Here is a 230,686-nt window from a genome sequence, read left to right as displayed (position 1 = left end):
CACGCGATTTCGTCTCTCGAAAAGCGACGGCAGCCAGACGTGATGTGACGTTCCCATTCCCGATTCAAGAAATCGAGCAAGACCCGAGGACGGCATTCCCGTTCAAAGGTGGAGAGCTGGCTGCGAAACGTCGATTGAATGACTATTTATCCGTTCCGATTCGAACGTATAAAGAGACGAGAAATGGGTTCGGCGTCAACGATTCAACGAAGTTGTCTGCGTATTTGGCGAACGGGTCGCTGTCACCGCGACGAGTCTTCTTTGAATTAGAAGCGCACGAACGGTCGCATGGCGTGAACGAATCGACTTATTGGCTCTACTTCGAACTATTGTGGCGCGAATTTTTTCAATGGGTCGCACTCGAACAAGGAAAACGATTGTTTCGGGAGCAGGGCATTCGTTCAAAGCCGAAGGAGTGGCGGGTCGATCCTGACATCATCGAGAAATGGCGTCGAGGCGATACCGGAGTGGAATTTGTCGATGCGTTCATGCGCGAGCTGAATGCGACAGGATGGATGTCGAATCGGGGGCGTCAAATCGTTGCCAACTATTTCGCCAAAGAGTTAAAACAGGACTGGCGTTACGGGGCTTCTTATTTTGAGTCGAGACTGATTGATTATGATGTGGCGAGCAATTGGGGGAATTGGGCTTATCAAGCCGGTGTCGGAAATGATTCGCGGGACCGGCGTTTCCATATCGAGCGTCAGCAGTTCACGTATGACCCGGACCGTGCGTTTCGTAACAAATGGTTGTGACGAAACTGTCACGAGAAGTCGGTGTTTCTCATTGACTTCTTTTTACAGAAGCGCTATAGTTAAATCAACAGATGGGATACCTGAGGTGTACGAGAGCCGCCTTCGTTATTTTGAGCCAACACTTTGAATACGGGAGACCGAACTGCTAACCAGATCAACTGCCTCATCACGTGCAGGAGGACTTGTGAAGGAAACGCTAGGTCACCCACCTGCATACGCAGGTTCAAAAGCAAGGCATCGTCACGGCACTGCGGGCCCCATCGATTTTTTTGTAAATACGTCGCGAGACGTCTTTTTTTTGAGTACAATTCCGAGTAAAATAGTATGAGAAAATAGGATTAGTTGGAGGAAGAAATATGTTACACCAGTTTTCACGAAATGAATTGGCGATCGGTTCAGAAGGTCTCGATGCATTAAAAGACAAAACGGTCGCAATTTTAGGCGTCGGAGGCGTCGGCTCGTTCGCGGCCGAGGCGCTTGCGCGCAGTGGCGTCGGACGCATCGTCCTCGTCGATAAGGATGACATCGACATCACGAACGTCAATCGTCAAATTCACGCGTTGCTGTCGACAGTCGGTCAACCGAAAGTAGAAGCGATGGGCAAACGCCTTCTCGACATCAATCCGGATTTAAATCTCGTCCAACTGAAGATGTTTTATACAGAAGAGACGTATGAAGAGTTTTTCGCTCAAAATATCGATTATGTCATCGATGCTTCAGACACGATCATCTATAAGATCCATTTAATCGTGGAATGTAAACGTCGCGGCATCCCGGTCATTTCAAGTATGGGGATGGCGAACAAGATGGACCCGACGCGGATCAAAGTCGTCGATATTAAAGATACGTCGTATGACCCGATCGCGAAGATGGTCCGGACACGTTTACGTAAAGAAAGAATCTATAAAGGCGTCCCGGTCGTCTTCTCAGACGAATCACCAATCGTCACGCGCGAAGACGTGAACGAGGTCGTCGGGAAGAAAGATGCGGCGATCCGGAAAGCGAAAATGCCACCGAGCTCGAACGCGTTCGTCCCGTCGGTCGCAGGGCTTGTCGCTGCAGGGTATGTGATTAACGAACTGCTCGAAAAAGCTGGAGTCGAAATCAACCGTATCCAACAATAAAAACGACGCTGGCTCATTTCGAGTCGCGTCGTTTTTCCCAATAATCAAGCCGTTTTTGAATTTGTTGCTCAAATCCACGAGATGTCGGTTTGTAATAGCTAGGGCGCTTTCGTGCCAAATTCTCGGGCCAATAGTTTTGAGGGACGAACCCGTCTTTTTCATCATGTGGGTATTTATAGCCGACCCCGTTCCCGAGTTCACGTGCTCCTGGACTGTGGGCGTCGCGGAGATGGACGGGCACAGGTCCCCCTTCGACTGTACGGACGTGGTGGAGCGCCTGGTCGATAGCGGTGATGACCGCGTTCGATTTTGGAGCGGTCGCCAAATAGAGAACGGCTTCTGCAATCGGAATGCGCGCTTCGGGGAACCCGATGTATTCGCTCGCCCGTGCCGCGGCATCGACGACGAGTAGCGCGTTCGGGTCGCTCATGCCGATGTCTTCGGCGGCATGGACATAAAGGCGTCGCATGATAAAGCGTGGAGATTCGCCAGCTTCAATCATGACGGCTAGCCAGTAGAGCGCTGCGTCCGGGTCTGAACCGCGAATCGATTTGATGAACGCCGAGATGACATCGTAGTGTCGATCGCCCGTCTTATCGTATTTGATGGACTTCTGTTGAATCGATTCTTCCGCAACCTCGAGGGTGATATGAATCTGACCATCCACTTCTGGTGTTGTCAACACGGCAAGCTCGAGCGCATTCAATAGGACACGGTAGTCACCATCCGCCATTTTGATATAATGGTCTGCAGCAGCCTCATCCATCTTGACCGAATAATTTCCGAGACCGCGTGAGTCGTGAAGCGCCCGATCGAGGACGGTGCGTAACTCATCGGCACTTGGTGGCTCAAGCCGAAACACGGTCGCCCGTGACAGGAGGGCGGCGTTTACTTCAAAGCTCGGATTTTCCGTCGTCGCTCCGATGAGGACGAGTTTTCCGGACTCAAGGGCTGGCAGGAGCGCATCTTGCTGGAGCTTATTGAATCGATGAATCTCGTCTAAAAAGAGAATCGTCCGTTCGTCTTCGTAGTCAAACCGAGCTCCCGCTTCACGGATGACGTTCCGTAATTCTTCGAGTTTGGCGGTGACGGCGTTCAATTGGACGAACGTCGCCTTCGTATAATTCGAGATGACACGGGCAAGTGTCGTCTTCCCTGTGCCAGGTGGACCGTACAGGATAATCGTACCGAGTCGATCCGCTTCGATGGCACGACGAAGTAGCTTGCCCTCACCGATGATATGACGCTGTCCGATGACGTCATCTAACGTTTCGGGGCGCATCCGGTTGGCGAGCGGTCCGCCATTCGATTGATGAAACAAGTCAGGCATACGTAACCATTCCTTTCGACAAACGTTTGTTCGATTAGTATAACAGAAGGAGACTTGAAGATGAAAATATCTACAAAAGGCCGTTATGGCTTAACGATCATGATTGCGCTCGCGCGTGAAACTGACAATAAACCACTCAGTTTAAAGAAGATTGCGGCACGGCATGAGTTGCCTGAGCATTATTTAGAGCAACTCATCGGTCCACTCCGGAACGGGGGACTCGTGAAAAGTGTACGTGGCGCATATGGTGGCTATCAGCTCATCAAACCGGCTGAAGAAGTGACGGCGGGTGAAATCATTCGCTTGCTCGAGGGACCTCTCGCCATCGTCGAAGATTCTGAGGCAGATGATGCGGTGAAGCGAAAGCTATGGGATAAAATCAAAGAAGCCATCGATACCGTCCTTGACGAAACGACACTCGCGGACCTCGCTGAGGAAGAGTCAGACGGCTACATGTTTTATATTTAAGAACGAGGTGACTTGAGATGAACTATTTTGATCACGCTGCGACGACACCGATGCGACCGGAAGTGCTCGAAGCGATGACACCCTACTTTTTAGAGACGTATGGGAACGCGTCTAGCATTCACGGAATCGGACGAAACGCCCGAGCAGCTCTCGACTCATCCCGTCGCGTCCTAGCGAAATGGGTCGGTGCCGCGCCGAACGAGATCGTCTTTACATCGGGTGGGACAGAGTCGGATAACTATGCCTTATTCGGTGCGGCGTATGCCAATCAAGAGAAGGGCAAACATATCATGACGACGAAAGTCGAGCACCACGCCGTGCTCCACGCGATGGAACAGCTCGAACGCGAGGGCTTTGAAGTCACGTACCTCGATGTCGATGCGTCAGGAGCTGTCACTGTCGACGCGGTGCGTTCAGCTTTACGGGATGACACGATTCTCGTATCGGTCATGTACGGCAATAACGAAGTCGGGACGCGTCAGCCGATTCAAGAAATCGGAGACTTGTTACGAGACCATCAAGCCATCTTCCATACCGATGCAGTTCAAGCACTCGGTACGGAAGTGATTGATGTGAAGGCGATTCATGTCGATTTGTTGTCGGCGTCTGCACATAAAGTGAATGGGCCAAAAGGTATCGGTTTTCTTTTCATGAAAACAGGTGTAAAATTAGCGTCACGTTCTTTTGGTGGACAACAAGAGCGTAAACGTCGAGCCGGCACGGAAAATGTTCCGGGTGCCGTCGGATTCCAAAAAGCAGCCGAACTCGTCATGGCAGAGCGCGAAGCACGGATCGCGCAGTATGAGTCCCTCGAGAAGGGGCTTTGTCAGCGTCTTGACGAACTAGGCGTATCTTATGAGGTGAACGGGTCAAACCGGTTGCCTCACATCGTGAACTTATACCTTCCTGGAATTGACCTTGAACCTTTCCTCATCATGATGGATATGCGGGGCATGGCGATTTCAAGCGGAAGTGCCTGCACGGCAGGGTCGGTCGAACCGTCTCATGTATTATCAGCGATGTACGGGGATTCAGAGCGGACGCGTCAGTCTGTTCGAATCAGTTTTGGTCACGGTAACTCGGTCGAGGACGCGAAACGGCTCGCGGAGCGACTAGAAGAAGTCGTCTCGACATTTATGAACGGAGTGAGATAGATGAATTTACGCACGAAAGCCCCTGAAGAGACGACGGTCGTCGTCGGGATGTCAGGTGGCGTCGATTCATCGGTGACGGCCCATGTGTTGAAGGAACAAGGGTACAACGTCATCGGGATTTTTATGAAAAACTGGGATGACACGGATGAAAACGGGGTATGTACGGCGACGGAAGATTATGAAGATGTGATTGCCGTGGCGAACCAAATCGGGATCCCGTATTATGCGGTCAACTTTGAAAAAGAATATTGGGACCGCGTCTTTGAATATTTCTTAGCGGAGTACCGTCTCGGTCGGACGCCGAACCCGGACGTCATGTGTAACAAAGAGATCAAGTTCAAAGCGTTTCTTGACCATGCGCTTCGACTCGGTGCCGACTTTGTCGCCACTGGTCATTATGCGCAAGTGAAACATGTTGATGGTGAGCACCGTCTATTGCGCGGTAAGGACGACAATAAAGACCAAACGTACTTCTTGAACCAATTGTCTCAAGACCAGCTGGCGCGGACGATGTTCCCGATCGGTCACATGGACAAGAAAGATGTGCGTGTGATTGCCGAAGAGGCGGGACTCGCAACGGCGAAGAAAAAAGACTCGACGGGAATCTGTTTTATCGGTGAACGGAACTTTAAAGAGTTCTTGTCGGAATACCTTCCGTCACAGCCTGGTGAAATGCGGACGCTCGACGGTGTCGTGAAAGGACGTCATGACGGGTTGATGTATTACACGCTCGGACAACGCCACGGTCTCGGAATCGGTGGCGACGGTGACCCATGGTTCGTCGTCGGGAAAGATGTCGAAAACAATGTCTTGTTCGTCGGACAAGGCTTCCATCACGACGCGCTCTATTCAGATGCGCTCCTCGCTTCGAAACTTTCATGGACAGGGACTGCTCCTACAGGAGAATTCCGGGCGACGGCGAAGTTCCGCTATCGTCAACAAGACGTGCCGGTCACGGTCGCTCCGCTCGAAAACGGTGAAGTGCTCGTCAAGTTCGATGAGCCGCAACGTGCCATCACACCAGGACAAGCGGTCGTCTTCTATGACGGCGATGTCTGTCTCGGCGGGGCGACAATCGACGAAGCGTATCGCAACGGCAAACGACTCGACTATATCGGATGAGGTGATTGATATGAACGCAAACGAACAAGGCATCCAAGCGATGCAGCAAGGTGAATTCGAACAGGCGGCCAAGCATTTCAACGAGGCCATTGAAGCGAACCCGACGGACCCGACCGGTTTCGTCAACATGGGAACGTTGCTTCAGGCGATCAATGATTACGATCGTGCCGTCATCTTCTATGACAAAGCAATCGAGCTCGATGGTTCGTTCGGTGCCGCGCACTATGCGAAAGGTGCTCTCGCCTATGAACTCGAACAATTGGAATCTGCAGAGGCATCGCTTCGTCAGGCGCTCCTGTCCGGGATGAATGATGCCGACCTTCATTTCATGCTCGGCTTGACGTACAAGGCGATGGGTGACTTCGTGCGTGCGATGCCACGCTTACGTGAAGCGAAACAGCAGTCACCGGAAGATGTGGAGATCACGTTCCAGTACGGGCTCGCACTCGCACAGAGCGAACAGCTCGAAGAGGCGGTCGTCGCCCTAGAAGAGACGCTCGACCTCGATGCGAGCCATACGGACGCACGCTACAATTTGGCGATCGCATTTGCGTTTTTAGGTGACCAGGAACGGACGTATGCTGAGCTCCAACGTGTCCTCGAGATGCAACCCGATCACGAACTTGCGCGTGACGCCATCGCGAAGATGGATGCGTTGCTTGGAAACTGAATCGATTGAACATGAAAATGCCATCGCTCCGGAGCGATGGCACTTTTTGTGGTGGTCAGAGTTGTTTTGTCGTAATTTTGACGGGTTCTCCGGCGAACTCACCGTATGCTTCATCCATATTTTTTGTATACAGTTCGATGACGTTATGGCTCGGGTCCTTAAAATAAGCCGAGCGCTCCTTGCCATTTTTTGTCTCATCCTCGTCCCACGTCCGTAGTTTGACGGGGACATCGGTCTCGTCCAAGATGTCTAGCGCATGTTCGAACGACTCCATCGGAACGAAAAACGCGCAGTGGACGTGGACCCCACCTTCATCATAAAGTGTATCCCATTCCGTCACGTCTTGTTTTCGAGACGCGTCCTCTTCCTCCGTGAAGTTACGTTTCAGCCACAGACCTAACCGCGTGTTCCCGCCGATATAGAGCCACGTTGCCCACGGCTCGTTCGCCTGTTCTTGAGATTCACTCGGTTCGGCATCGTCACCGACCCATTGTTCGACGACAGGGAGCCCGAGCTTTTCGTGCCAAAACGCTACCGCTTCGTTCATGTCTGTCACTTCTAATACGAGTTCACATAAACCGCTGACGGGTATACGATTTCCCATAGATGATTCCTCCTTCAGTGTGTCATTCGAACAGTTCCCCCTTTCCATGGTTCAAAAACGCGACTAGCCGTCTCGATGTGGGGGAATGACAACTTTATAGAAGGAGGTCGGATGACTTGCGAAAATATAGCATGGTCAGTGTCATTCTGTTTTTCATAGTCGAATATATATGGCTGAATCAATTGTTTGATTCGGTGAATGAGCGACTGTTAGACGGGAAGTGGACGAACACGATCTTATATCAAGTGGTCGTTGAACCGGATGGGCTACTCACGCTGTTACTCGTTCTGTTCGTCGCGCTTCTTCTCGTTGGATGGGGTGTTCACTACGTATATGCGAACAAAAAATCATGGCTGTACACGTCTGAACATATCGGTGTCGGGTGGTTCGTTCCCTTGTTTCTTGCCGTTCTCGGCCTCTTGATTTCGGACGTATACGTTCAAGTGGCGGTCTTACTTTTACAATTGACATTCATTCCGCTCATCCCGTTCATCCATCAGACCGTCCCGTTCTGGAAAGTATTGACGAACTGGACGATTCAGTTAGCGGTCATCGGTCTCGTCTTGTATGGCGGTAGAGGCATGTTGGAAGACTCGATTCGAATCGAGAAGACAGAGCTCTTTACGAAGCTCGAGGCATATCAGGCTTCAGGTGATTTGGACCGGATTCAGCGTTTGGTGGAGGAAGTGGACCTCGAACAGGTGGAACGTGTGTTAGACCGAGTCGACATCGAACAGTTGATTCGTATCCTTGAAGTCGTCGACCTCGACCGTATCGAGCAAATCCTAAGCTTGTTTAGTTAGGTCATTTGTTCAATCGATTCATCTCGGGCTATAATGGATGATGGAAAAATAGCTGGAGGTGTCGGATATGATGGCAGCACCTTACGAGTTGACTGGAAAAGTCATTCGAGTCCTGTTTCAATCAGAAGAAGAAGCGCATACGATTGCGCTCGTACGAATAAAAGAGAAAAATTTTGAGACGGACGAGACCGAGATGGTCATCGCTGGCGTCGGGGTCGGCATCGAAAAAGGCGAAACGTATAAGGCGCACGGTCGTCTCGTCGAACATCCCAAATTCGGGAAACAGATGAAGGCAGATTGGATTCGCCGTGTCGTCCCGATGACGAAACGGGCAGCCGTCCGTTTTTTGACGAACGGGTCTTTCCCCGGAATCGGTCAAAAGACCGCACAAAAAATTGCAGACACGCTCGGGGACGATTGCATCGATCAAATCGTGAAACATCCGAGCATCCTGTCCGAGGTCAACGGATTAAAAGAAAAACAGGCGCGTGTGATCACCGAGCGCCTGAACGTGTTGTATGGGGTCGACCAGTTGCTTTTATTTCTCGCCCCATTCGACGTGACACCGCGTCTCGCCTCAAAAATCCATAAAGAATATGAAGGTCGGGCGATGGAGACGATTGAGAAGAATCCGTATGCGCTCATGTACGATGTACAAGGAATCGGATTCAAGACGGCCGATGCCATCGCTGCGCATTTCGGCATTCAAGGTATTCATCCCGAACGGATTGCGGCGGCGGTCCTATACGTATTAGAACTCGAGCAAGGAAACGGACATCTATACGTGACGGCAGAACAACTCGAGACCGAGATGCCACGGATTATCGGGGCGGACCCAGGTGACGCGCTTGTCGCGGCGCTGTCTTCGCTCGCCAATGAAGAACGGGTCGTCATCGATGACGGGGTCGTCTACCACCCTCGCGTGTACCGTGCCGAACGGAAGGCGGCAGAAGAGTTGGCACGGATCATGGCGACCTCGACGACGGAGGACGTGGATATGACGACGATTTTCGACGCAGTCGGTCGTGTCGAGGAGATGTTTTCTATCGAATATGCGACACAACAACGAGAAGCGATTGAACTCGCCCTCAAATCGCCCCTCATGGTCCTTACCGGGGGACCGGGAACAGGGAAGACGACGGTCGTTCGTGGCATCATTCACGCACTTAGTGACGTCTTCGACTGGAAGTTAGAACCGGTCCCGAACCAGCCGTTCCCGTTTGTCTTGGCCGCTCCGACCGGTCGAGCAGCGAAACGCCTCAGTGAATCGACCGGGCTTCCCGCCTCGACGATTCACCGTCTGTTGAAGTTCGACGGAAGTTCGTTCCAAGTCGACGAGACGAATCCGCTTGTCGGGAAAGTGCTCATCGTCGATGAGGCGTCGATGATTGACATCTTCTTATTCCGAAGTTTACTGAAGGCGGTTCCGAACGGCATGAAAATCTTGTTCGTCGGAGACCGCGACCAGCTCCCGTCTGTCGGACCGGGACAAGTGCTTGCGGATTTGATGGCGACAGACGGGATTCCCGTCGTCCGACTTGACGTCGTCCATCGTCAAGCGTCGGAGTCGAGCATTCTCCGACTCGCCCATTCATTGAACGCGAAAACAATGCCGGACGATTTGTTGGCGGCGCTCCCGGACCGGCGTTTCTATACGGCGAACCAGGAGGCGGCGCTCCGAGCGATTTGTCAGATGGCTGAAGCGGCTCTCCGGAAAGGGTATTCGCCGTTTGACATTCAAGTGCTCGCCCCGACGTATCGAGGTGTTTGCGGGATCGATGGATTGAATGAGGCGCTCCAAAACGTGTTCAACCCGAAGTCGAATGCACGCGAAGTGAAACACGGGACTCGAGTTTACCGAAATGGGGATAAAGTCCTTCAGCTCGTCAACAACGCCGAGGAGAACGTGTATAACGGAGACATCGGGGAGATCACGAACATCTTCTTCGCGAAAGAGAACGTCGATAAGGTCGATAAAGTGTATATTCGTTTCGATCAGACGGAAGTTGAGTACAATCGCAGTGAATGGGACCAGTTCACGCATGCGTATGCGATCACGATTCATAAGTCACAAGGTTCCGAGTTCCCGATCGTGCTCATGCCGGTCTTCTTCAACGGGGGGTTCCGGTCGTCACGTAACTTGATTTACACGGCTGTGACCCGGGCGAAGAAAAGTTTACTCCTGTTTGGAGACGTACGGGCACTCGAAGCGGCGACGCGAGAAGAAGAGCCTATCCGTCGGACAAAATTGGTCGAGCGCTTAGGCGGGAAGTCTTGACGTCTCTTTGAACGCGTGTGATAATGACGAATAGATAACTGAAACGATACAGACGATGAAGGAAACGAGTACGTCGTCACCACCTCTACAGAGACATCTTCCTAGGCTGCGAGAAGATGGAGGTGGCCGACCGAAGCTATTCTGGAGTCCCCACTAAACCTGGGCGCCTCATCCACGTTAACGGATGTTCGAGGCACGGTACGTACCGTGCAAACGAGGGTGGTACCACGAAGCGATGCTTTCGTCCCTTTCCACAGGGGCAGGCGTCGCTTTTTTTCGTTTCGTTCAGAAATAAGGAGGAATGGTTCATGAAACCGCTCAAATCATTGACTGGCGCACAAGTTCGCCAAATGTACTTAGATTTCTTCAAATCAAAAGGTCACAGCGTGGAGCCGAGTGCTTCGCTCGTACCGGTCGAAGACCCGACTTTGTTATGGATCAACTCTGGGGTGGCGACACTGAAAAAATATTTTGATGGTCGTGTCATCCCTGCGAACCCACGCATCGTCAATGCTCAAAAATCGATTCGGACGAACGATATCGAGAACGTCGGGAAGACGGCTCGCCACCATACGTTTTTCGAGATGCTCGGGAACTTCTCGGTCGGCGAATACTTCCGTGAAGAAGCGATCACATGGGGATGGGAACTGTTGACGAGCGACGAATGGTACGGACTCGATCCGGACCGTCTCTCTGTCACGATTCATCCGGACGATGAAGAGTCAAAACAGATCTGGTTGAATCTCGGCATGCCGGCTGATCGCATCATCCCGCTTGAAGATAACTTCTGGGAAATCGGTGAAGGCCCGTCTGGACCGAACACGGAAATCTTCTTTGATCGCGGACCTGCGTTCGGTGACGACCCGACAGACCCTGAACTGTATCCGGGCGGAGAGAACGAGCGTTACCTTGAAATCTGGAACATCGTGTTCAGCCAATATAATCATGACGGACATGGGAACTACACGGAACTTCCACGTAAAAACATCGATACGGGGATGGGTCTCGAGCGGATGGTGAGCGTCCTTCAAGACGTGCCGACGAACTTCGACACGGACCTCTTCATGCCGATCATTCGTGAAACGGAAAAAATCAGTGGCGACGCGTACCGTCAAGACAATAGTAAAGATGTCGCGTTCAAAGTCATCGCGGACCATATCCGTACGGTATCGTTCGCAATCGGTGACGGGGCCCTCCCATCGAACGAGGGACGGGGATATGTCCTCCGTCGTCTTCTCCGCCGCGCCGTTCGTTATGCGAAGATGCTTGGCATCGAGCGTCCGTTCATGTATGAGCTCGTCGATGTCGTCGGTGACATCATGGTCGACTTCTACCCACAAGTGAACGAGAAGAAAGACTTTATCAAGAAAGTCATCAAGAACGAGGAAGAACGTTTCCATGAGACGTTGAACGATGGACTTGCGATTTTGAACGAAGTCGCAAAAGCACAAAAAACAGCTGGGTCGAACATCATCAGCGGCCAAGATGCATTCCGTCTGTATGACACGTACGGTTTCCCGCTTGAATTGACGATCGAATACGCAGAAGATCATCAGATGACAGTCGACGAGGATGGTTTCAAAGAAGCAATGAATGAGCAACGTGAACGTGCACGTCAAGCGCGTGCGGACGTTGAATCGATGCAAATTCAGTCGGGTGTACTTGCAGACATCACGATGCCATCGACGTTCATCGGTTACGACAACCTTGAGACGAACGCAAAAATCATCAGTTTGATTCACAACGGCGAACTCGTTGACGTCGTCGCTGTCGGAGAAGAAGCGCAAGTCATTCTCGATCAGACGCCTTTCTATGCAGAGAGCGGCGGTCAAATCGGCGACAACGGACAAATCGTCGGAGAAGACTTCCTCCTTCGCGTCAAAGACGTCTCGAAAGCACCGAACGGGCAAAACTTGCATACGGTAACGGTCGAGTCAGGTGTGGCGAAAGCGGAAGTGGCCGTCACGGCAACGGTCGACAAGCAGTCGCGTCAAGCAATCGTGAAGAACCATACGGCGACGCACCTTCTTCACCGTGCGCTCAAAGACACGCTCGGCGAGCACGTCAATCAGGCGGGCTCACTCGTGACATCAGACCGCCTTCGTTTTGACTTCTCTCACTTCGGTCAAGTGACGTCAGAAGAGCTTCAATCGATCGAGCGTCAAGTGAATGAGTTGATTTGGGCATCGGTCGGTGTCGACATCGAAGAGATGAATATCGCTGACGCGAAAGCAAAAGGGGCGATGGCGCTCTTCGGAGAAAAGTATGGCGACATGGTACGCGTCGTATCAGCGGGTGAGTACTCGGTTGAGCTTTGTGGTGGAATCCATGTGTCCAACACGGCTGAAATCGGACTCTTTAAAATCTTGTCTGAGTCAGGAATTGGCGCTGGGACGCGTCGTGTTGAAGCAGTCACGGGAGCTGGCGCATATGAAGTGATGAACCAGCAGATCGAGACGTTAGAAGCGACAGCGAAGTTGTTGAAGACGAAACCTCTCGAAGTTCCTGCACGTGTACAGGCACTTCAAGCTGAAATCAAAGAAGTCGAGCGTGCTTCAGAGTCGCTTAAAGCGAAGCTCGCGAACATCGAGGCATCATCATTAACGGATGCAATCGAAACGATTGATGGCGTTCAATTGATTGCGAAACGCGTCGATGGACAAGATATGGATGCCCTTCGCAGCATGGTCGACGACTTAAAAGGAAAACTCGGTTCTGCCGTCATTATCTTAGGGTCAGCTAACGGGGAGAAAGTCAACCTCGTCGCAGGTGTGACGAAAGATTTGAACGACCGTGGCTTCCATGCCGGAAAACTGATTAAAGAAGTCGCGACACGTTGCGGTGGTGGCGGTGGCGGTCGTCCAGACATGGCACAAGCAGGTGGCCGTGATGCAACAAAACTGGACGAAGCATTGAAGTTTGCTTCACATTACGTCGAATCACTGGCATAATAGAGTGTGAAGTGCAAACGGAAAGAGGTGGATTCTTGTGAGCCAAATGGATCGCACGATGCAATTCAATTTTCCAGAAGATGATCAACGCGCAAACACACGTGAGACGCTGATTACGGTATATCAAGCACTCGAGGAAAAAGGTTATCAACCGATCAATCAAATCGTGGGATACTTGTTGTCAGGTGACCCGGCCTATATTCCACGTCATAATGATGCGCGCAACTTGATTCGCAAAATTGAACGGGATGAACTGCTCGAAGAGTTGGTCAAATCGTATTTGAACGATCGTAGAGAGGATTAATATGAAGCGAGTCATGGGGCTTGATGTCGGCTCGAAGACGATTGGGGTCGCAGTGAGTGACCTGATGGGATGGACAGCGCAAGGTGTGGAGACGGTCTACTGGACCGAACCAGACTTTGCTGAGGCTGTTCGTCTCCTTCGTCCGATTATCGAGCAGTACGATGTGAAAGAAGTCGTCGTCGGTCACCCGAAGAACATGAACGGGACGGTCGGTCCACGCGGTGAGGCATCCGAGGTGTTTGCTGAGGCATTCACTGAAGAGACGGGTATCCCGTGTGTATTAGTGGACGAACGATTGACGACGATGCAGGCGGAACGAATGCTCATTTCAGCAGACGTCAGCCGCAAAAAGAGAAAAGCGGTCATCGACAAAATGGCGGCCGTCATGATTTTACAAAACTACCTGGATCGTTCCGGGAAATAAGGAGGAATCTCTCATGGCAGAAATCCGTCGTGAAGAAGAAATGTACCGTATTCCAGACGAAAACGGAGATGAGCATTTATTTGCAGAAATCTTCCGTATGACGAGCGACCGCACGAAGAAGACGTTTGTCGTGCTCGAACCGGTCGGCGCACCAGAGACAGAAGATGAGGACACGATTGAAGTGTACGCATTTGAAATTGAAGAACTTGAAGATGGCGAATTCATCTTGAAGCTCGTTGAAGACGATGAAGACTTTGATGAGGTCATGGAAGCATTCGACATCGTCAGCGACGAAGTCGGTCTAGACTAAATAGAGGACAGGCGGCTGGGGTGCATCCCTCGTCGCCTCTCTTTTTAAAAAAGAACAGGGGAGAAATGCATGAATCATCCATCTATGTCAGATGAGAAACGTGCCCGCAACCGAATCGTTCGTCGCATCACGGTTGTCATCCTTGCGATCTTCCTTCTCGTCATCGCCACGGGCTCAGCGCTAACTTACGTGTTTGTGAAGCGCTCTGTCGAACCGGTTGACGCCAATTCGACGGAAACGGTCGAAGTTGAAGTCCCGCTCGGTGCCGGCTCGGGATACATTGGTGAGTTACTTGAAGAGAATGGGCTTGTAAGGAGTAGCACGATTTTCCGTTTCTATACACGCTTTAAAAACGAATCGTCGTTCCAGGCAGGGACGTACACGTTATCTCCGTCACAATCAATCGATGAGTTGATTGAAACGTTGCAAACAGGTAAAGTCATTGTGGTCCCTGATATCAAGCTTGTCATTCCAGAAGGGTTCACGATCGACCAGGTGATCGCACGACTTGCGAAAGTCGCTGATATTCCAAAAGAAGAGATTTCTGAGCAATTGAGCGATCGTGAATACATCCAGTCTCTCGTGAACGAGCATGAGATGTTGACAGAGGAAGTATTACAGGACGGCATCTATCATCCGCTTGAAGGATATTTGTTCCCAGCCACGTATGAGTTCAATAAAGGGGTAACCCTGAACGAAATTATCGATGAGATGTTATTACCGACCGAAAGTATGTATGAAGAATACAAAGGTCGTCTAGCCGATTCGGGACGGACATTCCACGAGACGCTCGCGCTCGCATCTGTTGTCGAGAAAGAGGCCGTATCGACGGAAGACCGTAAAGAGATTGCCGGTGTCTTCGAGAATCGCCTTAGCGATGGAATGAAGTTACAATCTGACCCGACCGTTTGGTACGGTACCGGGGAGACATCGATTTTCACGTCATTCGCTGACTTAGAAAACGATTCTTTGTATAACACGTATCGCTATGCGGGCATTCCAATCGGTCCAATCGCAGCCGTGAGCCGCGATGCATTCGAGGCGATGCTTAACCCGAATGATACGGATAACATTTACTTTTACGCACGTCCTCCACGTGAAGGATTCCCAAATGGAGAAGTATTGTTCGAAGTCAACTACGAAGATCACCAACAAAACGTCAATACGTACCGTTCCGAATGGGAAGCGTTTGAAGAAGCAAACAGTAATTGATGGGACGACCGGAAGCGGATGCTTCCGGTCGTTTGAATGAAGAGAGTTAAGAGGTGGAACGAGTGGACCATGCATCCTACGAGGGATATGTAGAAAAACTGATCAATGACCGCTCACCGCTGTTGACGGAGATGGAGGAGTTCGCCCGTGTTCATCACGTCCCAATCATGGATTTGACGGGTTCTGAAGTACTCCTTTCCTTATTGGCGATGCAACGACCGGCGCGCATCCTCGAAGTCGGGACGGCAATCGGGTATAGTGCGATTCGCATGGCGGAACTATTGCCCGATGCAGAAATTGTCACGATTGAGCGGAATGCCCGTCGGTTCGAAGAAGCGACGGGATTCATCGAGCGATCGGATGTCCGCGATCGAATCACGCTCATCCACGGTGATGCCGTCGAGTTGATCGGGTCAATCGCCGGTGAGTTCGATGCCGTGTTTATCGATGCGGCAAAAGGACAATATCAAAAATTTTTTGATGGGTATGGCGCTTTAGTACCAATTGGTGGTACGATTTACAGCGATAATTTGTTTTTACGAGGAGATGTCCTGCTGAATGACGTGTCAGTGCTTGACCGTCGCAGACGCCGGCTCGTCCGTCTCGTGAAGCAGTTTACTGAGCAATTGATGGCACGGACCGATTATCATACTGCAATTTTGCCCCTTGGTGATGGCCTAGCAATCAGTCGTAAATTACGATGAGGAGGACTTAACTTTGATGCAACATAAACCCGTCATAATTGGCGTGGCCGGGGGGACCGGATCTGGAAAGACGACCGTGGCCCGCGCGCTCGTCGATGCGTTTAAAGGTCAATCGGTCGTCATGATTGAGCAAGACGCATATTACAAAGATCAATCAGACATGACGATGGAAGAACGGTACAAGACGAACTACGACCACCCCTTCGCCTTTGATAACGATTTGATGATTGAGCATATCCAACAGCTTCAACAACATGAAGCGATTGAAAAGCCCGTCTATGATTATGCGGCGCATACACGGTCGGATCAAACGATTTTAATCGAACCGGTCGATGTCGTCATCGTAGAGGGAATATTGGCACTCGAAGATGCCCGTTTGCGCGAGTTGATGGATATTAAAGTGTTCGTGGATACGGATGCAGACGTACGCATCTTGCGTCGTATGCAACGTGATATCAATGAACGGGGACGTTCAATCGATTCGGTCGTGGCCCAGTACACGAACGTCGTGCGTCCGATGCATTTACAATTCTGTGAACCGACGAAACGGTACGCGGACATCATCGTTCCCGAAGGCGGAGAGAACTTTGTCGCGATTGACTTACTCGTGACAAAAATCCGTTGGGTGCTCACTGAGCGCAATCGCGCGTGAGGAAATAAATCGTTTTCAATTCACCCCTAGCTGTAATATACTAGGAGACAATGAAGGAGTGACAGAAATGGCTGAAAAACAACATTATATGACGTTAGACGGAAAAGCGAAGATCGAGAATGAATTAAACGAACTGAAGACGGTCCGCCGTAAAGAAGTCGTTGAAAATATCAAGATTGCACGTGATTTCGGTGACTTGTCAGAGAACGCGGAATATGACGCGGCGAAAGAAGAACAAGCGATGGTCGAAGGCCGAATCGCACAACTTGAAGAAATGCTTCGCAATGCGGTCATCATTCAAGATGACGTAGCGGACAACTCGGTTGTCTCAATCGGGAAGACGGTAACGTTCTTCATCCAAGAAGACAACGAAGATGAGACGTACACGATCGTCGGTGGTGCCGAGGCGGACCCGTTCACAGGGAAAATCTCGAATGAATCACCGATCGCTAAGGCGCTTCTTGGGCGTACAGTCGGAGATGTGGTCACGGTACAGACACCTGGTGGCGACATGGTCGTTGAAATCAAAGAAATCAAATAAGTTGTTGAGCGACCTCCTTTATGGAAGTCGCTCTCTTTCTGAGGAGGAACCGGAATGAAAGTAGGCATCATCGGCGCGATGGAAGAAGAAGTGAACTTGCTTCGGAACGAGTTGACAGAACGGGTAGATATAGAAATCGCAAATTATCATTTCTATGAAGGCTACCTTGGCAACATGCAAGTCGTCATCTTGAAGTCAGGGATTGGCAAGGTCAATGCAGCCATCGGCACGACACTCTTGATTGATAAATTCAAACCGGACGTCGTTATTAACACAGGATCTGCAGGCGGCTTTAAAAAAGGAATGAAAGTCGGAGACGTCGTCGTCTCGACGGAAGTTCGTCACCACGATGTCGATGTGACCGCATTCGGATATGAATACGGACAAGTACCGGGTATGCCACCGGCGTATGAGGCGGATGCAGAGCTCATTAGCGTCTGTAAAGACGTCATCGAAAATTTGCCGGACGTGAATGTACATCAGGGATTGATCGTGACGGGAGATTCATTCATCAATGACTCGAAACGTGTGGCGGACATCCTCGGTCACTTTGAAGAGGTTGCTGCCGTCGAGATGGAGGCTGCTCCAATCGCCCAGACGTGTTACCAGTTCGGTGTACCGTTCGTCGTCACACGCTCGATTTCAGACAGTGCGGACGAAGAAGCGAACTTGTCATTTGATGAGTTTTTAGAGACAGCATCAATCAATTCAGCGAAGATGGTCATGGCCGTGACAAAACGTCTAGCTCAATCATGATTAGCATAAGTGAGGGGGATGCATTGACATCCTCTTTTTGTTCCCTTATATTAGTACCAGATACTAAGAATAGGGGTCGACGATATGAATATTGGAATCATCGGCATCGGATCGTTCTTACCGGACAATCGGGTGACGAATATCGATTTAGAGAAACGGATGGACACGAGCGATGAATGGATTCGCACGCGTACCGGCATCGAGGCACGTCACCTTGCTGAAGATGACGTGACGGTCGCTGACATGGCGACACGAGCCGCAGAACGTGCACTACAGAGCGCAGGCATCACCATCGATGAGATTGAAGCGATCGTCTGTGCGACCGCCACCGCGCCAGCCTTTCCGGCGACAGCATGTATCGTACAGGCGAACCTCGGTGCGAAAGGTGCCGTGGCGTTCGATGTGAGCGCGGCGTGTAGCGGGTTCATCTTTGCGATGGACACAGCGAAGAGTCTGATGGATTCAAAAGGCTTCAAAAAGACGCTCGTCATCGGAGCAGAGAAGATGGGAGATTTGATCGATTGGGATGACCGCTCGACGGCTGTTCTATTCGGGGACGGCGCAGGGGCTGTCGTACTCGGGGAAGATGCCATCGCCTCCATTGACTCGCTCGTCCTTGGCAGTGACGGTACAGGCGGTAAATATTTATATGAGAGCCGTGACGGCAAAATCGTGATGAACGGACGCGAAGTATTCAAATTTGCAGTGCGAAAAATGCCTGAAATCGTATTAGAGGCTCTGGACAAGGCGAATAAATCGTTGAGCGACCTCGACGTACTCGTCCCACACCAAGCGAACCGCAGAATCATCGATGCAGCGATGGAACGGTTACATTTAGAAGAAGAAAAAGTCGTTATGACGATACAAGACCATGCGAACACATCGGCGGCATCGGTCCCACTTGCTTTGGCAGAAGCGGTCAAGTCTGGTAAAGTCAAGGACGGCCAAACGGTCGTCATCGCCGGGTTCGGTGCCGGACTCACATGGGGTGCAAGCTGTCTGACATGGAATCACGCAACAATTACGGAGGGGAAACGTCTATGAAACGAGTAGTAGTGACAGGATTAGGAGTCGTATCACCATTAGGAAATGATGTCTCAGCAATGTGGGATCGCCTATTAAAAGGGGACAACGCCATCGATACGTTGACGAAGATTGACATCAGCCAGTATCCGGCCAAGGTCGGGGCGGAAGTGAAAGAGTGGAGTGTCGATCATTTAGTCGAACCAAAGGAAGCGCGCAAGATGGACTCATTCATCCAATACTCACTTCTTGCGTCAGATGCTGCCCATAAAGACAGCGGACTCGATGTGAAAGCAATCGCGGACGATGTCGGAATTTGGATCGGGAGCGGGATTGGTGGCGTCGAGACGATCGACAAACAGTCAGCGATCCTCCATGATCGTGGACCCCGTCGCGTGAGCCCTTTCTTCATTCCGATGATGATTCCGAACATGGCGAGCGGCCAAGTATCCATCTATCTCGGAGCAAAAGGACCGAGCAACTGTTCCGTGACGGCTTGTGCGTCAGGGACGAACTCGATTGGTGAGGCGTTCCGTGTCATTCAGCGCGGAGACGCGATCGCCATGTTCGCAGGTGGAGCGGAAGCGCCGATCACGCCACTCTCATTCGCAGGCTTTTGCTCGAACAAAGCACTTTCAACCAATCCAGACCCAAACACGGCGTGCCGTCCATTCGACGAGAATCGTGATGGATTCGTTATGGGAGAAGGGGCCGGGGTGCTCGTTTTAGAAGAGTACGAGCACGCGAAAGCACGTGGTGCGAAAATGTATGCCGAAGTCGTCGGATACGGGATGAGCTCGGACGCATACCACATCACCGCACCGTCTCCTGAGGCAGAAGGTGGCTCAAAAGCGATGAGTGAGGCGATTCGTGATGCCGGAATCAATCCAGAAGACGTTCAATACATCAACGCGCATGGAACGAGCACGCCGCTAAACGATATGCTCGAGACGAAAGCGATTCGTCGAGTGTTCGGGGAACATGCCGACAAGCTCGCCGTCAACTCGTCTAAATCGATGATCGGTCACCTTCTCGGTGGTGCAGGTGGCGTCGAGGCCGTCATTACAGCGCTATCGATTCACGAAGGGAAGGTCCATCCGACCATTAACTGCGAATCACCAGCAGCGGATTGTGATTTAGACTATGTACGTGAAGGGAATCGGGAACTTGACATTCGTTATGCACTCAGTAACTCACTCGGCTTCGGGGGCCATAACGCGACACTCGCATTCGCGAAAGTGATGAACTGACAGTAGAAAAAATAGTCAAAAAAGGTTAGGGTATAAGGGTTGGTCTAACAGAAAGGAGCACAACGAATGAAAAAGATATCATTCATCGTGACCGCCTTGTTAGGTTCAGTCCTTATCCTTTTTTTATTTATTTGGAACGAACAACGAGAGCAGTCACGCGAACTATTACCACAAGAAGAGCAGACTTTGACGATTTATGGAGAGTCGCTTCCGACACAGCCGGACGTCATGTTAGCGATCGACACGGCATCACAAACTGTGTTGTCCCATCTATATGAAGGGCTTTATCGATTCAGTGTAGATGGGTCCATCGAACCGGCGCTCGTCGAAAAGTTGGAGCGATCTGAAGACGGGACGGTCTATACGTTCACGTTAAATGAGAGTGTCACGACGGAAGGGAACGCGATTACCGCGCAAACGTTCGTCGACCATTTTCGTAAGCTCGTCGATGATGATACCCGTTCACCGTTCAGTTTTTTACTCGCAGATGTCAAATCAGCGAAAGAGATTGGGCTAGGACAGCAGGAGCCGGATACGTTAGGGGTCAAGGCGATCGATGAGCAGACGCTTGAGCTGACTCTCATCCGTCCGATTGAAGGATTCGAACAGATTTTGGCAATGCCCGCATTTTTACCACAACAATCGGTGAATGGATGGGATGAACTGGAAACGAATGGCCCATTCAAACTCAATCGCTTAAGTGATACGATGATTTCGTTACATAAAAACGATACGTATCGAGAGGCTGAACAGGTCACACTCGAATCGATTTCGATCGAGAGTGACCAAAACTTGACGGAGATGAGCGGGATTCAACCGATCCCATACGGTTTTGACGTCTCTACTGTCGATGAGGGAATGACGTTACGAGATGTTCCGCGAAGTGGTGTGTTCTATTTAAAGCCGAACGTTCAAAAGGCGCCATTTGATGACGTATCGTTTCGCCAGGCGCTCGCATTGACAATAGACCGGTCGGCAATCGAGGCCTCGCTTGCACGAGCGGAGCAACCGACGGAACGGCTACTCGTCATGGACCGAGAAGCTTCGGTCGCGCAGTTGGAGGGAGATGCGAGTCAACTGTTCGAAACGGTAAAAAAACGTCTGAACAAAAAAGAAGTGGAAATTGAGCTACTTAGTTTCGTTGATGAAGAGGCACGTCAAATTTCCACAAAATTAAAGAAGAATTTGGAACAGTTAGATGGTTTGACCGTCAATATCGTCGAGCTTCCCCTCGGAGAAAAAGTTAGGAAGGAAGTCTCAGGTGATTTTACTTTTTCCTTGTCTGGGTGGCAGCCTGACTATCCGATGCTATCCGCCTATTTGACTCAGTTTGAGACGAATAACGTGTTAAACTCGAGTCAATATGCGAATGAATCGTTTGATGAATTGATGAATCATGCGCGTTCAACCGAGCGAATAGAGGAGCGAAACTCGTTATTGCGAGATGCGGAAGCGATGCTGTTAGAAGAGGCTGTCGTTATGCCAATCTATCAAGCCGGACGATCTTATATGATCGAAAATGGCTATGAGGACATCGGATATCCAGTCATCGGTCCTTCATATGTCCTAACCTTTGCGAAAAAATATGAAAATTGAGCTAAAAGCCTGCCATTCCAGGTGGGCTTTTAGACTATATCGAAAATTTTTTAGAAAAATCAAAATAAACACTTTGCAAAATTATCAGAATATTGTATTATTGCATCAACGGGATTTTGGTAACAAATACTGTCAGAAGAAATGACTGAATTTTCTACCATCATTCACTTCGTTAAAACGAAAAAATCAGGGGGTCATCGCAATGAATAAGAAAAAAGGTTTTGCTTTAGCATCTTCGGTTACACTTCTTTCAAGTGCTTTCCTAGCTGCATGTTCGACAGGGGATGAAGACACAGGGTCTTCTAATGGATCAGGTTCAGAAGGTTCGGCAGATGAAGCGCAAGTCCTCAACTTGCTCGACAGCTCAGACATTCCTTCACTTAACCCGACACTCGCAACAGACTCAGTATCGTTCAACGTATTAAATAACGTAAACGAAGGTCTTTACCGTATGGACGAGAACGATGAGCCGACTCCAGGTATGGCTGAGTCTCACGAAGTTTCTGAAGACGGAATGACATACACGTTCAAAATCCGTGAAGGCGTAACTTGGTCAAACGGTGAGCCTGTCACAGCGAACGACTTCGAATACGCTTGGAAAGAAGTACTCAACCCAGATAACGCTTCACAGTACGCATACGTCATGTCACAGATTGAAGGCGCAGAAGCTTACAACACAGGCGAAGGCGAGCGCGATGCAGTAGGCGTTAAAGCAATCGACGATCAAACGCTTGAAGTTAAATTGACAGCACCGGCTGACTACTTCCTCGGATTGACAAGCTTCGGCGTGTTCATGCCAAAACTTGAGTCATTCGATACAGAGCAGGGTGAGAACTTCGGTACGTCTGCTGAGACGACTCTCTACAACGGACCGTTCAAACTCGACAGCTGGGAGCGCGAACAAGGCTGGACGATGGTCAAGAACGAAGACTATTGGGATGCGGACACAGTTAAACTTGATGAGATCAACGTTAAAGTCGTTAAAGAAGTTTCAACAGGTGTTAACTTGTACGAGAACGGTGACGTGGACCGCACAGGTTTGACTTCTGAGCTTGTTGCTCAATACCAAGATAGCGACGAATTCTCAACTGTCGTTGAGCCGACTCTCTTCTACCTTCAGTTCAACACAGAAGTGGAAGCGCTTGATAACCAAAAAATCCGTAACGCGATTGACGCGGCATACGATAAAGCAGCGATCGCAGAAACGCTTCTTGCGAACGGTTCGATTCCTGCGAACTACCTCGTACCAAAAGACTTCGTAACAGGTCCTGACGGTAACGACTTCCGTGATGCGAACGGTGACATCGGTGGTTATGACGTTGACCGTGCGCAACAACTTTGGGAAGAAGGTCTCTCTGAACTCGGTACGGATTCAGTTGAACTTGAGCTCCTCAACTATGACTCTGAGTCTGCGAAGCAAATCGGTGAGTTCATCAAAGGTGAACTTGAGAAGAACCTTCCAGGCATGACCGTTTCAATCAAGCAACAGCCGTTCAACAACAAACTTGACCTTGAGAACAAAGGGGACTTCGAGTTCACGTTCGCTGGTTGGGGTCCTGACTATCAAGATCCAATGACATTCGTTGACCTCTTCGTCACGGATGGACCATACAACCGTGGTAAATGGTCGAATGATGAGTTTGACAAGTTGATTGAATCTGCTAAAGCAAGCACAGATTCTGAGCAACGTTGGGCTGACCTTCAAGAAGCAGAAAAAATCGTTCTTGAAGAAAATGCAATCTCACCAGTTTACCAACGTGGATCGGCTCGTCTCGTCAAGCCTTACGTGAAAGATATCGTCGAGCACGCATTCGGTGCGGACTTCTCTTACAAGTGGGCTTCAATCGAAGGCAAAGAGTAATCAAATCATCTTTACAAAAAGAGACAGGGACGCCTGTCTCTTTTTTACGTTCAAAAAAGAGCTCTCGGATTGAGAGCTCTTCTGACGTTCGTTTACTTGTTAACTTTGGCACGTTTGCGACTGAGTCCCATCGCCTTTTCAATCTTCGCAAGATTTTTGTTTGCGACGGCCTCTGCTTTGGCGCGGCCCGCATCAAGAATTTCATCAAGTTCTGGTGAATCAATCAGTTCATGGTAACGTGATTGAATCGGTTCGAGTAAAGCGACGACCGCCTCTGCAACGTCTTGTTTGAACGTCCCATAGTTCGAGTTTTCGTATTGTTTAACGAGGTCTTCAATCGACGTGTCCGTTGACAGCGAATAAATTTCAAGTAGGTTTGAAATTCCTGGTTTGTTCTCCCGGTCGAACGAGATGACGCCGCTCGAGTCCGTGACGGCACTCTTGATTTTCTTACGGATGACATTCGGCTCATCGAGCATCGAAATGTAACCTTTGGCGTTCGAATCCGATTTCGACATTTTTTTCACCGGATTGGTGAGTGACATGATCCGGGCTCCTTCTTTTTGAATGAGAGGTTCCGGCATCGTGAACGTCTCATAATAACGTTTGTTAAATCGTTCGGCCAAATCACGAGTCAATTCGATATGTTGTTTTTGGTCATCTCCGACAGGGACGAGTTCCGTATTATACAATAAAATGTCAGATGCCATAAGAGTCGGATAAACAAACAATCCTGCTCCGACGTTCTCATTTCCTTGCGATTTATCTTTATATTGTGTCATTCGGCCGAGTTCACCCATGCCAGCGATACACGTTAACATCCACCCGAGCTGAGCGTGCGCCTTCACTTCAGACTGAACGAAGATCGTCGCTTTTTCCGGGTCAAGACCCGAAGCGAGATAGAGTGCCGCTAACTTCCTTGTATTGTTCATGAGATCGACTCGATCAAGTTGAACGGTGATTGAATGTAGGTCGACGATGCAATAATATGCGTTGTTCTCTTCTTGCAGATTGACGAACTGTTTCATCGCCCCAAGATAGTTACCGAGCGTCACGACGCCGGTCGGTTTGATTCCTGAAAAAATCGTTGCCATGTATATACACCTCCGTAAAATATAAAAAACCGCAGTCGTCCTCCCGAATAAATCGGGACGAATAACCGCGGTGCCACCCAAATTTGCATAAACTATGCCACTTGAACGCAGTAACGGGCGTGAACCGTCTCGCCATACTCCATTTCAAGCGAGCCACTCGAAAGTCCATTCATTCAACGCCTGTTCATCTACTCGCAGCAACGTAGACTCTCTGTGGAAAAGGATGGTTGAACTACTTGTCTTTTTCAACGTGTTCTTATTCTGTATTTAGTTTAGCACAGCTATAAATAAACAAAAAGACTAAATCAACGCCATGAGAAATGACAATAAGGTACTTCCTGCCCCGACAAACACCCAGTTCCACGCCGATTGTTTACGCAGCTTTCGATCTTCTGGGTCTTCTTCTTCGTCTTCCTCATAATCTGCATCAATTTCTCTCAGCTTCGCACGACGGTTACGCTTAAAACCGTACATGATCCCGTCAAACAGTCCGCTTGCGCTCATATGTGAAAACATCCCAATCGCAAACGTGAGGATTCCTGAAACGAACAAGCCTCCACTTAGGTGAAAGAGAATCGACTCACTCTGGAAATACGAAAAAATGGACCAAACCGTATAGAGAATTGTGACAATTCCCCAAACAATAAATATATTTCGAAACTTTCTCAACGATGTAATCTCCTTTCAACATAGATGAGGAATGGTGCGGCATTCCATGTTTCTTCTATGATACTAGGAAGAAAGGGAAGAAAGCGAGTGTCAAGTATGAGTCGTATGATAGCGTTTCATTCAATAGTTGACAGTTTCATTAAAAATTTCTTACAATAGCCCTAACGTTCTTTCGTCGATTACTTTATGAAATATTCAGAAAATTAAAGAAAAGTAAGATGTTACTTTCGACGATTGGGTAGCTTTGAAAACGAAAGGGGAAATCGCAATGAAGAAAAAATCGATTTTGCTCATGATGACGTTCATCTTGGCACTCGGTTCAGTACTCGCGGCTTGTTCAACAGGCGGCGACTCTGATGGCGGTTCTTCTTCAAACGGAGAAAAAGTTCTTCGTTTGACGGATACGTCAGATATTACTACAGCCGATCCAGCATTGGCAACAGACGCGGTCGCGTTCAACTTGATCGCCAACACAATGGAAGGTCTTTATCGTCTCGATAAAGATGGGAACGCCGTACCAGCACTCGTGGAAGGCGAGCCGGAAGTGAGTGAGGATGAAACGGTCTACACGTTCACACTTCGCGATGCGGAATGGTCAAACGGTGAACCGGTCACGGCAAATGATTTTGTTTATGCATGGCAACGTGCTGTTGATCCTGAGACAGGGTCACAATATGCTTACATCATGAACACGATCAAAAACGCTGAAGCCATCAACACAGGTGATACTCCGAAAGAAGAGCTTGGCGTAAAAGCAATCGATGAGAAAACGCTTGAAGTCACACTTGAGCGTCCGGACCCATCGTTCCTCTCGCTCACTTCATTCGGTACATTCACACCAATCAATGAAGCTTTTGCGACTGAAAAAGGATCTGATTTTTCGACAAACCCTGAGAACCTTCTCTACAATGGACCATTCACATGGACAGAGTGGGATCGTGAACAAGGATATGTCTTGACAAAAAATGATACGTATTGGGACAAAGACAACGTCGCACTCGATTCAGTCGACGTTCGTGTCGTCAAAGAGACGTCAACGGTCGTAAACTTGTATGAAGCTGGTGACGTGGACTATGCAGGACTTGCATCAGAACAAGTCGCAGCATTCCAAGAAGATGAAGATTTCAACACAGGTCTCCGTTCGTCAATCGGTTACTTCAAATTTAATCACGAAGATGAAGTGTTCTCTGATGTGAACGCACGTAAAGCGATTGCACGTGCGGTCGACCCATCGGGAATCGTCGATCAGCTCTTGAACAACGGTTCGATGGCGACAACTTCATTCATTCCGAAAGACTTCATCAAATATGAAGACGGAACGGATTACACTGAAGGTGTCGAGTACTTCCAAACGAACGCTGACGAAGCTGCTTCGTTATGGGAAGAAGCGACTGGAGGAGAGGCGACTACAATTGAACTCCTCTCGTTCGATAGCGAAGTTTCAAAACAAATCTCTGAGTACATGAAAGGTCAAATCGAGACGAACTTACCGAACGTAACCGTCGAGATCGCACAGCAGCCTTTCAACAATAAACTTGAACGTGAATCAAACGGTGACTACCAAATGTCATTCGCGGTTTGGGGACCTGACTATAAAGATCCGCTCACAAACCTCGGAATCTTCACGTCGAACAACGGTCAAAACGATATCAATTACAAGTCATCTGAATATGACCAGTTAATCGATGCAGCGGCCGCTGAAACAAATATCGATGCACGCTATGATCTGTTCAAAGAAGCAGAAGCGCTCTTGATTGAACAAGATCAAGGAATCATGCCGATTTACCAGGCTGGCGTTGCATACTTGATTCGTCCAAACATCGAAAACTTTAACCGTCAACTATTCGGTGCTGACTACCAGTACAAATACGTTGATATCAACTAATGAAATGAGGGGGCATGCGAACCGCATGTCCCCAATTTTCTAAAAAATTGTACTGAACTAAGAGAAAACACTGTTCAAATGTTTTGTTGGTAAAGTATAATGTAGTAACAGTGAAAATTCAGAATAATCTTTGAAAGGGATATTCTTTATTTTCAGCCACTGTACTAAGAGCCTTGAGATGACGTATAATTTATTCTTTCAGAAAATTCCTTTCATTTTGTGAATTTGATGAATGGGTCTTATGTCATAGTGAAGCTGTTGGTGCAAGTAGTAGATAGAATTAGACAAACACAGGGGGTTTTTACAAATGGGACGTTATATCCTACAACGGCTGACTTATGGCCTCATCACGTTCTTCTTGATCGCCACGTTCACGTTCTTCCTGATGGACCTGCTCCCAGGTTCACCATATCAAAACCAGGAAAAACTGACAGAATCACAAATTCAACTATTGAATGACCGCTATGGACTCAACGACCCACTTCCGGTCCGTTATGCGACGTACATTGGAAACATGCTTCAAGGTGACCTTGGCGTATCATTCCGTACGGCGAACCGTCCAGTAACCGAGTTGATTATGGAACGAATCGGTCCATCGGCACAATTAGGGCTCCAAGCATTAGTTCTCGGAACGCTCGTCGGTATTTTGTTAGGTGTTGTAGCCGCGATTCGTCACAATACGGTCATTGACTATGGTTCAATGTTCGTATCGGTAATCGGGATTTCTGTCCCATCATTCGTTTTTGCCGCCCTCCTTCAATATTATGTTGGGGTTCAGTTTAAGTTGCTTCCGGTCGCATTCTGGGATTCGCCAGCACATACGATTTTGCCGACGATTTCATTATCCCTTGGGGTCACGGCATCGATTGCTCGTTTTGTCCGTACCGAGATGCTTGAAGTCACCGGGCAGGACTATGTCACGCTCGCCAAAGCGAAAGGGCTTAGCGGGAACGCGATTGTCTGGAAGCACATGGTCCGTAACGCCATGATTCCAGCGATTACGATTCTCGGTCCTTTAACTGCGGCTCTTTTGACAGGTACGTTCGTCATTGAAAAAATCTTTGCTGTGCCAGGGCTTGGCGAGTTGTTCGTCACGTCAATCACATTGAACGACTATTCTGTCATTATGGGTACGACACTCTTCTTCTCAGCGGTGTTCATTTTGATTATTTTAATGGTCGACTTGCTATACGGCGTAGTTGATCCACGTATTCGTCTTGGGGGGGATAACTGATGATTGAAAACAAAAAGAATTACGAACAGTTCGACCAAGACATGTTCACACCGATTGAAATGAATGAACAGCTTGGCGAGCGTATCGCCGGTAAGAGCTTAAACTTTTGGCAAGATGCATGGTTGCGCCTAAAGAAAAACAAAGCGGCCATCATCTCGCTGTCTATTATTTTGATACTTGTCATACTTTCATTGTTCGGACCGATGTTATCGGGCCGTGATGCCTATGAACAAAACATCTCGCAAGCGAAATTACCACCTAAAGTCACAGGGCTCGAATGGGCAGGATTCGATGGGATGGCGACACTAGGTGGTCGTGAAATTGACTTCTACGAACAAAAGAACGTAGAAGAAAACTACTGGTTCGGTACCGACTATCTCGGTCGTGATCTTTGGTCACGTATTTGGGAAGGGACACGTATTTCGCTCTTCATCGGTTTGATGGCCGCCATCATCGATACGGTCATCGGTGTAGCATATGGCGGTATCTCTGCTTACTTCGGCGGACGTACCGATAACATCATGCAACGGATTGTCGAGATTTTGACAGGTGTACCAAACTTGATTCTCATCATTCTGTTCATCTTGATCTTTGACCCGGGTGTCTTCACCATCATCCTGGCTATGGTCATCACCGGTTGGATTGGGATGAGTCGACTCGTTCGAGGTCAGATTTTAAAACTTAAAAACCAAGAATTCGTTTTGGCAGCCCGTACGCTTGGTGCTTCAAGCGGGCGCTTGATCTTCAAACACTTGATTCCGAACACGTTAGGTGCGATCATCATCACACTCATGTTCACGATTCCTTCTGCCATCTTCTTCGAGGCATTCCTCAGCTTTATTGGGATCGGGCTTCAACCGCCACAGGCATCACTTGGTACGTTGATCAATGATGGATACAAAGAATTGCGGACATTCCCGTTCCTTCTTGTCATCCCATCGGTCATCATCGTCTTGCTCATGGTCAGCTTCAACTTGCTTGCTGACGGCTTGCGCGATGCGTTCGATCCAAAAATGCGTAAATAATAAAGAAAGAGGGGGACTCGTGCATGGAAACGATTTTATCAGTCCGGGACTTAGAGGTCTCGTTCCACACTTATGCCGGAACAGTTCAGGCTGTTCGTGGTGTTTCGTTTGATTTGAAAAAAGGCGAGACGCTCGCCATCGTAGGAGAATCGGGTTCAGGTAAATCCGTCACTTCGAAGGCGATCATGCGTCTCATTCCGAACCCTCCAGGTGAAATCACGAACGGAGAGATCATGTTCGAAGGGAAAGACTTGGCGAAACTTTCGGAAAAAGAAATGCTTAAAATTCGTGGTCGCGATATCGCAATGATTTTCCAAGACCCGATGACATCACTTAACCCGACGATGACGATTTATAAACAAATCGCGGAAGGGTTGAAGCAACACCAAGGGTTGACTGGTGAAGATGCGAAAAAACGTACTCTCGAACTGTTGACGCTCGTAGGGATCCCGAACCCGGAAGCACGCTTGAAGCAATACCCACACCAACTTTCTGGTGGGATGCGTCAACGGATCGTAATCGCGATCGCACTCGCGTGTAATCCGAAAGTGTTGATTGCCGATGAGCCGACGACAGCACTTGATGTGACGATTCAAGCGCAAATCCTTGAATTGTTAAAAGATATTCAGCAAAAGACGGGCACGGCCATCATCTTTATCACGCACGACCTCGGGGTTGTCGCAAACATGGCTGACCGCGTTGCTGTTATGTATGCGGGACGTCTCGTCGAAAAAGGGACGGTCGACGAAGTGTTTTATGAGCCACGTCATCCTTATACGTGGGGACTTCTCGGTTCGATGCCTCGCCCGACAGATGACCGAAATGAAGCGTTACCTGCAATCCCGGGTACGCCTCCAAACTTGCTCGATCCTCCGAAAGGAGATGCGTTCGCACCGCGTAACCCATACGCGATGAAGATTGACTTTGAGAAAGAGCCACCGATGTTCCAAGTGAGTGATACACACTTCGCTTCAAGTTGGTTGTTACACCCACAAGCACCAGCGGTCACGCCGCCGCGTGCGATTCGTGAACTCGCTCTCAAGTATCGTCCAGACAGCGCGTTCGCAAAATCGTTTACGAAAGGTGGTGCTGAATAATGGAACGCGAGAAACTACTCGAGGTAAAAAACCTAAAGCAGCACTTTAAGATTGGTCGCGGCCGTGTCGTCAAAGCGGTTGACGGCATCACGTTCGACATTTACAAAGGTGAAGTGCTCGGTCTCGTAGGTGAGTCCGGTTGTGGGAAGTCTACGACAGGACGCACGATTATCGGTCTTTATGATGCGACGGATGGTGATGTCGTGTTTAAAGGTGAGAACGTTCATGACAAGAAGTCGAAAGCAGATAAATTGAAGTTTAACCGTGCGATGCAAATGATCTTCCAAGACCCATACGCCTCGCTTAACCCGCGTATGACCGTTGCCGATATCATTGCGGAAGGAATCGATATCCACGGTTTGGCGAAGACGAAAGAAGAGCGCATGGACCGCGTATATGACCTTCTTGAGACAGTCGGTTTGACGAAAGAGCACGCGAGCCGTTACCCACACGAATTCTCGGGTGGTCAGCGTCAGCGTATCGGGATTGCCCGTGCCCTCGCAGTTGAACCAGATTTCATCATCGCCGATGAGCCGATTTCTGCCCTTGATGTATCGATTCAAGCGCAGGTCGTCAACTTGATGAAAGAATTACAGCGTGATCGCGATTTGACGTATTTGTTCATCGCCCATGACTTGTCGATGGTAAAATATATCTCTGACCGTATCGGTGTTATGTATCAAGGCCACCTCGTAGAGCTCGCTACAGCCGATCGCCTCTATGAGAACCCGATCCATGCGTATACGAAATCGCTCTTGTCAGCGATTCCGCTCCCAGACCCAGAGCACGAGCGTACACGGAAACGGATCGTCTATGAATCGACTTCGAAAGGTCCGGTCGGACGTTCGGATGAAGATTCGAGCATCCCGCCGCTTCGTGAAGTCGAACCTGGTCATTACGTTTCACTCACAGATGAGGAGTACGAAGCGTACAAAGCACAAACTGTATAATCTAAAAACCCTTGACTTTTTAAGAGTCAGGGGTTTTTGCACAAAAAAATCACCTAATCAAATTAGGTGACCGGTTAACCGTTCGATATACGTGGCAGATTTGAGAGGCGCTCGACGATTGCATCAATTTGGCGAACGCGTGTCAATGCATCCTCAATCTCCATCGTTTCGTAATGATGCATGCCGCCTGGCTGTTCGACAAACGTGTCAGCGTCATGAACGAGCTGTTGTAGCGGCGTTCGCTGAATCCGACTAGGAGGTAGATAAGAGTCGGTATGCAACAGAATCATGACAGAGATCTCTTTAGCCCGTGCCGGATCTTCCCCTAGACGAATCAACAGTTTATGTGCACGCTCTGCGCCTTTAATTGCATGAATGTCATTTTGCCGATACAAATCATAGTTCCACTTGCCTTCTGTATACCATTCATAATGGCCGATATCGTGAAGCAGCGCAGCTTTAGTCGCTAAATCTGTATCGAGACCACGTTTCGTTGCCATTTCGAGAGCGCGTTCACACACATCAACCGCATGCTTCAAGCCAGATCGAGTTAAATATTTTTGGGTAACCGGGTGTTTCATGATTGTTTCCAATGTGATTCTCATCATCGCTCTCCTCCTTAATAATAAAAGGTTATTTCTATAAACTATACAGGTTTTTTAATTTCAATGCAAACCACAACCTTTTACTCACGTGATAAACTATTAAGTTTGATTCACAGATCACAAACAGATGTGCTATAATTCAATTGTAGATATAGTCCAACTTCAAGATTTTCAGATTCGGTAATGCGCATTCGGTTCCTTACGCTGCTGGGGGGTGAGAGGCCATGAAAGAACGTGACAAAGTGCTACGAGAGAAAAAAAGACTTTTAAAAGAAGTGTTGAAGAAAAAGTTGAAAGACTTACAAGTAAAGCCAGGGAAGGAGACGGTGTCTCAACCGGTTTCTCGATTTCCTGCATCTTAAGTTAGGTCATTCAAGGTCGCATTCGACGGATGCGCCTTGTTTTCTTATCCGAATGATAAAGAATATCATTGAAGTTTCAATAAATAAGAATTATTATAATTAAGTGGATGCGATTTTGGGTATACAAATAGAGTCACTAAAAAGATGAACGCATACTCGGTCAGGGAGGAAGAAAAATGGTCACACTTTATACATCTCCAAGCTGTACATCTTGCCGAAAGGCACGAGCTTGGCTTGAAGAGCACGATATTCCTTTTACAGAACGAAACATATTTTCAGAGCCGCTCTCACTTAATGAGATTAAACAAATTTTACGGATGACGGAAGACGGGACGGATGAGATCATTTCGACCCGCTCAAAAGTCTTTTCTAAAATCGATGTATCCGTGGATGCATTATCACTTCAACAGCTGTATGACTTGATTCAAGAATACCCTGGGTTGTTGCGTCGACCGATTTTAATCGATGATAAACGTCTACAAGTCGGGTATAACGAAGATGAGATCAGACGATTCTTACCACGAAAAGTCCGGACGTTCCAATTACAGGAAGCCCAACGACTTGTCAATGAATGAGAGCATACTGTTTAAGCAGTGTGCTTTTTATTATTGACTATTTCCTATAAAATAAAGATATAACCCGTCATCTAGATTGAACGATGTCAAAAAGGGTACAAAGATAACAAGACAATTTCCCCTTTCCTCCTTATGTGAATTGGGAGCGAGGTGAGAAGGGAGTGGACAATCGTGAAAATTGAGCGCATCAATGATAATACCGTCAAATTTTTCATCACATACGTCGATATTGAAAAACGTGGCTTTGCACGTGATGAAATTTGGTACAACCGAGAACGTGGCGAGCAGCTGTTCTGGCAGATGATGGACGAGGCTCACGAACGTGAAGACATCTCGTTTGATGGTCCACTATGGATTCAAGTCCAAGCTTTTGAAAAAGGTCTAGAAGTGACTGTGACGATCGCGAAAAATGTGATGGATACTGAAGATGATTCTGAACTAGGTTCGCTTCTTCGTTCGGCAATCGATGAGGCACGAGACCAGCAATCAGTACTCGATCAGTTAAGCGAATTGGATGAATTAGAAGCGGAATCGGATGCCTGGGCGCCACTCGCGATGGGAACAGATGACTTTGAGGCCATCATTTCACTCAGTAAGCGAGCTGGAGACACGTTCAGTGACCTTGATTTGACGCTATACCATTACCAAGACCGCTATTACTTGTGGATTGATTTCCCAGAAGAAATGGAACCAGAAAACGAAGAGAATGCACTCAGTCTCTTAGCAGAATATTTATCATTTAGCACACAGACACAACCGATGCTTGAGGAGTATGGTAAAGTCATTCTCACTGGCGACGTTTTTGCAAAAGTGCGCCACTATTTCTAATAGTACATCGCCTGTTCAATCGGACAGGCGATTTTTTAAAAAATGAAGGCGAAGAGGTGTTGGTATGGTGAGGCGAATTCGGTTGTTACTCGATGAAAGTGCGTGGTTCGTTCCATTTTTGTATGGGACGGGTGGGATTGTATTAACGATATTGACCCAGATGTTTAGTGGGTTCTTTCAAAATTTACTTCCTGAGTTTATTTATTTGGACTTAGATTCGGCCGCATCTGTGTTGTCTTCGACGTTCACGAGTCTCATGACGATGATGACATTTAGTTTTTCCACGATTTTAGTCGTGTTGACGACGTACTCGTCGCAGTTTTCACCGCGGACGATTAATAATTTCATGACGAATACAGCGGCTAAGCACACACTCGGTCTCTTCATCATGACGACCGTATACGGGATTTCAAATTTGTTCCTCGTCCGTACGGCTGACGAGGGCGTCGTTTTGTCGTCAGGAATTAGCGTGTTTTTAGTCATAGGTTCCATATGGGCATTCGTGAAGTTCATCCAGACAATCAGTGTCTCGATTCAGGCCGAGCGTCTTTTATCAACGTTACATAAAGAAGCGCTCTCTGTCATTAGCGAGCAAAAAGATGCGATTGAGTCAGATGAGGTGCATCTCGTCCTACCGCGGTCAGTCCATTCGTTCGAAGGTCAAGCGGCTCGAGCGTCACGGACGGGATATGTTCGATTGTTTTTGAGAGAAAAGCAAGGTGACCATGAAACAGATTTCGAGTCGGTCGTGGCCGTCGGAGATTTTGTCGCAAAAGGGGATTTGCTCGGTTTTTGGAAAGGTGAGGACACCCCGGATGTCGATTTATTTGAAATCGGAGAGGTCCGTTCCTCCATGCAGGATCCGTCGTTTGCGATTGAGAAGCTAAGTGAGATCGCATTGCGTGGGATTTCTCCAGGAATCAATGACCCGAATACCGCGATTCACGCCATTCATTACATCGGAGATATTTTACGAGAGTTATGTGAGTTGCCTGATGGCGATTTTCTTTATTCGAACGGGAAATCTGATTGGCATGTGAAACGAAAGACACTTGACACGATTCTGTTTGAAGCGTTATCGCCGATGCAGACGTATGCAAATCAAGATATCTTCGTCATGGGGGCCGTGTTCGAGGCGATTCGTATGGCTCGTCTTCAAGCGCATGAGACATTGCACTCCACATTTAATGAGATGGTTGAGTATTTTGAAGACGTGATTGATTGGGATCGTCTTCACGCCAAAGAACAACTTTACTTAAAGAATAAAATCAATCGGGCAAAACAAATGACGGCATGACAGGAGACCACCTTATCGAAAGAGAAGGTGGTCTCTTTTCAAGAGAGGGTATAGCCGCCATCGACAGTGATCGCCTGCCCATTAATGTAAGACGAAGCATCGGTCAATAAGAATTCAACGGTCGGAGCCACTTCTTCGGGTAGGGCGGCATGTCCCCGGAAATGATGCGTCATGGCCTCTTTAAATTTCGTTTCGCCCCCATACAACTTATGGCTCAGTGGTGTATCCACTGGACCGAAACAAACCGCATTAAATCGAACTTTTCCTTTCATTCGATGCGCGAACGTTTTGGTCAGGGCGACCACAGCCGCTTTCGAGGCGGCATAATGTGCAAGCATCGGTGGAAATTTGACGTGCCCGACGATCGCGGCGTTATTGACGACGCTCGCTCCTTTTTTAAAGAATGGGATTGCTCGTTGTGTGACCGTGTTCAGTGCATGGAGGTTGACATCGAACACCTCGGTATACGCGTCGCTCGTCAACCGCTCTGGTGTACCCGGTCGACCGAACGTTGCGGCATTGTTGAACAGGCCGTTTAACTTCACTCCTTGTTCTTTCATGTGTGCGAACAGATGGTCGATCTCGTCAGCTGACTCGAGATCGCATTGGATAAAGGTTGCCCGTCCGTTTGATTCGGTCTCAAGAGATGCCCCACGTGACTCGTCCCGTCCGATGCCGATTACGTGATGCCCATTTTCAGTCAACTGCAAAGCGACGGCGCGACCGATTCCACTTGTTGCACCGGTGATTAGAAAAGTCCCCATAATTGATTCTCTCCCCTCAAAAAGATGACGTTACGATGTATAATTAATGATAATACATGACAGAAACGAGGTCAGCTTATAATATGTTGCGACGCATACAAGTACTCTTTTCCCTTATTTTGCTCGCAGGACTCATTGCGATATTATCGTTTTACTGGAGTTCACAAGTGATTGGGCTCTTCTCGATTCTCGTCTTTCTGACAACGTTCAGCATTTTGCTTGTCATTTTGCTAGAGAACCGCAATCCGCAACGCACTTTGATTTGGGCGATCGTCATGATCGGGTTTCCCGTCATTGGACTATTTGCTTATTTCGTATTTGGTCAGAACTATCGCCGGAAACGTATGTTTAAAGAGAAAGCGATGCTCGATGAAGAGACGTATTTGGCATATCGCCAAAGAGCGATGACGTTATCCCCATCACTCATGTTCGCACACGATGATTACGAAAAATTGATGCATCTCACTTCTTCCTTGAATCAGCTGCCGGTCTCGTCAAACACGTATACCCAAATCTTGACGAACGGTCAAGAGAAATTCTCGAAATTATTGCCTGCCTTGAGAGGGGCGACACGTCACATTCATCTTGAGTATTACATCTTCCGGGAGGATCGTATTTCTCGGGAAATTCAGCGAATCCTCATCGAAAAGGCGAAGGCAGGGGTCGAAGTTCGATTTATGTATGATGCGGTCGGGTCGATTCATACGAGCAATTCGTTCTTTGAAGAGATGAAACAAGCAGGTGTCCAAGTACAGGCGTTCTTCCCGGTCGTACTTCCGCTCGTCTCGAGTAAAACGAATTATCGGAACCACCGAAAGATTGTGGTCATCGATGGGACCGAAGCGTTTACAGGCGGATTGAATGTCGGAGATGAGTATTTAGGTGAGCACGCCAAGTTCGGATTTTGGCGGGACACCCATCTGTACGTCAGAGGAGAAGGCGTATCTGAGTTGCAGTTGATCTTCTTGCAAGATTGGTATTATATGACCGGAGAACGTCTGTTCACCCCGTTTTATCTAGAGCCACTTGAAACGGTTCGAAGTGCGAGTGGTGGTGTACAAATCGTGGCGAGTGGGCCGGATGAACCGTATGAGACGATGAAGTCGATTTATTTTTCCCTAATCAATGCCGCGAAAAAATCGGTTTACATCTCTTCGCCTTATCTCATACCAGACGAGGACATTATGAGCGCACTGAAGACTGCATCACTGTCAGGAATCGATGTCCGGATTGTGTTACCGAGCTATCCTGACCATAAAATTGTTTTTTATGCGAGTCGATCTTATTTTGAGGAACTGCTCGTGGCAGGGGTCAAAATCTATTTGTACGAAGAAGGTTTCATGCACTCTAAAGTGATTGTCGTCGATGATGGTTTGGCGACAATCGGGACGGCAAACATGGATTTTCGTAGTTTTCATTTGAATTTTGAGGTCAATGCGCTCCTTTATAACACGAACTCGGTCCATCAACTGAAACAGGACCTGTATCATGATTTTGAGGGGTCTCATGAATTAGAGTTAGCACAGTTCTCGACACGCTCGTTTTTTATCAAGCTGATCGAGTCTTTGGCGAGAATGTTTTCACCACTACTATGAGGAGGGGCGAGATGCGATTTGCAATCGATCGGAAAGGCGAAATCGTGGATTCTTTTACATTAAGTCGAATGCAGGCGGAGCAACTCGCCCCTTTTCAATGTCCGACCTGTCAAGAAGTCTTGATTGTAAAACAAGGGTCAAAACGTAGGCTTCATTTCGCTCATCTCCATACGTGCGGTAGGGCAGAATCGGTTTCGCATCATCAAGACAAATGGGCTATTTGTCAGTGGTTACAAGAGAGGGGGTGTCCGGTCGAGCAAGAAGTGACGATTGGTGCACGCCGGGCAGACGTTGTCACGACAATCGATGGGAAGCGGACGGTATTCGAGATTCAGGCATCTCCCTTGAAGCCGGAAGACTATGTTGATCGTACGATCGATTACGAACGAGCGGGACTCGATACGGTCTGGCTTGCGAGCGGTCTAGATTTAAGGATGAATCAATCCTTTCAACCGTGGATGCGTCTCGAACTTTTCCGCAGACATCGGTTGATGACCGTAAGAGAAGGGCGGTTAGTACGTTTCAACGGCTTCCCGATTTCAATCAAATATGGAATAGGGAACTGGGAAGTCTCGTCTTCTGTGAACACTTCACCGTTTGAAGCGTATTATCGATTTAATGCGATGGAGTGGACAGAGATGATTCGCCGAAAGCGGATGTCTCCAACTTATCCCTCATTACAAAATCGGCGGTTGATGTTGAATCGCCTCTATCCACTCGGCTTATTGCCCGGTCTGACACCTACAGCTTGTTACTTACCGCTGACATCGCTTTGGGGAATACGGATCCATCCGATAGATTTTCAGGTCGTCCTATATTTGAATCGGTACGAGTCACCGAATGATTCGGTGGAATGGAGTATAGAAAAGACATGTCGCCAGTTTGGTGTGACACCGACAAGCGACTTTTCCAAGTCATTTCATGTACAATGGAGACAACTCTTGAATGCTTGCCGTCTATCGACTGATGTCAGGATGTGGGTGCTTCCAAAGACATATGAGGAAGCGAGATGTCACGATATACGTTTGTTTCAAGGACTTCAGCGATTGATTTTTAAATCGACAAACCGATCAGAAAAGGGAGTGGACGTATGTCAGAAGTAATGACTAGACAACAAGTGCCTGTGGAAGAAACATGGAACTTAGAGACGATCTACAACGATGACAACGCTTGGGAAACTGATTTTCAAGCATTGAAGGAGCAAGTGCCCGCTTTAGTCGGATTCAAAGGGCGACTCGGTGAGTCGGCGGAGACGTTACACGAAGCGTTGCAACTTCGGGATGAGCTCTCTCGTAAGTTACATAAGCTTTATACGTATGCACATATGCGTTATGACGAAGATACGGCAAATAGTCATTATCAAGCATTGAATGACCGGGCCGGCTCGCTGGCCTCGCAAATTTCAGCCCAACTCGCGTTCATGACGCCTGAGCTTCTATCGATCGAAGAAGAACAAATTACAGCCTTCATGGATCAACACGAACCACTTCAAGTGTATCGTCACGCGTTCGATGAGTTGGCATTAGAGCGTCCGCACGTGTTGACTGAAATGGAAGAGGCGATTTTGGCTCAGGCGGGAGACGTGCTCGGACAATCGGGTTCGACGTTCGGTATGCTGAACAACGCAGATTTGACGTTCCCGAAAGTGAAAAATGAAGAAGGGGAAGAGGTTGAATTGACGCATGGGCGTTACATCACGTTCCTCGAGTCAAGTGATCGAAGTGTCCGTGAGGGCGCATTCAAAGCGATGTATGGCACGTATAAGCAATACTTGAATACGTTCGCCTCCACATTGTCAGGAAGCGTGAAAAAGGACAACTTCTATGCCTCTGTCCGCAAGTTTGATAATGCAAGACAGGCAGCACTTCATCATAATGCGATTCCGGAGTCCGTCTATGACGGTCTCGTCGAGGCGGTGAACGAACGACTTGATTTGCTTCATCGCTATGTCGCACTACGAAAGCGTGCGCTCGGAATCGACGAGTTGCATATGTATGACCTCTATACGCCGCTCATCAAGGACGTGGAGATGAAAGTATCTTATGAGGAAGCGAAGCAGTGGATGGTCGATGGATTGGCACCGCTTGGCGAAGAGTATGTCCAAATCGTCAAAGACGGTCTCGATTCACGTTGGGTTGATGTACGGGAAACACGAGGCAAACGTAGCGGAGCTTATTCGTCAGGAGCCTATGATACACAACCGTTCATCCTCATGAACTGGCAGGATAACGTCAACAACTTGTTTACGCTCGCGCACGAGTTCGGACACTCGGTGCATAGTCATTACACGCGGACGTCACAACCTTATCCGTATGGTGATTACTCAATCTTTGTGGCAGAGGTGGCATCGACGACGAACGAGGCCTTACTAAACGACCACTTGTTAAAAACAAGAACGGCAAAAGAAGAGCGTCTCTACTTGTTGAACAATCAACTCGAAACGTTCCGTGGGACGTTGTTCCGTCAAACGATGTTCGCTGAATTCGAACATATGATTCATCAGGCGGCCCAAGACGGGACCTCGCTTACTCCGGAATTTTTGAATGAGACGTACTTGGAGCTGAACAAGCGTTACTTCGGTGACGAGATTGTCATCGATGAAGAGATCTCCTATGAGTGGGCGCGGATTCCGCACTTCTATTACAACTACTATGTCTATCAATATGCAACGGGTATCTCAGCATCTGCGGCCTTGTCGCAACAGATCATGGAAGAAGGAGATGCGGCCGTTCGTCGTTACATCGATAACTTCTTGAAGGCGGGCTCTAGTGACTATCCAATCGAGGTGTTAAAAGCCGCCGGGGTGGATATGACGACGAAAGAGCCGGTTCTTAAGGCGCTCGATCAATTCGAATCGATTCTCGATGAAATGGAATCATTATTGTTTACGTGAACAATATGTGACAATGTACACAAAGTAGTTGTCAAAAGAAGTGAGGCTCGGTATATTATAAGTGTGAAATCAATCACAAACCCCTTTATTGACCGTAAACTTTCTCCCATCTTGTAGGCCTTCCCCGGGCCTCAAGGTTCGACGTCTCTTGTCCCCGCTTGGGACGTCAAAAACCCCACGGCTCCCCGGCCGTGGGGTTATTTTTTATTTTGTTTGAGCCCATGCTTCACCGCTACAACCCGGGACGGGACGGCAGCGTTGTTGCAAGGAGAGTTTCTTCAGTTCACGTTCGATCACAGCTTTGTCTAGGTCTAGAATATAAGACAGTTCAGTGATCGTCGACGCATCATAGCGAGCTAACACTTTTGCTACGTCCCAGTCGGTTGAACGGCTCGGTGCGTAACCTAACAACTCTGTCATGACCGATTGGTAGACGTCATACGGATAAACGCCTTCGATTTTCAGTGCCTCGTCGCGCGTTACGAACGTGAGGGCGGGCAACGACTCAATCTCCCAATCTTTCAGCACTTGATGGTCGACCGCTAATGCATTCAAGAGCTGGTTCGATTGAAGATCGGCTTCAAGTTCACTCAAGTCAATCCCATACCCTTCGAAAGAACGCACGATTTCCCATAAATCGATCGGGTCGGATTGATTACCTGAAAACAAATCATTGACATGCAAATGACGTAAAAATCGCATCGCATGGCGTTTCCCTTGTAATTCTAGTGCCTTGATCATGGTGAGAAGGCGAACTTCTTCCTGACATCCGCCAACACAGCTAGGAACGGTAGAGACCATTCGAAAACGGATGACATGCCCGTATTCAATCTCTAGTTTTTTAATCAATGTCATCACATGAAAATTTTCAGGACTCGAGATGTCCATGAAATAGAATAGCTCCAATGGTTTATATGTTACTTGAATAGGAGTTTCTTCCATCGAACAGGACGACTCATTACATTGTTCAAGTTCCATTTGTGTCGCCTCCTCTCATCAAAAAACTCATTTAACTTTGTAAACTCATTGTAGCAACGAAAAAAAAAGGTTGGCAATGTATCTGCTCAACCTTCAGACCGACTCATTTTTAATTCCATGAATCGAACGATTTTATTTTTCGCGGGACGATAGGGAAGTCCGTGTCTTTCTAGAAGGTTTTCGAACGAGCGTTTACCGCTTTCTTCATTCGTCACTTCAAATTCTAATTCGTAGTCGGTCGTATCCAAATAATGGCTTTCGTCCAAAACGAGTAGTCCTTCTTCTGTTTGATGTTCGGCCCGATTCGTCTCGAGTCTACCTAGGTGCTCGAGTGCCGCACTCAATTGAAACGGGGCGAGTGCCTGCTTCATTTGATCGTCATGGATAATACCATATTTGAATAGGTCTTCGGCCTCTTCTTCTGTAATGTTGACATGCGTCTCAAGCAGTCCTACCTCATTTGGCTGTTTCAATGTCAACACTTGGCCATCCTTCTTTTGACGAATACGTAGCGCGGCCCCGTGCGACTTTAACTGAAATGACGCTGTGTCGAAATAATCGTTCGCTTGCCATCGTACTTGATTTTCTAGCTCATAGGCACGAAGTAGTGTTTCATACTCTTCTTTTGTCAGCATGGATTTAAATTCAATTTCCACTTCTTGGGTCATTCATCATCGCTCCATTCTATGAACAATTGTTCGTTTATGATACCATACAAACGGATACATACGGAAAGGACACGTTTTTTCCGGAAAAGAACGAAAGTGGTGACAGCGTATGCAATCAGTGAACTGGGATCAATTTTTAGTACCTTATCAAATCGCAGTAGATGAGTTGAAAGTAAAGTTAAAGGCCGTCCGTAAACAATTCAAGTCTCAAAACGAACATTCTCCAATTGAGTTTGTTACCGGTCGGGTGAAGCCTGTCGGAAGCATCCTCGAGAAAGCGAAACGAAAAAATATCGCCAAACATGAATTGGCGACGGATATGCAAGATATCGCTGGATTACGAATTATGTGCCAATTCGTCGATGATATCGTTCACGTCCTGGATTTGCTTCATCGTCGGACAGACTTTAAAATAGTGGAAGAGCGAAACTATATCACTCGACAAAAAGACTCAGGCTATCGATCATACCATGTCATTATCGAATACCCGGTCCAGACGATCCATGGAGAAATCCCGACACTCGTCGAAGTTCAAATACGAACACTCGCCATGAACTTTTGGGCCACGATTGAACATTCATTAAATTATAAATATGACGACGATATGCCACTAGAAGTACAAGAGCGATTAAGACGTGCGGCTGAGGCGGCATTTCTGCTCGATGCAGAAATGAGTCAACTTCGTGTCGAGATTCAGGACGCCCAACAAGTGTTCCGAGACAAAGAAATGAACGTGAAGAATGATGAGGACTAGGGGGAGAACGATATGCAGTTTGGGATTGTATCTAGGGGAGATGCGCGATCGGCGGAGATTGCCCAAGAGCTGATTGAAAAGCTTCAACAGGCCGGGCATACGTTATCGGAAGAGCCACGAATCGTCGTATCGGTCGGAGGAGACGGAACGATGTTGCAGGCGTTTCACAAATACATCGACCGTCTTGATGAGACGCTTCTTGTCGGCATTCATACCGGGCATCTCGGCTTTTACGCCGATTGGCAGCCGGATGAGTTGGATGAACTGACGGAGATGATTACGAGCGAATCGTTCGAGCCGGTCTCTTATCCGCTCGTTGAAGTGCTCATTGATTATGAGAACGGGAAGTCTGATCGTCAGTTGGCGATGAATGACTGTACGATTAAAAATTATAAGCGCACACTCGTCTGTGACCTGTCGATTCGAGATGACTATTTTGAAACGTTCCGTGGGGATGGGTTGTGCATCTCTACGCCATCGGGTTCGACCGCTTATAATAAAGCGCTTGGCGGTGCGATTGTTCACCCTTCGATTGAAGCGATTCAAGTGACGGAGATGGCTTCCATCAATAACTTGGTCTATCGGACAATCGGTGCACCACTCCTCTTGCCGAAGCATCATCAAGTCAAAATCAAGCCGCATACGAAGACTGAGTTCGAATTGGCGTTTGACCATCAAGAGGCACTATCGTGGTCAGATGTCGTCTCAATCCGCTGTGCGGTGGCGAGAGAAAAAGTGACATTCGCGCGTTTTCGGCCATTCCCATTTTGGCGACGTGTACGCGAATCGTTCATCGAGGAAGGGAAGTAACGAATGCAAGGATTTACGATTCGTCGCGTTGTGGAGGACACTACCCCATTACGCGACTTTTTGATGAAAGACATGGGCATTTCACGAAAGATGCTCACCCTCGTGAAACATGAAGGGAAAATCGAGGTGAACGGGATCCATCGTACGGTTCGACATGAACTCGAGCGAGGGGATGAAGTAGTGGTCACATTTCCGAACGAGTCTCCTTCACCGCATATGACGGTTTCGAACCGTCCGATCCGGATTTTGTACGAGGACGACTCATTGTTGGCCGTTGATAAGCCGGCGGGAATCGCCACGATTCCGTCTCGGTTACACCCAACCGACACACTTGCGAACGCGGTACTCGGTCATTATGCGCGCATCGGTCTCTCATCTACCGTTCATGTCGTCAATCGGTTGGACCGTGATACGAGCGGTGTCGTTTTGTTTGCGAAGTCTGGATTTATCCATCATCGTCTAAGTGAACTTCAAAAAACGAACAGACTAACGCGTACATACGTGGCGCTTGTCGAGAAAGAAGTGTCTCCGCAAACGATCGATGCGCCGATCGGTCGTGCCGAGGGATCCATTATGGAACGGACCGTGACCGAAAGTGGTCAACATGCCGTCACACACATTTTAGATTGTCAGAACTTCAACCGTGACTTTCTACTAACGATTCGTCTCGAGACAGGACGGACCCATCAGATTCGCGTCCATTTGCGCCATATCGGTCATCCGCTCATCGGAGACTCCATGTATGGGGGAGCGAATCGTATGCTGCGTCATGCCCTCCATAGCGCGTCTGCACGGTTTATTCATCCATTAACGGATGAAGAGGTGAGCATCGAAGCGCCGCTCCCTCAAGATTTTCGATATACGTAAAGAAAGCCCTCAAGAATCCTTGAGGGCTTTCGTCAATCATCATCAAACATATACGTCTTCGATTTAGAGGCTACATTCATCACGAGCCCGATGGCAATCATGTTCATGATGATCCCCGTCCCCCCGTAACTGACGAATGGGAGGGTGAGACCTGTGATCGGCAAAACACCGATCGTCATCCCAATGTTTTGGAAGACTTGGAACGTGAACATGGCGATGACGCCAGTGACGATATAACTTCCGAAAGCGCTGCTTGATTCTAACGCGATATGAATCATCCGGTAAAGGAAGAGGAAGAAGACGATAATCACGAGCGCGGCACCGATGAATCCATAGTGCTCGGCGATGACCGCAAAGATGAAGTCTGTCTGTGATTCTGGCAAGAAAACGAGTCCCTGCCCATATCCTGTGCCGAACATCTGGCCGGAGCCGATCGCTTGCAATGATTTAATCAACTGAAACGCTAAATCGTCTGAGTATTCATACGGATAAATCCATGCCTGGAATCGGTTGAGAGCATGCCCGGGTACGAACGATTGTAGCACCTCGAAATGGGCGAAGAATAAATACATGAACGTCCCGATTACGAGTGCCGCCACACTGAAGAGCCCGAGTAGCCATTTCCATCCGATTCCCGAGACGATGATGATGGCACCGAGCATGGTGATCAAGACGAGCCCGGTACCTAAGTCGGGCTGAGTCACAATCAACCCGAGCGGCGGAACGGCGACTAAAACGAGTTTGACTAAAAGCCAAGTATCGAGTTGAGAGGAACCGTAGCGTTTGTTGTGTTCGTACACGATCGTCGACATAGAGATGAGCAAAAACAGCTTCATGAACTCGGCAGGTTGAAAGCTAAATCCCGGTACGTTATACCATCCGTAAGCTCCATTGATGTTTGGAACGAGTGTGGTGTCCCGTAGCGGAATCAGTCCGACAAGAAGAAGTAGACCGAGTGTATATAAGTACCAGTGAATTTTACGAAGTTGCTCATATTCAATCGTCATGATGGCGAACATTGCAAAAAAGCCGATGACGTAGCGGATTCCCTGCTCAAGGGCGAAGTTGATATGTTGAAGTCGGGTCGGCAACATCGGTTGTGCCGTATAGATTGCACCGAGACTGATGATCATCAGCATGAACACGATCGTCAACAGTGTCGTATCTAAACTTTTTAAATATGATTGAATGCGATTCATAATGGAGTCGAGTCACCCTTTCTATACGTACTATATCTTACCGCAACTTAAAAAAATCGCAATACGTAAACGATGCGGTTGACAAAACAGAAACCTTTCTGTAATCTGATAACAGATATTATCACCAGGTACTAAAAAGGGGAGTTTATGATGTCAATTTTTCCAACATTAACGAATAAAACGTATGTCGTCATGGGGATTGCCAACAAACGCTCGATCGCATGGGCGATTGCAAAAACGCTTGACGAGGCGGGGGCGAAGCTCGTGTTGACATATGCGGCAGAACGATTCAAATCAAGTCTTGAGTCACTTGCAAGTGAGTTGAAGCAAGAAGCGATTCTACTTGAATGTGATGTGACGAACGATGAAGCGATTGATTCGACGTTCCGTTCGATTCATGAGCAAGCGGGGGAAGTTCAAGGTATTGCCCACTCGATCGCATTCGCTGACAAAGAAGCGTTACGTGGTGAATTCTCAGAAATGACACGTGGTCAGTTCGCACAGGCGCTAGACATCTCTGCATATAGTTTGACGGCAGTCGTGAAGGCGGCGAAGCCTTATTTTGCGTCGGATGCCTCGGTCATTACGCTCACTTATTTAGGGGGGGAGCGCGTCGTCCCGAACTATAATTTGATGGGGGTTGCGAAAGCGGCGCTCGACTCGAGCGTCAAATATTTGGCGAACGAGTACGGTCCTCACGGTGTTCGTGTCAACGCGATTTCGGCAGGTCCGATTCGCACATTGTCAGCTAAAGGTGTCGGTGACTTCAACAGCATCTTGACTGAACTCGAGCAAAAAGCGCCATTGCGCCGAAATGTTTCGGCAGAAGAAGTGGCTTCGACGGGACTATTCCTCCTCTCAGGGATGGGGAGTGGCGTGACCGGGGAAGTCATTCATGTCGACAGTGGGTATCATATTTTATAAGTTTGGGGAATGGCGCAGTGGTGCGCCATTTTTTGTATTATCGTTTAGAAGAAATGGGTAAGGACCTATGAAGGAGGTCAGATCATGGGTCCTTATCAGATTGATTTTACCGTTGTTCAATACGTCAACCGTCAAGTCCAACCGTCCGGTCGAGCTAGTATCGAGCCAGTGACACGCATCAAACGTGTCCAGCGAATCCGACCTCGACGGGAAGAGTGGTTAGAAGAAGAGCAAGAAAAAAACCCCGGTCGCTATGTCGACCGGAGCATATAAGATTAGCCTCGGAAACGGAACGTCTCATAGACGTTCCATGTTTCGTTTTCGAGTTCGTACATGACGGCCATCCTTGAGATGGTCTCCTCAAAGTGGACTTGCTCCATGCGCAACCGCTCAAGTACATCGAACAGTTCGGCGTCGGTCAAGTCTTGGCCGATCGTGATGTGCGGCAAGAATTCATATTTTGGTGGTTGATTCAATACATTTTCATGTAGTTGTTGTTGTAAAGTCGACAGTTCGCGTGTCGGTAACACCTTCAAATACAATACGTTGTTCGTTGGTGCAAAAGATCGGACACCATCGACTTTTAACTGAATCGGTTTAGTCGAATCCGCGACTTGCTGCAAGTATTCTAATACTTTTGGCAAGTCTTCTTCTGATACCTCTGTCCGTTCTTTAATGGTCACGTGAGGCGATATCAACGCATATTTTGTGTCATACCGTTTTCGATAAGAGTTCGCAAAATCTTGCACTTGTTTTGACGGAAATAAGACTACCCCGATCTTCATTCCTCTTCCCCCTTTAATCGTATAACCTACATGTTTATGATGACCGATTTAATGTGGGAAGTCAAAGCGGGGTTCGTCTTTTTTCGATTTTTCAGTATAATGGTTATATCATACAGAGAGGTGAATCCTCTCTGAACGAAGGGATGTGAAGCGGGATTTCGATCCTGCGCCTATTATGAAACATGTACCACACTCACGAGACGTACGAGAAGCAGCTCGAGCACGGTTGCTCGAGCGCGGTGTCACGATTGAATCGATTTCAGAAATCGTCTATCAGATGCAGGCGCCATACTCGCCACATCTTTCATTGAAAGATTGCATGGACTCTGTCGAGGCGGTACTCGACAAACGTGAACTGCAACATGCGATTCTCGTCGGGTCGGAACTTGATATATTGGCCGAAAAAGGTCAATTATCCGAGCCGCTTTTGTCAATTATCGCTTCTGACGAAGGGTTGTTTGGAGTGGATGAGACGATTGCGATCGGTGCGGTCAACACATATGGTTCGATTGCCGTAACGACGTTCGGATACTTAGACAAGGCAAAAATCGGCATCATCAAGCAACTCGACACGAAAATGGATGATGGTCAAGTGCATACGTTCATGGACGACCTCGTCGGCGCGATTGCGGCAAACGCATCTGGACGATTGGCGCACCGCCTACGAGACATGGTCGACTTCGGAGAAGAAGAGATGCGTGAACGAAAAGGATTGTATTGATGAAGTGGACACCACAAATGGTAGTCATCACCGGGACGATCGCGTTTGTGATCGTGTCGGTGTTTGTCGTTTTAGGGGCGGTCGATCCGATGAACACACTCGTTTATAAATGGTTACAGCCGCTACCGGATCGAGTGTTTGCCTACGTGACAGAGCTAGGGAGTGCACAAGTCATTGTGGGACTCTCCATATTAGGGTTGTTGTTTTGGTATTGGCGCGGGGACCGTATCGAAGCGTGGCGCCTAGCGCTCGTCGGGATCGGGACACTTCTGTTTACCCAAGTGCTGAAGCTCGTTTACGGGATCGATCGGCCGCTTATCGATGCATCCCTCGATGCGACGACGTACAGTTTTCCGAGCGGACATGCTTCAGGATCGCTGGCCATTTATGGTCTGACTGCGTATGTGTTGTTTCGTAAACAGCGCTCACCGATTATCATCTTCATATTAATTGGAATCGTGCTTGCCGTGTCGCTTAGTCGGGTCATCTTAAACGTCCATTACTTCAGTGACGTGCTCGGCGGTTGGCTTGTCGCGTTGACGATGATCGCATTGTCAGAATGGATTGTAAGGAGGAGAACGGTTTGATTGTTGTTGATGTGGAGAAATGGTTATTCGTTCAAAAGAAAGAAGCGGATGAGGCAACAGTTCCGACGATATTAGTAGAAAAAGATATACAAGGAGCGACGTGGTTCACTTCGATGAAGATTTTGTTCCAATTGAAAAAATGGACGGGTCGTCGTCAATTTGTCCCGTTGTTAGCTTATGATGAGGAGACGTATCGTTCGTATGAGGTTTTCCACGTCGACGCCGTGCCGTCGATGACTTTGCTCGATGGGGGAAAGACGTTACTCGTAGACAATCGGCGAGACGAGGCGTATGATGTCGCGCTACAGGCAAGTGGATTGGGTAAAGAAGAATCAATCTTATTGTTCGCGCTTCAGTATATTGAACAGATGACGAATGAGCCAGTCGTTTTTGCAGGAGATGAGTCAGTTGATGCTAAACGGATCGTCCCGACAGCATTGTTGGACAAGACAGACCGTTTAGAATCCGGACGTCGCCTGTTCGAGTGGATGCGCGAAGAAGACGTACGTGAGGAGAATCGACATGACTGATTGGGAAATGACATTTCAGCAATTGCTTGACGAACAAGTGGATGAAGTGAACGTACCACGCGAAGAGTTCTTAACCGTTCGAACCCTTTTGATTGAGAAAGGATGGCTCTTCCAAGTGGTTGGAGAGGCCAAACACGGTGGCATCACAATCTATCGCAGAAACCCGGTCGCAGCAACTTCATAATCGCAAGGAACAAAATCCTAACATAAGACAAGGTCTGCCTCCCACATGGAGAGCAGACCTTGTCTTGTTTAAGCGTTTGAAGCGAGTTTGATTTTTTGTCGTTTCATCTTGTGTAGTAACCAGGCATAAAGGACTTCACAAGAATTATGTGGAAGGATCAGCTCCACGAGTGGGTGGGCATGACCGAATATAGTGAAGCGCGAATGGTCCTCGTCGAGCAGGGAGACTTGAATATCGGTCGCGTCCTGTAGGGATATGCGTTGTTCTCCCGCATGGGCATCTTTAAGTTTCAGCATTTTTCCATTCGTCGCAAACTTGGTGAACGAAGAGACTCCTTGTACTTTCAGTTGTTCCATTTCGTGTATCTATCCATCGCGTGATGAATAGATTTTCACCTCGCTTTCTCTATATTGCCTTCCATTCCTTTAGAAGGTTATTCCTAGTATAACGCCTCGTCTAAAAAAGAAAAGTGATAATTTAACAAAAAATTAAGACAATTTGTTATCAATTTTTAAGAATAGCGTTCAAGCTCGTTGATGATGGGAGATTGGTTGTAACATTCGACCTGAAAATAACAAAAAAGAACCTCGTTTTCAGAGGTTCGAATCGATTCATTACATGCATGACCTTATAACCGTTCGATTTGCCACGTACGACGGCGATACAATAATTGGCCTTTTAGTGCAATGGACTCTTTCTTGGCATCGAAGTCTTCCTCAAGGACAGACATATCCTCATAACGACCCGCCACGTAGAAAGAGATCGCGATTTGTCGATTAAACAAACTTCTTTTTATATGATCGAAGTCGATGATAAGTCCTTGAGGCGCCAAATCGAGCAGTTCATCAATGACAGGAAGCGGGATTGGAACGAAACTGATATTGCGAATGTCTCGGTCGAGTTTGCTTTGCAATATGTTCTGGACGAAACGATTGATCGTCGACCAATCGCGGATGTAGAGGCTGCTGTGTCTGTCATTTGCTTCATTGAAAAAGGCGATTTCGTTATCGAGTGAGTCAAGGAACGGTTTCTTGATCCCGCGTTCCATATGACTTAAAAACAGGATTTCTGCAATTTCATGATCGGACAACGTCTCGAGCGTGTTATAATCCGGAAAATCGATTGCTGTGAATGTCGTTTGATTATTCAAATACTTAGTCGAGAACGAAGTGAGTTCGTGTGCTTCGATGTAACGAAAACGTGACCTTGAAGATTGTCTCATTCCTTTAATGTCTGTTCGGCCAATGATCATCGGTCTCGTCACAGAAAGTGCTTCTGTTACATCGCCCAACGTCACCCCGTGTAGCGTGAAGCGTTGAACGTCTCGGTCTTGCTTCAAATAAAAGAGTTGTTTTGACATATCGTATCCCCTTAACTTGACATACTATACATATAGTAGCAAAAACACGTGCTTTCCGCTAACTTGAGACGATTCTCGAGGGTTGACATCGATTCATTTGGGAAAAGAGAAGTATAATTGGGGAAACGAATAAGAAAGGCGGGTTCCACATGTGGGGATTGAAACGAAGTTTTCCTGAGCTCGCTACGCCTCGGTTTATTTTACGAGAACTAGAACCGCGTGATGCTAGAGCACTTTATACGATCCTGTCGACTGAAGAAGTGATGCGATATTATGGGTCGGATCCGCTCATTGCCGTCTATGAGGCAAAGAATGTGATCGCTTATTTCAAAGATCAATTTCAACAAGGTAAAGCGATTCGCTGGGCGATTTGCGATCGGATGACGAACGAGTTGGTCGGGACAATCGGGTTCCATAATTGGACACCTCAATATTACAGGGCTGAAATCGGATTTGAGGTCTCCCCTCATTATTGGAGACAAGGGGTGGCTTTTGAAGCGGCGACTGCTGTCATCCGATACGGATTCGAAGAGTTCAAGTTCAACCGGATCTCGGCCTTGGTCGCACCGAAAAATGAAGGCTCGAACCATCTCGTACAAAAGCTTGGGTTCATCGAGGAAGGCTTGCTGCACGACTATGCATACAGTCACGGACGATTCATGGATTTGACCATGTATCGGTTACTCAAATCAGAATGGGAAGAAAAGGAGCATTCGTTCATATGAAGTCACTCGTTTTATTACATGGATTATGTGGTTCACCAAAGTATTTTGAACAGTTGGAGCCATTACTTGATGCTGATGTTCATGCGCTTACGCTACCCGGGCATGCAGGTACGGAGGCGGGACCAGAAACGATGGATCAATTTGCGGACTGGGTCATCGAAGAGATTCGACTTCGGGAGCTTGAGCGACCATTCGTGCTCGGACATTCGTTTGGAGGCTATGTGACGACGAACCTCGTCCGCCGATATGAAAGCGAGCTATCAGGATTCGGCTTGATTCACTCAACCGCTGCTGCTGATTCAGACGAGGCGAAGGAAAAACGGAACGGCGCCATTCATAAAGTCATCGAGGAAGGGGTCGAACCGTTCATTGACGGGATGATCCCGAATGTCTTCTCGAACGATTCAGACCCTGAACTTATTCGACAAGCGATTGCAATCGGGTATGAGATGACGACAGATGGGATCGTGAATGCGCAACGAGCGATTCGAGACAGAACGGACGAGGTCGATGCAGTGGAAATGAGCAATCTCCCCGGCTTGTTCATATTCGGTGAGAAAGATCCGAACATGGACCGAGAGCGTGCATTTCTAGGTGCGTCGCCACATACGACAGCGATCGTACCTTACAGTCACATGGGAATGATGGAAAGTCCGCAAGAAGAAGCGGCAATCATCAATCAATGGATCCAGGAGGTTCATCATGGAAAAGTATAAACTGATTGCGATGTCCGGTAGTCTCCGGAAACAATCGTTCAATACGGCACTTTTGCATTCAATCATCGAGTTGGCTCGAGATGACTTTGACGTCGATATCGTCTCAATTGAGCTCCCGCTCTTCAACGACGATTTGATCGACCCGGACGAGCCAGAAGAAGTGGCCTCGCTAAAACAGACGATAAGAGAAGCGGACGGTCTGTTAATCGTCACTCCAGAATATAATCACAGCATCCCTGGTGTTTTGAAAAATGCAATTGACTGGCTGTCACTTGAACCGGGCACCCCACTTCGTGATAAACCTGTTATGATTGCCGGGGCATCACCTGGTCTTCTTGGGACGGCAAGGTGTCAGATTCATCTTCGACAAGTATTTGCCACAAATCGGGCAAATGTTTTACCAGGAAACGAAATTTTCGTTACACATTGTAAAGGGAAAATAGATGATTCGGGATTACATGATGAACAATCTATAACGCAAATTAAAAAAACGTTATCTGAGTATTACAAATGGATTGAATTTTGGAAGCGTAACGCAAAAAATTAACTTGAAGTCGCCCCCGATGTTTGATAGAAAGGATATGTGAAAACAAACACAAGAGGAGCGACACCAGAATGGAAACTTACATCGAACTGTACAATGGCGGCGAATTAGGTGATCGGGCGGTAATGAATGATGGATTGACGTTTGGACGCATGACGATTGTTGAGTTGTTCTATCAATCAAATCATATTTTCGGATATGTGAAAGAGAACGGTGAAAAACGTTTCTTCCTCGAGCCGATTGCAGAGGACGACACGTTCACTGTAGATGGGAATTTGTATTCGCTCCAGCAGTTCATCGCGTTGTTCTGACTGAATATAGATGAGTAGTTGACGCAAGCGACTCGCTTGCGTTTTTTTGTCATTTTCGTCACGATGATAAGTGAGGTGATGAGAATGAAATTAGTAGCAATTGAACCAACGCCAAGTCCGAATAACTTGAAAATCATCGTGGAACCCCCGTTTGAAGGGAGAGGGGTCACGTACGACAAAGCGAGTACAGGTGCTCCGACGATCATTCAAGAAATCGTGGCACTGCGTGGAGTAAAATCGGTATATGCCGTATCTGATTTTCTCGCTGTTGAACGTCATCCGAAACATGATTGGCATGACGTCATGAACGAGATTCGACGCGCGTTCGGGGAACGTGTCGAAGAAGTCGACTCCACTCAGATGGATACAGATTATGAGCCGGTTCACGTATCTGTCCAGTTTGTGCTTGACGTGCCGATGCAATTGAAGCTCGTCAAAGGGGACGAAGAAAAACGAATCGGCTTGTCCAAACGATTCGTCGACGCAGCCATGGAAGTGCAGGCACAGGTGAAAAATGTGATCCAAGACCGGCGTTGGGTGGAACAGGCCCCACGATATGGTCAATTGGAGGAAGTAAGTGTCGTCGCTCAAGAAGAGCTAGAGGCTGCCTATCCAAAAGAGCGGGTCGAACGAATCGTTGCTCGTGCGTTTGGACGTGAGGCCGATTTCGAAGCGAACGCGAACCACTTACAGTCAGATAACTGGAAAGATCGCATGGCATTCTTGGATGAACTTGAGATTCGTCATGAAAACGTGCCGTATTTCCGTCGTGCGTTAGAAGATTCAGTGATGGCCATTCGTCGGCAGGCGGTCGTCATGATCGGGATGTTTGAAGAGCGTCGTGAAGAATATGTCACTTATATCGAACAAGCGCTTGTAGATGTTTCTCCTATCGTGAGACGTACGGCTGGTGACACTGTGTCGGATTGGGCATTGCCACAGTCGCAACCATCCATGATTGAGGCGCTGAAGGACAAAAATAAACTCGTTCGCTGGCGAGCGGCACGATTTTTGTTTGATTGTGGAGATGAACAAGCGCTACCGGCCTTGTCTGTCGCCGAGCAAGACCGAGAATTTGAGGTTTCATTGCAATCAAGACTGGCGAAAGAGCGAATCTCGAGTGGGGAAACCGCCCTCGGTACGGTTTGGCAACAAATTTCGAACCGTTCTAAATGATGTTTCGTTCGACATGTGGTGAATCAAATTATTTTACAATTAAAGGCAATGAGGGGCGTCTGCATCGCAGATCGCTCCTTTTTTCATAAAATCACATGTACATTTAACCAATTGACTAACATTTGATGTAAGCGTTTCGACAATAGGTACAACGTCTCTGTTTCTCTGTCGAACGATAGGACAAACATCTTGGTTTTAGATTGGTACACTATGGTTATCACAGATGAACAAAGGAGCCATACTTATGATATTGTTTGCAGAAACGCCTGAACTTGTCGCTTATAAAGAAGTAATCGGAGAAACGGTGGTCGTCACATTCGAATCGATGCATAGTGAGACGTTCTCGATTACGGCTCAAGTCCGGTCAGATCTCGATATCGCAGATTCATTGTTCATGACCGGTTGGCAACAATACATGAACGAAGAGAACGTTTCGTAAAAAAGGTAAATAATATAAGGAAAATCATTACAAACGTCTGCACTTTGTATACACTAGTGCTATAGACGTTTTTTATTTTGTTGAGGAGAGTGGAATCAATGAAGAAAACTTGGTTGCTCGCCGTTGTGACGGCAATCTTACTAGTCGTAGCAGGGTGTGGGAAAGACGAGGCGAAACCGAGTCAAGTGAATAGCGATTCGTCCGAACCACCGGCTCCGCTGACGCTCGACACTGAAGTCGCTTACGACACGTCGGCGAATACGTTGTCCGCTACGGTCTCGATGATGAACCCGAATGAAGAAGCAGTGGATGTGACATTTAACACGTCCCAACGCTTTCAATTGGTCGTCAAGCAAGGCGATCAAATCGTGTTCGATTATGGTAGTGAATACATGTTCACAGAGTCCGTGATCGAAGAGAAGTGGGAAACGGATAGTCAAAAAGTGTTCGATGAAGTGTTTCCATTGGATTTAGAAGCGGGTGAATATACAGTTGAGGTGATTGGGCTTGGGCAAGTCGAAGGGGCACCCGAGATTGCTGTGACGGATGAGGTAACTTTCACGGTTGAACGATCTGCTACCGAAACACCTGAAGAACCATCGGAGACACCTGTGTCAGAACCTCAATCGGATGGGGCGTTCCGCGATGTGAAGATTGACTTGAAGGATACGATGATTCAAGTCAGTGGCTTCACGGACGAAGTAGAGTTTGAATGGTCCGTATCAGACGGGCATAACCTTTATGCCCAAGGTGCTGCTGAAGTGACAGGTGGAGGGTTCTCGTTTGGCGTACTGCTCGACGAGGCGCCAGCAAAAGATCAACGATTGTTCTTAGAGATGACACCAATCGGTGGAGAAGTGACATCATTCAAAATTCAATAAAGTGTTGACGGAAACGATCGTTTCCGTCTTTCTTTTTGGATGTAAGTTGACGCGGTATAAGGATTATCAGACAATAAAAAAAACAAGAGCACAATGGGAGGGTAATCCATGCAACAACACATCATCGAATCGACACATGTCAAACCGGTCATCGACCCGAAAGAAGAGATTCGCCAGCGAATCGACTTTTTGAAAGCTTATGTCAAACGTGCCGGTGCGAAAGGGCTCGTCTTAGGTATCTCAGGTGGCCAAGATTCAAGCCTGGCCGGAAAACTATGTCAGCTCGCCATGGAAGAGCTACGGGATGAAGGAACTGACGAATACACGTTTTATGCGGTGAGATTGCCGTATGGTGAACAACATGACGAGGACGACGCGCGCCTCGCCCTCGAGTTCATTCGTCCGGATCAGTCGCTCATCGTCAACATCAAGCCTGCTGTGGACGCGTCGGTAGAAGCGTTTCATAAAGCGACCGGTCTCGAGTTGAGTGACTTTAATAAAGGGAATACGAAAGCGCGGGAGCGGATGAAGGCACAATACGATATCGCCGCAACATTTGGAGCCCTCGTTGTCGGGACGGACCATGCAGCCGAGTATGTGACAGGATTTTATACGAAACACGGAGACGGGGCCTGTGATTTAACTCCGCTGACAGGGCTGAACAAGCGTCAAGGAAAAGCACTTCTTCACGAGCTAGAAGCTCATGAACAAATTATTTATAAAGTCCCTACGGCCGACCTTGAAGATGGTCGACCGGGTCTCCCTGATGAAGTCGCACTCGGGATGACATACGATCAGTTGGACGATTATTTGGAAGGAAAGAAAATAGATCCGACAATCGCCGAGCGCATCGAGACGATTTTCAAGCGTTCACGTCATAAGCATCATGTTCCTGCATCCATGTATGATGAGTGGTGGCGTTGAGAAAAGGAGAAGTTGTCATGACGACAGCTTCTCCTTTATGCGTCTTATGCTTTTTTGAACGGGACGAATTGGATGATCAAAATACATGTAAAGGCGATGAAACTGAGTAAGGGAATCGTGATAAACCCGAAGTAATTCACCCAACGAATGAGACAGTCATTCGTACAGAAGGCTTCTCCATTCGGAATACGTTCAAGGATGACGTGATATAGACTGATACACCAACCGGCACCGGCCATAATTCCGACGAATAAGCGGTTGACGTTCCGTGCGGTCAACATGATCGTCAAGTAGTAGATGGCGAGTGGATACATAAAGATGCGTTGGAACCAACACAGCTTGCATGGTAAAAAGAGCCTGACTTCAGAGAAATAAAGGCTGGCAAGCGTCGCGATCGTCGCAACGATAAAGGCGAAATGATGTCGTTGCATCAGATTTCCTCCTAACCCTCAAATTAGTGGACAAACATGATATGATACATTGAAACAAATACTTATTCAGTATACAATCTTTCAAATGATAGAGAAACAGGTGACGAGATGCAAGTTTCGGAAGTAGAAGTGTTGATTGTTCTTGCAGAAGAATTGAATATGCGTAAAGCGGCCGAGCGATTGTTCGTTTCACAACCGGCGCTCAGTCAACGGCTCGTGACGATTGAGCATCAATGGGGGAAAAAGATTTTCGTTCGTTCCACGAGGGGGCTCGCATTGACGCCAGATGGAGAGAAAATCATCGAGTTCGCCAAAAAGATGTACAGTGAAGAACAAGAGCTAAGGGGCGAGTTGACGGCGAATCAAGGTGAAGTATATGGTACGCTAAAGATTGCCGTCGCCTCGATCATGGGACAATATTGGCTTCCGAAAGTATTGAAGACGTTCGTGGAGCGCTATCCATCCGTGCGTGTCAAATTAGTCACGGGATGGTCGAGTGAAATGATGCGCTATATGCTCGAAGAGAACTTCCATATCGGAATCATTCGCGGGAACCCGGATTGGCGGGGAGAGCGAATGAAGTTATTCTCTGATTCTTTGCATTTGGTCGATTTGAAAATGACCGACCTCGCGCAACTAAAAAATAACGAGCGCTCGTTTATCCAGTTCAAGAGTGACTCGACGTATTACCAGGAAATATTAGAGTGGTGGCAAGAACGGTTTTCAAGTCCGCCACTCACGACACTCGTCGTAGATCAGATTGAGACGTGCAAACAGATGGCACTCCACGGCATCGGCTTTGCAATTTTGCCCGAGTCGACCATCAAGGATGTCAACGAGATGAACAAGATTCAACTGACATCCTCGGATGGGGTACCGCTCGTTCGGGACACGTGGATGCTCTCAACTGAATCGATGATGGAACTAGCACAAGTACGAGCATTTTGGGATATTGTCGAAGAAGTGACGGAGGAGACTGAATGATGAATTGGGCAATCGAAGCGAGAAGAAAACTACATCTGATTCCAGAGGCCGGCTATGAGGAGTTTAAAACACAAGCGACACTCGAACAGTTGATTCGCGAGCTCGACTCTCCACGTGTTCATATAACCCATTGGCGAACGGGACTTTTCGTACGTGTAGATGGGCTCGTCGGTGAGAGAACGGTCGGGTATCGCGCCGATATGGATGGTCTCCCGATAACCGAAGAGACGGGCTTAGCGTTTGCATCAATTCACGAAGGGATGATGCATGCATGCGGACACGATGTCCATATGTCAATCGCGCTCGGTTTGATTAAACGGGCGGTCGAAGTACCGTTCAACCATCACCTCGTCGTCTTTTTCCAACCTGCCGAGGAAGGTCCGGGTGGTGCGGAGCCGATGGCGAAGTCGGAGCTGTTTTATCATTTCCGTCCAGATGTATTGTTCGGATTACACGTTGCCCCAGAGTATCCGGTCGGGATGGTGGCCTCGCGACCAGGTGTATTGTTTGCGAGCGCACGAGAGCTTCATATGACCATTCACGGAAAAGGGGGGCACGGTGCATTCCCTCATTCAGGCATTGATGCCGTCGTCGTTCAAGCGGCGCTCATCATGCAACTGCAAACGATTGTGTCTCGCAACATTGACCCGATGGGAAGTGCCGTCGTCAGTATCGGAAAGGTCGCGGCCGGGACGAAAGAGAATATCATCGCGGACGTGGCTAAGTTAGACGGGACGGTCCGGGCGCTATCTGACAAGGAAATGGTCGTGCTTGAGAGCCGGATTCGTCAAATGATCGCAGGGGTCGAGATGACATATAACGTTCAAATCGACCTTGAGTTTGGCAATCGTTATCACGAGGTCGTCAACGATGAGCGCTACCTCTATCAGTTCGAGGAAGCGGTCGAAGAGCTAGGCTACTCGTATAAGACTTGCGTGCCTGCCATGACGGGTGAAGATTTTGGTTATATGCTGAAACAAATCCCGGGGTTCATGGTTTGGCTCGGTGTGAACGACATGGGGTCAGGGCTCCATCAATCGACACTTAATCCTGATGAGCGCGCCATTGAAGTCGCGATCGATTTATTCGATCATTACTTCCGTACAGTCATCATCCAATAATACGAAGCGGTCTCGTTTGGGGCCGCTTTTGATGTGTTCAAATGGGAATGAAATATGAGGGAAAAGGGAAAAAAGGATGAATGTAAAGCGACGATTTTGTGTAGATTGTTCAAATGTGAACATTTTGCGAACTCAAGCATTGAGACATTACAGCATCACCTAAAATCATTATGATGAAAGTATCGAAGGGTATTCATCTGTGATTGTCGTTTCATACATGGGTTCGAAACGATAGAGAGAGATAGGAGGTAATCAATAGATGTTTCAAGATCCTGTCCTGATGAGCCGAGCATTGACGGCACTCACGTTAGGTTTCCACGTGATTTTTGCCACACTCGGAGTCGGGGTTCCACTTTTAATCTTATTGGCAGAATTTTTAGGGATTCGTAAGAAGGATCCAAAGTATACGCTTATGGCTCGGCGGTGGTCGCGCGGCTATGTCGTGACGGTTGCAGTCGGGGTCGTGACGGGTACGGCGATTGGTCTTCAGCTGTCGCTACTTTGGCCGAACTTGATGCGCGTTGCGGGTCAAACGATTGCGCTCCCACTTTTCATGGAGACGTTCGCATTCTTCTTTGAAGCGATCTTCCTCGGAATTTACTTGTACACATGGGACCGCTTCAAAAATCCTTGGCATCACATGCTTCTCGGAATCCCGGTTGCGGTCGGTGCATTGTTCTCAGGGTTCTTTATTACAGTAGTAAACAGTTTCATGAACCAACCGGTAGGGTTTGATATCATCGATGGTCGATTGGCGAACGTCAGTCCTTTTGAAGCGATGTTCAGCCCGGCCATGCCGACGAAAATGGCACACGTGTTGACGTCCGCCATTTTAACATCGGCCTTCATCTTAGCTGCCATCGCAGCCGTTCAGTTGTTACGTCAACGTCGTAATCAACTTGATAAAATGTCGATTGAGTACCATAAGAAAGGCCTACGTTTGACGATGACGGTCGCGTTGATTTTTGCGATTGCAACAGCGCTCGTCGGTGATTTCTCAGGTAAATATTTGGCGAAATATCAACCGGATAAGTTAGCCGCAGCAGAGTGGCATTTCGAAACGTCCTCCGAAGCGGGATTGATTCTCGGTGGTTGGTTAGAGGATGACGGTGAAGGTGGTTATATCGTTCGAGGCGCATTAGAGATTCCTTACGCCCTCTCCATCCTTGCCGGTGGTGTCCCGGACTACGAGGTCACTGGTTTGAATGAGTTTGCCAAAGAAGATCAACCACCGCTCTTCGTTCACTATTTGTTCGATGCGATGGTCGGGATTGGGATGTTGCTCGCACTCATCTCCTTCCTATTCGTTCTAGGACGTTATATCAGGCGATTGAATCAATTCAGTAAACCGATGCTCTTTGCGATTGCAGCGGGTGGACCGCTGGCTATGGCAGCCATTGAGTTCGGATGGTTCTTCGCTGAATTTGGTCGTCAGCCTTGGGCGCTTTATGATTTGATGCGCACGAGTGAAGCGGCTACGACTTCTGCAAATGTCGGTTGGATGCTTGTCGCTTTCGCGATCCTCTATGCGGTACTTGGAACAGTTACTGTGGTCGTTCTATCACGTCTGTTCAAAGAGAATCCAGTAGGGAAAGAACTAAAACAATCTGAACATCGTGGTGAAGCGATGTTTTCGGATGAAGTGTGATCGGAGGGTATGACATGCAAATTCAAGAATTAGGGATTGCCGTTCTATGGACGTTTTTATACGGCTATCTCATCGTCGCATCGATTGACTTCGGTGCAGGGTTCTTCGCCTTCTATAGCCGTTATACGAAGCGCGACCATCTAGTGAACCGACTCGTCAAGCGCTATTTGTCCCCGACATGGGAAGTCACGAACGTCTTCTTCGTCTTCTTCTTCGTCGGAATCGTTGGTTTCTTTCCGGACACGGCTTATTACTATGGGACAGCCTTGCTCGTTCCGGCGTCTGTCGTATTGATTCTACTCGCCATTCGAGGCAGTTTCTATGCGTTTGCGAATTACGGTTCGAAAGAAAGTACGCTCTATATGTTCTTATACGGGGCGACGGGATTACTCATCCCTGCCTCGATGTCGACTGTGTTGACGGTCAGCCAAGGTGGATTCATCACGGAGACAGAGAGCGGGGTCATCTTTGACGGAGCGAAGTTGTTCACAAACTTCTATTCGTGGACAGTCGTCATTTTGGCGATCGTCTCCGTCTTGTACATCAGTGCGATGTTTCTTTTGTTCTATGCGGACAAGGCGCGTGATCGCGATGCGGTCGAGCTCGTCAGAAAGTGGGCGCTCTTCTGGAGCGTTCCGACGATTATTGCGTCGGGACTTGTCTTTTTCGGACTGAAGTCACAAGCGGCTTGGCACTATGAGAATATTTTGGGAGGCAATTGGTGGTGGTTCGCGATGAGTTTCCTCTTCTTTGTCATCGCGGTCTCATTCGTTTATATGAAACGAAACTACGGGATTGCATTCTTAATGGTGATGGGTCAATTCTTCATGGCTTGGTTCGGCTACGGATATTCACATTTACCGTACATTTTGTATCCGTATATCGATATCAACGGAAGTGTCGTCAACGAGTCGATGGCAGTGGCGCTTGTCGTCGTGTTTATCTTAGGTTTACTCCTTCTCGTCCCGGCACTCTACCTGTTGCTTCGACTATTCTTGTTTGACAACGATTACGTACGAGGAAAACGCTCGAGTGGAAAAGCATAATGTCGAAGATGGGATTTCCTTTATTTGAAGGGAATCCCGTTTTGTTTTTTTGTATAGAGTTTTGAAGTGGAATCAGTTAAACTGAACGAAGAATCAAGAAGAGAACATGTGTAGGAAAGGGATGTAGCATCATGACAGGTGAATTTGCAGTCATCGGTTTAGGGCGATTTGGTGGGTCAATCGTCCGTGAATTGTCATCGAACGGATATGACGTCCTCGCCATCGATTCCGATGAAGAACGTGTCAACGAGTTTATGGGGTTGGCAACTCATGCCGTTATTGCCGACACGACCGATGAGAACGTATTAAAAAGCTTAGGAATTCGAAACTTTGAACACGTCATCGTCGCAATCGGAGAAAACATTCAAGCTTCGATCTTGACGACGTTGATTTTAAAAGAGCTTGGTGTACAAATCATCACGGTCAAAGCGACCAATGATTATCATGAAAAAGTGCTACGCCGCATCGGTGCGGATAACATCGTGCATCCGGAGCGTGACATGGGCGTTCGGATCGCGAACGGATTGATGAGCCAAAGCATTCTCGATTATCTGGAGTTGTCGAACGAACATTCGATTGTCGAGATTAAAGCACAAGACAAGTTGTCTAACAAATCACTCATTGATTTGGACTTACGGGCTAAATATGGCGTCAACATTGTTGCGATCCGTCGCGATGATGATGTGATTATCTCTCCTCAGGCTGATGAAATGATTCTTTCTGAAGATATTTTGATTATCATCGGAAAGGATACCGATTTAGATCGACTAGAACGAACGTTGCGTTCGAAATAAAAAAAGACCTACTTGAATGTTTTCGCAATTGCGACTCAATCCAAGTAGGTCTTTTTTTAAATGAGATTCATCGACTTCAGACCGTGTTCAATCCCGTCCTCAAGAATCGATTTTGTGACAAAATCCGCCACATCTTTGGCTTCAGTACGAGCGTTACCCATTGCGATTCCCGTCCCTACATATTGAAGCATGGCCAGGTCGTTCAACGCATCGCCAAAGGCATACGTGTTCTCCAAACGATAACCGTTCGTCTCAATGAAATGACGAATGCCATCCGCCTTGCTCGCCCCTCTGTTGATTACGTCCATCGCATGAGGATGCCAACGGATAAAGTCGAACTCATGATAGGCGTCAAGATAGTGATGCTCGTCTTCTTGCGTGCAGTAGATGAGTGTCTGATACACGTCCTCGTTCACATGGAAATGTGGTTCAAAGCGAGGAATCGGCATATCTAGCTCGCCGAGTGATTGTTCGACAATCGCGTCATTCTGTTTTGAGGCACCGCCTCGGTCTTGTCCTAAGTAGACAAGTGTATGGTCGTTTGACGAGGCATGCGTTGACAAACGACCGAGCGCGTCTTTTGAGAGCGTGTTGCGATAAACGATCTCCCCTTTATGGACAACGATTTGACCGTTATAGCAAACGAAACTATCAATTCCGACGCGCTCTGGGATGTCTGATAGCATAGCCGGTCCACGTCCTGTCGCAATGAACGTCTCGACACCGTTATCCCGTAAAGCTTGAATTGCTGAAATCGTTGAAGGTGGGATATAGCTGCCTTCATGTAAGAGCGTCCCGTCAATGTCGAAAAAAACAACTTTTTGGTCTTCCATTTCATTCACCATTCTTTCTTTTTGTCTCGGAATATGTTTTTCAAACCCACTAAAAGGATACCATGAAATAAGGAAACTACCACGAATATCACATCGTTAGTGAAATGTTGTCGTAATATGAGCTATAATGAAAAAAGAATCTTACGGGCATATTCGAGAATCACTTATGTTTCACATAGATGTATTAATAATTGAAGTAAGGAGAGATTAAATGAAGTTTGTTAAGAACCACCAAACAGCCGTGTTCGCATTAGGCGGACTGGGAGAAATCGGGAAGAACACATACGTTGTTCAATTCCAAGACGAAATCATCGTCATCGATGCGGGAATCATGTTCCCAGAGGATGACTTGCTTGGGATCGACTATGTGATTCCTGATTACTCGTACTTGATTAAAAACAAAGACAAAGTAAAAGGGGTATTCATCACACACGGTCACGAAGACCATATCGGGGGAATTCCGTTCCTATTAAAACAGGTTCAGTTACCGATTTACGCGACGAAGCTCGCACTCGGGTTAATTAAAGTGAAACTTGAGGAGCATGGATTGTTACGTGAGGCAGAGCTCCACGAGATCGATGAGGATTCACTCATTAAGTTCCGTAAGACGAGTATCTCGTTCTTCCGCACGACGCACTCGATTCCGAACTCACTCGGAGTCGTCGTCAAGACGCCACAAGGGAACATCGTCCATACGGGTGACTTCAAGTTCGACTTCACTCCGGTCGGTGAGCCGGCAGACCTTGCCAAGATGGCGGAAATCGGGAAAGAAGGCGTCCTCTGTCTCTTGTCCGATTCGACCAATGCGGAGGTCGAAGGCTTCACGATGAGTGAGAGCGTCGTCGGGGGCACGATTAGCGAGACGTTCCGAAAAGCAGACGGCCGCATCATCTTTGCGACATTCGCATCAAACATTTATCGATTGCAACAAGTGATCGATGCCTGTGCCGAGACGGGTCGCCATCTCATGATTTTCGGTCGATCGATGGAAAAAGTCATGACGATCGGGCAGGAGCTCGGTTTCATCAACGTTCCAAAAGGAATGATTATTGAAGCGAATCAAATGCGTCATTACGACCCGAATGAGATTGCAATTCTTTGTACCGGTTCACAAGGGGAACCGATGGCGGCACTTAGTCGCATCGCAAACGGGACCCATCGTCAAGTGTCAATCATCCCTGGCGATACGGTCATCTTCTCCTCTTCTCCAATCCCAGGTAACGCCATCTCGGTCGGGAAGACGATTGACCAGTTGTATAAAGCTGGGGCGGATGTCGTATATGGGAAGTTGACGAACATCCACACATCAGGACACGGGTCGCAACAAGAACAATTATTGATGATTCGTCTTCTCAATCCGAAATTCTTCATGCCGATTCATGGTGAGTACCGGATGTTGAAAAAGCATGCCGAGCTTGCCGAGTCCGTTGGCATTCCAAAAGAAAATAGCTTTGTCATGGACAATGGCGAAGTGCTCGCCGTCGATTCGGAGTCGGCCGCGATCACGGGTAAAATTTCTGCGAACGCTGTCTACATCGATGGTAACGGAATCGGAGATATCGGGAATATCGTATTAAGGGATCGTCGCATCCTGTCTGAGGACGGGCTCGTCGTCGTCGTCATCAGTATCGATGGGAAGACACGCAAACTCGTTTCAGGACCAGACATCATCTCACGTGGATTCGTCTACATGCGCGAGTCAGGTAGCTTGATTCGGGATGGGGAACGTTTGTTGAAGAAAACAGTCGAGCAAGGATTGTCTAACAAACAGATGAAGTGGTCAGAAATGAAGCAACTCGTCTCTGATACGCTCACACCATACTTGGCGCAAAAGACGCGGAGACACCCAATGGTCCTGCCGATTATTATGGAAGTATGATTCAACGGGCTGTAGGAGACTACAGCTCGTTTTTTTACAAGCGAATGAGGGGGATTGTTTATGGCTAATAAGAAAAAGAAGAGGGGATGGTTGAAGTGGGGGATGGCAACCATCGCGCTCATTTTTCTCATCACGCTCGTGTATCATCAGGTCAAGCCGTTGCCAGAAGGTGTGTCACGGCAGTCTGAACCGTATATGATCACAGATGACCAAATCGATTTTCTCTATGATTTGACTTATCAAGGTGAGGACACAGAAATTGTCGAACAAGAAATTTTCAATGAGGTCGAACGAGCAATTCGAGAGGCGAAAGAGTATATCGTCATGGACTTCTTTTTATTCAATCCATACTCGAATGAAGACCGACAATATCCTGATCTGACGGCTCGTCTATCGGCCGCATTGTTGGAGCAGATGGAACGATATCCAGACTTGTCAGTCGTCTTCATCACTGATGACATTAATACGACGTATAACGGTCACGTCTCTGATCATTTCGATGTGCTAGAGGAAGCGGGTGTGGAAGTCGTATACACGAATCTAGACGCCCTCCGCGATCCGAACATTTTATATTCCACTTTCTATCGAATGGCGATTCAGTGGTTCGGGGACAGTCAAGACGGTTGGTTGCCGAATCCGATGGCATCATCCGCCCCGGATATTACGGTTCGTGCGTACTTACGGTTGTTAAACATTAAAGCGAACCACCGGAAAGTGATGGTGACGGAAAATGAAGGGTTTGTCCTGTCTGCAAATCCTCATGACGCGAGTGGTTACCACTCCAATGTCGGAGTTCGTCTCAAAGGACCGATCTTAAAAGAAATCATTGAGGGTGAGCAGGCGGTCGCTACATTCTCGAAAGGCGACGCGCGACGTTTCCCTGACGACGAGGCGCTATCTCGTATCGAGGGTGAGCCGACCGATGCACCGATGAAGATCCGCTATGTGACAGAAGGAAAAATTCAGGAGTCGGTACTCGATGCGATGAATGGTGCGAGCGCCGGAGATACGATTTGGATCGGTATGTTTTACTTGGCCGACCGCAACATCATCCAAGCGATCGAGGACGCCGCAGGGCGGGGCGTGACCGTGAACTTGATTCTCGACCCGAACACAAATGCGTTCGGACGTTCAAAATCAGGTTTGCCGAACTTGCCAGTGACAGCAGAACTGAACACCGTCAATCCTGAACAAATCGAGATTCGATGGTATGACGTCGGCAAGGAACAGTATCATCCGAAAATCTTGTATGTGGACGGATCGGAGAAGACGGTCGTATTAGGTTCTGGTAATTATACGACACGGAATATGAACGATTATAATCTTGAAGCGGATGTCGAGGTGAAGGGTGAAGCGGACACATCCTTCTTTGACGAGGTGGACGAGTATTTTAATCGATTGTGGAACAATGAGAACGGAACTTACACGGTGGCGTACGAAGAGATTCAAACCGACCTCCCGCTTGGTAAGTACGTGATGTATTGGCTTCAAAAGATCACGTGGACGATGACATACTAAAAAACAGCTATCCTCCATTTTTGAGGATAGCTGTTTTGACGTCAGTTCGTCTCGATTGGATTGAACTCGTTCGTGTATTCGTATAAGAATGTCCCGGTCTCTTTCAAGACATCACTCTTACGGTGAAGAGAGAAATGATCGTACGGAACGGTCTCTGTTTGAATATTATTCGTATATTCCTCGAGCAAGAGCGAGCTCGATGACTCGATCAAGTTAAACTCACCGCCTCGTCCTGAGAATGAGAGAACCTGTACAGAACGTGGCCACGTCTCGAGTTTTGACTGGAACGCTTGCAGCCCATCCGAACTTGGTGACAAATCACGGATGGCGGGACTGCCCGTATTGATTCCGAAGTTGCTCGCAGACAGTCCGAAGTTCGCAAGTCGTGTGCCGCCGAACGGGCTATCGAACGTGACGAACTTATCAATGATATACGTCTCTTGATTCAGAATATAGTTCGCGGCAGCGACACCACCCATGCTGTGACCAATGATGTACATACGATCAAACGAACGATTTCTCGTTTTTTTGTACATTTCAATGGCTGCATTCAACCATTTTGTTTGATTGTTCAGCGAAGCCTCGGCATCCTCGAACTCAATTCGGACGATGGGACGAGTCGAACTGTAATCATAAATCTCGCAGTCCGCCTTACCTTTATCGGTAACGGTACATAAGGCACCATCCGTCGCATAACCGCTCTGTTCCATCGCTTGTGAGAATCGTAAGAACGTTCGGTCCGTGCCGAGTAATCCGTGGACGGCAAATGTGGGAATGAACTCATTCGTCTGAGAGGCTTCGCGAATCGCCTCGGACTGGCGTTCATTTCCTATTTCCTGACGTATGGTGACGATAATCAATGCCAGCGAGAGCGAGACGATCAACAGTCCTAAAAGTCGCGAGCGTATCGATGTCTTCTTCGGGTCTCCGACGTTTTTTCGATATTTTCGCCATATGATATACGATAAGGTAGCCACCGAAATCAAGGTGATGACCGTCACGATCCATGCTTTGACGTTTGGTACATGGGCGACGAGTTCTAAATTGTTTTGGCGACCACCATAAACTTGCCACTCGACGTGCTTCATGGAACGGATATCGAGTCCTGTTCCGTCCTCTACGAATACACCGGTCGGCACGTTCAGGTTGAAGCGAATGTCAGCTTGTCGGATATATCGTTCGGCCAACTTTTTCGGGGAACCTGACAGGTTGACACCCGGCAAGTCAACTTGGTCGAGCCGAAGATCAAGATTCGTCTGAAGCGTATAAGAATCGAACCATATGCCTTCTCGATGAGAGACGTCGAATTGAATATCGGGTGGGACGAGAATGCCAGACGGTCCTGTCTTCCACTCTTCTTTAATCCCTTGCAAGTCGTCCACGCTGTCGAACGTCTTTTTTAAGACCATGCCTTCATAGTCGTCAGCACTCAAGTAATCTTCCGTCTCGTATCCATTCTTTTCTGCCTGCTCTTTCCATGTATCCCAGTCAAGGCGTAAGTTGAGGAGTTTCATAACGGGATGGTCACGAAACGCATAGGTCGTCTCAAGCGAGACGGACTGATCGTAGTTTACAGTCGCGTCATAATTAATACGTACACATCCCCCGATTAAAAGAAATAAAAGTGGGAATAGTAACAACAGTGCCCTTTTTCTCGAGCTTTTCATGTTAAATCGGTTCGCCGTAAGTTTCTAGCGGGTTCGCTGTATTGATGCGGTCATAAAACAAAATCCCGTCCAAATGGTCTAGCTCGTGCTGACAGACAATGGCGCGCATCCCGCGTAAGCGAAGCTTGATCGGCTTCCCGTCGCGGTCAAACCCTTCTAACGTGATTCGACGAAAACGAGGTACATTTCCTTTTACCACGCGATCGACCGATAGACAGCCTTCGCCACCGTTTAGAAATGTCTGTTCGACGGAATGACTCGTGATTTTAGGGTTGAAGATCGAGAGTTTAAATGTTTCTGTCTCTTCTTGAAGCAATACTGTAAAGAAACGGCGATTCACACCGAGTTGAGGTGCGGCGATTCCGACACCGCCCCGCAGCTCATATTTTTCGCTCATTTCTGGGTCCTGGCTATTGATGAGGAACGTCTCCATCTCGTCGAGTAACGCCAAGTCTGCTTCTGTTGGCGGAACCGATACTTCAGTTGAACGAGTGCGAAGCCGTTCATCTCCTTCGCGAATCACATCTTTCATCGTTAACATATACAACTTCCTTTCTATCAAACGTATACGTTTGATTATATCATATTCAAACAGGAAGGAATGTAGATGGTACAGAAGGTGAAATGAAAATAATACAGTAGTAAAAAAGATGTCATATCCCTTGGATGTAAGCGTTTTATTTAAGTGAGCATATTTTTTGCGTTATTGTAACAACCCGTTTTATACTGACAAGGAAACGGCAGGAAAGGAGAACTTTCCTGAATCACGTTAATACAGATTGCTTTTTTGGACAGATACACGTAAGATTTGAGTTAGTGTTTGATCACAAAAAAGACAATTGTCTCATAGTTGAAAGGATGAGGTGAAACGAATGAACAACGTTCAGGTACTTCAAAACGTGGAAGATAACTTCCAAACGTTCCGTATTCTCGACGAGAAGGGTGAGGTCGTCAACCAAGACGCAATGCCTGACCTAACGGACGAGCAACTTCAGGAACTCATGCGTCGCATGGTCTATACTCGAATCTGGGACCAACGCGCAATCTCGCTTAACCGTCAAGGCCGTTTAGGATTTTATGCGCCAGTGGCAGGACAGGAAGCGACGATGATCGGGACGCAATACGCGCTCGACAAAAAAGACTGGATCTTACCGGGATATCGTGATATTCCACAACTCGTATTCCACGGACTTCCACTCTATCAAGCGTTCTTGTTCTCACGTGGACACGTGGCAGGAAACCGCATCCCTGAAGATGTAAACGTCTTGATGCCACAAATCATCATCGGTGCACAAATCGTTCAAACTGCTGGTGTGGCGATGGGTCTCAAACGTAACGGCAACGAAAATGTTGCGATCACGTACACAGGTGACGGTGGTTCATCACAAGGTGACTTCTATGAGGGATTGAACTTTGCAGGTGCATTTAAATCGCCAGCAATCTTCGTCGTTCAAAACAACCGCTTCGCTATCTCAACTCCTGTTGAAAAGCAGACAGCAGCTAAAACGATCGCGCAAAAAGCTGTTGCAGCCGGAATCAACGGCATCCAAGTAGATGGAATGGACGTTCTCGCGGTGCTCGCAGCAACACAACAAGCTCGTGTTGACGCACTTGAAGGAACACCGACACTCATCGAAGCACTCACTTACCGTTACGGGCCACACACACTCGCTGGAGATGACCCAACACGTTACCGTACAAAAGAACTTGATACGGAATATCAAGAAAAAGACCCACTCGTTCGTTTCCGTCTCTTCCTCGAGAACAAAAAGCTCTGGAACGAAGACATGGAGAACGAAGTGATCGAACAAGCGAAAACTGACGTGAAAGAAGCGATCAGCCAAGCTGACAAAGAACCTAAACAAAAAGTTTCGGACTTCATCAACAACATGTTCGAAGAACTTCCTTCAAACTTGAAAGAACAGCTTGAAGAATATACTGCAAAGGAGTCGAAGTAAGTTATGGCTCAAATGACAATGATCCAAGCGATTACTGATGCGATGCGCGTTGAAATGAAGCGCGACGAGAAAGTACTTCTTTTCGGAGAAGACGTTGGTAAAAACGGTGGGGTATTCCGTGCGACGGAAGGTCTCCAAGATGAGCTCGGCGAAGACCGTGTATTCGATACACCGCTCGCTGAATCAGGAATTGGTGGTCTCGCGATCGGTCTCGGTCTCACTGGGTTCCGTCCAATCATGGAAGTTCAGTTCTTCGGATTCGTATTCGAAGTATTTGACTCAATCGCAGCTCAGATGGCGCGTATGCGTTACCGTTCAGGCGGCGCTTACAGCCAACCGATCACAATCCGTTCACCATTCGGTGGCGGCGTTAAGACGCCTGAGCTTCACGCGGACAGCCTCGAAGGTTTGATGGCTCAGACACCTGGTCTTAAAGTCGTCATTCCATCGACTCCGTACGATGCAAAAGGCTTGTTGATCGCGTCAATCCGTGACAACGACCCGGTCGTGTTCCTCGAGCACATGAAATTGTATCGTTCGTTCCGTGGCGAAGTGCCTGAAGGTGATTACACAATCGAACTCGGTAAGGCAGACGTGAAACGTGAAGGTACAGACGTTTCAATCATCACTTACGGTGCGATGGTGCATACATCACTTAAAGCAGCGGAAGAACTCGAAAAAGAAAACATTAACGTTGAAGTCATCGACCTCATGACAGTGAGCCCGCTTGATATCGACACAATCGTAGAGTCTGTTAAGAAAACAGGTCGTGCGATCGTCGTTCAAGAGGCACAACGTCAAGCAGGTATCGCGGCGAACGTTGTAACTGAAATTCAAGAGCGCGCAATTCTTCACCTCGAAGCACCAGTTCTTCGAGTTACTGCACCAGACACAGTCTTCGCATTCGCACAAGGTGAAGACATGTGGTTACCTGACCATAAAGATGTCGTTGCAAAAGTTAAGGAAGTTGTGAACTTCTAAGATCGTGTCGAATAAACGATGAGGGAGAATTGTCTCCCTTGTCGTGTTTACATGATGAATTGATGGGAGGAAAAACCAGTGGCAGTATTTGAATTTAAATTACCAGATATCGGTGAAGGTATTCACGAAGGTGAAATCGTCAAGTGGTTCGTAAAAGCAGGGGATACGGTCAAAGAGGACGACGTTCTTTTAGAAGTACAAAACGACAAAGCAGTCGTTGAAATCCCAGCTCCAGTCGACGGTACAGTCAAAGAGGTTAAAGTTTCTGAAGGTACAGTTGCCGTAGTCGGCGACGTCCTCATTACATTTGACATCGAAGGCGACGCACCAGCAGGTGAAGAAGAAGAGGCACCTGAACAACCGAAAGCAGAAGAGAAGACAGAAGACGTAAAAGAAGATGTGAAAGAAGACGCGCCACGCGATGTTCAACTTCACAAATCTGAACGTGTCATCGCGATGCCATCGGTTCGTAAGTATGCGCGTGAAAAAGGTGTCGATATCCGTGAAGTCAACGGCTCTGGCGACAACGGTCGCGTCTTGAAAGAAGACATCGACGCATTCGCAAACGGTGAAGCACCGTCTACAGAATCTACAACAGAGAAAACAGATTCTGTAGCACCGGCAGCAGCTGAGAAAACGGAAATCAAGCCTTACGAGTCAGCGACTCCAGAACTTGAAACACGTGAGAAGATCCGCGGAATCCGTAAAGCCATCTCGAAAGCTATGGTTAACTCGAAACACACTGCACCACACGTTACACTCATGGACGAAGTCGACGTGACGAAACTCGTTGCACTCCGTAAGGACTTCAAGCAAGTCGCAGCGGACCAAGGCGTGAAACTCACGTACTTGCCATTCGTCGTGAAAGCATTGACTGCTGCAGCGAAAGCATTCCCAACAATCAACGCTTCAATCGATGATGTCAACGAAGAAATCGTCTACAAAAACTACTACAACATCGGAATCGCAGCTGACACGGACAACGGGCTCGTTGTACCAGTCGTGAAAGATGCAGACCGTAAGTCAATCTATGCACTTGCTTCAAACATTAACGAACTTGCAGGAAAAGCTCGTGAAGGCAAACTCGCTGGGGAAGACATGAAAGGCGGATCGATCACAATCACGAACATCGGTTCAGCTGGTGGACAATGGTTCACTCCGGTCATCAACCACCCAGAAGTTGCGATTCTCGGGATCGGTCGCATCGCTGAAAAAGCTGTCGTGAAAAACGGTGAAATCGTTGCTGCGCCAGTACTTGCACTCTCATTCAGCTTCGACCACCGCCTCATCGACGGTGCGACTGCACAGAACGCTCTTAACATGGTGAAACGCTTGCTCGAAGACCCAGCACTTCTAATGATGGAGGGATAAGAACATGGTAGTAGGAGAATTCGCACAAGAAACTGATTTACTTGTCATCGGTGCCGGTCCTGGTGGATACGTTGCCGCAATCCGTGGCGCGCAGCTCGGAATGAAAGTAACAATCGTTGAGAAAGGCAACTTCGGTGGTGTCTGCTTGAACGTCGGATGTATCCCATCAAAAGCGTTGATCACAGCGGGACATAACTTCCAACACGCTAAAGGACACGATTCAATGGGAATCACTTCTGATAACGTGTCAGTGGACTTCACAAAAGTTCAAGACTGGAAACAGTCAGTCGTTAACAAATTGACTGGCGGAGTCAAAGGCCTTCTCAAAGGAAACAAAATTGAAATCGTTCAAGGTGAAGCTTTCTTCGCTTCTGAAGATACAGTCCGTGTCATCACTGAAGACAGCTCAACTCCTTATAAATTTAAAAAAGCAATCATCGCGACCGGTTCTACACCGATCGAGATCCCATCGTTCAAGTGGTCTAAACGCGTCCTCTCTTCAACTGGCGCATTGGCACTTCCTGAAGTACCGAAAAAGCTCGTCGTCATCGGCGGAGGCTACATCGGTATGGAGCTCGGTACGGCATACGCTAACTTCGATACAGAAGTTATCGTTGTAGAAGGCGCTAGCGACATCTTGTCTGGCTTCGAGCCACAAATGACGCAAATCGTTAAGAAGAAGCTCAAACAAAAAGGGAACGTCACAATCCACACGAACGCACTTGCTAAAGGTGTCGAAGAAACGGAAGACGGCGTAACTGTCAAGTTTGAAGTGAACGGCGAAGAGCAAACGGTCGAAGCGGACTATGTGCTCGTCACGGTTGGTCGTCGTCCGAACACGAGCGATATCGGTCTCGAAAATGCGGAAGTTAAAGTTAGCGATCGTGGAATCATCGAAATCGATGACCAGTGCAAAACTTCTAACGAAAACATCTTTGCAATCGGTGATATCGTTCCTGGACCACCACTTGCTCACAAAGCTTCTTACGAGGCTAAAATTGCAGCAGAAGCAGCAGCAGATAAGCCAGCTTATCTCGACTATTCTGCAATCCCTGCAGTCGTCTTCACAGACCCTGAACTCGCGACTGTCGGTTACACAGAACCACTCGCAAAAGAAGAAGGACTCGAAATCACAGTTTCGAAATTCCCATTCGCAGCGAACGGTCGTGCACTTGCACTTGACGAGCCAGACGGCTTCATGAAGCTCATCACACGCAAAGAGGACGGTCTCTTGATCGGTGCTCAAATCGCGGGTACTGGCGCTTCAGACATGATCGCTGAGCTTGGTCTTGCAATCGAGGCTGGTATGACTGCTGAAGATATCGCACTTACAATCCACGCTCACCCATCACTCGGTGAGATGGCAATGGAAGCTGCTGAAATCGCAATGGGTATGCCAATCCACGTCGTTAAATAAGAACACTCATAAAACCTCTCTCACGAATCGTGAGAGAGGTTTTTCATGTAGGTGACGACACGCTCGACTTCCTTGAATCCAATTTTCTCGTGAAAGCGTTGACTGTCCTCGTTTTCAAGCTCGGTATCCGATGCCAGTTCGATGCACCCATGACGCGCCGCGAAGGTCGACGCAGCATCGACCAAACGAGTAGCGACGCCTCGATGGCGCTCTGACTCGATGACATAGATTCCCTCCACGTATGCTGTCGGAGAGGTGGTGGAGCCGGGGACATAGTCATGACGGAAACTGAGCTGACAAAAACCAACCTGTCCTGTTTCGTTTGAGGCGATGAAATAATGCATGTTCTTTGAAGCGATTCCGCTCCTGACTTCCATACGTAATTCATCATCAGGGGCGTCTGGCCAAAGTTGATGCATGAGCTGAACAAGGGTCTCTAAATCCACTTCAGTCGCATAATCAATTTTCATTCTGATCTCTCCTTAGGTTTCGTACTTGTAGTATAAAGGAAAATACTTAAGAGAGAAGGGAGGGAATCCTGATGGCATTCGATGAGGAGTTATTATATACGGTGTCCGAGACGAGTCGTGTCCGTTTTACCGGGATTGAAACAGAAGCCGCCCGTTATGATTTTGGTTTCGTCTACACACACCAATTCATGGGCAAGGTGTTAGTCGTCTGCATGCAAACCGGTCAATCTGCCCTTCTCGATTTGCATGCGCTAGAAGAGCCGCGTCAATTGTACCCGATGCTTGGTATCAACTTGAACGATACGGAACACGTCGCTGAGTTTTTGCGGCTCTGCTTAGTCGAAAAAACACAGCCTTCCGAAGAAATTGACACTTGAAAAAATGTAAGCGTTTTCTTATAATGGGATGTAGGGGAAGCAATTCGATCATCTACAGCCACCTTTTCTGAGATGACATAAAAAATGAGCCGGTCATGATGACCGGCTCATTTTTTATTTAGCGAATCGCTTTTGTTTGTTGAATGACTTTAATCATTTGAAGCGACTCATCTTCAAGTCCCTGGACAGGGAGTCCTGCTTCGATATTAGCCATGATGTAGTCAAGAGTCGACGTCGTGATCAGTTCACCTGGGATGATAATCGGAATCCCTGGTGGGTATACCATAATGAACTCCGCTGAAATGCGACCGACGGCGTTCTCGAGAGGAATGGTCTCTGACTCTTCATAAAATGCATCACGTGGACTAAGCGCAAGCGGTGGAATCTCAGGTAGCATGATGGTGAGCGAGTCATTACCTGATTTCTGATAGACGGATACGACGTCTTGCATCGCATCGATCAACGTTTTAATCGTCGACTCGTCATCCGCTGACGTGACGATGAAGAGAACGTTCAGTAAATCTGACATTTCGACTTCGATGCGATGTTGTTCACGGAGATACTTCTCCACCTCAAACCCTGTTACACCGAGCTCACTTACTGACACGAGGATTTTCGTCTCGTCGAGTGCGTAAGTGGATTCTGAATGCAATTCAGCATGTCCATATACAGATAAGTTCGTCATCTGATTGATTGCCGAACGAGCCGTTCGGGCAAGGTCGAGTGCCCGTTCATTCATCATATGTCCTTTCGTCGCAAGCTGTCGACGTGCGGCGTCAAGCGAGGCGAGAAGTAGATATGAGGTGGATGTCGTTGTAATCATCGAAAGCATCGCATGGATTCGTTCTGGCGAGACGAGACCGCGTCGTACGTTCAAAATAGAGCTACCGGTCATCGACCCCCCAAGCTTATGGACGCTTGTCGCAGCCACATCGGCCCCGGCTTGCATCGCAGAGAGGGGAAGCTCATCGTGAAACGGGAGATGCACCCCATGTGCTTCATCCACGAGGACGGGGACATCTTGCGCATGGGCGACAGAGACGATTCGCTCCAAATCTCCTGCGACACCAAAGTAAGTTGGGTTGATGACGAGAACGGCTTTTGTGTCTGGGTGAAGCTCGAGTGCGCGCTCTACGGCACTTGCAGTGATTCCGTGGGCGATGCCATATGTCTCGTCGAACTCCGGGTGGATGAAGACCGGGTGAGCACCTGTAAGGACGAGTGCGGACATGACCGACTTATGCACATTCCGGGGAACGATGATTTTCTCGTTCGGTCCGACAACGCCCATAATCATGGCCATGATTGCACTCGATGTACCTTGTACGGAGAAAAAGGTCTCATCAGCAAGGAACGCCTCTGCCGCCAAGCGTTCCGCTTCAGCGATTGCCGCTTTCGGATGATGAAGGTCATCGAGTGGGGCAATGTTGATCAAATCAATTTTTAGGGCGTTTTCGCCAATAAAATCACGAAACACGGGGTCCATCCCTTTTCCGCTTTTGTGGCCAGGAATATGGAACGCGATCGGATTTGAGTCGACATGCTCGAGCAATGTGTCAAACAATGGCGTTTCTAGCTGAGTGGCACCTTTTAATTTCAATCGTAAATCCCCCTTGAAAACAGTATATTTATGAAGTGAATCATAACGTTTCGTTATATGTTGGCATCAAAAAGTAGCAACAAAAAAACTATAGAGATTTATGGCCCAACTTGCAATACTTTTTTTTGTTGTTACAATAAGTCTCGAGGTGAACAATATGCAAATCAATTATCCGATCAATTCGGATTGGACGACAGACGAATTGATTGATGTCGTCGAGTTTTACAGTGTCGTCGCACAAGCGAATGAAGGCGGCGTCGAACGAGAGGTTTTCCTCGACGCATATCGCGCCTTTAAACAGATCGTAACATCTAAGGCGGAAGAGAAACAACTGAACGCGGCTCATGATGAACAGACTGGATATTCTACGTATCGTACGGTTCAAGCGGCTCAGAAATCTTCGAGTAAAATAATCAAAATGTAAGTCCAGACATGCCCGAGACAATCCGGGCATGTTTTTTGTTATATTCTTTTTTGATTCGGGTACAGTTCTTTAACAGCGATTCAGGTTTAAGCGCTTCAGAATTGGGAATATATCCATTAAGATAAAAAATTCAAAATAGTCAGAAAATTCTCTTTCTTTTTCGGTTTTTATCTGATATACTCAATTCAACTCATTAAACCGTAACTTGCAGCCCAACAAAAGGAGTGTGGCATCTTATGAAACAAGTAATTGAGGCATTTAAAAGAAAAGACGCAGAAAAACGGATTCCGGTGCTGCGCTTGGAGATTGATTATGAATTGGCAACACTTTTCGATGCGATGGCGTCACAAGATGATGCCACAGTTCAGGCTAGTAAGCATCGGTTAGAGAAGTATCGCCAAGAATTATTGCGTCTCGAAGCCTAACCTATACACACATTCAGCCAGTATTCCGAGCGGATACTGGTTTTTGTTTGGTACAATACAGTTGAGGTGATGATAGATGATAGAATGGTTCGCAGTCGATCTGATCAAACAAGCGGGAGAGTTGATTCGCCGTGAGATCGATCAAAGCTACGAAGTGGAACGAAAGACCGGAAAAGGGGATCTGGTCACGGAGATTGATCGAGCGGTGGAACAACTGATTGTGCATCGCATTCAAAAAACGTTCCCCGAGCATCAAATTATGGGGGAAGAAGGGACGGCAGATCAACCAGACACCCTGACAGGGACGGTCTGGTTCGTCGACCCGATTGATGGAACGCTCAACTTTATACATCAAAAACGTATGTTTGCCATCTCAATCGCCATCATGGTGGATGGGGTCGTTGAATATGGATTTGTATATGACGTCATGGCGGATGAGATGTTCATGGCTCGGAGAGGATACGGGGCGACATTGAACGGGCGAACGTTGACAAAACTGCATGAACATCACGTGCGTGACGCTTTCTTAAGTATGAACGCGACATGGGTCACGCCGAATCATCAAATCGCTCCTGAGATTTTGGCACCGATTGTACGAGATTCGGTTGGCACCCGGGCACATGGGGCCGCGTCACTTGAATTAGCCTGGCTTGCTGCCGGTCGGGTGGACGGCTACATCACGATGCGCAATATGCCGTGGGATTATGCTGCCGGAAAGTTACTCGTGGAAGAAGTGGGAGGGCGTGTCGTCACGTTGTATGGTGAACCTATACGATACGATGGCAAAACATCCGTATTGGCAGGCAGTGAGTCGTTTGTGAACGACGTCATGAAACATTATGTCATCGCAAAAGTGACGGCCGAAGCGAAGCCCGACCTTCGCATCGTCGCCCATGAAACGTACGGAGAAGTGCGAGACCTTCTTGTACTGGCGAACCCGAATGAAGCGATGGTTCGGGAACAATTCGAAGAAGGACGCACGTTCAGAGCGTTGCTCGGTAAGGAAATCGTCGGAGCATACATGTTGGTGGCACGCGAGGGAAGCCGGTTCGAACTCGTTAACATCGCGGTGAAACCGGAACGTCAAAACCAGACGATCGGACAGCGGATGCTACAAGATGCGGTGAAACGGGCGACGTTGCTCGGTGGGAAAGAACTGCTCGTCTGTACGGGGAACTCAAGCATCATGCAGTTACGTTTTTATCAGCAAGCCGGCTTCCGATTTGATTCGGTAGAGCGGGATTATTTTATCAATCATGGCTACGGTGAGATTGAAGAGGATGGGTTGGCTTTACGTGACCGGATCTGTTTGACTCGTCCGTTATAGTCGTTCATGTAATGAAAGGGTGCTCTGACATTGATCAGAGCACCCCCTTTTTTATGAAGAATGGCGATCGGACAGGATGCGACGGCGTAGTTGAATGCCAAAGAAAGTCGCAATCCCACTTAATACGAGACTACCTAATATGATGGCGGCACTTCCTTCGGCGACGCCGATCCCGATGCCGACAAATCCGGCGACGACGGCCATGGCAATCAATAGAAACATTAGTTGCATGGAGATTCCTCCTTATTTTCTCTTGTCTACCCCATTGTATGATAAAAAACGTCCGATGAAAACGTTCACAGTCGATTCCACTCGACAAAGGTACTGTGACGTGTGCTATACTCTTTAAGTTGAAGAAAAGCTGAAACTTTTTAAATAAGAGAGGAATAACTACATGAACGTAAGAACAAACCTTCGTAACGTAGCCATCATCGCACACGTTGACCATGGTAAAACAACGTTAGTCGATGAATTATTGAAACAGTCTGGTACATTCCGGACGAACGAGGCGGTCGCAGAACGTGCGATGGACTCAAATGACATCGAGCGTGAGCGCGGAATCACGATTCTTGCTAAAAACACGGCAATCGATTTCAAAGACACACGAATCAACATCGTCGACACACCAGGTCACGCAGACTTCGGTGGGGAAGTTGAACGAATCATGCGTATGGTTGATGGGGTCATCCTCGTCGTCGATGCGCGCGAGGGCTGTATGCCACAAACTCGTTTCGTATTGAAAAAAGCACTTGACCAAGGACTTCGTCCAATCGTCGTTGTCAACAAAATCGACAAGCCGATGGTTCGTCCGCTTGACGTTGTCGACGAAGTCGTCGATCTCTTGATTGACCTTGGCGCAGATGAAGATCAACTTGAATTCCCTGTCGTCTATACATCGGCTGTCAGCGGTTCGAGTTCGTTCGATCCTGATCCTGAGAAACAAGAAGATACAATCACGCACGTACTCGACACGATTCTCGAGAACACACCGGCTCCAATCGATAATTCAGATGAGCCACTTCAGTTCCAAGTGACGATGCTCGATTATGATAACTACCTTGGCCGAATCGGTGTCGGTCGTGTCTTCCGTGGAAGAATCAAAGTCGGAGAACAAGTATCTCTTTGCAAGACTGACGGTACAGTGAAACAACTTCGCGTCACGAAGTTGTTCGGTTACTTCGGACTCAAACGTGTTGAAATCGAAGAAGCGAAAGCTGGCGATTTGATTGCGATCGCAGGGATGGAAGATATCAACGTCGGTGAGACGGTCACGCCAGTCGGTGAAGAAGATGCACTCCCGCTTCTTCGTATCGATGAGCCAACGCTTCAAATGCGCTTCATGACAAACAACTCACCATTTGCAGGACGTGAGGGCGATTTCGTGACAGCACGTAAAATCGAAGAACGTTTGATGAAGCAACTTGAAACTGACGTCTCACTTCGCGTCGAAAACACGGATTCACCGGATCAGTGGGTCGTATCAGGACGCGGTGAGCTTCACCTCGGTATTTTGATTGAAAACATGCGCCGTGAAGGATATGAGCTACAAGTATCTAAACCGCAAGTAATCATTCGCGAAGATGAAGATGGCACGAAAGTTGAGCCGTTCGAACGAGTTCTCATCGATGTACCGGAAGAGTACACAGGCCCTGTCATGGAATCGATCGGTCTTCGTAAAGGTGAACTCGCTAATATGAACACGAACGACAATGGACAGACACGGATGGAATTCATCGTTCCGTCACGTGGGCTCATCGGATATCGTAACGAGTTCTTGTCGGCAACACGCGGATACGGAATTTTGAACCACACGTTCGAAGAGTATCGTCCGTTCATCTCTGCTGACATCGGTGGACGCCGTAGCGGTGTAATGGTATGTATCGAAAATGGGAAATCGACGGCTTACTCGATCGGTGCACTTGAAGACCGTGGAACGATCTTCATCGAGCCGGGTACGGACGTATACGAAGGGATGATTATCGGTGAATGTAACCGAGACGTCGACCTCGCCATTAACGCCGTTAAAGGGAAGCAGTTGACGAACATGCGTGCCTCGGCAAAAGACTCGACACAAGTCTTGAAACGTCCGCGCGTCTTCTCACTCGAAGAGTCGCTCACGTTCTTGAACGATGACGAGTACTGTGAAATCACGCCGGAGTCGATTCGTCTCCGTAAGAAAGTGTTGAATAAGAACGAACGCGAGAAAGCTGACAAGCGTCGTAAACTCGGTAAAGAATAAGTAGCTAGGGAACGCCTCGGCGTTCCCTTTTGTTTCGAATAGTGTAAAATGGATGTGTATGAAATAAAGGGGGATTCTTCGTCTTGAAAGCTTCTCAAACAATCGATATCACACAGATCGATGTACCATGGATCGCTTCGATGCTCGGTGTCGGTAGCGACCAAAATGACTTTTCTGTCGGATTCAATGCACTCGTTGTCACAGTCATCCTATTGACGATTCTTGTGTTCAAACTCGGTTTTGCAAAGCAACTGGCGTGGTGGAAGTCACTGATCGTCTATGTTCTGCTCGCACTCGGGGCAGGGACGATGGCACTCGTCTTTTTCACTTGGCCGATTCCGGAAGTGCTTGCCGTCATGGCAATCGTTCTGGCGATCTATCGTGGTCGCCTCTGGTGGAACCGTCGTCAAGATGCAGTCGAATCATAAAAAAAACGGGCGTCTCTTCGGAGGCGCCCGTTTGCATTACCAATTTCGTTTTTGTCGAAATGTTGGATATAACTTGAATTGTCCAGATGCGGCGCGTTCGGCGGTTCGTTCGCTGATTCGCTCCTGACACTCTTGACACATATATGTTTTAGCCGGTTTATTGCGCAATCGTTTTGCCTCAAACGACCATGAGTCGATCGTTTCGATTTTATCGCAAAGAGAACATTTTACACGCATCTTCTCACCTTCCTCTACTAGGATGAGTATAGCATGATTTCATCTGTTGAAAGCAGGGAAATGAACCGATAAGGGAGAATGGTACAACCATACCCGGTTAAAGGAGGGGAGTTGAATGGCGAGTAAGGCAACTTTTGAGTTAACAGCAGCACAAAAGCACCTGTTAAACGATATGCCGCTAACATTTCTCGTCGGTTTTGATGAAGCGAAGCGATGGCCGATCAGTCACGCCATCAGTTGGGTGCAAGCACTCGACGCTGTCACGATTCGGTTAGCATTGACAAGAAATTCACATATCGTGACCATATTGACGACTGAGAAAACTGTAGGTCTCATCTTTATCGAAGATGGTCAGTCTTACCATGTCTTACTATCATCCATCCGAGAGTTTGAACCGACCATCAAACCGAGCCTTCATCTTCGTTTTTTCGAAGGACATGTCGAAGAAGTGAGGAACATCTCATTTTATGGTGCAGCTTACGCTCAGCCCGAAATTACGAAAACGTATGATATCCGTGCAGCGGAAAAACTGGACCTTGAAGTGAAAGACAGTCTTCATTCTTGAATACCATCCTATATTCGAGGGGCGGCAAAGTCTATGAAAAAAACGTATGTACTTGATACGAACGTACTCCTACATGATCCGCTATCCTTATTTCAATTTGACGAGCATGATGTAGTCATCCCGGCGATCGTATTAGAAGAGCTAGATGGCAAAAAAAGAAACATGGATGAGGTCGGGCGGAATGCCCGAGAAACGTCACGTGTCCTCGACCAACTTCGCAAGATGGGAAAACTCCACGATGGCGTCCCGCTTGAAAATGGTGGTCATCTTTTCGTCGAGATTAGTCACGAACATCAAGGTGACATCCCGTTCGACGTGATGACGAATGATAACCGAATCCTTCTCGTCGCCTTAAAACTTATGAAACAATATGAGCATGACGCAGATCGAAAGGTCGTCGTCGTCTCAAAAGATATATTAGTCCGTGTCAAAGCAGATGCAATCGGAATCGACGCAGAAGATTATTTGACCGACCATATCGTCGATACGACCAATCTTTACGCTGGCTATCGAGAAATCGAAGTCGACCAGTCCATCATCGATGAATTTTATAAAGTGCGTCAATTGCCGACATCGGCGTTGACGAAGCAAGCATTGTATCCAAACGCGTTTGTCGTCTTGAAAAGCAATATTTCAAAAGCCAGTGCGCTCGCCGTCGTCGACGCGTTACAACCGATCATACGCCCATTGGCGTTAGACGCTGATCACATTTGGGGAATCCATCCGCGAAACGTGCAACAACGGATGGCTCTTGACCTTTTGCTCCGAGATGACATCCCGTTCGTCACATTGCTTGGAAAGGCCGGTACGGGGAAGACGCTCCTCGCGTTAGCGGCGGGGCTCTCACTCGTAGAGGATGAACAGCGTTACAATAAGCTGGTCGTCGCTCGTCCGGTCGTACCGATGGGGAACGATATCGGCTATTTGCCAGGGGAAATGGAAGACAAGCTACGTCCTTGGATGCAACCGATCTATGATAATTTAGAGTTTTTATTCAACGCCAACTCTAAAGACGAGCTCGGTAACATTTTGGCAGGGATGAAGTCGATACAACTAGAAGCGTTGACTTATATTCGAGGCAGAAGCATGCCCGACCAGTTCATCATCATTGACGAGGCACAAAACTTGACGAAGCATGAGATCAAGACGATTCTCACTCGCGTCGGGGAAAACTCGAAAATCGTACTCGTCGGGGACCCATATCAGATCGATCACCCGTATTTAGATGAGTATTCAAACGGATTGACGTACGCGGTGGAACGTTTTAAAGGACAAAACGTCTTCGGACACGTCCAACTCGTGAAAGGGGAGCGTTCTTCACTCGCCCGGCTCGCGGCAGACTTACTATAAGCGACACACAAATAACGCCGAGTTTCGTACTCGGCGTTATTTTGTATCGAGCTGGAGCGACTGGGCGTTCGTCCGCTCTAAGAAGGCATTCGTGACCATAATCAATCCCGTGATGATGAACAATGCCGAAAAGCCGAAGTGTGCCACGATTTGAGAACCGAATAACGGTCCGAGCAAGTTTCCGATAAACTGAGCGGACTGGTTGTAAGAAAAGATTCTTCCGGTCGCAGAGACGGGTGTATGCTGGCGTAGCAATGATTGAACGGACGGCATCAAAGCGGCCGTTGCGAACCCGATTCCGAAACGTAACAGGATAAGTTGGGTCGTTGAGGTGACGAACGCTTGAGGAATCAAGAAGATGCTATAGAGGAGCAGTGCCCAAAACAAGATCCGTTCTGCCCCGTAACGGTCCGACAAGCGTCCTAAACGTTGCGCCGAGAAGAGGGCGGCCAAACCAGGGGCGGAGGCGACGATGCCCGCCGTGAAGGCGAGGGCGGTCGTATGTGGATTCAGTTCACGAACGTATAACGTCAAGAGCGGTCCGATGGATTGTGTCGAGAACTGGATGAGGAACGTTGTCACAAACAGTCCGACAATCAACTGTGGATGGCGGAGAGAAGCGAAAATCGATTTCATCGAGGCGAGTTCTTCACGTTTCACCGGAACAAAATCTTCCTTTACGAACAAAAGCGTGACCAGGAATGTCAGGAAGAGTGCACTTCCCGTAAAGAGAAAAACGGATCGAAGCCCAATCCAGTCTGCGAGCAGTCCGCCGATGAGGGGACCGAGTAGACCACCGGTAATACCGCCGGTCGACAGGGTACCGAGCGCCCAGCCACTTTTCTCTTTTGGAGTTTGAGATGCGACCAACGTGATGCCGGCTGAAATGAATCCGGATACGGCACCCATGAGTAAACGCAGCCCGACGAGTTGATACACGTCTTGGACGAAGCTGATGAGAAACATGACGATGGCCATACCGATACTAGCTCGAATGAGCATCAGCTTTCTTCCTTTTCGGTCGGCCAACCGCCCCCACATCGGGGAGACGATGGCAGCCACGAGGAACGTCGCGCCAAAGGCGATTGCCGACCATGTGACGACGTGGTCAGGGTCCTTTACTCCGAGTTGTTCAATGAACAATGGGAGAAATGGAAGGACGAGACTCATCGAAGCAGCGGTCAAGAAACTACCAATCCATACGACAATTAAATTTCGTTTCCATAGAGGTATCGTAAGCGTCACGACCTTTCTTTTTAATAGTCAACACTCTATATACTACACTTTGTGAATTAAAAAGTCCAAAAAAAGAGAAGGGAAATCCCTTCTCATGAATTGCTTAATACGGTGATATGATTCACTTGGCGGATGATCTGATCCTCATACAACACATAGACAGGTCCATCGGCAAGTACTTTCCCATCTTTTGAAAATTGTAAATACACACGGGACGCCTCGCTAAGCGGTAGAGTCAACACCGTCTCCCCGTAAAAACGAACATGTGTCGCGAGCTCAACAGGTTCGGCATTGTTTAAGAAAGGTGCGAGCGGCATGGCGAACGAATCGCGCAAAGCAGCGTCTTTATCTTGTCGTGACATCGGTTTATTGTGATCGATCTTTGTCCCTTGTGACAATCCGTCATCCCATGCTTTCCCCATTTTCGCATAGTAAGCCTCGCGGTCACTCTCTGTCACCGAGTCTAAATCTTCAATCTTTCGTTTACGTTCGTCAAAAATCCATACGGTCGGGTCGATCGTCAAACTATGGCGAACCGATCCGTCTAGTGGAAAAATCATGCTTGCATCCCCCTTCATACACATTACACGTTTCATTATAGCGTTCTTTCTCGTAAAATGGAAAAGAGGAAGAATGTCGCGTTCATTCATACTGTACATTGAATTATGATGAAAGATAATGTACAGTTGAGTTATGACAAACAGTCTGTCATCGTACGGAGGAGGGGTCGTAGTGGCGACAAATTTGGCTGCAATCCAACGGGAGCAAGCGCTTCAATTACTGGAGTCGGATGCTGAAAAAATCCGTTGTCTGATTGAAGTGCAGTTAGAAAACCTGAAAATGCCGAAGTGCCCGCTTTATGAAGAGGTGCTTGATACACATATGTTTGGACTATCGCGCCAAATTGATTTTGCGGTTCGTCTTGGACTCATTTCAGACATTGAAGGTAAAGGACTGCTCGATTCATTGGAACAAAAGTTATCTGCCTTGGCAGAAGCTTCAGAATTATGAACCTTATACTCAAACTGTGCAAGTGGCGCTGTTTGAGTATTTTTTTATAAGGGTTGTCGGATTGTTTTACATAAGGAAGTGAATACATGAAAACACGGTTTCGGTATTTTGATTTTGCGTTGTTTCTGTCCGTGCTCTTGCTCGTAGGGCTCAGCTCCATCATGATCTATAGCGCGAGCGTTTGGAATCGTGGGGATTATGCAAATAGCAGTTTGTTCTATCGTCAGCTCGTCTATGTCGGCATCGGAATTTTCGTCTATTTGATTGCGACGTTGTTCCGCTATGAGATGTTTCGAAAAAAGGGGTTTCGACTCGGTCTCTATGCCGTGTCGGTGATCTTGTTGTTCGTCACATGGGCAATGCCACCACTGAACGGGGCGCGTGCCTGGCTCATCATCGGCGGGTTTACGATCCAGCCGGTTGAGATTGCCAAGTTCGTTCTCATTATTTTACTTGCGAACTACTATCATGAGTTATGGAATAATGAAATGAAAGGTCTGCCCGGACGATTGGCCCGAGCGGCGATTGTGAAAAAAGGATGGCGTGCCCAAATCGGTGCATTCTTTTTAGTCCCCGTCCTCTTTTACTTTTCGCTATACGCAATCGCCATCAATGGTCAACCGGACATGGGAGGGCTGTTCGTTCTCGGTTCCATCATGTTGCTCATGTGGTTCGGTGTCGGGGCGCCGCTTCGGATTTTGATTCCCGGAATACTAGCGGGAGTTGGTTCTGTTTTCTTACTGTTCACGACCATCTTCTCTGAAAATCAACGAAGCCGGATTGAAGTCGTGTTCAACCCATTCATGGACCCAGAAGGATATGGTCATCAACTGCTCATGTCAATCGTTTCGATTGTGCACGGCGGATTGACCGGCGTCGGGCTCGGAAACAGCTTTCAGAAGTATGGCTATCTACCTGAACCTGAAACGGACTATATTATGGCAATCATCGCTGAAGAGTTAGGTTTTTTCGGTGTATTGACGGTGTTGGTACTACTCTTCTTTATCGCGTTTCGCGCCATCCACATTGCCAACCATGCGGATAGCCACTTCGCGATGTTCGTCTCGTTTGGTATTGCGTCACAAATCATCATTCAAACGGCCATTAATATCGGTGCGATGTCCGGTTGGTTCCCAGGGACGGGGGTCACTTTGCCACTCGTCAGTTATGGAGGGACATCGCTCATCATGATGATGGGGGTCCTCGGGGTACTCAGTAGTATTTCGATGCGAAATCGTCATCGGGAAGCAACGAGACGAGAAGAAATTCGGGTGAAGTCGGAAGAAAACGTCAGACATTCTTCAATTCACGTTGTAAGGTAATGACAATATTCAATTTCATTAGTGGGGGGATTTCATTTGAAACCAATTAAAAAGTTACTTGTTGCAAACCGCGGGGAGATTGCCATTCGGGTATTTCGAGCGGCGACAGAGCTAGGGATTCGGACAGTGGCCGTCTATTCACAAGAAGATAGCGGCTCATTGCATCGTTTTAAAGCTGATGAGGCCTACTTGATTGGAGTGGATAAGAAGCCGATTGATGCGTACCTCGATATCGAGGATGTCATTCGTATCGCTAAAGAGTCGGATAGTGATGCCATTCATCCAGGGTATGGATTCCTTTCGGAAAACATCGAGCTCGCACGTCGTTGCCGTGAAGAAGGAATCATCTTCGTCGGTCCACACGAGTCGCACTTGCATGCGTTCGGGGATAAGGTGCGTGCTCGTCAAAGTGCGATTGCCGCGGGTCTTCCCGTCATTCCTGGTTCGGATGGACCACTCACATCATATGCGGACGCAGAGGCGTTCGCGAACGAACACGGATTCCCGCTTATGGTGAAAGCGGCGATGGGTGGCGGTGGACGTGGGATGCGCGTCATTCGCACAGAAGCCGAAATGAGAGATTTGATTGAGCGCGCGAAATCAGAAGCGAAGCAAGCGTTCGGTTCCGATGAAGTGTACATAGAAAAACTCGTTGAGCGTCCGAAGCATATCGAGGTCCAAATCCTCGGGGATGAGCACGGACATATCATCCACTTGTTCGAACGTGACTGTTCGGTCCAACGTCGTCACCAAAAAGTTGTCGAAGTGGCGCCGTGTGTGACGTTGTCTGATGCGTCGCGACAAGCGATTTGCGATGCGGCCGTCCAACTCATGCGCCATGTCGGATACGTCAATGCCGGAACGGTAGAATTTTTAGTGACAGAAGATGAATCCTTCTACTTCATCGAGGTCAACCCGCGTATTCAAGTGGAACATACGATCACAGAGATGGTGACAGGATTCGATATCGTTCAGACGCAATTAATGATCGCCCAAGGAGAGTCGCTCCACGGCGACATGATTCATATGCCGAAGCAAGAGGACATTAAACTCCTCGGCTATGCGATTCAATCACGTGTCACGTCAGAAGACCCAGGTAACAATTTCATGCCGGATACAGGGAAAATTATGGCGTATCGTTCACCGGGTGGTTTTGGCGTCCGTCTCGACGGCGGGAACGCATACGTCGGCGCAGAGATTTCGCCGTACTATGACTCGCTCCTCGTGAAACTGTCGACTCACGGCATGACGTTCGAGCAGGCTGCCTCGAAAATGGTACGAAACTTGAATGAGTTCCGCATTCGCGGCATCAAGACGAACATTCCGTTCTTGATCAACGTGATGAAGCATCCGAACTTCATCAACGGCGATTACAACACGTCATTCATCGATGAAACGCCCGAACTCTTCGTCTTCCCGAAACGGAAAGACCGTGGTACGAAGTTGTTGAACTATATCGGCGATGTCACGGTGAACGGATTCCCGGGAGTCGGGCTGAAAGACAAGCCGATCAGTCGCTCGGTGCGCATCCCTCAAGACTTGCCGGCAGAAGCAAAACCCGGATCGAAACAAATCTTGACGGAACTCGGACCGAACGGACTCTCGGACTGGATCAAACAGCAACCAGAACTGTTGTTGACGGACACGACGATGCGAGATGCGCATCAGTCATTGCTCGCGACGCGCATGCGGACGCAAGACATTCTCAACATCGCGGAGCCGACGAGTAAACTCATGCCAGAATTGTTCTCGGTCGAGGCGTGGGGTGGGGCGACGTTCGATGTCGCATACCGCTTCTTGTCAGAAGACCCGTGGGTTCGTCTCATGAAGCTTCGGGAGAAGATGCCGAACGTCTTGATTCAAATGTTGCTACGCGGCGCGAACGCGGTCGGGTATAAAAACTATGCTGACAACGTCATCGAGAAGTTCGTACACGAAGCGGCATATGCAGGCGTTGATGTGTTCCGAATCTTTGATAGTCTCAATAACTTAGAATCGATTCAACTTGCGATTGATGCAACTTTACCTACTGGGAAAGTCGCTGAAGCGGCCATTTGTTATACGGGAGATTTGTATGACGGCAACCGTCCGAAATATCACTTGCCGTACTATATCGACCTTGCGAAGAAATTAGAGGCGAGCGGTGCCCATATTCTCGCGATTAAAGACATGGCCGGACTCTTGAAACCGGAGTCGGCATATGCGCTCGTATCGGCATTGAAAGACGCGGTCGATTTACCGATTCACTTGCACACACACGATGCTTCAGGGAACGGGATCTTCACATATGCCCGTGCGACTGATGCGGGTGTCGACATCGTTGACGTTGCTGCGAGCTCGCTGTCGGGAATGACGTCACAACCTTCAGGTGGAAGTTTGGTCTACGCGCTCAATCATCATGCGCGCCAGCCGAAAGTGGACCCGAAACAATATGAGGTCATTAGCGACTACTGGCAAGACGTTCGTCACAACTACGAACCGTTTGAAAGCGATATGCGCGCACCACATCCTTCCGTGTACGAACATGAGATGCCAGGTGGACAATACTCGAACCTTCAGCAACAGGCGAAAGCAGTCGGACTTGGAGACCGTTGGGGAGAAGTGAAGGCGATGTATGCCCGAGTCAACATGTTGTTTGGTGATATCGTCAAGGTGACGCCGTCTTCAAAAGTCGTCGGCGATATGGCACTCTTCATGGTTCAACATAACTTGACGGAAGATGACGTGATGACGCGTGGTCATCAACTAGACTTCCCGGACTCGGTCGTCGAAATGATGCGTGGTGAGCTGGGGACGCCTCCAGGTGGGTTCCCGAAAGATGTCCGCGAGGTCATATTGAAAGGGGAAGAACCACTCAACGTTCGTCCAGGTAAACTGATCAAGCCGTATGACTTTGAGTCTGCACGTCAAGATTTATTCGAGAAATTCGAAAGACCGGTCACAGATTTCGAACTGCTCGCCCACGCGCTCTATCCGAAAGTGTACGAAGACTACATCAAACATACGACGACATACGGTGACGTATCCGTTCTCGATACGTTGACATTCTTCTACGGACTAAACGTCGGAGAGACGATTCATGTTGAGATTGAGACAGGAAAGACGTTAATCATCAAGCTCGTTCAAGTCAGTGCGGCGAATGAAGATGGGGTTCGTCTCGTGTCCTATGAGATGAACGGTGTACCGCGTGAGATTGAAATCAAAGACGTGAACGTCAAGTCACAGGCGACGAGCCGTCCGAAAGTGGATCGTTCGAACTCGAAACAAGTCGGGGCATCGATGCCAGGTTCCGTCTTGAAAGTGTTGGTTGAGCCGGGAAGTCGTGTCCATCGTGGAGAGCAACTGCTCGTCACAGAAGCGATGAAAATGGAGACGACGATTCAAGCAGCGCAAGATGGTGAGATTAAAGCCATCCATATTAAAGAAGGCGACACAATACAAAGTGACGACTTGTTGATTGAATTTGTATAATCAAAAGAAGCATAGTTCGCTATGCTTCTTTTTTGTAGATAGGAGTGGAAATCATGAAACGAGTATGTTGGTTCCGATCGGACTTTAGACTGACAGACAATCACATGTTGCATCGTGCCTTGAAAGACGTGGAAGAAGGCGATGACCTCGCTTTCGTATTTTGGCTGAATCCAAAATATTGTGACCCGTTTGAGGTTCGTCATGACTATTTTTTCTCAACGATGCGTGTGTTCATGGATGATTTAGAGGCGAAGGGGTTAGGACTTCGCGTTCTCGTCGCCGAGACGGAGGATGCGTTCGTGAAACAACTCGGAGAGATTGACGTGCTTTACTTCAATGCGGAGTATGTGGAACCGTTCAAACAGCGCGACGATCGCGTCATCGAGGCACTTGGTGAAGACGTGAAAGTCGTACGCCTCCTCGACCGGCATCTGTTTCATCCAGATGCGTTCAACACGAAGAACGGTGATCCGTATAAGGTGTTCACCCCGTTCAAAAAAGCGGCATATGCCGAACAGCCGCCAAAACCGTACGATGTCGATGTCGATCGTTTGACACGTGTCATCAGCTCGAAAAATGAGGAGCCGAGTGAACTGAAAGACTTGTTCAAACGCTGTGAGCGGGATTGGAAAGGGTTAGGAGAGACCGAGGCGAAGAAACGATTGACCCGCTTCGTCAACGATCGCATGGTCGATTATGATGAAAAGCGTGACATTCCGAGCATCGCCGGGACGAGCCGATTATCCCCATACTTACGGACCGGGGTGTTGTCGATTCGTACCATCACCGAGCAGGTGCTGTCCGCTAACAAATCAAAAGGGCGCGACACGTATTTCGATGAACTGTTGTGGCGCGAGTTTTATTACATGGTGATGGCGAAGTTCAAAGGACTGAAAGATGAGCCGTTCAACGACAAGTATAAATCGCTCGACTGGGAAGATGATGCTGAACAGTTTGAAAAGTGGTGCCAAGGAGAGACCGGTTATCCGATCGTCGATGCGGCGATGCGTCAATTGAATGAGACCGGTTGGATGCACAACCGCCTTCGTATGATTGTCGCATCGTTCTTGACGAAGCACCTTCTTCTCGATTGGCGGAAAGGGGAGCGTTACTTCGAGCGGAAGCTGATTGACTACGAGGCGGCATCGAACATCGGTGGATGGCAATGGGCCGCCTCGGTCGGAACCGATGCCGTGCCTTATTTCCGTATCTTCAATCCGACGACCCAGTCGGAGCGCTTTGACCCAGAGGGGACGTTCATTCGGAAGTATGTACCTGAACTCAAACATATGTCAGACAAGTCGATTCACTTTCCCGACCCATCTGAGCGAGAAGATTATGCGATGCCGATCGTCGACCATAAAGAAGCGAGAGAGCGTGCTCTTGAACGATTTAAAGCGTTGTAACAAAAAAGCGCCGAATCGAACCGTTGAAGTGAGATGAAAAAACTTCAACGGTTCAGTTCGTTGGCGCTTTTGTGGCTTATCCGTTCATGTCCTTTAAGTGTGCCCGGTCTTGTCGAACTGTCGACCGATAAGCGTGGTAAGAAAGGTATGATAGGATACCGAAATAACACGTAATCAAAAATGCGTGAAGGAGTGGAACATACGTTGCATGTCCACCGAGTACAATCCATGCCCCTGTTCCGACTTGGAGAAGGATGAAGAAGAGCGACGCCATCATGCCGCGTTCGATTAACTGATTCGTCTCTTTTCGGGCAAGATAGAGAACATATAGCGTATAGAAGACGAGCAATCCCGCCATCACTCGGTGTCCCATTTGAACATAAGATTCAAACGTCCACACGCTTTGGTCACAAATCGGCCAACCGACACAAGCATACGTAGCCCCTAAATGTCGGACGTACGCGCCAGTGTAGACGACAATCATCGTGTAAATCGAAAGACCGTAAAGATGGGATCTCAACTGTTTCGTTACGACTTTATGTTCCCGTTCATCCTCGAATAGCAGAATCGTCAAAATTAACAGGGATGCAAACGAGACGAGCGATATCCCAAAATGTAAAGCTAAGATGGCATCCGATTGTTGCCAAATGACCGCCCCTGCTCCGATGATGGATTGGATGAGCATAAAGATAAATGCTAGAAATGCAAAGATCTTCACATCGATACGATGTTTGACGGCGATAAACGTCCAAATTGTGAGCGCGATGATGAGTAGCCCTTCGATGCCGGAAACGACCCGGTGACTGTATTCGATCATCGTTTCGACGCTCGGGTTGGTCGGAATTAATTTTCCGTGACATAGTGGCCAGTCAGTGCCACACCCATCCCCTGAATCCGTCTTCGTCACAGTTCCACCCATGATGAGGACGAGCATCATCCCAAGGGTGACAAACCCTGAGAAAAATGCGAGTTTTTTATGCATTCATTACCACCTGCTTCTAATCAAAATCAGCTTAAGATGTACCTTGTGTATTTATATTTTTTTCGCCATACTTATTATACGGCTTTCCTTTCAAAAAACGAAATGGAAAAGCTTGCAATCGTTATCAAAAACGTTATTCTAATATTAGCAAAGCAAATATGGTGTGACAAACATCACACTATTGACACAAAAAACTCGCTATTTCACAAGCATAAAGGGCGTATTTTATAAAAAAATATGGTATCTTTGTAGAGAGTTAAGTGTATTTTGTTCATATTGTGTTTTTTCTGTGAAGAGAATGCGAGGATTTCGTGATTATGTGGGGGGGTCAGTATGACAAAAGTCAACCCAGGAATGACCGTGGATGTAGAGTATACAGAGTCTACGTCATTCCGAGATTACGTCGCCTTAGCGAAAATGGGAATTGTGCGAGCCAACCTGTTGTTGGTGTTTGCAGGATTCTTCGTAGCAGCGACGTATCAGAGCGATACGCCAGTCCTTTACTTGTTTGAAGTTTGGCCTCAGCTCTTATTAACGATGTTAGGAAGCGCACTCGTCATTTCGGGTAGTTGTTACCTAAACAACTTTGTGGACCGGGATATCGATTACTTGATGGATCGTACGGACAATCGACCGAGTGTGACCGGCAAGATTTCAGGAGAGAAGATTTTACTCCTTGGATTGACACAACTTGCCATCGGAACACTATTATTGCTCCTTGTATCGTACATTGCTGCAGTATTCGGTTTAATCGGGGCATTTTTTTATGTCGTGATTTATACGATGTGGCTAAAGCGTACGAGTACGCTCAATACGGTCGTCGGTAGTATTTCCGGAGCGGTGCCACCGCTCATCGGTTGGGCAGCGCTCGACCCGGCGCTTCATATCGATGCGTGGCTCATGTTCCTTGTCATGTTCCTATGGCAACCACCGCACTTTCTGGCGCTCGCGATGCGACGAACGGAAGAGTATCGCGCAGCAGGCATTCCGATGCTTCCGGTCGTGAACGGATTCGCCATTACGAAAAGACAAATCATTTGGTGGATTGCGACACTGATTCCGGCATCGCTCTTATTTATGCATTACGGTCTCGTCTACTTGACAGTCGCAGCCGGTTTAGGGGGCTACTGGTTGTATCTCGGATTGAAAGGGTTCAATGCCGAGGATGAAATTAAGTGGGCGAACAAAATGTTCTTCTTTTCATTAATTTATTTAGTGGTGTGGATTATCGCGCTGATTTTGACAGCACTCTGATGACCACGCTCACTATACAGAAAACCATTACACATCATTTTGGGAGAAAGTGGGGATTGTTGTGAAATCATTTAAGAAGCTTCTGTTTGGCATCGTCCCGATGATGATGTTCGCAGTCCTGTTGTCAGGTTGCGGTCAAGAGGGATTGTCTGCATTGAAGCCGATGGGAGAAGGAGCTGAGCTTCAGCTCCGAATCATTCTCATCAGTTTGGCGATCATGCTCTTCGTACTCATCATCGTATCGGTCATTTACGTGTATGTACTCATGAAGTTCCGTCGGAAAGATGAATCGATTCCGAAACAGGTTGAAGGTAGCAGTACACTCGAGATGATTTGGACGGTCGTTCCAATCATCCTTCTCATCATTCTCGCCGTGCCGACGATCACGACGACCGTCGAACTCGCGGAAGTGAAAGATGCGAAAAAAGAAGAGGAAATCAACGTTACAGCAAACTTGTACTGGTGGGAGTTTGAATATCCAGAAGCAGGGGTTGTGACAGGTCAAGAGCTCGTGATCCCGGTCGGAAAACGAGTCGGCATCAACTTGACGTCAAAAGACGTCATTCACTCATTCTGGGTACCGGCTTTGTCTGGTAAAACGGATACGAACCCAGGACTTGATAACGAAATGTGGTTACATGCAAATGAACCAGGTACTTACTACGGAAAATGTGCGGAGCTCTGTGGTCCGTCACATGCCCTCATGGACTTTAAAGTCATCGCGCTCGAGCAAGAAGAGTACGACCAGTGGCTTACAGACATGAAAGCAAAACAGGACGAGAATAGTGAGAATCTTGTCGCAGACAACACGAACTTGACTTTAGGTGAAGAAGTGTATGTTGAAAGCTGCTTGAGCTGTCACGGTGGCGGTAAAGTCGCACCAAGTTTAACGAACTTCGGCGATCGTGAATGGCTTGCGGGCTATCTCGAAAACAATGAAGAGAAGTTGAAAGAATGGATTCGCGATCCGCAAGAGATGAAACAAGGGGCTCTCATGCCAGGTTTCAATGAAGGTCAAATCAGCAACGAAGAATTAGACGCACTCGTTGACTTCTTGTATGAGCAGAAGATTGACTAACGGGAAAAGGGGGATTTCACGTGGCACAGACCACTGCAATGCAGCAATCGCGTAAATACAATGGCCTCATGGATTGGATTACGACGGTTGACCACAAAAAGATCGGTATTTTGTATTTGTTCTCAGGAATCTTCTTCCTCCTTCTCGGTGGGATTGAAGCATTACTGATTCGTTGGCAACTCGTTCGTCCGATGAACGATTTTGTCAGCGGTGAGACATTTAACCAATTGATTACGATGCACGGGACGACGATGATTTTCCTAGCGGCCATGCCGATGTTGTTCGGGTTCATGAACGCTGTCGTACCACTTCAAATCGGGGCACGCGACGTAGCGTTCCCGTTCATTAACTCATTAGGTTTTTGGTTGTTCTTCTTCGGTGGGGTCATGCTTAACTTGAGCTGGTTCTTCGGAGCAGCACCGAACGCGGGTTGGACGGCTTATGCACCACTCTCGACACAACCAGAAGCGACAGGGGTAGACTTCTACGCCCTAGGGCTTCAAATTTCTGGTTTCGGTTCATTGATGGCCGGAATCAACTTCCTCGTCACGATTTTGAACATGCGTGCGCCAGGAATGAAACTCATGCGCATGCCGCTATTCACATGGACGACTTTCGTTGCCTCGGCATTGATCGTCTTCGCATTCCCGCCACTCACGGTCGGATTGTTCATGCTCATGTTCGAACGTCTCTTCGGAGCAGTATACTTCAACCCGGCGATGGGCGGTAACGTCGTCATCTGGGAACACCTTTTCTGGATTTTCGGTCACCCGGAAGTATACATCTTGATTTTACCGGCATTCGGTATTTTCTCGGAAATCATTCCGACATTTGCGCGTAAACGCCTCTTCGGTTACACGACGATGGTGTTTGCAACGATGCTCATCGGGTTCCTCGGATTCATGGTCTGGGTTCACCACATGTTCACAGTCGGTCTTGGGCCGGTTGCCAACTCGATCTTCGCTGTTGCGACGATGGCGATCGCCGTACCGACCGGTGTTAAAATCTTTAACTGGCTCTTCACACTGTGGGGCGGTCAAATTAAATTTAACGTCGCCATGCTTTACTCAGTCGCGTTCATTCCTTCATTCCTCGTAGGTGGGATGACAGGGGTTATGCTCTCAGTCGCACCGGCTGACTATCAGTACCATGACAGCTACTTCGTTGTCGCTCACTTCCACTACGTTATCGTAGGTGGGGTTGTATACGGTCTCTTCGCAGGACTTTACTACTGGTTCCCGCTCATGTTCGGAAAAGCCCTTTCTGAAAAGCTTGGTTACTGGCAGTTCTGGTTGTTCTTTATCGGATTCCACTTGACGTTCTTCCCGCAACATTTCCTCGGATTGTTCGGTATGCCACGTCGAGTCTTCACATACCTTGGAGATCAAGGTTGGGATACGCTCAACTTGCTTTCGACGATCGGTGCCTTCTTCATGGGTGTGTCAACGATCATCTTGCTCATCGCTGTCGTGAAAGCCTTCATGTCTAAAGAACTCGTCAAACCAGACCATTGGGAAGACGGACGTACGCTCGAGTGGACACTCCCTGTCCCGACTCCAGAGTACAACTTTGCACAGACACCACTCGTCAAAGGACTCGATACGTTCTGGCTCGAGAAAATGGCAGGTAACAAACGCGTGTCAGTCGCTGAAGAAGTTTCGGATATCCATATGCCGAACAACTCGCTCATCCCGTTCTTCATGTCCCTCGGTCTCTTCATCGCAGGACTCGGAGCAATCTTCCGTGTTGACAACGATGTGTTAGGCTGGGTCTTGATTGGTTTCGGTTTGGTCGTCACGTTTGTCTCGATGTTCTTACGCTCTTGGATTGATGATCATGGCTATTACATTCCGAAGTCACAAGTCGAAGCAGACTTGAAAGCGATTCGTGAGAAAGGAGAACAATAAATGGCACATGCAGTTGAAAAACACCCGGTAACCGGTATCCCGGCTAATCCAGAGAAAGCAACGCTGGAAGGGAAAAATAAATATGTGGCCTTCTGGTTCTTCCTTGGCGGGGAGACGGTCCTTTTCGCCTCGCTCTTTGGAACGTATGTCGGTCTATTGAACTCTGGTGCGCCAGAGGAGCTACGCTCATATAATATCTTTGAAATGGGGCTCGTCTTCATCATGACGATGCTCCTCCTCACAAGTTCACTCACTAGTGTTCTTGCGATGATGAACATGAAAGCGAACAATCCAGGACGAATGAAATTTTGGTTGATTGTGACTCTCCTTCTAGGGGCCGGTTTCCTTGGCGCAGAGATTTATGAGTTCATCCACTACTATCACATCGGTCACACGTTCACGTCGAGCGCATTCGGTTCAGCCTTCTATACACTCGTCGGCTTCCACGGCGCGCACGTCACGTTCGGTCTACTTTGGATTGCTACCTTGTTGATTCGCAACTGGAACCGACCGATCGATGTATATAACGCTCCAAAGTTTTATGTATCGAGTCTGTACTGGCACTTTATCGATGTTGTTTGGGTCTTCATCTTCTCAATCGTCTACCTCTTAGGGATGGTGAGCTAATATGGAAAAACGATCAATGAACGAATCACACAAACAGTTAGAGCTTGAAGTGAAAGCAGAATCAAAACGTGAATATCAACTCCAATTGATTAGTTTTGCGATGATGATTTTACTCACGTTCGTGGCGTTCGGGGCCGTATATGCGGAACTCATGCCGGTTTGGGCGGCAGGAGGTTTCTTGATCATCTTGGCGGTCATTCAAGTCTTCCTACAACTGTATATCTTCATGCATATGAATAATCGTGGGAATACGTGGATCGTCGGTATGATGTGGTTAGGTATTTTCATCGCCATCATCACGGTCGCTGCACTTCGCCTACTCATTTGGTAATTGTGACAAAGGATTGAACTTCTGTGGAAACACAGATGATTCGGTCCTTTTTCCTTTACTTCAAAAATGAATGAATAGTAATCTTGAAGTGAACGGTTTCAAAGGTTAGGGAGAGAAAGAAAAGGGGTGAACGGATGCTCTGGAATACGTCGGAGCTGCTCAATCAATTTGATTGGCTCACGTTATGGAGTCCGCTGTTCGGATTGCTTATGGTCGGGATTTATGTTTTATACGCCGTCGTGACAGAACGAATGGCGAAGCGAGGATATGCCTCGACCACGTTATTGCAAAAGTTTAGTATGCTGTTTGCGATTGTATTGTACTATATCGGTTTCGGAAGTCCGATTGATGTATTGGCGCATATCATCTTATCGGTGCATATGTTCCAAATGGTGCTCGTCTATATTTTGGCACCTGCACTTGTCATTTACGGACTACCATATTGGGTATTTGAAAAAGTACTTAACTTCAAAGTGATTGGACCGCTATTCAAGTTTTTGACGTATCCACTCATTGCGCTTATTTTATTCAATGCACTATTCTCGATTTATCACATGCCCGTCGTATTTGACTACGTCTTGACAAATTATAGCGTCCATCGCATCTTTCACGGTGCACTAGTCGTCTTCAGTTTGACGATGTGGTATCCCGTAATTGTTCCTCTCGTCTCGGACGAGGAAGAGGGGATGTCTGATTTGAAACGAATGGTGTACATTATCGCCAACGGTGTATTGTTGACACCTGCCTGTGCGCTCATTATTTTTAGTCAATCGACACTCTACAATGCATATACAGACATTCAAACGTTTGCGACGGTACTCGGGTACTGTCTACCGAACGGAGATGTGTCAGGGATTAATTTAGAGGCACTGATGGGGGCGACGAACGATGCGCTCGAGGATCAACGCTTTGGCGGGGTTTTGATGAAGCTCGGTCAAGAAATTGTGTACGGCTTCTTCTTCGGTTGGACGTTCTTCGGTTGGGTCCGTCGAACGAAGTCCCTTGCTATTGACGAAGGCATGTCATTTACTCCGCAAGAAACGAATGAAAAAAATTAATTAGAATAAAAGGGGAAACATTGATGAACTATCTTGCCTTAATTAGTGTGACATTCATCGTCATCAGCGCGATTCTAGTCGCCATCGGATGGGTGATCATTGCAAAAGATCGTAGCAACATCGAAAAACATAAAAAAGTGATGACAGCTGCTGCGGTTGCAGCGACTACGTTCTTCATTCTTTATGTCTCACGCACGATTTTTGTCGGTAACACTGCTTTTGGAGGTCCTGATTCAATAAAACCATATTACCTCGGCTTTATGATCTTCCATATCTTACTCGCGACGACAGGTGGCATTCTTGGATTGATCACATTGTACCTCGGCTATAAAAACAAAGTTGAAAAACATCGTAAGATCGGCCCGAAAGCATCGGTCGTATGGTTTTTCACAGCAATTACCGGTGTAACCGTTTATATCCTTCTCTATGTAGCGTTTGAACCAGGCGAAACGACAAACGTATTCCGCGCGATAATCGGAGGATGATTCATAGAGAGGGAGAGCTGAATGAAACGTAATAGCTATATGACGGTCGGTCTGACCGTCTTGACACTTGTCGTCATCGGCGTATCGGTGTATTTCTTATTCTTTAAGCAAGACGATTTACCTGTCATTCAAGAGCCGACGCCATTCACGTTGATGAATGCCTTGAATGAAGAGACATACGACTCTGACAATGGAAAAGTAAAAGTCGTGTCGTTTTTCTATACGAACTGCCCAGATATTTGTCCGCTCACGTTGCGTGATTATATGAAACTTGAAGAGAAGTTGAAAGCGGAAGGGTTATATGGAACGGATGTAGAACTCGTTGCGATTACAGTCGACCCGGAAGTGGACACCATACCTGTTCTTAAAAACTACGGGGAAGCGTTCCAGGCCGAGCCGACCGGATGGAAGATGTTGACCGGGGACCAAGTGGACATAGACCGCATCACGCGTCAACTCCAGTTTTACTATTCGAAGGCGAACAGTGGGCTCGTGACCCATGCGACGACGATGTACGTCATCGACCGTCATCATGATGTCCGCGCTGTCGCCCAAATGGCGACGGCAGGGGATGACCCAGTCGATATCGAATCAATCATGGAGGACGTAAAAGTGCTCGCGAATGAAAAGGAGTGAACACGATGAACGATACGATGGCAGTAATTGGAAACGATTATTCGTATGGCGACGTGACGATAGCGGAACGGGCGATTGAAGATTTAATCGCATGTAGCGCGATTGAGTTCGGTTTGAAAGAAGTGAAGGTCGTGTCACGATCGAAAGACCACTATGATTATCAATTGATTGTACGTGGATCACTCGCCGAGGCGGAACGATTGTATCGCTATGTTCGAGACCAATTTGATTTGTTGCTCGGTCAGGTCGATGTGACGTTGACCGTCATCGCAACCGATTGAGAAAGCCCGCAGAAGCGTTTTAGCTTTTGCGGGCTTTTAAAAACGTTGTTGCGAATCGCTGCGGACATACAGATTTGCAGAAACAAGAACCGCCCTCAAGAAATGCGTTCTAAAGGTAAAGAAAACAGAGGAGCGTCATCCCTCGTTGGGACGACGCTCCTCTGTTCAAAATTATTTTGAGTTTTCCAGTGTCGACCGCTTATGCAAGGGGTTTGACTTCTAGTGTTTCAGCAAGTGCTGTGAGACGACGCTCACAGTCGCGGACGATTTCTTCTGGGAAGACCTCATCGTATTCGACACCGTGTGGATAGTAATGCTTTCCTAAAATAGGCGTGAGCATTTTGACAACAGCGTGACGATCTTCGATTTGACCTTCAATGGCGTATACAGGTAAGCGAAGGTAAAACGTTTCGCCAGTCGATTGTTTCTCATATTTCATATCATACGTGGCACGCTCATAATCCCAAGCACCCTCACGGATGAAATGATGATGATCCATGATCGTCTCGAGCAAACCAAAGCGGATTTCTTTTCCCTCGATGTGGAACTGCTCAAATTTCATCATAATCCCCCTTTTCGAATAAACCTCATATGTCATCATACCATATTCAAAAACATTCTTGGAATAACGTGTGTTCAAATTGTGAAAAAAAGATGAACGATTCGTTAGTCGAGTGTAGTCAAATACTCCTCGATTTTTTGAGGGAGTTTCACACCGAGCGGAAGCAGTCCCTCTGAACCAAAGAAGACGTTGAACTCTAAAATGTAAAATCCATCCTCTGTCACGATGACGTCAAACGCCGCGTGATTGATGTGTAACGTGTTGGCGATTGACTTTACTTCTTTGACGACGTCGTCCGGGATCTCTTCATACGAGAAGTTGGCACCTTGGGCGACATTGTTTAAAAATGCTTCGCTGACGCGCCAGTAAGCCCCGACCACCTCTTCACCGATGACGATGACCCGCAAGTCACGATCATTTGGAATAAACTCCTGTACGTAAAACGTGTCATGATTCTCGACGTACTCTAACCAATCTTGATCATTCTTAATCAACCAAACACCTTGGCCCATTGAGGATTTCGCCTTTTTGGCGACGAACGGATAGTGGAACTCTTCCAAGACGCGTTCGATCGTATATGGATTCTTCCCGTAAATCAACGTCTTCGGGATACGATGCGGATAGGTCGCTTTGAAGGCACGCGTCATCTCAATCTTGTCATGACCAAGATGATATGTTGCAGGAGACGGGAAAATGGGTTTGTTCATCCCATAGATGATGGAGTTGACCATCCAATACTCGGGGAACAAGACGAGGTCGGCAGCACGGACTTTATCGAGCTGGTCGTAATAATATTCAGGTTTCGCATAATCCGTCTTGATACCTGCGGATCGAATCATATTAAAAGAAACTTTTTTCATACGTAGACGCACGGTGGTGCGTCTCTTCACTTCCTTTCTGCATTGAACGGGTCAACTTCAATTATAATGTGGATTGCTTACATAGGGAAACAATTGTGGTAAAATCATGGCAGAAAGGGTGAGGGGTATGATAATCACTGAACAGACGATTGCCCTGCTCGATCAAACAGAAGAAATGACCGATTTGATTGAAGCAAGTGAATCGTTTCAAACATATATTCGAACGAAAGCGGCACGTCTCGCATCACAGGAAGCCAAAGAGATCGAGCGTGAGTTTTTAAAGATGAAAGAAAATTATGAATACGTCCAACGTTTCGGGAAACACCATCCCGACCATGACCGTATCAAAAAAGAGATGCATCTCATCAAACGTCGCCTAGATGTCCAACCGGAGATTGCAGCGTTTAAAAAGGCGGAGCGAAATCTTGATAAATTGTTAGGGGAAGTGAGTGAACTGTTGGCTCATTCAGTTTCTCCACAAATCAAAGTCCCGACCGGCAACCCATTCTTTGACCAAGGAGGATGTTCCGGAGGGGGCAGTTGCGGAGGAGGCGGAAGTTGTGGATGCGCCGTCTAAGTTAAATGAACGGATCGGGTTCGTCGTATACGTAAACTCATTGAAACAAGTAAAGGCGTTAAGACGATATGCGAACCTATATTTTGTCTCAAAACGAGAGAAATATGCTTTTTTATACACTGACCTAGAAGGTCATGAAACGGTACTCGAACAAGTGAAATCACTGCCTTTCGTGGAATCGGTCGTTCGGAGTGAGCGTCCGTTCATTTCAGAAACGTACGAGGCAAAATCGAAATAATCATAAAGATGAAGGTGACATCGCCTTCATCTTTTCTGCTGGAGGGAAAGACATGCGCGTCATATCTGGAGAACGAAAAGGGACCCGTTTGAAGGCGGTCCCGGGAACGGCTACACGACCGACGACGGACAAAGTGAAGGAGTCGTTATTCAACATCATCGGACCTTATTTTTCAGGGGGGAACGCACTAGACCTGTACGCCGGTAGTGGTGGACTCGGAATCGAGGCGTTATCAAGAGGTTGTGACGAAGCGATTTTTGTTGATCGCCAACTGAAAGCCGTCCAAACGATTCAAGAAAATCTACGGGTGACACATTATGAAAAGAAGGGAACGGTATATCGGCAAGATGCAAAAGCGGTGCTTGAACAGCTCAAACTAAAAGAGTCCCGTTTCAAACTCATTTTTATGGACCCCCCGTATGATGCGGAAGAGCACGTGGCGTTCTTACAGCTGATCGATGAGTCAGACATGTTGGTCGATGTTGGTGTGATCGTCTGTGAGCACGGGAGTGATGTGACGTTACCTGAGCGAGTGGGACGGTTTGAGCGAATTAAAGAACAGCGTTACTCAGATGTGATTACAATCAGCTTTTATGAGTACGCATCGGAGGAGTGAAACGATGAAACGGATTGCGATTTGCCCGGGTAGTTTTGACCCGATTACGAATGGACATTTGGATATTATTGAGCGGGCGGCGGCCATCTTTGACGAGGTCATCGTCGCCGTACTTGAAAACTCGAGCAAGGCACCGCTGTTTGATGTAGAGGAGCGTCTAGCCCTCATCCGGAATGTGACGACGCATTTGCCGAACGTATCAGCCGATGCGTTCGGAGGACTGCTTGTCGAGTATGCTGCCGAACGAGAGGCAGCAACGATTGTACGTGGACTGCGTGCGGTATCGGATTTTGAATATGAGCTTCAAATCGCATCGATAAACAAGAAGTTGAATGAAAACGTCGAGACGCTATTCATGATGACGAACAGCCGTTATTCGTTCCTCAGTTCGTCAATCGTCAAAGAAGTAGCAAAATATGGCGCATCGGTAAGTGAACTCGTACCGATGCAAGTCGAAGAGGCGTTACGAAAAAAATATAAAGTGAGTTCGGGCCAATGAAGTCACTAAAAATCGGTCTCGGTATACTCGTCACAGTGCTCCTTTTTCTTTTCGTCCCTCTTCCGTATTACATCTCCTCACCTGGTGCGGCGACGTCGATTGAAGAGTTTTTAACCGTCAGAGGAGGAGAGAAGGATGGGGGAGAACTGATGATGGTGACGATTTCCCAACGGAGAGCGACCCCGTTTTGGTTAGTGGAAAGTTGGATCACCCCGTTCACCGAAGCGAATTTATCCAGCCGTTACCTATATGACGGTGAAAGTGAGGCAGACTACAATCGTCGCCAACAATTGTTAATGGACTCATCTCAGCAAACGGCGATACAATACGCATACAAGTTAGCTGATCAAGAAGTGTCGGTCGACTTCGAAGGCATCTACGTCTCCGCACCGATTCCCGGTTCTCTTGCGGCTAATGTGTTGAAACCAGGGGATGTCATCACCGCGATTGAGGGGATGTCCTTTGCGACACGAACTGACTTTTTAAATCGCGTGACAGAGTTCGAGGCAGGGGACGAAGTGGAACTGACAATCGAGCGAGACGGCGAAGAGCGCATCGTACAAACGCTCATTCAACCGATTGACCAGAGTGGGGACCGTGTTGGAATCGGCATTTATGAGCCTCTTCCCGTACAAGAGATCACGGCAGATCCTGAAGTGGATGTCGCTTTGACGAATGTCGGGGGACCGTCCGCAGGGCTGATGTTCACGTTAGAAATCTATGATCAGTTGACGCCTGGTGATTTGGCGAACGACAAACGGATTGCCGGTACGGGTACGGTCGATGAGGAGGGGAGCGTCGGACCGATTGGTGGCGCGTGGCAAAAAATTGTCGCGGCCGATGAAGAAGGGGCAGAAGTCTTCTTTGTGCCGGAAGGTTCGAACTATGAAGAGGCGATTGAATCTCGCGACCGTCTCGACAGTGACATTCAAGTGGTCCCGGTAAAGACGGTCGAAGATGCAATTCGTTATTTAGAGGAGATGAACTGAGGTCGCTGGCGATGTTCGATGAGTGCATCATGTTGAAGAGGTAGCCGGTACGCTTCGGTGACGCGCGCTTCAAAGTCGAGCCGAGCATCGAATTTACTGACGAGCGGGACGTCTTCTTTTACATCCCGTAACGCCTGTCGTCCGAGTTCGTTGAAGGCGAGCGGTCTCACATACGGGACATCGTCGAAGCGAGTCGGCGCATCCTCTTTTTGCCAATGAAGGAGAACGGCGACAAATGCCCGCTGAATGGCGGTGCGCGTGTAGCGGCGTGTCGACACGGCGGCGAGCGCACGTTCGAATGAAGGTTCGACCCCCGCCTGCTGAAGACGAGGTGCTAAAGAGGCGTCAATTCCTACGAGTTCGGTCAACGTATGGAGTGGTAAGGTTCTAAGTTTGAATCGCAAGACTGGCCAATAGTGTTCCCAATGTGTCATCGGTTGTGACCGAAACATCGCTGCGGTCGATGCCGGTACGGCACGCACTTCACCCGTGTCCAGATAATGAGCCCGGATGCCTGTAGCAGACATGATGTCCACCAATGAGAGGTCATGGTAGTCTGCCCCGAGCCGTTTGACCGTATGTAACTGAATCGACTGTGCAGCTTTCGCGTAATGATAGGCCAAAATGTTGTTAGGGCGCGTCAAATCAAATGACGGATAGACGGTCCGGAAGGCTCGACTCGAAGCTTGGGCAGACGAGTGACCTTCTTGAAGAGCTTGACGGAATGTCTCTTTATACAAGGGCGTCTCCTCGGCGTTTGAGCGGGCCGCATGCACGATGGCGTCCACATCCCCGCTCTCGCTGCCAAACGACAACGTTTGGCAACGCAGTCGCTCTGCGATCGAGACTGCGGCAGAAGCGAAACGGTCGGCACGCTGTACCCCGTACTTGGTCGGCAGTTCGACGACCAGGTCAATCGCCCCGCTCTCTACGGCAGCCGCAGCGCGCTTCCATTTATCGAACGAGGCAGGCTCTCCTCGCTGTGTGAACTGGGCACTCATGATGGCGATCATGACATCGGCCTCGGTTTCTCGTCGTGCAGTTTGGGCTTGAAAAAAGTGTCCATTGTGAAACGGATTGTACTCTGCGATAATGGCCGTCTTTTGCATGATTTACTCCTTTGCATTGTCGTATAGATTGGTGTAAGATGAGTAAGTACGCTTTGGCAAGGCGCCGTCGTCAACTGATTTTAGTGTAAAGAAAAAACATTGACAAAACAAGTTGGCCTATCTATAATTCATATTGTTGCAATTGAGGTGATTCGGATGAAATGGTCTATTGCACAGCTACTTAAGCTCCGAAACCAGGGTGACGGTTTTACAATCGATGAGATGGTAGAACTAGCAGAGCTGACTCAGCTCCATCCGGATATCCGTTCGATTCGCCCGGTGCATGTGCACGGGGATGCATCGTTCACATCTAATCAAGTTACATTCAATCTGAAGATTCAAGGTGACCTGACGTTGCCAGATGCGCGAACGTTAGAAGATGTCACGTATGAATTCGATATTGAATCGCTCGAGCCTTTCTTTTTGGAGAATGGGCGTTATACGGAGCAATTCGATGACGTGAATTTGCCAGAAGGAAATACAATCAGTCTTGTACCGATTGTAAAAGAGCTCATCATGTTAGACGTCCCGATGCAAGTGTACGGGAACGAGACAAACAAAACTCAGGTTGAAGGAGAAGGCTGGACGCTCACTGACGAACAGCCGGATGATCAACCAAAAATTGACCCGCGATTCGCGGGACTGGCCGACCTGTTCTCAAAAAAAGAGAACGAGGAAGGTTAACTTTTCAAGGAGGTGGACAACGATGGCAGTACCATTCCGTAGAACGTCGAAAACTCGCAAACGTCTTCGTCGTACTCACTTCAAACTCAACGTACCTGGTATGAACGAGTGCCCGAACTGTGGCGAAATGAAACTTTCACACCGTGTTTGTAAAGCTTGTGGCTCTTACAACGGTAAAGAAGTAACAAGCAAATAATGCTTGAAGGAGTGACCTGATTTCAGGTCACTCTTTTTTGTTTATGAATTTTGGGTCATCGTGAAAAGATGTGGTAAACTTTTTGTGCGAAAAAAGTTCTTTAGGAGGAAGACGATGAACCCCATCAAACGAGTTGGCATCATCGGAAACGGGGCGGTCGGACTATTGATGGCATCCGTTCTCGCAAATGATTATGACGTGACGGTTTATGGACGAAGCACGTCACTTGAAGAAATTTCAATCACGAGGTCAGGACTGACGAGCGGGTCGGCGCGTGTACCGTTACGTTCTAGCGAGACGTTACTCGAGACGGACCAAGACATCTTTTTTGTTACGACAAAAGCTCATCACGTAGAGGAGGCGACGGCACGACTGTCCGGGAAAGTCCCAGTCTTTATTTGTTCGAACGGGATTGCCCATTTGGATTACGTGAAACGACGCGGATTTCATTTAGGGGTCGTCGAACACGGGGTAACGAAACAAGGCGACCAGATTGAACATCGTGGTCTCGGACGAATTCGAATCGGAAGCACGACCGGCCTCTCTCCGGTCATGTTTCAGGAAAATCCGCTCCACATCACGTGGGAAGAGGACATCGAGCAAGTCGTCATTGAAAAATTGTTCGCCAATGCCATCATCAATCCGATCACGGCACTGTGCAGCGTTAAAAATGGAGCGCTGGCGAACTCCCCGTGTCGGGACATCGCGCAAACGATTTACGATGAGTTGACGTCAATCTTTCCGCAACACGTCTCGTATGCTTATATCGATTCGATTATCGAGCGTACCGCAGAGAATCGCTCCTCGATGCTTCGGGATCTTGAAGAAGGGAGACCGACAGAAGTGGATGCCATTTTAAAACCGGTGATTGAAAAAGCCGATCAAATGAAAATTTCTCTTTCAGTCATACCGCTGTTACATAAACTGATTTTAGGAGCGAGCGCATCGTGTTAGTGTATATTGTTTCATTTCCACTCATCTTATGGTTTATGGTGTATATGATACTTAGAAAAATTATGCCGAAAACAATCAACTCGTTCAAACTGGCATGCGACGCCGGGGTTATCCTCTGGTTTTATGCATGCGGTATTTTACTTGAGGCAATCGTCGGGACTGACGTGTTTTTGTTATTGCTCGCAGCTTGTAGTGCAATTTTTCCAATCAATGCAATCTGGCAACGGATTCGCTATGAAGAGGTCATATTCACTAAGATGTTTGTCCATGGCTGGCGTTTGCTCTTTTTACTACTTGTCCCGACGCATGCGATTTTATTCGCGATTGGCGTAGCCCAAGGAATGATTCGTTGATTGATTGAAAGGAAGTTGTTATACGTGAAGGTTGAAGCATTTGATGCCATGTATCCATCTACATCACCGATGATTCAAATCGAACAAGGATTTGGGCGCTGGCTTGATTATCAGGGCATGGACGAGGTCGAGAAGCGGGCCGAGGAGATCTCAAGCCGTTCCTACGGTCATTTGCGTGACCTTGTCCAAATTTTAAAACGGCAACAACAGCAGTTCGGGGAGATATCGGAACGTCGGGCAGCTGATCTTGACTCACTTGAGCGAGGAGATGCGTACGTCATGGTGACGGGGCAGCAGGTCGGTGTATACGGTGGTCCATTGTTCGCTGTGTACAAACTGCTAGCTGTCATAAAGCGTGCAGACGAGGCGGAAAAGAGACTAGGTAAGCCGGTCCTTCCGATTTTTTGGATGGCGACGGAAGACCATGACTTTGCCGAAATCAATCATGTCTTCACGACTCAGACGTTTTCGAGAACGTTAAAGAAGGACTCCTTGTCGACGATCCCTCTTGCAGGAAAGGCGTCGGTCGGTGAACTGGAGTTTGATCGTGCAAAACTCGAACTCGTTCAAATGGCGCAACGACTTCTACTGAATGAGACGGAAACCCCACATACATCGCAATTATATGGGGAGTTGATCGACCTGATCCAATCGAGTCATTCGTTCGCCGAGTTTTTCGCAGGGATGATGCGTCGATTCGTAGGGAATGACTTTTTGATGTTTGACCCGCATGCACAAGACGTACGCGCACTCGAGCGTCCGATGTTCCGACGTCTCATCGAACATCACGACGCGCTCATCGATGCGCTCGGTCATTCGTATGAAGAAGGAATGCCATCGATTGAACTGAATCGAGAGGCACATCTGTTTTATCATGACGGGACACGTGAGTTGCTCACAAAAATTGATGGCGTATATACGACAAAACGAGGTCATCGGTTCACGGAAAACGAGTTGCTCGCGGAGCTAGAGGCGCACCCGGAACGCTTCTCGAACAATGTCGTCTCGAGGCCGCTCATGCAAGACTACTTGTTTCCGACACTCGGATATATCGCCGGTCCTGGTGAAATAGCTTATTGGTTGCAGCTCCGGCCACTATTCCATGAGCTCGGATGGAAGATGCCGCTTCTTTTACCTCGCCTTGGAGGCATGATCGTGTCGGCCAATGACGAGAAGAAACTGCGACAAGAGGGTGTGACGGTAGAGGAGTACGTGAAACAACCCCTCCCGGACCATCCGTTCGATGATGAAGCGTTCGATGAGAATTTATATGCCTATCGAACACTCACAGGGGCGATCAGCCACGAAGCCCGTAAACATGGAAGACGATTCGAAACGAAGTCGAAACACGTGCTCGAGCGGTTGGCAGATGAGATGCGGGCCGAGGCAAAAAGGGACCACTATCGCTTAAACACGCGTCGATTCCACCTATCGACACGGTTGTCCCCGATGGATGCCCCACAAGAGCGGGTGTTGTCCATGGTTCCAATCTTGAATCGTCACGGTCTAGATATTTTTCGGCGGTTGAGATCGGCTTACGAACAATCCGATTCCGAACGATGTTTGTTCCGCGTATAACATGATTTCAAAGAGCTCTTGACGTTTGTCGAGAGCTTTTTTAGTTGTTACCTTTTTGTTTCCTATTTTCACTAAAAATCAATGCGTACCTTGACATTTTTATGATAAAGTAAGTGTAATAAAACAGTTGAAATATGTAGGTTGAGAGGGTTTTTTGAATGTTTGAGCATGAAACGGTTTTAAAGATGGAGTCCATCGAAGGATTGAACATCAAATCAGATGGGATATATGTAGACTGTACGTTAGGTGGAGCGGGACATAGTGAGGAAATCGCAAAACGTCTAACGACGGGTCAACTATATGCATTCGACCAAGATGACGTCGCGCTCGCACATGCGAAAGAGCGATTGGCTCCTTATGAAGGCCGTGTGACGTTTATAAAGAGCAATTTTGTTCACATGAAAGAAGAGCTCCAACAATATGGGGTCACGAACGTGGATGGCGTATTGTTCGACCTAGGCGTTTCCTCACCACAGCTCGATGAAGCAGAACGAGGCTTCAGTTACAACTACGATGCACCGCTCGATATGAGAATGGATCGCACAAGAGAGCTTTCAGCATATCATGTTGTGAATGAATGGTCGTTCGGTGAACTCGTTCGTATTTTCTTTACATACGGAGAAGAAAAGTTTTCAAAGCAAATCGCACGAAAGATTGAGCAAGCGCGTGCCGAGCGACCGATCGAGACGACATTCGAACTCGTGGAGTTGATTAAAGAGGCCATTCCTGCCCCGGCACGACGAAAAGGCGGTCACCCGGCGAAGCGGACGTTCCAGGCGATTCGAATCGCCGTCAATGATGAATTGAACGTGTTTGACCGTGCCGTCCAAGATGCGATCGATTTACTTGCAATGAACGGTCGGATCTGTGTGATCACGTTCCATTCATTAGAAGATCGAATTTGTAAGCAAGTGTTCAAAGAACGAAGCCAACATCCGCCGCTACCACCAGGGCTACCGGTCATTCCGAAAGAGTTCGAACCTGAACTTAAACTCATCACGCGTAAGCCGATCGTGGCAAGCGAGGGAGAACTTGAAGATAACCGTCGCTCACGCTCCGCTAAACTGAGAGTGGCTGAAAAACAAAAATAATCAAGTAGTAGGAGGGATACCTGATGCCAGAAGCTGCCCGTAAGGCGTTGCAGCCTCAAGTTACACCGAATCGAAATCCGATTCCGCAAGAACGACCGATACCTGCTCCAAAACGACGCACGTTGACCTTGTTTGAATCGATCCTGTATCCAGTGATGATTGGATCTGTGGTCATGTTCGGTGGCATCACGGTGTCGAAACATAATGAAGCGTACAACCTGATGCGTGACACCGCGACCGTCAATCAAACAATTGACACGGTTGCAAAAGAAAATGAAGAACTGAAGTATGAAATCGCCCAATTGAGCTCGCCAGAAAGAATTTATGCGATTGCCGAGAAACTCGGAATGAAATTCAATGAAAAGAATGTCAAGGTGATTGATTGATGAATTCTTTACAACAGAGTAAAAAAAGAGTGGCGTGGGTAGCGATTGTCTGCTTCACCCCACTCTTTTTATTTTTTGTCGGATGGTTCCTTTATTTATCTGTCACCCAGACGTATAAAGGGGAGAACATGCTGGCGTTTGCCGAGGAACAACGGTGGAAGGCGGTCAGTACGTTAGAGGCGGAGCGTGGCGAGGTGTTTGACCGATTCGGTCAGCCGATCGCCATCAACATTCCGTCCTATCGACTCGTCGCGGTATTGAAGCTAGGTGGTGAACGAGTCGAAGGGAAGACACTCATGCCAGATGAGTTTGACGAAGCGGCGAAAGAACTTTCGACCGTTCTTCCGATGACAGAAGCCGATTTATTAAAACGACTCGAACAAAATGCAGACCTCGGTCAAATTGAGTTCGGTGTACCGGGACGTGACTTGACCGTTGACCAAAAGGAAGAGATTGAAGCGTTTGAGCTACCTGGCATCACGTTCGTCGAAGAACCGAAACGTTATTACCCAAATAAAGTATTCGCTTCATCGGTCATCGGTTATGCACAAAAGATTGATCAAAACGGTCGAATTGAGCTCGTCGGTGAGTTGGGCATCGAAAAATCACTGAATGATATATTAAGTGAATCATACGGGTTGTATCGTTTTGAGAAAGATTTGGTCGGCCGCGAGCTCGTATCAAGTGACAATCAGCTGAAAATCGAGCCGGAAGACGGGGCAAATGTCCAGTTGACAATCGATCATCGGATTCAACAATTGCTCGAGATGAAGATGAATGAGTTGTACGAAGAATATGAGCCGAAACATGCAACGGCCATCATTATGGACCCGAAAACAGGAGAAATTATCGCACTGTCTGACCGTCCATCATTTGACCCGAACACACGCGAGATTTCTTCGTATAGCAACTTCTCGGTCTCGTCTCGATTCGAACCAGGGTCGACGATGAAAATCTTTACGTTAGCAGCCGCGATCAACGAAGGAGTATACGATCCGAACGAGCTGTATGAATCCGGATCTTATAAATATGGAAAGACGGTATTCAATGATTACAACATTACGGGTTGGGGTACCATTCCAATGGTAGAAGGTGTTTGGCACTCGTCAAACGTCGCATTCTCAATTTTAGCAAATGAACGACTCGGGCTCAGCCGGTATGAGGATTACTTTAAAGCGTTCAAGTTCGATCAACGAACAGGGGTCGATTTGCCTGGCGAGGTCAATAGTCAATTTGACTTTGAGAGCCCATTGAACGTCTTGATTACGGCTTGGGGACAATCCACTGCGATGACACCGATGCAAATTTTGCAGGCGACATCGGCCATCGCGACCGATGGGACGATGAAGCAACCACATGTCATCAAGGAAATTGTCAACCGGGAGACCGGCGAGACGATTCGGACGACGAATCCAAAAGTGGTCGGTCAACCGATTACGGCAGAGAGTGCAAAGAAAACACGTGAGGCGCTCGATGGCGTCGTGAACAATGAACTAGGGACCGGACAATTGTATGCGCTAGACAACTATCGTGTCATCGGTAAGACGGGTACTGCCCAAATCGCCGAGAATGGAAAGTATTTGAGCGGACAGTATATTCACTCGTTCGTCGGGATGGCTCCAGAAGACGACCCTGAGCTCGTCATGTACATTGCTGTCGACAGACCGAACAGTGACTCGTCAACGACTGGGCCGCGCATCATGGCGCCTCTATTCAAAGACGTGATGGACGTTGCATTACGCTATCGGAGTGTCGAACCCGAGAAACAAGAAAAAGCGGTTGAGGCTTCGACGAAGACCACTTCTTCGTTCATCGGTAAAAATCGTGAGGATGCCGTGACGGAATCAACGGAAAGCTCATTCAAACCAATCGTACTTGGCGAGGGAAGTGAAGTGACCGCCCAAAGTCCAGTGAAAGGACAGTCATATGTCGCTGGCGAACGATTGTTGCTAAAAACGAGTGAGACATTTGCGATGCCAGTTTTAAAAGGATGGTCGTTACGTGATGTAAAACGTTTGGCGACCCTCTATCAATTAAATTTAGAAATCGATGGTACCGGATTTGTCACATCACAATCAATCGGCAAAGGAAAGCCGGTCAAAACCGGAGCATCCTTGAAAGTGAGATTGGAAACGCCATCGGATGAACGCACGAGATGAAGAGGGCTGCGGCTCTCTTTTCCTATGTATGAGGAGGAATTATAGATGGAACAATTGACAGTTCAGAAATTAGCATCATGGTTTGGTGTCGAGTTGAGCGATGACCGACTCGTCGAGCGTGTCGCCACCGATTCACGAGATGAAAATGAAGCAGGTCTTTTTGTCCCGATCGTCGGTGAACGGGTAGACGGGCATGATTTTATCGAAGCGGCCACTCAAAAAGGTGCGATTGTCACGTTCTGGGAAGAAGGGCGTCCTCAACCAGACAATCTCGTTGTCATCCCCGTAAAATCAACGGTTGAAGCATTGCAGACGGCGGCGGCAAGATATTTGGAAGAAATCAATCCGCTCGTAGTCGCGATTACGGGTTCGAACGGTAAAACTTCGACGAAAGACATGGTCGCTGGCGTACTCGAAGAGAAATTCAAGACACATAAGACAGCAGGGAACTTCAACTCTGATGTCGGTTTACCGCTTACCGTCCTCAGAATGCCACGAGATACAGAAGTGGCCGTCCTTGAAATGGGAATGAACGGATTCGGTCAAATCGAATGTTTATCACAACTCGCCAAGCCCGATGTGGCGTTTGTAACGAATATTGGAGAGTCCCACGGTGAACAGGTCGGAGGTCGTTCAGGCATCGCAAAAGCGAAACTTGAAATCAAATCCGGCTTGAAACCGGACGGTCGACTGATTGTCGATGCGGATGAACCGCTTTTGGCAGGTCAAGGATACCGGGTCGGATACGACGAGACGGCTGATGGGAAAATCGAGGTGGTCGAGACGACATTCGATGCGTCCATCTTCAAATATAACGGTACCTTATATGAGTTGAAGGTACTCGGTGCCCATCAGATTCGAAACGCCGCTTACGCGATTGCGTGTGGTCTTGAGCTCGGGCTCGATCACGAGATGATTCAACGGGGGCTTTCGCGAATCAAATTGACATCGATGCGGATGGAAAAGCAAATGTTCGGTGATGCCCATCTCATTAACGATGCATACAATGCGAGTCCGACGTCAATGATTGCGGCGATTGAGACGGTCAAGTCACTTGAAGGGTTCTCGAAACGTGTGCTCATCCTCGGTGATATGTATGAGCTCGGTAACGATGAACAGATGCAACATGAACAAGTGGGTCGCGTCGTGGCGCCCCCGGTGACAGATTGCATCCTCGTCGGGGAAAAAGCGAAATGGATTGCGAATGGGATTCAAGAGTCACGAGTGAACGTAAAAACAGTTTCGACGGTCGAGGAGGCGAAGGCGCTTCTCTATCATTATCAACGACCGGATACTGTGGTATTGTTAAAGGCATCTCGAGGACTGGCGCTTGAGCGTCTTCTTCAATAAAAAGAGTAGTGAGGTAGCAACATGTTAATCAGTTTAATCGTATTAATCAGTTCATTATTAAGTGTCTTGGTCGCCATGCCGCGTGCGATTCCGGCGCTTCGACAGTTGAAGTTCGGGCAAGAGATTCGTGACGAAGGTCCAGGGTGGCACCAGAAGAAATCGGGTACACCGACGATGGGCGGGATTGTCATCCTGCTCGCCATCATCGTTGGTTTCGTCGTGTCCGTCATCTTTGGGGAAGCGGTCGCCGGATTCGGTACGCTTCTATTCGTCACGATGGCGTTCGGGGTCATCGGATTTTTAGATGATTACATCAAAGTCGTCAACAAACGAAACCTTGGATTGACCTCACTCCAAAAGTTGATTGGTCAAATTGTCGTGTCGGTATTGTTCGCATGGTTCTTATCTCTCGGAGGAGAACTTGATACATCGATTTCTATCCCATTCACGTCAATGTCGTTCGATACAGGATGGTTTTATATCGCCATCGTCATTTTCTGGCTCGTCGGATTCTCTAACGCCGTCAATTTGACGGACGGGCTAGACGGACTCGTCTCGTTCTCGGCCATCCCGACGTTCACCTTCTTTGGGATTTATGCCCTCGCGCAAGACGAGCTCGGCATCGCGTGGTTCGCGTTTGCGGTCGTCGGTTCGTTAATCGGATTCCTCGTCTTCAACAAATATCCGGCGAAGATTTTCATGGGTGATACCGGATCACTCGCGTTAGGTGGAGCCGTTGCCGGTCTCGCCCTCATGTTGAAGCTTGAGTTGCTTCTCGTCTTCGTTGGCATCATCTTCGTCATCGAGACGTTAAGTGTGATTTTGCAGGTGATCTCGTTCAAGACGACAGGTAAACGTCTCTTCAAGATGAGTCCGATTCATCATCACTTTGAGATGGTCGGTTGGTCTGAATGGCGCATCGTACTCACGTTTAGTGGAATTAGTTTAATTACGGCCGGTTTATCATTATTACTCATATAAAAGGGTGAGACAGATGGAAAAGACATGGAATGGAAAAAAAGTTCTCGTCCTCGGCGCAGCAAAAAGCGGAATCGCAGCAGCGACATATCTTCACCACGCAGGTGCAGACGTGACGGTGAATACGGGTAACGTACCACCGGAAGACGAACAAAAGAAAATTCAAGCTCTCGGAATTCGTTCAGTCTATAATGAGCATCCGCTCGATTTATTAGACGAAGCGGATTTGATCGTCAAAAATCCGGGAATCCCGTATCAAATCCCATTGCTTCAAGAGGCGATGTCTCGTAATATCCCAATCTATACCGAAGTCGAACTCGCCTACTTTGCGACCGAGGCGGACTTCGTCGCCATCACGGGTTCGAACGGGAAAACGACGACGACGACGCTCGTCTATGAGCTACTCCAAGGTGGGGAACGCCCCGTACACCTTGCCGGGAACATCGGATTTCCAGCGATTGAAGTGGCAGCTGAAGCGAAAGCGGGCGACTTGATTGTCATCGAACTATCCAGCTTTCAACTGATGGGAGTCGAGTCATTCCACCCCCACTCGGCCGCGTTACTCAATTTATCAGAAGCCCACTTGGATTACCACGGCGATTTCGACGCTTATGCGGACGCGAAAGGAAACCTGTTCCGTCAAATGACGAATGATGACCAACTCGTCGTCAAGGCGACCGACCGAGAGGTGATGAAGCGTGTACCGGGACAAATCGAACCGAATACGTTCAGTTTCGACCGAGGTGACGCCTCTGTCGTCGATGGGTGGGTCACCGTCCGTGGTGAACGGATCATTCGAGTAAACGAACTCGCATTAGGTGGTGCCCATAACGTCGAGAACGTTTTGGCGGCCCTTCTCTTAATCGAACCGTTCCACATCCCTCGTACACATGTCGAGCGTGTCCTTCGAAATTTCGGCGGGGTCGCACACCGGACCGAGAGTCTCGGTAATGTATTAGGACGTCCAGTCTACAATGATTCAAAGGCCACGAACAACGTGGCGGCTGAAGCGGCGCTACGAGGATTCGATGCCCCGATTGTCTGGCTTTGTGGTGGGCTTGAGCGGGGTGCGGATTTATCGTCACTCGTGCCTGCGCTGTCAAACGTCAAAGTAATTGTTGCGTTCGGAGAGACCGCCGAGCGATTTAAAGAGCTCGGGGCGTCAGAGCACATTCCATCATATGCTGTTGAAACGTTGGAAGAAGCCGTTCCGCTTGCGTTTGAGCAGTCCGAGGCAGAAGATGTCATCTTGCTATCCCCTGCTTGTGCTAGCTGGGACCAGTTTAAAACGTTTGAAGAAAGAGGCGAACAGTTCGTCAAACTTGTTCGGGAATATGAGGAGGCGAACCGATGAGGATTATAGTTTCAGGTGGGGGGACGGGTGGTCATATTTACCCGGCGCTCGCTTTGATTGCTACGTTACAAAAACGGCATCCTGATTTACAGGTACAATATGTCGGGACGGAGAATGGGTTAGAAGCCGATCTCGTACCGCGAGCAGGCGTTCCATTCAAATCGATTCAAATCGCGGGTCTGAAACGGTCACTCTCGCTTGAAAATATAAAAACGGCTTATTGGTTCTTGAAAGCCGTTCGGTCACTGAAGAAAGACATGGCTGCGTTCAAACCGGACGTCGTCATCGGAACAGGTGGGTTCGTATCTGGACCGGTCGTTTACACGGCGCAACAACTTGGTATTCCGACGATTCTTCATGAACAAAACAGCATCCCGGGACTGACGAACAAGTTTTTATCAAAGAAAGCCGACCGGGTCGCTCTCTCGTTCAAAGGGTCGGAAACCCACTTTCCTGGTGCGGACGTTCGCTTGATCGGAAATCCACGTGGAAGTGAAGTGTCGCAAACGAAAGTCGATGTGGCCAGTGTACGAGAACAGTACCGCTTAGACGAACGACCAATCGTATTGATTTACGGTGGAAGCCGTGGAGCAGAGGCGATCAACCGCGCGGTCATTGAAGCGATTCCAGCGCTTGATGCTTTGCCGATCAATGTGCTATACGTCACGGGGAAAGTGCACTATGATTCTGTATCGAGGCAGGCACCAAGTGCCGACAACGTACACATCCATCCGTACGTGTACGATATGCCGTCCTTGCTTGCCTGTACGTCACTCGTCATTTCACGGGCCGGGGCATCGACGATTTCAGAATTGACAGCCCTCGGCTTGCCGAGCGTATTGATCCCGAGTCCATACGTGACGGCAGACCACCAGACAAAAAATGCTTCCGCCCTCGTCGAGAGTGGGGCGGCCCTACTCGTCAAAGAAGAAGCGTTGACGGGCGAGGAGCTCGTAAAAGCGATTCGTCAAGCACTCGGACGAAAAGATGAGATGGCGAGCGCTTCCCGTGCCCTTGGATTTCCAGACGCTTCAGACGCCTTAGCTAATCTCGTAGAAGAAGTCATTCGATAAAGGAGTAGAATCCGATGGAACCTAGCCAACGAACGGTGCGTAGTCTCGAAGACCGCATTCCATACATGAAGAAGCAACGGCGAAAAAAAGCGAACCGTCGGATGTTCTCTGTGCTCTCATTGTTTGGAGTTCTCATCTTACTCGTGGTCTATATGCAAACTTCGATGTCGGATGTAAAGGACGTGAACGTGTCCGGCCTCTTTTGGTTAGAGGAATCATATGTGCTTCAAGATATGGAACTCGACACGACGACAAAGTTCATCAGCGTATCACCAAAGAACATGAGTGAGCAAATGGAAAAATTACCCGGTGTCAAACGGGTGGAAATCGACCGTTCCTGGTATAACAAAGTTCGAATCAATGTTTCAGAGGAGAAGATGATTGCGTATGCGCGGGCTGATCATGGTGATGTCGTCGTTTTAGCGGACGGGTCACTTCATCCGACGGGCACCATTACCGATCCGAAAAAATTAAAAGACGGACCACTTCTACGAGAGTTCAACACAGAGGAAGAACTCGAGAAGATTGCAAGTGAACTAGAGGGTGTGGACGATGCGACTCGGGCACGTATGTCAGAAGTGATGCTGTCGAAGCAAAAAGGAGAACCGACGCGATACGAAATCTTTATGAATGACGGAAATACGTTACTCACACCTACTCTGAAACTTAGTGAGACGGTTTCAAAGTATGGAAAAATCTATGAAAACATCCCTAAAGGAGAGCGTGGGACTGTCGTCATGGACGGTGGATTTTACTTCGTCCCGTATGAAAAAACAGAGAAATAATTTCCAATATTACAGCCCTTAGTCAAATTAGGGCTGTTTTTTGTGTTTTGTAAACGAATTGATAACCCGAAACCGCTTAAATTGTAGGATTCTACCTTTTCTCACTATCTTATTTGTTGTAAACTTAGACGTGAGATATCTTGTCGAAACTAACAATCCTATTGGATATCTGTATATATGCCAATCAATTTGAATGGAAAAATGATAGAGCGGAGGTGTTTCCCTTTTGGAAGCGAATGGTTATGTGGCCGCATTAGATATTGGAACGTCAGAGATTAAGCTCGTCGTCGGTGAATTGCTCGGCGGAACGCTTAATATTTTGGCAGAAGGGTGTGCACCGTCTGCGGGTGTAAAACGTGGCGCAGTCGTAGATATCGATAAAACGGTACAAGCAATCAAGCAAGCTGTTGAACATGCCGAGACATCATTAGGCAATCAAATTCGATCTGTATACGTTGCCATCGAAGGGGAACATATTCAAATTGCCCCGTGCCACGGAATTGCATCTGTGAAGCGGGAAGACCAAGAGATTACAGATGAAGACGTGATGGAAGTGATCAATTCGGCACAAGTGATGCGATTACCGGATGAGATGAGTGTGATCGATGTCATTCCATCCTCATTCACCGTGGATCAACAAACAGGTGTCATCGACCCTCGCGGGATGATCGGTTATCGACTTGAGATGCACGGAAAAATGGTTACAGGATCGAAGACCATTTTACATAGTATTCGTCGTTCGATTGAACGGGCCGGGCTCCGCCTTGAAGGATTCGTACTAGGAAATCTCGCACTCGGTATGAGCGCGGCTTCTGTAGACGAAATTGATTTAGGGATCGGGCTCGTCGATGTCGGTCATGAAAAGACGACGGTCTCGGTATTTTATCGAGGAGACCTCGTCTACTCGTATATTCTCCCGGTCGGTGGGGACCATATGACGAGAGACTTGGTCTACAAGTTGAACTGTAAGTATCAAGACGCAAAAGTGGCGAAAGAAGAATACGGCCTTGCCCTTGAAGATATGGCTGATGAGACAGAAGGTTTTTCATATACGAATATCAACGGTGAAGTCGGATTTGAACCACAGTCAGAAATTAGCTATGTTTTAGAAGCGAGAATAGAGGAAATGTTTACTCTTATGTTGAATAAGGTTCAAAAAGTAGGCGTTCCGATGCTGAATGGCGGATACTTACTTTGTGGTGGGGCAGCTGCTCTCCCAGGCATTCAAGAGTTAGCGACTCGAATCATCGGTCAAAAGACGAGACTGTATCAACCATCGTCGATTGGCGTCAGACATCCAAAATACGCTACGGCAGTCGGTGTATTGAAGTACGTTTTAATGAGTGATCATCACGTCTCGAAATCTCAGCTCGAAAAACCGGAAGTTCCTCATGATATGCTTCACAAGAAGCTAGAATCGACCGATACTCCTGTTGGAGAGAACGAGGACGAGACCGATCAAGAGTCGAAAAAAGGATTCAGTCGTTTGATGGAAAAATTATTTGGCGTTTAAGCTGATGGTGTAATACAACTTGGAAAATATGTAGGGGGATACCTGAATGATGTACTTTGATGAGGCGATTGACGCCGTAGCAAAAATTAAAGTAATTGGAGTCGGTGGCGGTGGTTCAAACGCCGTCAACCGCATGATTGAACATGGTGTACAAGGCGTCGAGTTCATCGCCGTCAACACGGACGCACAAGCGTTGAACATGTCGAAAGCCGATGTGAAACTTCAACTTGGTGCTAAATTGACACGTGGTCTCGGAGCAGGCGCGAACCCGGATATCGGTAAAAAAGCGGCAGAAGAAAGCCGTGAACAATTGATTGAAGCGCTTGACGGTGCCGACATGGTCTTCGTCACTGCTGGAATGGGTGGCGGAACCGGAACCGGAGCTGCCCCGGTCATCGCCGAGATCTCAAAAGAAATCGGAGCGCTCACGGTCGGTGTTGTCACTAAACCGTTCATGTTCGAAGGTCGGAAACGGATGCAGCACGCACAACACGGGATTCAAGCGTTCAAAGAAAAGGTAGACACGCTCATCGTGATTCCGAACGATAAACTTCTTGAAATCGTCGAACGGAATACGCCGATGATCGAGGCGTTCCGCGAGGCAGACAACGTACTCCGTCAAGGTGTACAAGGGATTACTGACTTGATTGCCATCCCAGGTCTCATCAACCTTGACTTTGCGGATGTGAAGACGATCATGACAGAAAAAGGATCTGCCCTTATGGGAGTCGGTGTCGCCACGGGAGAAAACCGTGCCGTCGAAGCAGCGAAAAAAGCAATCTCATCACCACTTCTCGAATCTTCTATCGAAGGTGCGAAAGGTGTCTTGATGAATATCACGGGTGGACTCAGCCTCAGCTTGTTCGAAGTGACAGAAGCGGCTCAAATCGTTCAAAGTGCAGCGGATGAAGAAGTGAACTTGATTTTCGGTTCGGTCATCAATGAAAACTTGAACGATGAAATCATCGTCACCGTGATCGCAACTGAATTTGCTGAGGAAGCGCAAGGGACGAACCCGTTCTTGCAACAGCCTAAAAAACAGCCTGAGGTTGAGAACAAGGAACCCCAACCAAAAGCAAATGAAGCGGCTCAACAAGACGAAGGGAACTTCCATCGCCCTGTGTATGGAGGAGACGTCCCAGACGAGACGATCAACATCCCTGCGTTCGTGAGACAACGCCGTAATTGAACAACGAAGGGGTGCCGGTACGCGGCATCCCTTTTTCTAAAAGGAGAGACCGATGCAACTGTTACATACATGGGAAACTGAGACAAACCGCTACCACGCCTATGTGACGACGCGAACGAACGGACACAACGGCGGAAACGTCGGGCTACACGTTGGAGATGAGATAGACCGAGTCGTCCAAAACCGTCAACTGTTCTTTCAACGAGCCAATCTGTCACTTGAAGATTCCGTGTGGGCTGAGCAAATTCACGGCACGAACGTCCAATTTGTAGGACCGATTGATCGAGGCAAAGGGGCGTTCCTCTATGATGAGGCCATTTCAAAAACGGACGGTCTATTGACGACAGAGGAGCATTTACCATTAGCTCTCGTCTTTGCTGACTGTGTGCCGCTATTCTTTTGTGCGAAGGAACGTGGTCTGATTGGCATTGCCCATGCTGGATGGAAAGGGACCGTCGGAAATATCGTTCAATCCATGGTAGAGGCGTATAAAGACCATGGAGTCGACGCAACCGAGATCGAGATGCTAATCGGCCCATCTATTTCCGGGGATGACTATGAGGTCGACCGCCGTGTGTTAAACGCCGTCCATGACGTTTCGTCGGTTGCGTATAAACGAGCGGTACAAGATGAATCCGGCGAACATGCTCATCTGTCACTTCAAACCGTCAATGAGGTATTGGCAAAAGAGCATGACATCTCGGTCAGTCATTCGAAATTAACGACTGGCGCAAACGCCCCTTACTTTTCATATCGGGACGGGGAAACAGCACGTCGATTTGCGGCAGTCATCGTCAAGGAGCGTAAATAGTGAGTATTTCAGATAATGTAAGACAGGTACAATCGATTATGTCAGCGCACGAACGAGAAACGAAACCGACACTCATCGCCGTCACCAAATCGGTCGGTGTGGATGTCGCGAACGCCTTATATGTGGAAGGCATTCGTGACTTCGGTGAAAATCGTCCGGATTCCTTGCTTGAGAAAGTGGGTGTCATGCCGACTGATGCAAGATTTCATTTCATCGGTACGCTTCAGACGCGAAAGGTGAGGCAAATCATCGATCACGTCGCAGCGATCCATTCTCTCGACCGATTGTCTCTCGCTTCAGAGATTGATAAACGAGCCAATCGAGTGGTAGATTGTTTCGTTCAAGTGAACACGTCAGGAGAAGATTCAAAACATGGTCTTGAAATAGAGGAAGTCATTCCATTCATCGAGAACTGTAAACAATATTCCCATATTCGAATCATCGGGCTCATGACGATGGCCCCGCTGACGGAAGAAGAGTCGATCCTTCGGGACACGTTTCGCCGTTTGCGTGTTGCCCGTGATGAAGTGATGGCTAAAGCGTATGAGCACGCACCTTGCACGGAACTGTCGATGGGGATGTCAAACGATTATCCAATCGCGATTGAAGAAGGCGCATCGTTTGTTCGTATTGGTACCGTACTTGTGCAATAATATATCTTAAGGAGGAATCCGTTATGTCAATCAAAAACAAAATGAAAGATTTCTTTGGGCTCGATGAAGATCCGAACAACACGTACGAAGAAGAAGAGTATGCCGTCGCTAACACTGCACCTTCTACAACCGAAACATCGATCGTAAAGCAGGATGATCGTCCTAAGTCAGCGAACAACCTCGTGGCACTAAATACGAAAAAGAAAGATCGCTCTAAAGTCGTATTGGCTGAACCACGTGTGTTTGCTGAAGCGCAAGACATTAGTGATCACTTGAAAGAAAATCGTGCGGTCATCGTCAATCTTCAACGCATGTCAAAAGAACAATCTCGTCAAGTCGTCAACTTTCTTTCAGGTGTCGTATACGCACTCGAAGGATCGATGACTTCGATTGGACATAACACGATTCTGTGTACTCCGAACAACGTCGAATTGACCGGTTCAATCTCAAACTTGATTTCGGAGGATGAACTTCACAGTAAAGGGTGGTAACTGAATGGAAAATGTAATTCCTGCCTTAGGCAACACATTGAGTGACTTATTAGGTATTTATAGCTGGATTCTTATCGGCTATATCTTATTATCATGGTTCCCGAACGCGCGTGAATCAAAATTTGGACAAATTTTATCGGCTTTGTGTGAACCGTTTTTGGCACCGTTTCGTCGAATCATCCCGCCAATCGGTGGAATGCTTGATATCTCTCCAATCGTCGCTTTATTCGTTCTTCGAATGGCCCAAGTCGGAATCGCTGCGATTTTCGGGTGACGTATGAGCGTTTACGATCATTACCGACCAAGTGAACGCGCATTCGTTGAGCAAGTACTCGATTGGGTGCAACAAGTCGAGGATAGCTATGTGTTAAAATTGACGGACTTTTTGGACCCGCGTGAACAGCAAATCGTCAAACAACTCGTCGGTAAACAACTCGTCCTTCATGACGATGGCGGATTCGTTGGCGCGGAGCGACGTCGTATGATCTTGGCACCGGAATATTATGAACTGAATCAGAATGATTTCGAAATCGAGATCCGGCGTATCGAGTACCCGACAAAGTTTGTTGATTTAACGCATCGACAAGTGACGGGGACTTTACTCAATGCAGGACTGAAACGTCAAAAATTCGGGGATGTCGTCCTCGAGGATGAACTCGTACAGTTTGCGACGACGCGTGAAGCGGTCGGATTCATCGAGATGAATTTAGATCGTGTCGGAAAGGCGAAAGTACGTATTTCTTCCGTGGCGAAAGAAGATGTGCTCGTCGTCCCTGAAACGGAATGGGTCGAAGGATTCGGTATCGTTTCTTCTTTACGATTTGATACGGTCGCAAGCGAGGTACTCAACATGTCAAGGCAAAAAGCGCAAGCGCTCGTCAAACATGGCGACTGCAAAGTGAATCATAAAGTCATTGAAGATGCGAGCTTCCTTCTCGAGCCAGACGACCTTCTCTCCGTCCGTGGACATGGTCGCATCAAATTGCTAGAGATTCTCGGATCGACCAAACGTGAAAAAATAAAAATACAGTATGGCACTATACGTTGAACTTAGGAGGAAAGTCGAATGGCGTTGACACCGATTGATATTCATAATAAAGAATTCTCTTCCCGTTTTCGTGGGTACGACATCGATGAGGTCAATGAATTTTTAGATCAAATCATTAAAGAGTTTGAACTATTGATTCGTGAGAATCGACGATATGAAGAACTTGTCAACGATATGCAGGCCCGCATTGATTACTTCTCCTCGATGGAAGATACGTTGAATAAATCGATTATCGTCGCGCAGGAAGCTGCGGAAGAAGTGAAGAACAATGCGCAAAAAGAAGCGAGCCTGATCTTGAAGCAAGCAGAGCGTGAAGCGCATGCACGTGAAGAGGAAGCGTCTCGCAAAGAACAACTTGCCGAACGTGAAGTCGTGCAAATGCTCAAGAAAGTTGAACTGTATCGTACACGGTTCCGTGTGCTCGTCGATGCGCAAATGGAACTCCTCAATAGTACGGAATGGGAAACGATTGTCGGAGAACCGCCGGTACAGACGGTTCTTGACGATAGGACGGAACTTGCGTATAATGACGACGAAGTCAAACAGAATGAAGAACATCATGGATAAATGATCAACACGTTGAGTAGGACGCGTCGGTCGAGTCATACCTACGAAGCGACTTAGGGACGGTGTAAGCCTAAGAGAAAGACTCGAATCGATATCCCCTATGAGTCGTCACGCTGAACGAGAGTAAGCGTGACCGTCTGACCTCGTTATCGGTTACCGAGAGCGGTCTCATGAAGATGAGACTAGTAGGGTGGTACCGCGAGTCAACCAACTCGTCCCTATCAGGGATGGGTTGGTTTTTTTGTTTTCAAAAAAATGTTGATGGAGGAGTTTAGATGAACTATAAAGATACGCTATTAATGCCGAATACAGAATTCGCGATGCGTGGAAATTTACCAAAACGCGAGCCGGCGATGCAGACAGAATGGGAAGACATGGACCTTTACAACAAGGTTCAAGAGAAGAATGCCGGAAAACCACAATACATCCTACATGATGGACCGCCATATGCAAACGGCGACATCCATATGGGGCACGCGATGAACAAAGTATTAAAAGACATCATCGTTCGTTTCAAGGGGATGAACGGATACCAGTCTCCGATGATTCCAGGATGGGACACACACGGTCTCCCGATCGAGAACGCCCTTCAAAAAGCAGGCGTCAATCGTAAAGAAATGACGGTCGCTGAGTTCCGCAAAAAATGTGCGGAATACGCGATGGAGCAAGTGAACTCACAACGTGAACAGTTCAAACGCCTCGGGTTGCTTGCGGATTTTGAGAATCCATATATCACGCTCCTTCCCGAATACGAGGCAGCTCAAATTCGTCTGTTCGGTACGATGGCTGAAAAAGGGTACATCTATAAAGGGAAAAAACCGGTGTACTGGTCTCCATCTTCTGAATCGGCACTCGCTGAAGCTGAAATCGAATACTACGATAAAAAGTCACCCGCCATCTATGTGGCGTTCCGAGTTGTGGACGGAAAAGAGACGTTGACGTCAGATGATCATTTCGTCATCTGGACGACAACGCCTTGGACAATCCCGGCGAACCTTGGAATCGCAGTGAGTGATGAGTTGACGTATACGCGGATCGAACATGAAGGGAAAGGATACATCGTCGCGGAAACATTAGTCGAAGACGTGACGACAGCGCTCGGATGGACAGACTTCACAGTGAGCGGTTCTTGGAATGGACGTGACTTCGAGTATATGACGGCACAACATCCGTTGTATGACCGCACGTCGCTCGTCATTCTCGGCGACCACGTTACAGCGGATGCGACAGGTCTCGTTCATACTGCACCAGGTCACGGGGAAGACGATTATCGCGTCGGACAGGCATACGGATTGGACGTCCTTTGTCCGGTAGATGACCGTGGTTACATGACGGATGAAGCGCCTGGTTTCGAGGGTCTATTCTATGAGGACGCGAATAAACAAATCGGGATGAAGATTGAAGAGAACGGCTATTTGCTCAACTTGAAATTCATCAAGCACTCGTATCCGCACGACTGGCGTACGAAAAAGCCGGTCATCTTCCGTGCGACACCACAATGGTTCGCCTCAATCAAAGATTTCCGCGAAGACATGCTTCGTGAGATCGAGGAAGTGAACTGGGTGCCAGAATGGGGGATGACTCGTCTTTACAACATGGTCCGTGACCGCGGGGACTGGGTCATCAGCCGCCAGCGTGCCTGGGGTGTCCCGATCCCAATCTTTTATGCAGAAGATGGTACGGAAATCATCACGAATGAGACGATTGATCACATCGCGAGCTTGTTCCGCGAGCATGGTTCAAACGTCTGGTACGAATGGGAGGCGAAAGACCTCCTTCCTGAAGGGTTCACGCATCCGAGTAGCCCGAATGGGGAGTTCCGCAAAGAACTCGACATCATGGACGTATGGTTCGACTCGGGATCATCACATGCAGGTGTGTTAGAGGAACGAGAACATCTTCGCCGTCCGGCTGACCTTTATCTTGAAGGGTCGGATCAGTATCGTGGATGGTTCAACTCGTCACTCTCGACAGCTGTCGCAACGACAGGGAAAGCGCCATATCGTAACGTCTTAAGTCACGGTTTCGTACTTGATGGAGACGGGCGTAAAATGTCAAAATCGCTTGGCAATACGATCGCACCGAACGACCTCGTGAAGCAGTATGGTGCTGAAATCATTCGTCTTTGGGTCGCATCCGTCGACTATCAGTCGGACGTCCGTGCGTCGCACGATAACTTCAAACAAGTATCAGAAGTATACCGGAAGATGCGCAACACGATTCGCTTCTTACTCGGAAACTTGAACGGCTTCGAGCCGTCGATGCGAGTCGCATATGACGATATGCCGGAAGCCGACCGCTTCATGGCGACGAAACTGAAACAATTGCAGACAAAGGTTGTCAAAGCATACGATGAGTTTGACTTTATGGCGGTATACCATCTCGTCCATAACTTCTGTGTCAACGAGTTGTCATCGTTCTACCTCGATTTCACAAAAGATATCTTGTATATCGAACGTGAAGACGATCTCCGTCGTCGTGCCGTTCAGACCGTTATGTATGACGCGGTCATCCTCTTGACGAAACTGTTGGCACCGATTCTTCCACACACGGCCGATGAGGCGTGGAAAGAGGTCCCTGGGAAGACGGAAGCGAGCATCTTCCTATCTGATTTGGAAGAAGTGGACGCATTGACGGCAGACGAGACGGCGTTACTTGAGAAGTGGTCGAAGTTCCTCGTCTTCCGTGACGATGTCTTGAAAGCAATTGAAATCGCACGTGGAGAAAAACTGATTGGAAAACCGCTCGAGGCGAAGTTGATTCTCGCACCGAAAGCAGAGACGAGTGACTTGTTGAACACGATCGACAACGTCAGTCAACTGCTTCAAGTCTCACAAGTAGAGTGGGCTGAGACGGCCGATGTCGACTATGCGACGACGAAAATTACAGTCGCGAAAGCCGACGGAGCCGCTTGTGCACGCTGTTGGACTTACTCGACCGAGCTTGGACAAAACGATGAGCATCCTGAGCTTTGCCCACGCTGTGCATCAGTGATCGGTTAAGACGAACCGGAGTGGCGTCCCCACTCCGGTTTCTTAACGGTTTGAAAGGAGACGCGTATGAAACGTTACTATGGATTGGCTCTCATTTTGATTGTGATCGATCAACTGACGAAATGGGTGGTCGTTCAGACGATGACAATCGGACAAACGATTGAAGTCATCCCAAACTTATTGTATTGGACATCTTATCGCAATAAAGGAGCGGCATGGGGGATGTTAGAAGGACAGATGACGTTCTTCTTTATCGTCACAATCATCGTTGTTGCCGGACTCGTTTATTTTTTACACAAAGAAGTGAATGGATACCAACTTCTCGGCTATAGTGTCGGTCTACTGTTGGCCGGTGCAATCGGGAACTTCATCGACCGCCTGTTTCGAGGCGAGGTCGTGGACTTTGTCGACACGTATCCGTTCGGATATAACTTCCCGATTTTTAACGTGGCCGATATGGCGCTCACATTTGGAGTCATCTTGATGGTCGTCGGTGTTTTGTTTGAAGAAAAATTACACAAAGAAAGGGGACAATCGTAATGGAATCGTATTCTTTTGTCGCCGATGAAAAGGCAAGGATTGATAAGTGGGTGAGCGACCGTGGCGAATGGTCACGTTCGCAAGTGCAGGAATGGATTAAGACGGGAGCCCTCCTCGTCAACGGTAGTGCCGTGAAGGCGAACTACAAACTTCAAGTAGGGGATGAGGTGGAAGTGAATGTGCCGGAAGCGGTGGAGCTCGAGGTATTGCCTGAAGACATCCCGCTCGAAATCGTCTTTGAAGATGAAGACGTCATCGTCGTCAACAAGCCACGTGGCATGGTCGTCCATCCCGCAGCCGGTCACACGTCAGGAACGCTCGTCAATGCGTTACTGTTTCACTGTGATGACCTTTCGGGCATCAATGGGGTGAAGCGACCGGGAATCGTTCACCGGATCGATAAGGACACGACGGGGCTTCTCATGGTCGCAAAAAACGATTTGGCGCACGAATCGCTGGCGAGCCAGCTGAAAGACAAGACGATCAAACGTGAATATATCGCGCTCGTCCATGGCGAGCTCGTTCATGAACTCGGGACGATCGAGGCACCGATTGGACGCGATACGAATGATCGTCAACGCATGACCGTGACGGACAGAAACGCAAAGGAAGCTGTGACACATTTCCGTTTACTGGAGCGCTATAAAGATTTCACGCTCGTGGAGTGTAAATTAGAAACGGGACGTACGCACCAAATTCGCGTTCACATGCGTTATATCGGTCATCCACTCGCTGGTGACCCGAAATATGGTCCACGTCGTACGATCGATTTAGGTGGCCAGGCACTGCATGCAGCAACGCTCGGATTCCATCATCCACGGACGAAAGAATGGATGGAGTTTGAAGCGCCACTACCAGAAGACTTTAACACCGAACTCGCGAAGTTAGATAAAATCGAGAAAACTCGTTGACTTCTGTCACGTTCCGATTTATAGTCTAGGAAGCATAACACCTTTAAACCCAGTCCAGAGAGGCTGTGAAAGGATTGTGACCGCGGTCACACTTACGTCGATTCAACCCCGGCAGCAGACTGCCGTTTTTGATGAAGACTCCCTTTCCGGTCGGATGAGGGAGTCTTCTTTTTTAACTAAATCAGGTGAGAATTCTCCCTCCTCTAAGCGTCTCGGGGCGAAGCTCGGCGTAGGTGGGAGATGAATCGCCCGGTCCAAACGTCTTTTCCCCCTGTGACAGATAGGACGAACAAAAGTTCGTGATTCCGTCAGATTCTCCCTCCCCTTCCACGGGTATCGGATGAGGAAGACACATCACAATCTGCTGGAGGGAGGAGGGACGGACATGCTGAAAGGCTACACATACAGGCTTCATCCGACGCCGGCACAGGCCGAGTTCCTGCTCCGGACGATTGGCTGCGCCCGGTTCATCTACAACAAGTTGCTCGAGGACCGCATCGCCATCCGCGAGGAGGCGAAGGAAGGGAGCGGGCCGAGACGGAAACCGGCGACACCCGCCTCCTACAAGCCCCTGTTTCCGTTCCTCGCCGAGGCGGACAGCCTCGCGCTCGCGAATGCGAAACTGAACCTCGACGCCGCGTTCGCAAAGTTCTTCGCCGGGACGGCCGGCTTCCCGGCGTTCAAGTCGAGACGGCGGTCGCGCGCCTCCTACACGACGAACAACCAGCGCGGTACGATCCGCATCGAGGCGGGCAAGGTCCGGCTGCCGAAGGTCGGGTTCGTGCGGTTCAGACAACATCGTCCGTTCGAGGGCGTCATCCGGTCGGCGACGGTCTCGATGACGAGGACGGGCAAGTTCTTCGTCTCCATCCTCGTCGAACAGGACGATGCACCATGGATCCCAGCCAAGAACAAGGTCGGGATCGATCTCGGCCTGGAACACTTCGCCGTCATGACGAACGATGCGATGGTTTCGGAGAAGATTGGAAACCCCCGACTCCTCCGGAAGTCCGAAGCGAAGATCAAGAAGGCACAACGCGCTTTGTCACGTAAGAAAATGGGAAGTAAGAATCGTGAAAAAGCCAAATTATTTCTGGCAAAGAAACACGAAAAGATCGCCAACCAACGCAAGGACTTCCTTCACAAACTGTCAAGACGGATCGTTGACGAGAACCAAGTCATCGTCGTGGAGACATTGAAGTCGAAGCATATGATGCAAAACCATAAGCTCGCCAAGTCCATCGGGGATGTCAGTTGGTACGAGTTCGTCCGGCAACTCGAATACAAATCAAGATTCTACGGACGGACGCTCATCAAGGCAGACCCTTGGTACGCATCCACTCAAATCTGTTCCACTTGCGGCATAAAAGGCGAGAAGAAGGCGATGGATGTCCGTGAATGGACGTGTGCCTGTGGCGCGCATCATGACCGTGACATCAACGCGAGCATCAACCTGTTGAGGTTGGCCGACTGACAATCCTTCAGGGCAGGGACTGCCCGACGAGCTTGGTCCATAACCGTGGCTGGTAAGAGCACGGTCTTCCCAAGAAGCTCCCCCTTCAATTTGCGAAGCAAATAAGTGGTGAGTAGTTCACTATACGAAAGGAGGAATTACGTGAAACAATCAGTCATTTTAGATGAGTCAGCCATCCGTCGGGCGTTGACGCGAATCGCCCACGAAATCATCGAGCGGAACAAAGGGATCGATGACGTCGTCCTCGTCGGAATTAAGACGAGAGGCGAGACGCTCGCTGACCGACTCGCTCGCCGAATCGAGGAGATTGAAGGCAAGCCGGTCGCACTCGGTAATCTGGATATTACCCTTTACCGTGATGATTTATCAAAAAAGTCGTTAGACCCGGAAGTGAAAGCGACGGAACTGCCACATGATATTAACGGAAAGACCGTCGTCCTCGTCGACGACGTCCTGTATACCGGTCGAACGGTCCGTGCCGCAATGGACGCACTCGTCGACCACGGTCGCCCAGACTATATCCAACTCGCCGTCTTGATTGACCGAGGTCACAGGGAACTTCCGATTCGACCTGATTTTATCGGGAAGAACGTTCCGACATCTAAATCCGAGCAAGTCGTCGTGCGACTCAGTGAAGTCGATACGGCAGATGAAGTTACAATCCACCAGCACTAAACACAAACCTTTAAGGTGGTCCAGAGAGGCCAGGAAGGAGAACTCAATTATGAAACAACCCGTTCTACACATCCACGAGCGTCCAGCTCACTTTCCACAATGGCTGTTATTCAGTCTTCAACACGTCTTCGCCATGTTCGGAGCGACGATTTTAGTCCCGATTTTAACGGGGTTGAATACATCGGTCGCCCTCGTCGCTTCCGGAGTGGCCACGCTCTCATTCTTAGCGATTACTCGCTTCAAAGTTCCAACGTACTTAGGTTCAAGTTTTGCCTACATCGCCCCGATCATAGCGGTCAGTCAGCAGTGGGGCGTCGAAGCCGCACTGTTCGGCGGAATCATCGCCGGCTCGGTATACGGTGTCGTCTCGTTGATCATCTATAAAACAGGGGTCAACTGGTTGCTCCGACTACTCCCTCCGGTCGTCGTCGGACCGGTCATCATGGTCATCGGACTCTCGCTTGCGCCGGTCGCCATCGACATGTCGATGAATCAAGACGGTGCCTACAATGGAACGTTCATGATGATCGCATTGCTTACACTCGGGATCACGATGCTCGCCATGACAAAGTTGAAAGGTGTCTGGGGCGCTGTCCCGATCCTCTTTGGAATCGTGGGAGGATACGCAGTCGCAGCGGCATTCGGTATCATCGATTACTCACCGATTCAACAGGCAAGTCTGTTCCAACTACCTGACTTCACGATGGTGTTCGTCGACTACATGCCGATGTGGCAAGTCGGTGCCCTTCTCGCCATCGTCCCGGTCGCTCTCGTCACGATGACGGAGCATATCGGCGATCAAATGGTCACATCGAAAATCATCGGACGAGAGACGATGAAAGATCCTGGATTACATCGCACGCTACTCGGCGACGGGGTAGGGAAGGCGGTCGCCTCCGCACTCGGTGGACCACCGTGTACGACATACGGAGAGAACAACGGTGTCATGGCCATCACACGAGTATACAGTGTGTATGTCATCGCGGGAGCAGCGCTCATGGCCATCAGCTTCGGCTTCCTCGGTCATATCGAAGCCTTCATCTCGACCATTCCAAATCCGGTCAAAGGAGGCATCTCGATCCTGTTGTTCGGTGTCATCGCCTCAAACGGACTGCGCACGATGGTGGAAAGTAAAGTCGATTTGGCGGAGAAACGCAACTTGATCATCGCTTCGGTCATCCTCGTCATCGGACTCGGTGGTGCCATGGTTCAACTCGGCAACTTCCCGGTTCAAGGAATGGCGCTCGCGACAGTCGTCGGCATTTTGTTGAACGCCATTTTACCGAAAGAGGAAGACGATACAGCAGTCGAAGTCAACATAACTGAAGAAACGAAACAAGCAAGTAACTTTTAAATCGATCCCGTGAGGTCGGCAAAGTGAAGGCTCGTTTATTTGGGTGCACCTTGCCCAAATAAAGGCGTCCCTTCACATCGGTGAAGAGGCGCCTTTTCTCTTTGCCTCTAACAAAAGGAGGAGACGAAAATGAATACGATGCAAACGAACGTTAAACCGATCAAGCACTTCGTCAGTTTGGACACACTCTCACTCGATGAGATCATGGGCATGATTGAAGAGTCACTGCGCTATAAGCAAGGGGACCTTCCCCCGCTGTTTGACGGGAAGACGGTAGCGAATCTGTTCTTTGAAAACTCGACCCGAACGAAAAACTCGTTTCAAATGGCCGAGCGACATTTGAACGTACAGGAGATTCCGTTCGATGTGACGACGTCATCGGTCACAAAAGGCGAGACGCTTTACGATACGTGCAAAACACTCGAAGCCATCGGCGTTGACGCGCTCGTCATACGACACCCCGAGGCGGGTTATTATCATGAACTCATCGAGAAGTTGAACATTCCGGTACTGAACGGGGGTGACGGAAGCGGCGAACACCCTTCCCAGTCGTTACTCGATCTCGTCACCATCTTTGAAGAGTTCAGAACGTTTCAAGGGTTGAACGTTGCCATCTGCGGAGACCTCGTCCATAGTCGGGTCGCCCGCTCGAACGCGAGCGTATTGAAACGTCTCGGGGCAAATGTAGTCGGATGTAGCCCGGCTTCTTGGTGGGACGATTCGATGGGACTAGAACGAAGGGAACTCGATGATGTCTTGGCAGAAAGTGACGTGATCATGCTGCTCCGTGTCCAACATGAGCGCCATATCATGGGAGACATTTTCTCGAAAGAGGAGTACCACACGCAATTCGGTTTGACGGTCGAGCGAGTTGAACGAATGAAAGAAGGGGCCATCATCATGCATCCGGCTCCGGTCAATCGAGATGTGGAGATCGCGGGAAGTTTGATCGAACACGTTCGGTCACGTATCTTTCCACAAATGACGAACGGGGTATATGCCCGCATGAGCATCTTAAATCGAGCACTAGGAGGACAACAATGATACTTCAAAATGCGACGTGGTATGACGAGGGGACGAAACGGACGACGACCATCCAAGTGATAGACGGTAAAATCTCTTCACTCGACTATACAGGGGAGAGAGCGGGGCAAGAGATTATTGATGCATCGGGCTATCTACTCGCACCAGGACTAGTCGATGTACATGTCCACTTACGAGAACCAGGGGGCGAGGCAAAGGAGACGATCAAGACGGGAACAATGGCAGCTGCGGCAGGAGGATTCACGACAATCTGTTCAATGCCGAACACGCGACCGGTGCCGGATGATCGCGAGACGATGGATGCCCTGCTTCAAAAAATTGAACGAGATGCGGTCGTCCGCGTCCTCCCATACGCTGCCATCACAAAACGACAACTCGGAGAAGAACAGGTCGACATGGAATCGCTCATAGATGCCTTCGCCTATACGGATGATGGGGTCGGTGTCCAGTCGGCGGCGATGATGCGACAAGCGATGCGTGAAGCGAAACGATTGAACAAGGCGGTCGTTGCCCACTGTGAGGACAATTCATTGAAAGCTGGGTCGGTTCATGAAGGCAGGTTCAGCGAGGCGCATGGCATTCAAGGAATTCCGAGCCTCGCGGAGAGCATCCATATCGCCCGTGACGTCTTGATTGCCGAAGAGACCGGATGTCACTATCACGTCTGTCACGTCTCATCCCGCCAATCGGTTCGCGTCATCCGGGATGCGAAACGAGCCGGCATCCACGTGACCGCAGAAGTGACGCCGCATCACCTCGTCTTGAGTGAGGACGATATCCCAGGTCTCGATGCAAACTTCAAGATGAATCCACCGTTACGAAGCGAGGACGATCGACAGGCGCTTGTTGAGGGACTGTTCGATGGGACGATCGACATGATTGCGACGGACCACGCACCACATACAGCAGATGAGAAAGCGCAGGGAATCGAGCGGGCACCGTTTGGCATCACCGGGTTCGAGACAGCACTTCCACTTCTCTACACGACGTTCGTAAAAACCGGACTCATGGAAGAGCATCAGCTGCTTGACTGGATGACGAAGCGACCGAGTGACGTGTTCGGCTTATCGAGAGGTGAGCTAAAAGTAGGAGCGGATGCGGACATGATCCTCATCGACACAAAAACGTCTCGTACGGTCGATCCGACGACATTTTACTCAAAAGGAAAGAATACACCGTTTACGGGGAAACGACTTGTCGGCTGGCCGGTCATGACGATAGTTGGTGGAGAAATTGTATATAAGGGGCGATTTGATGAAACGAACATTATGGCTTGAGGACGGGATAGCGTTTGTCGGAAAAGGGTTCGGGGCACCGGCTGATACGATGGGGGAAGTCGTCTTCCAAACAGGGATGACGGGTTATCAAGAAATATTGTCGGATCCATCCTACTGTGACCAAATGATTGTGCTGACGAACCCGTTGATCGGGAACTACGGGGTCAATCGTGAGGATTTTGAAACGACGGTTCCGATGGCCAAAGCACTGATTGTGAAAGAAGCATGCGATACGCCATCGAACTTTCGTTCGACGGCGACGCTCGACGCGACACTTACCCGCTTTTCTATTCCGGGTCTGTCGGATATCGATACACGGATGCTGACACGTCACCTTCGGGCGCAAGGGGTCATGCGAGGCGTCCTCATCGATGGGGAGTCGACGTGGGACGAGGTACGGGCTCGATTTGACGAAGAATCACCGAACGATCAAGTAACGCGCGTCTCGACAAAACGGACATACATGAGTACAGGGACGGGACCACGAATCGCCTTGGTCGACTTCGGTGCAAAACTTGGGATCATGCGCGAGTTGATGAAACGGGACTGTGAAATCGTCGTCTTTCCACACGACGTCACTGCTGAAGAGGTGTTGCGATATGAGCCGGACGGCATCATGCTGTCGAATGGACCGGGGGACCCAAAGGATGTACCGACAGCCCTCCCACTCATCGAGCAACTCATGCCGACGACACCGATGTTTGGCATTTGTCTCGGTCACCAGCTGATTGCTCTCGCGAACGGAGCGAACACGTTCAAGCTTCCGTTCGGACATCGTGGTGCGAACCATCCGGTACTCGAACTCGAGACGGGTGCCGTGACGATCACATCTCAAAATCATGGATATGCGGTAGAAGAGGCATCGCTATCCGATACTTCACTCATCGTGACACATCGTGCCGTCAATGATGGCACGGTAGAAGGGGTGAGACATCTCCACCACCCGACCTTCTCGGTACAGTACCATCCCGAGGCAGCGCCGGGACCGTTCGATGCCAACGATTTATTTGACCGTTTCATGCGACTCGTACAAGAAAACAAACAGAAAGTGGGAATTTGACATGCCAAAACGACCAGATATTCAGAAAATCCTCGTAATCGGATCAGGACCGATTGTCATCGGGCAGGCAGCGGAGTTTGATTATGCTGGTACACAGGCGTGTCTCGCCTTGAAAGAAGAAGGCTACGAAGTCATTCTCGTCAACTCAAACCCGGCAACGATCATGACGGATCCGACGACGGCAGACCGTGTCTATATCGAACCGCTCGAACCGGAGTTTGTTGAGCGAATCATCCGACAAGAACGTCCCGATGCGCTTCTTGCGACACTTGGCGGACAGACGGGATTAAACTTGGCTTTTGAACTTGATAAACGAGGCGTCTTACAAGATTGTGGTGTGGAACTTCTCGGGACGAAACTATCTGCCATCGTTCAAGCAGAGGACCGGGAGCAGTTCCGCAACTTGATGTTCGAACTCGGGCATGGCGTACCTGAAAGTGAGATCGTCCATACACTCGAATCTGCTTGGGGTTTTGCGGACAGAATCGGCTATCCGATCATCATTCGGCCTGCCTACACGCTTGGAGGAACCGGTGGAGGGATTGCCCATGACCGCGAATCGTTCGAGCAAATCGTTGAATCTGGATTAAAGGCGAGTCCGGTGACGCAAGTTTTATTGGAGAAGTCGATTGCCGGGATGAAAGAGGTCGAGTTCGAGGTCATGCGTGACTCGAGTGACCAGGCGATCATCGTCTGTGCGATGGAAAACTTTGACCCAGTTGGAGTCCACACCGGTGACTCGATCGTATTCGCCCCTACGCAGACGCTATCAGATCGGGATTATCAAATGCTCCGTAGCGTCTCACTCGACATCATTCGGGCACTTGGGATTGAAGGTGGGTGCAACATCCAATTCGCACTCGACCCAGACAGTTTCACGTACTACGTCATCGAAGTGAATCCACGTGTCTCACGGAGTTCCGCACTCGCATCAAAAGCGACCGGCTATCCGATTGCCAAACTCGCCGCAAAAGTCGCTGTCGGCTATAAGCTATCAGAATTAAAGAACCCGGTCACCGAGACGAGCTACGCCTCGTTCGAACCCGCCCTTGATTACGTCGTCGCTAAAATCCCACGCTTCGCTTTCGATAAGTTTGAGTCCGCGGATCGCCGCTTAGGCACACAAATGAAGGCGACGGGTGAGGTCATGGCCATCGGTCGAAATTTAGAAGAGGCGTTGTTAAAAGCCGTTCGTTCGCTTGAACTGGGTATGGAGGAACTCTACGTCCCACAGCTTCAAGCATTAGACACAGAGCAGCTCGAGAATGGACTCACCCATCCGACAGACGAGCGTTTGTTCATCGTATATGAGGCGCTTCGCCGCGGATACACGGTGGAGGTCCTGCACCAACTGACAAAAATTGATCGACTCTATTTACAGAAATTGAATCGGATCTGGCAAGCCGAGCAACAACTCGTGGCGGAGCCATTGACGTCAGAACGTCTACTCGATGTGAAACGTTTAGGATTTAGTGATGTGGCAATCGCGCGTATGCTCTCGACGGATACGGAAACGATACGCACGAAACGGAAAGAATGGAACATTCGTCCCGTCTATAAGATGGTCGATACGTGCGCGGCCGAGTTCGCTTCTGAGACGCCATACTTCTATGGGACGTATGAAGTGGAAAACGAAGCGGTGAAGACTTACCGAGAGTCCATCCTCGTCCTCGGGTCGGGGCCGATCCGCATCGGTCAAGGTGTGGAGTTCGACTATGCGACCGTGCACTCCATCCAAACGATTCGAGATGCGGGATACGAAGCGATCATCATCAACAATAACCCCGAAACGGTCTCGACAGACTTTTCCATCTCCGATCGATTGTATTTCGAGCCGTTGACGACAGAAGACGTATTAGAGGTCATCGAGAACGAGAACCCACTCGGCGTCATCGTCCAATTTGGTGGGCAGACCCCCATCAACTTGGCAGCATCGCTCGAAGCGAACGGTGTGAGGATTCTTGGGACGTCTCTTGAAGACATCGACCGTGCCGAAGACCGAAAAGCGTTCGAAGCGACATTGTCCGCCGAGCAATTGGCTCAACCACCAGGAAAAACGGCGACAAATGTGGAGGAGGCCGTCGCTTGTGCGAACGAACTCGGCTATCCCGTACTCGTCCGGCCATCGTATGTCCTCGGTGGACGGGCGATGGAAATCGTCTATGAACAGTCTGAGCTCGAGCGGTACATGCGACATGCGGTCATCGCTTCGAAAGACCGACCGGTACTCATCGACCGCTACTTGACAGGGATTGAGATTGAGGTCGACGCCATCTGTGACGGGACGGACGTCTATATCCCAGGGATCATGGAGCATATCGAGCGGGCCGGCGTACATTCCGGTGATTCGATTGCCGTCTATCCACCACAACGACTCAGTGAAGAATTGAAACAAAAAGTCATCGACTATACGATCAAGTTGGCGAAAGCGTTCCGCATCAAAGGCCTTCTCAACATTCAGTTCGTCTATGCGGACGATTTGTATGTCATCGAGGTGAACCCACGTGCGAGTCGGACGGTGCCGTTCATCTCGAAAGTGACAGGGTTACCCGTTGCTCGGATCGCAACGCAGACGATTCTTGGGACGAGCTTGAAAGAACTCGGTCTTGGGACAGGCATTCATCCTGAGTCGGACAGTATCTCGGTCAAAGTACCGGTCTTCTCGTTCGCGAAATTGAAAGAAGTAGACCCATCGCTCGGACCCGAGATGAAGTCGACAGGAGAAGTCATGGCGACGGACCGAACGCTCGAAAAAGCGCTCTATAAAGGGCTCGTCGCAGCAGGAATGAACATTGCTCTGAAAGGGAACGTGCTCATGACAATCGCCGACCACGATAAGGACGAGGTCATCGCCTTGGCGAAACGATTCGATCGGCTGGGATTCCGCCTCATGGCAACGAGTGGTACGGCCGACAGTCTCGAAGCGGAACAGATGCGTGTCCGTCGAGTCGGGAAGATTCAAGAAGACGGTGAGACGATGATCAGTGTGATCGAGCGAGGAGACGTCGACTTGATCATCAATACGACGAGTCGCGACGCACTCGTGACGAAAGATGGTTTCTTAATTCGAAGAATGGCCGCCGAACAGGGTACGCTTTGCCTGACCTCGCTCGATACAGTCGAGGCGTTGTTACAAGTCATTGAAAGCCTGTCGTTCCAAACGGTCAGTATCCCGGCATTCACAACGTTCGGGGTGATGGTATGAGACATGACGTGACGATTGTCAGCAACCGGAAAATCGCCAAAGCGACGATGGAGATGAAAGTACGTTGCCCTGGGGTGGACATCGCCCCTGGGACGTTCTTTCACATCAAGACGTCCGGCATATTGCGTCGGCCGTTGTCTGTGGCGAACGTTGAAGGGGATGAGGTTACGTTTTTATATAAAGTGATTGGAGAAGGGACGACTGAACTGGCAAGGAAACGCGTGGGGGACACGCTTGACGTCCTTGGTCCGCTCGGTAACGGTTTTCCGCTCGCACAACATGGGAAACGGGTCGTCCTCGTCGGTGGTGGGATTGGGGTGCCGCCTCTTTACTACGTCAGGCGCCGACTACAAGAGATGGGGATTGAGACGATTGCGATACTCGGGTTTGATTCGAAAGAAAGTGTCTTTTATGAAGAAGCGTTTCGTGAACTTGGCGAGACGATCATCACGACAGTAGACGGCAGTCACGGGGAGCCGGGCTTCGTCACGGGGCCACTTGCACGTATCGATGCGGACGTGTTGTTCAGCTGCGGTCCGGAAGCGATGCTGAAGGCTGTTGCCACATCGGCTATTCCCGAGCGCTATATCTCGATTGAGAATCGGATGGGCTGTGGCATCGGCGCTTGTTTTGCTTGCGTCTGTCAAGCACCTGATGGCTATGTGAAAGTCTGTAGTGACGGTCCGGTGTTCAATGCGGAAGAGGTGCTGTTATGAGAATGAATGTCGAGTTACCAGGTCTTCGTTTAAAAAATCCAATCATTCCGGCTTCCGGATGTTTCGGTTTTGGTGAGGAATTCGCGAAACTGTATGACCTCTCCATTTTAGGAGGTATCATGATCAAGGCGTCGACGGAGGAATCGAGGTTCGGAAATCCGACCCCACGCGTCGCCGAGACGGCACAAGGCATGCTCAACGCGATTGGCCTCCAAAATCCTGGTGTCGATGCGATCATCGAAGAAAAATTGCCATTCCTCTCGACGTTCGACACAGAGATTATCGCCAACGTCGCCGGCTCGACGCCAGACGAGTATGTGGAAGTCGCCCGTCGAATGAGTGCCGACCCGACGATCAAAGCCATCGAGTTGAACATCTCGTGCCCGAACGTGAAATGTGGAGGCATGCAGTTCGGAACGGACCCGGCGATGGCGGCTGAACTCACACGACTCGTCAAAGCAGCTTCATGTAAGCCGGTCTATGTCAAACTGTCACCGAACGTCACGTCGATCACTGACATGGCAAGAGCGGTCGAGGCGGCCGGTGCGGACGGGTTGACGATGATCAACACACTCGTCGGGATGCGAATCGACATCGAGACGGGGCAACCCATTTTAGCGAACCGAATCGGTGGATTATCCGGACCGGCCATCAAACCGGTAGCGGTCCGGATGGTGTATGAAGTCGCACAGACGGTCAACATACCGATCATCGCCATGGGTGGCGTTCGGACGGTCGACGACGTTCTCGAGTTCATTTATGCCGGGGCATCCGCCGTCGCAGTAGGCACCGCAAACTTTGAAAATCCGTACGTCTGTCAAGAAATCATCGAGGCACTACCGGCACGACTCGATTCACTTGGAATCGAACATATTTTGGATGTGAGGGGGAAGGCCTATGCGCAACTTGTATCTCGCCCTTGATGTAGAAACGCGGGACGAAGCGTTTCATTTATTAAATCGTTTTTCAAACCGACCGGCTGTCAAAGTCGGGATGGAACTCTTTTACCGGGAAGGTGCACGCTTTATCGAAGAGTTGGTCGACTTGGGTTACCCAGTCTTTCTCGATGTGAAGGTGCACGATATCCCTGAGACGACACGCCGAACGATGCGGCAAATCGGAAGACTCGGGGTGGCTGTGACGAATGTCCATACGCTAGGCGGCGAAAAGATGATGCGCTATGCGTTAGATGGGTTACGAATGGAAAGCGATACGACCCGACTGATCGGGGTCACACAGTTGACATCGACGGATGAACGAATGATGCAGACAGAGCTCGGGATTGCTGGACGACTCGATCTAGCCGTTATTCGGCAAGCGACACTTGCGAAACGGGCGGGGCTCGACGGAGTGGTCGCCTCCGTTCAGGAAGCACGTATGATTCATCAAGAACTCGGCGATACGTTCATGACCGTTACGCCGGGTATCCGCCTCGGGGGAACGGATGATGATCAAGTACGGGTTGCTACGCCGCATGAAGCGAGCCGAGCCGGAGTCCACTCGATTGTCGTCGGTCGACCGATCACACGCGCAGCCGATCCCGTTACGATGTACGACCAATTTATGAAGGAATGGGGACAAACGTATGAAACAAATCGCTGAGGCACTTTTACAAATTGAAGCCGTTACCCTTTCACCGACTAAACCGTATACATGGTCGAGCGGATTGAAGAGTCCGATCTACTGCGACAACCGGCTCACACTCAGTTTTCCGGAAGTGCGTCAAGTCATCCTCGATGGGTTGGTGAAGTCAGTCAATCCGACAGAAGTCGATGTGATCGCAGGTACGGCTACGGCAGGTATTCCTCACGGGGCACTGCTCGCCGACCGACTCGGTCTCCCTTTCATTTACGTCCGTTCGAGTGCGAAGGGGCATGGGAAAGGAAATCAAATCGAAGGTAGACTCGAGAATGGTGCCCGAGTGCTCGTCATCGAAGACTTATTGTCGACGGGAATGTCGAGTATCGATGCCGCTCGAGTGATTCAAAACGCGGGCGGTGAGGTCACGGGAATTTTGGCCATCTTCTCGTACGGATTACCGGTTCTCATGAGTAATCTAGCTGATGCCGATCTATCCGCGACGTCGTTGACGACATTTTCAGAGTTGATTGAAGTTGCAGAGACGACTGGGGTATTGAATCATTCCGAGCTCGATTCCCTTCGCGACTGGCAAGAAGACCCTCGTGCCTGGAGTGACCTCATCACGTCTTAAGAATCCGCCTGAAGGTGGATTCTTTTTCGATTCGGCATATGTCATACTTCATGGTAAAATAACGGGAGTGATTTATAAAGGAGAGACATATGGCGTATTCTAGAAGCAAAGAGAAGACATGGGGCACACGGTTCCGTGCGATTCCAAAACATCGTAAAATCGCCTTTGGTCTCGTTTTGATGATCATCCCGACGCTGTTTTTCGTGAATTTGTTAGCATTCAGTCATTTATTGGCGTTAGGAGATCAATACGAAGACCGATATCAAATGAAAAAGTTACGACTCGAGACACTACACGGGAACGTCGAGTTCGTGCGAAGTCCGAATGAAAAAGTTCAAATCGAAGTGTTGCAAACAAACTCAAAAGAGCGACGAATCAAAGTCAAGTCAGTCGGTGATACGATCAATGTCGTCGAACGATATGGATGGCTCAGTTACTTTGGAAGTCGAGGCAGTAATGAGCCATCGCGCTATAAGATTCGTGTCTCGTTACCGAGTTCGATGACGTCTGTACATCTCGAAGCGGAGCAAGTGACCGGTCAAGGACTGAATGCGAAGACGATCGTCATGGATGTGAACGCCGTCAATTTGAAGCAGATTGACAGTGATCGTCTGCGAATCGAGTCGAAAAGTGATACGACGATTGAGTCGGCACGACTTGTGACCGGCGACATTCGTTCTTATCGGCATGCGACCGTCAGTGATGTCGTCGTCAATCAGGCGATGACCGTTCAAACAGAAGCCGGGACGCTCAGTTATGCGCCGAAGCATGAGACGGGACAAGTGAATGTGACGACGACTGGGAAAATCTCAAGCAGTGACCGTTACGAAGAAGTCGAGCCGGGGGTATATCAGTTGTCCACATCGAATCGACCGGTCGTTGATTTGGTTTCTGAGACAGGGAAGGTCGAGTTGAAATGAGTGGGAAACGATACATTCCGAAAGTCGGATTACGGACGTTAAAGACCGGGATTGCCGTCTCGATTACCGTCGCCATCTCATGGTATGTCTTTGGGATTTATTCGGGGATGGGTGCGATCGCAGCTGTCGTCGCGATGCAACCGACCGTCAAACGGTCATCTAAGATCGTATTCAGTCGCATATTTGGAACGGTCGTCGGTCTCATGTGCGGACTCTTAATCGTTTATCTGTTCGGTGTCAATCCCATCTCGATCGGGCTTGCCGTCATCGTTTCGCTCACATTGAACACGACGTTCGACCGGACGCACATGTCGACGTATGCGGCATTCGCCATCGTCATGATGCTTGAAAATCCAACTTCAGATTTCTTCCATTATGCATGGACCCGTTCGTTGTTGACGGCGGTCGGGGTGTTCGTCTCACTCGGTGTCAACTATGCATTTTTGCCGCCACGTTATGAGGATCGTTTGCTGAACGAGGTGAGAAAGACGTCATTTTACCTCTTTCACCATTGGCGTGAGCTCGTAGGGTCGCCTGCTGAGCTATTGGAGACTCGTGCCCGTATACTCGGTCATCAAGAGTTGCACATGATGCTTCAAGAAGACATGAAAGTGACGAACGTCAAATTAAAGCATATGACACTAAAGCAATATCGGTTATTGATTCACTTAGAGGACAAGCTCGTCTTGCTTCTCGAGAGCCTTGCCGAACATCGGGAGGCATTGTTATTGATGAGTGAAGAGGAGCGGCAGACATTTGAATCAGAGTTTTTATACTTGTTGGCCCACCATCACGATATCCTGTATACGTGCGATAAGCCACATTCCTTGTTTAAGCTTCCGCATGAAGATCTATCCGTTTCAGAAATTTTACATGGGCATCTGCTCGACTATCATGAACAGCTTGAAGCGTTCAAACATCATCCGAAAGCTTAATCGAAATCTTTAGAAAAGACCCGCCATTAGGAAATGGCGGGCCAGGCTGTTGACGAACCCGATTGTATTTTGCGATTGGGTTCGTCTTTTTGATTGTTTCGGTTTCTTTAGGCTATCGACAATCCTCTTGTTTACGACTGTTTCATCGACTTTATCATTTGTTCATCCGGTGTCACGTAGACGGTCTGTTGATCTGTATAGATGACGAAGCCCGGCTTCGCACCACTCGGTTTTTTTACGAAGCGGGCGCGCGTATAGTCGACGGGGACGCCGCTCGACGCACGTGCCTTCGAGAAGTAGGCGGCGACTGAGGCGGCTTCGAGTAAAGTCGTCTCGTCCGGTTCCGTTGAACGGATGATGACATGAGAACCGGGGATATCTTTGACGTGTAACCAAATTTCGTCACGACGTGCGAATTTGAACGTCAGATGGTCGTTTTGTGTATTGTTCTTACCGACAAAAAACTCAGTACCGGTAGAAGAGGTGTACGCTTCGAGCGAAATTTTCGGATTCGCTTTTTTCTTTTGACGTTTTTGACGGATGTAACCTTCTGCTGCAAGTTCTTCACGAATCTCTAACAGGTCGGTCGGGGATGCGACGTCGAGTTGAGCGATGAGCGTCTCTACATAATCGATTTCTGCATCGTTCAGCTCAAGCTGCTTCTTCACTTCCACTTTGGCGACTTTCAACTTGTTATACTTCTTATAATAATGTTGCGCGTTCTCGTTCGGTGTCTTGAGTGGGTCGAGGGGGATCGAGATGGTCGCACCGTTCTCATCATAATAATCGACGACTTCGGCGACCCGCATCCCTTTCTCAAGTTGGAACAAATACGTCGTCAACAACTCGCCATATTTTTGTAACTCATCCGCCCGTTCTGTCGCTTTCAAATCATCTAAGAGGCGGCGGCGCTTCAATTGATTTTTTTCGAGCTCTGATTTTAAGAGACGTTCCACATCGTGCGCTTGTTGTCTTACACGATCCCGGTTCGCTTTCTCATAGTAGAAACGGTCGAGTACCTCTTTACTTGACACATACGTCTCCTCGCTCAGGACGTCCCCAGCCGTCAACACGACCGGGGCAAAGCGTTCCTTGCCATTGCCGAGTTGTTGAAATACGTACGGACCCTCTAGTTGATGAAGGACGGTCTCAAATGCCCGCTGTAAGGAGTCACGATTCGGTGTCTTCGCAAGATGGACGATTTCTTGAGCGATTTGTGGGCTGACCCCGGCGAACGTGGCAACGATTTGTTTGTCAAGCTTGCCGGCATTCCAATCGATTCGCTTCAGGCCTTCCGCCATGTCCGTCAATGGATCGAACTTGTGTTGTTCCGGCGGGAGGAGATACTCACTTCCCGGCATGATTGTCCGATACGTGTTTTGCGAAGGCGGGAGGTGCTTGATTGCGTCTAATACCTTTCCGTCTTCTGTCGTCAAGATGACGTTTGAATGACGGCCCATTAGTTCAATGTATACTTTCTTCGACTCTTCATCACCGAGTTCGTTGCGTGAGCGAACGGAGATGACGATGACCCGGTCCCGTCCGACCTGTTCGATCGCCGTGATAAATCCACCTTCAATGTGCTTTCGAAGCATCATGCAAAACATCGGGGGTTCTTGTGGGTTTTTGATCGGTGTATCCGTCAACTGGAGACGGGCGTACATCGCGTTTGCTGATATGAGTAATTGTGCATTCTGTCGGTTCGAACGAATTTGGATCATCAAGTCGAGTGCGTACGGTTGATGTACCTTATTGATTCTTCCTCCGACGAGTGTTTGTAGTTCTGTTACGACACGGTATGTCATTAATCCATCATAAGCCAATGATCTCATCACCTTTGTTCATTTTCTGTCTCTACGTTATCAGAAAAACAGAAAATATGGTACGATGGAGTAGGAAATCCGAACTTCTTCTTGCCGGGACAATTGATTGACTGCTATTATAATTAAATGTGATGTTAGAAGATGGAGGGCTTGCAGTGAATTTTAAAGAACGAGGATTATTAATCGTTTTGTCTGGACCGAGCGGTGTCGGAAAAGGGACCGTTTGTCGTGCTCTTCGTGAGGAAGAGGACAACAACCTTCAATATTCGGTGTCGGCGACGACCCGAAAGCCACGTGAAGGGGAAGTCGAAGGAGTACACTACTTCTTCAAATCGAGAGAAGAGTTCGAACGGATGATCGAACAAAAAGAACTACTCGAACACGCTGAATTCGTCGGTAACTACTACGGGACACCTGTAGAGTGGGTACGAGAGACGCTCGAAAGTGGTCAAGATGTCATTCTTGAAATCGAGGTGCAAGGAGCGTTCCAGGTAAAAGAACTTCTTCCTGAAGCTGTCTTTTTATTTTTGGCACCGCCTAGCCTTCAAGAGCTTCGTAATCGTCTGATCGGTCGAGGTACGGAGTCAGAAGAAGTGATTAAACAACGCCTTCTCGTCGCACGTGAAGAAATCGAATTGATGGATGCCTATGATTATGTCGTCACGAACGACGAGGTCGACAAAGCCATCGATCGAATCAAAGCGATTGTGACAGCTGAGCATTGTAAACGTGAACGCGTTGCGTCACTCTATAAAAAAGCTATGATGGAGGTCATTTAATGTTATACCCTTCGATTGATGCCTTACAGCGTACAATCCCGTCAAAATACACGATCGTCACGGTCGCTGCAAAACGGGCGCGCCAGATTCAAAATGGAAAAGCACCGAAAGTCGCCGAGCCAAAATCATATAAGCCGGTCGGTCAAGCGTTAGAAGAACTACATTCGGGTGATACGACAATCATCGTGAACGAAAAAAACAACGGATGAATTGTGACCCAAGTCGTTTTCGACTTGGGTCTCATTGTCTATAAAGGGGAGTTTGGAATGGTGAAGGATCGTACTATTTTGTTATGCGTGAGTGGAGGAATCGCTGCCTACAAAGCGTGCGCGCTCACATCAAAGTTGGTTCAAGCCGGAGCGGACGTACGGGTCGCGATGACAAAATCAGCGGAACAATTCGTTGGCCAAGCGACTTTCCAGGCACTCAGTCGAAACCCTGTCTACACCGACGTGTTCGAAGAGCATGACCCGACAAAAATCGCACATATCGATGTCGTCGACTCGAGTGATTTAATCATCGTGGCTCCCGCAACTGCGAATATCATCGCAAAAATGGCGAACGGGATCGCGGACGATTTCATCACGACATCGATTTTGGCGGCCAAGTGCCCAGTCATCGTCTCACCGGCGATGAATGTGAATATGCTCGAACATCCTGCTACACAGCGGAACATCGAAACATTAAAGTCATACGGTTATCAATTGATTGAACCGGGTGTCGGGAATTTGGCATGTGGCTGGGTTGGCGGTGGACGCCTCCCTGAACCGGAGGACTTGGTACGGATTATTGAGAGTCAGTTCGTCCCGAAGCTCTATATGGGAAAGAACGTGCTCATTACGGCCGGCCCGACAGTCGAACGAATCGATCCGGTCCGTTATCTATCCAACGACTCTTCGGGAAAAATGGGGGTTGCACTCGCTGAGGTCGCTCGTGACATGGGAGCCCGTGTCACACTCGTACATGGACCGCTCCAAGTGCCTGTACCCGACGGCGTGACAGCGATTTCGGTTAAGTCGAGCGATGAGATGCTACATGAAGTCTCGACCCGTTTTGAGTCATCTGACCTCGTCGTGAAGGCAGCAGCGGTTGCGGATTATCGGCCGAGCACGATTCATTCGGAAAAACATAAAAAAGTTCACGGTCCACTGACGATCGAGCTTGAAGAAACGACAGACATTTTAAAGTCGCTCGGTGAGAAAAAGACCCATCAAGTACTGGTCGGATTCGCTGCGGAGACGGAGCGACTCGAGGAACATGCATCGGCCAAATTGAAGCGGAAAAACGTCGATTTTCTCGTCGCAAACGATGTATCCGGCAATGACATCGGATTCGGTTCGGATGATAATGAGGTCGTCGTGTTCCACGCTGACGGAACGACGCTCAAATTGCCAAAACAATCGAAGAAAAACCTGGCGTTTGAATTGCTCACACACTTTAAGGAAGTGGTCCGATGATTGCACACGTTCATGTCGATGCACCGGTCATCACGATCGATCGTCCGTTTGATTATGAAGTGCCCGAACAATTTGAGGATTTGATTGAACCGGGCATGCGCGTCTCCGTACCGTTCGGGTCACGTCGTCTGTTAGGGATTGTCGTCGGCACGTCAGATGGGATGAAAGACGGATTGAAACCGCTCGAGGCCTTACTAGATGAAGAGTCATCTCTCACGGAAGAATTGCTCGACTTGTCCATCCATGTGAAGGAGACGACGCTTTGCTTTCGTTCATCCGCTCTTCTCGCGATGTTACCTGCCGCACTAAAGGTCAGTTATGACAAAGAAATCAAAGAAGGACAAGTGCCAGATGGGGTTCGTCTCGGAACGCACTTGTCTGAATACCCGAAAGATGTGCAGTCGTCCATTCTCGGACTCGCAAAAAAAGGTGAGCTGACACTCGCCCCTGTCCTAAAAGAAAAGAAGACGGTCAAGACCGACGTCGTCGTCGACTTGCTCGACGCGACAGTCGTTCCGAAACGGGCGAAAAAACAACTGGAGGCGGTCCATCGTCTTGAAGAGACACCACGCATGTATTGGTCGGAGCTCCGAAAAATCGGTTTGACCCGCCCTCAACTTCAAAAACTTGCGGATCTCGGAGCGGTGCAGTTGACCGAGGTCGAATTGAACCGTGACCCGTACGCGACGATTGAACAAGTCGAAGAATCCGTTCAATTGAACGAAAGTCAGATGAACGCGGTCGAAGCCATCAAAGGAGCGGATGCGGGTGAGACGTTACTCGTCCACGGCGTGACGGGGAGCGGGAAGACCGAGGTGTATTTGGAGTCGATCGGACAAGTCATCGATGCGGGGAAACAAGCCATCCTGCTCGTGCCTGAAATCAGCTTGACCCCGATGATGGTGAAGCGATTCAAACGGAGGTTCGGTGAGCGGGTCGCGGTCTTGCATAGCGCCCTATCGAAAGGTGAGAAATACGATGAATGGCGTAAAATCAAACGTAAAGACGTTGATGTCGTCGTCGGTGCCCGTTCTGCCATCTTTGCCCCGCTCGACCGGCTCGGTCTCATCATATTAGACGAAGAGCACGAGACGACGTACAAGCAGGAGGAAAATCCTCGCTATCATGCACGTGATGTCGCCATTTGGCGGGCTCGTTATCACGGTTGTCCCGTCGTGTTAGGTAGCGCGACCCCTGCGCTTGAATCGTACGCTCGGGCACAAAAAGGTGTCTATCGCTATCTGCACTTGAAAGAGCGGTACGGCGGAGAGATGCCCCCGGTCCACATCATCGACATGCGTCGTGAACTGGCCAAAGGCAATACGACGATGTTCTCAGAAGAATTGTTCAACGGGATCCTCGACCGAATCGAGAAAAAAGAGCAATGTGTCATTTTATTGAATCGTCGCGGATTTACGACGTTCGTCATGTGCCGTGATTGCGGAGAAGGAATGTCTTGCCCTCATTGTGCCGTCAATTTGACGTATCATCAGAACGGAGATCGGTTGAAATGTCACTATTGTGGTTACGAAATCGGCATGCCGTCGACGTGTCCGTCCTGTAACAGTAAGAAGATCAAACAGTTCGGGACGGGCACCCAGAAAATTGAGACGGAGCTATTGAACCGGATTCCAGAGGCACGCATCATTCGAATGGATCAAGATACGACGTCACGGAAAGGGGCTCACGAGCAATTGTTACGCCGCTTCGAGGAAGGGGAGGCCGACATTTTACTCGGTACACAAATGATTGCCAAAGGTCTCGACTTCCCGAACGTCACTCTCGTCGGAGTGCTCGCGGCAGACGCGACGCTCGGAATGCCTGACTTCCGGGCGACCGAGCGCACGTTTCAACTCGTCACGCAAGTGGCAGGGCGGGCTGGGCGTGGCAAGCTCCCGGGCGAAGCGTTCGTCCAGACGTATAATCCAGATCATTATGTGATTGAGACGGCGAGCGAACACGATTATGAAACGTTCTTCGCAAAAGAGATGGGGCTCAGACAAGTCGGGAATCATCCACCGTATTGGTTTTTGACGCTCGTCACTTTCTCAGCGGAGAATCCGCTCGTCGCCAAGGCCGAGGCAGAACTGTTTGCGTCAGACTTTTTACAGGCGCAAGTGGAGAATAGCCGATTGAACGGACCGATGCCCGCACCGTTATCTAAACTGAAGAACGCCTATCGTTATCAAGTGTTCATCAAAACGAAACAACCCGATACGCTTTACGCCGAGTTGGCACGATTGCAGCAAGCGCGAGCGAAAGCGATCAGCAAGAAAGAATATCAAATGAGTATCGATGTGAACCCATACGTATTCATGTGAGGTGGAGAGACATGTATAAAGTAGTAGAAGTACCCAATGACATTTTGCGCGTAACGTGCGACCCGGTGACGAAATTTGATAAAAAATTGCGTCAAACGGTCGACCGATTGTTTGATACGATGTATGAGTATGATGGAGTCGGTGTCGCGGCGCCGCAGGTCGATTTGAATCAGCGACTCGCCGTCGTCCATACCGATGATGAGACGGGACCGCTCGTGTTGATCAACCCGGAAATCGTGGAAACATCAGGTCGGGAAGTCGGACTCGAAGGATGTTTGAGCATCCCAGGCGAGTTCGGTTTCGTGGAACGACACGAGTCAATCGTCGTCAAGAATCAAGATTTGAAAGGGCGGACGCACACGATTCAAGCGAGTGGCTTTTTCGCGCGGGCAATCCAACACGAGATGGATCACTTGGACGGCGTCTTGTTCACAGATAAACTCGCCGTCCCAAGCCCTGGTAAAGATAAACGCATCGTCTTCATGGGAACGCCGACGTTTGCCGTATCGGTACTTGAGCGACTGCTCGAAGAAGGATACAATGTCGTAGGTGTCGTGTCGCAACCGGATAAACCGGTCGGTCGTAAACGAGAACTTAAACCGACACCGGTGAAAGAGTGTGCACTTCGACACGATATTCCGGTGTTGCAACCAGAAAAAGTCCGGACAGACTATGCAGAAATTTTAGAGCTGAAGCCTGATTTGATTGTCACAGCGGCGTATGGCCAAATCGTGCCGACCGCCTTACTTGAGGCACCGCCTCACGGAGCCATCAACGTCCACGCCTCGCTCCTTCCGAAATATCGTGGAGGTGCCCCAATTCATCAAGCCATCCTTGATGGGGAGTCAGAGACAGGTGTGACAATCATGTATATGGTCGACAAATTAGACGCTGGTGACATGATCGCCAATACGATTGTCCCGATTGAAGAAACAGATACGGTCGGGTCACTGTTTGATAAACTGGCTGTAGCTGGAAGCGACCTGCTCATTCGTACGCTTCCTGCCTTCTTAGAAGGGTGGATTGAGGCGGTGCCTCAAGATGAGCGTGACGTGACGTTTGCCCCGAACATTAGCCGGGAACGTGAACAGATTGATTGGACGATGGATGGCGAGTCCATCTACAACCACATTCGCGGGATGAACCCGTTCCCGACCGCCTACTCGATGCTCGACGGGGAACGCGTGAAATTGTTCATGGGAGAGAAAACGACAGGTACGGGACAACCGGGAGAAGTCATTCGTCTTGAAGAGGACGGGTTTGTCGTCTCGACAGGAAACGACGTTGCCATCAAAGTGACCGAGTTGCAACCTGCAGGTAAGAAACGAATGGATGGTGCGACGTTTATGCGTGGCGCCGGACAAAAGCTAACGATCGGCGACCGATTAGGAGGAACTCATGAACGTACGTGAAGCAGCGCTTGATACGCTGATGAAAATTGAACAAGGCGGCGCATATTCGACGATTGCCGTCAATGATACATTGAAACAAAAAAGGGTTGCCCCAAAAGACGTCGGTCTTTATACCGAACTCGTATACGGGACGCTCAGTCGCAAAGGAACGCTCGATTATATTTTGAAAGACCGGATCCGTTCCCCGAAGAAACTCGACAAGTTCGTCCTTCCTTTACTCCGGATGAGCGTCTATCAACTTTTTTACCTCGATAAGGTGCCGGACCGCGCCGTCTTGCATGAAGCGGTCGAAATCGCGAAGAAACGAGGCCATCACCTCGGGACGAGCAAGTTCGTGAACGGGGTGTTACGTAACGTCCTCCGTGAAGGCTTTCCTGATTTCAGTAGCTTGACCGACGCAGAGCGGATCGCCATTGAGCACAGTCATTCGGAATGGCTCGTCTCTGATTGGATTGACTTATACGGCGTGGAGACGGCAGAAGCGATTTGCCAATTGAACAATGAACCTGCCCCAGTCACGATTCGAGTCAACCGTAAGCGTATTTCAGTGGATGAGATGATGAACCGGTTGGCTGATGCTGGCGTCATGACGTCACGTTCTGAACTGTCGGCTGACGGACTTGTCGTAGAGTCTGGCAACGTCCATGCGACTCCGTTCATCGAGGAGGGGCTGTTGTCGATTCAAGATGAGAGTTCGATGATTGTTGCAGATGCACTCGGTGTATCAAAAGACGATCAAATCCTTGACGCTTGTGCCGCACCAGGCGGCAAGGCGATGCATACGGCAGAACGAATGGACGGGGGGGCACTCACCGCACTCGATTTACATCCACATAAAGCAAAATTGATTGACCAACAGGCGAAACGTCTGCACATCAATGGAGTGACCGCACTTGCCCTTGATGCTCGTTTAGCAGGTGAACAGTTTGAAGAAGAGCGATTTGACCGGATTCTTTTAGATGTCCCCTGTTCAGGTCTCGGTGTCATTCGCCGTAAGCCGGATATCAAATGGACGAAGGATAAAGCGCAACTTGAAAACTTACCGAAGATTCAGCGACAAATCATCGACGCCGTCTTGCCACTGCTCAAACGAGGTGGTACGCTAGTTTACTCGACATGTACGATCGACCCGTCTGAAAATGAGACGCAGGCTGACTATATTCTGTCGAAAGGATTGGTTTGGGACGAAACACTCAAAGAACGTCTTCCGCGTTCTGTTCGTCCGATCATGGAATCAGACCGTGCTGAATTAAAACTATTACCGACGACATTCGGGACCGACGGCTTCTATATCGCCGCATTTAAGAAAGAGGTATAAAACAATGAATCCAAAAGCAGTAGAAAAAAATCCGCTCCTAGGCGCAAAACCGTCACTTTACTCGTTGACGTTCCCAGAACTCGAGGCATGGGTCATCGAAGCAGGAGAAAAGGCATTCCGTGCGAAACAATTGTATGACTGGTTGTACGTCAAGCGGGTCACGACGTTTGATGATATGACGAACGTCCCGAAAGCACTTCGCGATCAGTTAGAAGCGTCATTTCAGTTGACGACGTTGAAGGAACTGGTCAAACAAGAGTCTCAAGATGGTACGATCAAATTCTTATTTGAACTACAAGACGGATATTCGATTGAAACCGTACTCATGCGCCATGAGTACGGAAACTCGATCTGTGTCACGACACAAGTCGGGTGTCGCATCGGCTGTACGTTTTGTGCATCAACACTTGGTGGATTGAAACGAAACCTAGAGGCGGGTGAGATCACGGCACAAGTGCTCGACGTTCAACGCGCGTTAGATGCGACAGGTGAGCGAGTCGACTCGATTGTCGTCATGGGAATCGGTGAACCGTTCGACAACTATGACGAGTTGATGCGTTTCTTACGCACCGTCAACCATGACTTTGGACTCAACATCGGTGCGCGACACATTACTGTGTCGACAAGTGGGATTGTTCCGAAAATTTATAAATTTGCCGATGAAGGCATGCGAATCAACTTCGCCATTTCCTTACACGCGCCGACGACTGAACTCCGGACGCGTCTCATGCCGATTAACCGGGCCTTTGACTTAGATAAATTGATGGATTCGGTTCGTTATTATACGGAGAAGAGTGGTCGCCGTATTACGTTTGAATATGGACTGTTTGGTGGAGTCAATGATACAGAAGAACATGCCCATCTATTAGCGGACTTATTGAAAGGTGTGAAGTGCCACGTCAACTTGATTCCGGTCAACCATGTTCTCGAGCGTGACTACGTACGGACTCCAAGAGCCCAAATCTTTGCCTTTGAAAAAGTGCTTAAAGACCGCAATGTGAACGTGACGATTCGTCGTGAACAAGGTTCGGATATCGATGCCGCTTGTGGTCAGCTTCGAGCGAAGGAGCGCGAACAAGAAACGAGGTAATCAGAAAGATGGAATTAGCATTTCGAACAGATCGTGGACAAGTACGCACACAAAATGAAGATGCAGTTTTAATCTTAGGCGATGCCTTATCAGGAGTTGCACTCGTTGCAGACGGGATGGGGGGACACGCAGCAGGAGAGATCGCGAGTCAAATCGTGATTGAAGAGTTTCGGCGAGCGTTCCCATATCTCCCGTCCAGCCCAATCGAGATCGAGCGATGGTTCAGACATCACATCGACTTGGCGAATGAACAAGTGTTGCAGTTTGCGAAGCAATCGAATCTCGTCATGATGGGAACTACGATGGCGGCCGTTTGTTGGAACGGTGAGACGGTTGTCATCGTTCATATCGGGGACAGCCGTGTCTATGCGCTAACAGAGAATGAACTTAGACGTCTTACGGAAGATCACTCCTATGTCAATATGCTCAAACAGCTCGGCGAACTGACAGAAGAAGAGATGAGGGTTCATCCGAAACGAAATGTCATCACCCGGGCAATCGGTTCAAGCGATCAAGTCGAACCTGACGTACAAGTGCTCGCTGAGCCCGAGTTTGAATCGATCTTGATTTGCACAGATGGATTGACGACACACGTGACCGATGAGGTGATTCAACGCGTTCTGCAACAAGCCGTAACAGTTGATCAGAAGGCAGAACAGCTCATCGTGGAAGCCAATCAATTGGGGGGGAGCGACAACATCACGGTCGCCCTCGTCCAATTTACAGATAGAAAGAGAGGATGAATCCGATGCGAAGCGGAGAACGAATCAACGATCGTTATCGGATCGAACAACAAATCGGCAGCGGAGGCATGGCAAATGTCTACCGGGCTCATGACGAGATTTTAAACCGAACCGTCGCCATCAAGGTGTTACGATCTGAATTCTCACATAACGAACAATTTATACGCCGGTTCGAACGAGAAGCCCATGCGGCTACGAGCTTGAACCACCCAAATATCGTCGCAATCTATGATGTCGGTGATGAAGAGGATTTGTATTACATCGTCATGGAGCATGTCGATGGGGTGACGTTAAAGCAATATTTGCAAGAAGAGTACATATCTGTCGATGAGGCGTTGCGCATCATGGGACAGATTTGTGATGCGATTGACCACGCCCATGCGAATCGGATCATCCATCGTGATATCAAACCTCAAAATATGATGATCGATCAACACGGCAACGTGAAGGTGACCGATTTTGGGATTGCCGTGGCGATGTCGAATGCGACGTTGACGCACACGATGTCCGTCCTCGGCTCTGTCCATTACTTCTCGCCTGAACAAGCACGCGGTAAATTCGCTGATGAAAAATCAGACATTTATTCGCTTGGGGCCGTTCTTTATGAGTTATTGACAGGTCGTGTCCCGTTCATTGGTGAGACACCGGTCGCTGTCGCACTACAACATCTTCAGGACGACCCGATTCGGCCGATGGACTTGAATCCGAACGTCCCGCAACCACTTGAAAATTGCGTGATGCAGGCTTTGGCGAAATCACCTGGCTCCCGCCACGTATCGGTCGCAGCCTTTAAAAAAGATTGCATGACGGCTCTGAGCCGTGAACGAGCCAACGAACCGAAACGACTTCCCGTCAATCAGGAAGAGTTTGACCAAACACTCGTCATGACACCGGTCGTGGCCGAAGAAAAACCCGACACGCCCGCACCGTCCTCTCCGCTTCCAGTATCAACAGAACAGGAAACGAAAGAACCGGTAAAAAAGAAAAAACATAAATGGTGGATTTGGATTTTACTCATCATCGTCCTGATCGGTGGGAGCATCGCGGCTTACATGGTCGCCGATGAAATGTCACGTGCGGTCGTACCTGATGTCGTAGGAATGAGCATTGGTGATGCCACGTCGGAGCTTGAAAACGAAGGTTTCGTCGTCGAAGTGACAGAACGTGCGAGCGATGACGTAAAAGAAGGTGAGGTCATTTCGCAAAACCCGCAAGAAGGGCGTAAACCGAAACAAGGGACGACGGTGACAATCGTCGTCTCGGCCGGAAAAGAAACGGTTGAGATGCCAAACGTGGAAGGTCTATCTCAATCAGCGGCTGAACGCATGCTGAAAGATTTGGCCTTCAGTGACCTTGAAATCAAAACTGAAGCGTCGGAAACGGTCGACAGCGGGGACGTGATTTCACAATCGCTCGACCCGGGCGAGGAAGTCGTGCCGTCAGAGGTGACCGTCACGCTCGTCGTATCGACGGGAAGCAACAAAGTGGAATTGTCGAACCTTGCCGGCTATACGTTTGATGAGGCATCGACATATGCTGATCAAAACAAATTGAAAATTGTGAGACGGGACGAGTTTTCGACGAGTGTGCCGAAAGGCCAAATCATCCGTCAGCTTCCGACAGCGGGAACGGCCGTCGATCCCGGGACTGAACTGACGGTCATCGTATCAGAAGGTGTTGAACCGACCGATGTCTCCATTGAACGAGAAGTGAACGTAGAAGTCGAACAACCAGATGAAGACGAGCAACCGAAAGCGGTCGAAGTCGTGATTCGTACAGTCGATGCACGCGGTGAAATCGAAGTGCTACGCGACAACATCACGGAGACGACGACCTATTCATATACGCTCGTCATTGCCCCAGACGAAGTCGGGACAGCAACGATTGAAGTCGACGGTGAGATTGTTCGAACCGATTCAGTCACATATGCGCAAGCCAAAGAGGCACAATAAAGAGGTGACGGTGTCGTCACCTCTTTTTAAAGGAGGTAGTCATGGTGAAAGGAACAATCATTCGTTTGCAAGGTGGGTTTTATGATGTGATGACCGAGTCAAATCAAGAGATTCGGTGCCGGGCAAGAGGGAACTTTCGGAAACGAAACATCTCACCAGTCGTAGGTGATGACGTGGTGATTCAAGATCAACAAGATGGAACGGGCTATATTTTGGAGGTGGAGGACCGACATAACCATCTCGTCAGACCGCCGATTGCTAACATTGACCAGGCGTTTCTTCTCTTTTCTGTGAAAGAACCGGCATTTTCTTATCATCTGCTTGACCGTTTCCTCGTGTTGATCGAATCGAAGCAGATTCATCCGATTATCGTGTTGACGAAGATGGATTTACTCGATGAATCAGAAGTAGAATCGATTCAAGAAGCGATTAAACAGTATCGTGCGATCGGATATGACGTCATTGAGACCTCGACTGAACATGCGCGCGGGGTCGACGAAGTACGTGCCCTCTTTAAAGGGAAGACGAGCGTTTTTGCTGGTCAGACAGGGGTCGGGAAAAGTTCTTTGTTGAATGCAGTCGCCCCAGAACTGGATTTGGCGACAGGACAAATCTCTAAATCGCTCGGTCGAGGGAAACATACGACACGTCATGTGACGTTGATTCAATTAGGGGAAGGGTTTGTCGCAGATACACCAGGTTTTTCGAGCCTTGAGTTTCCAGAGGAGCTGGAGACAGAGGAATTAAGATGGTGCTTCCCAGAATTTGTGGAACGTCACGACGATTGTAAGTTCCGGGGATGTATGCATGTGAACGAACCAGGCTGTGCAATCAAGCGAGCCGTAGAAGAAGGGGAAATTGCTTCAACTCGTTATGAAAATTATGTTACCTTTATGGAAGAGTTAAATGATCGAAAACGGAGGTATTGACAGATGATTAAAATTGCACCATCCATTTTGGCGGCTGATTTTGCCAATTTAGAGGCGGAAGTAAAAGCGGTACAAGAGGCAGGCGCCGACTATATTCATTTTGACGTGATGGACGGTCAGTTCGTGCCGAACATCTCAATCGGCCTACCTGTTCTCGCAAGCTTGCGTAAAAAATCAGATATGGTGCTCGACGTGCATTTGATGATTGACCAACCGGAACGTTACGTCGAAGACTTCGTGAAGGCGGGTGCGGACATCGTCACCGTTCACGTGGAAGCAACGAATCATCTACATCGCGTCCTGCAGCAAATCAAAGCGGCCGGTGCAAAATGTGGGGTCGTCCTGAATCCTCATACACCGATCGCGACGATTGAGCATGTGCTTGCGGATGTCGATATGGTGCTTCTCATGACGGTCAATCCAGGATTCGGAGGTCAAGCGTTCATCGAATCGGTCGTGCCTAAAATTTCGTCACTTCGTCAACTTCGTCAAGATCGTCAACTTGATTTTGAAATCGAGATTGACGGTGGGGTGAACGCAGAGACCGCGAAACGCTGTATCGATGCGGGGGCCGATGTACTCGTTGCCGGTTCTGCGATTTATAATCAACCGAACTATAAAGAAGCGATCGATGGCATTCGTGGCGCATCTCGTGTATAATCTACGTTAGAACAACAATATATGTCGCAAGGGGTGTCACAATGTGGCTGAGAGGCAAACGCTAACCCTTTGAACCTGTTCCGTTCATACGGACGTAGGGATGTGGCGAAAATGCACGTTGCGAATCATAGCAGCATGGCGTTTACGTCATGCTGCTTTTTGTCGTTCGAACAAATAAAGGAGGAAGAAAGATGAAATCACGCTTCAAATTACAGACACTCATTGAAATTTCATTGTTTGCGGCGCTTGGACTGATCTTTGATTTGCTCATTCCGTATCGCTTGCCACAAGGAGGCTCGATCAGTTTGGCGATGCTCCCGATCTTCGTGATGGCGTTCCGTCACGGATTGAAAGGGGGGCTTGCGACGGGGGCGCTTGTCGGGACGCTTCAACTCTTGTTTGGTGCCTATATCTTCACGCCTGTGCAGTTCTTGCTCGATTATACGGTTGCCTACGGTCTCGTCGGTGTGGCAGGTGTTTTTGCGGCACGTGTGAAACAAGCGGCCGGTCAAGGGGCGACGAAGACGCTCGCGACGTATTTGGTTCTCGGGGCATTGATTGGGTCACTGCTACGATATGTGGCTCACGTCATCTCGGGAATCGTCTTTTTCGCCGAGTATGCAGATGGTCCGGTCGTGGCGTATTCGCTCGTTTATAACGCGACGTACATGGCGCCATCCTTCCTCGTTTCAGCAATCGTTCTAGTGTTGCTCTTCACGACGGCTCCACGGTTCACTCGTGTGGCGACACGAGATGTTCGTCAATGAACGTGTTAATCGTCGCGGCAAGTCCGGAAGTGATTCCTTTGCCGCGTCATGCCGATTATGTCATCGGTGTTGATGGAGGTTATCAGAAACTGCTCGATGAGGGGATCGGGGCAGACGTTGTGGTCGGTGACTTCGATTCGTTTGAAGGGACGCTACCGTCCGAGGCGTTACGCTATCCATCCGAGAAAGATGTGACCGACCTCGAGATTGCGCTTCAATTGGCAAGAGAGCGAGGGGCGACGAGGATGGACGTATACGGGGCACTCGGTGGACGCGTTGACATGACATTTGCGAACGTCGGTCTACTCGAATCGTATCCGGGGATGGTTCTTCATGGAAAGGATCAAACAATCTCTCTCGCCCGACAAGGAGATTATGACATTCCTGAGCAAGACGGGTACTACTTGTCTTTCATGCCTTGGAAAACCGCCACAATTTCAATTGACGGGGTCAAGTATCCACTTGAACACCATCACGTAAAAAGCGAAGAAGCGCTTACCATTTCGAATGAATGGACTTCAAAACAGGCTCGACTGACGGTCCATGAGGGGACAGTCCTCATCATGATTGTCAAAAAGTAAGCAAAAAAATCCCATCGGCGAATGCCGCTGGGATTTATTCGTTCGTGTATAAGTATTATACGCGTTCAACGAGACCTGATTTAAGTGCGCGAGCTGAAACCCAAACGCGTTTCGGTTTACCGTCAACGAGAATACGAACTTTTTGTACGTTTACACCCCAAGTACGTTTTGTCTTGTTGAGTGCGTGCGAACGGTTGTTACCTGATTTAGGTGATTTACCTGTTACGTAGCATTTACGTGCCATGCGTTTCCCCTCCTTTTTTATGTGGGTTCGTCCTAATAGACACTCGTTTATATTAGCACGGCTTTTTTCTTGATGCAACTAGAAAATCATACCATGACAAGAAAAAAACTTGACATTCCTCTTGAGGATTTCAATAATGAATGAGGTTATCTCGTTAATTGACCGAGATTCAGGAGCAGGTTCTTTTAAATACTAGGTACTTATTGTAGAATGTATGTTAGGAATCATTCCGAATAAAGGAGGCTACTCCATATGGCAATTGAAATGAAGACAACATATGGCAATATTGACATCACAAACGACGTCATCGCAACACTTGCGGGTGGCGCGGCAATGGAATGCTTTGGTGTGGTCGGCATGGCTTCACAGGCACAATTGAAAGACGGCATTGCTGAATTATTGAAACGTGAAAATTACGCACGTGGTGTTGTCGTACGTCAAGATGACGAAGACGTACATATCGACATGCACATCATTGTAAGTTACGGGACGAAAGTATCTGAAGTCGCATACAACGTGCAAAGCCGAGTGAAATACACGCTTGGAGAAACGTTAGGATTAAACGTTTCGTCGGTAAATATATTTGTTCAAGGCGTTCGTCTGACGAATGACTGACGAAAACGGAGGAGGATTTAGTGTGGGTTTAAAACGTTTAGATGGATTGGCGCTCGCTAACATGATTTCGAACGGAGCAGCCAACTTGAGCCAAAACGCAGATTATGTGGATTCGCTTAACGTCTTCCCGGTTCCGGATGGAGATACGGGAACGAACATGAACTTGACGATGACGTCTGGGGCAAAAGAAGTGGCGGTCATGAATTCATCAGATATTACGGAAGTATCGTCAAAGTTCGCTCGCGGGCTACTTATGGGAGCTCGTGGGAACTCAGGCGTTATTTTAAGTCAACTGTTCCGAGGATTTGGAAAAGCGATTGAAGGAAAGGCGGAATTGACGACAGTCGATTTTGCAGAAGCGCTCAAACGCGGTGTCGACACAGCATACAAGGCGGTAATGAAACCGGTTGAGGGAACGATTTTGACGGTCGCTCGTGAAGCGGCCGACGAAGCGCTCCTTGCGTCAGAGTCGACAAGTGACTTTACTGAATTTATGAAGCAAATCATCATCGAAGCGAAAGCGTCGTTAGATCGTACACCCGATTTATTGCCAGTGTTAAAAGAAGTCGGCGTCGTCGATTCGGGTGGTCAAGGACTTCTCGTCATTTACGAAGGATTCCTTGCTAGCCTTGAAGGGAAAGAACTTGAAAAACCACATGCACCGGTGATGGATGCGTTGATTGAAGCGGAACATCAATCCCATGCGGCACAAGGGTACATGTCGACTGCGGATATCGAGTTCGGCTATTGTACGGAGATCATGGTTCGTTTCCAAGATGAGAAGCTGAAGGATGCACCGTTCAATGAAGAAACATTCCGCAACGAACTATCTGAACTAGGTGATTCACTCCTCGTTGTCGCGGACGAAGAACTCCTAAAAGTTCACGTTCACGTCGAGACGCCAGGTGATGTCATCACGAAAGGCCAGCGGTTTGGTGAACTTGTTGCAGTCAAAATTGAAAACATGCGCCAGCAGCACTCGACGATCCTTGAAGAAGAACACGGAGTCAATCTACAAGGTGTTCAACAAGCGGAGAAACCGAAAGCACCATTTGCAATCGTGACGGTGGCAATGGGTGAAGGAGTGAGTGACTTATTCCGTTCGCTTGGAGCGGCGTATGTCATTGAAGGCGGTCAGACGATGAATCCATCGACAGAAGATATCGTCAAAGCAATCGAATCGACAAATGCAGAACACGTCTTCATTTTCCCGAACAACTCGAACATCATCATGGCTGCCGAACAAGCGGCTTCAGTCGCACCGTGTGGCGTGTCCGTCATCCCGACGAAGACAGTCCCACAAGGGCTTGCAGCTGCAATTGCTTTCAATCCTGAGGCAGATGCCGATATGAACGAGAAAGCGATGCATGCGGCCGCGGCGACTGTGAAGTCCGGTCAAGTGACATATGCTGTTCGTGATACGAGCATCGATGGGATTGAAATTAAGAAAGACGAGCACATGGCCATCGCCGAGAAGAAAATTGTTTCTTCCTCTGCCTCTAGCCTTGAAGCGGCCAAGCAGTTAGTTGATGCGCTAGTCGACACGGATGACGAGATCATCACCATCTTAACGGGTGAAGGTTCATCTGAAGAAGATGTCAAAGCGTTGACGTCTTACATCGAGTCAGTAAATGATGAGATTGAAATCGAGGTTCACGACGGTAAACAACCGCTTTACTCTTATATTTTTAGTGTGGAATAAGCTGTTTCGAATCCCTACCTTCTGTATAATGAAGGTAGGGATTTTTGAAAGGGGGAAAATGGATGAAATATCGTAGCGTATTTGACATTATCGGCCCGGTGATGGTCGGTCCATCGAGTTCGCATACAGCTGGTGCTGCCCGAATCGGATTGATGGCTGGAAAGTTGTTCGGGAGGACGCCACGTACCGCGCGTATCACATTTTACGGATCGTTTGCTGACACATATCGGGGACACGGTACAGACGTCGCCATCGTCGGTGGGATCATGGGGTTCGATACATTTGATTTGAGAATCCCACAGGCGTTAGATATCGCCCGTGAGAAAGGGATTGAAGTCATTTTCGAGACGAGTGACCTGTTGACGGATCATCCGAACACGGCACGCGTCTTGCTCGAAGATGAACTGGGAACTTTCGAGATTGTCGGGATCTCAATCGGTGGGGGGACGATCGAAATCACCGAACTGAACGGGTTCCCGTTAAAATTGACAGGTGGGGGACCTGCACTCGTCGTCTTGCACCATGACCGATTCGGGGCCATCGCGGCCGTGACCGGGGTGTTAGCGAATCATCAATTGAATATCGGCCATATGGAAGTGAGTCGTCATGAAAAAGGAATGCAGGCATTGATGGCCATCGAAATAGATGAAATGATCCCGGCGGAAGTGTTAGCAGAGCTAGAGCGGTTGCCGCAAATTGAACGAATCGCTATTTTTGGGGAATAAGGAGAATGTGAGATGTTTAAATCAGTAGAAGAGTTAGTGACGATTGCGACAGAACGAGATATCCCGATTTCTGAAGTGATGATTGAGCAAGAGATGCACGTGAGACGCTCAAGTCGAGAAGAAATCGTCGGCATGATGGACCGCAATCTCGAGGTGATGGAAGAAGCGGTCGAGCGTGCACTTCAAGGCGTCACATCGGTTACGGGATTGACGGGGAACGATGCCGTACTCATGCAAGACTATATTCGCTCGGGCAAGTCGCTCGCAGGCGATCTCATCTTAGATGCGGTGTCGAAGGCGATCGGGACGAATGAAGTGAATGCGGCGATGGGACGAATTTGCGCCACCCCGACAGCGGGGAGCGCGGGCGTCGTGCCGGGGACATTGTTCGCAGTGAAAGATCGTCTTGAAATGGACCGCGAGGCGATGATTCGTTACTTGTTCACGTCAGGGGCGTTCGGATTCGTTGTGGCGAACAACGCCTCCATTTCGGGAGCGGCCGGAGGATGTCAGGCCGAGGTCGGGTCGGCGACCGCGATGGCTGCAGCTGCGATCGTTGAAGCGGCTGGCGGTACACCGGATCAGTCAGCGACCGCTTTTGCGATCGCCCTAAAAAACATGCTCGGTCTCGTCTGTGATCCCGTGGCGGGTCTCGTCGAAGTGCCGTGTGTCAAACGAAACGCCATGGGTGGTGCTAACGCCATTGTCGCGGCGGATATGGCGCTCGCGGGCATAACGTCTCGTATTCCGTGTGATGAAGTCATCTCAGCGATGCATGAAGTCGGTCAAATGATGCCGACCGCATTAAAAGAGACTGCAAAAGGCGGACTTGCCAATACACCGACGGCTCGTCGGCTCGAGCGAAATATTTTTGGAGCGAAAGAAGATGCTAAACAATGAACGGTTGACGACTCTGAAAGGAGTCGGGCCAGAGATGGCCAAAAAGTTAGAAGTGATGGGACTTACTCGAATCGAGGACGTGCTAGAGCACGTCCCGTTTCGTTATGAGAATTACAATAGTGGGACCGTGACGACGGCCGTTCACGGTGACCTTGTCAAATGGAGTGGGACGGTCCAGGCCGAACCGCTTGTTCGTTATTACAGCAAAGGTAAAAACCGCCTTCAGTTCCGGCTATTATTAGAAGAACGTTACGCCGTTCAAGTGACCATGTTCAACCGAGCCTTCTATAAGGAAAAGTTGGTGGTCGGGGAGACGGTGACGGTCAAAGGGAAATGGGACATGAACCGGATGACGATCAGTGCTACCGACCTTGAATTTGGCGCACCCTCAGGTGGACTCCAGCCGATTTATTCGCTTCGGGCAGGACTCACACAAAAGAATTTTAGTCGAATCGTGAAGTTGGCTTTTGAACAGGTGAGCGATCTCCCGGAACAGGTGCCACAAGCGATCCGAGATCGGTATCGACTAGAAGACCGAATGGCGATGCTTCGTGGAATGCATTTTCCAGATACGGTTGAGACGTATAAACAGGCGAGACGAAGTTACGTATACGAAGAGTGCCTCATGTATCAATTGAAATTACAGGCGTTTCGAAAAATGGAGCGGTCAGGAAACGGTCGGGCCCTTCAACTCGACAAGCAACAGTTGAATGAATTCGTTAAGCGACTCGCATTTCCGTTAACGAAAGCTCAGACAAGGGTCATCCGTGAAATCGTGTCTGATCTTGAAAAACCGGAACGGATGAACCGCTTGTTACAAGGGGATGTCGGGAGCGGGAAGACCGTCGTTGCCGCGATTGCCTTGTATGCGACCGTCGTGTCTGGGTACCAGGGAGCCTTGATGGTTCCGACCGAAATCCTTGCCGAACAGCATGCGACATCGTTACAGGAAATGTTTGAACCACTTGGCATCACCGTCGCCCTTTTGACGAGCTCGGTGAAAGGAAAGGCGCGGGAAGCGCTACTTACAGCAGTTCGGTCGGGTGACGTCGACATCATCGTCGGGACACATGCGCTCATCCAGGGACCGGTCGAGTTTTCGAACTTACATTTGGCAATCACGGACGAACAGCACCGGTTTGGCGTCGAACAGCGGAAGAAGCTACGAGACAAGGCAGAGTTTGCGGACGTGTTATATATGACGGCGACACCGATTCCGAGAACGCTTGCCATCAGTGCATTCGGGGAGATGGACGTCTCCACGATCGATGAGATGCCAAAAGGACGAAAGCCGATTGAAACGCATTGGGCGAAGCATGACCAAATCGATCGCGTGCATGCGATGGTCGATCGGGAGCTCGCGCTCGGTCGCCAAGCTTACGTGATCGCACCGCTCATCGAAGAGTCGGATACACTGGAAGTGGAGAGTGCGACGGCATTGTACGAACTGTTGAAAGATCGGTTCTCGAACTATGGCGTTGGACTAATGCATGGGAAACTGTCGAGTACAGACAAAGACGAGGTCATGAAATCATTCGCAAAAAACGTGACCCAAATTCTCGTCTCTACAACCGTCGTCGAAGTCGGGGTGAACGTTCCGAACGCTTCCCTCATCATCATCCATGATGCGGAGCGTTTCGGGCTCGCCCAGTTGCATCAGCTGAGAGGACGTGTCGGTCGTGGTGCCCACCAATCGTTTTGTATCCTTGTCGGAGATCCAAAATCAGATGTCGGAAAAGTTCGGTTGAAAACGATGACTGAAACGAACGACGGTTTCATTTTAGCGGAGAAGGACTTGGAGTTGCGTGGTGCAGGTGATTTCTTCGGGACCGCACAAAGCGGTTTACCGAGTTTTCGGGTTGCCGACCCCGTACTCGACTTAAAAGTGATGGAAGTAGCGAGACAGGATGCCGTGGCATTGCTTGAAAGTGATGTATTTTGGCGGGATGACCAATACGTAGGATTGCGTAACTACTTGAAACAACTCGACCTTCTCGTTGGAGAAAGGTTAGAATAATACTTGAAAATGACGACTAAAGAATATATACTGCTATTAGTACCAGGTATTAAGTTCTTTAGTGATTAGTTTAGGAGGGAACTGAATGCGGGTACCTAAGAAAGAGCGGCAACGTTTGCTACAAGAAACGATCGAACACAACCCGTTCATCAAAGACGAAGAACTGTCAAAACAGTTTTCCGTCAGCATCCAAACGATTCGACTCGACCGGATGGAATTAAAAATTCCGGAAGTGAGAGAGCGAATCAAACATGTGGCTTCCGAACATCTCGATGAAGTCAAATCGCTTTCAATGAGCGAGGTCATCGGTGATATGATTGACTTGAAACTAGATGACTCTGCCATCTCTGTCCTCGACATAGAAAAAGAACACGTCTTTAGCCGCAACGAGATTGCCCGTGGACATGTCTTGTTCGCGCAAGCCAACTCGTTAGCGGTGGCGCTCATCGACGATGAACTGGCGTTGACCACTAAAGCGGACATTCGCTTTAGTCGCCAAGTCCATCTCGGAGAGCGAGTCGTTGCCAAGGCTCGTGTGATGAAACTACGAGGGGACGGGAGAACAGACGTTACAGTCGAAAGTTATGTCGGTGAGGAGTGCGTCTTTGATGGCGACTTCACGATTTACCGACGTGGTGAGGAGGAACGAGCATGAAATTAGCGATTGATGCAATGGGTGGCGATCACGCACCGAAGGCGATTGTAGAAGGGGTAAAACGATTCGTCGAGCAATATCCGAACGAAACGATGGAACTTTTCTTAGTCGGCGATGAGGTGAAGATTGCCTCGTACGGTCTTGAAGACCCTCGAGTGACGGTCATTCCAGCGAGTGAGATCATCACGGGTGAGGACGAACCGGTTCGAGCGGTGCGCCGCAAGAAAGACAGTTCACTCGTCGTGGCGGCTAATCTCGTCAAAGAAGGAAAGGCGGATGCCCTCGTGTCTGCCGGAAATACCGGCGCGTTGATGGCGGCGTCGCTTTTCATCATCGGACGAATCCCGGGAATCGAGCGTCCGGCGTTATCTCCGACGTTCCCTACATATACAGGTAGTGGTGTCGTCGTACTGGATGTCGGGGCAAATCCGGATGCAAAAGCCGAACATCTTGTGGATTATGCAATCATGGGTTCACTTTATGCGCAACACGTCCGAGATATTAAAAAACCACGCGTCGCCCTTCTCAATATCGGGACGGAAGCAGGGAAAGGAAATGCGCTGACGAAAGAAGCGTTCCCCCTCCTTGAACAGGCACCTGTCCACTTTGTAGGGAATGTCGAAGCGCGTGAAGCGATGTCCGGCGACGTGGACGTCATCGTGACAGAAGGATTTACCGGAAACGTCTTATTAAAAGGTGTCGAAGGTTCATCAGCGATGCTCATGAAGATGATGAAGGAACAATTCACGAGTGGTGTCGTATCAAAACTCGCCGCCTTGATCTTAAAACCAAAGTTAAGAAAATTGAAAGAAACGCTTGATTATCGTGAACAAGGTGGAGCCGGATTGTTTGGCATCAATGCACCTGTAATCAAAGCGCACGGGTCAAGTGATGCACTCGCCATCATGAGTGCGCTGAAACAGGCTAAAATCATGGTAGACCACGATGTCGTAGATAAAATCAAGCGTGCCAAAGCGATAGACTAAGCGAAAGCAGGTGAGGACATGGGGAAAGTAGCATGGGTGTTCCCAGGCCAAGGCTCTCAAGCCGTCGGGATGGGACAGACATTTTTGGAAAATCCCGAGACGTTACACTCAATCGGGCGCAGACTCGGGTTTGACATTCTTGAAGTCATGTCGTCCGGTTCGAAAGAAGACCTACAAGAAACGGAAGTCGCACAGCCGGCCATCGTGGCCCACGCGTCGCTACTCGCTCGGGCGTATGCGGCGAGCGGTGCAACTCCGGATGTCGTAATCGGACATAGCGTCGGTGAATATGCGGCACTCGTCAGCGCAGGTGTCATCGATTTAGAGGAGGCGACGGTACTCGTTCGCGAACGTGGCCGCTTGATGTCGAAAGTAGAGGGCGGAACGATGGCTGCGGTCGTCGGGATGACCGATATAAAAGAAGCGCATCACATCACTGAAAAAATCAGTGCGAGTGGTGATTTGGTTCAAATCGCTAACTTGAATTGTCCAGGTCAATTCGTGATCTCAGGGCATGTCGATGCAGTTGAACAAGCGAGCATCGAGTTGAAGGCCGCGGGCGCGAAACGGGTGTTGCCATTGAATGTATCTGGGGCGTTCCATAGTTCCTATATGATGCCGGTGGCCACGCGTTTCCAAGACGTTCTCGCCTCATCACCGTTCGTTGATGCGACGGTCGACTTTATCTCGAACGTGGATGCGACGGTGCATCATGCCCCTGAACAGCTGAAAGCGCTCTTGACGAAACAGCTTTATTCGTCTGTCCGCTTTGAAGATTGTGTGCGCAAGGCGATTGCAGACGGTGTGGACACGTTCATCGAGTTCGGTCCATCCTCACCGCTTTCGGGATTGATTAAGCGAATCGATTCAAGCGTTTCGATTCAAAAGGCGACTACGCTCGAAGAAGTCGCCTCGTTAGGAGGAGAAGTTCGTGCATGAACAAGTGGCGATCGTGACAGGTGCGTCCCGCGGAATCGGGGCGGCCATCGCGAAACGTTTAGGGGAAGATGGCTTTCGGGTCGTCGTGAACTACTCGGGTAGTGAACAAAAGGCGAATGATGTCGTAGCCATGATCACGGAGGCAGGCGGCGAAGCCATTGCAGTGAAGGCGGACGTCTCGAATGCAGATGAGGTCAAAACGCTCGTGAAAACGACCGTTGATACGTTCGGACGCATCGATTGTCTCGTCAATAACGCAGGGATTACACGTGACGGATTGCTCATGCGAATGAAAGAAGCCGATTTTGAGGATGTACTATCGACGAACTTGAAAGGGGCTTTCCTCACATCGCAAGCCGTCACCCGACCATTGCTCAAATCGAACGCTGGTCGAATCATCAACATCGCCTCGGTCGTCGGCATCACTGGTAATGCGGGACAAGCGAACTATGCAGCCGCGAAAGCAGGATTGATCGGACTGACAAAATCGGTGGCGCGCGAGCTCGCGGGACGTCATGTGACGGTCAATGCCGTCTGTCCAGGGTTCATTCAAACGGATATGACCGATGCCTTGACAGATGTGCAACGGGAGGCTACACTCGAGCAGATTCCGTTCAACCGTTTCGGACAGGTAGAAGATGTGGCGAACCTCGTCTCCTTCCTTGCATCGGAACAAGCCGCTTATGTGACCGGTCAGACGATTGCCGTCGACGGTGGCATGACGATGGCGTAAAAGAGAACTTTACCAACAGACTGTCATTTAATATACTTACTTTGGAGGGATTTTATCATGACAAAAGAACAAATTTTAGTAGATGTGCAAGAAGCAGTAGCAGAAAAGCTCGGTAAAGACGTATCTGAGATCACAGCAGACAAGTCGTTCAAAGATGACCTCGGTGCTGACTCACTTGAAGTGATGGAGATGGTGATGGACCTCGAAGACAAATTTGACATCACGATCGAAGACGAAGACGCAGAGAAGCTCGCGACTGTCGGTGACGTAGTAGCTTACATCGAAACAAAATTGTAATCAGGCCATCCCACCGCTCGGTTCCGGGCGGTGGGCTTGTGCTTATTCATGGAGGGAACTATGACAAAAGACAAACGGCGGTTCGACCGTCAAGGGTCGGCGCATCGACGCCGGCGGCAAGAAGTGGAACGGGCGCGCATCTTAGAACTGTTCAAATCATTGGAAGAACGTTTAGACGTTCAGTTTCTGAATCAAGACTTGCTCGTACAGGCGTTCACGCATTCTTCATACGTGAATGAACAAAGAGGGCTACGAAAAGATAATGAACGTTTAGAATTTTTAGGGGATGCCGTTCTAGAGTTGACCGTATCCCGCTTTTTATACGAGACTTATCCGGAGCGCTCCGAGGGGGAATTAACGAAATTACGGGCGGCGATTGTATGTGAGCCGTCACTCGTGAATTTTGCGGAAGCTTATACTTTCTCTGACTTCATCTTGCTTGGGAAAGGTGAAGAGTTGACCGGTGGACGAAAACGTCCGGCACTGCTTGCCGATGTGTTCGAGTCCTATATCGGTGCTCTTTATTTAGACCAGGGGATTGGTGCAGTCGAACGATTCCTCGCCGAAGCGGTTTTTCCGAAAGTCTTAGCGGGTGTCTTTGAAGAACAGACGGATTTCAAGAGCCAGTTGCAGGAGAGTGTCCAACGAGAAGGGCTCGGGCCTGTCTCGTATGAGATCATCGAAGAGCGTGGTCCGGCGCATAGCCGTGAGTTTGTCGCCCACGCCCGCCTCAGTGACGATATCGTCGGTGAGGGGGTCGGACGTTCGAAAAAAGAAGCCGAGCAATTGGCGGCGAAAGAAGCGCTGATCGCCTTTAACCGACGATACGCAGATTTATAAGCGAAAGGAGTGGACCTCTATGGGACCCACTCCTTTTTCATGTCAATTGACCGAGTTCTTCGACGATTCCATCGACTTCCGACAACGAGAGGGACGAACGTGTCATCACGTACTCGTAAATCTCTTTTACCGCTGATGGGTCGGCCTCATTATATTCTTCCGCTTTGATCGCACCGCGATTTATAATGTTCATCTTATCCAAAATGGCTTCAATCATCTGTTCATTCGTCATCTGTATTCCCCTTTCTACAGTTCTTTTAAGAATAGCATGATTCGGGCATTTTGACGAACTGTTAACTGTGGTAAAATATACAGATGAATGCTTACTGCGGATAGGATGGTCACGATGCACTTAAAACGAATCGAACTCGCTGGCTTTAAATCATTTGCCAAGCGGATTGAATTAGATTTCCGCCCCGGCGTCACAGCCGTCGTGGGACCGAACGGGAGCGGGAAATCCAATATATCGGACGCTGTTCGCTGGGTACTCGGGGAACAGTCGGCCAAATCACTGCGAGGTGCGAAGATGGAAGATGTCATCTTCGCCGGAAGTGAAGGTGAAAATCACCGTAATGTCGCCGAAGTCACGCTCGTGCTTGACAATCGCGATGAACAGTTGCGTCTCCCATATGAAGAGGTGAGTGTGACCCGTCGCGTGACCCGGAGCGGGGACAGCGACTATTTTATGAATAAAAAGCCGTGTCGCTTAAAAGATGTGATCGACCTGTTCTTAGATACAGGTCTTTCCCGGGATGCGTTCGCCATCATCGGCCAAGGTCGGGTCGAACAGGTCATCTCCGGTAAACCGGAAGAGCGTCGCGCCGTCATCGAAGAGGCGGCTGGCGTACTGAAGTATCGTCAGCGTAAAAAACAGGCCGAACGAAAACTCGGAGATACCGAGCTGAACTTGTCGCGGGTCGATGATATCTTGTTCGAGTTGGCGGATCGTGTCGAACCGCTCCGTGAACAAGCGGCGCTCGCACGAGAGTACAAAGTCGCAAAAGCGAGACATGATGAACTCGAGACCGGAATCATCGGTGCAGAAATCCAATTGCTTCAACGTGAGATTGAACAAGTGACGGCTCGTCACGAGGAATCGATTCAACAGTTGTCTGATTGCGACCGTTCGGTGCGTGACCTCACCGAGGAACGTAGCGGGCTCGAAGCGACCCTCGCCACGTTACGGGACGAATTGACGGAAGTGAATCGGAACGAACGTGAGCACTCGACATATGTCGAGCGATTGACAGGTGACATCAAGCTCGCGAAGGCCCAAGAAGAACACGGTGCCGAGATGAAAGAACGTCTCGTCCGGCAACGTGAGGAAATACGTGTGGAGATGGAAGGGCTTTTGAGCCGTTTAACGGACATGCGTGGCGAACTGGCTCAAAAAGTGGAGACACTACAACAGACCGAGTCGGTAAGAGAGACGCTTCAACAGCAAATGACAGCCGCCTCGCGTGACTTCGATGTCGAAATCGAAGCGTTACAAAGTGAGGCGTTCGAACTCGCGACAACGCGAGCAACGATTAGTAACCAACAAAAACGCGAGCAACGAGATATCGATATCGCAATCGAGTCAAAGGAACGTCTTCTACGGGAGAACAAGCATCGACTCGATGACCGCACTTCCCAAGAAGCAGAACTCGATACGGCACGTGAACGGTACGATGAAGTGCAAGAGCGTTTTGATCGGCTAAATGAAAAAGAAGTGGAACTTCGGGAACGCGAGACATCGACGCGTGAAAAATTCAAGCGAGCAGAGACGTCATACTATGACCTCGAACGCCGCCGTCAAAAGACAGAAGACCGGATCGAGATGCTCGAACGAATGAAACAATCGTATGAAGGTTATTTTCATGCGGTCAAATTCGTCTTGAAAGACCGTTCGCCGGGTGTTCTCGGTGCTGTCGCCGAGCTGATTCGTGTTCGTCCTTCTTATGAAGCGGCAATCGAGACGGCGCTCGGTCAAACGCAGCAACATGTCGTCGTTCAAGATGAATCGGTTGGGCGCCGTGAAATCGACAAATTACGTAAAGCGAACGCCGGTCGGGCGACATTCTTACCGATGACGACCATCAAACCGCGATTCATCCCAAGCGACGTGCTCAATCGTCTCGAGTCGATGACAGGATTTGTCGGTGTGGCGTCTGAACTGGTCGAGGCGGATGAATCGTTTGAGACATTGAAACAATCACTACTTGGTGCGGTGCTTGTGTCAGAGACACTTGAAGTCGCGAACCGAATCGCACAATCGACCGGTTATCGCTTTCGCGTCGTCACATTAGATGGTGACATCGTCAACGTCGGCGGGTCGATGACCGGGGGGAGTCGCAAACAGGGGATGGCGCTGTTCACGCAATCGCGAGAACTCGATGACCTGAAACAAGGTTTGACGCAAGGTCTCGCCATGTTGCATGAGCAAAAGCAACGTCTTCAAGAGTATACAGAACAGTTGGCGGATATTACACAACAGTTGTCTGAACTTCGGGATGAGAAACGTTCCGTTGAAACGAATCTACGTGAAGTCGAGTCGGCCTACCGTACCGCGGAGCGTGCCTCGCTCGATGCCAAGTCACAACTTGAACTGTTCGATCATGAAATGATGCGCTATGAACGAACGATTGAAACGTCGACTGCTGAACTTGAACGATTGAAGAGAGAGCTTGTCGACACGGATCGGGCACAAGCGGACATTCGACTTCGTCTCGAATCAGTTCGGGCAGAGCAGGCGGAAAGTGCCAAGAGCACGGGCCAACTTGAAACGGCCCTTCGCCAAAATGAGTTGGACTTACAGCGCCATACGCTCGAAGAAGAACGGGTCCGTCATGAAACGGAGCGCTTGACGACCGAGCAGGAACGTCTACAAGAGCGATTGAATCAGCTAGAACGTGAACTCGCACGACTTGACAGCGGGGAGGTCGTCTCATCAGCCCAACTCGAAGAGACACTCGCCACAGCAGAACTTGAGGTCAAGGCAATTCAAGCGCGACTTCACGACTTGACGACAACGCTGAAGGCGAACGAACAGTCGTACCGCATCATGCGTCAACGAGTCGACCAGGCTACTGAGGCACGGCGTCAGGCCGATGCGGTCGTTCGAAAACTCGAGGCGGCCAAACAGGAGTTTGAGTTGAAGCGTCAGTGGAAGCTCGATGCGTTAGAAGAAAGCGGGCTCGTTGCCGAATTGCTGCCAGCACTCGAAATCCCACTTGAAGAGGCGAAAGAAGAGTTCAAGTTGCTCGTTCGTCAAATCGAAGAGATCGGGCCGGTCAATCTGAATGCGATTGAAGAGTTCGATAGCGTCAATGAACGATTTACGTTTTTGTCTGAACAACGGGATGACCTCGTCAGCGCAAAAGAAGATTTATATGAGATCATTGCGGAGATGGACCGTGAAGTGACACGTCTCTTCAAAGAGACGTATACGCTTGTCCGCGCTCACTTTAAACAGACGTTCACCGAGCTGTTTGGTGGCGGTGAGGCAGATCTGAAGTTGATTGATGAATCCGATTTGTTGAATACAGGAATCGAGATCGTAGCCAAGCCACCCGGGAAAAAACTACAGACACTTAGCCTATTGTCTGGTGGGGAGCGTGCGCTCACAGCAATCGCGTTGTTATTTGCGATCTTGAAGACGCGCCCGGTACCGTTTTGTGTCCTCGATGAGGTCGAGGCGGCACTTGACGAGGCGAACGTCCACCGATTCGGTGAATACATTCGTACGTTGTCAATCGATACACAGTTTGTCATCATCACGCACCGTAAAGGAACGATGGAAGCGGCAGATACGCTTTATGGCGTCACGATGCAACAGAACGGGGTGTCCGAGGTGTTATCGGTCGAACTATCTGAAGCAAAACGTGTCGTCGAGATGGATGAAGAGATGGAGGAATCACGTTGAGTTTTTTCAAGAAGTTAAAAGAGAGATTAACGACATCCACCCAAGAGGTGTCACAGAAGTTTACGGATGGGTTGACGAAGACGCGTGACGGTTTTTCAAGTGCCGTCAACGACCTCGTCTACCGGTTCCGGGAGGTAGATGAGGATTTCTTCGATGAACTCGAAGATTTACTCATCCAGGCCGACGTCGGCGTCACGACGACGATGGACCTCGTCGAGGATTTGAAGGAAGAAGTGAAACGACGCAATCTGAAGGACCCGGTCGCCGTACGTGACGCGCTCGTCGAAGTCGTAGCGAAGCGTCTGCAAGAAGATGAATCGGACCGCGAGCTCAATATGCAAGACGGACTGACGGTCATTTTGTTCGTCGGTGTCAACGGGGTCGGGAAGACGACGACGATCGGCAAGCTGGCACATCAGCTGAAATCAGAAGGCCGCTCCGTCATGCTCGCTGCAGGAGATACGTTCCGGGCAGGTGCCATTGAACAACTTCAAGTATGGGGAGAGCGGGTCGGAGTTCCCGTCATTAGACAAACCGAGGGATCGGACCCGGCTGCCGTCGTATACGATGCTGTTCAATCTGCGAAGTCACGGAACATGGATGTCTTGATCTGTGATACGGCGGGACGCCTTCAAAACAAAGTGAACCTGATGAAAGAACTTGAAAAAGTGAAGCGGGTCATCGAGCGAGAAGTGCCGAACGGACCGCACGAAGTGTTGCTCGCATTAGACGCGACGACGGGACAAAATGCCATGATACAGGCAAAGGCGTTCAAAGAAGCGACGAACGTGAGCGGGATCGTCTTGACAAAACTCGATGGGACGGCGAAAGGTGGAATCGTTTTAGCGATTCGAAACGAACTTGACATTCCAGTCAAGTATGTCGGTCTCGGAGAGAAGATGGATGATTTGCAAGAGTTCGACCCGGAACAGTTCGTCCTCGGATTGTTCGGTGATGTCTTCGATGACAAGACACGAGAGGATTCATTAGAAAAAGAAGACACGAATGAGGACCTCGCCTAAGTTTTGCTGTTAAGAAAAAAACTTGACAAGTATTAGGCACGGCTGTACTATTGGTAGTTGTAAAGGGATTTCACTTAACACGTGGAGGTGAAAGGTTTGACGCTCGAAAAAACGAATCGCATGAACTATCTCATCGATTTTTATCAAGCGCTCCTCACACCGAAACAGCGCAACTATATGTCTCTTTATTACCTAGATGACTACTCGCTCGGAGAGATTGCGGAAGAGTTTGAAGTCAGCCGTCAAGCGGTCTACGATAACATAAAGCGAACAGAAGCGATGCTTGAACAGTACGAGGAAAAGCTAGCGCTATTCGAAAAATTCGAACAGCGGCAGCAACTTCTTCAGACCCTCAAACGTCAAGTCGAGCTCACGGATGACGTGAGTGCCACGATTTCTGCGCTTGAGAATTTAGAGTAGGGGGCTGAAGCATGGCATTTGAAGGATTATCAGAACGGTTGCAATCGACACTTTCAAAAATGCGCGGTAAAGGAAAAATCTCGGAGGCTGATGTCAAAGAGATGATGCGTGAGGTTCGCCTCGCCCTTTTAGAAGCCGACGTCAACTTTAAAGTCGTCAAGCAATTCGTCAATGATGTGAAGGAACGCGCGGTTGGTCAGGATGTCATGAAATCATTGACGCCAGGTCAACAAGTCGTCAAAATCGTTCACGAAGAGTTGTCGAACTTGATGGGGAGCGATGTCGTCCCGATCTCATTCAGCCAGAAACCACCGACGGTCGCCATGATGGTCGGTCTGCAAGGGGCAGGTAAAACGACAACGACCGGTAAGCTAGCGAACTTGATTCGTAAAAAGCATAACCGTAGCCCACTTCTTGTCGCGGCAGATATATATCGTCCGGCGGCAATCAAGCAGCTCGAGACACTCGGAAAACAGCTCGACTTGCCGGTATTCTCACTTGGTGATCAAGTGAAGCCGGAAGAGATTGTGACGAAGGCGCTCGAGTACGCAAAATCAAATCATCACGATTTCGTGTTGATCGATACGGCGGGTCGACTTCATATCGACGAGACGCTCATGGGTGAGCTCGAGAATGTGAAGGCGATTGCCAAACCAAATGAAATCTTTCTCGTCGTCGATTCGATGACGGGTCAAGATGCGGTCAACGTGGCCGACAGTTTCAATGAGAAACTCGGAATCACCGGGGTCGTGCTGACAAAGCTCGACGGAGATACACGAGGCGGGGCAGCCCTTTCGATCAAGGCAGTCACGGGAGCGCCGATTAAGTTCGTCGGTCTCGGAGAAAAGTTGGATGCCCTCGAACCATTCCATCCAGAACGCATGGCGTCACGGATTTTAGGGATGGGGGACGTGCTCTCGCTCATTGAAAAAGCCGAGACACAGATGGACCAAGACGCAGCGAAAGAGCTTGAAAGCAAAATTCGAGACGCGTCATTCACGTTCGATGATTTCATTGAACAATTGGCTCAAGTGAAAGGCATGGGTCCAATTGATGAGTTACTCTCGATGTTACCTGGTGCAGGTAAAATGAAAGGGTTGAAGAACGTCCAAATTGACGAGAAACAACTCGATCACGTCGAAGCGATCATTCGCTCGATGACGAAACATGAGCGCGCCAATCCGGAAGTGCTCAATGCGAGTCGTCGAAAGCGAATCGCAAAAGGGAGCGGTCGCTCGATTCAAGAAGTGAACCGTCTCATCAAACAGTTCGATGACATGAAGAAGATGATGAAACAAATGTCAGGACAAATGAAAGGGAAGAAAAAAGGCCTCGGTCTTCCATTCTTCTAACAAAACCTTTTGTCAGTCGAACGAAAAAGCTGTATACTATAAAAGTTGTCAATTCTTAAACACATGATGGAGGTATATTACCATGGCAGTTAAAATTCGTCTTAAGCGCATGGGCGCAAAAAAATCACCTTTCTACCGGATCGTTGTAGCAGACTCACGTTCACCACGTGACGGTCGCTTCATCGAGCAAGTTGGTCACTACAACCCGGTTGCAAAACCAGAAGCAGAAGTTCGCATCGATGAAGAACTCGCGCTCAAATGGTTGGCAGACGGCGCGAAGCCATCTGACACAGTACGTAACTTGTTCTCTAAAGCAGGGATCATGGAGAAATTCCACAACGCGAAAAACGCGAAGTAATGATGTGGCCGACCTTTTCTGAGGTCGGCCTATTTTGTTGAGGAGGGAAAAGAGATGGATTGGTTATACGTTGGAAAAATCGCCAATACGCACGGTCTCAAAGGGGAAGTGAAGATTTTGGCGGCGACAGATTTTCCGGAAGAGCGATTTAAAAAGGGAAACACGCTATTCCTTGACGTGAACGGAACGAAACAGGAAATGACGATCACGACGTATCGTCCGCACAAACAGTTTCATCTCGTCACGTTCAAAGGGTTTGACAATATCAATCTCATTGAAAAATATAAAGGCCACAGTCTATACGTCCACGCCGAACACGTCCATGACTTGGGCGAACACGAATTTTATTATCATGAAATCATCGGCTGTGAGGCTGTCGTGGACGGGACTGTCATCGGTGTCGTCGACGACATCTTTGAGACGAACGGGGCGAACGACGTTTGGGTCATCAAACGACCAGGCAAGCCGGACGCGCTCATCCCTTATATCGAATCGGTCGTCCAAGAGATCGATGTCGAAGCGAAACGTGTCGTCATCACGCCAATCCCTGGAATGATCGACGATGAAGATTGATGTGTTGACGTTGTTCCCCGAGATGTTTCATGCGCTCGATCATTCGATTGTAGGTCGGGCGAAGGCGCTCGGTCAAGTGGAGATGTCGTTCGTCAACTTCCGGGACTTTTCAACGAACAAGCATCACAAAGTCGACGATTATCCGTACGGCGGTGGCGCGGGCATGTTGCTCACCCCACAACCGATTTTTGACGCATTTCATTCCCTTGAGACGAAAAGTCCACGGGTCATTCTCACGACCCCTACCGGAAAGCCGTTCAATCAGCAAATGGCCGAAGAATGGGCGAAAGAGGACCATCTCGTCTTTTTGTGCGGGCATTATGAAGGGTTCGACCAGCGTATCCATGATGAACTGGCGACCGATGAGGTGTCAATCGGTGACTTCGTCTTGACGGGTGGAGAGCTCGCGACGATGGTCATGATTGATGCGACAGTGAGGCTCATCCCGGATGTCCTTGGGGATCAGGCGAGCCATGAAGACGACTCGTTCTCGACAGGTCTCTTGGAATACCCGCACTACACGAGACCGGCTGACTTTCGAGGGTTGACCGTACCGGACGTCCTCTTATCAGGAAATCATGCCCGGATTGAGACGTGGCGCCGTGAGCAATCGCTCGAGCGGACCTACCGAAAACGGCCGGATTTGCTCGAACATGCCGAGTTGACGGAACAAGATAAAAAGTTTCTACAATCGTTGCGCGATTGAGAAATATATGCTATGTTTGAGCATGTGGGTTAAACCCATCGATTACCGATGTTCCGCTATTGGATGCTTGGGCATATGAAGATATGAACATTGAAGAAAAAGGAGATATGATTCATGAACACACAAAAACTGTTCCGTGAAATCACAGAAGAACAATTCAAATCGGACGTACCTGCTTTCCGTCCTGGTGACACAGTACGTGTCCACGTTAAAGTTGTAGAGGGAACGCGTGAGCGTATCCAGATCTTCGAAGGCGTTGTCATTAAGCGTAAAGGTGGCGGCATCAGCGAAACATTCACAGTCCGTAAGATTTCTTACGGCGTAGGTGTTGAGCGTGCATTCCCGCTTCACTCACCACGCGTTGCGCAAATCGAAGTCGTACGCTACGGTAAAGTTCGCCGTGCGAAACTTTACTACCTCCGTAACCTTCGCGGTAAAGCAGCACGTATTAAAGAAATCCGTCGTTAAGATGGGAATTAAGCTTGTCGCTTGCGACAAGCTTCTTTTTTTCTAGTACAATAAGTTCAAATGGATAGAGGAGTGAGTGAAGTTGAAAGAAGTGTTTAGTTGGCTGAAGGCCATCGTCGTCGCTCTTGTCATCGCGTTCGTCATCCGGACATTCATCTTCGTCCCGGTCATCGTTGAAGGGGAGTCGATGATGCCGACACTCCACAATGCGGATCGCATGATCGTCAGTAAAATTTCAAACTATGTGGGTGAGTTAGATCGGGGCGATATCGTCGTATTTCATGCGACCGAATCAAAAGATTATATTAAACGTGTCATCGCCATTCCTGGTGATACGCTCGAATATCGAGACGACATGCTCTATATTAACGGTGAAGCGGTCGAAGAACCGTATTTGGACGAGTTCCGTGCTCAGATGAATGGATTCCCATTGACGGAGAACTTCACACTCGAACAGGTGACGGGTGAATCGGTCGTTCCCGAAGAGTCGTACTTTGTGATGGGTGACAATCGTCAAAACTCGAAAGACAGCCGTGAAATCGGATTTGTGTCAAAAGAGGAGATTGTCGGAAAGACGAACTTCATCTTCTGGCCACTCAATGACGTTGGCACGGTAGAAGATTAAGGTGGTGCTTTTTTGGCAATTCAATGGTTTCCTGGCCACATGGCCAAAGCAAGAAGACAAGTAACTGAAAAATTAAAGTTGATCGATGTCGTCATCGAACTCGTGGATGCCCGCGTGCCGCAATCGAGTCGCAACCCGATGGTCGATGAGATCACGGCAGGGAAACCTCGGCTCATCGTCCTCAACAAAGCGGACATGGCCGACCCTGCCGTCACGGACGCGTGGCTCCGCGCCTTGAAGCGGGAAGAGGTAGAGGTCGTCGCAGTCGATGCGAAGCATAGCAAAGGCTTGAAGCAACTCATCACGGGTGCGCAAAAGTTGATGCAAGAGAAACATGACCGGATGCGTGAGAAGGGACGGAATCCCGGACCGATCCGTGCGCTCATCATCGGGATCCCGAACGTCGGGAAGTCGACGCTCATCAACCGTCTCGCTGGCCGGAATATCGCCATCACAGGCGACCGTCCTGGTGTGACGAAGCGTCAACAGTGGATCAAGATGAAAGGCGGCGAGATGGAACTGTTGGACACGCCGGGGATCCTCTGGCCGAAGTTCGAGGACCAAGAAGTCGGATATCGTCTCGCCGCGACAGGCGCGATCAAAGATGAGATTCTCAACTTGGACGATATCGCGCTCTATACGGTCCGTGAGCTACAATCCCGATATCCGAATCAATTGAAGGATCGTTTCAAACTCGAGACGTTGCCCGAAGACGCGGTGGAACTCCTCGAGATGATCGGGAAGAAACGCGGACTGATCAGTGGCGGTTACGTCGATTTTGAAAAGGCGAGCGAACTGCTTTTGAATGAACTACGACATGAAAAAATCGGACGAATCTCGCTTGAGACACCGGCTGACCATGAAATGACGTGAAGCCCTGTTGTATACAGGGCTTTTTTTGAATAGGAGGAAGACCGTGACGATTCAGCAGATTAAACAACAACTAGAGGACATCCGATATGAAGAATGGGTACAAATCTTCCCGGCATTGTCACAAGACCCCCGAGCGGGCGTACAGACGCTACTTCGGCAAAAGGAGCGTCATTTCGAACGGGAGAAGACACGACAAGCTGATTTCGAACGACGGATGACGTACGAGCGCGAATGGAAGCGTGGCGGATATAGTCGGATTGTCGGCGTAGACGAGGTCGGGCGTGGACCGCTCGCAGGACCGGTCGTGGCAGCGGCGGTCCTGTTACCGGACGGGTTCTACCTCTCGGGATTGAATGATTCGAAAAAAATGACGAAAACAGCGAGAGACGCGGCATACGCTCACATCATGGAAGTCGCAGAGGTCGGTGTCGGAATCGTCGAACCGAAGACGATCGATGACATCAATATATACGAATCGACGAAGCTTGCGATGACGGAAGCTATCCGTCAAGTCGGAGATGTGGATGCCTTATTGATTGACGCCATGAAACTCGATCTCGACATCCCGCAACAGTCGCTCATCAAAGGTGACGCGCTCAGTGTGTCCATCGCCGCAGCGAGTGTCGTCGCAAAAGTCGTCCGAGACCGGATGATGGAAGCGTACGACTTGACGTATCCTGGATATGGGTTCGCAAAAAATGCAGGATACGGGACGGAGGCACATATAGATGGTTTGAGGCGCCTCGGAGTGACACCGATTCATCGCCTTACATTCGCCCCCGTCAAGCATATGTGAAAGGAGTGGTCGCATTGCGTATCGATCATCAAGGGGTCTTACCGTTCAAGGTGACCGAACAGACATCACGCCCCCTGTTACTTGGGAACACGGTCGTCGGAAAGGTGTTACAGCTCTTGCCTGGGAACGAGGCGGTCATGCAACTGCCACAAGGGGTATTTCGGGTCGGCGTCAATGCGAACGTCAAAGAGAACGTGACGTATAAAATGGTCGTGACGGATGTCGAACCGAAGCTCGTCTTAAAAGTCGTCACTCAAGCGACCGAAGCGCTCATGGCTGCAAAATCCCCTCTTCAAACGTTAGGTGAACAGCTCGGTCGCCTCGTGCGAGACCCGATGTTGACGCCGGATTCGGTCAAGACGGCCGGGAAGGCGATGCTCGAGAGTGGGGCGGGGCAAGATGTGAAGACGCTCATCGGAGAATTGTTTAAAGCGAAAGGTGAGCCGAAGTTTGAACAGTTCGTACGTACACAAGAGGTGTTCAATGCGGCCCAGAGCCCCCCGTTCGTTGCTCAAGCATTTCACATACCGCAACTAGGTCCATTTGAACACGTTCAACTTCGATTAGAAGCTCCAAAACGGGACGTGATTGATTCCGACCACGCCCGAATCGTCTTGTTTCTTGAGACCCCGCGATTCGGTGAGACAGGGATTGATGTGTTGATTCAAAAACGTTACGTGTCCGTGCGGGTGTTCAATGAACAACACGACTTGAGTTCATATGTCCGTACATACGAGCCGCTTTTGAAGGAAGGATTAAAACGGGTCTCGTTCGAACTGTCCTCATTCTCATATGAAGTGAAGCGTGAACACGTTCCGACCGCGTTCGCGCCTCTTGGAAAGGTGGATCTCCAAATATGAAAGATCAGAAAAAGGCGATGGCACTCTCGTATGAGCAGTCGATGGATGCGCCACATGTCGTGGCGAAAGGAACGGGCCTTATCGCCGAGAGAATGCTTGAAATCGCTCAAGCGAACGGGATTCCCGTACATGAAGACCCGGCCCTTCTCTCATTGCTCTCGGCGTTACAGATTGAAGAGCAGATTCCTGAGGACGTCTATCAAGTCATTGCCGAACTTTTTGCGTTTCTTTATCAGATGGAACAGGATAAAATCTGATTTGTCTATGGATATATGTGAAAAAAAGATGAAAACTTAAAGCTAGAACGATAGACAGCGCTTTCAGTTTTTCGTTACAATAGACGTGCCGATATTAAAGGGGACTAAGGGGGAAAACATATGAATATCCATGAGTATCAGGCGAAAGAATTGTTAAGAGAGTTTGGGGTAGCCGTTCCGACAGGTTATCCAGCCTTTACTGTTGAAGAGGCCGTGGCAGCCGCTGCGAAGCTTGATGGTGAAGTGAAGGTAGTAAAAGCTCAAATCCACGCAGGTGGCCGTGGTAAAGCAGGTGGCGTCAAACTTGCGAAGACAGATGAAGAAGTGGAGCAATACGCTTCGGAGATTCTCGGAAAAACGCTCGTGACACACCAGACAGGTCCAGAAGGAAAAGTTGTCCAGCGTCTCTATATCGAGGAAGGTTCTGCGATTGACCAAGAATTTTACTTAGGACTCGTGCTTGACCGTTCGATCGGCCGAATTGTCATCATGGGTTCATCTGAAGGTGGAATGGACATCGAGGAAGTCGCTGAACATACACCTGAGAAGATTCATAAAGAGATTGTCGATCCGGTCGTTGGCTTGCGTCCATTCCAAGCACGTCGTCTCGCATTCAAGATGGAAGTCCCGACGAAACTCGTCAACAAGTTCAGTGACATGGTCATGAAGTTGTACAAAGTGTACGTCGAGACAGATTGCACAATCGCTGAAATCAACCCGCTCGTCACGACGAAAGACGGAAATGTCATCGCGCTTGATGCGAAGTTGAACTTCGATAGCAACGCTCTCTACCGTCACTCGGACATCCTCTCGTTACGCGATACGACGGAAGAGGACCCACGAGAAGTGGAAGCGTCTAAGCATGACCTTAGCTACATCGCGCTCGACGGGAACATCGGTTGTCTCGTCAACGGTGCCGGTCTTGCGATGGCAACGATGGATATTATCAAGCACTACGGCGCTGAACCCGCCAACTTCCTCGATGTAGGTGGCGGTGCGACGAAAGAAAAAGTGACAGAAGCGTTCAAATTGATCTTGTCAGACGACCAGGTCAAAGGAATCTTCGTCAACATTTTCGGTGGAATCATGAAGTGTGACATCATCGCAGAGGGGATTGTCGCAGCGACGAAAGAAATCGGACTCGACTTGCCACTCGTCGTTCGCTTAGAAGGAACGAACGTTGATGCCGGGAAGCGCATTCTCGATGAATCTGGACTTGCGATCACGACGGCCAGCTCGATGGCTGACGGTGCAGAAAAAATCGCAGCACTCGTTCGATAAGGGGGAAACGACATGAGTATTTGGGCGAATAAAGATACGAAAGTCATCATTCAAGGGATTACAGGGAAGCAAGGACTGTTCCACGGCGAACAGATGCTTGCGTATAACACGAAGTTAGTCGGCGGTGTCACACCAGGGAAAGGTGGCACGACGGTCCTCGATAACGTTCCGGTATTCAATACCGTTTCCGAAGCGGTCGAGTCGACAGGTGCCAACGCATCGATCATCTATGTTCCACCTGCTTTCGCAGCGGATTCGATCATGGAAGCCGCGGACAGTGGCATCGAACTCATCATCTGTATCACTGAAGGAATCCCGGTTGTGGACATGATTCAAGTGAAACGTTATCTCGAAGATAAACCGGCTCGTTTAATCGGACCGAACTGTCCTGGTATCATCACGCCAGGAGAAGCGAAACTTGGCATCATGCCTGGCTACATTCATACGAAAGGGCATGTCGGAATCGTATCACGTTCTGGGACGCTCACGTATGAGGCGGTTCATCAGTTGACGACAGCAGGAATCGGTCAATCGACAGCTGTCGGGATTGGGGGAGACCCAGTCAACGGAACGAACTTCATCGATACACTCAAAGCGTTCAATGATGATGAGGATACGAAAGCGGTCATCATGATCGGTGAAATCGGTGGAACAGCAGAAGAAGAGGCAGCTGAATGGGTGAAGGCCAACATGACGAAACCGGTCATCGGTTTTATCGGCGGACAGACAGCTCCTGAAGGAAAGCGCATGGGACATGCTGGCGCAATCATCTCAGGCGGTAAAGGTACGGCTGCTGAGAAGATTAAGACATTGAACGCCAATGGAATCGAAGTGGCTGAGACACCAGCTGTCATCGGTGAAACATTGATTCGTGTCTTGAAAAATGAAGGATTATACGAAGCGTGTGTCACGGGACAACCGACGACATGAAAATCTTGAGGGATGCTTGCATCCCTCATTTTTTTAAAGGAGAGTTTGTGATGAATCAAACAATTGCACGGTTTGCGGCTGCACGAATTCCAGTTGAGTTTGTACATCATTATTTGAATGGCACGCTTGAAGCACACCGTATGCATTTTTCTATACATGTCTGGAGACGGGCTGAAATGGCTTTACACGCATCGGAATCGTATACGCAGTTCGTCACATGGGAAGATGCCTCGTTTCCGAAACGGTTGCTCGACATCCCGAACCCACCTTATTGTTTGTTTTATAAGGGGGATTTAGAGGTACTACAAGAAAGAACGACCGCGATGGTCGGAAGTCGTGAGTTGAATCGAATCAGTCAATCGCTCGTGAATCATTATCACTCTTTAATAGAAGAAACTGTATCTGTTTCTGGAGGCGCCCTCGGAATCGATGGGCTCATTCACGCGCATGCCCTCCGCACGCATCGTCCGACAGTGGCGGTACTCGGAGCTGGACTGAACCGACTTTATCCGGCGGCGAACCGAGACATGCTTTTGCAGATTCCGCAAAAGGGAGTCCTGCTAAGTGAGTATGTACCAAACACGCCGATTCAAAAATTTCAATTTTTGGAAAGAAATCGTTTGGTCAGTGGTCTTGGCGATGCGTTGGTCGTTATACAGGCGAGACGAAAGAGCGGGACGATGAACACGGTCGGACATGCATTAGAACAGGGAAAAACGGTGTTCGCGGTACCGGGTTCTCCGCTCGATCCTCTCGCAGAAGGACCGAATCGACTGATTGAAGAAGGGGCGATTCCATTGACGAATTCCGATCAAATTATTCGAGATCTCATGATTGTACGTTGACAAACCGGTGAGAACATGAATATTATGGTAGGGATTTAAATGACCTCTAAAAGGGGAGCAGATGTATGGCAAAATATTTGGTGATCGTTGAGTCACCGGCAAAAGCAAAGACAATTAAACGTTATTTAGGTTCGAATTATATGGTCAAAGCTTCGATGGGGCACGTCATTGACTTACCGAAAAGTCAGCTCGGTGTGGATGTCGAACACGACTTTGAACCAAAGTATATTACGATCCGTGGTAAAGGGCCGGTATTGAAAGAATTGAAGACAGCGGCCAAAAAAGCAACAAAAATCTTTCTCGCAGCCGACCCCGACAGAGAAGGGGAAGCGATTGCCTGGCATTTGGCGCGCGCACTCGGGGTTGATGAGACAACGGAGTGTCGTGTCGTCTTTAACGAAATCACGAAAGATGCAATTAAAGAATCGTTTAAGCATCCACGTAAAATCAATCACGACCTTGTCGATGCGCAGCAAGCACGACGTATTTTAGACCGTCTTGTCGGATATGGGATGAGTCCTTTATTGTGGAAAAAAGTGAAAAAAGGACTATCTGCCGGTCGAGTCCAGTCGGTAGCTGTAAAAATGATTATCGACCGCGAACGTGAAATCAATGCGTTTGACCCGGAAGAGTATTGGTCAATCAAACTCGACTTGAATCACGAGGGAGAGACGTTCGAAACGTCGTTTTACGGAAAAGATGGCAAGAAGATGGAGTTGAAGTCGGAAGAGGACGCAAAGTCTGTCCTTGATACGATTGATGATACGTTCAAGGTAATCGATGTGACGAAGAAAGAGCGGAAACGGAATGCATCGTTACCGTTCACGACGAGTTCGTTGCAACAAGATGCGGCGCGTAAATTAAATTTCCGTGCGAAGAAAACGATGATGCTCGCTCAGCAGTTGTATGAAGGGATCGACCTTGGCAAGAAAGAAGGCACGGTCGGACTAATCACATACATGCGTACAGACTCGACGCGGATTTCTGACTTGGCAAAGGCAGAGGCAAAAGAATATATCGAATCGACATTCGGTGAAGAGTACGCAGCCTCACAAAAGCAAAAAGAAAAGAAAGCAGCAAACGCACAAGATGCGCACGAAGCGATTCGTCCGACTTCAGCACTGCGTGACCCTGCTTCCTTGAAGCCTTATCTGTCTCGCGACCAGCTAAGACTTTATAAATTGATTTGGGAACGTCTGATTGCGAGCCAGATGGCACCAGCAGTGCTCGATACGGTCAAAATCGACGTTGAATCGAACGGAATGATTTTCCGGGCGAACGGGTCGACCGTCAAATTCCCTGGGTTCATGAAGGTGTACATCGAATCAAAAGATGATGACATCGAGGATACGAATCAAGAGAAGGAAGGCTTATTGCCGCCTCTTGAGGTGGATGATACGGTCAAGTTTGAAACGATCGAACCGAAGCAACATTTCACACAACCACCACCACGATATACGGAGGCGCGGCTCGTTCGGGCGATGGAAGAGCTTGGGATCGGTCGTCCGTCGACGTACGCACCGACACTTGATACGATTCAACGACGTGGTTATGTCGTCTTAGAAGAGAAAAAGTTTGTTCCGACCGAACTTGGTGAGCTCGTCATCGAAATGATTGATGAGTATTTCAATGATTTCATCACAGTTCAGTTCACGGCGGATATGGAGACGCTGCTTGACTCCATCGAGCATAAGGAAGTTCAGTGGACCGAGGTCGTCGCTCCAATCTATCGCTCATTCGAGAAACGTTTGAAGCGTGCCGAAGAGGAAATCGAAAAGATTGAAGTGAAGGATGAACCTGCCGGAATCGATTGTGAGGTATGTGGTTCACCAATGGTCATCAAAATGGGACGATACGGAAAGTTCATGGCATGTTCGAACTTCCCGAACTGTACGAACACGAAGCCAGTACAAGTCGAGATCGGTGTACCTTGTCCGAACTGTAAGGATGGTCAAATCGTGGAACGTCGCAGTAAAAAAGGTCGTCTCTTTTATGGATGCTCCAACTATCCAGAGTGTGAATTCGTCTCATGGGATAAGCCGGTCGCAAAACCGTGTCCTGAGTGCGATAGTCTGATGGTTGAAAAGAAAATTAAAGACGGCATGAAATATCAATGTACGAACTGTACCCATACAGAGGTACATCAGCAAGAGGAGGAGTAACGTTGCAACAACGTGTAACTGTAATCGGGGCCGGATTGGCCGGCTCCGAAGCGGCATGGCAACTCGCCAAACGAGGCATACAAGTAGATTTATATGAAATGAGACCGGTCCGCCAGACGCCGGCCCATCACACGGACCAATTTGCGGAGCTTGTTTGTTCGAACTCGCTCCGGGCGAACGGACTACAAAATGCGGTCGGAGTTCTAAAGGAAGAAATGCGGACGTTGGACTCGCTCATCCTGAAGGCGGCAGACACGGCGAGTGTCCCGGCTGGCGGCGCCCTTGCCGTCGACAGACATGAGTTTGCCGGGTTCATCACCGAGAAACTAAAGAACCATGAGAATGTCACGGTACACTCAGAAGAGTTGAAAGAGATTCCTGAAGGGATCGTCATCGTGGCGACAGGCCCGTTGACGTCTCCTGACCTCTCCGCCTCGCTCAAAGCATTCACGGGTGAAGAGTATCTCTACTTCTATGACGCCGCAGCACCGATTTTAGACGGTGATACGATCGATCGCGAAAAAGTCTACTTGAAGTCACGTTACGATAAAGGTGAAGCGGCTTACTTGAACTGTCCGATGACGGAAGAAGAGTTTAACGTGTTTTACGAGGAACTCATCAAAGCAGAAGTCGTTCCGCTCAAAGAGTTTGAGAAAGAGATTTATTTCGAAGGGTGCATGCCGTTTGAAGTCATGGCTGAGCGTGGGCGAAAAACACTTCTTTTCGGACCGATGAAGCCGGTCGGGTTAGAAGATCCGAAGACGGGCAAGCGACCATACGCAGTCGTTCAACTCCGCCAAGACAACTCGGCGGGCACACTGTACAACTTGGTCGGTTTCCAGACACACTTGAAATGGGGCGAGCAAAAGCGCATCATTCGTCTCATCCCGGGCCTTGAGAATGCGGATATTGTCCGTTACGGTGTCATGCACCGAAACACGTTCATTAATTCACCGAGCCTGCTCAAACCGACATATCAGGCACAAACGCGAGATACACTCTTCTTCGCAGGTCAGATGACGGGTGTGGAAGGGTATGTCGAATCAGCCGCATCAGGACTGCTGGCTGGAATTAACGCGGCGAAGATGATTGCAGGTGAAGAACTTGTCGTGTTACCACGTGAAACGATGCTCGGTTCAATGGCGCATTACATCACGACAGCTGACGGGAAACACTTCCAACCGATGAATGCAAACTTTGGATTGGTACCGTCACTAGAAGATGCTCCTAAGAAAATGAAGAAGCAGGAGCGCTACGAGCGCTATGCCAATCGTGCACTCGAGACGATTCAACAGTATAAAGATCTTTGAACAACAGAGCCATTTATTGGCTCTTTTGTTTTGAAATTAAATTTCAATTGTGTAATTTGTTTCATACTTTGAAAATTTTCAGATTATTGAACGACAATCTATTGTCACCATACATTCTGTATGCTATGCTAATTTCGATTTGACGAGAACATGCGTTTTTAGAAGTGACCGAGGAGGCGATAAAATGGGGTTCTTAGAGGATCGACAATCATTTTTACGCTATTGCCAAATCGAACGTCAACTGTCTCCTCATACGAAACGCTCCTACGAGCAAACGCTCGACCAGTACGCCGCATATTGCCAATCGATGCATCAAGACCCTTACGATGCAGAGACGGCGCGGCGTTATTTATATGTCCTTTATGAAAAACAGTTAGCGAGTTCCACGGTGTCCCAAAAGATATCTTGCCTAAAGCAATTCGGGAAATACATGGCAAGAGAACATGGAGGGGAACCGTTGTTTCATGACCTGACGTCGCCAAAAAGAAGGCAGGCGTTACCTACCTTCGCTGTTCCGACTGAGGTCGAACAACTGTTAGAAGTCGCATCGATGCAAGACGATTTGTTTTTACGGATGAGGGACGTCGCCATCTTAGAAGTGCTGTATGGGACCGGGATCCGCGTCGCTGAACTTTGTGGAATGAACCTTTCTTCTTTCGATGATGTCTTATCTTTCGTTCATGTAACGGGAAAAGGAAAAAAAGAACGATACGTCCCAATCGGAACGTACGCCTCAAACGCCTTGAAAAACTACATCGAAGTGAGGGAAGATGTCGGGAGCAAAGCGGAAAACGCATTATTTTTGAGTCAAAAAGGGAATCGAATGACAACAGACCAAATTCGGTATGTTTTGAAACGCTTGAGAAAAGAGGGTGGGGTACATAAACCACTCACCCCGCACTCGTTGCGACACAGTTTTGCAACGGACTTGTTAGAGCGGGGAGCGGATTTGCGAGCTGTTCAAGAACTGCTCGGGCACGAGTCGCTTTCGACGACTGGCCGCTACACCCACGTATCGACCGAACGACTTCGCTCGATCTACCAAGCGACACATCCAAGAAAGTAGGAGGTTACGATATGTTTCACGCAACAACGATTTTCGCAGTTCGACACGATGGACAATGTGCGATGAGTGGAGACGGTCAAGTCACCTTCGGGAATGCCGTCATCATGAAAAACAAGGCGAAGAAGGTAAGACGCCTGTATGGCGGAAAAGTCGTTGCCGGCTTTGCTGGTAGCGTTGCCGATGCGTTTACTTTGTTCGAGAAATTTGAATCAAAGCTTGAAATGTATAACGGTAACTTGCCACGCGCCGCGGTCGAATTAGCGAAAGAATGGCGCGGGGATAAAATCTTACGACAACTTGAAGCGCTCTTGATTGTCATGGATGCCGAGCATCTATTGCTCGTTTCCGGAAACGGAGAAGTCATCGAACCGGATGATGGGATCCTTGCGATCGGATCTGGCGGAAACTATGCGCTTGCTGCTGGGCGCGCACTCGTTCGTCATTCCGCTGACAAATCTGCTGAAGAAATCGCGCGTGCGGCGCTAGAGATTGCCGGTGAGCTTTGCGTATATACAAATGATCAAGTCATTGTAGAAACGATTGGAGGCGATGCTAAATGAACCGAGAGTTGACACCGAGGCAAATCGTATCGGAACTAGACCGATTCGTAATTGGTCAAAAGGACGCCAAACGGGCCGTATCGATCGCTTTACGAAATCGTTATCGCCGTCAAAAATTAAGTGCGGACCTTCGCGACGAGGTCACACCAAAAAATATTTTGATGATTGGGCCGACAGGTGTCGGGAAGACAGAAATCGCCCGTCGTTTGGCTAAACTCGTCGGGGCTCCATTTGTCAAAGTGGAGGCGACGAAGTTCACTGAAGTCGGGTACGTCGGTCGTGACGTTGAATCGATGGTACGTGACCTTGTCGAAGCGTCAGTTCGTCTCGTCAAAGAGGAGAAGAAAGACGATGTGAAAGAACCTGCAGAACGCGCGGCCACTGAGCGGCTATTAGATGCTTTGCAAGGAAAAGCGAAAGCTACACCAAATGCATCGAACCCGTTCGAGGCGTTGTTCGGGGGGCAGACGCAACAGCCTGAATCCACGACGGACACATCAAAAAATGATCGTTCCCAGCTTCGACGTTTACTTGAACTCGGTGAACTCGAAGACCGTGTCATTGAAGTCGAGTTGGAAGAAAAACAGACGATGGATTTATTCCAAGGTCAAGGCATGGAAGGGTTGTCGAATCTTCAGGACATGCTCGGTCAAATCGTTCCGAAGAAGCGGAAACAACGTAAGTTGACTGTTCGTGAAGCGAGACCGCTAATCATCGCGGAAGAGGCTGAAAACTTGTTAGACTTGAACGAAGTGCATGATGAAGCGGTACAACGAAGCGAACAGATGGGAATCATCTTCGTCGACGAGATTGATAAGATCGCAACAAAGTCACAAGACCATGCCGGCGTTTCTCGTGAAGGCGTTCAACGTGACATACTCCCGATCGTGGAAGGATCGACGGTCGTCACGAAATATGGTCCTGTCAAAACGGATCACGTGCTCTTTATCGCAGCTGGTGCTTTCCATATGGCCAAGCCTTCTGATTTGATTCCTGAGCTTCAGGGACGTTTTCCGATCCGTGTCGAATTGAGTAGTTTAACGGAAGAAGATTTCGTCAAAATACTGACAGAACCTTCACAGGCGTTGATTAAACAGTATACGGCTCTATTGGAGTCTGAAGAGATCACGGTTCGATTCACACACGAAGCGATTGAAGAAATCGCAAAAATTGCGACACACGTCAATCGAGAGACCGATGACATCGGTGCACGCCGCCTTTACACGATTATGGAACGTGTCCTAGAAGATCTGTCGTTCGAAGCTGCAGATATGCCACAGACAAGCGTGGAGATCACACCCGCTTACGTACAAGCAAAAGTTGGTTCGATCGCAGATGATCGCGACTTAAGTCAATATATTTTATAAGATTCTGTATGCACATACAGGGAGGAAATAGAGATTATGAATTTACTAGATAAAACTCGCCAATTAAACACGATGCTTCAACAAGAGGCAAGTGCACACGTTGATTTTAAAGAAATGGCGGACAAAATGCGTGAAGTGCTTGAGTCCAATACGTTTATCGTGAGCCGTCGCGGACGACTTCTCGGTTTTGCGATCAAACAACAGATTGAAAATGACCGGATGAAGGCATTTTTAGTGGACAGGCAGTTCCCGGAACCGTATGCATCGAACTTGTTCAATGTAAAAGAAACGACAGCAAATATCGACATCGATAGTGAGTACACAGCATTCCCAGTCGAAAACCACGACCTATTCCTCAACTCAAAGACGACGATCGTCCCGATTATCGGTGGTGGTGAACGGTTAGGTACGCTCGTCTTAGGACGATTGGCGAATGAATTCACAGAAGACGACCTCGTTCTGGCTGAATATAGTGCGACGGTAGTAGGCATGGAGATTCTTCGTGAAAAGGCTTCAGAAGCAGAGACATCTGCCCGTAAGAAAGCTGTTGTTCAAATGGCAATCAACTCATTATCGTATTCAGAACTTGAAGCGATTGAACATATTTTCGAAGAGCTTGGTGGCAATGAAGGGCTGTTAGTTGCTTCCAAAATTGCCGATAGAGTGGGAATCACTCGGTCGGTCATCGTGAACGCACTTCGTAAATTAGAGAGTGCTGGCGTCATTGAATCACGTTCTTTAGGTATGAAAGGAACGTATATTAAAATATTGAATGATAATTTCTTGTTTGAACTACAAAAACTGAAATCAAACTGATATACAACTTTCGATGTGTGATTTCCATTGAAAACACTTTTAAAAGGGACTTTGTTCCTAAAAAACCGCTTTCCTCATTGAGGAAGTGGTTTTTTTTAGTACGAAAGTAATCATTTTTAAAAATTGACGTTAATTCGACAAAAAGACGTTAACCCATTTACCTATGTTTTAAAAAATATCTTTCGGAACTGTTACAGATTTGTTTCAATGAAATAGTAGATTTTCCAAATCAGGTATATATCAGTATTTATTATATGAAAGCGAGTGAACGCCGTGAATTGGATGGGTAGTGACTACCAATTACTTAAACAAGCCGTCAATCATTCAGTCCTCAACCAAAAGGTCATCAGTCATAACATTTCAAATATCGATACACCGAACTTCAAAGCGAAACAAGCGGTGTTTGAACAGACGCTTCAAAATGAGATGCGACTCAAGCTTCAAGGTGGCCGACCGAGTGATTCGACCGAGTCTAAAGTCATCAATCGGGCTGGTGGAGCGATGAGAAGTGACGGCAACAATGTCGACTTGGATTATGAAATGAGTGAACTGGCAAGAAACCAACTGCAGTACGAGGCGATCATGGAGCAAATGAATCGCAGACTCGGAGGATTAAAATCTGTTATTCGGGGAGGTCGCTAATCGGTGGGAATGTTCGATAGTTTTCATATTTCAGCGTCGGCGCTGACATCTCAACGTTTACGAATGGACACTGTATCGGCAAACATCGCGAACGCACAGACGACAAGAGGGAAACTAGTCGATGGGGAGTGGCAACCGTATACGCGAAAGATGACCGTGTTACAAGAATCACCTTTTAAAAATCATTTAGGTGCCGTCAATGGCGGGGTACAAGTCGCTCAAATCATCGAAGACGATTCACCTTACAAACTCGCCTACAACCCGAATCATCCTGATGCGGACGAGCGGGGATATGTTCAGATGCCAAACGTTGACCTATTGAAAGAAATGGTCGACCTCATGGGCGCCACTCGCTCATATGAAGCGAACATCGCAGCGATGAACGCATCGAAGGCGATGCTCGTCAAGGCGATGGAAATTGGAAAAGGATAAGGAGTAATCTAGCATGCAAATTAATCCGATTCAAATGATGAGTCAGGAAGTCACGCCATCACTAAACAAAACGAACCCATCTCAATTCGGGTCATATTTGAACGAAGCGATGAATGCGTTGAATGAGACGCAACAAGCGACTAGTCAGGCTCGGAAAGACTTGGCTGTCGGAAAAGCTGACCTTCTTCAAGTCATGATTCAAAGTGAAGAGTCGTCGATTGCGATGCAACTTGCCATCGAGGTGAGGAACAAGGCTGTTGAGGCCTATCAAGAAATGATGCGAATGCAAGTTTAATTGTAGAGGATGACAAGTTGCGATGAATGAACAAGTAAAAGAACGATTCAAATCCACGACCGATTTCCTAAAAGCGATGCCAGCAAAACGAAAGCTCGTGTGGGGTATTGCGATTGCGGTCTTACTAATCGTGGCCCTTGTGCTTACTTTCTTCTTAGCGAGACCGAGCATGGCGCCTCTCTATACAAACTTGTCTGCTCAAGAAGCGGGTGAAGTGACCGAGAAGTTAACTGCAGACGGGGTTCGGTCAGAAATCAAGGCGACTTCGAACGGTGTGAGCGTCTATGTGCCGAATGAAATGGTCGACCAATTGAAAGTGAGTTTGGCCGCGGCAGGCATTCCGAAGTCAGGGTCCATCGACTATAGTTTCTTTAGTGAGAACGCCGGTTTCGGAACGACAGATCGCGAAATGGCAGTCATCGAGCGAAGCGCGATGCAGACAGAACTTGAGCGACTCATCACTCAAATCGAAGGAATCAATCAAGCGAAAGTCATCATCTCACTTCCTGAAAAGTCAGTTTTTTTAGCTGAAGATCAAGGTGAACCAACGGCCTCGATTGTATTGAATCTCGGAACCGGAACGAACTTAGAACCGAATACAGTGAAAGGTCTCTATCATTTGATCAGTAAGAGTGTCCCGAACTTGAAACCTGAAAACATTTCAATCATGGATCAGTACTTTACGTATTATGACCTTGATCAAACAGTTGTTGCAGGGGGGTCTTCATCTGACCCGTTAGCGCTAAAACGTCAAGTCGAGAAGGATGTACGTCAACAAATTCAACAGATGCTCTCCGTTTTATTAGGTGAACGAAGCGTACTCGTCTCCGTAACGGCCGACATCGACACGACACAGACTGCCGAGGAGCAGAATCTCGTGACACCAGTCGATGAAGAAAACATGGAAGGCATCGTGACATCTGCCGAGCGAATCGCTGAAGCGTACACAGGTGGTACCGGAACGGCGACAGAAGCGACGGGGACCGGCGAGAACGACACGGTCAATTTCCCGGCTGCGACTGGGGATAGCACAGAAGAAAGTGAAAAGAATCATGAAATCATCAACTATGAAGTGAACCGCATTACGAAACAGATTCAAAACGCACCGTATACGATTCGTGACCTTGGTGTGCAACTGATCGTTGAACCACCAGACGGTGCGACGACGATCGATCCACAACTCGAGGGTGATCTCGAAACGATGATGTATTCCATCATTCGAACTTCATTAGCGAAGACGGATGTGGCCATCACAGAGGCCGAACTTGAACAGAAGGTCGTCGTCGTGTCACGGCCATTCGCCGAAGTGGCAGACGTCCCGGCAACAGAACAACCTACACCATGGTGGATGTATGCGGCAGCTGCCGGAGCAGTCGTTCTTCTTGCACTCATATTCTTCATGATGCGTAGACGTAAACAAGAAGTCGTGTCGGAACCGAACGAATGGGAAGTTCCGTATGAAGATGAAGTTCCTGACCTTGACCTTGAAGAGCGAGGCGAAGGGGCTGTGAAGAAGAAACAGTTAGAAAAATTAGCTGAAAGTAATCCAGAAGAGTTTGCTAAACTACTTCGTACTTGGATGTCTGAGGAGTGAGTAACGTGAACTATGCTAAACAATCAAATCGCGAAAAAGCAGCGATGCTCATGATTTCCCTGGGACCTGAAGTGGCGGCGAACGTCTACAAGCATCTTTCAGAAGAAGAGATGGAACAACTGACGCTTCAAATTTCAGCGTTGAAAAAAGTGTCCCCGGAAGAAAAGGATAGTATTCTCGGTGAGTTCCATGAACTCGCCATGGCACAAAGTTATATTACCCAAGGTGGGATCGGATTTGCGAAAACGGTCCTTGAGAAAGCGGTCGGTGAAGACAAGGCGATGGCATTGATCCATCGTCTGACGTCGACCTTACAGGTCAGACCGTTTGAGTTCGCACGAAAGGCTGACCCGAAACAGCTGCTGAACTTTATTCAAAATGAGCACCCTCAGACGATCGCATTAATATTAGCCCATCTAGAACCTGTCAAATCGGGGCAAATTCTATCGGAACTTCCACCCGAGATTCAATCGGAAGTCGCGAAACGAATCGCGACGATGGATCGGCTCAATCCAGATGTCATCCATGAAGTCGAACAGATTCTAGAAAAGAACTTGTCGCAGACAGATATGCAAGATTATGCACAGTCTGGTGGAATCGAGGCGGTCGTCGAAGTATTGAACGGGGTCGACCGAACGACCGAACGGACAATTCTCGACGCACTCGAAATCGAAGACCCAGAACTCGCAGAAGAAATCAAGAAACGCATGTTTGTCTTTGAAGACATCGTCACTCTTGATTCTCGTGCAATCCAACGCATTATTCGTGAAGTGGCGAACGATGACTTGTTGCTCGCACTCAAAGTTTCATCGGAGGAAGTCAAACAAATCATCTTCAAAAACATGTCGCAACGAATGGTCGAAACGTTCAAAGAAGATATGGAGTTCATGGGACCTGTACGGTTGCGTGACGTCGAGGAAGCGCAAGGGCGAATCGTTGGAATCATTCGTCGCTTAGAGGATGTCGGTGAGATTGTAATCAGTCGAGGTGGAGGAGATGACATCGTTGTCTAATGTAATCAAACGTCAACGTGCAACGTCGAACATTCCGCAACGGATTGAGTCCAAACGATTAGAAACACCTGTTTTTGAACCGACCGATCACATTGACCATCATGAAGTCATCGAGTCGCGCTATGAGAAGCTGAAACAGGATGAAGAAGCATTTCAACAATTTCAACTGGCAGAACTAGAACAACTAGAACGTTTGAAGCAACAAACGTTTGAAGAAGCCCGTTCAGAAGGGTACCAAGAAGGACTTCTTCAAGGGAGACAGGATGGATTGGCCGAGTTTGAAGACATCACTACGCGTTTAAACTCCGTATCGACAGAGCTCGAACTCTTGTTTGAAGAAAAATGGAGGAAAGCGGAAGAACAGCTGATCGAATTGGCCGTTTCAGTCAGTGCACATGTGACAACAGACCTTGTTCGAAAAGATGAAGAGCTATTTGCGACGATGATTCGTGAACAGATGTCACACCTAGTGGACGCCGAAGCACTCACAATCTTTGTACATCCGACCCGACTCGCATCGATTCAGCAGTTTGAATCGATGTGGCGGACAGACGAAACACCTCCAATGAAGTATCGAGGTGATGGGTCTTTAGACGAGACGGCCGTCCGGATTGAATCGCCTTATCGTGGGAATGAAGTCGATTTATCGTATAGTTTCGAACGAATTCAAGCCAAAATCGAGGAGGTTTTAGCGGATGGCGCTTATTGAGAAGGTCATTGAATCGATCAGACAATCTACCGATGGCGAGTTCACTCGCAAAATCGGCCGAGTATGTCGAGTCGTCGGGTTGATGATTGAATCAAATGGGCCGGGCGCATTTGTCGGAGAGCGATGCTTGATTATCCTCCCTTCAAACGAAACGGTTGAAGCCGAAGTGGTCGGGTTCAATGAAGAGCGCGTTCTTCTCATGCCATACGGTGAGACGACTCAAATCGCTCCAGGATGCCTCGTAAAAGGGACTGGGAAGATGCTTCAAGTTCCTGTAGGTGAAGAGTTGATCGGACAAGTGCTCGACGGTTTAGGTCGTCCCCTTTCAGGTGAACGACTTGTGACCGGTAAGCGTTATGACGTTCAACGTAAACCCCCGAACCCGTTGAATCGACCGAGGATTTTAGACGCCTTGTCGACCGGTGTCCGGATGATCGATGGGCTGTTGACTGTCGGGAAAGGCCAACGGGTCGGTCTGTTTGCCGGTTCCGGGGTCGGGAAGTCGACGTTACTCGGTATGATTGCCAAACGTTCATCTGCAGATATTAATGTGATCGCACTCATTGGTGAACGTGGCCGAGAAGTGAAGGAGTTTATTGAAAAAGAACTCGGGCCAGAAGGGATGGCACGGTCAATCGTCATCGTCGCGACGAGTGACCAGCCGCCACTCGTTCGCTTGAAAGGTGCCTATACAGCGACCGCGATTGCCGAGTACTTCAGGGACCAAGGGAAGGAAGTGGTCCTCATGATGGACTCGGTGACCCGGTTTGCGATGGCGCAACGTGAAATCGGTCTCGCGACCGGTGAACCACCGACGTCAAAAGGATACACACCGTCTGTTTTCGCTATGTTGCCACAATTGCTCGAGCGAAGCGGGACGGCGGCCACTGGTTCGATCACCGCCTTTTATACGGTCCTCGTCGATGGAGATGATATGAACGAACCGATTGCCGATGCGGTGCGCGGGATATTGGATGGACACTTTGTCATGGACCGTGCGCTTGCGAACCGTGGACAGTTTCCCGCGATCCACGTGTTGAAGTCAATCAGCCGGGTCATGAACCAAATTGCATCCCCTGAACATCGGGAAGCAGCCCAAACGTTCCGAAGTTGGCTGGCCACGTATATTGACGCAGAAGATTTAATCAATATTGGGGCGTATAAGAAAGGGACCAATCCGGCAATCGACACCGCCGTTGACAAATACCCATACTTGTTGACGTTTTTAAAACAGTCGATTGAAGAAGACGCCGCATTCGATCAAACGATGGTCCACTTGTCACATATCGCGCGAGGTGAATCATGAATAGACTCATATTAGAACGAATCATGCCAATTGCTGAACATGAGAAAGAAGATGCTGCTATTGAAGTGAGAGGGTTGAAGTCAAGACTCGAGACGGAGATGGAGAAGTTGTATGAACTTCTACTCATGTATGAGTCGCTCATCAAACATCAAGATGAACAATCTGGAAACATCGACCTTCTCATGTCGCAATATCGAGAAAAGACGCGCGAGCAAGTGAAGCGCCAAATCGAGACGCAACAGCTCGTCGTTCAACAAGCGCGCAATCGTTACCACGCGTCGCAAGAAAGATTACTCGGTAAAGTGGTGGAAGAAAAGAAATACGTGACGCTACATGAAAAGGTCAGCACGCAAGAGATGGCGGTAGCTAAACTGACAGAGCAACAAATGATGGACGAACTTGCTGTGATTCATCATGGGAAAGGGAAGTAGCATGGCAAAAGAGAATAACAAACGAGGCAAACAGATGATTGTCGCATTGATCCTCATCCCAGCAATCTTCATTTTGGTCGGCGGAATCGTCGTCATGAACTATGCGATGGACCGTCCGCTCTTGTCCGTCCCTTTCTTACAGGTAAGCGATGACGAGAAAACGGAAGCACCGAAAAAAACGGAGACGCAAGTGAATGTGACGGGTATCGATTCGGACGCAACGAACCGATTAAAGGCGGCGAACAGCGAGATTGAAAAGCTTCGAAATGAAAATGTCGAACTGACGAATGAAGTAAAAGCGAGACAAGAAGAAATCACGAATTTGATTCGGGAACGAGATCGTCTCGTCTCTGAATTAGAGGCAGCGTCAAAAGAAGAGGAATCCTCATCTGACGTCGCGAGCGTATATGAAGAGATGTCAGCCAAACAGGCGGCGGCCATCATGGGCGAACTCGAAAGTCCTCAAGTGGCCGAACTGTTAAAAGAACTATCACCAAAACAACAAGCGGATATTTTAGGACGAATGGACGCTCAACAGGCTGCGGTCGTGACGCAGCTTCTCCAATGAACATGAGAAGGGAGGACCAACATTGAATATCGCTTTATTGACACAAGCCATTCAAGGTTCGATGGCTCGCACTGGAGCAACGGAAGGCGACTCACAAGGGACAGGCGGTTTTTTAAGCCTTCTGTCGGGGATGCTCGCGCCAATGCAAGGCTCCAAAGAACAAGCAACACTTGCTCAGATTGAAGAAGGGATTCTTCCTGAGACTGCGGTCGATCTTGAACAAATGGCGAAGGAACTCGAGTCATGGTTTCAAAAACCAGACACGTTGAACTGGCTCAAATCACTACCTCAAGATGCGTATCGAACGTTTATGGATGCTTATGTAGGGTTGCTCGGTCAGCTATCAAATGCGTCGTCCCCATCCGAGCTCACAGCAGATTCTTTACCGGTTGTCACTCAGGCTGCTTCTCAAGCTGTCTCATCGATCAAAACAACGAATCAGCAAGAAACGAATGGTCGAACGGCAAACGGTTCGTCGACTCAACCTGTAGCAAATCAGGAACTTGCGAAACATGTCCAAACCCTTCAGCGAGTGATCGCGCAATATAAAGGACCGGTCGAGGGCACAGTGAAAGATATTCCCGCATTTTCGAATTCTGAAACGATAAAAGTGGCAAAACCTGTACTTCAACAAGGGAGTGTCGACTGGATGCCGAAAGGGCTGAACTGGTCGAGACCACAGATTGATGTGGATACGGTCATGTATGCCTCAAAAGGATCACTTCCTGAAAACTTGCAGGCACGGATTGAGGCAGCTCTTCAAAAAGCACCGTTCAAAAGTGGGGCGGACGGGTCCAAAGTGTTCACTGTCAGGTTGTATCCAGAACAACTAGGAGAACTCGTCGTCAAGCTCGAGCGGAAGAATGGGGAACTTGTCGTTAAGATGTTCGCTAGTAGTCAAGAAGCGAAACAGCTGATCCAGTCACAAGTTCAGCAATTACAGCAAACGTTGACGCCTCATTCACAAAACGTACGCATCGAGGTCAACTTGACACAACAAGCGCTCGATTCGAAATCAACCTTGTCAGACGGCTCTGAGCAATCGGAGCAAGAACAGCCACAAGAACAGCCTAAAGGAGGGTCTGAAGATGACGAGCATCCAACCGAAGACGAATGATTACTCACTCCCGGATCAGTCGCTCCCAAAAGCGACGAATCAATATGACAAAGATATGTTTATGAAATTGTTGCTCGCCCAAATCGCGAACCAGGATCCGATGTCGCCGATGGAAGACCGTGAGTTCATCGCGCAGATGGCGCAGTTCTCTTCTCTCGAACAGATGCAAACCATCTCGAAACAGCTTGACTCGGTCCTCGTCGACCGCCACATGTCGTCGATTTCTGAATACAGTAGCATGATCGGCAAAACAATTGATTTCACATCAGAAACGAGTGAAGAGACGACGAAAGGTTCCGGTCGTGTCGTATCCATCTCTCGGAACGACTTGACAGGTTACATGGCCGATCTTGAAGACGGAACGTCCGTCAGCGTATACGATATCACTTCCATCAAATAAGCCTAGGGGGAAATATAATGTTAAGAGCAATGTACTCAGGAATCAGTGGATTAAAGAACTTCCAGTCGAAGTTAGACGTCGTCGGGAACAACATCGCCAACGTGAACACGTTCGGCTATAAAAAAGGTCGCGTCACGTTCAAAGACCTCGTCAGTCAGCAAGTCGGTAGTGCGTCAGGTGGGAATGCGACAACGGGTGGTGTGAACCCGAAAGAAGTCGGTCTCGGGGGCACGATGGCGACGGTCGATAACGTCTATAACCAAGGGGCCATGCAAAACACAGGGCGTGCCCTTGACGTTGGGATCTCTGGAGAAGGATTCTATGCGACGATGGTCAATGGTCAAATCCAATACACGCGTGCAGGGAACTTCTACACGGACAACCAAGGTAACTTGGTGACGGGCGACGGGACCTACCTTATTGGTTCTCAAACGAACACGTTACCTCCTTCTGGTGTTGCCGGAGTGGCGGCTACACCTACCGAAGCAAATATGGGGGCAAACTTGGATGCACCGTATTTAGCAGCTGATGCAGGCGCACAGACTGTTAAGTATGGTCGAATTGAAATTCCAACAGATGCACGATCGCTCTCAATCGGAAAAGATGGGCAAGTGAGCTTCGTTGCAGCAAACGGAGAACTTCGCATCGCCGGCTATATCGTCACGTCGAACTTCTCGAACAACGCCGGTTTATCAAAAGTCGGTGCCAACAACTTCGTACAGTCTCAAAACTCCGGTGCACCACAATTTGGCGTACCTGGTACGGACGGCCGTGGAGAGCTCGTCTCCGGTGCCCTTGAAATGTCAAACGTTGACCTTTCAGAAGAGTTCACGGAAATGATCGTGGCACAACGTGGGTTCCAGGCGAACACACGAATCATCACAACGTCAGACGAGATCCTACAAGAACTCGTCAACTTGAAACGCTGATGATACGCGTCACGGCATTTCGAGGTGAGGAGTTCGTGCTGAACGCCCTGCTCATCGAGACGGTGAAAGCAGAGCCCGACACGATTATCCAATTGTTTAACGGCAAAACGTATCTCGTGAAAGAAACGAAAGATCAAATCATTGAACGAACTGAAGCCTTTTATCGCTCAATCGGTTTAGTCGGAACGATGTTCACAAGAGGTGATAAAGATGAATGAAGAAGAAAAGAAAAAGGGTGGCGGCCTCAAGGTCGTGATCATCTTGCTTGTCGTTCTGCTCGTCATGGGCGGAGCTGGATTCATGACCTATAAATATGTATTCGGTGATAACGTCACTGCCAAAACGAAACCGGTCACGGCTGAGGAGTTGGCGGAACGAAGTTTCATGACGGACGATATGACGACGAACATTCAAGACGAGCGTTTCATCAATGTCCAATTTTCCATCGTCACAGACTCTGCAGAAACGAAAGAAAACTTAGAACTGCGCAAGTTTCAAGTTCATAACGTCATTTTGGGTGACTTGTCTGGGATGACGAAAGCGCAATTGGCAACGAAAGAAGATATGCAAAAGTTTGAACAAACGTTACGAGAACAACTTAACGGACTGCTTGAAGAAGGTGAAGTCCAACGCGTCTATATGACGAAAAAAATTATTCAGTGAGGTGGCATCATGGGAGAAGTACTGTCTCAACAAGAAATTGATGCCTTACTATCTGCTTTAAGCAGTGGGGATGTCGAAGCGGACTCCTTCCTCGCACAAGAGGAAGAGAAGAAAGTTCGGCAATACGACTTCAAGCGAGCCGTTCGATTTTCAAAAGACCAAATTCGTAGTCTGACGCGGATTCACGAGCATTTCACGCGGATGCTCACGACATTTTTCTCGGCCCAACTTCGCACATACGTTCAGTTTACGGTCAACTCGGTCGAACAATTACCGTACGATGAATTCATTCATTCCATTCCGAGTATGACGATGATCAACTTGATTGAAGCGCCGCCGCTTAACGGTCGATTCATCATCGAGGTCAATCCGAACATCTCGTACGCGATGTTAGACCGTTTACTCGGTGGGCCGGGTGTCGAGATGGATAAAATCGAATCGTTCACCGAAATCGAGATGCGGATTTTGACGCAATTGTACAAGCGTGCCTTTTCGACGTATGGGGATGCATGGGAATCGATTGCCGAGATCAAGGCAGAAATGTCAGCTGTCGAAGTGAATCCGCAGTTCCTGCAACTCGTCTCGCCAAACGAAACGGTCGTTCTGATTTCAATCGGTGTGACGATTGGTGAAGTGAGCGGAACGATTAACGTCTGTCTCCCATTCGTGACAATCGAACCGGTATTGTCCAAACTATCGAGTCATTACTGGATGCAGGAAGCGAATCGCCGGAATGCGAGTCAATCGAGTAAGGAACCGCTCAAAGCCCAGTTGATGAACTCGACGGTAGAGGTCGTATCCCTACTCGGAGAGACGACCATCACGTTTGGAGATTTATTGCATTTAGAAGTCGGAGATTGTTTGTCGCTTGATCAATTGGCAAAAGACCCGCTAGCGGTCATGGTAGGGGAAAATAAAGTGTTTAAAGGGCAAGTCGGTGTGAGCGGGAAGCGGATGGCGGTTCAAGTGCTTCACCGTGTGAAGGAGGAAGAGCAATGAGTGAAATGCTGTCACAAGATGAAATTGACGCGTTATTACGTGGGACGAGCGACAATACGCCGAAGCCTGAAGACGATGTAAAGGAAGAACATTTAGATTCGATGGAGAGCGATGCACTCGGAGAAATCGGAAATATATCGTTCGGGAACTCGGCTACGGCCTTGTCGACATTACTGCAACAAAAAGTTGAAATCACGACCCCGATCGTCAGTGAAGTGACGATTGACGCACTACGTGAGCGTTATCCGACTCCTCACGTGGCCCTACGTGTAGGTTACACGGAAGGGTTAAAAGGAGAAAACGTTCTCGTCTTGACGCGCGAAGATGCGGCCATCATCTCGGACCTCATGTTAGGCGGGACGGGGGAGAATGTAGACCCAGAAAGTCTAGATGAGATTCGTTTATCGGCCGTACAAGAAGCGATGAACCAAATGATGGGGGCGGCCGCGACTTCGCTGTCAACAGTGTTCTCAAAGAAGATTGACATCTCGCCACCCCTTGTCGAAGTGTTCGATGCGACGAAAAATCAAACGATCATCGACCGCCTCGAACTTTGGGAGACGATGGTGCTCATCGAGTTCCATCTCAAAGTCGGAACGTTGATCGACTCTAAAATCGTGCAAATTGCACCGATTCAATTCGGGAAGCAGTTAGTCGATGAGTTGATGAAAGCGACTGGAGAAGTAAAAGAACCGGTGGCAGCGCAACCAAAGGCGGAAGCACCAAAACCACAAACACAACAGACGCAACCTGTCGCTCCGCAACCGGAAAAACAAAAACCGATGCCGGAAGTGGCGGTGAGCCAGGCGGAGTTCATGCCGCTACAATCGTCGACCTCGCAAGAGACAACTCCAGCGAATCTTGGTCTATTGTACGATGTACCATTGAACGTGACAGTAGAGTTAGGAAGAACGAAAAAATCGGTTCGGGAAGTGCTCGAGTTGTCACAAGGTTCGATCATCGAACTCGATAAACTAGCGGGTGAGCCGGTCGATATTTATGTCAACCAACAACGAATCGCTAGAGGAGAAGTTGTCGTCATTGAAGAAAACTTTGGGGTACGTGTAACAGAAATTATTCAACCGCATGAGCGGATCGGAATCGTCTAAGGAGGAAATTAGAATGAGTGCAAAAGTATTAGTAGTGGATGACGCAGCGTTCATGCGTATGATGATTAAGGACATTTTGACAAAGAACGGATATGACGTAGTAGGTGAGGCGGAGAACGGGGCAGATGCTGTCTCGAAGTATCGTGAACTCACACCAGACCTCGTCACACTCGACATCACGATGCCTGAGATGGATGGGCTCGCAGCCTTGAAAGAAATTCGCAGTTTCGACTCGAATGCAAAAATCATCATGTGTTCGGCGATGGGACAACAAGCGATGGTTATCGATGCGATTCAAGCCGGTGCGAAAGACTTCATCGTCAAGCCTTTCAATGCGGAACGCGTCATCGAAGCAGTTTCTAAAACGGTCGCACAATGAAGAAGTGGTGGTTGATGATTCTCCTCGTGGTCGGACTTTTTGTTCCGGCCACGGTTGAGGCCGCCACCGTAGACCAACAATTCGAGCAACAACAGACAGATGAATTGGAAAGTAACGTTCCAACGACAGCGTCAACGATTAGCGATGGCGTGAAAGTCGTGTTGAGTCTCGTAGTCGTGGTCGGCGGTTTTATCGTCTTGATGCGTTGGCTCGGTTCCAAAACACAAGTGAAAGCGACTCAACATATGAAACACCTCGGCGGGGTCCCGCTCGGAAAAGACCGCTCTGTCCAGCTCGTGAAACTCGGGGACCAAGTATATGTCCTCGGTGTAGGAGATTCGATTCAGCTACTCGATCGACTCGACGCGGAATCGATGGAGGATGAGCAGACGGAGTCATTGTCACTCCGCACATCGAATTCGAACGCATTTTTGGACACTTTCAAAAAACAACTTGCTCAACTTGAAGAAGTGAGGAAGAAATCATGACGACAATTGAGCAATTAATCAATTTAGAGACACCGGATAGTACGTCGACATCCATCAAGTTGCTGGTCTTGTTGACGCTATTGACGCTTGCACCATCATTTTTAATCTTAATGACCTGTTTTACTCGAGTCGTGGTCGTCTTGTCATTTATTCGACCAGCACTCGGAACACAACAAACGCCACCAAACCAACTCATTGTCGGATTGGCTTTGTTCATTACGCTGTTCGTCATGGCGCCCGTGTTCTCTGATTTGAATGAGAACGCATTGAAACCTTATCTCGACGACGAAATCTCACAAGATGAAGCGTTCGCTGAGGCGAGTGGGACGATGAAAGGGTTTATGTCGAAATATACGAGACAAGAAGATTTACAACTATTTTTAAAGTATGGGAATTACGAGCAACCTGAGACATTAGAAGATGTACCGCTTCTCGCATTGATACCAGCATATGCGATCAGTGAGTTAAAAACGGCTTTCCAAATCGGTTTCATGATCTTTTTACCGTTTTTAATCATCGATATGGTTGTCGCAAGTGTTCTCATGTCGATGGGGATGATGATGCTTCCCCCGGTCATGATCGCACTACCGTTCAAGTTGTTGCTGTTTGTTTTAGTCGATGGGTGGCATTTAATTGTAGAATCACTGCTTAGAAGTATGTAGGGGGAACGGACATGACACAAGAAATGGTCATCTATTTGGCAACAGAGAGCGTGTGGACATTGTTAAAAATATCAATGCCGCTTCTGCTCATCTCATTGATTGTCGGTCTCGTGATCTCGATTTTACAGGCCACGACCCAAATTCAAGAACAGACACTATCGTTCGTTCCAAAGATCATTTCGGTCTTTATCGGGCTCGTCATTTTCGGACCGTGGATGCTCCAACAAATCGAAGGCTTCACCCGATTGATTTTTGAGCTGATGGTCGAGGTCGCTTCAAAATGAATGCGGTCGACTTTATTAGTATGTACGGGCTGACTTTCGCTCGACTTTCAGGATTTTTCGTCAGTGTCCCGTTGTTCTCGACGAGACAGTTACCTGTCATGCATCGCGTCGGGTTCAGTGCATTTTTAGCATACTACGCCATGTTCACCTTGACTGAACCGATTCAGATGACCAATGGGTTCGTATTGCAAGTGGTCTATGAGGTCATGATCGGATTATTACTCGGATTACTCATCAACATCTTGTTTTTTGCACCTCAAATCGCGGGTGGGGTCATTGATTTGCAGCTCGGATTAGCAATGGCTTCCGCGTATGACCCGATGTTTGGAGGCCAATCGCCGTTGATCGGGCGATTCTACTATATCTTTACGTTATTCATCTTGTTGACGAGTAACTTGCATCTCCTGCTAATCGACGGAATTTATTACAGCTTTCAAATCTATCCACCTGGGCAACCGATGGTCAACTTCACCGAAGCCTCACTGATGATGGCGGTGAAGGTCGTCACGATGACGATGATGGTCGCCTTACAGTTGGCGCTGCCGATGATGGCATCTTTGTTGCTTGTCGATTTAGCGCTCGGATTTTTGGCGAAATCAGCACCGCAGTTCAACATCTTTGCAATCGGGTTTTCGTTCAAACTTATTGCTGGCTTCTCGGTCATGGTTTTAATGATGGGTTTGACTCTGACGGCGATCAGTCAGTTCATTCCGCTATTACAAGAAGTGATGCACGACTTTATGCTCATACTAGGAGACGACTCATGAAGAAGCCTCTATATCCTTTATCGGTCGATCTGCAATTTTTTGCAGGTGAAAAAACAGAAAAGGCGACACCGCGTAAACGACAGGATTCCAGAAAAAAAGGACAAGTGGCCAAGTCGGCAGATTTGACCGGGGCATTCGCGCTCTTCGTCATGTTTCTTATGCTATCCTTTTTAGGACCATTCATCGGACAACAACTGCTATCATTGATCCGTGACTTACTTAGCCCGGAATATTTGTTGTTCAACGTGACGGGTGGCATGTCGGACATGGTCGTCGACTTGCTATTACGTGTCGGTTTGATTTTAACTCCATTCTTTATCGTTGCCGTCGTGTTTGGGATTGTAATCAATTACTTACAAATCGGAACATTGTTCTCATTAGAGGCCATTCAACCAAAACTTGAGCGAATCGACCCTATTAAAGGGGTGAAGCGCATCGTCAGCATGAAAGCGGTCGTCGAATTTTTAAAGTCCTTATTCAAATTTTTAATTATCCTGACGACTGCAATCGCTGTATTATGGCAAAATCAAAAAGAACTGTCTCGGATGGCTGTCGAGCAAATACGTGAATCGATCGTCGCACTCGCAAGCATAACGATTGAACTAGGGCTTTGGGTGAGTGTCGCCTTGCTCGCACTTGCATTACTCGATCTCTTCTATCAACGATTCGACTTTGAAAAGTCCATTCGAATGTCCAAGCAAGATATAAAAGACGAGTATAAAAATACAGAAGGTGACCCGCTCATCAAATCTAAAATCAAGCAGCAACAACGGGAAATGGCGATGCGTCGTATGATGCAAGAAATTCCAAACGCCGATGTCGTCATCACAAACCCGACCCATTACGCGGTCGTCATACGCTATGATGACACGAAAGATTTTGCGCCGCTCGTCGTCGCAAAAGGGGTCGACCGTGTTGCTTTTCATATTCGAGATGTAGCGAAAGAGCATGATGTGGCGATTGTTGAGAATAAACCTCTCGCACGCGCGCTCTACGCGCAAATCGACATCGGTGAAGTGGTAGACGAGTCGTTTTATCAGGCAATCGCAGAAGTACTCGCATTCGTTTATCAAATGAAGCAATCGTCTTGAGGAGGAGTATGTGTTGGCAGTAAAAGCGAAAGACTTTGCAATATTAATTGGTGTGTTGATGATTGTCATCATGCTCATCATCCCGTTACCGGGGTTTTTATTAGACTTTTTGATTATCGTAAATATTTTAATCGCCCTCATGATTCTACTTGTGGCGATGAATGCCAGAGAAGCTCTCGACTTCTCCGTATTTCCCTCCCTCCTTTTGATTGTGACGTTGTTTCGTCTAGGTTTGAACGTATCGACGACCCGTTCGATTCTCTCGAACGGTTACGGCGGTGAGGTGATTGCGACGTTCGGGGACTTCGTAATCGGGGGGAACGTCCTCGTCGGATTCGTTGTCTTCCTCATTCTTGTCATCATTCAGTTCGTCGTCATCACAAAAGGGGCGGAACGTGTATCGGAAGTATCTGCCCGCTTCACGCTCGATGCGATGCCAGGGAAGCAAATGGCCATTGATGCCGATTTGAACTCTGGGTTGATTGACGATAAAGAGGCGCAAGTGCGCCGTCGCAAAATTCAAAGCGAAGCAGATTTTTATGGATCGATGGACGGGGCGTCGAAGTTCGTTAAAGGGGATGCCATCGCCGGGATCATCATCGTCACGATCAACTTGATCTTCGGGATCATCATCGGTGTCGTTCAGATGGGATTACCAGTCGGACAGGCGTTTCAAACGTTCTCGCTCATGACGATCGGGGATGGATTGGTCAGCCAAATTCCGGCACTCTTGATTTCAACGGCGACCGGCATTATCGTGACCCGTGCCGTGTCGGATGGAAACTTAGGTGAGGATGTGGTCGACCAGCTAGGTCAAAACCCATCGCTTCTCTATATCGCCGGTAGTATCGTCTTCATGCTCGGATTCGTCTCGCCACCGTTACTCCCGGTGACGATGGTCATCGCAGGTACAGCGTTCTTTGGTGCCTATACGATGCGCCGAAACATCAAAAAAGCGACAGAAGAACCGGTGATAGAAGAAGAACCGTCAGCAGCACCGACAGAATCTGTCGTCTCGCTCTTGCAAATTGACTCGATTGAGTTTGAATTCGGATACGGCTTGATCCCGCTGGCAGATGAATCGCAAGGTGGAGATTTACTCGACCGTGTCGTCATGATTCGACGTCAGCTCGCACTTGAGCTTGGATTTATTTTGCCAACGGTACGGATTCGAGACCATTTGCAACTGTCACCGAACGCATATCGAATCAAAGTGAAGGGCAACGTCGTCGCAGAAGGCGAATTGTTGCTTGACCATTACTTGGCAATGAGTCCAGGGATTGAAGATCCTGAAGTATACGGGATTGACACGACGGAACCGGCGTTCGGTCTCCCGGCTCTCTGGATTGATGAAGAGACACGGACACGGGCGGAAATGAGCGGTTATACCGTCGTCGATCCTCCGTCGGTTGTCGCGACACATTTGACCGAAACATTGAAGAAACATTCTGCGGACTTACTCGGTCGGGAAGAGACGAAACAACTCGTCGAGCACTTGAAAGAGAGTCACCCGGTTCTCGTTGAAGACGTGACACCATCTGTTCTCTCGATTGGTGAAATTCAAAAAGTATTACGTCACTTGCTACAAGAGCATGTCTCGATTCGAAACTTACCGCTTCTGTTTGAAACGATGGCTGACTATGGAAAAGTGACGAAAGATGCAGAAATTTTAGGCGAGTATTGCCGCCAAGGGTTATCACGTCAGTTGACCGACCAAGTAAAACCACCAGAAGGACCGCTTTACGTCGTCACACTCGGCGGTCAAACGGAACAGGTCATTCAAGACGCGGTTCAAAAAACAGAGTTCGGAAACTACTTGGCACTCGACCCGGAGCAAGCTCGAGACATCATCGAGCGCACCGGTGAACAGTTGTCTATGTTCGAACGTTACGGGACGTCTGCTGTGATTTTATGTTCACCGACGATTCGTCTATTCGTCCGTCAATTGCTCGAACGGTATTATCCAGATGTGCCGGTCCTTGCATACAACGAACTACTCAGTTCTGTTGAAGTGAAAAGTATTGGGGTGATTTAACATGCAAATTAAGAAATTTACGGCTAAAACGATGAGTGATGCGATGGCGAAAGTGAAGCAGGAACTCGGAGACGAGGCGGTCATCCTCAACTCGCGACAAGTGAAGACCGGATGGTTCGGCCTCTTCGCCTCCAAACGAGTCGAGGTCATTGCAGCACTTGAAAAAGAGCAGACGATCATCAAAAGACAGCCCGTCACGGTCAAGGCAGAACAGACGACTGTAGCACCTCAAGTACAACCAGAGCCGGTACGGACGATTGACCGCAAATCACCACGATTGCACGGTTCACTGCAACATGTGGAGGCGTTACTCTCAACGGAGTCATTTGCTGATGAGTCGTGGGACGAGACGTTGAATGAACTGTACTATACGACGAAGTCTGTCGAAGAAGTAGAGCGATATGTATATGAACAAGTCAAATCATCGTTCAGCGAACCTCCAGAGGCCAAGCGATATGTGATGGTTGTAGGTCCGACAGGGGTCGGTAAAACGACAACACTTGCCAAGCTCGCGGCGTACTTCAAGCTGAAAGAAGGTAAATCGGTCGGATTGATCACGACTGACACATATCGGATTGCCGCAATCGAACAGTTGAAAACGTATGCCGAGATTATGAACATTCCGGTCGAAGTGGCGTATGATTTTCATGACTTTAAACGGGCCAAGCAACTGTTTGCCCGAAAGGATATCGTATTAATCGACACGGCAGGTCGCAACTTCCGTGACCTTGCATATGTGGAACAGTTTCATGAGCACCATGACTTTACCGAGACAAGTCTTTCGCTCGTATTGAGTTTGACTTCAAAAATAAAGGATATGGACATGATTTATTCCCAGTTCGAATCATTGCCACTTAGTTCGCTCATCTTTACAAAAGCGGACGAGACGAGTGATATCCACGCGATGTATCGTATGGTGAAAATGAGTGGACTTCCTGTCGCATGGATGACAGACGGCCAAGAAGTGCCTGATGACTTGATTCAAGGACATGCGGACGTATTGACGAGACGATTGTTCGAGAAAGAAGGGTGGGCAAGATGGACCAAGCAAGGCGTTTAAGGGCAATCAACGATGCCCACCCGACGACGATCGCTTTTGCGAGCGGGAAAGGTGGGGTCGGAAAGACGAACGTCTGTGTGAACACGGCGATCGCTTTGGGCGAACTCGGTAAACGAGTGTTAATTGTCGACTTTGACATCGGTATGGCCAACGTGCACATTTTAATGAATGCAATGAAGTCCAAGACGATGATGGAGTCCGTCAAAGCTCGCATTCCATTGGCCGCAGCTGTTCAGAAAAACGTGTACGGTGTCGATATACTACATGGAGGGAGTGGGCAAGACCAACTCGTCCATCTCTCAGATGATGACATGCAATTTCTTATGCGCGAACTCGAAGTGCTGACCGAATACGATTACGTCCTATTCGATATGGGGGCTGGAGCGACAGACACCTCGCTTCAATTTATTGCCGGGTGCGATGAAATGTTCTTGATCTTGACTCCTGAACCTACCTCGCTAATGGACGGTTACGCATATACGAAACTCGTGCATCACCAGTATCCGGATTTACCGCTCGGCGTCATCGTCAACCGGGCCCAATCCGGTGAGGAGGCACTTCAAAGTTTCGAACGGATGGAAGTCGCATGTAAACAGTTTTTAAATAAGACGATTCGATTCCTCGGCTTTCTACCTGATGACAGTTCGGTCAGAAAGGCAGTCATCGCACAAGTCCCGTTTTATCAATACAACCGAAAAAGTGATATTAGCTGGCGGCTCGAACGGATTTTGACAACGCTTACGGGAACGCCTCCAAAACCACGTCACTTGATGGACCGTTTGATGGGGAACTTACGGAAACAATGGAATAGAGTATAACGACAGGGAGGCAAATGAGATGGACGTGAACGAATACTTAGGGTTGTTTTTAGATGAATCCCAAGAGCATATCCAATCAATTAACACGCAATTACTTAAGCTAGAACAATCGGGTGGAGCAGATGTTGTACAGGAGATCTTCCGGTCTGCGCATACGCTAAAAGGGATGTCCTCGACGATGGGCTACGAACGAGTCGCCAACTTGACACACGAGATGGAGAGCGCTCTTGACCTCGTCCGCGGTGGTAAAAAAGAAAGCAATCAACTTTTGTTAGATACGATGTTCATCGCCATGGAGCAGATGGAAGATATGATTGCGAACATCGAAAATGGTGGGCAAGGTGCGAACGTGGACGTCACCGAAACGGTCGCTGCATTTCAGGCATTCATCGGCGGGAAAGAAGTCGAAGTCGAAAAAACGTCAGATACGAGCACGTTTGAAATCGATTTATATACAAATTCGGTCATCGAGCAAGCAAAACAGACAGGGTTTGAAGCGTTTCAAATCACGGTCAAACTATCTGATGCCGTCGTCTTGAAAGCAGCTCGGGCGTATATGGTGTTTGATCGCCTTCAAGAACTAGGTGAAGTTGTGCGAACTCATCCTGAAACTGAAGAGATTGAACAGGAACAGTTCGATCTATCGTTTGATGTCTTATTCCTGTCTCAAGAGACGGCAGAAGTGATCGAACATGCCATCGCTCAAGTATCAGAAGTAGAGCGTGTAGAGGTCACTTCGTTCACAGGAACAACAGACAGTGAACCGGAAGTCGCTGTGACAGCTGAGCCGATCACACAAGAGCCTGTTCAGCCTGTGATAGCAAAAGAAGAGCAAAAAGAGACGAAAGATGGGAAAGAGCAAGCGGCGGCACAAGCTCAAGCGAAAACGATTCGCGTCAATCTAGAACGAATCGACCGCCTGATGAACTTATTCGAAGAATTCATCATCGATCGCGGACGATTAGAGAGATTGGCTGATGAAGTCGGTCAGCCAGAACTGAATGAAACGGTTGAAAAAATCAAGCGTGGGACAAACGAGCTACAATCACTCGTCTTGACTCTACGTATGATGCCAATCGAACAAGTGTTCAATCGTTTTCCACGTATGGTCCGCTCGGTCGCGAAGGAAATCCATAAAAAAGTCCAATTGGACATCTCTGGTGCGGAGACAGAGCTTGATCGTACAGTCATCGATGAGATTGGCGATCCGCTCGTCCATTTGATTCGCAATGCGATCGACCACGGCATCGAACGTCCAGAAGTACGTCTTCAAGCCGGGAAACCGGAACAAGGCATGCTTTCACTTCGTGCCTATCACGGCGGAAACCGAGTCTTTATCGAGATCGAAGACGACGGCGCGGGCATCAACGTAGACAAAGTTCGTGCGAAAGCGTTAGAGCGCGGAGTCATCTCAGATGAAGAAGCGGGTGCGATGTCTGATAACGAGTTGGCGATGCTCATTTTCGCCCCTGGTTTCTCAACAGCAGACGTGGTAACTGACCTATCAGGACGCGGAGTCGGACTAGATGTCGTCAAAAACAAAATCGAGTCACTTGGCGGTGTCGTGTCGTTGGAGACCGTGACCGGGCACGGTACAAAATTCCAAGTCAGTTTGCCGCTTACGCTCTCGATCATCTCGGCGATGCTCGTACAAGTCGGCGAAGAGTCTTATGCCATCCCGTTGACATCGATTCTTGAGACGACTTTACTCGATGAAGCGGACATTTTGACAGCTCACCGTGAGCGGGTCTTCGACTTCCGTGGTCAATTAGTCCCACTCGTTTACTTGAAAGAAATGTTTGGCATTGAAACAGAGACGAAGTCGCAATTCCCTGTCGTCGTCGTTCGCAAAGGAAACAAACTCGTCGGTGTCGTCGTTAACGATTTGATCGGTCAACAAGAAATTGTCATGAAACCGCTCGGTACGTATCTTGAAGGGATTCCAGCTATCTCAGGTGCGACCATTCTCGGTGACGGTCGCGTCGCCCTTATCGTAGATAGTAACGATCTCTTTTAAGGAGGAATATAGATGGAACAGAAATGGGTAGTTTTTTCACTTGAAGAAAATACGTACGGGATCGATGTGCAATCAGTCCGGTCAATCGAGCGAATTCAGCCGATTACGCGGGTGCCGAACGCTCCTTCGCACGTCAAAGGGGTCATTAACCTTCGGGGTGTCGTCACTCCGGTGATCGACCTTCGCTTACGCCTTGGCTATGAAGAAATTGATCCGACTGATGAAACGCGCATTTTAATCGCCTCGTTGAATCAAGGTGATGCCGGATTTATCGTTGACCGCGCGAACGAGGTCGTCGAAAGCGATGAAGTACGCATCGAACCGATTCCAGAATCGAGCCGCGATATGCTCTCGGCGCATTTGACTGCCATTGCAAAAGGAGAAGATAAGCTCTTCTCATTACTCGATGCGAACGCGTTGTTCGAGGAACAGTATGCTGAGTGAGTTTGAACAAGACCTGTTAAAGGAACTGGGAAATATAGGGTCTGGACATGCGGCGACCGCCTTATCTGCGATGCTCTCGAAACCGGTGAATATTACCGTATCGTCAGCTGAGATGGAACCGATCACCTACTTGCCAGATCGAGTCGGTGGACCAGAGCGGCATGTCGCCTCGGTACTATTGGAATTAGACGGTGAGATTCGCGGGATGATCCTTATTTTATTCGCTGTCGAGGACGCCGAACAAATGGTTTCAACGCTGATCGGGATGCCGCACTCATTCGATTCTGGTGATGAGCTCGGACAGTCTGCTTGGGAAGAAGTCGGAAACATTATGAGCGGTGCATATGCCCGCGCGCTCGGTGATTGGTTACAGACCCCAATCATGATTCAAGTGCCGGCGACGGCAATCGATATGGCGGGGTCCATCGTCGAGTTCGTCGTCACCTCGGTCCAACCAGAGGAAGATGCGGCTCTCTATATCGATACGACGTTTATGATTGATCAAAAAGTAAGTGCAGGCCATGTGTTGTTCCTACCGACACATGGGTCACTTCAACGGATTCAAGAGCGGTTGCTAAATGGCTGACGTACTAAAAATCGGCATCGCTGAATGGAAGCAAACGACAGCACCGAATCGGTTGAGAACGGCCGGGCTCGGTTCGTGTGTGGGTGTCATTTTATATGACGCCCGCCTTCAGTTAGCTGCCATGGCGCATGTCATGTTACCGGACTCGACGATTGCTCGTAAGAATCAAACGATTGAAGTAGGAAAATATGCCGATACAGCGATCGATGCGCTCGTACATTCTTTGAATCGGGAAGGTGCGACACGACTTCAAGCTAAAATGGCAGGTGGTGCACAAATGTTTCAATTCAAATACGAGAACGAAGCGATGCGTATCGGTGAACGAAATGCCGAGGCCATCCGTCAAGCGTTAAAAGCTCATCGTATACCGCTCGTGGCAGAGGACTGCGGTGGTCATAACGGTCGAACGATTGAATTTGATGTCACCACGTCAGTTCTATCGATTCGTACGGTGAGTGTAGGTACGAAAGAACTATAAGGGGGGATCGACATGACGACTCATCTTACACAGTTGTGGGATCGCTGGAATACGGACCGTGATATGGATACAGCAAACGACTTACTAGCACATTACGAGTTTCTCATCCACTACCACGTGCAACGGATGATCGTGACGCTTCCAAAGAGCGTCGAACGCGACGAATTGAAAAGTTTGGGTTACATGGGATTGTACGATGCCCTTATGAAATATGATCCAGAACATAATAATAAATTTGATACGTATGCCGCATTTCGGATACGTGGTGCAATCATCGATGGATTACGAAAAATCGATTGGCTGCCTCGGTCGGTCCGAGAAAAAGTAAAGAAAATTGATCAGGTGGCTGAGCAGCTTGAGCAGTCGTTACATCGTGCGCCGACAAAGAGTGAGTTGGCACATGCTTGTGACCTACCGATCTCAGAAATCGAACGAACGATGGCTGAAGGCTATTTTGCAAACATGTTGTCGATTGATGAGGCCGTGACGCTACAAGAAGAAGGTAAAGTCATGTCTGTCACTTATTTCGACCCAGATTCAGAAAAGCCTGAAGATACGCTGTTACAACGAGAGTTGATTGATGTGCTCGCAGAGGAAATCGATCACTTGTCTGAAAAAGAGCGCCTCGTCGTATCTTTGTTTTATTTTGATGAATTGACATTGACCGAAATTGGTGAAGTTCTCGAGCTCTCGACCTCTCGGATTTCGCAAATTCATTCTAAAGCCTTGAAGACGTTGAAGCATGCGCTTGGACGGTCCTATCTGGAAGAAAAGACTTCGTAAGGAGATGAACAAGTGTATATTGTCTATGTAATTTCAGCTTGTTTGGTTGCTTACGGTTTTTTGTTCGGCTACCGACAAGTCCAAGAACTGCAAGAACGGGTCAATCGACTTGAACGAGAGAAGCAAGAGACGGAAACATTGCTTCTCTCATTCATGGAATCCATGAACGACCTCGCCGCGCAAAAACCAAGCGAACGTGCTGATGCGATTGTGGAAGAACAAGAGCCGTCGCCCCCAATCGAAGAGTCTATTGAACAAGTAGAAACATCTACAGGTGAAACAGTATCGGTTGACGTGGACGATGTCTTGTTACGGCATTCGCTCAAAGATGCGGCCCGAATCCTTGGAAAAGGGGAAGGAGAACTCGCACTTTACGCGAAACTTCGTAAAAAGTGAGAGTTGCCGGATTTTGCGACATATGCTATAGTAGTTCTCGGTGTTAAACACATCACACACGTCTCGGGATGATATTCCTCGGTGCCGTAAGGTCGGAATATAACAATGAACGAGGCGGAGGAATTTTTTAAACCACAAGGAGGAAATTTATCATGGCAGTAATTTCAATGAAGCAATTGCTTGAAGCTGGTGTACATTTCGGTCACCAAACACGCCGTTGGAACCCAAAAATGGCGAAATACATCTTCACAGAGCGTAACGGGATCTACATCATCGACCTTCAAAAAACGGTCAAAAAAGTAGACGAAGCTTACAACTTTGTTCGCGAACTCGCGGCAGAAGGCGGAAACGTCCTCTTCGTCGGTACGAAGAAACAAGCTCAAGACACAATCAAGGAAGAAGCAATCCGTTCAGGAATGTTCTTCATTAACGAGCGTTGGTTGGGTGGAACACTCACTAACTTCTCAACAATTAAAAAGCGTATCAACCGCTTGAAGCAACTCGAAAAAATGGAAGAAGACGGCACGTTCGAAGTACTTCCTAAGAAAGAAGTCATCATCTTGAAGAAAGAAATGACTCGTCTTGAGAAGTTCCTCGGCGGAATCAAGGACATGCCTGGTGTGCCTGACGCCCTCTTCATCGTTGACCCACGTAAAGAGCGTATCGCAATCGCGGAAGCTCACAAATTGAACATCCCAATCGTTGCGATTGTCGACACAAACTGTGACCCAGATGAAATCGACTACGTTATCCCAGCGAACGACGATGCAATTCGTGCTGTTAAATTGCTCACTTCGAAGATGGCAGATGCAATCATCGAAGCGAAGCAAGGTGAAGAAGAAGTTGCTGAAGAAGCTGTAGCGACAGAAGCTGAAGCTACAGAAGCTGAGTAATCAGTTGGACAATAGGTGATAAAGGGAAAGCCTTTTATCACCTTTTTTTAGGACATGTAATCAAAAAGCCCTGTGCTTTTTCTTAAAATTTGTTAGTTTTACAAGGAGGAATTTCCGATGGCAGTTACAGCAGCAATGGTAAAAGAACTTCGTGAAAAAACAGGAGCAGGAATGCTCGATTGCAAAAAAGCACTCGTTGAAACAGACGGTGACATGCAAGCGGCAATCGACTTCCTTCGTGAAAAAGGGATTGCAAAAGCAGCAGCAAAAGGTGATCGTATCGCCGCTGAAGGTTTGACAGCAGTAGCAGTTGAAGGCAACAAAGCTGTGCTCGTCGAAATCAACTCAGAAACGGACTTCGTTGCGAAAAACGAGAAGTTCCAAACACTCGTGAACAACGTAGCAAAAGCTGTTCTCGCATCAGGCGCAACAACGGCAGAAGCTGCACTTGCAGCTGACTACGAAGCAGGTAAAACGCTCGAAACGTACATTCAAGAAGAAGCATCTACAATCGGTGAGAAAATCTCACTCCGTCGTGTAGCTGTTCTTGAAAAAGCTGACGATGCAGTATTCGGTACGTACCTCCACATGGGTGGTCGCATCGGGTCAATCGTTGTAGTCGACGGAACGTCTGACGAGACAGTTGCGAAAGACGTGGCGATGCACGTCGCTGCAGCGCGTCCACTTTACGCGACTCGCGATGAAGTATCAGCTGAAGAAATCGATCGTGAGAAGAAAGTCTTGACTGAACAAGCACTTAACGAAGGCAAGCCTGCCAACATCGTTGAGAAAATGATTGCTGGTCGTATGAACAAGTACTTCGAGGAAATTTGCCTCGTTGACCAAACGTTCGTAAAAGACAGTGACTTCAAAGTTGGTAAATACGTAGAATCAAAAGGCGGAAGCATCAACTCGTTCGTACGCTTCGAAGTAGGAGAAGGTATGGAGAAACGTGAAGAGAACTTTGCTGAAGAAGTTATGAACCAAATCAAAAAATAATCTGCGTCATTACATGTGATGCAACTAAAATTGGGAACACGTCTTTATAACCTTGAGTTAGTTCGTTAAGGGAGCGTGTTCCCTTTTTTCAAGCAAGAGGAGGCAAAGTTATGGAACCGAAATATAAACGAATTGTGTTAAAATTGAGTGGAGAAGCGCTCGCTGGAGATCAAGGTTATGGAATCGATCCTAACATTGTAAACTCAATCTCGAGTCAGATTAAAGAGTTGATTGAGATGGGTGTAGAAGTCGCCGTTGTTGTAGGTGCCGGAAACATTTGGCGTGGAAAGACGGGCAGCGAACTCGGTATGGACCGGGCAAATGCAGACTATATGGGGATGCTCGCGACAGTATTGAACTCGCTCGCTCTTCAGGATAGCCTTGAAACGTACGATGTCCAAACGCGCGTCCAAACATCAATTGAAATGCGACAAGTTGCTGAACCATACATTCGTCGCCGTGCCATGCGTCATCTTGAAAAAGGTCGTGTCGTCATTTTTGCAGCGGGTACAGGAAACCCATATTTTTCAACAGACACGACAGCCGCGCTTCGTGCCGCTGAAATCGAGGCCGACGTCATCTTGATGGGTAAAAATAACGTGGACGGTGTCTATTCAGCCGATCCAAAATTGGATGAATCTGCTGTGAAATATGACACGTTGTCTTACATCGATGTTTTGAAAGATGGGCTTCAGGTCATGGACTCAACGGCAACGTCGCTCTGTATGGACAATCATATTCCATTGATTGTGTTCTCATTGCTTGAAGAAGGTAACATTAAACGTGTCGTTCTCGGCGAACATATCGGGACGGTAGTAGGAGGAGTCAATTCATGAGTGTCAAAGACGTATTGAAAACAGCTGAAGATAAAATGGAAAAAGCGCTCGCTTCACTAAAGCGTGATTTTGGAACGCTTCGCACTGGCCGTGCCAGCGCATCGATTTTGGATCCTGTCCAAGTTGATTATTACGGTGTTCCGACACCGCTCAATCAAGTGGCGAACATCAATACACCAGAAGCGCGCTTGCTTTTGATTCAACCATGGGATAAATCATTGGTCTCGGAAGTTGAAAAAGCCATTCAAAAGGCAGATCTCGGCTTATCTCCATCGTCTGACGGAACGGTCATCCGCTTGGCAATTCCTGCCTTGACGGAAGAGCGCCGTAAAGAATTGGTCAAAGTGACGAAAAAGTATGCAGAAGAAGCGAAAGTCGCTGTCCGCAACGTTCGTCGTGATGCAAACGAAAACTTGAAGAAACTCGAGAAAGACGGCGAGTTGACAGAAGACGATCTCCGCGGATATGCAGATGACGTTCAAACGTTGACGGATTCGTATATCAAGAAGATTGATGAATCTGCAGCAATTAAAGAAAAAGAAATCATGGAAGTGTAATCACGGAAGTGGTATACCAAAAAGCTGTGTGGGGACCCTTTTTCTGAGAGGGTCCTTCTTTCATACAATCAGGAGGATAACAGAATGTTTAAATGGGTGAATCCTAAAACGAAAATCGAGGCGGAGTTAAGTGTTCCTGAGCACGTGGCCATCATCATGGATGGCAATGGACGCTGGGCCAAAAAGCGTGGTCTCCCTCGCATTATGGGTCACCGGGAAGGGATGAAATCCATCCGTGAAACGGTTCGAACAGCGCAAGAACTCGGGATTCAATCACTGACGTTATACGCATTTTCTACCGAGAACTGGACGCGTCCGGAAGAGGAAGTCTCATTTTTAATGAAATTACCGAAGCAGTTTTTGGAGACCGATTTAAAAGAACTCCATGAACAAAATGTGCGAGTTCTCGTTGCCGGAGATACATCAAAACTGCCAGGCGAGACGCGCGAGGCCGTTGACGAAGCGAGAGAACGGACCGCTTCAAATACAGGCTTGACCCTTGTCTTCGCTCTCAACTACGGCGGGCGTGATGAGCTCGTGCAAGCGATGCGCAGTATTGCTGACGACGTACAGTCCGGATTGCTTCAAGCGGACGTCATCGATGACCGTTTGATTGGCGAACGACTCATGACCCATGTCCAAGATGTGGATCTCGTCATACGAACGAGTGGCGAACAGCGGCTCTCAAACTTTTTATTATGGCAAAGCGCGTATGCTGAACTTCATTTCACAGAAGTATTGTGGCCGGAATTTAAGCGTGAGCATTTTGTAGAGGCAATCGAATCTTACAACGCGCGCACGCGACGTTTTGGTGGGGTGTGACATGAAAACACGAATTATTACTGGACTTTGGGCGGGAGCGATTTTTATTACCGTGATCGCACTTGGAGGAAACGCATTCGTCTCATTGATGGGTATTCTCGCTCTCATCGGATTGAGCGAATTTACTTTGATGCGGAAACATAAGTTATTAGCGTTCCCTTTTTTAGTGACATCGTTATTAGTTGCCTTCCCATTTATTTTATTGTTACTCGAGACGCATGTTGTCGTCGATGATCTTCCGTTTACGATTGAGCAATGGCTCGTGTTAGGACTTGTCTTATTGCTCTTTTGGACGGTAGTCACGAAAAATCGATTCACGTATGAAGATGCGAGTTTCTATTTTGTCTCGGCTGTGTATCTCGTCGTCGGATTTTCAAGTTTCGCTTTAGTTCGACTGTCCGAAAACGGCTTGTCGAAAGTGTTGCTCGTCTTGTTCATGATTTGGGCGACAGACTCGGGTGCCTACTTCACGGGCAAAGCGTTCGGAAAAGCAAAACTATGGCCGTCAATCAGTCCGAACAAGACGATTGAAGGTGCAATCGGAGGGATTGTATCCGCGGTTGTACTCGGTGTCATCTTCATTTTGATTGACCCGATTTTGCCGATGCTAGAAGTCATCATTTTAGCCGTCGTTGTGGCTGTAGTCGGACAGCTCGGTGATTTGGTGCAATCTGCTTATAAACGTCAGTTCGGTGTGAAAGACTCAGGCCATCTCTTACCGGGGCATGGAGGCATATTGGACCGATTCGATAGTATGATTGCGGTCTTTACAGTCATTTGGGTGTTTAATCTGCTATAAAAAGGAGTGTCGAGATGAAGCGAATTAGCTTAATTGGGGGAACGGGTTCGATTGGCGTGCAAACATGCGACGTCATCGAACAACATCCTGATCTGTTTGAACTTGAGGCGTATGCATTTGGTACGAACGTCGATGTTGCTACGGAATGGATCAATCGTCTAAGACCAAAGTATGTATCGGCGACTAGTATCGAAGTACTCGAACAACTAAAACCTCGTCTTACATATGAACCATTGTACTTCATCGGTCCAGAAGGGTTGATCGAGTGTGCGACGGCAGAACGAGCGGACATCGTCGTGACGGCAGTCGTAGGCGCGGTCGGTCTCGAACCGACGCTCGCGGCAATTCAAGCAGGGAAAGACATCGCGCTTGCGAACAAAGAAACGCTCGTCACCGCAGGACATCTCGTCAAAGCAGCCGTGAAGGAAAACGGGGTCAAGTTATTGCCTGTCGACAGTGAACACTCCGCTATCTATCAATGTTTGAACGGGGAACGCAGAAAAGATGTGTCGAAGATTATTTTAACGGCGTCGGGCGGAAGTTTTCGCGACCGCTCACGGGATGAACTGGCTGATGTGACAGTTGAAGACGCACTCAATCACCCGAACTGGTCAATGGGAGCGAAAATTACAATTGATTCGGCGACGATGTTCAACAAGGGACTCGAAGTCATCGAGGCACACTGGCTGTTTGATATCGACTATAATGATATTGAGGTGATCTTGCATCGTGAATCGATCATTCATTCGATGGTTGAATTTAAAGATGCGGCCGTGATGGCTCAGCTCGGCAACCCGGACATGCGCGGACCGATCCTCTATGCGCTATCGGGACCGAAGCGGCTTGAAATTGAAGGGAATAAGCGGTTAAACTTGAAGGAAATCGGAAAGTTGCACTTTGAAGAGGCTGATTTCAAGCGCTATCCGGCACTTCGACTAGCGTTCGAAGCAGGAAGAGCCGGTGGTTCCATGCCGACCGTCTTGAATGCAGCCAACGAAGTCGCGGTGGACCTATTCTTGAACGGTCACATCACGTTCTTAGAGATTGAACGACTCGTGGAAGAAGCGATGGCTCGACATGAAGTCATTGCCGAACCGACGCTCGCACAAATTCTAGACGTCGACCGAGCAGTACGTCAGCAGATTCAGCAAGGAATTGAAGGTGGGGAATAAATCATGACGACTTTTATCGCCATCGTTTTGATGTTTGGGGTTCTCATTTCGGTACACGAATGGGGGCACCTCGTCATGGCGAAACGGGCAGGGATCCTCTGTCACGAGTTTGCAATTGGATTCGGTCCTAAAATTGTTTCATTTCGCAAGAATGAAACGCTTTATACGATTCGTCTGTTACCAATCGGTGGATATGTCAAAATGGCCGGTGAAGATTTTGAACCGATTGAAGTCCGGGCGGGACAGCATGTCGGTCTACGTTTAACCGAGCAGGGAACGGTCGATCGTGTCTATTTTCAACCAGACACGGCTAAAGACGTTCAAGTCGTCGGGACCGTCGATAAATTTGACGCGACGCATGAACTGAAAGTGCAACTCCTGATCGATGAGGAGGTTCGCGTCTATTCAATGGAGCGAGACACACTCCTTGTCGACCAAGGTATGGAAATTCAAATTGCACCTTACGATCGAACGTTTGGAGCCCAATCCGTTTGGAAACGTGTCTTGGCCATCGCAGCTGGTCCGGCGATGAACTTTGTCTTGGCATTCATTTTGCTCGTGATTGTCGGTCTCGTACAAGGGACTCCGACGAACGATGGACAAATCGGAACGGTACAGCCTGATTCGGCCGCCGATGAGGCAGGCTTGATGAGTGGGGATGAAATCGTATCGATCGAAGGCGAAACAATCACCGATTGGCTCGACTTACGTACAGCCTTAGCAGACCGGGCTGATACACCTACGGAAGTCACATATGTCCGGGAAGGTGAAGAGGCGACAGTCACACTCACACCACAAGCGGTTGAGCAAAATGGAGAGACAGTCGGCATTCTCGGCGTAACGAACGCACTTGAACGTTCACCCGGTAAGGCTGTGACGACCGGGGCAGAAACGACTTGGACGATGTCGACACTCATCTTCTCTGCGGTCGGTGATTTAGTGACGGGGCAAGTCGGTGTCGATCAGCTAGCAGGTCCGGTCGGGATTGTACGGATGACAGATGAGGTGGCGGCGAGCGGTTTGATTATGCTGTTGAACTGGACAGCGCTGCTTTCGGTCAACCTTGCTATCTTTAACTTACTCCCGCTCCCTGCCTTGGACGGTGGACGCTTGATTTTCCTCTTATTCGAAGCGGTAAGAGGACGTCCAATCGACCCGAAAAAAGAAGGGTTTGTGCACTTTATCGGGTTTGCACTTTTGATGATTTTAATGTTGATTGTCACTTGGAATGACATTCAATCATTTTTTAACTAAATTGATTGTAAAGAAGGGAAACGTTGAACTGTATGAAACAATCTAGACTGCTCATGCCTACCTTAAGAGAAGTACCAGCTGACGCGGAAGCGGTCAGTCATCAACTTCTCGTCCGTGGCGGCTTTGTCCGTCAAAATGCGGCTGGAATCTATTCTTATCTTCCACTCGGACATCGCGTGTTACACAATATCCAAACGATTATCCGTGAAGAAATGAATCGCGCTGGCGCACAAGAGTTATTGATGCCTGCCATCCAACCGGCTGAACTATGGGAAGAAACAGGACGCTGGGACATTTACGGACCTGAGTTGATGCGATTGACGGACCGTCATGACCGTAAATTTGCACTCGGTGCGACACATGAAGAGTTGATTACGTCAATCGTTCGTGATGAACTAAATTCTTATAAAAAACTTCCGGTCAATCTTTATCAGATTCAAACGAAGTATCGCGATGAGCGTCGTCCACGGTTTGGATTGCTTCGCGGGCGCGAGTTCTTGATGAAAGACGCATACTCATTCCATGCGACACAAGAAGATTTAGATGAAGAGTATTCAAACATGTATAACGCGTACTCACGTATTTTCGATCGTACGGGTCTTAAGTATCGTCCGGTCGTCGCAGACTCTGGGGCAATCGGCGGAAAAGACACGCACGAGTTCCAAGCGCTTGCGGATATCGGTGAAGATACAATCGTCTACACAGACGCATCGAACTATGCGGCAAACATCGAGATGGCGGAAACGCTCGATCGATACGAGATGCAGCAGGCAGAGATTCGCCCACTCGAGAAGGTGGATACGAAAGAAAATCGTACGATTGAGGATGTTGCGAAATTCTTAAATATCGATTCGAAGACGACAATCAAGTCCGTCCTGTTCAATGTCGATGGAGAAACGGTCATGGCGATCGTTCGTGGAGATCATGAAGCGAACGAAGTGAAGGTAAAGAACGCACTAGGTGGACTTGACATCCAACTTGAAGAAGAAGCGAAAATCGTTGAGTTGTTCAACTGTGAACCAGGCACACTCGGTCCAATCAACGCGCCGGTCAAAGTGATTGCTGATTATGCGGTCAAGTATTTGGTCGATGCCGTCTGCGGAGCGAACGAGGCGAACACCCATTACACGGGTGTGAATGCCGAGCGTGACCTCGCTGACATGACGTATCACGACTTACGTTTTGTCGTCGAAGGGGATTTGGCACCTGACGCGTCCGGTCCGGTTCGTTTTGCTCGTGGAATCGAGGTCGGGCAAGTGTTTAAACTTGGGACACGTTATTCAGAAGCGATGGGAGCGACATTCCTCAATGAGGGAGGTCGTGCCGAACCACTTATTATGGGTTGTTACGGCATCGGAGTGTCCCGTACACTCTCGGCCATCGTGGAACAGCACCACGACGATCGTGGAATCGTTTGGCCACGTAACGTGGCGCCGTTCGATCTTCATTTGATTGCAATCAATGCAAAAGATGAGGCGCAAGTCGAGTTGGCGAACCGCCTATACGATGATCTCGGCCAATCGTATGATGTGTTATTCGATGACCGAAAAGAACGCGCGGGTGTCAAGTTCGCGGATGCGGACTTGATCGGGCTTCCGATTCGTGTAAACGTCGGGAAGAAGGCCGGCGAAGGAATCGTCGAGGTGAAAGTACGGGCAACAGGTGAAGTGATTGAAACGTCAATCGATGAGTTGAACGACGTCATCGCTTCACAATTTAGCGAAGTTCATTAATGGATGAAGGTGACGGCGAAAGCGGTCACCTTCATTTGTCGAATTGGCATGAAGGGGGAAAGACGAACCCGTGGAAGCAAATCAAAAAATGCAATTGTTGTTAAGTGATCTTGGAATCACGACAGAGACCGACCTGTTTGACCAAGCCGAACTCTCTAAACTCGTCGTCAATAAAAAGCGACGGACGTGGACGTTTTATTTTTCATTTCCGACAGTCTTACCATACGAACTGCACCAACTGTTCATGAGTCGATTGGAAAACCGGTATGCGACGTTTGCTGACGAGGTGTATGCCCGGTTCTCTACGATAAATGGTGGGAACGAGCAAGATTATATTGATTACTGGCCAAGGATTGTGAGCGAGTTGAGTCAGGTGTCTGGTGCGATGCGCAGTTATTTTAGTTCAGTCGCACCACGTTTCGAGCAGAACAAGCTGCTGATTCCGGTGCGATCTGCACCTGAGGCGAACTACGTGGACAAAGAGCTCTGTCAAGAAGTACAGGCGCTTTACAGTGCCTACGGGTTCACGAAGAGACCGTGTCAAGCCGCGTTCTCTGAAGATACCGAGGCAAGTCAGGCCCTCCGTGAACAAGTCGTTCAAGAAGATATCGAACAAGCGAAGATGGCGCTCGCAGCGCAGTTCGCGAAAGCGACAGAATCGAATGACGAACCAATCACAGAAATCCGCATGGGAGCGCTCATCAAAGACGAAATCGTACCAATCAAGACGATTGTCGAAGAAGAAAGACGTGTCGCGATTCGTGGACTCGTCTTCTCCGCAGAGCGGAAGGAGTTGAAAAGTGGGAAGAAGTTATTCACTTTCAAAATGACCGACTATACGGATTCGCTGATCGTGAAAGTATTTGCGCGTGATGATGATGACGACCGGATGCTCAGTGCCGTCAAAAAAGGCATGTGGATTCAAACAGCCGGCCGGGTCGAAGATGACTCGTTCATGCGGGAACTGTGTATGATGGCCTCGCAACTTCAAGAAGTAAAAGTCGAACCCCCACGTGATGAGTGGGATGGGGAGAAGCGTGTCGAGCTACACGCTCACACACAGATGAGCCAGATGGACGCTGTCACGAATGTATCTGCGCTCGTCGCCCGTGCCGCAAAATGGGGACACCGTGCCATTGCCATCACCGACCATGCCGGCGCACAGTCATTCCCTGAAGCATACTATGCCGGGAAGAAGAACGATATTAAAGTGTTGTACGGAGTCGAGGCGAACGTCGTGAATGATGGAGTCCCGGTCGCATACCACCCAAGTGATGTGGCGTTAGACGATGCGACATACGTCGTCTTTGACGTCGAGACGACCGGACTTTCTGCCGTCTATAATAAAATCATCGAACTGGCCGGTGTCAAAATCAAGGACGGCGAGATCATCGACCGATTCGAAGCGTTTGCGGACCCAAAACATGCCTTATCGGCGACTACGATCGAATTGACGGGAATCACAGATGACATGGTTCAAGGGAAGCCGGACCCGGAAGTGGTTACGAAGCAGTTTGTCGATTGGTGTGGCGATAGCATCCTCGTCGCCCATAACGCTTCATTCGACATGGGCTTCCTCGAGGCGACACTCCGTAGTGGAGGGCATGAGCCGGACGACTATCCCGTCATCGATACACTCGAGCTAGCCCGTACACTGATGCCGACGCTTAAAAACCACCGACTGAATACGCTCGCGAAGCGATTCGACATCGAACTGACCCAGCATCACCGTGCGATTTATGATGCGGAGGCGACAGCGTATTTATTGATGAAGCTACTCGATCTCGCCAAACAGATGTTCGAGATGACGACACACCGGTCACTGAACGCGAAAGTCGGAAGTGACGTGTCAAAAATTCGACCATTCCATGCGACAATTTACGCCAAAAACAAAAAACCTGGACTTCGTCACCTTTATGAACTGATCTCGTTATCCCATATCGATTACTTGCATCGGATGGCGCGGATGCCTCGTTCAGAGTTTGTGAAGCGTCGTGAAGGACTGTTGATCGGTTCTGCGTGTGATAACGGTGAAATCTTTGATGCCGCCTTGAACAAATCGGATGATGAACTCGAGAAGATGATGTCGTTTTATGACTTTATTGAGATTCATCCTCCTGCGCTCTATCTTCACCTGATTGATAAAGAGATTGTCGCGAATGAGTTGGAACTACGGGAAATCATCAAGCGAATCATCCGGGTTGCCGAGAAGGCCGGATTGCCGGTATGTGCGACGGGGAATGTCCACTATTTAGATCGGTCCGACCGGTCTTATCGCGAAATATTGATTCGTACCCAAGGTGGGGCGAACTTCATCAATACGCGGAAAGAGTTGCCTCACGCCCATTTCCGGACGACGCAAGAGATGATGGAAGAGTTCAAATTTTTGGGTGAGGACTTAGCTCGTGAAATTGTCATCACCAATCCGAATGCAATCGCCGATCAAATCGAATCGATTCAAATCATCCCGGATGATTTATATACACCGAAAATTGAAGGGGCGGATGACGAGGTTCGGAATATGAGCTATGACATGGCCCGTTCCATATACGGGGACGAGTTGCCTGAAATCGTCGAGGCGCGTCTCGAGAAAGAGCTGAAGTCGATTATCGGTCACGGATTTGCCGTCATCTATTTGATTTCACATAAACTCGTTAAAAAATCACTCGATGACGGGTATTTGGTCGGGTCGCGTGGGTCGGTCGGTTCGAGTCTCGTCGCCACGATGACAGAAATCACCGAGGTCAATCCACTCCCACCACATTACGTCTGTCCGAAATGTCAGCATTCCCACTTCTTCGATGACGGGTCGGTCGGTTCAGGATACGATTTGCCGGACAAAGAATGTCCGGAGTGCGGCACGTGGTACAAAAAAGACGGTCATGACATCCCGTTCGAGACGTTCCTCGGGTTCAAAGGGGACAAAGTACCGGATATCGACTTGAACTTCTCTGGAGAATATCAACCGCATGCCCACGCCTATACAAAAGTACTGTTCGGAGAAGAGTATGTGTATCGTGCCGGGACAATCGGAACGATTGCCGACAAGACAGCATATGGTTATGTAAAAGGGTATGCGACCGAAAAC

240 protein-coding genes, 1 other RNA gene, 1 riboswitch and 2 other annotated features (2 of these 244 running past the window's edge) are annotated in these 230,686 nt (G+C 48.7%); of the genes, 212 read left to right on the top strand and 29 right to left on the bottom strand.

Annotated elements, in window-relative coordinates:
* The 3 genes from KNP00_RS02635 to KNP00_RS02625 form a co-directional block, all read left to right on the top strand.
* Positions 1-755 carry the 3' portion of a DASH family cryptochrome gene (locus KNP00_RS02635; protein WP_215141950.1) on the top strand. Its footprint begins 460 nt before the window's first position, so only the last 755 of its 1,215 coding nucleotides appear in the window; the start codon falls outside the window, past its left edge; it ends in the stop codon at positions 753-755.
* 74 nt (positions 756-829) lie between these two features.
* Positions 830-1,016, top strand: a non-coding RNA gene (gene ssrS / locus KNP00_RS02630) — 6S RNA.
* 95 nt (positions 1,017-1,111) lie between these two features.
* Positions 1,112-1,879 (top strand): tRNA threonylcarbamoyladenosine dehydratase, encoded by a 768-nt coding sequence (locus tag KNP00_RS02625; RefSeq protein ID WP_215141948.1) that lies wholly within the window; start codon positions 1,112-1,114, stop codon positions 1,877-1,879.
* 13 nt (positions 1,880-1,892) lie between these two features.
* Here KNP00_RS02625 and KNP00_RS02620 read toward each other — a convergent pair whose 3' ends face one another.
* Positions 1,893-3,209 carry a replication-associated recombination protein A gene (locus tag KNP00_RS02620; protein ID WP_215141946.1) on the bottom strand — a complete coding sequence of 439 codons (1,317 nt, stop codon included), beginning with the start codon at positions 3,207-3,209 and terminating at the stop codon, positions 1,893-1,895.
* A gap of 60 nt (positions 3,210-3,269) precedes the next feature.
* On the opposite strand from KNP00_RS02620, the gene cymR reads away from it, so the two are divergent.
* Genes cymR through KNP00_RS02600 form a run of 4 tightly spaced genes read left to right on the top strand, consistent with a single transcriptional unit; the run spans position 3,270 to position 6,623 of the window.
* Positions 3,270-3,677, top strand: coding sequence for a cysteine metabolism transcriptional regulator CymR (cymR, locus tag KNP00_RS02615; RefSeq protein ID WP_215141944.1), 408 nt, complete (start codon positions 3,270-3,272; stop codon positions 3,675-3,677).
* 17 nt (positions 3,678-3,694) lie between these two features.
* Positions 3,695-4,831: a cysteine desulfurase family protein gene (locus KNP00_RS02610; RefSeq protein ID WP_215141942.1), complete on the top strand. Its 1,137-nt coding sequence runs from the start codon at positions 3,695-3,697 to the stop codon at positions 4,829-4,831.
* Positions 4,832-5,953 (top strand): tRNA 2-thiouridine(34) synthase MnmA, encoded by a 1,122-nt coding sequence (gene mnmA / locus KNP00_RS02605; RefSeq protein ID WP_215141940.1) that lies wholly within the window; start codon positions 4,832-4,834, stop codon positions 5,951-5,953. It abuts the gene before it with no gap.
* Positions 5,874-6,623 (top strand): tetratricopeptide repeat protein, encoded by a 750-nt coding sequence (locus tag KNP00_RS02600; RefSeq protein ID WP_240542656.1) that lies wholly within the window; start codon positions 5,874-5,876, stop codon positions 6,621-6,623. Before mnmA ends, KNP00_RS02600 begins: the two co-directional genes overlap by 80 nt.
* A 55-nt stretch (positions 6,624-6,678) precedes the next feature.
* Here the strand turns inward: KNP00_RS02600 and KNP00_RS02595 are convergent, their stop codons facing one another.
* Positions 6,679-7,227 (bottom strand): VOC family protein, encoded by a 549-nt coding sequence (locus KNP00_RS02595; protein ID WP_215141936.1) that lies wholly within the window; start codon positions 7,225-7,227, stop codon positions 6,679-6,681.
* 116 nt (positions 7,228-7,343) lie between these two features.
* Here KNP00_RS02595 and KNP00_RS02590 point away from each other — a divergent pair, with 116 nt between their 5' ends.
* The 15 genes from KNP00_RS02590 to KNP00_RS02520 all read left to right on the top strand — a co-directional run bounded on the left by KNP00_RS02590 (position 7,344) and on the right by KNP00_RS02520 (position 23,892).
* Complete coding sequence (locus KNP00_RS02590; RefSeq protein ID WP_215141934.1) at positions 7,344-8,030, top strand: hypothetical protein; 687 nt, start codon at positions 7,344-7,346, stop codon at positions 8,028-8,030.
* A gap of 70 nt (positions 8,031-8,100) precedes the next feature.
* A complete protein-coding gene (gene recD2 / locus KNP00_RS02585) occupies positions 8,101-10,308 on the top strand; it encodes an SF1B family DNA helicase RecD2 (protein ID WP_240542655.1) in 2,208 nt (735 codons plus the stop codon).
* Between the two features lie 308 nt (positions 10,309-10,616).
* Positions 10,617-13,259 (top strand): alanine--tRNA ligase, encoded by a 2,643-nt coding sequence (gene alaS / locus KNP00_RS02580; protein WP_215141930.1) that lies wholly within the window; start codon positions 10,617-10,619, stop codon positions 13,257-13,259.
* A 37-nt stretch (positions 13,260-13,296) separates the two neighbouring features.
* Positions 13,297-13,563 carry an IreB family regulatory phosphoprotein gene (locus tag KNP00_RS02575; RefSeq protein ID WP_015881196.1) on the top strand — a complete coding sequence of 89 codons (267 nt, stop codon included), beginning with the start codon at positions 13,297-13,299 and terminating at the stop codon, positions 13,561-13,563.
* Position 13,564: 1 nt separating this feature from the next.
* Complete coding sequence (gene ruvX, locus KNP00_RS02570; protein WP_215141928.1) at positions 13,565-13,987, top strand: Holliday junction resolvase RuvX; 423 nt, start codon at positions 13,565-13,567, stop codon at positions 13,985-13,987.
* A 13-nt stretch (positions 13,988-14,000) separates the two neighbouring features.
* A complete protein-coding gene (locus tag KNP00_RS02565) occupies positions 14,001-14,297 on the top strand; it encodes a DUF1292 domain-containing protein (protein WP_026826425.1) in 297 nt (98 codons plus the stop codon).
* A gap of 69 nt (positions 14,298-14,366) precedes the next feature.
* On the top strand, positions 14,367-15,509 hold the full coding sequence (mltG, locus tag KNP00_RS02560) for an endolytic transglycosylase MltG (RefSeq protein WP_215141926.1): 1,143 nt from the start codon (positions 14,367-14,369) through the stop codon (positions 15,507-15,509).
* A 62-nt stretch (positions 15,510-15,571) separates the two neighbouring features.
* Positions 15,572-16,213: an O-methyltransferase gene (locus KNP00_RS02555; RefSeq protein WP_215142280.1), complete on the top strand. Its 642-nt coding sequence runs from the start codon at positions 15,572-15,574 to the stop codon at positions 16,211-16,213.
* A gap of 16 nt (positions 16,214-16,229) precedes the next feature.
* Positions 16,230-16,865: a uridine kinase gene (gene udk, locus KNP00_RS02550; RefSeq protein ID WP_215142278.1), complete on the top strand. Its 636-nt coding sequence runs from the start codon at positions 16,230-16,232 to the stop codon at positions 16,863-16,865.
* Between the two features lie 67 nt (positions 16,866-16,932).
* Entirely contained in the window at positions 16,933-17,406 is a 474-nt protein-coding gene (gene greA, locus KNP00_RS02545) for a transcription elongation factor GreA (RefSeq protein WP_215141923.1), read from the top strand.
* Between the two features lie 54 nt (positions 17,407-17,460).
* Positions 17,461-18,162, top strand: coding sequence for a 5'-methylthioadenosine/S-adenosylhomocysteine nucleosidase (gene mtnN / locus KNP00_RS02540; RefSeq protein WP_215141921.1), 702 nt, complete (start codon positions 17,461-17,463; stop codon positions 18,160-18,162).
* A gap of 84 nt (positions 18,163-18,246) precedes the next feature.
* Positions 18,247-19,206 carry a beta-ketoacyl-ACP synthase III gene (locus tag KNP00_RS02535; protein ID WP_215141919.1) on the top strand — a complete coding sequence of 320 codons (960 nt, stop codon included), beginning with the start codon at positions 18,247-18,249 and terminating at the stop codon, positions 19,204-19,206.
* Positions 19,203-20,435 (top strand): beta-ketoacyl-ACP synthase II, encoded by a 1,233-nt coding sequence (fabF, locus tag KNP00_RS02530; protein WP_215141917.1) that lies wholly within the window; start codon positions 19,203-19,205, stop codon positions 20,433-20,435. The genes KNP00_RS02535 and fabF overlap by 4 nt, the downstream gene beginning before the upstream one ends.
* Before the next feature lie 66 nt (positions 20,436-20,501).
* Positions 20,502-22,031: a peptide ABC transporter substrate-binding protein gene (locus KNP00_RS02525; RefSeq protein WP_215141916.1), complete on the top strand. Its 1,530-nt coding sequence runs from the start codon at positions 20,502-20,504 to the stop codon at positions 22,029-22,031.
* 202 nt (positions 22,032-22,233) lie between these two features.
* A complete protein-coding gene (locus KNP00_RS02520; protein WP_215141915.1) occupies positions 22,234-23,892 on the top strand; it encodes a peptide ABC transporter substrate-binding protein in 1,659 nt (552 codons plus the stop codon).
* 92 nt (positions 23,893-23,984) lie between these two features.
* On the opposite strand, the gene trpS is transcribed toward KNP00_RS02520, so the two are convergent.
* Together trpS and KNP00_RS02510 are read right to left on the bottom strand one after the other, a co-directional pair.
* A complete protein-coding gene (gene trpS / locus KNP00_RS02515; RefSeq protein WP_215141914.1) occupies positions 23,985-24,986 on the bottom strand; it encodes a tryptophan--tRNA ligase in 1,002 nt (333 codons plus the stop codon).
* Positions 24,987-25,036: 50 nt separating this feature from the next.
* Positions 25,037-25,244, bottom strand: a binding site (T-box leader).
* Between the two features lie 42 nt (positions 25,245-25,286).
* Positions 25,287-25,655, bottom strand: a complete 369-nt coding sequence (locus KNP00_RS02510; protein WP_215141913.1) for a DUF3899 domain-containing protein — start codon at positions 25,653-25,655, stop codon at positions 25,287-25,289.
* Positions 25,656-25,923: 268 nt separating this feature from the next.
* Here KNP00_RS02510 and KNP00_RS02505 point away from each other — a divergent pair, with 268 nt between their 5' ends.
* The 5 genes from KNP00_RS02505 (at position 25,924) to KNP00_RS02485 (ending at position 31,846) form a co-directional block, all read left to right on the top strand.
* Positions 25,924-27,540 (top strand): peptide ABC transporter substrate-binding protein, encoded by a 1,617-nt coding sequence (locus tag KNP00_RS02505; RefSeq protein ID WP_215141912.1) that lies wholly within the window; start codon positions 25,924-25,926, stop codon positions 27,538-27,540.
* 307 nt (positions 27,541-27,847) lie between these two features.
* A complete protein-coding gene (opp3b, locus tag KNP00_RS02500; protein ID WP_215141903.1) occupies positions 27,848-28,774 on the top strand; it encodes an oligopeptide ABC transporter permease in 927 nt (308 codons plus the stop codon).
* On the top strand, positions 28,774-29,799 hold the full coding sequence (gene opp3C, locus KNP00_RS02495) for an oligopeptide ABC transporter permease (RefSeq protein WP_420828305.1): 1,026 nt from the start codon (positions 28,774-28,776) through the stop codon (positions 29,797-29,799). The genes opp3b and opp3C overlap by 1 nt, the downstream gene beginning before the upstream one ends.
* A gap of 23 nt (positions 29,800-29,822) precedes the next feature.
* Entirely contained in the window at positions 29,823-30,896 is a 1,074-nt protein-coding gene (locus KNP00_RS02490) for an ABC transporter ATP-binding protein (protein ID WP_215141901.1), read from the top strand.
* A complete protein-coding gene (locus KNP00_RS02485; RefSeq protein ID WP_215141899.1) occupies positions 30,896-31,846 on the top strand; it encodes an ABC transporter ATP-binding protein in 951 nt (316 codons plus the stop codon). Before KNP00_RS02490 ends, KNP00_RS02485 begins: the two co-directional genes overlap by 1 nt.
* A gap of 74 nt (positions 31,847-31,920) precedes the next feature.
* Here the strand turns inward: KNP00_RS02485 and KNP00_RS02480 are convergent, their stop codons facing one another.
* The gene (locus KNP00_RS02480; RefSeq protein WP_215141897.1) at positions 31,921-32,454 is read right to left on the bottom strand and encodes an HD domain-containing protein; all 534 of its coding nucleotides are present in this window, start codon (positions 32,452-32,454) and stop codon (positions 31,921-31,923) included.
* Between the two features lie 221 nt (positions 32,455-32,675).
* Here KNP00_RS02480 and KNP00_RS02475 point away from each other — a divergent pair, with 221 nt between their 5' ends.
* The 4 genes from KNP00_RS02475 to KNP00_RS02460 all read left to right on the top strand — a co-directional run bounded on the left by KNP00_RS02475 (position 32,676) and on the right by KNP00_RS02460 (position 35,513).
* Complete coding sequence (locus KNP00_RS02475) at positions 32,676-32,813, top strand: hypothetical protein (RefSeq protein ID WP_214695472.1); 138 nt, start codon at positions 32,676-32,678, stop codon at positions 32,811-32,813.
* Between the two features lie 176 nt (positions 32,814-32,989).
* Complete coding sequence (spxA, locus tag KNP00_RS02470; RefSeq protein ID WP_131433653.1) at positions 32,990-33,388, top strand: transcriptional regulator SpxA; 399 nt, start codon at positions 32,990-32,992, stop codon at positions 33,386-33,388.
* A 171-nt stretch (positions 33,389-33,559) separates the two neighbouring features.
* Complete coding sequence (mecA, locus tag KNP00_RS02465) at positions 33,560-34,216, top strand: adaptor protein MecA (protein ID WP_215141895.1); 657 nt, start codon at positions 33,560-33,562, stop codon at positions 34,214-34,216.
* A 64-nt stretch (positions 34,217-34,280) separates the two neighbouring features.
* Complete coding sequence (locus KNP00_RS02460) at positions 34,281-35,513, top strand: DUF2254 domain-containing protein (RefSeq protein WP_215141893.1); 1,233 nt, start codon at positions 34,281-34,283, stop codon at positions 35,511-35,513.
* 38 nt (positions 35,514-35,551) lie between these two features.
* On the opposite strand, the gene KNP00_RS02455 is transcribed toward KNP00_RS02460, so the two are convergent.
* Positions 35,552-36,277 carry an SDR family NAD(P)-dependent oxidoreductase gene (locus tag KNP00_RS02455; RefSeq protein WP_215141892.1) on the bottom strand — a complete coding sequence of 242 codons (726 nt, stop codon included), beginning with the start codon at positions 36,275-36,277 and terminating at the stop codon, positions 35,552-35,554.
* Positions 36,278-36,360: 83 nt separating this feature from the next.
* On the opposite strand from KNP00_RS02455, the gene cls reads away from it, so the two are divergent.
* The 3 genes from cls to pepF are packed head-to-tail and all read left to right on the top strand — an operon-like array spanning position 36,361 to position 40,765.
* Positions 36,361-37,872 carry a cardiolipin synthase gene (cls, locus tag KNP00_RS02450; protein ID WP_215141891.1) on the top strand — a complete coding sequence of 504 codons (1,512 nt, stop codon included), beginning with the start codon at positions 36,361-36,363 and terminating at the stop codon, positions 37,870-37,872.
* Between the two features lie 11 nt (positions 37,873-37,883).
* Positions 37,884-38,975: a competence protein CoiA gene (locus KNP00_RS02445; protein ID WP_215141890.1), complete on the top strand. Its 1,092-nt coding sequence runs from the start codon at positions 37,884-37,886 to the stop codon at positions 38,973-38,975.
* Complete coding sequence (gene pepF, locus KNP00_RS02440; RefSeq protein ID WP_215141889.1) at positions 38,963-40,765, top strand: oligoendopeptidase F; 1,803 nt, start codon at positions 38,963-38,965, stop codon at positions 40,763-40,765. Before KNP00_RS02445 ends, pepF begins: the two co-directional genes overlap by 13 nt.
* 204 nt (positions 40,766-40,969) lie before the next feature.
* Here the strand turns inward: pepF and KNP00_RS02435 are convergent, their stop codons facing one another.
* Positions 40,970-41,743: a DsbA family protein gene (locus KNP00_RS02435; protein WP_215141888.1), complete on the bottom strand. Its 774-nt coding sequence runs from the start codon at positions 41,741-41,743 to the stop codon at positions 40,970-40,972.
* Positions 41,744-41,829: 86 nt separating this feature from the next.
* Entirely contained in the window at positions 41,830-42,411 is a 582-nt protein-coding gene (locus KNP00_RS02430; RefSeq protein WP_215141887.1) for a CYTH domain-containing protein, read from the bottom strand.
* Positions 42,412-42,520: 109 nt separating this feature from the next.
* On the opposite strand from KNP00_RS02430, the gene yjbM reads away from it, so the two are divergent.
* From yjbM to KNP00_RS02415, 3 genes are read left to right on the top strand one after another with little or no spacing between them, the layout of a single operon-like run.
* Entirely contained in the window at positions 42,521-43,165 is a 645-nt protein-coding gene (yjbM, locus tag KNP00_RS02425) for a GTP diphosphokinase (RefSeq protein WP_215141885.1), read from the top strand.
* A 12-nt stretch (positions 43,166-43,177) separates the two neighbouring features.
* Positions 43,178-43,975 (top strand): NAD kinase, encoded by a 798-nt coding sequence (locus KNP00_RS02420; RefSeq protein WP_215141883.1) that lies wholly within the window; start codon positions 43,178-43,180, stop codon positions 43,973-43,975.
* A gap of 3 nt (positions 43,976-43,978) precedes the next feature.
* Positions 43,979-44,842, top strand: coding sequence for an RluA family pseudouridine synthase (locus tag KNP00_RS02415; RefSeq protein ID WP_215141881.1), 864 nt, complete (start codon positions 43,979-43,981; stop codon positions 44,840-44,842).
* Positions 44,843-44,874: 32 nt separating this feature from the next.
* On the opposite strand, the gene KNP00_RS02410 is transcribed toward KNP00_RS02415, so the two are convergent.
* Positions 44,875-46,041, bottom strand: a complete 1,167-nt coding sequence (locus KNP00_RS02410) for an FtsW/RodA/SpoVE family cell cycle protein (protein ID WP_215141879.1) — start codon at positions 46,039-46,041, stop codon at positions 44,875-44,877.
* A gap of 150 nt (positions 46,042-46,191) precedes the next feature.
* Here KNP00_RS02410 and fabI point away from each other — a divergent pair, with 150 nt between their 5' ends.
* Positions 46,192-46,965, top strand: coding sequence for an enoyl-ACP reductase FabI (gene fabI / locus KNP00_RS02405; RefSeq protein ID WP_215141877.1), 774 nt, complete (start codon positions 46,192-46,194; stop codon positions 46,963-46,965).
* Positions 46,966-47,049: 84 nt separating this feature from the next.
* On the top strand, positions 47,050-47,238 hold the full coding sequence (locus KNP00_RS02400) for a hypothetical protein (RefSeq protein ID WP_015881231.1): 189 nt from the start codon (positions 47,050-47,052) through the stop codon (positions 47,236-47,238).
* A gap of 2 nt (positions 47,239-47,240) precedes the next feature.
* Here the strand turns inward: KNP00_RS02400 and KNP00_RS02395 are convergent, their stop codons facing one another.
* The gene (locus KNP00_RS02395) at positions 47,241-47,750 is read right to left on the bottom strand and encodes a YjcG family protein (protein WP_215141875.1); all 510 of its coding nucleotides are present in this window, start codon (positions 47,748-47,750) and stop codon (positions 47,241-47,243) included.
* A gap of 175 nt (positions 47,751-47,925) precedes the next feature.
* On the opposite strand from KNP00_RS02395, the gene KNP00_RS02390 reads away from it, so the two are divergent.
* Genes KNP00_RS02390 through KNP00_RS02375 form a run of 4 tightly spaced genes read left to right on the top strand, consistent with a single transcriptional unit; the run spans position 47,926 to position 49,772 of the window.
* The gene (locus tag KNP00_RS02390; RefSeq protein ID WP_215141873.1) at positions 47,926-48,471 is read left to right on the top strand and encodes a phosphatidylglycerophosphatase A family protein; all 546 of its coding nucleotides are present in this window, start codon (positions 47,926-47,928) and stop codon (positions 48,469-48,471) included.
* Positions 48,471-49,058, top strand: a complete 588-nt coding sequence (locus KNP00_RS02385) for a phosphatase PAP2 family protein (RefSeq protein ID WP_215141871.1) — start codon at positions 48,471-48,473, stop codon at positions 49,056-49,058. Before KNP00_RS02390 ends, KNP00_RS02385 begins: the two co-directional genes overlap by 1 nt.
* Positions 49,055-49,588 (top strand): hypothetical protein, encoded by a 534-nt coding sequence (locus KNP00_RS02380; RefSeq protein WP_215141870.1) that lies wholly within the window; start codon positions 49,055-49,057, stop codon positions 49,586-49,588. Before KNP00_RS02385 ends, KNP00_RS02380 begins: the two co-directional genes overlap by 4 nt.
* Positions 49,581-49,772, top strand: coding sequence for a hypothetical protein (locus tag KNP00_RS02375; protein WP_215141869.1), 192 nt, complete (start codon positions 49,581-49,583; stop codon positions 49,770-49,772). Before KNP00_RS02380 ends, KNP00_RS02375 begins: the two co-directional genes overlap by 8 nt.
* Before the next feature lie 68 nt (positions 49,773-49,840).
* Here KNP00_RS02375 and KNP00_RS02370 read toward each other — a convergent pair whose 3' ends face one another.
* Both KNP00_RS02370 and KNP00_RS02365 read right to left on the bottom strand, forming a co-directional pair.
* Positions 49,841-50,128: a hypothetical protein gene (locus KNP00_RS02370; protein ID WP_074037396.1), complete on the bottom strand. Its 288-nt coding sequence runs from the start codon at positions 50,126-50,128 to the stop codon at positions 49,841-49,843.
* A gap of 272 nt (positions 50,129-50,400) precedes the next feature.
* Positions 50,401-51,132, bottom strand: a complete 732-nt coding sequence (locus tag KNP00_RS02365; protein ID WP_215141868.1) for a hypothetical protein — start codon at positions 51,130-51,132, stop codon at positions 50,401-50,403.
* A 149-nt stretch (positions 51,133-51,281) separates the two neighbouring features.
* Here KNP00_RS02365 and KNP00_RS02360 point away from each other — a divergent pair, with 149 nt between their 5' ends.
* The 8 genes from KNP00_RS02360 (at position 51,282) to nadE (ending at position 56,848) form a co-directional block, all read left to right on the top strand.
* Positions 51,282-51,857 (top strand): GNAT family N-acetyltransferase, encoded by a 576-nt coding sequence (locus tag KNP00_RS02360; protein ID WP_215141867.1) that lies wholly within the window; start codon positions 51,282-51,284, stop codon positions 51,855-51,857.
* Positions 51,854-52,573, top strand: coding sequence for an alpha/beta fold hydrolase (locus KNP00_RS02355; RefSeq protein ID WP_215141866.1), 720 nt, complete (start codon positions 51,854-51,856; stop codon positions 52,571-52,573). The genes KNP00_RS02360 and KNP00_RS02355 overlap by 4 nt, the downstream gene beginning before the upstream one ends.
* Positions 52,560-53,120 (top strand): NADPH-dependent FMN reductase, encoded by a 561-nt coding sequence (locus KNP00_RS02350; protein WP_215141865.1) that lies wholly within the window; start codon positions 52,560-52,562, stop codon positions 53,118-53,120. Before KNP00_RS02355 ends, KNP00_RS02350 begins: the two co-directional genes overlap by 14 nt.
* Before the next feature lie 68 nt (positions 53,121-53,188).
* Complete coding sequence (locus tag KNP00_RS02345) at positions 53,189-53,428, top strand: hypothetical protein (RefSeq protein ID WP_215141863.1); 240 nt, start codon at positions 53,189-53,191, stop codon at positions 53,426-53,428.
* 84 nt (positions 53,429-53,512) lie between these two features.
* Positions 53,513-54,604 carry a virulence factor gene (locus tag KNP00_RS02340; protein ID WP_215141862.1) on the top strand — a complete coding sequence of 364 codons (1,092 nt, stop codon included), beginning with the start codon at positions 53,513-53,515 and terminating at the stop codon, positions 54,602-54,604.
* A gap of 244 nt (positions 54,605-54,848) precedes the next feature.
* On the top strand, positions 54,849-55,043 hold the full coding sequence (locus KNP00_RS02335; protein ID WP_215141861.1) for a hypothetical protein: 195 nt from the start codon (positions 54,849-54,851) through the stop codon (positions 55,041-55,043).
* A gap of 98 nt (positions 55,044-55,141) precedes the next feature.
* Positions 55,142-55,924 (top strand): BsuPI-related putative proteinase inhibitor, encoded by a 783-nt coding sequence (locus KNP00_RS02330; protein WP_215141860.1) that lies wholly within the window; start codon positions 55,142-55,144, stop codon positions 55,922-55,924.
* A gap of 108 nt (positions 55,925-56,032) precedes the next feature.
* Positions 56,033-56,848: an ammonia-dependent NAD(+) synthetase gene (nadE, locus tag KNP00_RS02325; protein ID WP_215141859.1), complete on the top strand. Its 816-nt coding sequence runs from the start codon at positions 56,033-56,035 to the stop codon at positions 56,846-56,848.
* 44 nt (positions 56,849-56,892) lie between these two features.
* Here the strand turns inward: nadE and KNP00_RS02320 are convergent, their stop codons facing one another.
* Positions 56,893-57,279, bottom strand: coding sequence for a disulfide bond formation protein B (locus KNP00_RS02320; protein WP_215141858.1), 387 nt, complete (start codon positions 57,277-57,279; stop codon positions 56,893-56,895).
* Between the two features lie 108 nt (positions 57,280-57,387).
* Between KNP00_RS02320 and KNP00_RS02315 the strand changes: the two genes are divergently transcribed.
* The 5 genes from KNP00_RS02315 to KNP00_RS02295 all read left to right on the top strand — a co-directional run bounded on the left by KNP00_RS02315 (position 57,388) and on the right by KNP00_RS02295 (position 62,872).
* Positions 57,388-58,263 (top strand): LysR family transcriptional regulator, encoded by an 876-nt coding sequence (locus KNP00_RS02315; RefSeq protein WP_215141856.1) that lies wholly within the window; start codon positions 57,388-57,390, stop codon positions 58,261-58,263.
* Positions 58,263-59,384 carry an N-acetyldiaminopimelate deacetylase gene (locus KNP00_RS02310; protein ID WP_215141854.1) on the top strand — a complete coding sequence of 374 codons (1,122 nt, stop codon included), beginning with the start codon at positions 58,263-58,265 and terminating at the stop codon, positions 59,382-59,384. Before KNP00_RS02315 ends, KNP00_RS02310 begins: the two co-directional genes overlap by 1 nt.
* Positions 59,385-59,643: 259 nt before the next feature.
* Complete coding sequence (locus KNP00_RS02305; RefSeq protein ID WP_215141852.1) at positions 59,644-61,032, top strand: cytochrome ubiquinol oxidase subunit I; 1,389 nt, start codon at positions 59,644-59,646, stop codon at positions 61,030-61,032.
* Positions 61,033-61,046: 14 nt separating this feature from the next.
* Entirely contained in the window at positions 61,047-62,078 is a 1,032-nt protein-coding gene (locus KNP00_RS02300) for a cytochrome d ubiquinol oxidase subunit II (protein WP_215141850.1), read from the top strand.
* 131 nt (positions 62,079-62,209) lie between these two features.
* Positions 62,210-62,872 carry a potassium channel family protein gene (locus KNP00_RS02295; protein WP_215141848.1) on the top strand — a complete coding sequence of 221 codons (663 nt, stop codon included), beginning with the start codon at positions 62,210-62,212 and terminating at the stop codon, positions 62,870-62,872.
* Between the two features lie 56 nt (positions 62,873-62,928).
* Here the strand turns inward: KNP00_RS02295 and KNP00_RS02290 are convergent, their stop codons facing one another.
* Positions 62,929-63,705: a Cof-type HAD-IIB family hydrolase gene (locus KNP00_RS02290; protein WP_240542654.1), complete on the bottom strand. Its 777-nt coding sequence runs from the start codon at positions 63,703-63,705 to the stop codon at positions 62,929-62,931.
* 211 nt (positions 63,706-63,916) lie between these two features.
* Here KNP00_RS02290 and rnjA point away from each other — a divergent pair, with 211 nt between their 5' ends.
* Both rnjA and KNP00_RS02280 read left to right on the top strand, forming a co-directional pair.
* Complete coding sequence (rnjA, locus tag KNP00_RS02285) at positions 63,917-65,584, top strand: ribonuclease J1 (RefSeq protein ID WP_215141844.1); 1,668 nt, start codon at positions 63,917-63,919, stop codon at positions 65,582-65,584.
* Positions 65,585-65,644: 60 nt separating this feature from the next.
* Positions 65,645-67,102 carry a phospholipase D family protein gene (locus KNP00_RS02280; RefSeq protein ID WP_215141841.1) on the top strand — a complete coding sequence of 486 codons (1,458 nt, stop codon included), beginning with the start codon at positions 65,645-65,647 and terminating at the stop codon, positions 67,100-67,102.
* A gap of 41 nt (positions 67,103-67,143) precedes the next feature.
* On the opposite strand, the gene KNP00_RS02275 is transcribed toward KNP00_RS02280, so the two are convergent.
* Together KNP00_RS02275 and def are read right to left on the bottom strand one after the other, a co-directional pair.
* The gene (locus tag KNP00_RS02275) at positions 67,144-68,769 is read right to left on the bottom strand and encodes an alpha/beta hydrolase (protein WP_215141839.1); all 1,626 of its coding nucleotides are present in this window, start codon (positions 68,767-68,769) and stop codon (positions 67,144-67,146) included.
* Position 68,770: 1 nt separating this feature from the next.
* Positions 68,771-69,310 carry a peptide deformylase gene (def, locus tag KNP00_RS02270; protein ID WP_215141837.1) on the bottom strand — a complete coding sequence of 180 codons (540 nt, stop codon included), beginning with the start codon at positions 69,308-69,310 and terminating at the stop codon, positions 68,771-68,773.
* A gap of 331 nt (positions 69,311-69,641) precedes the next feature.
* Here def and pdhA point away from each other — a divergent pair, with 331 nt between their 5' ends.
* The 4 genes from pdhA to lpdA all read left to right on the top strand — a co-directional run bounded on the left by pdhA (position 69,642) and on the right by lpdA (position 74,496).
* Positions 69,642-70,727, top strand: a complete 1,086-nt coding sequence (gene pdhA, locus KNP00_RS02265) for a pyruvate dehydrogenase (acetyl-transferring) E1 component subunit alpha (RefSeq protein WP_215141835.1) — start codon at positions 69,642-69,644, stop codon at positions 70,725-70,727.
* 3 nt (positions 70,728-70,730) lie between these two features.
* The gene (locus KNP00_RS02260) at positions 70,731-71,708 is read left to right on the top strand and encodes an alpha-ketoacid dehydrogenase subunit beta (RefSeq protein WP_074034993.1); all 978 of its coding nucleotides are present in this window, start codon (positions 70,731-70,733) and stop codon (positions 71,706-71,708) included.
* Positions 71,709-71,786: 78 nt separating this feature from the next.
* Positions 71,787-73,079, top strand: a complete 1,293-nt coding sequence (locus KNP00_RS02255; protein WP_215141834.1) for a dihydrolipoamide acetyltransferase family protein — start codon at positions 71,787-71,789, stop codon at positions 73,077-73,079.
* Positions 73,080-73,083: 4 nt separating this feature from the next.
* A complete protein-coding gene (lpdA, locus tag KNP00_RS02250; protein WP_215141832.1) occupies positions 73,084-74,496 on the top strand; it encodes a dihydrolipoyl dehydrogenase in 1,413 nt (470 codons plus the stop codon).
* Between the two features lie 20 nt (positions 74,497-74,516).
* Here lpdA and aac(6') read toward each other — a convergent pair whose 3' ends face one another.
* Positions 74,517-74,966 (bottom strand): aminoglycoside 6'-N-acetyltransferase, encoded by a 450-nt coding sequence (gene aac(6'), locus KNP00_RS02245; RefSeq protein ID WP_215141830.1) that lies wholly within the window; start codon positions 74,964-74,966, stop codon positions 74,517-74,519.
* A 71-nt stretch (positions 74,967-75,037) separates the two neighbouring features.
* Between aac(6') and KNP00_RS02240 the strand changes: the two genes are divergently transcribed.
* Positions 75,038-75,343, top strand: coding sequence for a DUF3055 domain-containing protein (locus KNP00_RS02240; protein ID WP_215141828.1), 306 nt, complete (start codon positions 75,038-75,040; stop codon positions 75,341-75,343).
* Positions 75,344-75,461: 118 nt separating this feature from the next.
* Here KNP00_RS02240 and KNP00_RS02235 read toward each other — a convergent pair whose 3' ends face one another.
* Positions 75,462-76,943 (bottom strand): aminotransferase class I/II-fold pyridoxal phosphate-dependent enzyme, encoded by a 1,482-nt coding sequence (locus tag KNP00_RS02235; RefSeq protein WP_215141826.1) that lies wholly within the window; start codon positions 76,941-76,943, stop codon positions 75,462-75,464.
* A gap of 157 nt (positions 76,944-77,100) precedes the next feature.
* Here KNP00_RS02235 and KNP00_RS02230 point away from each other — a divergent pair, with 157 nt between their 5' ends.
* The 3 genes from KNP00_RS02230 to KNP00_RS02220 all read left to right on the top strand — a co-directional run bounded on the left by KNP00_RS02230 (position 77,101) and on the right by KNP00_RS02220 (position 79,119).
* On the top strand, positions 77,101-77,367 hold the full coding sequence (locus KNP00_RS02230; protein ID WP_215141824.1) for a UPF0223 family protein: 267 nt from the start codon (positions 77,101-77,103) through the stop codon (positions 77,365-77,367).
* 236 nt (positions 77,368-77,603) lie between these two features.
* Positions 77,604-77,792 carry a hypothetical protein gene (locus KNP00_RS02225; protein WP_015881266.1) on the top strand — a complete coding sequence of 63 codons (189 nt, stop codon included), beginning with the start codon at positions 77,604-77,606 and terminating at the stop codon, positions 77,790-77,792.
* A 76-nt stretch (positions 77,793-77,868) separates the two neighbouring features.
* Positions 77,869-79,119: an inositol monophosphatase family protein gene (locus KNP00_RS02220; RefSeq protein ID WP_215141822.1), complete on the top strand. Its 1,251-nt coding sequence runs from the start codon at positions 77,869-77,871 to the stop codon at positions 79,117-79,119.
* A 51-nt stretch (positions 79,120-79,170) separates the two neighbouring features.
* Here the strand turns inward: KNP00_RS02220 and KNP00_RS02215 are convergent, their stop codons facing one another.
* Entirely contained in the window at positions 79,171-79,350 is a 180-nt protein-coding gene (locus KNP00_RS02215; protein WP_215141820.1) for a YlaF family protein, read from the bottom strand.
* Positions 79,351-79,513: 163 nt separating this feature from the next.
* Here KNP00_RS02215 and typA point away from each other — a divergent pair, with 163 nt between their 5' ends.
* Both typA and KNP00_RS02205 read left to right on the top strand, forming a co-directional pair.
* A complete protein-coding gene (gene typA, locus KNP00_RS02210; RefSeq protein WP_215141817.1) occupies positions 79,514-81,358 on the top strand; it encodes a translational GTPase TypA in 1,845 nt (614 codons plus the stop codon).
* An 83-nt stretch (positions 81,359-81,441) separates the two neighbouring features.
* Entirely contained in the window at positions 81,442-81,786 is a 345-nt protein-coding gene (locus tag KNP00_RS02205; protein WP_215141815.1) for a YlaH-like family protein, read from the top strand.
* 36 nt (positions 81,787-81,822) lie between these two features.
* Here KNP00_RS02205 and KNP00_RS02200 read toward each other — a convergent pair whose 3' ends face one another.
* Positions 81,823-82,023 (bottom strand): YlaI family protein, encoded by a 201-nt coding sequence (locus tag KNP00_RS02200; RefSeq protein ID WP_215141813.1) that lies wholly within the window; start codon positions 82,021-82,023, stop codon positions 81,823-81,825.
* Between the two features lie 115 nt (positions 82,024-82,138).
* On the opposite strand from KNP00_RS02200, the gene KNP00_RS02195 reads away from it, so the two are divergent.
* Both KNP00_RS02195 and KNP00_RS02190 read left to right on the top strand, forming a co-directional pair.
* The gene (locus KNP00_RS02195) at positions 82,139-82,588 is read left to right on the top strand and encodes a PNPOx family protein (RefSeq protein WP_215141811.1); all 450 of its coding nucleotides are present in this window, start codon (positions 82,139-82,141) and stop codon (positions 82,586-82,588) included.
* 33 nt (positions 82,589-82,621) lie between these two features.
* Positions 82,622-83,938, top strand: coding sequence for a PhoH family protein (locus KNP00_RS02190; RefSeq protein ID WP_215141809.1), 1,317 nt, complete (start codon positions 82,622-82,624; stop codon positions 83,936-83,938).
* Between the two features lie 36 nt (positions 83,939-83,974).
* On the opposite strand, the gene KNP00_RS02185 is transcribed toward KNP00_RS02190, so the two are convergent.
* Both KNP00_RS02185 and KNP00_RS02180 read right to left on the bottom strand, forming a co-directional pair.
* Positions 83,975-85,171, bottom strand: a complete 1,197-nt coding sequence (locus KNP00_RS02185; RefSeq protein WP_215142274.1) for a multidrug efflux MFS transporter — start codon at positions 85,169-85,171, stop codon at positions 83,975-83,977.
* A gap of 95 nt (positions 85,172-85,266) precedes the next feature.
* Positions 85,267-85,734 (bottom strand): hypothetical protein, encoded by a 468-nt coding sequence (locus tag KNP00_RS02180; protein WP_215141807.1) that lies wholly within the window; start codon positions 85,732-85,734, stop codon positions 85,267-85,269.
* Between the two features lie 172 nt (positions 85,735-85,906).
* Here KNP00_RS02180 and KNP00_RS02175 point away from each other — a divergent pair, with 172 nt between their 5' ends.
* From KNP00_RS02175 to KNP00_RS02160, 4 genes are all read left to right on the top strand, one after another.
* Positions 85,907-86,185 carry an Fpa/YlaN family protein gene (locus KNP00_RS02175; protein ID WP_215141805.1) on the top strand — a complete coding sequence of 93 codons (279 nt, stop codon included), beginning with the start codon at positions 85,907-85,909 and terminating at the stop codon, positions 86,183-86,185.
* A gap of 86 nt (positions 86,186-86,271) precedes the next feature.
* Positions 86,272-87,507: an FtsW/RodA/SpoVE family cell cycle protein gene (locus tag KNP00_RS02170; RefSeq protein WP_215141803.1), complete on the top strand. Its 1,236-nt coding sequence runs from the start codon at positions 86,272-86,274 to the stop codon at positions 87,505-87,507.
* Positions 87,508-87,543: 36 nt separating this feature from the next.
* A complete protein-coding gene (locus KNP00_RS02165) occupies positions 87,544-90,978 on the top strand; it encodes a pyruvate carboxylase (protein WP_215141801.1) in 3,435 nt (1,144 codons plus the stop codon).
* 53 nt (positions 90,979-91,031) lie between these two features.
* A complete protein-coding gene (locus tag KNP00_RS02160; protein ID WP_215141799.1) occupies positions 91,032-92,384 on the top strand; it encodes a cryptochrome/photolyase family protein in 1,353 nt (450 codons plus the stop codon).
* Between the two features lie 76 nt (positions 92,385-92,460).
* Here KNP00_RS02160 and KNP00_RS02155 read toward each other — a convergent pair whose 3' ends face one another.
* Positions 92,461-93,366, bottom strand: coding sequence for a COX15/CtaA family protein (locus KNP00_RS02155; protein ID WP_215141797.1), 906 nt, complete (start codon positions 93,364-93,366; stop codon positions 92,461-92,463).
* A 333-nt stretch (positions 93,367-93,699) separates the two neighbouring features.
* On the opposite strand from KNP00_RS02155, the gene cyoE reads away from it, so the two are divergent.
* From cyoE to KNP00_RS02110, 9 genes are all read left to right on the top strand, one after another.
* Positions 93,700-94,620 carry a heme o synthase gene (gene cyoE, locus KNP00_RS02150; protein ID WP_215141794.1) on the top strand — a complete coding sequence of 307 codons (921 nt, stop codon included), beginning with the start codon at positions 93,700-93,702 and terminating at the stop codon, positions 94,618-94,620.
* Between the two features lie 100 nt (positions 94,621-94,720).
* Positions 94,721-95,698, top strand: coding sequence for a cytochrome c oxidase subunit II (coxB, locus tag KNP00_RS02145; RefSeq protein WP_215142272.1), 978 nt, complete (start codon positions 94,721-94,723; stop codon positions 95,696-95,698).
* A 38-nt stretch (positions 95,699-95,736) separates the two neighbouring features.
* On the top strand, positions 95,737-97,605 hold the full coding sequence (gene ctaD, locus KNP00_RS02140; protein ID WP_215142270.1) for a cytochrome c oxidase subunit I: 1,869 nt from the start codon (positions 95,737-95,739) through the stop codon (positions 97,603-97,605).
* Positions 97,606-98,232 carry a cytochrome (ubi)quinol oxidase subunit III gene (locus KNP00_RS02135; RefSeq protein WP_215141792.1) on the top strand — a complete coding sequence of 209 codons (627 nt, stop codon included), beginning with the start codon at positions 97,606-97,608 and terminating at the stop codon, positions 98,230-98,232.
* 1 nt (position 98,233) lies between these two features.
* Positions 98,234-98,563 (top strand): cytochrome C oxidase subunit IV family protein, encoded by a 330-nt coding sequence (locus KNP00_RS02130; RefSeq protein ID WP_215141790.1) that lies wholly within the window; start codon positions 98,234-98,236, stop codon positions 98,561-98,563.
* Positions 98,564-98,697: 134 nt separating this feature from the next.
* Positions 98,698-99,621: a cytochrome c oxidase assembly protein gene (locus KNP00_RS02125; RefSeq protein WP_215141788.1), complete on the top strand. Its 924-nt coding sequence runs from the start codon at positions 98,698-98,700 to the stop codon at positions 99,619-99,621.
* Between the two features lie 23 nt (positions 99,622-99,644).
* The gene (locus KNP00_RS02120; protein WP_215141786.1) at positions 99,645-100,106 is read left to right on the top strand and encodes a DUF420 domain-containing protein; all 462 of its coding nucleotides are present in this window, start codon (positions 99,645-99,647) and stop codon (positions 100,104-100,106) included.
* Positions 100,107-100,127: 21 nt separating this feature from the next.
* Positions 100,128-100,742 (top strand): SCO family protein, encoded by a 615-nt coding sequence (locus tag KNP00_RS02115; protein WP_215141785.1) that lies wholly within the window; start codon positions 100,128-100,130, stop codon positions 100,740-100,742.
* Between the two features lie 5 nt (positions 100,743-100,747).
* On the top strand, positions 100,748-101,023 hold the full coding sequence (locus tag KNP00_RS02110; protein WP_215141784.1) for a hypothetical protein: 276 nt from the start codon (positions 100,748-100,750) through the stop codon (positions 101,021-101,023).
* 199 nt (positions 101,024-101,222) lie between these two features.
* Here KNP00_RS02110 and KNP00_RS02105 read toward each other — a convergent pair whose 3' ends face one another.
* Entirely contained in the window at positions 101,223-101,585 is a 363-nt protein-coding gene (locus KNP00_RS02105) for a YugN family protein (RefSeq protein WP_215141783.1), read from the bottom strand.
* Positions 101,586-101,689: 104 nt separating this feature from the next.
* Positions 101,690-102,424, bottom strand: a complete 735-nt coding sequence (locus KNP00_RS02100) for an ATP-grasp domain-containing protein (RefSeq protein WP_240542651.1) — start codon at positions 102,422-102,424, stop codon at positions 101,690-101,692.
* Between the two features lie 148 nt (positions 102,425-102,572).
* On the opposite strand from KNP00_RS02100, the gene KNP00_RS02095 reads away from it, so the two are divergent.
* The 5 genes from KNP00_RS02095 to KNP00_RS02075 are packed head-to-tail and all read left to right on the top strand — an operon-like array spanning position 102,573 to position 105,364.
* Positions 102,573-103,022, top strand: a complete 450-nt coding sequence (locus tag KNP00_RS02095; RefSeq protein ID WP_215141782.1) for a YlbF/YmcA family competence regulator — start codon at positions 102,573-102,575, stop codon at positions 103,020-103,022.
* Complete coding sequence (locus tag KNP00_RS14270) at positions 103,006-103,260, top strand: YlbG family protein (RefSeq protein ID WP_215141781.1); 255 nt, start codon at positions 103,006-103,008, stop codon at positions 103,258-103,260. Before KNP00_RS02095 ends, KNP00_RS14270 begins: the two co-directional genes overlap by 17 nt.
* 52 nt (positions 103,261-103,312) lie before the next feature.
* Entirely contained in the window at positions 103,313-103,876 is a 564-nt protein-coding gene (gene rsmD, locus KNP00_RS02085; protein ID WP_215141780.1) for a 16S rRNA (guanine(966)-N(2))-methyltransferase RsmD, read from the top strand.
* Positions 103,877-103,880: 4 nt separating this feature from the next.
* A complete protein-coding gene (gene coaD, locus KNP00_RS02080; RefSeq protein ID WP_215141778.1) occupies positions 103,881-104,375 on the top strand; it encodes a pantetheine-phosphate adenylyltransferase in 495 nt (164 codons plus the stop codon).
* On the top strand, positions 104,372-105,364 hold the full coding sequence (locus KNP00_RS02075; protein ID WP_215141776.1) for a SepM family pheromone-processing serine protease: 993 nt from the start codon (positions 104,372-104,374) through the stop codon (positions 105,362-105,364). Before coaD ends, KNP00_RS02075 begins: the two co-directional genes overlap by 4 nt.
* Here KNP00_RS02075 and KNP00_RS02070 read toward each other — a convergent pair.
* A complete protein-coding gene (locus KNP00_RS02070) occupies positions 105,343-106,473 on the bottom strand; it encodes a tRNA(Met) cytidine acetate ligase (protein WP_215141774.1) in 1,131 nt (376 codons plus the stop codon). The two genes, KNP00_RS02075 and KNP00_RS02070, sit on opposite strands and share 22 nt — an antisense overlap.
* Before the next feature lie 156 nt (positions 106,474-106,629).
* On the opposite strand from KNP00_RS02070, the gene KNP00_RS02065 reads away from it, so the two are divergent.
* The 37 genes from KNP00_RS02065 (at position 106,630) to KNP00_RS01885 (ending at position 145,002) form a co-directional block, all read left to right on the top strand.
* Positions 106,630-107,157 (top strand): YceD family protein, encoded by a 528-nt coding sequence (locus KNP00_RS02065; protein ID WP_215141772.1) that lies wholly within the window; start codon positions 106,630-106,632, stop codon positions 107,155-107,157.
* A 22-nt stretch (positions 107,158-107,179) separates the two neighbouring features.
* Complete coding sequence (rpmF, locus tag KNP00_RS02060; RefSeq protein WP_215141771.1) at positions 107,180-107,353, top strand: 50S ribosomal protein L32; 174 nt, start codon at positions 107,180-107,182, stop codon at positions 107,351-107,353.
* Between the two features lie 114 nt (positions 107,354-107,467).
* Positions 107,468-108,307: a ketopantoate reductase family protein gene (locus tag KNP00_RS02055; protein WP_215141770.1), complete on the top strand. Its 840-nt coding sequence runs from the start codon at positions 107,468-107,470 to the stop codon at positions 108,305-108,307.
* On the top strand, positions 108,301-108,660 hold the full coding sequence (locus KNP00_RS02050; protein WP_215141769.1) for a DUF3397 domain-containing protein: 360 nt from the start codon (positions 108,301-108,303) through the stop codon (positions 108,658-108,660). Before KNP00_RS02055 ends, KNP00_RS02050 begins: the two co-directional genes overlap by 7 nt.
* 24 nt (positions 108,661-108,684) lie before the next feature.
* A complete protein-coding gene (gene bshC / locus KNP00_RS02045; protein WP_338082249.1) occupies positions 108,685-110,238 on the top strand; it encodes a bacillithiol biosynthesis cysteine-adding enzyme BshC in 1,554 nt (517 codons plus the stop codon).
* 158 nt (positions 110,239-110,396) lie between these two features.
* Entirely contained in the window at positions 110,397-111,329 is a 933-nt protein-coding gene (gene rsmH, locus KNP00_RS02040) for a 16S rRNA (cytosine(1402)-N(4))-methyltransferase RsmH (protein ID WP_215141768.1), read from the top strand.
* 23 nt (positions 111,330-111,352) lie between these two features.
* Entirely contained in the window at positions 111,353-111,715 is a 363-nt protein-coding gene (gene ftsL, locus KNP00_RS02035; RefSeq protein WP_215141767.1) for a cell division protein FtsL, read from the top strand.
* Entirely contained in the window at positions 111,715-113,874 is a 2,160-nt protein-coding gene (locus tag KNP00_RS02030) for a penicillin-binding protein (protein ID WP_215141765.1), read from the top strand. The genes ftsL and KNP00_RS02030 overlap by 1 nt, the downstream gene beginning before the upstream one ends.
* A gap of 45 nt (positions 113,875-113,919) precedes the next feature.
* Complete coding sequence (locus KNP00_RS02025; RefSeq protein ID WP_215141763.1) at positions 113,920-115,224, top strand: UDP-N-acetylmuramoyl-tripeptide--D-alanyl-D-alanine ligase; 1,305 nt, start codon at positions 113,920-113,922, stop codon at positions 115,222-115,224.
* A 21-nt stretch (positions 115,225-115,245) separates the two neighbouring features.
* Positions 115,246-116,205, top strand: coding sequence for a phospho-N-acetylmuramoyl-pentapeptide-transferase (mraY, locus tag KNP00_RS02020; protein WP_215141761.1), 960 nt, complete (start codon positions 115,246-115,248; stop codon positions 116,203-116,205).
* A 13-nt stretch (positions 116,206-116,218) separates the two neighbouring features.
* Complete coding sequence (gene murD / locus KNP00_RS02015) at positions 116,219-117,556, top strand: UDP-N-acetylmuramoyl-L-alanine--D-glutamate ligase (protein WP_215141759.1); 1,338 nt, start codon at positions 116,219-116,221, stop codon at positions 117,554-117,556.
* Positions 117,553-118,629, top strand: coding sequence for an undecaprenyldiphospho-muramoylpentapeptide beta-N-acetylglucosaminyltransferase (gene murG, locus KNP00_RS02010; protein ID WP_215141757.1), 1,077 nt, complete (start codon positions 117,553-117,555; stop codon positions 118,627-118,629). Before murD ends, murG begins: the two co-directional genes overlap by 4 nt.
* Before the next feature lie 14 nt (positions 118,630-118,643).
* Complete coding sequence (locus KNP00_RS02005) at positions 118,644-119,414, top strand: cell division protein FtsQ/DivIB (protein WP_215141755.1); 771 nt, start codon at positions 118,644-118,646, stop codon at positions 119,412-119,414.
* Between the two features lie 226 nt (positions 119,415-119,640).
* The gene (gene ftsA / locus KNP00_RS02000) at positions 119,641-120,927 is read left to right on the top strand and encodes a cell division protein FtsA (protein ID WP_215141753.1); all 1,287 of its coding nucleotides are present in this window, start codon (positions 119,641-119,643) and stop codon (positions 120,925-120,927) included.
* Between the two features lie 46 nt (positions 120,928-120,973).
* Positions 120,974-122,116, top strand: coding sequence for a cell division protein FtsZ (ftsZ, locus tag KNP00_RS01995; RefSeq protein WP_015881313.1), 1,143 nt, complete (start codon positions 120,974-120,976; stop codon positions 122,114-122,116).
* A gap of 52 nt (positions 122,117-122,168) precedes the next feature.
* Positions 122,169-122,927, top strand: a complete 759-nt coding sequence (gene pgeF, locus KNP00_RS01990; RefSeq protein ID WP_215141751.1) for a peptidoglycan editing factor PgeF — start codon at positions 122,169-122,171, stop codon at positions 122,925-122,927.
* A complete protein-coding gene (locus tag KNP00_RS01985; protein WP_215141749.1) occupies positions 122,927-123,580 on the top strand; it encodes a YggS family pyridoxal phosphate-dependent enzyme in 654 nt (217 codons plus the stop codon). Before pgeF ends, KNP00_RS01985 begins: the two co-directional genes overlap by 1 nt.
* Positions 123,581-123,603: 23 nt before the next feature.
* Positions 123,604-124,071, top strand: coding sequence for a cell division protein SepF (locus KNP00_RS01980; RefSeq protein WP_215141747.1), 468 nt, complete (start codon positions 123,604-123,606; stop codon positions 124,069-124,071).
* Positions 124,072-124,075: 4 nt separating this feature from the next.
* Positions 124,076-124,345 carry a YggT family protein gene (locus KNP00_RS01975; protein WP_214881690.1) on the top strand — a complete coding sequence of 90 codons (270 nt, stop codon included), beginning with the start codon at positions 124,076-124,078 and terminating at the stop codon, positions 124,343-124,345.
* A gap of 3 nt (positions 124,346-124,348) precedes the next feature.
* Positions 124,349-125,119 (top strand): YlmH family RNA-binding protein, encoded by a 771-nt coding sequence (locus KNP00_RS01970; RefSeq protein WP_215141745.1) that lies wholly within the window; start codon positions 124,349-124,351, stop codon positions 125,117-125,119.
* Between the two features lie 18 nt (positions 125,120-125,137).
* Entirely contained in the window at positions 125,138-125,686 is a 549-nt protein-coding gene (locus KNP00_RS01965; protein WP_215141743.1) for a DivIVA domain-containing protein, read from the top strand.
* Between the two features lie 3 nt (positions 125,687-125,689).
* Positions 125,690-125,909 (top strand) — a binding site (T-box leader).
* 52 nt (positions 125,910-125,961) lie between these two features.
* Positions 125,962-128,688 carry an isoleucine--tRNA ligase gene (ileS, locus tag KNP00_RS01960; RefSeq protein ID WP_215141741.1) on the top strand — a complete coding sequence of 909 codons (2,727 nt, stop codon included), beginning with the start codon at positions 125,962-125,964 and terminating at the stop codon, positions 128,686-128,688.
* Positions 128,689-128,745: 57 nt separating this feature from the next.
* Positions 128,746-129,219 (top strand): signal peptidase II, encoded by a 474-nt coding sequence (gene lspA, locus KNP00_RS01955; protein WP_215141739.1) that lies wholly within the window; start codon positions 128,746-128,748, stop codon positions 129,217-129,219.
* Positions 129,219-130,130, top strand: coding sequence for an RluA family pseudouridine synthase (locus KNP00_RS01950; protein WP_215141737.1), 912 nt, complete (start codon positions 129,219-129,221; stop codon positions 130,128-130,130). Before lspA ends, KNP00_RS01950 begins: the two co-directional genes overlap by 1 nt.
* A gap of 385 nt (positions 130,131-130,515) precedes the next feature.
* The gene (tnpB, locus tag KNP00_RS01945) at positions 130,516-131,604 is read left to right on the top strand and encodes an IS200/IS605 family element RNA-guided endonuclease TnpB (RefSeq protein ID WP_215141735.1); all 1,089 of its coding nucleotides are present in this window, start codon (positions 130,516-130,518) and stop codon (positions 131,602-131,604) included.
* Between the two features lie 141 nt (positions 131,605-131,745).
* Positions 131,746-132,279: a bifunctional pyr operon transcriptional regulator/uracil phosphoribosyltransferase PyrR gene (gene pyrR, locus KNP00_RS01940; protein ID WP_215141733.1), complete on the top strand. Its 534-nt coding sequence runs from the start codon at positions 131,746-131,748 to the stop codon at positions 132,277-132,279.
* Positions 132,280-132,328: 49 nt separating this feature from the next.
* Positions 132,329-133,633, top strand: a complete 1,305-nt coding sequence (locus KNP00_RS01935; RefSeq protein ID WP_215141731.1) for a uracil-xanthine permease family protein — start codon at positions 132,329-132,331, stop codon at positions 133,631-133,633.
* 159 nt (positions 133,634-133,792) lie between these two features.
* Entirely contained in the window at positions 133,793-134,677 is an 885-nt protein-coding gene (locus tag KNP00_RS01930) for an aspartate carbamoyltransferase catalytic subunit (RefSeq protein ID WP_215142264.1), read from the top strand.
* Positions 134,674-135,954, top strand: a complete 1,281-nt coding sequence (locus KNP00_RS01925; protein ID WP_215141729.1) for a dihydroorotase — start codon at positions 134,674-134,676, stop codon at positions 135,952-135,954. Before KNP00_RS01930 ends, KNP00_RS01925 begins: the two co-directional genes overlap by 4 nt.
* Positions 135,932-137,014, top strand: coding sequence for a carbamoyl phosphate synthase small subunit (locus tag KNP00_RS01920; RefSeq protein ID WP_215141727.1), 1,083 nt, complete (start codon positions 135,932-135,934; stop codon positions 137,012-137,014). Before KNP00_RS01925 ends, KNP00_RS01920 begins: the two co-directional genes overlap by 23 nt.
* A 1-nt stretch (position 137,015) precedes the next feature.
* Positions 137,016-140,219 carry a carbamoyl-phosphate synthase large subunit gene (gene carB / locus KNP00_RS01915; protein WP_215141726.1) on the top strand — a complete coding sequence of 1,068 codons (3,204 nt, stop codon included), beginning with the start codon at positions 137,016-137,018 and terminating at the stop codon, positions 140,217-140,219.
* Entirely contained in the window at positions 140,216-140,935 is a 720-nt protein-coding gene (locus KNP00_RS01910) for a dihydroorotate dehydrogenase electron transfer subunit (protein WP_215141725.1), read from the top strand. The genes carB and KNP00_RS01910 overlap by 4 nt, the downstream gene beginning before the upstream one ends.
* Positions 140,932-141,858, top strand: a complete 927-nt coding sequence (locus KNP00_RS01905) for a dihydroorotate dehydrogenase (protein ID WP_215141724.1) — start codon at positions 140,932-140,934, stop codon at positions 141,856-141,858. Before KNP00_RS01910 ends, KNP00_RS01905 begins: the two co-directional genes overlap by 4 nt.
* Positions 141,833-142,537, top strand: a complete 705-nt coding sequence (gene pyrF, locus KNP00_RS01900) for an orotidine-5'-phosphate decarboxylase (RefSeq protein ID WP_215141723.1) — start codon at positions 141,833-141,835, stop codon at positions 142,535-142,537. The genes KNP00_RS01905 and pyrF overlap by 26 nt, the downstream gene beginning before the upstream one ends.
* A complete protein-coding gene (gene pyrE / locus KNP00_RS01895) occupies positions 142,521-143,147 on the top strand; it encodes an orotate phosphoribosyltransferase (protein ID WP_215141722.1) in 627 nt (208 codons plus the stop codon). The genes pyrF and pyrE overlap by 17 nt, the downstream gene beginning before the upstream one ends.
* Positions 143,148-143,236: 89 nt before the next feature.
* Positions 143,237-144,067, top strand: coding sequence for a hypothetical protein (locus KNP00_RS01890; RefSeq protein WP_215141721.1), 831 nt, complete (start codon positions 143,237-143,239; stop codon positions 144,065-144,067).
* Entirely contained in the window at positions 144,064-145,002 is a 939-nt protein-coding gene (locus KNP00_RS01885) for an FUSC family protein (RefSeq protein WP_215141719.1), read from the top strand. The genes KNP00_RS01890 and KNP00_RS01885 overlap by 4 nt, the downstream gene beginning before the upstream one ends.
* A gap of 131 nt (positions 145,003-145,133) precedes the next feature.
* Here the strand turns inward: KNP00_RS01885 and KNP00_RS01880 are convergent, their stop codons facing one another.
* Positions 145,134-146,825 (bottom strand): Rqc2 family fibronectin-binding protein, encoded by a 1,692-nt coding sequence (locus KNP00_RS01880; protein WP_215141717.1) that lies wholly within the window; start codon positions 146,823-146,825, stop codon positions 145,134-145,136.
* A gap of 131 nt (positions 146,826-146,956) precedes the next feature.
* On the opposite strand from KNP00_RS01880, the gene gmk reads away from it, so the two are divergent.
* From gmk to KNP00_RS01815, 13 genes are all read left to right on the top strand, one after another.
* Positions 146,957-147,604, top strand: coding sequence for a guanylate kinase (gene gmk / locus KNP00_RS01875; protein WP_031421596.1), 648 nt, complete (start codon positions 146,957-146,959; stop codon positions 147,602-147,604).
* Complete coding sequence (gene rpoZ, locus KNP00_RS01870) at positions 147,604-147,813, top strand: DNA-directed RNA polymerase subunit omega (protein ID WP_215141715.1); 210 nt, start codon at positions 147,604-147,606, stop codon at positions 147,811-147,813. The genes gmk and rpoZ overlap by 1 nt, the downstream gene beginning before the upstream one ends.
* A 57-nt stretch (positions 147,814-147,870) precedes the next feature.
* Positions 147,871-149,061 carry a bifunctional phosphopantothenoylcysteine decarboxylase/phosphopantothenate--cysteine ligase CoaBC gene (coaBC, locus tag KNP00_RS01865; protein WP_215141713.1) on the top strand — a complete coding sequence of 397 codons (1,191 nt, stop codon included), beginning with the start codon at positions 147,871-147,873 and terminating at the stop codon, positions 149,059-149,061.
* Entirely contained in the window at positions 149,058-151,382 is a 2,325-nt protein-coding gene (gene priA / locus KNP00_RS01860; RefSeq protein WP_215141711.1) for a primosomal protein N', read from the top strand. Before coaBC ends, priA begins: the two co-directional genes overlap by 4 nt.
* A gap of 11 nt (positions 151,383-151,393) precedes the next feature.
* A complete protein-coding gene (gene fmt, locus KNP00_RS01855; RefSeq protein WP_215141708.1) occupies positions 151,394-152,794 on the top strand; it encodes a methionyl-tRNA formyltransferase in 1,401 nt (466 codons plus the stop codon).
* Positions 152,781-154,112, top strand: a complete 1,332-nt coding sequence (gene rsmB, locus KNP00_RS01850) for a 16S rRNA (cytosine(967)-C(5))-methyltransferase RsmB (protein ID WP_215141706.1) — start codon at positions 152,781-152,783, stop codon at positions 154,110-154,112. The genes fmt and rsmB overlap by 14 nt, the downstream gene beginning before the upstream one ends.
* Positions 154,113-154,116: 4 nt before the next feature.
* Complete coding sequence (gene rlmN, locus KNP00_RS01845; protein WP_215141704.1) at positions 154,117-155,202, top strand: dual-specificity RNA methyltransferase RlmN; 1,086 nt, start codon at positions 154,117-154,119, stop codon at positions 155,200-155,202.
* Positions 155,203-155,210: 8 nt separating this feature from the next.
* A complete protein-coding gene (locus KNP00_RS01840) occupies positions 155,211-155,945 on the top strand; it encodes a Stp1/IreP family PP2C-type Ser/Thr phosphatase (protein WP_215141702.1) in 735 nt (244 codons plus the stop codon).
* 5 nt (positions 155,946-155,950) lie between these two features.
* A complete protein-coding gene (pknB, locus tag KNP00_RS01835; RefSeq protein WP_215141700.1) occupies positions 155,951-157,897 on the top strand; it encodes a Stk1 family PASTA domain-containing Ser/Thr kinase in 1,947 nt (648 codons plus the stop codon).
* 41 nt (positions 157,898-157,938) lie between these two features.
* Positions 157,939-158,826 (top strand): ribosome small subunit-dependent GTPase A, encoded by an 888-nt coding sequence (rsgA, locus tag KNP00_RS01830; protein ID WP_215141699.1) that lies wholly within the window; start codon positions 157,939-157,941, stop codon positions 158,824-158,826.
* Between the two features lie 3 nt (positions 158,827-158,829).
* The gene (rpe, locus tag KNP00_RS01825) at positions 158,830-159,486 is read left to right on the top strand and encodes a ribulose-phosphate 3-epimerase (protein WP_215141698.1); all 657 of its coding nucleotides are present in this window, start codon (positions 158,830-158,832) and stop codon (positions 159,484-159,486) included.
* A gap of 19 nt (positions 159,487-159,505) precedes the next feature.
* Positions 159,506-159,604: riboswitch (TPP riboswitch) on the top strand.
* Positions 159,605-159,677: 73 nt separating this feature from the next.
* Positions 159,678-160,253, top strand: a complete 576-nt coding sequence (thiT, locus tag KNP00_RS01820; RefSeq protein WP_215141697.1) for an energy-coupled thiamine transporter ThiT — start codon at positions 159,678-159,680, stop codon at positions 160,251-160,253.
* The gene (locus KNP00_RS01815; RefSeq protein WP_215141696.1) at positions 160,250-160,834 is read left to right on the top strand and encodes a thiamine diphosphokinase; all 585 of its coding nucleotides are present in this window, start codon (positions 160,250-160,252) and stop codon (positions 160,832-160,834) included. Before thiT ends, KNP00_RS01815 begins: the two co-directional genes overlap by 4 nt.
* A gap of 55 nt (positions 160,835-160,889) precedes the next feature.
* Here KNP00_RS01815 and rpmB read toward each other — a convergent pair whose 3' ends face one another.
* On the bottom strand, positions 160,890-161,078 hold the full coding sequence (rpmB, locus tag KNP00_RS01810; RefSeq protein ID WP_015881349.1) for a 50S ribosomal protein L28: 189 nt from the start codon (positions 161,076-161,078) through the stop codon (positions 160,890-160,892).
* A 252-nt stretch (positions 161,079-161,330) separates the two neighbouring features.
* Between rpmB and KNP00_RS01805 the strand changes: the two genes are divergently transcribed.
* The 11 genes from KNP00_RS01805 (at position 161,331) to rnc (ending at position 171,487) form a co-directional block, all read left to right on the top strand.
* Positions 161,331-161,693: an Asp23/Gls24 family envelope stress response protein gene (locus tag KNP00_RS01805; protein ID WP_215141695.1), complete on the top strand. Its 363-nt coding sequence runs from the start codon at positions 161,331-161,333 to the stop codon at positions 161,691-161,693.
* A 22-nt stretch (positions 161,694-161,715) separates the two neighbouring features.
* Entirely contained in the window at positions 161,716-163,395 is a 1,680-nt protein-coding gene (locus KNP00_RS01800) for a DAK2 domain-containing protein (protein WP_215141693.1), read from the top strand.
* Positions 163,396-163,457: 62 nt separating this feature from the next.
* Positions 163,458-164,120, top strand: coding sequence for an L-serine ammonia-lyase, iron-sulfur-dependent subunit beta (gene sdaAB, locus KNP00_RS01795; protein ID WP_215141691.1), 663 nt, complete (start codon positions 163,458-163,460; stop codon positions 164,118-164,120).
* 12 nt (positions 164,121-164,132) lie between these two features.
* On the top strand, positions 164,133-165,020 hold the full coding sequence (gene sdaAA, locus KNP00_RS01790; RefSeq protein WP_215141689.1) for an L-serine ammonia-lyase, iron-sulfur-dependent, subunit alpha: 888 nt from the start codon (positions 164,133-164,135) through the stop codon (positions 165,018-165,020).
* A complete protein-coding gene (recG, locus tag KNP00_RS01785) occupies positions 165,007-167,037 on the top strand; it encodes an ATP-dependent DNA helicase RecG (RefSeq protein ID WP_215141687.1) in 2,031 nt (676 codons plus the stop codon). The genes sdaAA and recG overlap by 14 nt, the downstream gene beginning before the upstream one ends.
* A gap of 85 nt (positions 167,038-167,122) precedes the next feature.
* Positions 167,123-167,692, top strand: coding sequence for a transcription factor FapR (fapR, locus tag KNP00_RS01780; protein WP_215141685.1), 570 nt, complete (start codon positions 167,123-167,125; stop codon positions 167,690-167,692).
* A complete protein-coding gene (gene plsX / locus KNP00_RS01775; protein WP_215141683.1) occupies positions 167,689-168,678 on the top strand; it encodes a phosphate acyltransferase PlsX in 990 nt (329 codons plus the stop codon). Before fapR ends, plsX begins: the two co-directional genes overlap by 4 nt.
* A gap of 18 nt (positions 168,679-168,696) precedes the next feature.
* A complete protein-coding gene (gene fabD, locus KNP00_RS01770) occupies positions 168,697-169,617 on the top strand; it encodes an ACP S-malonyltransferase (protein WP_215141681.1) in 921 nt (306 codons plus the stop codon).
* Positions 169,610-170,350: a 3-oxoacyl-[acyl-carrier-protein] reductase gene (gene fabG, locus KNP00_RS01765; protein WP_215141679.1), complete on the top strand. Its 741-nt coding sequence runs from the start codon at positions 169,610-169,612 to the stop codon at positions 170,348-170,350. The genes fabD and fabG overlap by 8 nt, the downstream gene beginning before the upstream one ends.
* A gap of 57 nt (positions 170,351-170,407) precedes the next feature.
* Positions 170,408-170,647 (top strand): acyl carrier protein, encoded by a 240-nt coding sequence (gene acpP / locus KNP00_RS01760; protein ID WP_074037274.1) that lies wholly within the window; start codon positions 170,408-170,410, stop codon positions 170,645-170,647.
* A 60-nt stretch (positions 170,648-170,707) separates the two neighbouring features.
* Positions 170,708-171,487 (top strand): ribonuclease III, encoded by a 780-nt coding sequence (rnc, locus tag KNP00_RS01755; RefSeq protein ID WP_240542649.1) that lies wholly within the window; start codon positions 170,708-170,710, stop codon positions 171,485-171,487.
* A 37-nt stretch (positions 171,488-171,524) separates the two neighbouring features.
* Here the strand turns inward: rnc and KNP00_RS01750 are convergent, their stop codons facing one another.
* Positions 171,525-171,719, bottom strand: coding sequence for a DUF1128 family protein (locus KNP00_RS01750; RefSeq protein ID WP_214788880.1), 195 nt, complete (start codon positions 171,717-171,719; stop codon positions 171,525-171,527).
* A gap of 114 nt (positions 171,720-171,833) precedes the next feature.
* On the opposite strand from KNP00_RS01750, the gene smc reads away from it, so the two are divergent.
* From smc to KNP00_RS01435, 63 genes are all read left to right on the top strand, one after another.
* On the top strand, positions 171,834-175,391 hold the full coding sequence (gene smc / locus KNP00_RS01745) for a chromosome segregation protein SMC (RefSeq protein ID WP_215141677.1): 3,558 nt from the start codon (positions 171,834-171,836) through the stop codon (positions 175,389-175,391).
* The gene (gene ftsY, locus KNP00_RS01740; protein ID WP_215141675.1) at positions 175,388-176,413 is read left to right on the top strand and encodes a signal recognition particle-docking protein FtsY; all 1,026 of its coding nucleotides are present in this window, start codon (positions 175,388-175,390) and stop codon (positions 176,411-176,413) included. The genes smc and ftsY overlap by 4 nt, the downstream gene beginning before the upstream one ends.
* A gap of 120 nt (positions 176,414-176,533) precedes the next feature.
* Positions 176,534-176,833: a putative DNA-binding protein gene (locus tag KNP00_RS01735; protein WP_240542681.1), complete on the top strand. Its 300-nt coding sequence runs from the start codon at positions 176,534-176,536 to the stop codon at positions 176,831-176,833.
* An 11-nt stretch (positions 176,834-176,844) separates the two neighbouring features.
* Positions 176,845-178,185: a signal recognition particle protein gene (gene ffh, locus KNP00_RS01730; protein WP_215141670.1), complete on the top strand. Its 1,341-nt coding sequence runs from the start codon at positions 176,845-176,847 to the stop codon at positions 178,183-178,185.
* 82 nt (positions 178,186-178,267) lie between these two features.
* Complete coding sequence (rpsP, locus tag KNP00_RS01725) at positions 178,268-178,543, top strand: 30S ribosomal protein S16 (protein WP_114165525.1); 276 nt, start codon at positions 178,268-178,270, stop codon at positions 178,541-178,543.
* 54 nt (positions 178,544-178,597) lie between these two features.
* A complete protein-coding gene (rimM, locus tag KNP00_RS01720) occupies positions 178,598-179,116 on the top strand; it encodes a ribosome maturation factor RimM (protein ID WP_215141668.1) in 519 nt (172 codons plus the stop codon).
* Positions 179,106-179,822 (top strand): tRNA (guanosine(37)-N1)-methyltransferase TrmD, encoded by a 717-nt coding sequence (gene trmD / locus KNP00_RS01715; RefSeq protein WP_215141666.1) that lies wholly within the window; start codon positions 179,106-179,108, stop codon positions 179,820-179,822. The genes rimM and trmD overlap by 11 nt, the downstream gene beginning before the upstream one ends.
* 114 nt (positions 179,823-179,936) lie before the next feature.
* The gene (rplS, locus tag KNP00_RS01710; RefSeq protein WP_015881369.1) at positions 179,937-180,290 is read left to right on the top strand and encodes a 50S ribosomal protein L19; all 354 of its coding nucleotides are present in this window, start codon (positions 179,937-179,939) and stop codon (positions 180,288-180,290) included.
* An 82-nt stretch (positions 180,291-180,372) separates the two neighbouring features.
* The gene (lepB, locus tag KNP00_RS01705) at positions 180,373-180,915 is read left to right on the top strand and encodes a signal peptidase I (RefSeq protein WP_215141664.1); all 543 of its coding nucleotides are present in this window, start codon (positions 180,373-180,375) and stop codon (positions 180,913-180,915) included.
* A gap of 12 nt (positions 180,916-180,927) precedes the next feature.
* Entirely contained in the window at positions 180,928-181,788 is an 861-nt protein-coding gene (ylqF, locus tag KNP00_RS01700; protein WP_215141662.1) for a ribosome biogenesis GTPase YlqF, read from the top strand.
* A gap of 43 nt (positions 181,789-181,831) precedes the next feature.
* The gene (locus KNP00_RS01695) at positions 181,832-182,584 is read left to right on the top strand and encodes a ribonuclease HII (protein ID WP_215141660.1); all 753 of its coding nucleotides are present in this window, start codon (positions 181,832-181,834) and stop codon (positions 182,582-182,584) included.
* 14 nt (positions 182,585-182,598) lie between these two features.
* A complete protein-coding gene (locus KNP00_RS01690) occupies positions 182,599-183,444 on the top strand; it encodes a hypothetical protein (protein WP_215141658.1) in 846 nt (281 codons plus the stop codon).
* Positions 183,441-183,701, top strand: coding sequence for an EscU/YscU/HrcU family type III secretion system export apparatus switch protein (locus tag KNP00_RS01685; protein WP_215141656.1), 261 nt, complete (start codon positions 183,441-183,443; stop codon positions 183,699-183,701). Before KNP00_RS01690 ends, KNP00_RS01685 begins: the two co-directional genes overlap by 4 nt.
* A gap of 120 nt (positions 183,702-183,821) precedes the next feature.
* Complete coding sequence (gene sucC / locus KNP00_RS01680) at positions 183,822-184,982, top strand: ADP-forming succinate--CoA ligase subunit beta (protein WP_215141653.1); 1,161 nt, start codon at positions 183,822-183,824, stop codon at positions 184,980-184,982.
* Positions 184,983-184,994: 12 nt separating this feature from the next.
* Positions 184,995-185,912, top strand: coding sequence for a succinate--CoA ligase subunit alpha (sucD, locus tag KNP00_RS01675; RefSeq protein WP_215141652.1), 918 nt, complete (start codon positions 184,995-184,997; stop codon positions 185,910-185,912).
* Between the two features lie 50 nt (positions 185,913-185,962).
* Complete coding sequence (gene dprA / locus KNP00_RS01670) at positions 185,963-186,757, top strand: DNA-processing protein DprA (RefSeq protein ID WP_215141651.1); 795 nt, start codon at positions 185,963-185,965, stop codon at positions 186,755-186,757.
* Between the two features lie 65 nt (positions 186,758-186,822).
* Entirely contained in the window at positions 186,823-188,919 is a 2,097-nt protein-coding gene (gene topA, locus KNP00_RS01665) for a type I DNA topoisomerase (protein WP_215141650.1), read from the top strand.
* 2 nt (positions 188,920-188,921) lie between these two features.
* Positions 188,922-190,229, top strand: a complete 1,308-nt coding sequence (gene trmFO, locus KNP00_RS01660; protein WP_420828304.1) for an FADH(2)-oxidizing methylenetetrahydrofolate--tRNA-(uracil(54)-C(5))-methyltransferase TrmFO — start codon at positions 188,922-188,924, stop codon at positions 190,227-190,229.
* A 184-nt stretch (positions 190,230-190,413) separates the two neighbouring features.
* Positions 190,414-191,295, top strand: coding sequence for a tyrosine-type recombinase/integrase (locus KNP00_RS01655; RefSeq protein ID WP_215141648.1), 882 nt, complete (start codon positions 190,414-190,416; stop codon positions 191,293-191,295).
* Between the two features lie 11 nt (positions 191,296-191,306).
* Entirely contained in the window at positions 191,307-191,855 is a 549-nt protein-coding gene (gene hslV / locus KNP00_RS01650; protein WP_215141646.1) for an ATP-dependent protease subunit HslV, read from the top strand.
* Complete coding sequence (gene hslU / locus KNP00_RS01645) at positions 191,852-193,222, top strand: ATP-dependent protease ATPase subunit HslU (RefSeq protein ID WP_215141644.1); 1,371 nt, start codon at positions 191,852-191,854, stop codon at positions 193,220-193,222. The genes hslV and hslU overlap by 4 nt, the downstream gene beginning before the upstream one ends.
* 36 nt (positions 193,223-193,258) lie before the next feature.
* Positions 193,259-194,038: a GTP-sensing pleiotropic transcriptional regulator CodY gene (gene codY, locus KNP00_RS01640; protein ID WP_215141642.1), complete on the top strand. Its 780-nt coding sequence runs from the start codon at positions 193,259-193,261 to the stop codon at positions 194,036-194,038.
* Positions 194,039-194,320: 282 nt separating this feature from the next.
* A complete protein-coding gene (gene flgB / locus KNP00_RS01635; RefSeq protein ID WP_240542679.1) occupies positions 194,321-194,680 on the top strand; it encodes a flagellar basal body rod protein FlgB in 360 nt (119 codons plus the stop codon).
* A 3-nt stretch (positions 194,681-194,683) separates the two neighbouring features.
* Entirely contained in the window at positions 194,684-195,112 is a 429-nt protein-coding gene (gene flgC / locus KNP00_RS01630) for a flagellar basal body rod protein FlgC (protein WP_215141637.1), read from the top strand.
* A gap of 13 nt (positions 195,113-195,125) precedes the next feature.
* Positions 195,126-195,407, top strand: coding sequence for a flagellar hook-basal body complex protein FliE (gene fliE, locus KNP00_RS01625; RefSeq protein ID WP_215141635.1), 282 nt, complete (start codon positions 195,126-195,128; stop codon positions 195,405-195,407).
* A gap of 22 nt (positions 195,408-195,429) precedes the next feature.
* Positions 195,430-197,001 carry a flagellar basal-body MS-ring/collar protein FliF gene (fliF, locus tag KNP00_RS01620; protein ID WP_215141633.1) on the top strand — a complete coding sequence of 524 codons (1,572 nt, stop codon included), beginning with the start codon at positions 195,430-195,432 and terminating at the stop codon, positions 196,999-197,001.
* Positions 197,002-197,006: 5 nt separating this feature from the next.
* The gene (gene fliG / locus KNP00_RS01615) at positions 197,007-198,014 is read left to right on the top strand and encodes a flagellar motor switch protein FliG (protein ID WP_215141631.1); all 1,008 of its coding nucleotides are present in this window, start codon (positions 197,007-197,009) and stop codon (positions 198,012-198,014) included.
* Positions 197,998-198,723, top strand: a complete 726-nt coding sequence (locus KNP00_RS01610; protein ID WP_215141629.1) for a FliH/SctL family protein — start codon at positions 197,998-198,000, stop codon at positions 198,721-198,723. Before fliG ends, KNP00_RS01610 begins: the two co-directional genes overlap by 17 nt.
* Complete coding sequence (gene fliI / locus KNP00_RS01605; protein ID WP_215141627.1) at positions 198,710-200,029, top strand: flagellar protein export ATPase FliI; 1,320 nt, start codon at positions 198,710-198,712, stop codon at positions 200,027-200,029. The genes KNP00_RS01610 and fliI overlap by 14 nt, the downstream gene beginning before the upstream one ends.
* Positions 200,026-200,460 (top strand): flagellar FliJ family protein, encoded by a 435-nt coding sequence (locus tag KNP00_RS01600; RefSeq protein WP_215141625.1) that lies wholly within the window; start codon positions 200,026-200,028, stop codon positions 200,458-200,460. Before fliI ends, KNP00_RS01600 begins: the two co-directional genes overlap by 4 nt.
* Position 200,461: 1 nt before the next feature.
* A complete protein-coding gene (locus KNP00_RS01595; protein ID WP_215141623.1) occupies positions 200,462-201,028 on the top strand; it encodes a MotE family protein in 567 nt (188 codons plus the stop codon).
* 22 nt (positions 201,029-201,050) lie between these two features.
* Entirely contained in the window at positions 201,051-202,145 is a 1,095-nt protein-coding gene (locus KNP00_RS01590) for a flagellar hook-length control protein FliK (RefSeq protein ID WP_215141621.1), read from the top strand.
* Positions 202,117-202,545, top strand: a complete 429-nt coding sequence (locus KNP00_RS01585; protein ID WP_215141620.1) for a flagellar hook capping FlgD N-terminal domain-containing protein — start codon at positions 202,117-202,119, stop codon at positions 202,543-202,545. Before KNP00_RS01590 ends, KNP00_RS01585 begins: the two co-directional genes overlap by 29 nt.
* A gap of 17 nt (positions 202,546-202,562) precedes the next feature.
* Complete coding sequence (gene flgG / locus KNP00_RS01580; RefSeq protein WP_215141618.1) at positions 202,563-203,474, top strand: flagellar basal body rod protein FlgG; 912 nt, start codon at positions 202,563-202,565, stop codon at positions 203,472-203,474.
* The gene (locus KNP00_RS01575) at positions 203,474-203,692 is read left to right on the top strand and encodes a flagellar FlbD family protein (protein ID WP_215141616.1); all 219 of its coding nucleotides are present in this window, start codon (positions 203,474-203,476) and stop codon (positions 203,690-203,692) included. The genes flgG and KNP00_RS01575 overlap by 1 nt, the downstream gene beginning before the upstream one ends.
* Positions 203,685-204,137: a flagellar basal body-associated FliL family protein gene (locus KNP00_RS01570; protein ID WP_215141614.1), complete on the top strand. Its 453-nt coding sequence runs from the start codon at positions 203,685-203,687 to the stop codon at positions 204,135-204,137. Before KNP00_RS01575 ends, KNP00_RS01570 begins: the two co-directional genes overlap by 8 nt.
* Before the next feature lie 9 nt (positions 204,138-204,146).
* Positions 204,147-205,136, top strand: coding sequence for a flagellar motor switch protein FliM (gene fliM / locus KNP00_RS01565; protein WP_215141612.1), 990 nt, complete (start codon positions 204,147-204,149; stop codon positions 205,134-205,136).
* Positions 205,133-206,245, top strand: a complete 1,113-nt coding sequence (gene fliY, locus KNP00_RS01560) for a flagellar motor switch phosphatase FliY (RefSeq protein ID WP_215141610.1) — start codon at positions 205,133-205,135, stop codon at positions 206,243-206,245. The genes fliM and fliY overlap by 4 nt, the downstream gene beginning before the upstream one ends.
* 13 nt (positions 206,246-206,258) lie before the next feature.
* A complete protein-coding gene (locus KNP00_RS01555) occupies positions 206,259-206,624 on the top strand; it encodes a response regulator (RefSeq protein WP_215141608.1) in 366 nt (121 codons plus the stop codon).
* Positions 206,625-206,638: 14 nt separating this feature from the next.
* The gene (locus KNP00_RS01550; protein WP_240542648.1) at positions 206,639-207,112 is read left to right on the top strand and encodes a flagellar biosynthetic protein FliO; all 474 of its coding nucleotides are present in this window, start codon (positions 206,639-206,641) and stop codon (positions 207,110-207,112) included.
* Positions 207,109-207,774: a flagellar type III secretion system pore protein FliP gene (gene fliP / locus KNP00_RS01545; RefSeq protein ID WP_215141604.1), complete on the top strand. Its 666-nt coding sequence runs from the start codon at positions 207,109-207,111 to the stop codon at positions 207,772-207,774. Before KNP00_RS01550 ends, fliP begins: the two co-directional genes overlap by 4 nt.
* Positions 207,775-207,785: 11 nt before the next feature.
* Positions 207,786-208,058 (top strand): flagellar biosynthesis protein FliQ, encoded by a 273-nt coding sequence (gene fliQ, locus KNP00_RS01540; RefSeq protein ID WP_015881403.1) that lies wholly within the window; start codon positions 207,786-207,788, stop codon positions 208,056-208,058.
* Positions 208,055-208,825: a flagellar biosynthetic protein FliR gene (fliR, locus tag KNP00_RS01535; protein ID WP_215141602.1), complete on the top strand. Its 771-nt coding sequence runs from the start codon at positions 208,055-208,057 to the stop codon at positions 208,823-208,825. The genes fliQ and fliR overlap by 4 nt, the downstream gene beginning before the upstream one ends.
* Positions 208,822-209,916: a flagellar biosynthesis protein FlhB gene (flhB, locus tag KNP00_RS01530; protein WP_215141600.1), complete on the top strand. Its 1,095-nt coding sequence runs from the start codon at positions 208,822-208,824 to the stop codon at positions 209,914-209,916. Before fliR ends, flhB begins: the two co-directional genes overlap by 4 nt.
* A gap of 13 nt (positions 209,917-209,929) precedes the next feature.
* Positions 209,930-211,951 carry a flagellar biosynthesis protein FlhA gene (gene flhA / locus KNP00_RS01525; protein WP_276312637.1) on the top strand — a complete coding sequence of 674 codons (2,022 nt, stop codon included), beginning with the start codon at positions 209,930-209,932 and terminating at the stop codon, positions 211,949-211,951.
* A gap of 1 nt (position 211,952) precedes the next feature.
* Positions 211,953-213,011, top strand: a complete 1,059-nt coding sequence (locus KNP00_RS01520) for a flagellar biosynthesis protein FlhF (RefSeq protein WP_215141596.1) — start codon at positions 211,953-211,955, stop codon at positions 213,009-213,011.
* Positions 212,990-213,829: a MinD/ParA family protein gene (locus KNP00_RS01515; RefSeq protein ID WP_215141594.1), complete on the top strand. Its 840-nt coding sequence runs from the start codon at positions 212,990-212,992 to the stop codon at positions 213,827-213,829. Before KNP00_RS01520 ends, KNP00_RS01515 begins: the two co-directional genes overlap by 22 nt.
* A gap of 19 nt (positions 213,830-213,848) precedes the next feature.
* Positions 213,849-215,846 (top strand): chemotaxis protein CheA, encoded by a 1,998-nt coding sequence (locus KNP00_RS01510; RefSeq protein ID WP_215141592.1) that lies wholly within the window; start codon positions 213,849-213,851, stop codon positions 215,844-215,846.
* A 12-nt stretch (positions 215,847-215,858) separates the two neighbouring features.
* Complete coding sequence (locus KNP00_RS01505; RefSeq protein WP_215141590.1) at positions 215,859-216,290, top strand: chemotaxis protein CheW; 432 nt, start codon at positions 215,859-215,861, stop codon at positions 216,288-216,290.
* Positions 216,280-216,876, top strand: a complete 597-nt coding sequence (locus KNP00_RS01500) for a chemotaxis protein CheC (protein WP_215141588.1) — start codon at positions 216,280-216,282, stop codon at positions 216,874-216,876. The genes KNP00_RS01505 and KNP00_RS01500 overlap by 11 nt, the downstream gene beginning before the upstream one ends.
* On the top strand, positions 216,869-217,354 hold the full coding sequence (locus KNP00_RS01495; RefSeq protein WP_215141586.1) for a chemotaxis protein CheD: 486 nt from the start codon (positions 216,869-216,871) through the stop codon (positions 217,352-217,354). Before KNP00_RS01500 ends, KNP00_RS01495 begins: the two co-directional genes overlap by 8 nt.
* A 12-nt stretch (positions 217,355-217,366) precedes the next feature.
* Positions 217,367-218,137 (top strand): FliA/WhiG family RNA polymerase sigma factor, encoded by a 771-nt coding sequence (locus tag KNP00_RS01490; RefSeq protein ID WP_215141584.1) that lies wholly within the window; start codon positions 217,367-217,369, stop codon positions 218,135-218,137.
* 12 nt (positions 218,138-218,149) lie between these two features.
* Positions 218,150-218,533 (top strand): hypothetical protein, encoded by a 384-nt coding sequence (locus KNP00_RS01485; RefSeq protein WP_215141582.1) that lies wholly within the window; start codon positions 218,150-218,152, stop codon positions 218,531-218,533.
* A 152-nt stretch (positions 218,534-218,685) separates the two neighbouring features.
* Entirely contained in the window at positions 218,686-219,426 is a 741-nt protein-coding gene (rpsB, locus tag KNP00_RS01480; protein WP_015881415.1) for a 30S ribosomal protein S2, read from the top strand.
* Between the two features lie 117 nt (positions 219,427-219,543).
* Positions 219,544-220,425: a translation elongation factor Ts gene (gene tsf, locus KNP00_RS01475; RefSeq protein WP_215141580.1), complete on the top strand. Its 882-nt coding sequence runs from the start codon at positions 219,544-219,546 to the stop codon at positions 220,423-220,425.
* 110 nt (positions 220,426-220,535) lie between these two features.
* The gene (gene pyrH / locus KNP00_RS01470) at positions 220,536-221,261 is read left to right on the top strand and encodes a UMP kinase (RefSeq protein ID WP_215141578.1); all 726 of its coding nucleotides are present in this window, start codon (positions 220,536-220,538) and stop codon (positions 221,259-221,261) included.
* Positions 221,258-221,818, top strand: a complete 561-nt coding sequence (frr, locus tag KNP00_RS01465; RefSeq protein ID WP_215141576.1) for a ribosome recycling factor — start codon at positions 221,258-221,260, stop codon at positions 221,816-221,818. The genes pyrH and frr overlap by 4 nt, the downstream gene beginning before the upstream one ends.
* Before the next feature lie 84 nt (positions 221,819-221,902).
* Positions 221,903-222,640: an isoprenyl transferase gene (locus tag KNP00_RS01460; RefSeq protein ID WP_215141574.1), complete on the top strand. Its 738-nt coding sequence runs from the start codon at positions 221,903-221,905 to the stop codon at positions 222,638-222,640.
* Position 222,641: 1 nt separating this feature from the next.
* Positions 222,642-223,439 carry a phosphatidate cytidylyltransferase gene (locus KNP00_RS01455; protein WP_215141572.1) on the top strand — a complete coding sequence of 266 codons (798 nt, stop codon included), beginning with the start codon at positions 222,642-222,644 and terminating at the stop codon, positions 223,437-223,439.
* 14 nt (positions 223,440-223,453) lie between these two features.
* Positions 223,454-224,611 (top strand): 1-deoxy-D-xylulose-5-phosphate reductoisomerase, encoded by a 1,158-nt coding sequence (gene dxr, locus KNP00_RS01450; RefSeq protein WP_215141570.1) that lies wholly within the window; start codon positions 223,454-223,456, stop codon positions 224,609-224,611.
* A gap of 3 nt (positions 224,612-224,614) precedes the next feature.
* Complete coding sequence (gene rseP, locus KNP00_RS01445; protein WP_215141568.1) at positions 224,615-225,865, top strand: RIP metalloprotease RseP; 1,251 nt, start codon at positions 224,615-224,617, stop codon at positions 225,863-225,865.
* Between the two features lie 32 nt (positions 225,866-225,897).
* Complete coding sequence (locus KNP00_RS01440; RefSeq protein WP_215141566.1) at positions 225,898-227,598, top strand: proline--tRNA ligase; 1,701 nt, start codon at positions 225,898-225,900, stop codon at positions 227,596-227,598.
* 70 nt (positions 227,599-227,668) lie between these two features.
* Positions 227,669-230,686 carry the 5' portion of a PolC-type DNA polymerase III gene (locus KNP00_RS01435; RefSeq protein ID WP_338082248.1) on the top strand. The gene runs 1,275 nt beyond the window's last position, so the window shows 3,018 of its 4,293 coding nt (coding positions 1-3,018); its start codon is at positions 227,669-227,671; its stop codon lies beyond the right edge, outside the window.

Source organism: Exiguobacterium qingdaonense, assembly GCF_018617855.1.
GTDB classification, from domain to species: domain Bacteria; phylum Bacillota; class Bacilli; order Exiguobacteriales; family Exiguobacteriaceae; genus Exiguobacterium; species Exiguobacterium qingdaonense.
The sequence above is the reverse complement of the archived record's forward strand: the minus strand, read 5'-3'. Positions and strand labels throughout refer to the sequence as shown.

Excerpts from the sequence above, each read along its gene's own strand:
- smc (WP_215141677.1), top strand. The coding sequence starts at position 171,834 with ATGCACTTAAAACGAATCGAACTCGCTGGCTTTAAATCATTTGCCAAG.
- hslU (WP_215141644.1), top strand. The coding sequence starts at position 191,852 with ATGAACCGAGAGTTGACACCGAGGCAAATCGTATCGGAACTAGACCGA.
- gmk (WP_031421596.1), top strand. The coding sequence starts at position 146,957 with ATGTTAGAAGATGGAGGGCTTGCAGTGAATTTTAAAGAACGAGGATTA.
- KNP00_RS01555 (WP_215141608.1), top strand. The coding sequence starts at position 206,259 with ATGAGTGCAAAAGTATTAGTAGTGGATGACGCAGCGTTCATGCGTATG.
- rlmN (WP_215141704.1), top strand. The coding sequence starts at position 154,117 with ATGAATCCAAAAGCAGTAGAAAAAAATCCGCTCCTAGGCGCAAAACCG.
- KNP00_RS02430 (WP_215141887.1), bottom strand. The coding sequence starts at position 42,411 with ATGACCCAAGAAGTGGAAATTGAATTTAAATCCATGCTGACAAAAGAA.
- carB (WP_215141726.1), top strand. The coding sequence starts at position 137,016 with ATGCCAAAACGACCAGATATTCAGAAAATCCTCGTAATCGGATCAGGA.
- KNP00_RS01490 (WP_215141584.1), top strand. The coding sequence starts at position 217,367 with ATGACGACTCATCTTACACAGTTGTGGGATCGCTGGAATACGGACCGT.
- codY (WP_215141642.1), top strand. The coding sequence starts at position 193,259 with ATGAATTTACTAGATAAAACTCGCCAATTAAACACGATGCTTCAACAA.
- rpe (WP_215141698.1), top strand. The coding sequence starts at position 158,830 with ATGATTAAAATTGCACCATCCATTTTGGCGGCTGATTTTGCCAATTTA.
- KNP00_RS02370 (WP_074037396.1), bottom strand. The coding sequence starts at position 50,128 with ATGGAACAACTGAAAGTACAAGGAGTCTCTTCGTTCACCAAGTTTGCG.
- sucD (WP_215141652.1), top strand. The coding sequence starts at position 184,995 with ATGAGTATTTGGGCGAATAAAGATACGAAAGTCATCATTCAAGGGATT.
- KNP00_RS01495 (WP_215141586.1), top strand. The coding sequence starts at position 216,869 with ATGGCTGACGTACTAAAAATCGGCATCGCTGAATGGAAGCAAACGACA.
- fmt (WP_215141708.1), top strand. The coding sequence starts at position 151,394 with ATGTATAAAGTAGTAGAAGTACCCAATGACATTTTGCGCGTAACGTGC.
- KNP00_RS02260 (WP_074034993.1), top strand. The coding sequence starts at position 70,731 with ATGGCTCAAATGACAATGATCCAAGCGATTACTGATGCGATGCGCGTT.
- KNP00_RS02445 (WP_215141890.1), top strand. The coding sequence starts at position 37,884 with ATGCGATTTGCAATCGATCGGAAAGGCGAAATCGTGGATTCTTTTACA.
- KNP00_RS02290 (WP_240542654.1), bottom strand. The coding sequence starts at position 63,705 with ATGGAAGACCAAAAAGTTGTTTTTTTCGACATTGACGGGACGCTCTTA.
- KNP00_RS01685 (WP_215141656.1), top strand. The coding sequence starts at position 183,441 with ATGAAAGATCAGAAAAAGGCGATGGCACTCTCGTATGAGCAGTCGATG.
- rsmB (WP_215141706.1), top strand. The coding sequence starts at position 152,781 with ATGAACGTACGTGAAGCAGCGCTTGATACGCTGATGAAAATTGAACAA.
- KNP00_RS02355 (WP_215141866.1), top strand. The coding sequence starts at position 51,854 with ATGAAGTCACTCGTTTTATTACATGGATTATGTGGTTCACCAAAGTAT.
- coaBC (WP_215141713.1), top strand. The coding sequence starts at position 147,871 with ATGGTGAAGGATCGTACTATTTTGTTATGCGTGAGTGGAGGAATCGCT.
- KNP00_RS01505 (WP_215141590.1), top strand. The coding sequence starts at position 215,859 with ATGGAACAGAAATGGGTAGTTTTTTCACTTGAAGAAAATACGTACGGG.
- KNP00_RS02385 (WP_215141871.1), top strand. The coding sequence starts at position 48,471 with ATGAAGTGGACACCACAAATGGTAGTCATCACCGGGACGATCGCGTTT.
- fliF (WP_215141633.1), top strand. The coding sequence starts at position 195,430 with ATGAATGAACAAGTAAAAGAACGATTCAAATCCACGACCGATTTCCTA.
- KNP00_RS01520 (WP_215141596.1), top strand. The coding sequence starts at position 211,953 with ATGCAAATTAAGAAATTTACGGCTAAAACGATGAGTGATGCGATGGCG.
- mraY (WP_215141761.1), top strand. The coding sequence starts at position 115,246 with ATGTTAATCAGTTTAATCGTATTAATCAGTTCATTATTAAGTGTCTTG.
- ileS (WP_215141741.1), top strand. The coding sequence starts at position 125,962 with ATGAACTATAAAGATACGCTATTAATGCCGAATACAGAATTCGCGATG.
- rnjA (WP_215141844.1), top strand. The coding sequence starts at position 63,917 with ATGAAGTTTGTTAAGAACCACCAAACAGCCGTGTTCGCATTAGGCGGA.
- acpP (WP_074037274.1), top strand. The coding sequence starts at position 170,408 with ATGACAAAAGAACAAATTTTAGTAGATGTGCAAGAAGCAGTAGCAGAA.
- KNP00_RS02420 (WP_215141883.1), top strand. The coding sequence starts at position 43,178 with ATGCAGTTTGGGATTGTATCTAGGGGAGATGCGCGATCGGCGGAGATT.
- KNP00_RS02520 (WP_215141915.1), top strand. The coding sequence starts at position 22,234 with ATGAATAAGAAAAAAGGTTTTGCTTTAGCATCTTCGGTTACACTTCTT.
- fabD (WP_215141681.1), top strand. The coding sequence starts at position 168,697 with ATGGGGAAAGTAGCATGGGTGTTCCCAGGCCAAGGCTCTCAAGCCGTC.
- KNP00_RS01920 (WP_215141727.1), top strand. The coding sequence starts at position 135,932 with ATGAAACGAACATTATGGCTTGAGGACGGGATAGCGTTTGTCGGAAAA.
- KNP00_RS02275 (WP_215141839.1), bottom strand. The coding sequence starts at position 68,769 with ATGAAAAGCTCGAGAAAAAGGGCACTGTTGTTACTATTCCCACTTTTA.
- KNP00_RS02400 (WP_015881231.1), top strand. The coding sequence starts at position 47,050 with ATGGGTCCTTATCAGATTGATTTTACCGTTGTTCAATACGTCAACCGT.
- KNP00_RS01510 (WP_215141592.1), top strand. The coding sequence starts at position 213,849 with ATGGACGTGAACGAATACTTAGGGTTGTTTTTAGATGAATCCCAAGAG.
- coaD (WP_215141778.1), top strand. The coding sequence starts at position 103,881 with ATGAAACGGATTGCGATTTGCCCGGGTAGTTTTGACCCGATTACGAAT.
- KNP00_RS02565 (WP_026826425.1), top strand. The coding sequence starts at position 14,001 with ATGGCAGAAATCCGTCGTGAAGAAGAAATGTACCGTATTCCAGACGAA.
- yjbM (WP_215141885.1), top strand. The coding sequence starts at position 42,521 with ATGCAATCAGTGAACTGGGATCAATTTTTAGTACCTTATCAAATCGCA.
- KNP00_RS02155 (WP_215141797.1), bottom strand. The coding sequence starts at position 93,366 with ATGCATAAAAAACTCGCATTTTTCTCAGGGTTTGTCACCCTTGGGATG.
- KNP00_RS02225 (WP_015881266.1), top strand. The coding sequence starts at position 77,604 with ATGAAACAAGTAATTGAGGCATTTAAAAGAAAAGACGCAGAAAAACGG.
- KNP00_RS01655 (WP_215141648.1), top strand. The coding sequence starts at position 190,414 with ATGGGGTTCTTAGAGGATCGACAATCATTTTTACGCTATTGCCAAATC.
- KNP00_RS02480 (WP_215141897.1), bottom strand. The coding sequence starts at position 32,454 with ATGATGAGAATCACATTGGAAACAATCATGAAACACCCGGTTACCCAA.
- pknB (WP_215141700.1), top strand. The coding sequence starts at position 155,951 with ATGCGAAGCGGAGAACGAATCAACGATCGTTATCGGATCGAACAACAA.
- ftsL (WP_215141767.1), top strand. The coding sequence starts at position 111,353 with ATGCCAGAAGCTGCCCGTAAGGCGTTGCAGCCTCAAGTTACACCGAAT.
- KNP00_RS02190 (WP_215141809.1), top strand. The coding sequence starts at position 82,622 with ATGAAAAAAACGTATGTACTTGATACGAACGTACTCCTACATGATCCG.
- fliQ (WP_015881403.1), top strand. The coding sequence starts at position 207,786 with ATGACACAAGAAATGGTCATCTATTTGGCAACAGAGAGCGTGTGGACA.
- KNP00_RS01600 (WP_215141625.1), top strand. The coding sequence starts at position 200,026 with ATGAATAGACTCATATTAGAACGAATCATGCCAATTGCTGAACATGAG.
- rplS (WP_015881369.1), top strand. The coding sequence starts at position 179,937 with ATGAACACACAAAAACTGTTCCGTGAAATCACAGAAGAACAATTCAAA.
- KNP00_RS02340 (WP_215141862.1), top strand. The coding sequence starts at position 53,513 with ATGAAATTAGTAGCAATTGAACCAACGCCAAGTCCGAATAACTTGAAA.
- ftsZ (WP_015881313.1), top strand. The coding sequence starts at position 120,974 with ATGATGTACTTTGATGAGGCGATTGACGCCGTAGCAAAAATTAAAGTA.
- hslV (WP_215141646.1), top strand. The coding sequence starts at position 191,307 with ATGTTTCACGCAACAACGATTTTCGCAGTTCGACACGATGGACAATGT.
- KNP00_RS02460 (WP_215141893.1), top strand. The coding sequence starts at position 34,281 with ATGGTGAGGCGAATTCGGTTGTTACTCGATGAAAGTGCGTGGTTCGTT.
- rsmH (WP_215141768.1), top strand. The coding sequence starts at position 110,397 with ATGTTTGAGCATGAAACGGTTTTAAAGATGGAGTCCATCGAAGGATTG.
- rnc (WP_240542649.1), top strand. The coding sequence starts at position 170,708 with ATGACAAAAGACAAACGGCGGTTCGACCGTCAAGGGTCGGCGCATCGA.
- KNP00_RS02490 (WP_215141901.1), top strand. The coding sequence starts at position 29,823 with ATGGAAACGATTTTATCAGTCCGGGACTTAGAGGTCTCGTTCCACACT.
- mtnN (WP_215141921.1), top strand. The coding sequence starts at position 17,461 with ATGAAAGTAGGCATCATCGGCGCGATGGAAGAAGAAGTGAACTTGCTT.
- pdhA (WP_215141835.1), top strand. The coding sequence starts at position 69,642 with ATGAACAACGTTCAGGTACTTCAAAACGTGGAAGATAACTTCCAAACG.
- KNP00_RS02200 (WP_215141813.1), bottom strand. The coding sequence starts at position 82,023 with ATGCGTGTAAAATGTTCTCTTTGCGATAAAATCGAAACGATCGACTCA.
- flhB (WP_215141600.1), top strand. The coding sequence starts at position 208,822 with ATGAAGAAGCCTCTATATCCTTTATCGGTCGATCTGCAATTTTTTGCA.
- flgG (WP_215141618.1), top strand. The coding sequence starts at position 202,563 with ATGTTAAGAGCAATGTACTCAGGAATCAGTGGATTAAAGAACTTCCAG.
- KNP00_RS01735 (WP_240542681.1), top strand. The coding sequence starts at position 176,534 with ATGAACTATCTCATCGATTTTTATCAAGCGCTCCTCACACCGAAACAG.
- KNP00_RS02135 (WP_215141792.1), top strand. The coding sequence starts at position 97,606 with ATGGCACATGCAGTTGAAAAACACCCGGTAACCGGTATCCCGGCTAAT.
- KNP00_RS02395 (WP_215141875.1), bottom strand. The coding sequence starts at position 47,750 with ATGAAGATCGGGGTAGTCTTATTTCCGTCAAAACAAGTGCAAGATTTT.
- pyrE (WP_215141722.1), top strand. The coding sequence starts at position 142,521 with ATGAAACAAATCGCTGAGGCACTTTTACAAATTGAAGCCGTTACCCTT.
- fliM (WP_215141612.1), top strand. The coding sequence starts at position 204,147 with ATGGGAGAAGTACTGTCTCAACAAGAAATTGATGCCTTACTATCTGCT.
- pyrF (WP_215141723.1), top strand. The coding sequence starts at position 141,833 with ATGCGCAACTTGTATCTCGCCCTTGATGTAGAAACGCGGGACGAAGCG.
- KNP00_RS01750 (WP_214788880.1), bottom strand. The coding sequence starts at position 171,719 with ATGACGAATGAACAGATGATTGAAGCCATTTTGGATAAGATGAACATT.
- rimM (WP_215141668.1), top strand. The coding sequence starts at position 178,598 with ATGGATTGGTTATACGTTGGAAAAATCGCCAATACGCACGGTCTCAAA.
- KNP00_RS02180 (WP_215141807.1), bottom strand. The coding sequence starts at position 85,734 with ATGATTTTTCCACTAGACGGATCGGTTCGCCATAGTTTGACGATCGAC.
- priA (WP_215141711.1), top strand. The coding sequence starts at position 149,058 with ATGATTGCACACGTTCATGTCGATGCACCGGTCATCACGATCGATCGT.
- rpmF (WP_215141771.1), top strand. The coding sequence starts at position 107,180 with ATGGCAGTACCATTCCGTAGAACGTCGAAAACTCGCAAACGTCTTCGT.
- murD (WP_215141759.1), top strand. The coding sequence starts at position 116,219 with ATGGAAAAGACATGGAATGGAAAAAAAGTTCTCGTCCTCGGCGCAGCA.
- KNP00_RS02535 (WP_215141919.1), top strand. The coding sequence starts at position 18,247 with ATGAATATTGGAATCATCGGCATCGGATCGTTCTTACCGGACAATCGG.
- udk (WP_215142278.1), top strand. The coding sequence starts at position 16,230 with ATGCAACATAAACCCGTCATAATTGGCGTGGCCGGGGGGACCGGATCT.
- KNP00_RS02305 (WP_215141852.1), top strand. The coding sequence starts at position 59,644 with ATGTTTCAAGATCCTGTCCTGATGAGCCGAGCATTGACGGCACTCACG.
- sdaAA (WP_215141689.1), top strand. The coding sequence starts at position 164,133 with ATGTTTAAATCAGTAGAAGAGTTAGTGACGATTGCGACAGAACGAGAT.
- KNP00_RS02280 (WP_215141841.1), top strand. The coding sequence starts at position 65,645 with ATGGCTAATAAGAAAAAGAAGAGGGGATGGTTGAAGTGGGGGATGGCA.
- KNP00_RS02215 (WP_215141820.1), bottom strand. The coding sequence starts at position 79,350 with ATGCAACTAATGTTTCTATTGATTGCCATGGCCGTCGTCGCCGGATTT.
- KNP00_RS02345 (WP_215141863.1), top strand. The coding sequence starts at position 53,189 with ATGGAAACTTACATCGAACTGTACAATGGCGGCGAATTAGGTGATCGG.
- KNP00_RS02005 (WP_215141755.1), top strand. The coding sequence starts at position 118,644 with ATGGAACCTAGCCAACGAACGGTGCGTAGTCTCGAAGACCGCATTCCA.
- lpdA (WP_215141832.1), top strand. The coding sequence starts at position 73,084 with ATGGTAGTAGGAGAATTCGCACAAGAAACTGATTTACTTGTCATCGGT.
- frr (WP_215141576.1), top strand. The coding sequence starts at position 221,258 with ATGAGTGTCAAAGACGTATTGAAAACAGCTGAAGATAAAATGGAAAAA.
- KNP00_RS02070 (WP_215141774.1), bottom strand. The coding sequence starts at position 106,473 with ATGCAAAAGACGGCCATTATCGCAGAGTACAATCCGTTTCACAATGGA.
- KNP00_RS02310 (WP_215141854.1), top strand. The coding sequence starts at position 58,263 with ATGAATTGGGCAATCGAAGCGAGAAGAAAACTACATCTGATTCCAGAG.
- KNP00_RS01575 (WP_215141616.1), top strand. The coding sequence starts at position 203,474 with ATGATACGCGTCACGGCATTTCGAGGTGAGGAGTTCGTGCTGAACGCC.
- rsgA (WP_215141699.1), top strand. The coding sequence starts at position 157,939 with ATGGTGAAAGGAACAATCATTCGTTTGCAAGGTGGGTTTTATGATGTG.
- rpmB (WP_015881349.1), bottom strand. The coding sequence starts at position 161,078 with ATGGCACGTAAATGCTACGTAACAGGTAAATCACCTAAATCAGGTAAC.
- KNP00_RS02360 (WP_215141867.1), top strand. The coding sequence starts at position 51,282 with ATGTGGGGATTGAAACGAAGTTTTCCTGAGCTCGCTACGCCTCGGTTT.
- cymR (WP_215141944.1), top strand. The coding sequence starts at position 3,270 with ATGAAAATATCTACAAAAGGCCGTTATGGCTTAACGATCATGATTGCG.
- KNP00_RS01610 (WP_215141629.1), top strand. The coding sequence starts at position 197,998 with ATGACATCGTTGTCTAATGTAATCAAACGTCAACGTGCAACGTCGAAC.
- fliY (WP_215141610.1), top strand. The coding sequence starts at position 205,133 with ATGAGTGAAATGCTGTCACAAGATGAAATTGACGCGTTATTACGTGGG.
- opp3b (WP_215141903.1), top strand. The coding sequence starts at position 27,848 with ATGGGACGTTATATCCTACAACGGCTGACTTATGGCCTCATCACGTTC.
- pgeF (WP_215141751.1), top strand. The coding sequence starts at position 122,169 with ATGCAACTGTTACATACATGGGAAACTGAGACAAACCGCTACCACGCC.
- KNP00_RS02030 (WP_215141765.1), top strand. The coding sequence starts at position 111,715 with ATGAATTCTTTACAACAGAGTAAAAAAAGAGTGGCGTGGGTAGCGATT.
- cyoE (WP_215141794.1), top strand. The coding sequence starts at position 93,700 with ATGACAAAAGTCAACCCAGGAATGACCGTGGATGTAGAGTATACAGAG.
- KNP00_RS01515 (WP_215141594.1), top strand. The coding sequence starts at position 212,990 with ATGGACCAAGCAAGGCGTTTAAGGGCAATCAACGATGCCCACCCGACG.
- recD2 (WP_240542655.1), top strand. The coding sequence starts at position 8,101 with ATGGCAGCACCTTACGAGTTGACTGGAAAAGTCATTCGAGTCCTGTTT.
- tsf (WP_215141580.1), top strand. The coding sequence starts at position 219,544 with ATGGCAGTTACAGCAGCAATGGTAAAAGAACTTCGTGAAAAAACAGGA.
- KNP00_RS02410 (WP_215141879.1), bottom strand. The coding sequence starts at position 46,041 with ATGAATCGCATTCAATCATATTTAAAAAGTTTAGATACGACACTGTTG.
- fliP (WP_215141604.1), top strand. The coding sequence starts at position 207,109 with ATGACGACAATTGAGCAATTAATCAATTTAGAGACACCGGATAGTACG.
- KNP00_RS01500 (WP_215141588.1), top strand. The coding sequence starts at position 216,280 with ATGCTGAGTGAGTTTGAACAAGACCTGTTAAAGGAACTGGGAAATATA.
- fliR (WP_215141602.1), top strand. The coding sequence starts at position 208,055 with ATGAATGCGGTCGACTTTATTAGTATGTACGGGCTGACTTTCGCTCGA.
- def (WP_215141837.1), bottom strand. The coding sequence starts at position 69,310 with ATGTTAACGATGAAAGATGTGATTCGCGAAGGAGATGAACGGCTTCGC.
- KNP00_RS02220 (WP_215141822.1), top strand. The coding sequence starts at position 77,869 with ATGATAGAATGGTTCGCAGTCGATCTGATCAAACAAGCGGGAGAGTTG.
- KNP00_RS02170 (WP_215141803.1), top strand. The coding sequence starts at position 86,272 with ATGAAAACACGGTTTCGGTATTTTGATTTTGCGTTGTTTCTGTCCGTG.
- rpsB (WP_015881415.1), top strand. The coding sequence starts at position 218,686 with ATGGCAGTAATTTCAATGAAGCAATTGCTTGAAGCTGGTGTACATTTC.
- KNP00_RS02230 (WP_215141824.1), top strand. The coding sequence starts at position 77,101 with ATGCAAATCAATTATCCGATCAATTCGGATTGGACGACAGACGAATTG.
- dprA (WP_215141651.1), top strand. The coding sequence starts at position 185,963 with ATGAATCAAACAATTGCACGGTTTGCGGCTGCACGAATTCCAGTTGAG.
- KNP00_RS01950 (WP_215141737.1), top strand. The coding sequence starts at position 129,219 with ATGGAATCGTATTCTTTTGTCGCCGATGAAAAGGCAAGGATTGATAAG.
- rsmD (WP_215141780.1), top strand. The coding sequence starts at position 103,313 with ATGCGCGTCATATCTGGAGAACGAAAAGGGACCCGTTTGAAGGCGGTC.
- plsX (WP_215141683.1), top strand. The coding sequence starts at position 167,689 with ATGAAATTAGCGATTGATGCAATGGGTGGCGATCACGCACCGAAGGCG.
- fliE (WP_215141635.1), top strand. The coding sequence starts at position 195,126 with ATGCAAATTAATCCGATTCAAATGATGAGTCAGGAAGTCACGCCATCA.
- KNP00_RS02375 (WP_215141869.1), top strand. The coding sequence starts at position 49,581 with ATGACTGATTGGGAAATGACATTTCAGCAATTGCTTGACGAACAAGTG.
- KNP00_RS01965 (WP_215141743.1), top strand. The coding sequence starts at position 125,138 with ATGGCGTTGACACCGATTGATATTCATAATAAAGAATTCTCTTCCCGT.
- KNP00_RS02485 (WP_215141899.1), top strand. The coding sequence starts at position 30,896 with ATGGAACGCGAGAAACTACTCGAGGTAAAAAACCTAAAGCAGCACTTT.
- KNP00_RS01595 (WP_215141623.1), top strand. The coding sequence starts at position 200,462 with ATGGCAAAAGAGAATAACAAACGAGGCAAACAGATGATTGTCGCATTG.
- KNP00_RS02095 (WP_215141782.1), top strand. The coding sequence starts at position 102,573 with ATGATAATCACTGAACAGACGATTGCCCTGCTCGATCAAACAGAAGAA.
- KNP00_RS01550 (WP_240542648.1), top strand. The coding sequence starts at position 206,639 with ATGATTCTCCTCGTGGTCGGACTTTTTGTTCCGGCCACGGTTGAGGCC.
- KNP00_RS01905 (WP_215141724.1), top strand. The coding sequence starts at position 140,932 with ATGAGAATGAATGTCGAGTTACCAGGTCTTCGTTTAAAAAATCCAATC.
- thiT (WP_215141697.1), top strand. The coding sequence starts at position 159,678 with ATGAAATCACGCTTCAAATTACAGACACTCATTGAAATTTCATTGTTT.
- ruvX (WP_215141928.1), top strand. The coding sequence starts at position 13,565 with ATGAAGCGAGTCATGGGGCTTGATGTCGGCTCGAAGACGATTGGGGTC.
- fabF (WP_215141917.1), top strand. The coding sequence starts at position 19,203 with ATGAAACGAGTAGTAGTGACAGGATTAGGAGTCGTATCACCATTAGGA.
- pepF (WP_215141889.1), top strand. The coding sequence starts at position 38,963 with ATGTCAGAAGTAATGACTAGACAACAAGTGCCTGTGGAAGAAACATGG.
- KNP00_RS01805 (WP_215141695.1), top strand. The coding sequence starts at position 161,331 with ATGGCAATTGAAATGAAGACAACATATGGCAATATTGACATCACAAAC.
- KNP00_RS01585 (WP_215141620.1), top strand. The coding sequence starts at position 202,117 with ATGACGAGCATCCAACCGAAGACGAATGATTACTCACTCCCGGATCAG.
- KNP00_RS02625 (WP_215141948.1), top strand. The coding sequence starts at position 1,112 with ATGTTACACCAGTTTTCACGAAATGAATTGGCGATCGGTTCAGAAGGT.
- tnpB (WP_215141735.1), top strand. The coding sequence starts at position 130,516 with ATGCTGAAAGGCTACACATACAGGCTTCATCCGACGCCGGCACAGGCC.
- KNP00_RS02115 (WP_215141785.1), top strand. The coding sequence starts at position 100,128 with ATGAAACGTAATAGCTATATGACGGTCGGTCTGACCGTCTTGACACTT.
- KNP00_RS01890 (WP_215141721.1), top strand. The coding sequence starts at position 143,237 with ATGGCGTATTCTAGAAGCAAAGAGAAGACATGGGGCACACGGTTCCGT.
- KNP00_RS02475 (WP_214695472.1), top strand. The coding sequence starts at position 32,676 with ATGAAAGAACGTGACAAAGTGCTACGAGAGAAAAAAAGACTTTTAAAA.
- KNP00_RS01970 (WP_215141745.1), top strand. The coding sequence starts at position 124,349 with ATGAGCGTTTACGATCATTACCGACCAAGTGAACGCGCATTCGTTGAG.
- KNP00_RS01980 (WP_215141747.1), top strand. The coding sequence starts at position 123,604 with ATGTCAATCAAAAACAAAATGAAAGATTTCTTTGGGCTCGATGAAGAT.
- sdaAB (WP_215141691.1), top strand. The coding sequence starts at position 163,458 with ATGAAATATCGTAGCGTATTTGACATTATCGGCCCGGTGATGGTCGGT.
- KNP00_RS02365 (WP_215141868.1), bottom strand. The coding sequence starts at position 51,132 with ATGTCAAAACAACTCTTTTATTTGAAGCAAGACCGAGACGTTCAACGC.
- KNP00_RS02390 (WP_215141873.1), top strand. The coding sequence starts at position 47,926 with ATGAAACATGTACCACACTCACGAGACGTACGAGAAGCAGCTCGAGCA.
- KNP00_RS01570 (WP_215141614.1), top strand. The coding sequence starts at position 203,685 with ATGAATGAAGAAGAAAAGAAAAAGGGTGGCGGCCTCAAGGTCGTGATC.
- cls (WP_215141891.1), top strand. The coding sequence starts at position 36,361 with ATGTTGCGACGCATACAAGTACTCTTTTCCCTTATTTTGCTCGCAGGA.
- KNP00_RS02415 (WP_215141881.1), top strand. The coding sequence starts at position 43,979 with ATGCAAGGATTTACGATTCGTCGCGTTGTGGAGGACACTACCCCATTA.
- ctaD (WP_215142270.1), top strand. The coding sequence starts at position 95,737 with ATGCAGCAATCGCGTAAATACAATGGCCTCATGGATTGGATTACGACG.
- KNP00_RS02350 (WP_215141865.1), top strand. The coding sequence starts at position 52,560 with ATGGAAAAGTATAAACTGATTGCGATGTCCGGTAGTCTCCGGAAACAA.
- alaS (WP_215141930.1), top strand. The coding sequence starts at position 10,617 with ATGAAACCGCTCAAATCATTGACTGGCGCACAAGTTCGCCAAATGTAC.
- ffh (WP_215141670.1), top strand. The coding sequence starts at position 176,845 with ATGGCATTTGAAGGATTATCAGAACGGTTGCAATCGACACTTTCAAAA.
- trpS (WP_215141914.1), bottom strand. The coding sequence starts at position 24,986 with ATGGCAACGATTTTTTCAGGAATCAAACCGACCGGCGTCGTGACGCTC.
- typA (WP_215141817.1), top strand. The coding sequence starts at position 79,514 with ATGAACGTAAGAACAAACCTTCGTAACGTAGCCATCATCGCACACGTT.
- KNP00_RS02025 (WP_215141763.1), top strand. The coding sequence starts at position 113,920 with ATGGAACAATTGACAGTTCAGAAATTAGCATCATGGTTTGGTGTCGAG.
- KNP00_RS02525 (WP_215141916.1), top strand. The coding sequence starts at position 20,502 with ATGAAAAAGATATCATTCATCGTGACCGCCTTGTTAGGTTCAGTCCTT.
- KNP00_RS02130 (WP_215141790.1), top strand. The coding sequence starts at position 98,234 with ATGGAAAAACGATCAATGAACGAATCACACAAACAGTTAGAGCTTGAA.
- rpsP (WP_114165525.1), top strand. The coding sequence starts at position 178,268 with ATGGCAGTTAAAATTCGTCTTAAGCGCATGGGCGCAAAAAAATCACCT.
- KNP00_RS02120 (WP_215141786.1), top strand. The coding sequence starts at position 99,645 with ATGAACTATCTTGCCTTAATTAGTGTGACATTCATCGTCATCAGCGCG.
- lspA (WP_215141739.1), top strand. The coding sequence starts at position 128,746 with ATGAAACGTTACTATGGATTGGCTCTCATTTTGATTGTGATCGATCAA.
- trmD (WP_215141666.1), top strand. The coding sequence starts at position 179,106 with ATGAAGATTGATGTGTTGACGTTGTTCCCCGAGATGTTTCATGCGCTC.
- dxr (WP_215141570.1), top strand. The coding sequence starts at position 223,454 with ATGAAGCGAATTAGCTTAATTGGGGGAACGGGTTCGATTGGCGTGCAA.
- KNP00_RS02300 (WP_215141850.1), top strand. The coding sequence starts at position 61,047 with ATGCAAATTCAAGAATTAGGGATTGCCGTTCTATGGACGTTTTTATAC.
- KNP00_RS02240 (WP_215141828.1), top strand. The coding sequence starts at position 75,038 with ATGGCATTCGATGAGGAGTTATTATATACGGTGTCCGAGACGAGTCGT.
- KNP00_RS02160 (WP_215141799.1), top strand. The coding sequence starts at position 91,032 with ATGAAACGAGTATGTTGGTTCCGATCGGACTTTAGACTGACAGACAAT.
- KNP00_RS02195 (WP_215141811.1), top strand. The coding sequence starts at position 82,139 with ATGGCGAGTAAGGCAACTTTTGAGTTAACAGCAGCACAAAAGCACCTG.
- KNP00_RS02105 (WP_215141783.1), bottom strand. The coding sequence starts at position 101,585 with ATGAAATTTGAGCAGTTCCACATCGAGGGAAAAGAAATCCGCTTTGGT.
- KNP00_RS02320 (WP_215141858.1), bottom strand. The coding sequence starts at position 57,279 with ATGCAACGACATCATTTCGCCTTTATCGTTGCGACGATCGCGACGCTT.
- KNP00_RS01910 (WP_215141725.1), top strand. The coding sequence starts at position 140,216 with ATGAGACATGACGTGACGATTGTCAGCAACCGGAAAATCGCCAAAGCG.
- mnmA (WP_215141940.1), top strand. The coding sequence starts at position 4,832 with ATGAATTTACGCACGAAAGCCCCTGAAGAGACGACGGTCGTCGTCGGG.
- flgB (WP_240542679.1), top strand. The coding sequence starts at position 194,321 with ATGGGTAGTGACTACCAATTACTTAAACAAGCCGTCAATCATTCAGTC.
- coxB (WP_215142272.1), top strand. The coding sequence starts at position 94,721 with ATGATGATGTTCGCAGTCCTGTTGTCAGGTTGCGGTCAAGAGGGATTG.
- KNP00_RS02075 (WP_215141776.1), top strand. The coding sequence starts at position 104,372 with ATGAAGTCACTAAAAATCGGTCTCGGTATACTCGTCACAGTGCTCCTT.
- fabI (WP_215141877.1), top strand. The coding sequence starts at position 46,192 with ATGTCAATTTTTCCAACATTAACGAATAAAACGTATGTCGTCATGGGG.
- nadE (WP_215141859.1), top strand. The coding sequence starts at position 56,033 with ATGCAACAACACATCATCGAATCGACACATGTCAAACCGGTCATCGAC.
- KNP00_RS02100 (WP_240542651.1), bottom strand. The coding sequence starts at position 102,424 with ATGATTCGATCCGCAGGTATCAAGACGGATTATGCGAAACCTGAATAT.
- murG (WP_215141757.1), top strand. The coding sequence starts at position 117,553 with ATGAGGATTATAGTTTCAGGTGGGGGGACGGGTGGTCATATTTACCCG.
- KNP00_RS01840 (WP_215141702.1), top strand. The coding sequence starts at position 155,211 with ATGGAATTAGCATTTCGAACAGATCGTGGACAAGTACGCACACAAAAT.
- opp3C (WP_420828305.1), top strand. The coding sequence starts at position 28,774 with ATGATTGAAAACAAAAAGAATTACGAACAGTTCGACCAAGACATGTTC.
- KNP00_RS01935 (WP_215141731.1), top strand. The coding sequence starts at position 132,329 with ATGAAACAACCCGTTCTACACATCCACGAGCGTCCAGCTCACTTTCCA.
- KNP00_RS02295 (WP_215141848.1), top strand. The coding sequence starts at position 62,210 with ATGACAGGTGAATTTGCAGTCATCGGTTTAGGGCGATTTGGTGGGTCA.
- KNP00_RS02610 (WP_215141942.1), top strand. The coding sequence starts at position 3,695 with ATGAACTATTTTGATCACGCTGCGACGACACCGATGCGACCGGAAGTG.
- KNP00_RS02595 (WP_215141936.1), bottom strand. The coding sequence starts at position 7,227 with ATGGGAAATCGTATACCCGTCAGCGGTTTATGTGAACTCGTATTAGAA.
- KNP00_RS01925 (WP_215141729.1), top strand. The coding sequence starts at position 134,674 with ATGATACTTCAAAATGCGACGTGGTATGACGAGGGGACGAAACGGACG.
- mltG (WP_215141926.1), top strand. The coding sequence starts at position 14,367 with ATGAATCATCCATCTATGTCAGATGAGAAACGTGCCCGCAACCGAATC.
- KNP00_RS02435 (WP_215141888.1), bottom strand. The coding sequence starts at position 41,743 with ATGGAACTTGAACAATGTAATGAGTCGTCCTGTTCGATGGAAGAAACT.
- KNP00_RS02335 (WP_215141861.1), top strand. The coding sequence starts at position 54,849 with ATGATATTGTTTGCAGAAACGCCTGAACTTGTCGCTTATAAAGAAGTA.
- KNP00_RS02600 (WP_240542656.1), top strand. The coding sequence starts at position 5,874 with ATGACGGCGATGTCTGTCTCGGCGGGGCGACAATCGACGAAGCGTATC.
- KNP00_RS01455 (WP_215141572.1), top strand. The coding sequence starts at position 222,642 with ATGAAAACACGAATTATTACTGGACTTTGGGCGGGAGCGATTTTTATT.
- greA (WP_215141923.1), top strand. The coding sequence starts at position 16,933 with ATGGCTGAAAAACAACATTATATGACGTTAGACGGAAAAGCGAAGATC.
- spxA (WP_131433653.1), top strand. The coding sequence starts at position 32,990 with ATGGTCACACTTTATACATCTCCAAGCTGTACATCTTGCCGAAAGGCA.
- recG (WP_215141687.1), top strand. The coding sequence starts at position 165,007 with ATGCTAAACAATGAACGGTTGACGACTCTGAAAGGAGTCGGGCCAGAG.
- KNP00_RS02315 (WP_215141856.1), top strand. The coding sequence starts at position 57,388 with ATGCAAGTTTCGGAAGTAGAAGTGTTGATTGTTCTTGCAGAAGAATTG.
- pyrH (WP_215141578.1), top strand. The coding sequence starts at position 220,536 with ATGGAACCGAAATATAAACGAATTGTGTTAAAATTGAGTGGAGAAGCG.
- KNP00_RS01975 (WP_214881690.1), top strand. The coding sequence starts at position 124,076 with ATGGAAAATGTAATTCCTGCCTTAGGCAACACATTGAGTGACTTATTA.
- sucC (WP_215141653.1), top strand. The coding sequence starts at position 183,822 with ATGAATATCCATGAGTATCAGGCGAAAGAATTGTTAAGAGAGTTTGGG.
- KNP00_RS01460 (WP_215141574.1), top strand. The coding sequence starts at position 221,903 with ATGTTTAAATGGGTGAATCCTAAAACGAAAATCGAGGCGGAGTTAAGT.
- topA (WP_215141650.1), top strand. The coding sequence starts at position 186,823 with ATGGCAAAATATTTGGTGATCGTTGAGTCACCGGCAAAAGCAAAGACA.
- fliI (WP_215141627.1), top strand. The coding sequence starts at position 198,710 with ATGGCGCTTATTGAGAAGGTCATTGAATCGATCAGACAATCTACCGAT.
- rseP (WP_215141568.1), top strand. The coding sequence starts at position 224,615 with ATGACGACTTTTATCGCCATCGTTTTGATGTTTGGGGTTCTCATTTCG.
- KNP00_RS01885 (WP_215141719.1), top strand. The coding sequence starts at position 144,064 with ATGAGTGGGAAACGATACATTCCGAAAGTCGGATTACGGACGTTAAAG.
- KNP00_RS02055 (WP_215141770.1), top strand. The coding sequence starts at position 107,468 with ATGAACCCCATCAAACGAGTTGGCATCATCGGAAACGGGGCGGTCGGA.
- KNP00_RS02620 (WP_215141946.1), bottom strand. The coding sequence starts at position 3,209 with ATGCCTGACTTGTTTCATCAATCGAATGGCGGACCGCTCGCCAACCGG.
- KNP00_RS02330 (WP_215141860.1), top strand. The coding sequence starts at position 55,142 with ATGAAGAAAACTTGGTTGCTCGCCGTTGTGACGGCAATCTTACTAGTC.
- KNP00_RS01815 (WP_215141696.1), top strand. The coding sequence starts at position 160,250 with ATGAACGTGTTAATCGTCGCGGCAAGTCCGGAAGTGATTCCTTTGCCG.
- KNP00_RS02125 (WP_215141788.1), top strand. The coding sequence starts at position 98,698 with ATGCTCTGGAATACGTCGGAGCTGCTCAATCAATTTGATTGGCTCACG.
- fapR (WP_215141685.1), top strand. The coding sequence starts at position 167,123 with ATGCGGGTACCTAAGAAAGAGCGGCAACGTTTGCTACAAGAAACGATC.
- KNP00_RS01440 (WP_215141566.1), top strand. The coding sequence starts at position 225,898 with ATGAAACAATCTAGACTGCTCATGCCTACCTTAAGAGAAGTACCAGCT.
- rpoZ (WP_215141715.1), top strand. The coding sequence starts at position 147,604 with ATGTTATACCCTTCGATTGATGCCTTACAGCGTACAATCCCGTCAAAA.
- KNP00_RS02065 (WP_215141772.1), top strand. The coding sequence starts at position 106,630 with ATGAAATGGTCTATTGCACAGCTACTTAAGCTCCGAAACCAGGGTGAC.
- KNP00_RS02455 (WP_215141892.1), bottom strand. The coding sequence starts at position 36,277 with ATGGGGACTTTTCTAATCACCGGTGCAACAAGTGGAATCGGTCGCGCC.
- KNP00_RS02505 (WP_215141912.1), top strand. The coding sequence starts at position 25,924 with ATGAAGAAAAAATCGATTTTGCTCATGATGACGTTCATCTTGGCACTC.
- KNP00_RS02110 (WP_215141784.1), top strand. The coding sequence starts at position 100,748 with ATGAACGATACGATGGCAGTAATTGGAAACGATTATTCGTATGGCGAC.